This window comes from Streptomyces sp. NPDC088794, assembly GCF_044750545.1.
Lineage (GTDB): Bacteria > Actinomycetota > Actinomycetes > Streptomycetales > Streptomycetaceae > Streptomyces.
Window position 1 is genome coordinate 1 of record NZ_JBIVKB010000013.1, and the last position, 230,686, is coordinate 230,686.

General features: G+C 70.5%; 204 protein-coding genes, 7 tRNA genes and 1 pseudogene (1 of these 212 cut by a window edge). 143 read left to right on the forward strand and 69 right to left on the reverse strand.

What is annotated here, in order from left to right; genetic code table 11:
• Positions 1-140 precede the first annotated feature (140 nt).
• Together ACIP6U_RS31470 and ACIP6U_RS31475 are read right to left on the reverse strand one after the other, a co-directional pair.
• A complete protein-coding gene (locus tag ACIP6U_RS31470) occupies positions 141-2,573 on the reverse strand; it encodes a helix-hairpin-helix domain-containing protein (RefSeq protein ID WP_401724836.1) in 2,433 nt (810 codons plus the stop codon).
• Positions 2,570-3,556 (reverse strand): aldo/keto reductase, encoded by a 987-nt coding sequence (locus ACIP6U_RS31475; protein WP_401724839.1) that lies wholly within the window; start codon positions 3,554-3,556, stop codon positions 2,570-2,572. The genes ACIP6U_RS31470 and ACIP6U_RS31475 overlap by 4 nt, the downstream gene beginning before the upstream one ends.
• A gap of 175 nt (positions 3,557-3,731) precedes the next feature.
• Between ACIP6U_RS31475 and ACIP6U_RS31480 the strand changes: the two genes are divergently transcribed.
• Positions 3,732-4,787: an LLM class F420-dependent oxidoreductase gene (locus ACIP6U_RS31480; protein WP_401724841.1), complete on the forward strand. Its 1,056-nt coding sequence runs from the start codon at positions 3,732-3,734 to the stop codon at positions 4,785-4,787.
• Positions 4,788-5,074: 287 nt separating this feature from the next.
• Positions 5,075-5,863, forward strand: coding sequence for a ferritin-like domain-containing protein (locus ACIP6U_RS31485; RefSeq protein WP_401724843.1), 789 nt, complete (start codon positions 5,075-5,077; stop codon positions 5,861-5,863).
• Positions 5,864-5,885: 22 nt separating this feature from the next.
• Here the strand turns inward: ACIP6U_RS31485 and corA are convergent, their stop codons facing one another.
• Positions 5,886-6,881 carry a magnesium/cobalt transporter CorA gene (gene corA / locus ACIP6U_RS31490; protein WP_401724845.1) on the reverse strand — a complete coding sequence of 332 codons (996 nt, stop codon included), beginning with the start codon at positions 6,879-6,881 and terminating at the stop codon, positions 5,886-5,888.
• Between the two features lie 62 nt (positions 6,882-6,943).
• On the opposite strand from corA, the gene ACIP6U_RS31495 reads away from it, so the two are divergent.
• The 4 genes from ACIP6U_RS31495 to mshC all read left to right on the forward strand — a co-directional run bounded on the left by ACIP6U_RS31495 (position 6,944) and on the right by mshC (position 10,430).
• Positions 6,944-7,630, forward strand: a complete 687-nt coding sequence (locus tag ACIP6U_RS31495; RefSeq protein ID WP_124002673.1) for a histidine phosphatase family protein — start codon at positions 6,944-6,946, stop codon at positions 7,628-7,630.
• 76 nt (positions 7,631-7,706) lie between these two features.
• The gene (locus tag ACIP6U_RS31500) at positions 7,707-8,297 is read left to right on the forward strand and encodes a DUF3090 domain-containing protein (RefSeq protein ID WP_401724848.1); all 591 of its coding nucleotides are present in this window, start codon (positions 7,707-7,709) and stop codon (positions 8,295-8,297) included.
• Positions 8,261-9,079 carry an SCO1664 family protein gene (locus tag ACIP6U_RS31505; protein ID WP_401724851.1) on the forward strand — a complete coding sequence of 273 codons (819 nt, stop codon included), beginning with the start codon at positions 8,261-8,263 and terminating at the stop codon, positions 9,077-9,079. The genes ACIP6U_RS31500 and ACIP6U_RS31505 overlap by 37 nt, the downstream gene beginning before the upstream one ends.
• A gap of 121 nt (positions 9,080-9,200) precedes the next feature.
• Entirely contained in the window at positions 9,201-10,430 is a 1,230-nt protein-coding gene (gene mshC / locus ACIP6U_RS31510) for a cysteine--1-D-myo-inosityl 2-amino-2-deoxy-alpha-D-glucopyranoside ligase (RefSeq protein ID WP_401724854.1), read from the forward strand.
• A 70-nt stretch (positions 10,431-10,500) separates the two neighbouring features.
• Here mshC and ACIP6U_RS31515 read toward each other — a convergent pair whose 3' ends face one another.
• From ACIP6U_RS31515 to ACIP6U_RS31550, 8 genes are all read right to left on the reverse strand, one after another.
• On the reverse strand, positions 10,501-12,219 hold the full coding sequence (locus ACIP6U_RS31515) for a S8 family peptidase (protein ID WP_401724857.1): 1,719 nt from the start codon (positions 12,217-12,219) through the stop codon (positions 10,501-10,503).
• Between the two features lie 98 nt (positions 12,220-12,317).
• A complete protein-coding gene (locus ACIP6U_RS31520; RefSeq protein ID WP_401724859.1) occupies positions 12,318-13,307 on the reverse strand; it encodes a PAC2 family protein in 990 nt (329 codons plus the stop codon).
• Positions 13,308-13,479: 172 nt separating this feature from the next.
• Complete coding sequence (locus ACIP6U_RS31525) at positions 13,480-14,151, reverse strand: FadR/GntR family transcriptional regulator (protein WP_124002679.1); 672 nt, start codon at positions 14,149-14,151, stop codon at positions 13,480-13,482.
• A 120-nt stretch (positions 14,152-14,271) separates the two neighbouring features.
• The gene (locus ACIP6U_RS31530; RefSeq protein ID WP_401724862.1) at positions 14,272-15,024 is read right to left on the reverse strand and encodes a nucleoside phosphorylase; all 753 of its coding nucleotides are present in this window, start codon (positions 15,022-15,024) and stop codon (positions 14,272-14,274) included.
• 163 nt (positions 15,025-15,187) lie between these two features.
• Positions 15,188-16,804 (reverse strand): FAD-dependent oxidoreductase, encoded by a 1,617-nt coding sequence (locus tag ACIP6U_RS31535; protein WP_401724864.1) that lies wholly within the window; start codon positions 16,802-16,804, stop codon positions 15,188-15,190.
• 54 nt (positions 16,805-16,858) lie between these two features.
• A complete protein-coding gene (gene glpK, locus ACIP6U_RS31540) occupies positions 16,859-18,400 on the reverse strand; it encodes a glycerol kinase GlpK (protein ID WP_401724867.1) in 1,542 nt (513 codons plus the stop codon).
• Between the two features lie 96 nt (positions 18,401-18,496).
• Positions 18,497-19,291: an MIP/aquaporin family protein gene (locus tag ACIP6U_RS31545; RefSeq protein WP_401724870.1), complete on the reverse strand. Its 795-nt coding sequence runs from the start codon at positions 19,289-19,291 to the stop codon at positions 18,497-18,499.
• Between the two features lie 338 nt (positions 19,292-19,629).
• Complete coding sequence (locus ACIP6U_RS31550) at positions 19,630-20,403, reverse strand: IclR family transcriptional regulator (protein ID WP_401724873.1); 774 nt, start codon at positions 20,401-20,403, stop codon at positions 19,630-19,632.
• A 306-nt stretch (positions 20,404-20,709) separates the two neighbouring features.
• On the opposite strand from ACIP6U_RS31550, the gene metH reads away from it, so the two are divergent.
• The 3 genes from metH to ACIP6U_RS31565 all read left to right on the forward strand — a co-directional run bounded on the left by metH (position 20,710) and on the right by ACIP6U_RS31565 (position 27,142).
• Positions 20,710-24,246: a methionine synthase gene (metH, locus tag ACIP6U_RS31555; protein ID WP_401724876.1), complete on the forward strand. Its 3,537-nt coding sequence runs from the start codon at positions 20,710-20,712 to the stop codon at positions 24,244-24,246.
• A 157-nt stretch (positions 24,247-24,403) separates the two neighbouring features.
• The gene (locus ACIP6U_RS31560) at positions 24,404-25,102 is read left to right on the forward strand and encodes an HAD family hydrolase (RefSeq protein WP_401724878.1); all 699 of its coding nucleotides are present in this window, start codon (positions 24,404-24,406) and stop codon (positions 25,100-25,102) included.
• A 435-nt stretch (positions 25,103-25,537) separates the two neighbouring features.
• Positions 25,538-27,142, forward strand: a complete 1,605-nt coding sequence (locus ACIP6U_RS31565) for an ABC transporter substrate-binding protein (RefSeq protein ID WP_401724881.1) — start codon at positions 25,538-25,540, stop codon at positions 27,140-27,142.
• Positions 27,143-27,246: 104 nt separating this feature from the next.
• On the opposite strand, the gene ACIP6U_RS31570 is transcribed toward ACIP6U_RS31565, so the two are convergent.
• Positions 27,247-27,918 (reverse strand): response regulator transcription factor, encoded by a 672-nt coding sequence (locus ACIP6U_RS31570; protein ID WP_058926326.1) that lies wholly within the window; start codon positions 27,916-27,918, stop codon positions 27,247-27,249.
• Positions 27,919-27,932: 14 nt separating this feature from the next.
• Positions 27,933-28,988: a RecB family exonuclease gene (locus ACIP6U_RS31575; protein ID WP_401724885.1), complete on the reverse strand. Its 1,056-nt coding sequence runs from the start codon at positions 28,986-28,988 to the stop codon at positions 27,933-27,935.
• A 175-nt stretch (positions 28,989-29,163) separates the two neighbouring features.
• On the opposite strand from ACIP6U_RS31575, the gene ACIP6U_RS31580 reads away from it, so the two are divergent.
• The 3 genes from ACIP6U_RS31580 to ACIP6U_RS31590 all read left to right on the forward strand — a co-directional run bounded on the left by ACIP6U_RS31580 (position 29,164) and on the right by ACIP6U_RS31590 (position 32,928).
• Positions 29,164-31,077 (forward strand): site-2 protease family protein, encoded by a 1,914-nt coding sequence (locus ACIP6U_RS31580; RefSeq protein ID WP_401724888.1) that lies wholly within the window; start codon positions 29,164-29,166, stop codon positions 31,075-31,077.
• 89 nt (positions 31,078-31,166) lie between these two features.
• Positions 31,167-32,069 carry a tRNA (adenine-N1)-methyltransferase gene (locus ACIP6U_RS31585; protein ID WP_280877878.1) on the forward strand — a complete coding sequence of 301 codons (903 nt, stop codon included), beginning with the start codon at positions 31,167-31,169 and terminating at the stop codon, positions 32,067-32,069.
• A gap of 289 nt (positions 32,070-32,358) precedes the next feature.
• Positions 32,359-32,928, forward strand: a complete 570-nt coding sequence (locus ACIP6U_RS31590) for a hypothetical protein (RefSeq protein WP_401724892.1) — start codon at positions 32,359-32,361, stop codon at positions 32,926-32,928.
• A 58-nt stretch (positions 32,929-32,986) separates the two neighbouring features.
• On the opposite strand, the gene ACIP6U_RS31595 is transcribed toward ACIP6U_RS31590, so the two are convergent.
• Positions 32,987-33,292, reverse strand: coding sequence for a ferredoxin (locus tag ACIP6U_RS31595; protein WP_401724895.1), 306 nt, complete (start codon positions 33,290-33,292; stop codon positions 32,987-32,989).
• 243 nt (positions 33,293-33,535) lie between these two features.
• Here ACIP6U_RS31595 and arc point away from each other — a divergent pair, with 243 nt between their 5' ends.
• The 6 genes from arc (at position 33,536) to prcA (ending at position 39,684) form a co-directional block, all read left to right on the forward strand.
• Positions 33,536-35,302, forward strand: a complete 1,767-nt coding sequence (gene arc, locus ACIP6U_RS31600) for a proteasome ATPase (RefSeq protein ID WP_401724898.1) — start codon at positions 33,536-33,538, stop codon at positions 35,300-35,302.
• A gap of 244 nt (positions 35,303-35,546) precedes the next feature.
• Positions 35,547-37,058 (forward strand): depupylase/deamidase Dop, encoded by a 1,512-nt coding sequence (dop, locus tag ACIP6U_RS31605; protein WP_401724900.1) that lies wholly within the window; start codon positions 35,547-35,549, stop codon positions 37,056-37,058.
• Positions 37,059-37,213: 155 nt separating this feature from the next.
• Entirely contained in the window at positions 37,214-37,429 is a 216-nt protein-coding gene (locus ACIP6U_RS31610; RefSeq protein ID WP_030606474.1) for a ubiquitin-like protein Pup, read from the forward strand.
• Between the two features lie 115 nt (positions 37,430-37,544).
• Positions 37,545-38,057 (forward strand): endonuclease VII domain-containing protein, encoded by a 513-nt coding sequence (locus tag ACIP6U_RS31615; RefSeq protein ID WP_401724903.1) that lies wholly within the window; start codon positions 37,545-37,547, stop codon positions 38,055-38,057.
• On the forward strand, positions 38,009-38,854 hold the full coding sequence (gene prcB, locus ACIP6U_RS31620; protein WP_401724906.1) for a proteasome subunit beta: 846 nt from the start codon (positions 38,009-38,011) through the stop codon (positions 38,852-38,854). Before ACIP6U_RS31615 ends, prcB begins: the two co-directional genes overlap by 49 nt.
• A 71-nt stretch (positions 38,855-38,925) precedes the next feature.
• The gene (prcA, locus tag ACIP6U_RS31625; protein WP_401724909.1) at positions 38,926-39,684 is read left to right on the forward strand and encodes a proteasome subunit alpha; all 759 of its coding nucleotides are present in this window, start codon (positions 38,926-38,928) and stop codon (positions 39,682-39,684) included.
• Positions 39,685-39,765: 81 nt separating this feature from the next.
• Here the strand turns inward: prcA and ACIP6U_RS31630 are convergent, their stop codons facing one another.
• Positions 39,766-40,782, reverse strand: a complete 1,017-nt coding sequence (locus tag ACIP6U_RS31630; protein ID WP_401724912.1) for a LacI family DNA-binding transcriptional regulator — start codon at positions 40,780-40,782, stop codon at positions 39,766-39,768.
• Positions 40,783-40,898: 116 nt separating this feature from the next.
• Between ACIP6U_RS31630 and ACIP6U_RS31635 the strand changes: the two genes are divergently transcribed.
• The 11 genes from ACIP6U_RS31635 (at position 40,899) to ACIP6U_RS31685 (ending at position 52,357) form a co-directional block, all read left to right on the forward strand.
• Positions 40,899-42,158, forward strand: a complete 1,260-nt coding sequence (locus ACIP6U_RS31635) for an MFS transporter (protein ID WP_401724915.1) — start codon at positions 40,899-40,901, stop codon at positions 42,156-42,158.
• A 9-nt stretch (positions 42,159-42,167) separates the two neighbouring features.
• Positions 42,168-43,529 (forward strand): Pup--protein ligase, encoded by a 1,362-nt coding sequence (gene pafA, locus ACIP6U_RS31640; protein ID WP_124002698.1) that lies wholly within the window; start codon positions 42,168-42,170, stop codon positions 43,527-43,529.
• 135 nt (positions 43,530-43,664) lie between these two features.
• Positions 43,665-44,678: an FKBP-type peptidyl-prolyl cis-trans isomerase gene (locus ACIP6U_RS31645; RefSeq protein ID WP_401724919.1), complete on the forward strand. Its 1,014-nt coding sequence runs from the start codon at positions 43,665-43,667 to the stop codon at positions 44,676-44,678.
• 61 nt (positions 44,679-44,739) lie between these two features.
• A complete protein-coding gene (locus ACIP6U_RS31650) occupies positions 44,740-45,111 on the forward strand; it encodes an FKBP-type peptidyl-prolyl cis-trans isomerase (RefSeq protein WP_401724922.1) in 372 nt (123 codons plus the stop codon).
• A gap of 130 nt (positions 45,112-45,241) precedes the next feature.
• Positions 45,242-46,195, forward strand: coding sequence for a helix-turn-helix transcriptional regulator (locus tag ACIP6U_RS31655; protein WP_401724924.1), 954 nt, complete (start codon positions 45,242-45,244; stop codon positions 46,193-46,195).
• A gap of 18 nt (positions 46,196-46,213) precedes the next feature.
• Positions 46,214-47,278 (forward strand): helix-turn-helix transcriptional regulator, encoded by a 1,065-nt coding sequence (locus tag ACIP6U_RS31660; RefSeq protein ID WP_401724927.1) that lies wholly within the window; start codon positions 46,214-46,216, stop codon positions 47,276-47,278.
• Entirely contained in the window at positions 47,275-47,583 is a 309-nt protein-coding gene (locus ACIP6U_RS31665; protein ID WP_401724929.1) for a hypothetical protein, read from the forward strand. Before ACIP6U_RS31660 ends, ACIP6U_RS31665 begins: the two co-directional genes overlap by 4 nt.
• 19 nt (positions 47,584-47,602) lie before the next feature.
• Positions 47,603-47,797 carry a hypothetical protein gene (locus tag ACIP6U_RS31670; RefSeq protein ID WP_401724931.1) on the forward strand — a complete coding sequence of 65 codons (195 nt, stop codon included), beginning with the start codon at positions 47,603-47,605 and terminating at the stop codon, positions 47,795-47,797.
• Between the two features lie 261 nt (positions 47,798-48,058).
• On the forward strand, positions 48,059-48,346 hold the full coding sequence (tatA, locus tag ACIP6U_RS31675; RefSeq protein WP_401724933.1) for a Sec-independent protein translocase subunit TatA: 288 nt from the start codon (positions 48,059-48,061) through the stop codon (positions 48,344-48,346).
• A 47-nt stretch (positions 48,347-48,393) separates the two neighbouring features.
• The gene (gene tatC, locus ACIP6U_RS31680) at positions 48,394-49,344 is read left to right on the forward strand and encodes a twin-arginine translocase subunit TatC (protein WP_401724936.1); all 951 of its coding nucleotides are present in this window, start codon (positions 48,394-48,396) and stop codon (positions 49,342-49,344) included.
• 160 nt (positions 49,345-49,504) lie between these two features.
• Positions 49,505-52,357, forward strand: coding sequence for a DEAD/DEAH box helicase (locus tag ACIP6U_RS31685; protein ID WP_401724939.1), 2,853 nt, complete (start codon positions 49,505-49,507; stop codon positions 52,355-52,357).
• 72 nt (positions 52,358-52,429) lie between these two features.
• Here ACIP6U_RS31685 and atzF read toward each other — a convergent pair whose 3' ends face one another.
• The 4 genes from atzF to ACIP6U_RS31705 are packed head-to-tail and all read right to left on the reverse strand — an operon-like array spanning position 52,430 to position 59,106.
• On the reverse strand, positions 52,430-54,088 hold the full coding sequence (atzF, locus tag ACIP6U_RS31690) for an allophanate hydrolase (RefSeq protein ID WP_401724942.1): 1,659 nt from the start codon (positions 54,086-54,088) through the stop codon (positions 52,430-52,432).
• Positions 54,089-54,101: 13 nt separating this feature from the next.
• Positions 54,102-57,665: a 5-oxoprolinase/urea amidolyase family protein gene (locus ACIP6U_RS31695; RefSeq protein ID WP_401724944.1), complete on the reverse strand. Its 3,564-nt coding sequence runs from the start codon at positions 57,663-57,665 to the stop codon at positions 54,102-54,104.
• Positions 57,662-58,285 carry an urea amidolyase associated protein UAAP2 gene (locus tag ACIP6U_RS31700; RefSeq protein WP_401724947.1) on the reverse strand — a complete coding sequence of 208 codons (624 nt, stop codon included), beginning with the start codon at positions 58,283-58,285 and terminating at the stop codon, positions 57,662-57,664. The genes ACIP6U_RS31695 and ACIP6U_RS31700 overlap by 4 nt, the downstream gene beginning before the upstream one ends.
• Entirely contained in the window at positions 58,282-59,106 is an 825-nt protein-coding gene (locus ACIP6U_RS31705; RefSeq protein WP_401724950.1) for an urea amidolyase associated protein UAAP1, read from the reverse strand. Before ACIP6U_RS31705 ends, ACIP6U_RS31700 begins: the two co-directional genes overlap by 4 nt.
• A gap of 189 nt (positions 59,107-59,295) precedes the next feature.
• Between ACIP6U_RS31705 and ACIP6U_RS31710 the strand changes: the two genes are divergently transcribed.
• From ACIP6U_RS31710 to ACIP6U_RS31735, 6 genes are all read left to right on the forward strand, one after another.
• Positions 59,296-59,922, forward strand: a complete 627-nt coding sequence (locus ACIP6U_RS31710; protein WP_185146351.1) for a TetR/AcrR family transcriptional regulator — start codon at positions 59,296-59,298, stop codon at positions 59,920-59,922.
• Between the two features lie 252 nt (positions 59,923-60,174).
• On the forward strand, positions 60,175-61,764 hold the full coding sequence (locus tag ACIP6U_RS31715; RefSeq protein WP_401724953.1) for a sensor histidine kinase: 1,590 nt from the start codon (positions 60,175-60,177) through the stop codon (positions 61,762-61,764).
• Positions 61,761-62,168, forward strand: coding sequence for a roadblock/LC7 domain-containing protein (locus ACIP6U_RS31720; protein ID WP_124002712.1), 408 nt, complete (start codon positions 61,761-61,763; stop codon positions 62,166-62,168). Before ACIP6U_RS31715 ends, ACIP6U_RS31720 begins: the two co-directional genes overlap by 4 nt.
• Positions 62,165-62,614: a DUF742 domain-containing protein gene (locus ACIP6U_RS31725; protein WP_401724955.1), complete on the forward strand. Its 450-nt coding sequence runs from the start codon at positions 62,165-62,167 to the stop codon at positions 62,612-62,614. The genes ACIP6U_RS31720 and ACIP6U_RS31725 overlap by 4 nt, the downstream gene beginning before the upstream one ends.
• The gene (locus ACIP6U_RS31730) at positions 62,595-63,215 is read left to right on the forward strand and encodes a GTP-binding protein (RefSeq protein ID WP_401724957.1); all 621 of its coding nucleotides are present in this window, start codon (positions 62,595-62,597) and stop codon (positions 63,213-63,215) included. Before ACIP6U_RS31725 ends, ACIP6U_RS31730 begins: the two co-directional genes overlap by 20 nt.
• A gap of 54 nt (positions 63,216-63,269) precedes the next feature.
• Entirely contained in the window at positions 63,270-64,775 is a 1,506-nt protein-coding gene (locus ACIP6U_RS31735) for a cytochrome P450 (protein WP_401724959.1), read from the forward strand.
• Here the strand turns inward: ACIP6U_RS31735 and ACIP6U_RS31740 are convergent.
• From ACIP6U_RS31740 to ACIP6U_RS31750, 3 genes are all read right to left on the reverse strand, one after another.
• Positions 64,769-65,731 (reverse strand): RluA family pseudouridine synthase, encoded by a 963-nt coding sequence (locus ACIP6U_RS31740; protein ID WP_401724961.1) that lies wholly within the window; start codon positions 65,729-65,731, stop codon positions 64,769-64,771. The genes ACIP6U_RS31735 and ACIP6U_RS31740 overlap by 7 nt on opposite strands.
• Positions 65,732-65,770: 39 nt before the next feature.
• Positions 65,771-67,003 carry a Cmx/CmrA family chloramphenicol efflux MFS transporter gene (locus ACIP6U_RS31745; protein WP_401725588.1) on the reverse strand — a complete coding sequence of 411 codons (1,233 nt, stop codon included), beginning with the start codon at positions 67,001-67,003 and terminating at the stop codon, positions 65,771-65,773.
• 234 nt (positions 67,004-67,237) lie between these two features.
• Positions 67,238-68,821, reverse strand: a complete 1,584-nt coding sequence (locus tag ACIP6U_RS31750; RefSeq protein WP_401724963.1) for an amino acid permease — start codon at positions 68,819-68,821, stop codon at positions 67,238-67,240.
• A 278-nt stretch (positions 68,822-69,099) separates the two neighbouring features.
• Here ACIP6U_RS31750 and ACIP6U_RS31755 point away from each other — a divergent pair, with 278 nt between their 5' ends.
• The 3 genes from ACIP6U_RS31755 (at position 69,100) to ACIP6U_RS31765 (ending at position 71,681) form a co-directional block, all read left to right on the forward strand.
• Positions 69,100-69,720, forward strand: coding sequence for a PadR family transcriptional regulator (locus ACIP6U_RS31755; protein WP_401725590.1), 621 nt, complete (start codon positions 69,100-69,102; stop codon positions 69,718-69,720).
• 171 nt (positions 69,721-69,891) lie between these two features.
• Positions 69,892-70,908, forward strand: coding sequence for an ATP-binding cassette domain-containing protein (locus ACIP6U_RS31760; RefSeq protein WP_401724965.1), 1,017 nt, complete (start codon positions 69,892-69,894; stop codon positions 70,906-70,908).
• The gene (locus ACIP6U_RS31765; RefSeq protein ID WP_401724966.1) at positions 70,905-71,681 is read left to right on the forward strand and encodes an ABC transporter permease; all 777 of its coding nucleotides are present in this window, start codon (positions 70,905-70,907) and stop codon (positions 71,679-71,681) included. Before ACIP6U_RS31760 ends, ACIP6U_RS31765 begins: the two co-directional genes overlap by 4 nt.
• A 133-nt stretch (positions 71,682-71,814) precedes the next feature.
• On the opposite strand, the gene ACIP6U_RS31770 is transcribed toward ACIP6U_RS31765, so the two are convergent.
• Complete coding sequence (locus ACIP6U_RS31770) at positions 71,815-72,663, reverse strand: siderophore-interacting protein (protein WP_401724967.1); 849 nt, start codon at positions 72,661-72,663, stop codon at positions 71,815-71,817.
• A 193-nt stretch (positions 72,664-72,856) separates the two neighbouring features.
• A complete protein-coding gene (locus ACIP6U_RS31775) occupies positions 72,857-73,786 on the reverse strand; it encodes a 5'-3' exonuclease H3TH domain-containing protein (RefSeq protein WP_401725592.1) in 930 nt (309 codons plus the stop codon).
• A 196-nt stretch (positions 73,787-73,982) separates the two neighbouring features.
• On the opposite strand from ACIP6U_RS31775, the gene ACIP6U_RS31780 reads away from it, so the two are divergent.
• The 4 genes from ACIP6U_RS31780 (at position 73,983) to ACIP6U_RS31795 (ending at position 79,320) form a co-directional block, all read left to right on the forward strand.
• Positions 73,983-75,038, forward strand: a complete 1,056-nt coding sequence (locus tag ACIP6U_RS31780; protein WP_401724969.1) for a glycine betaine/L-proline ABC transporter ATP-binding protein — start codon at positions 73,983-73,985, stop codon at positions 75,036-75,038.
• Entirely contained in the window at positions 75,031-77,643 is a 2,613-nt protein-coding gene (locus ACIP6U_RS31785; RefSeq protein ID WP_401724972.1) for an ABC transporter permease/substrate binding protein, read from the forward strand. The genes ACIP6U_RS31780 and ACIP6U_RS31785 overlap by 8 nt, the downstream gene beginning before the upstream one ends.
• Before the next feature lie 373 nt (positions 77,644-78,016).
• Positions 78,017-78,598, forward strand: a complete 582-nt coding sequence (locus tag ACIP6U_RS31790; protein WP_401724974.1) for a helix-turn-helix domain-containing protein — start codon at positions 78,017-78,019, stop codon at positions 78,596-78,598.
• On the forward strand, positions 78,595-79,320 hold the full coding sequence (locus tag ACIP6U_RS31795) for a helical backbone metal receptor (RefSeq protein ID WP_401724977.1): 726 nt from the start codon (positions 78,595-78,597) through the stop codon (positions 79,318-79,320). The genes ACIP6U_RS31790 and ACIP6U_RS31795 overlap by 4 nt, the downstream gene beginning before the upstream one ends.
• Here ACIP6U_RS31795 and ACIP6U_RS31800 read toward each other — a convergent pair.
• Positions 79,247-80,404 (reverse strand): TDT family transporter, encoded by a 1,158-nt coding sequence (locus ACIP6U_RS31800; RefSeq protein ID WP_401724979.1) that lies wholly within the window; start codon positions 80,402-80,404, stop codon positions 79,247-79,249. The genes ACIP6U_RS31795 and ACIP6U_RS31800 overlap by 74 nt on opposite strands.
• Before the next feature lie 82 nt (positions 80,405-80,486).
• Between ACIP6U_RS31800 and ACIP6U_RS31805 the strand changes: the two genes are divergently transcribed.
• A complete protein-coding gene (locus ACIP6U_RS31805; protein WP_401725595.1) occupies positions 80,487-81,437 on the forward strand; it encodes a LysR family transcriptional regulator in 951 nt (316 codons plus the stop codon).
• A 219-nt stretch (positions 81,438-81,656) separates the two neighbouring features.
• Here the strand turns inward: ACIP6U_RS31805 and ACIP6U_RS31810 are convergent, their stop codons facing one another.
• Entirely contained in the window at positions 81,657-82,349 is a 693-nt protein-coding gene (locus ACIP6U_RS31810; protein WP_401724981.1) for a gamma-glutamyl-gamma-aminobutyrate hydrolase family protein, read from the reverse strand.
• A 40-nt stretch (positions 82,350-82,389) separates the two neighbouring features.
• Positions 82,390-83,124: a FadR/GntR family transcriptional regulator gene (locus tag ACIP6U_RS31815; protein WP_401724983.1), complete on the reverse strand. Its 735-nt coding sequence runs from the start codon at positions 83,122-83,124 to the stop codon at positions 82,390-82,392.
• A gap of 94 nt (positions 83,125-83,218) precedes the next feature.
• Between ACIP6U_RS31815 and ACIP6U_RS31820 the strand changes: the two genes are divergently transcribed.
• The 4 genes from ACIP6U_RS31820 to ACIP6U_RS31835 are packed head-to-tail and all read left to right on the forward strand — an operon-like array spanning position 83,219 to position 87,686.
• The gene (locus ACIP6U_RS31820; RefSeq protein ID WP_401724985.1) at positions 83,219-84,583 is read left to right on the forward strand and encodes a glutamine synthetase family protein; all 1,365 of its coding nucleotides are present in this window, start codon (positions 83,219-83,221) and stop codon (positions 84,581-84,583) included.
• Between the two features lie 11 nt (positions 84,584-84,594).
• A complete protein-coding gene (locus tag ACIP6U_RS31825; protein ID WP_401724988.1) occupies positions 84,595-85,968 on the forward strand; it encodes an aldehyde dehydrogenase family protein in 1,374 nt (457 codons plus the stop codon).
• The gene (locus ACIP6U_RS31830) at positions 85,965-86,747 is read left to right on the forward strand and encodes a 3-oxoacyl-ACP reductase (protein ID WP_401724991.1); all 783 of its coding nucleotides are present in this window, start codon (positions 85,965-85,967) and stop codon (positions 86,745-86,747) included. The genes ACIP6U_RS31825 and ACIP6U_RS31830 overlap by 4 nt, the downstream gene beginning before the upstream one ends.
• 57 nt (positions 86,748-86,804) lie before the next feature.
• Complete coding sequence (locus ACIP6U_RS31835) at positions 86,805-87,686, forward strand: DUF2510 domain-containing protein (RefSeq protein WP_401725598.1); 882 nt, start codon at positions 86,805-86,807, stop codon at positions 87,684-87,686.
• A gap of 22 nt (positions 87,687-87,708) precedes the next feature.
• Here ACIP6U_RS31835 and ACIP6U_RS31840 read toward each other — a convergent pair whose 3' ends face one another.
• On the reverse strand, positions 87,709-88,911 hold the full coding sequence (locus tag ACIP6U_RS31840; RefSeq protein ID WP_401724993.1) for an amino acid deaminase/aldolase: 1,203 nt from the start codon (positions 88,909-88,911) through the stop codon (positions 87,709-87,711).
• 2,180 nt (positions 88,912-91,091) lie between these two features.
• Between ACIP6U_RS31840 and ACIP6U_RS31845 the strand changes: the two genes are divergently transcribed.
• Positions 91,092-91,907 (forward strand): hypothetical protein, encoded by an 816-nt coding sequence (locus ACIP6U_RS31845; protein WP_401724995.1) that lies wholly within the window; start codon positions 91,092-91,094, stop codon positions 91,905-91,907.
• Positions 91,904-93,079, forward strand: a complete 1,176-nt coding sequence (mycP, locus tag ACIP6U_RS31850; protein WP_401724997.1) for a type VII secretion-associated serine protease mycosin — start codon at positions 91,904-91,906, stop codon at positions 93,077-93,079. Before ACIP6U_RS31845 ends, mycP begins: the two co-directional genes overlap by 4 nt.
• Positions 93,080-93,107: 28 nt before the next feature.
• Here the strand turns inward: mycP and ACIP6U_RS31855 are convergent, their stop codons facing one another.
• Positions 93,108-94,091 (reverse strand): serine hydrolase, encoded by a 984-nt coding sequence (locus tag ACIP6U_RS31855; RefSeq protein ID WP_401725000.1) that lies wholly within the window; start codon positions 94,089-94,091, stop codon positions 93,108-93,110.
• Positions 94,092-94,241: 150 nt separating this feature from the next.
• On the opposite strand from ACIP6U_RS31855, the gene ACIP6U_RS31860 reads away from it, so the two are divergent.
• Positions 94,242-94,973: an SseB family protein gene (locus tag ACIP6U_RS31860; protein WP_401725002.1), complete on the forward strand. Its 732-nt coding sequence runs from the start codon at positions 94,242-94,244 to the stop codon at positions 94,971-94,973.
• Between the two features lie 45 nt (positions 94,974-95,018).
• Here the strand turns inward: ACIP6U_RS31860 and ACIP6U_RS31865 are convergent, their stop codons facing one another.
• Positions 95,019-95,411, reverse strand: a complete 393-nt coding sequence (locus ACIP6U_RS31865; protein WP_401725005.1) for a DUF1844 domain-containing protein — start codon at positions 95,409-95,411, stop codon at positions 95,019-95,021.
• Positions 95,412-95,969: 558 nt separating this feature from the next.
• Between ACIP6U_RS31865 and infC the strand changes: the two are divergent.
• The 10 genes and pseudogenes from infC (at position 95,970) to ACIP6U_RS31915 (ending at position 107,005) form a co-directional block, all read left to right on the forward strand.
• A pseudogene (gene infC / locus ACIP6U_RS31870) lies at positions 95,970-96,669 on the forward strand (translation initiation factor IF-3).
• Positions 96,670-96,777: 108 nt separating this feature from the next.
• The gene (gene rpmI, locus ACIP6U_RS31875) at positions 96,778-96,972 is read left to right on the forward strand and encodes a 50S ribosomal protein L35 (protein ID WP_019065473.1); all 195 of its coding nucleotides are present in this window, start codon (positions 96,778-96,780) and stop codon (positions 96,970-96,972) included.
• 101 nt (positions 96,973-97,073) lie between these two features.
• A complete protein-coding gene (gene rplT, locus ACIP6U_RS31880) occupies positions 97,074-97,457 on the forward strand; it encodes a 50S ribosomal protein L20 (protein WP_019066261.1) in 384 nt (127 codons plus the stop codon).
• Positions 97,458-97,649: 192 nt separating this feature from the next.
• Complete coding sequence (locus tag ACIP6U_RS31885) at positions 97,650-98,498, forward strand: TrmH family RNA methyltransferase (RefSeq protein ID WP_401725008.1); 849 nt, start codon at positions 97,650-97,652, stop codon at positions 98,496-98,498.
• A 55-nt stretch (positions 98,499-98,553) separates the two neighbouring features.
• Positions 98,554-99,693 carry an ATP-binding protein gene (locus ACIP6U_RS31890; RefSeq protein ID WP_401725011.1) on the forward strand — a complete coding sequence of 380 codons (1,140 nt, stop codon included), beginning with the start codon at positions 98,554-98,556 and terminating at the stop codon, positions 99,691-99,693.
• Between the two features lie 165 nt (positions 99,694-99,858).
• Entirely contained in the window at positions 99,859-100,980 is a 1,122-nt protein-coding gene (gene pheS, locus ACIP6U_RS31895; RefSeq protein ID WP_401725014.1) for a phenylalanine--tRNA ligase subunit alpha, read from the forward strand.
• A complete protein-coding gene (gene pheT / locus ACIP6U_RS31900; protein WP_401725017.1) occupies positions 100,980-103,493 on the forward strand; it encodes a phenylalanine--tRNA ligase subunit beta in 2,514 nt (837 codons plus the stop codon). The genes pheS and pheT overlap by 1 nt, the downstream gene beginning before the upstream one ends.
• A gap of 233 nt (positions 103,494-103,726) precedes the next feature.
• Complete coding sequence (locus ACIP6U_RS31905; RefSeq protein ID WP_401725020.1) at positions 103,727-104,878, forward strand: PP2C family protein-serine/threonine phosphatase; 1,152 nt, start codon at positions 103,727-103,729, stop codon at positions 104,876-104,878.
• 164 nt (positions 104,879-105,042) lie between these two features.
• Positions 105,043-106,383 carry a transcriptional regulator gene (locus ACIP6U_RS31910; protein WP_401725023.1) on the forward strand — a complete coding sequence of 447 codons (1,341 nt, stop codon included), beginning with the start codon at positions 105,043-105,045 and terminating at the stop codon, positions 106,381-106,383.
• Positions 106,384-106,459: 76 nt separating this feature from the next.
• A complete protein-coding gene (locus tag ACIP6U_RS31915; protein WP_401725025.1) occupies positions 106,460-107,005 on the forward strand; it encodes an NUDIX hydrolase in 546 nt (181 codons plus the stop codon).
• A 23-nt stretch (positions 107,006-107,028) separates the two neighbouring features.
• On the opposite strand, the gene ACIP6U_RS31920 is transcribed toward ACIP6U_RS31915, so the two are convergent.
• Together ACIP6U_RS31920 and ACIP6U_RS31925 are read right to left on the reverse strand one after the other, a co-directional pair.
• Complete coding sequence (locus ACIP6U_RS31920) at positions 107,029-107,286, reverse strand: hypothetical protein (RefSeq protein ID WP_401725028.1); 258 nt, start codon at positions 107,284-107,286, stop codon at positions 107,029-107,031.
• A 213-nt stretch (positions 107,287-107,499) separates the two neighbouring features.
• Positions 107,500-108,375 (reverse strand): 3-hydroxybutyryl-CoA dehydrogenase, encoded by an 876-nt coding sequence (locus ACIP6U_RS31925; protein WP_401725030.1) that lies wholly within the window; start codon positions 108,373-108,375, stop codon positions 107,500-107,502.
• Positions 108,376-108,549: 174 nt separating this feature from the next.
• Between ACIP6U_RS31925 and ACIP6U_RS31930 the strand changes: the two genes are divergently transcribed.
• On the forward strand, positions 108,550-109,782 hold the full coding sequence (locus tag ACIP6U_RS31930; protein ID WP_401725031.1) for a glycoside hydrolase family 10 protein: 1,233 nt from the start codon (positions 108,550-108,552) through the stop codon (positions 109,780-109,782).
• Positions 109,783-109,816: 34 nt separating this feature from the next.
• Here ACIP6U_RS31930 and ACIP6U_RS31935 read toward each other — a convergent pair whose 3' ends face one another.
• Positions 109,817-110,011: a DUF1918 domain-containing protein gene (locus ACIP6U_RS31935; RefSeq protein WP_124002751.1), complete on the reverse strand. Its 195-nt coding sequence runs from the start codon at positions 110,009-110,011 to the stop codon at positions 109,817-109,819.
• Positions 110,012-110,104: 93 nt separating this feature from the next.
• Positions 110,105-111,040: a DMT family transporter gene (locus ACIP6U_RS31940; RefSeq protein ID WP_401725034.1), complete on the reverse strand. Its 936-nt coding sequence runs from the start codon at positions 111,038-111,040 to the stop codon at positions 110,105-110,107.
• Between ACIP6U_RS31940 and ACIP6U_RS31945 the strand changes: the two genes are divergently transcribed.
• The gene (locus ACIP6U_RS31945; protein WP_401725037.1) at positions 111,039-112,487 is read left to right on the forward strand and encodes a PLP-dependent aminotransferase family protein; all 1,449 of its coding nucleotides are present in this window, start codon (positions 111,039-111,041) and stop codon (positions 112,485-112,487) included. The two genes, ACIP6U_RS31940 and ACIP6U_RS31945, sit on opposite strands and share 2 nt — an antisense overlap.
• On the opposite strand, the gene ACIP6U_RS31950 is transcribed toward ACIP6U_RS31945, so the two are convergent.
• Entirely contained in the window at positions 112,484-113,095 is a 612-nt protein-coding gene (locus ACIP6U_RS31950) for a DUF6461 domain-containing protein (RefSeq protein ID WP_401725039.1), read from the reverse strand. The genes ACIP6U_RS31945 and ACIP6U_RS31950 overlap by 4 nt on opposite strands.
• An 89-nt stretch (positions 113,096-113,184) precedes the next feature.
• Between ACIP6U_RS31950 and ACIP6U_RS31955 the strand changes: the two genes are divergently transcribed.
• Both ACIP6U_RS31955 and ACIP6U_RS31960 read left to right on the forward strand, forming a co-directional pair.
• Positions 113,185-113,631 carry a GNAT family N-acetyltransferase gene (locus ACIP6U_RS31955; protein WP_401725041.1) on the forward strand — a complete coding sequence of 149 codons (447 nt, stop codon included), beginning with the start codon at positions 113,185-113,187 and terminating at the stop codon, positions 113,629-113,631.
• A gap of 107 nt (positions 113,632-113,738) precedes the next feature.
• Complete coding sequence (locus ACIP6U_RS31960; protein WP_401725043.1) at positions 113,739-114,332, forward strand: histidine phosphatase family protein; 594 nt, start codon at positions 113,739-113,741, stop codon at positions 114,330-114,332.
• A 35-nt stretch (positions 114,333-114,367) separates the two neighbouring features.
• Here ACIP6U_RS31960 and ACIP6U_RS31965 read toward each other — a convergent pair whose 3' ends face one another.
• Positions 114,368-114,886: a DUF6314 family protein gene (locus tag ACIP6U_RS31965; RefSeq protein WP_401725046.1), complete on the reverse strand. Its 519-nt coding sequence runs from the start codon at positions 114,884-114,886 to the stop codon at positions 114,368-114,370.
• A gap of 411 nt (positions 114,887-115,297) precedes the next feature.
• On the opposite strand from ACIP6U_RS31965, the gene ACIP6U_RS31970 reads away from it, so the two are divergent.
• Positions 115,298-117,790: an alpha-L-arabinofuranosidase C-terminal domain-containing protein gene (locus ACIP6U_RS31970; RefSeq protein ID WP_401725048.1), complete on the forward strand. Its 2,493-nt coding sequence runs from the start codon at positions 115,298-115,300 to the stop codon at positions 117,788-117,790.
• Here ACIP6U_RS31970 and ACIP6U_RS31975 read toward each other — a convergent pair.
• Entirely contained in the window at positions 117,777-118,229 is a 453-nt protein-coding gene (locus ACIP6U_RS31975) for a carboxymuconolactone decarboxylase family protein (RefSeq protein WP_401725050.1), read from the reverse strand. The genes ACIP6U_RS31970 and ACIP6U_RS31975 overlap by 14 nt on opposite strands.
• A 203-nt stretch (positions 118,230-118,432) precedes the next feature.
• On the opposite strand from ACIP6U_RS31975, the gene ACIP6U_RS31980 reads away from it, so the two are divergent.
• The 8 genes from ACIP6U_RS31980 to ACIP6U_RS32015 all read left to right on the forward strand — a co-directional run bounded on the left by ACIP6U_RS31980 (position 118,433) and on the right by ACIP6U_RS32015 (position 127,765).
• Entirely contained in the window at positions 118,433-121,387 is a 2,955-nt protein-coding gene (locus ACIP6U_RS31980; RefSeq protein WP_401725053.1) for a YfhO family protein, read from the forward strand.
• A 37-nt stretch (positions 121,388-121,424) separates the two neighbouring features.
• Positions 121,425-122,402 (forward strand): glycosyltransferase family 2 protein, encoded by a 978-nt coding sequence (locus ACIP6U_RS31985; RefSeq protein WP_401725055.1) that lies wholly within the window; start codon positions 121,425-121,427, stop codon positions 122,400-122,402.
• 71 nt (positions 122,403-122,473) lie between these two features.
• A complete protein-coding gene (locus ACIP6U_RS31990) occupies positions 122,474-122,887 on the forward strand; it encodes a GtrA family protein (RefSeq protein ID WP_401725058.1) in 414 nt (137 codons plus the stop codon).
• A 45-nt stretch (positions 122,888-122,932) separates the two neighbouring features.
• Entirely contained in the window at positions 122,933-123,961 is a 1,029-nt protein-coding gene (gene argC / locus ACIP6U_RS31995; protein ID WP_401725061.1) for an N-acetyl-gamma-glutamyl-phosphate reductase, read from the forward strand.
• Positions 123,958-125,109, forward strand: coding sequence for a bifunctional glutamate N-acetyltransferase/amino-acid acetyltransferase ArgJ (gene argJ / locus ACIP6U_RS32000; protein WP_401725064.1), 1,152 nt, complete (start codon positions 123,958-123,960; stop codon positions 125,107-125,109). The genes argC and argJ overlap by 4 nt, the downstream gene beginning before the upstream one ends.
• On the forward strand, positions 125,106-126,017 hold the full coding sequence (gene argB / locus ACIP6U_RS32005; RefSeq protein WP_401725066.1) for an acetylglutamate kinase: 912 nt from the start codon (positions 125,106-125,108) through the stop codon (positions 126,015-126,017). The genes argJ and argB overlap by 4 nt, the downstream gene beginning before the upstream one ends.
• On the forward strand, positions 126,014-127,201 hold the full coding sequence (locus ACIP6U_RS32010) for an acetylornithine transaminase (protein WP_401725069.1): 1,188 nt from the start codon (positions 126,014-126,016) through the stop codon (positions 127,199-127,201). Before argB ends, ACIP6U_RS32010 begins: the two co-directional genes overlap by 4 nt.
• 21 nt (positions 127,202-127,222) lie before the next feature.
• Entirely contained in the window at positions 127,223-127,765 is a 543-nt protein-coding gene (locus tag ACIP6U_RS32015; RefSeq protein ID WP_124002766.1) for an arginine repressor, read from the forward strand.
• A gap of 69 nt (positions 127,766-127,834) precedes the next feature.
• Here ACIP6U_RS32015 and ACIP6U_RS32020 read toward each other — a convergent pair whose 3' ends face one another.
• The 5 genes from ACIP6U_RS32020 to ACIP6U_RS32040 all read right to left on the reverse strand — a co-directional run bounded on the left by ACIP6U_RS32020 (position 127,835) and on the right by ACIP6U_RS32040 (position 132,736).
• Positions 127,835-128,572: an FAD:protein FMN transferase gene (locus ACIP6U_RS32020; RefSeq protein WP_401725072.1), complete on the reverse strand. Its 738-nt coding sequence runs from the start codon at positions 128,570-128,572 to the stop codon at positions 127,835-127,837.
• Between the two features lie 55 nt (positions 128,573-128,627).
• Positions 128,628-129,425: an FMN-binding protein gene (locus tag ACIP6U_RS32025; protein ID WP_401725075.1), complete on the reverse strand. Its 798-nt coding sequence runs from the start codon at positions 129,423-129,425 to the stop codon at positions 128,628-128,630.
• Positions 129,426-129,453: 28 nt separating this feature from the next.
• Entirely contained in the window at positions 129,454-130,836 is a 1,383-nt protein-coding gene (locus ACIP6U_RS32030) for a ferredoxin reductase family protein (protein ID WP_185146354.1), read from the reverse strand.
• A gap of 78 nt (positions 130,837-130,914) precedes the next feature.
• The gene (locus ACIP6U_RS32035; protein WP_401725079.1) at positions 130,915-131,373 is read right to left on the reverse strand and encodes an FMN-binding protein; all 459 of its coding nucleotides are present in this window, start codon (positions 131,371-131,373) and stop codon (positions 130,915-130,917) included.
• A 10-nt stretch (positions 131,374-131,383) separates the two neighbouring features.
• Entirely contained in the window at positions 131,384-132,736 is a 1,353-nt protein-coding gene (locus ACIP6U_RS32040) for a ferric reductase-like transmembrane domain-containing protein (protein WP_401725080.1), read from the reverse strand.
• A gap of 169 nt (positions 132,737-132,905) precedes the next feature.
• On the opposite strand from ACIP6U_RS32040, the gene ACIP6U_RS32045 reads away from it, so the two are divergent.
• Together ACIP6U_RS32045 and ACIP6U_RS32050 are read left to right on the forward strand one after the other, a co-directional pair.
• Positions 132,906-133,646 (forward strand): response regulator transcription factor, encoded by a 741-nt coding sequence (locus ACIP6U_RS32045; RefSeq protein ID WP_401725083.1) that lies wholly within the window; start codon positions 132,906-132,908, stop codon positions 133,644-133,646.
• Positions 133,643-135,097: a sensor histidine kinase gene (locus ACIP6U_RS32050; protein WP_401725086.1), complete on the forward strand. Its 1,455-nt coding sequence runs from the start codon at positions 133,643-133,645 to the stop codon at positions 135,095-135,097. Before ACIP6U_RS32045 ends, ACIP6U_RS32050 begins: the two co-directional genes overlap by 4 nt.
• On the opposite strand, the gene ACIP6U_RS32055 is transcribed toward ACIP6U_RS32050, so the two are convergent.
• The 3 genes from ACIP6U_RS32055 to ACIP6U_RS32065 form a co-directional block, all read right to left on the reverse strand.
• Complete coding sequence (locus tag ACIP6U_RS32055) at positions 135,084-135,788, reverse strand: L,D-transpeptidase family protein (protein ID WP_401725089.1); 705 nt, start codon at positions 135,786-135,788, stop codon at positions 135,084-135,086. The genes ACIP6U_RS32050 and ACIP6U_RS32055 overlap by 14 nt on opposite strands.
• 3 nt (positions 135,789-135,791) lie before the next feature.
• A complete protein-coding gene (locus ACIP6U_RS32060; protein WP_401725092.1) occupies positions 135,792-136,379 on the reverse strand; it encodes a pyridoxamine 5'-phosphate oxidase family protein in 588 nt (195 codons plus the stop codon).
• A gap of 135 nt (positions 136,380-136,514) precedes the next feature.
• Positions 136,515-137,408 carry a hypothetical protein gene (locus ACIP6U_RS32065; protein ID WP_401725095.1) on the reverse strand — a complete coding sequence of 298 codons (894 nt, stop codon included), beginning with the start codon at positions 137,406-137,408 and terminating at the stop codon, positions 136,515-136,517.
• Between the two features lie 249 nt (positions 137,409-137,657).
• On the opposite strand from ACIP6U_RS32065, the gene ACIP6U_RS32070 reads away from it, so the two are divergent.
• The 5 genes from ACIP6U_RS32070 to ACIP6U_RS32090 all read left to right on the forward strand — a co-directional run bounded on the left by ACIP6U_RS32070 (position 137,658) and on the right by ACIP6U_RS32090 (position 143,720).
• Positions 137,658-138,851 carry an argininosuccinate synthase gene (locus tag ACIP6U_RS32070; protein ID WP_401725098.1) on the forward strand — a complete coding sequence of 398 codons (1,194 nt, stop codon included), beginning with the start codon at positions 137,658-137,660 and terminating at the stop codon, positions 138,849-138,851.
• Between the two features lie 126 nt (positions 138,852-138,977).
• Entirely contained in the window at positions 138,978-140,411 is a 1,434-nt protein-coding gene (argH, locus tag ACIP6U_RS32075; RefSeq protein WP_401725101.1) for an argininosuccinate lyase, read from the forward strand.
• Positions 140,412-140,564: 153 nt separating this feature from the next.
• On the forward strand, positions 140,565-141,536 hold the full coding sequence (locus ACIP6U_RS32080) for an aldo/keto reductase (RefSeq protein ID WP_401725104.1): 972 nt from the start codon (positions 140,565-140,567) through the stop codon (positions 141,534-141,536).
• Positions 141,537-141,618: 82 nt separating this feature from the next.
• Positions 141,619-142,200: a TetR/AcrR family transcriptional regulator gene (locus tag ACIP6U_RS32085; RefSeq protein ID WP_401725107.1), complete on the forward strand. Its 582-nt coding sequence runs from the start codon at positions 141,619-141,621 to the stop codon at positions 142,198-142,200.
• Positions 142,197-143,720: an MFS transporter gene (locus tag ACIP6U_RS32090; RefSeq protein ID WP_401725110.1), complete on the forward strand. Its 1,524-nt coding sequence runs from the start codon at positions 142,197-142,199 to the stop codon at positions 143,718-143,720. Before ACIP6U_RS32085 ends, ACIP6U_RS32090 begins: the two co-directional genes overlap by 4 nt.
• Positions 143,721-143,776: 56 nt before the next feature.
• On the opposite strand, the gene ACIP6U_RS32095 is transcribed toward ACIP6U_RS32090, so the two are convergent.
• Positions 143,777-144,448, reverse strand: coding sequence for a lysophospholipid acyltransferase family protein (locus ACIP6U_RS32095; RefSeq protein ID WP_401725111.1), 672 nt, complete (start codon positions 144,446-144,448; stop codon positions 143,777-143,779).
• 467 nt (positions 144,449-144,915) lie between these two features.
• Between ACIP6U_RS32095 and ACIP6U_RS32100 the strand changes: the two genes are divergently transcribed.
• The 3 genes from ACIP6U_RS32100 to ACIP6U_RS32110 all read left to right on the forward strand — a co-directional run bounded on the left by ACIP6U_RS32100 (position 144,916) and on the right by ACIP6U_RS32110 (position 147,246).
• Complete coding sequence (locus ACIP6U_RS32100; RefSeq protein ID WP_401725114.1) at positions 144,916-146,082, forward strand: glycerophosphodiester phosphodiesterase; 1,167 nt, start codon at positions 144,916-144,918, stop codon at positions 146,080-146,082.
• Between the two features lie 115 nt (positions 146,083-146,197).
• A complete protein-coding gene (locus ACIP6U_RS32105) occupies positions 146,198-146,704 on the forward strand; it encodes an RNA polymerase sigma factor (protein ID WP_401725117.1) in 507 nt (168 codons plus the stop codon).
• Positions 146,705-146,748: 44 nt separating this feature from the next.
• On the forward strand, positions 146,749-147,246 hold the full coding sequence (locus tag ACIP6U_RS32110) for a GNAT family N-acetyltransferase (RefSeq protein WP_401725120.1): 498 nt from the start codon (positions 146,749-146,751) through the stop codon (positions 147,244-147,246).
• 21 nt (positions 147,247-147,267) lie between these two features.
• Here the strand turns inward: ACIP6U_RS32110 and ACIP6U_RS32115 are convergent, their stop codons facing one another.
• Together ACIP6U_RS32115 and ACIP6U_RS32120 are read right to left on the reverse strand one after the other, a co-directional pair.
• Complete coding sequence (locus ACIP6U_RS32115; RefSeq protein ID WP_401725601.1) at positions 147,268-147,636, reverse strand: hypothetical protein; 369 nt, start codon at positions 147,634-147,636, stop codon at positions 147,268-147,270.
• 70 nt (positions 147,637-147,706) lie between these two features.
• Positions 147,707-148,066, reverse strand: a complete 360-nt coding sequence (locus tag ACIP6U_RS32120) for a hypothetical protein (protein WP_280877974.1) — start codon at positions 148,064-148,066, stop codon at positions 147,707-147,709.
• Positions 148,067-148,135: 69 nt separating this feature from the next.
• Between ACIP6U_RS32120 and ACIP6U_RS32125 the strand changes: the two genes are divergently transcribed.
• From ACIP6U_RS32125 to ACIP6U_RS32170, 10 genes are all read left to right on the forward strand, one after another.
• Complete coding sequence (locus tag ACIP6U_RS32125; protein ID WP_401725123.1) at positions 148,136-148,786, forward strand: HAD family hydrolase; 651 nt, start codon at positions 148,136-148,138, stop codon at positions 148,784-148,786.
• 323 nt (positions 148,787-149,109) lie between these two features.
• A complete protein-coding gene (locus tag ACIP6U_RS32130; RefSeq protein ID WP_401725126.1) occupies positions 149,110-150,141 on the forward strand; it encodes a methionine ABC transporter ATP-binding protein in 1,032 nt (343 codons plus the stop codon).
• Positions 150,138-150,863 (forward strand): methionine ABC transporter permease, encoded by a 726-nt coding sequence (locus tag ACIP6U_RS32135; RefSeq protein ID WP_401725129.1) that lies wholly within the window; start codon positions 150,138-150,140, stop codon positions 150,861-150,863. Before ACIP6U_RS32130 ends, ACIP6U_RS32135 begins: the two co-directional genes overlap by 4 nt.
• Positions 150,864-150,932: 69 nt before the next feature.
• Entirely contained in the window at positions 150,933-151,769 is an 837-nt protein-coding gene (locus tag ACIP6U_RS32140) for a MetQ/NlpA family ABC transporter substrate-binding protein (protein ID WP_401725131.1), read from the forward strand.
• A 132-nt stretch (positions 151,770-151,901) separates the two neighbouring features.
• Entirely contained in the window at positions 151,902-152,540 is a 639-nt protein-coding gene (locus ACIP6U_RS32145; RefSeq protein ID WP_401725134.1) for a GNAT family N-acetyltransferase, read from the forward strand.
• 100 nt (positions 152,541-152,640) lie between these two features.
• The gene (gene cbiE / locus ACIP6U_RS32150; RefSeq protein WP_401725137.1) at positions 152,641-153,858 is read left to right on the forward strand and encodes a precorrin-6y C5,15-methyltransferase (decarboxylating) subunit CbiE; all 1,218 of its coding nucleotides are present in this window, start codon (positions 152,641-152,643) and stop codon (positions 153,856-153,858) included.
• Positions 153,859-154,250: 392 nt separating this feature from the next.
• Positions 154,251-158,183, forward strand: a complete 3,933-nt coding sequence (gene cobT, locus ACIP6U_RS32155) for a nicotinate-nucleotide--dimethylbenzimidazole phosphoribosyltransferase (RefSeq protein WP_401725140.1) — start codon at positions 154,251-154,253, stop codon at positions 158,181-158,183.
• Between the two features lie 283 nt (positions 158,184-158,466).
• Entirely contained in the window at positions 158,467-159,699 is a 1,233-nt protein-coding gene (gene cobA / locus ACIP6U_RS32160; RefSeq protein WP_401725142.1) for a uroporphyrinogen-III C-methyltransferase, read from the forward strand.
• 64 nt (positions 159,700-159,763) lie between these two features.
• A complete protein-coding gene (locus ACIP6U_RS32165) occupies positions 159,764-160,582 on the forward strand; it encodes a TrmH family RNA methyltransferase (RefSeq protein WP_401725145.1) in 819 nt (272 codons plus the stop codon).
• Positions 160,583-160,585: 3 nt separating this feature from the next.
• Positions 160,586-160,978 (forward strand): NUDIX domain-containing protein, encoded by a 393-nt coding sequence (locus ACIP6U_RS32170; RefSeq protein WP_401725148.1) that lies wholly within the window; start codon positions 160,586-160,588, stop codon positions 160,976-160,978.
• Between the two features lie 37 nt (positions 160,979-161,015).
• Here ACIP6U_RS32170 and ACIP6U_RS32175 read toward each other — a convergent pair whose 3' ends face one another.
• The gene (locus ACIP6U_RS32175; protein ID WP_401725150.1) at positions 161,016-162,419 is read right to left on the reverse strand and encodes a protein kinase; all 1,404 of its coding nucleotides are present in this window, start codon (positions 162,417-162,419) and stop codon (positions 161,016-161,018) included.
• Positions 162,420-162,615: 196 nt separating this feature from the next.
• On the opposite strand from ACIP6U_RS32175, the gene ACIP6U_RS32180 reads away from it, so the two are divergent.
• The 4 genes from ACIP6U_RS32180 to ACIP6U_RS32195 all read left to right on the forward strand — a co-directional run bounded on the left by ACIP6U_RS32180 (position 162,616) and on the right by ACIP6U_RS32195 (position 165,018).
• Positions 162,616-162,891: a hypothetical protein gene (locus tag ACIP6U_RS32180; protein ID WP_124002793.1), complete on the forward strand. Its 276-nt coding sequence runs from the start codon at positions 162,616-162,618 to the stop codon at positions 162,889-162,891.
• A 198-nt stretch (positions 162,892-163,089) separates the two neighbouring features.
• Positions 163,090-163,296 carry a hypothetical protein gene (locus ACIP6U_RS32185; RefSeq protein ID WP_401725152.1) on the forward strand — a complete coding sequence of 69 codons (207 nt, stop codon included), beginning with the start codon at positions 163,090-163,092 and terminating at the stop codon, positions 163,294-163,296.
• Between the two features lie 358 nt (positions 163,297-163,654).
• Positions 163,655-164,650, forward strand: a complete 996-nt coding sequence (locus ACIP6U_RS32190; protein WP_401725155.1) for a phosphotransferase family protein — start codon at positions 163,655-163,657, stop codon at positions 164,648-164,650.
• Positions 164,651-164,730: 80 nt separating this feature from the next.
• On the forward strand, positions 164,731-165,018 hold the full coding sequence (locus ACIP6U_RS32195; protein ID WP_401725157.1) for a zf-TFIIB domain-containing protein: 288 nt from the start codon (positions 164,731-164,733) through the stop codon (positions 165,016-165,018).
• Between the two features lie 79 nt (positions 165,019-165,097).
• Here the strand turns inward: ACIP6U_RS32195 and ACIP6U_RS32200 are convergent.
• From ACIP6U_RS32200 to ACIP6U_RS32220, 5 genes are all read right to left on the reverse strand, one after another.
• A tRNA-Val gene (locus ACIP6U_RS32200) sits at positions 165,098-165,169 on the reverse strand.
• Positions 165,170-165,181: 12 nt separating this feature from the next.
• Positions 165,182-165,253 (reverse strand) — tRNA-Val (locus tag ACIP6U_RS32205).
• Between the two features lie 41 nt (positions 165,254-165,294).
• A tRNA-Val gene (locus ACIP6U_RS32210) sits at positions 165,295-165,366 on the reverse strand.
• A 1-nt stretch (position 165,367) separates the two neighbouring features.
• Positions 165,368-165,441, reverse strand: a tRNA-Cys gene (locus ACIP6U_RS32215).
• Positions 165,442-165,479: 38 nt separating this feature from the next.
• Positions 165,480-165,552, reverse strand: a tRNA-Gly gene (locus ACIP6U_RS32220).
• Positions 165,553-165,731: 179 nt separating this feature from the next.
• Here ACIP6U_RS32220 and ACIP6U_RS32225 point away from each other — a divergent pair.
• Genes ACIP6U_RS32225 through ACIP6U_RS32235 form a run of 3 tightly spaced genes read left to right on the forward strand, consistent with a single transcriptional unit; the run spans position 165,732 to position 168,469 of the window.
• Positions 165,732-166,775 carry a chorismate-binding protein gene (locus tag ACIP6U_RS32225; RefSeq protein ID WP_401725159.1) on the forward strand — a complete coding sequence of 348 codons (1,044 nt, stop codon included), beginning with the start codon at positions 165,732-165,734 and terminating at the stop codon, positions 166,773-166,775.
• Complete coding sequence (locus tag ACIP6U_RS32230; protein WP_401725162.1) at positions 166,772-167,593, forward strand: aminotransferase class IV; 822 nt, start codon at positions 166,772-166,774, stop codon at positions 167,591-167,593. The genes ACIP6U_RS32225 and ACIP6U_RS32230 overlap by 4 nt, the downstream gene beginning before the upstream one ends.
• Before the next feature lie 51 nt (positions 167,594-167,644).
• Positions 167,645-168,469 (forward strand): GNAT family N-acetyltransferase, encoded by an 825-nt coding sequence (locus ACIP6U_RS32235; protein ID WP_401725165.1) that lies wholly within the window; start codon positions 167,645-167,647, stop codon positions 168,467-168,469.
• Positions 168,470-168,495: 26 nt separating this feature from the next.
• On the opposite strand, the gene ACIP6U_RS32240 is transcribed toward ACIP6U_RS32235, so the two are convergent.
• Entirely contained in the window at positions 168,496-169,020 is a 525-nt protein-coding gene (locus ACIP6U_RS32240) for a DsbA family protein (protein WP_401725167.1), read from the reverse strand.
• A 240-nt stretch (positions 169,021-169,260) separates the two neighbouring features.
• On the opposite strand from ACIP6U_RS32240, the gene ACIP6U_RS32245 reads away from it, so the two are divergent.
• Positions 169,261-169,713 carry a hypothetical protein gene (locus tag ACIP6U_RS32245; RefSeq protein ID WP_401725170.1) on the forward strand — a complete coding sequence of 151 codons (453 nt, stop codon included), beginning with the start codon at positions 169,261-169,263 and terminating at the stop codon, positions 169,711-169,713.
• Between the two features lie 178 nt (positions 169,714-169,891).
• The gene (locus ACIP6U_RS32250) at positions 169,892-170,044 is read left to right on the forward strand and encodes a hypothetical protein (RefSeq protein ID WP_280877994.1); all 153 of its coding nucleotides are present in this window, start codon (positions 169,892-169,894) and stop codon (positions 170,042-170,044) included.
• A 70-nt stretch (positions 170,045-170,114) separates the two neighbouring features.
• Here ACIP6U_RS32250 and ACIP6U_RS32255 read toward each other — a convergent pair whose 3' ends face one another.
• Positions 170,115-170,675, reverse strand: a complete 561-nt coding sequence (locus ACIP6U_RS32255) for a CGNR zinc finger domain-containing protein (protein ID WP_401725173.1) — start codon at positions 170,673-170,675, stop codon at positions 170,115-170,117.
• Positions 170,676-170,907: 232 nt separating this feature from the next.
• Positions 170,908-171,321, reverse strand: a complete 414-nt coding sequence (locus tag ACIP6U_RS32260; RefSeq protein ID WP_004002642.1) for an SsgA family sporulation/cell division regulator — start codon at positions 171,319-171,321, stop codon at positions 170,908-170,910.
• A gap of 191 nt (positions 171,322-171,512) precedes the next feature.
• Between ACIP6U_RS32260 and ACIP6U_RS32265 the strand changes: the two genes are divergently transcribed.
• The 7 genes from ACIP6U_RS32265 (at position 171,513) to ACIP6U_RS32295 (ending at position 179,072) form a co-directional block, all read left to right on the forward strand.
• On the forward strand, positions 171,513-171,980 hold the full coding sequence (locus ACIP6U_RS32265; protein WP_401725176.1) for a TIGR02611 family protein: 468 nt from the start codon (positions 171,513-171,515) through the stop codon (positions 171,978-171,980).
• A gap of 78 nt (positions 171,981-172,058) precedes the next feature.
• Positions 172,059-172,130: transfer RNA gene (locus ACIP6U_RS32270), tRNA-Val, on the forward strand.
• 337 nt (positions 172,131-172,467) lie between these two features.
• Complete coding sequence (locus ACIP6U_RS32275; protein ID WP_401725179.1) at positions 172,468-173,754, forward strand: ABC transporter substrate-binding protein; 1,287 nt, start codon at positions 172,468-172,470, stop codon at positions 173,752-173,754.
• A 14-nt stretch (positions 173,755-173,768) separates the two neighbouring features.
• Positions 173,769-174,725 carry a carbohydrate ABC transporter permease gene (locus tag ACIP6U_RS32280; RefSeq protein WP_401725181.1) on the forward strand — a complete coding sequence of 319 codons (957 nt, stop codon included), beginning with the start codon at positions 173,769-173,771 and terminating at the stop codon, positions 174,723-174,725.
• Complete coding sequence (locus ACIP6U_RS32285) at positions 174,722-175,597, forward strand: carbohydrate ABC transporter permease (protein ID WP_401725183.1); 876 nt, start codon at positions 174,722-174,724, stop codon at positions 175,595-175,597. The genes ACIP6U_RS32280 and ACIP6U_RS32285 overlap by 4 nt, the downstream gene beginning before the upstream one ends.
• Before the next feature lie 10 nt (positions 175,598-175,607).
• Positions 175,608-176,198 (forward strand): hypothetical protein, encoded by a 591-nt coding sequence (locus ACIP6U_RS32290; RefSeq protein WP_401725186.1) that lies wholly within the window; start codon positions 175,608-175,610, stop codon positions 176,196-176,198.
• A gap of 135 nt (positions 176,199-176,333) precedes the next feature.
• The gene (locus ACIP6U_RS32295; protein ID WP_401725189.1) at positions 176,334-179,072 is read left to right on the forward strand and encodes a Tat pathway signal sequence domain protein; all 2,739 of its coding nucleotides are present in this window, start codon (positions 176,334-176,336) and stop codon (positions 179,070-179,072) included.
• A gap of 112 nt (positions 179,073-179,184) precedes the next feature.
• On the opposite strand, the gene ACIP6U_RS32300 is transcribed toward ACIP6U_RS32295, so the two are convergent.
• On the reverse strand, positions 179,185-181,623 hold the full coding sequence (locus ACIP6U_RS32300) for an SCO7613 C-terminal domain-containing membrane protein (protein WP_401725192.1): 2,439 nt from the start codon (positions 181,621-181,623) through the stop codon (positions 179,185-179,187).
• Between the two features lie 103 nt (positions 181,624-181,726).
• On the opposite strand from ACIP6U_RS32300, the gene ACIP6U_RS32305 reads away from it, so the two are divergent.
• Both ACIP6U_RS32305 and ACIP6U_RS32310 read left to right on the forward strand, forming a co-directional pair.
• Positions 181,727-182,182: an SRPBCC family protein gene (locus ACIP6U_RS32305; protein ID WP_401725195.1), complete on the forward strand. Its 456-nt coding sequence runs from the start codon at positions 181,727-181,729 to the stop codon at positions 182,180-182,182.
• A 39-nt stretch (positions 182,183-182,221) separates the two neighbouring features.
• Positions 182,222-182,293: transfer RNA gene (locus ACIP6U_RS32310), tRNA-Val, on the forward strand.
• Between the two features lie 74 nt (positions 182,294-182,367).
• Here ACIP6U_RS32310 and ACIP6U_RS32315 read toward each other — a convergent pair.
• Positions 182,368-183,093, reverse strand: coding sequence for a 3'-5' exonuclease (locus ACIP6U_RS32315; RefSeq protein WP_401725198.1), 726 nt, complete (start codon positions 183,091-183,093; stop codon positions 182,368-182,370).
• A 168-nt stretch (positions 183,094-183,261) separates the two neighbouring features.
• Here ACIP6U_RS32315 and ACIP6U_RS32320 point away from each other — a divergent pair, with 168 nt between their 5' ends.
• From ACIP6U_RS32320 to thrS, 3 genes are all read left to right on the forward strand, one after another.
• Positions 183,262-183,828, forward strand: coding sequence for a DUF4365 domain-containing protein (locus ACIP6U_RS32320; RefSeq protein ID WP_401725201.1), 567 nt, complete (start codon positions 183,262-183,264; stop codon positions 183,826-183,828).
• Positions 183,825-185,051 carry a hypothetical protein gene (locus ACIP6U_RS32325; protein ID WP_401725204.1) on the forward strand — a complete coding sequence of 409 codons (1,227 nt, stop codon included), beginning with the start codon at positions 183,825-183,827 and terminating at the stop codon, positions 185,049-185,051. The genes ACIP6U_RS32320 and ACIP6U_RS32325 overlap by 4 nt, the downstream gene beginning before the upstream one ends.
• A 412-nt stretch (positions 185,052-185,463) precedes the next feature.
• Positions 185,464-187,440 carry a threonine--tRNA ligase gene (gene thrS / locus ACIP6U_RS32330; RefSeq protein WP_401725207.1) on the forward strand — a complete coding sequence of 659 codons (1,977 nt, stop codon included), beginning with the start codon at positions 185,464-185,466 and terminating at the stop codon, positions 187,438-187,440.
• 37 nt (positions 187,441-187,477) lie between these two features.
• Here the strand turns inward: thrS and ACIP6U_RS32335 are convergent, their stop codons facing one another.
• Entirely contained in the window at positions 187,478-188,134 is a 657-nt protein-coding gene (locus ACIP6U_RS32335) for a potassium channel family protein (RefSeq protein ID WP_401725603.1), read from the reverse strand.
• A 79-nt stretch (positions 188,135-188,213) separates the two neighbouring features.
• Between ACIP6U_RS32335 and ACIP6U_RS32340 the strand changes: the two genes are divergently transcribed.
• Positions 188,214-188,774 carry an HIT family protein gene (locus ACIP6U_RS32340; RefSeq protein WP_401725210.1) on the forward strand — a complete coding sequence of 187 codons (561 nt, stop codon included), beginning with the start codon at positions 188,214-188,216 and terminating at the stop codon, positions 188,772-188,774.
• A 28-nt stretch (positions 188,775-188,802) separates the two neighbouring features.
• Here ACIP6U_RS32340 and ACIP6U_RS32345 read toward each other — a convergent pair whose 3' ends face one another.
• Both ACIP6U_RS32345 and ACIP6U_RS32350 read right to left on the reverse strand, forming a co-directional pair.
• The gene (locus ACIP6U_RS32345; protein ID WP_401725213.1) at positions 188,803-190,470 is read right to left on the reverse strand and encodes a hypothetical protein; all 1,668 of its coding nucleotides are present in this window, start codon (positions 190,468-190,470) and stop codon (positions 188,803-188,805) included.
• A gap of 209 nt (positions 190,471-190,679) precedes the next feature.
• Positions 190,680-192,878 carry an elongation factor G-like protein EF-G2 gene (locus ACIP6U_RS32350; protein ID WP_401725216.1) on the reverse strand — a complete coding sequence of 733 codons (2,199 nt, stop codon included), beginning with the start codon at positions 192,876-192,878 and terminating at the stop codon, positions 190,680-190,682.
• 230 nt (positions 192,879-193,108) lie between these two features.
• On the opposite strand from ACIP6U_RS32350, the gene pgsA reads away from it, so the two are divergent.
• The 15 genes from pgsA (at position 193,109) to ACIP6U_RS32425 (ending at position 209,060) form a co-directional block, all read left to right on the forward strand.
• Entirely contained in the window at positions 193,109-193,843 is a 735-nt protein-coding gene (pgsA, locus tag ACIP6U_RS32355) for a phosphatidylinositol phosphate synthase (protein WP_401725606.1), read from the forward strand.
• Positions 193,840-194,769 carry a phosphatidylinositol mannoside acyltransferase gene (locus ACIP6U_RS32360; RefSeq protein ID WP_401725219.1) on the forward strand — a complete coding sequence of 310 codons (930 nt, stop codon included), beginning with the start codon at positions 193,840-193,842 and terminating at the stop codon, positions 194,767-194,769. Before pgsA ends, ACIP6U_RS32360 begins: the two co-directional genes overlap by 4 nt.
• Positions 194,766-195,938, forward strand: coding sequence for a glycosyltransferase family 4 protein (locus ACIP6U_RS32365; protein ID WP_401725221.1), 1,173 nt, complete (start codon positions 194,766-194,768; stop codon positions 195,936-195,938). Before ACIP6U_RS32360 ends, ACIP6U_RS32365 begins: the two co-directional genes overlap by 4 nt.
• Before the next feature lie 189 nt (positions 195,939-196,127).
• Positions 196,128-196,670: a hypothetical protein gene (locus ACIP6U_RS32370; RefSeq protein WP_124002821.1), complete on the forward strand. Its 543-nt coding sequence runs from the start codon at positions 196,128-196,130 to the stop codon at positions 196,668-196,670.
• 136 nt (positions 196,671-196,806) lie between these two features.
• Positions 196,807-197,718, forward strand: a complete 912-nt coding sequence (pdxS, locus tag ACIP6U_RS32375) for a pyridoxal 5'-phosphate synthase lyase subunit PdxS (protein WP_124002822.1) — start codon at positions 196,807-196,809, stop codon at positions 197,716-197,718.
• 8 nt (positions 197,719-197,726) lie between these two features.
• Positions 197,727-198,335, forward strand: a complete 609-nt coding sequence (gene pdxT, locus ACIP6U_RS32380) for a pyridoxal 5'-phosphate synthase glutaminase subunit PdxT (protein WP_401725225.1) — start codon at positions 197,727-197,729, stop codon at positions 198,333-198,335.
• A gap of 51 nt (positions 198,336-198,386) precedes the next feature.
• On the forward strand, positions 198,387-199,139 hold the full coding sequence (locus ACIP6U_RS32385) for a YebC/PmpR family DNA-binding transcriptional regulator (protein ID WP_352180401.1): 753 nt from the start codon (positions 198,387-198,389) through the stop codon (positions 199,137-199,139).
• A 138-nt stretch (positions 199,140-199,277) separates the two neighbouring features.
• The gene (gene ruvC / locus ACIP6U_RS32390; RefSeq protein ID WP_401725609.1) at positions 199,278-199,853 is read left to right on the forward strand and encodes a crossover junction endodeoxyribonuclease RuvC; all 576 of its coding nucleotides are present in this window, start codon (positions 199,278-199,280) and stop codon (positions 199,851-199,853) included.
• Positions 199,850-200,455, forward strand: a complete 606-nt coding sequence (ruvA, locus tag ACIP6U_RS32395) for a Holliday junction branch migration protein RuvA (RefSeq protein ID WP_401725227.1) — start codon at positions 199,850-199,852, stop codon at positions 200,453-200,455. Before ruvC ends, ruvA begins: the two co-directional genes overlap by 4 nt.
• Positions 200,456-200,465: 10 nt before the next feature.
• The gene (ruvB, locus tag ACIP6U_RS32400; RefSeq protein WP_401725230.1) at positions 200,466-201,536 is read left to right on the forward strand and encodes a Holliday junction branch migration DNA helicase RuvB; all 1,071 of its coding nucleotides are present in this window, start codon (positions 200,466-200,468) and stop codon (positions 201,534-201,536) included.
• Between the two features lie 173 nt (positions 201,537-201,709).
• The gene (gene yajC, locus ACIP6U_RS32405) at positions 201,710-202,213 is read left to right on the forward strand and encodes a preprotein translocase subunit YajC (protein ID WP_401725232.1); all 504 of its coding nucleotides are present in this window, start codon (positions 201,710-201,712) and stop codon (positions 202,211-202,213) included.
• A 132-nt stretch (positions 202,214-202,345) separates the two neighbouring features.
• Entirely contained in the window at positions 202,346-204,121 is a 1,776-nt protein-coding gene (gene secD / locus ACIP6U_RS32410) for a protein translocase subunit SecD (RefSeq protein WP_401725234.1), read from the forward strand.
• Position 204,122: 1 nt separating this feature from the next.
• Positions 204,123-205,244: a protein translocase subunit SecF gene (gene secF, locus ACIP6U_RS32415; RefSeq protein ID WP_401725237.1), complete on the forward strand. Its 1,122-nt coding sequence runs from the start codon at positions 204,123-204,125 to the stop codon at positions 205,242-205,244.
• Positions 205,241-205,780, forward strand: coding sequence for an adenine phosphoribosyltransferase (locus ACIP6U_RS32420; protein WP_401725240.1), 540 nt, complete (start codon positions 205,241-205,243; stop codon positions 205,778-205,780). Before secF ends, ACIP6U_RS32420 begins: the two co-directional genes overlap by 4 nt.
• Before the next feature lie 721 nt (positions 205,781-206,501).
• On the forward strand, positions 206,502-209,060 hold the full coding sequence (locus tag ACIP6U_RS32425) for a RelA/SpoT family protein (RefSeq protein WP_401725242.1): 2,559 nt from the start codon (positions 206,502-206,504) through the stop codon (positions 209,058-209,060).
• A 92-nt stretch (positions 209,061-209,152) separates the two neighbouring features.
• Here the strand turns inward: ACIP6U_RS32425 and ACIP6U_RS32430 are convergent, their stop codons facing one another.
• Both ACIP6U_RS32430 and ACIP6U_RS32435 read right to left on the reverse strand, forming a co-directional pair.
• Complete coding sequence (locus ACIP6U_RS32430) at positions 209,153-210,382, reverse strand: DUF349 domain-containing protein (RefSeq protein ID WP_401725245.1); 1,230 nt, start codon at positions 210,380-210,382, stop codon at positions 209,153-209,155.
• 166 nt (positions 210,383-210,548) lie between these two features.
• Positions 210,549-211,370: a peptidylprolyl isomerase gene (locus ACIP6U_RS32435; protein ID WP_401725248.1), complete on the reverse strand. Its 822-nt coding sequence runs from the start codon at positions 211,368-211,370 to the stop codon at positions 210,549-210,551.
• Between the two features lie 180 nt (positions 211,371-211,550).
• Here ACIP6U_RS32435 and ACIP6U_RS32440 point away from each other — a divergent pair, with 180 nt between their 5' ends.
• A complete protein-coding gene (locus tag ACIP6U_RS32440) occupies positions 211,551-212,258 on the forward strand; it encodes an MBL fold metallo-hydrolase (RefSeq protein ID WP_401725250.1) in 708 nt (235 codons plus the stop codon).
• 13 nt (positions 212,259-212,271) lie between these two features.
• Positions 212,272-213,534 (forward strand): histidine--tRNA ligase, encoded by a 1,263-nt coding sequence (gene hisS, locus ACIP6U_RS32445; RefSeq protein WP_401725253.1) that lies wholly within the window; start codon positions 212,272-212,274, stop codon positions 213,532-213,534.
• Between the two features lie 202 nt (positions 213,535-213,736).
• Here hisS and ACIP6U_RS32450 read toward each other — a convergent pair whose 3' ends face one another.
• From ACIP6U_RS32450 to ACIP6U_RS32465, 4 genes are read right to left on the reverse strand one after another with little or no spacing between them, the layout of a single operon-like run.
• Positions 213,737-214,363, reverse strand: a complete 627-nt coding sequence (locus ACIP6U_RS32450; protein WP_401725255.1) for a response regulator — start codon at positions 214,361-214,363, stop codon at positions 213,737-213,739.
• Complete coding sequence (locus ACIP6U_RS32455) at positions 214,360-215,559, reverse strand: sensor histidine kinase (RefSeq protein WP_401725612.1); 1,200 nt, start codon at positions 215,557-215,559, stop codon at positions 214,360-214,362. The genes ACIP6U_RS32450 and ACIP6U_RS32455 overlap by 4 nt, the downstream gene beginning before the upstream one ends.
• Positions 215,556-216,401, reverse strand: a complete 846-nt coding sequence (locus ACIP6U_RS32460; protein ID WP_401725258.1) for an ABC transporter permease — start codon at positions 216,399-216,401, stop codon at positions 215,556-215,558. Before ACIP6U_RS32460 ends, ACIP6U_RS32455 begins: the two co-directional genes overlap by 4 nt.
• Positions 216,398-217,264, reverse strand: coding sequence for an ABC transporter ATP-binding protein (locus ACIP6U_RS32465; RefSeq protein ID WP_401725261.1), 867 nt, complete (start codon positions 217,262-217,264; stop codon positions 216,398-216,400). Before ACIP6U_RS32465 ends, ACIP6U_RS32460 begins: the two co-directional genes overlap by 4 nt.
• 146 nt (positions 217,265-217,410) lie before the next feature.
• Here ACIP6U_RS32465 and ACIP6U_RS32470 point away from each other — a divergent pair, with 146 nt between their 5' ends.
• The 3 genes from ACIP6U_RS32470 to rpsD all read left to right on the forward strand — a co-directional run bounded on the left by ACIP6U_RS32470 (position 217,411) and on the right by rpsD (position 220,412).
• On the forward strand, positions 217,411-218,073 hold the full coding sequence (locus ACIP6U_RS32470; protein ID WP_401725264.1) for a vitamin K epoxide reductase family protein: 663 nt from the start codon (positions 217,411-217,413) through the stop codon (positions 218,071-218,073).
• 67 nt (positions 218,074-218,140) lie between these two features.
• On the forward strand, positions 218,141-219,496 hold the full coding sequence (locus ACIP6U_RS32475; RefSeq protein WP_401725267.1) for a replication-associated recombination protein A: 1,356 nt from the start codon (positions 218,141-218,143) through the stop codon (positions 219,494-219,496).
• A 301-nt stretch (positions 219,497-219,797) separates the two neighbouring features.
• A complete protein-coding gene (gene rpsD / locus ACIP6U_RS32480) occupies positions 219,798-220,412 on the forward strand; it encodes a 30S ribosomal protein S4 (RefSeq protein ID WP_124002842.1) in 615 nt (204 codons plus the stop codon).
• 24 nt (positions 220,413-220,436) lie between these two features.
• Here rpsD and ACIP6U_RS32485 read toward each other — a convergent pair whose 3' ends face one another.
• Positions 220,437-222,590 (reverse strand): ATP-binding protein, encoded by a 2,154-nt coding sequence (locus ACIP6U_RS32485; RefSeq protein WP_401725270.1) that lies wholly within the window; start codon positions 222,588-222,590, stop codon positions 220,437-220,439.
• Between the two features lie 152 nt (positions 222,591-222,742).
• On the opposite strand from ACIP6U_RS32485, the gene ACIP6U_RS32490 reads away from it, so the two are divergent.
• The 8 genes from ACIP6U_RS32490 to aroC all read left to right on the forward strand — a co-directional run.
• On the forward strand, positions 222,743-223,204 hold the full coding sequence (locus ACIP6U_RS32490; RefSeq protein ID WP_401725272.1) for a DUF948 domain-containing protein: 462 nt from the start codon (positions 222,743-222,745) through the stop codon (positions 223,202-223,204).
• Positions 223,205-223,212: 8 nt separating this feature from the next.
• Positions 223,213-223,587 (forward strand): hypothetical protein, encoded by a 375-nt coding sequence (locus tag ACIP6U_RS32495; RefSeq protein ID WP_401725275.1) that lies wholly within the window; start codon positions 223,213-223,215, stop codon positions 223,585-223,587.
• Positions 223,587-226,259, forward strand: a complete 2,673-nt coding sequence (gene alaS, locus ACIP6U_RS32500; RefSeq protein WP_401725277.1) for an alanine--tRNA ligase — start codon at positions 223,587-223,589, stop codon at positions 226,257-226,259. The genes ACIP6U_RS32495 and alaS overlap by 1 nt, the downstream gene beginning before the upstream one ends.
• Positions 226,260-226,272: 13 nt before the next feature.
• Positions 226,273-226,737 carry a Holliday junction resolvase RuvX gene (gene ruvX, locus ACIP6U_RS32505; protein ID WP_401725279.1) on the forward strand — a complete coding sequence of 155 codons (465 nt, stop codon included), beginning with the start codon at positions 226,273-226,275 and terminating at the stop codon, positions 226,735-226,737.
• A 122-nt stretch (positions 226,738-226,859) separates the two neighbouring features.
• Entirely contained in the window at positions 226,860-228,629 is a 1,770-nt protein-coding gene (mltG, locus tag ACIP6U_RS32510) for an endolytic transglycosylase MltG (RefSeq protein ID WP_401725282.1), read from the forward strand.
• Positions 228,610-229,449, forward strand: a complete 840-nt coding sequence (locus tag ACIP6U_RS32515) for a shikimate dehydrogenase (protein ID WP_401725285.1) — start codon at positions 228,610-228,612, stop codon at positions 229,447-229,449. The genes mltG and ACIP6U_RS32515 overlap by 20 nt, the downstream gene beginning before the upstream one ends.
• A 47-nt stretch (positions 229,450-229,496) precedes the next feature.
• Positions 229,497-229,844, forward strand: coding sequence for a hypothetical protein (locus tag ACIP6U_RS32520; protein ID WP_401725286.1), 348 nt, complete (start codon positions 229,497-229,499; stop codon positions 229,842-229,844).
• A 160-nt stretch (positions 229,845-230,004) separates the two neighbouring features.
• Positions 230,005-230,686: the 5' portion of a chorismate synthase gene (gene aroC / locus ACIP6U_RS32525; protein ID WP_401725289.1), read on the forward strand. The gene runs 503 nt beyond the window's last position; the window shows 682 of its 1,185 coding nt (coding positions 1-682); the start codon lies at positions 230,005-230,007; the stop codon falls past the right edge of the window.

Genomic DNA, 230,686 nt, shown 5'->3' on the forward strand with positions numbered 1-230,686 from the left:
TGTACCCCGTGGGGGACGGGCACCCTGGGGCGGGGGCCCCCGAGTTTCGCGGGGGCGGGCGGGGGGGGGGGTGCGCGGCCGGGGGGGGGGGGGGGGGGCAAAACCCCCCCCGGGCCCCGCCGCCGTTCCCGTCGCGTGCCTCAGCCGGCGGCGGCCACCGGCACCTGCGGGGCGAGCAGCACCGGCAGCCGGGTCGTGCGCGGCTTCGGCGGCACCTCGGACACGGCCCGGGCAAGGGCCTGCTCCACGCCGTGCACCACGGACAGATGACGGTCCGCCCGGCCGAACGCCGTGTAGACCCACGGACGGCTGAGAGCCTGCGCAGCGTCCCCCGGCAGCACCACGACCACCGCGGGCCAGTGCGCCCCCACCGCCTGGTGCGCGGTCAACGCCCAGCCGTGCCGCACGGACTGCTCCACTTGCTCCTTCGGTACGACGACGGGGGCGCCCGAGACGGACAGGTGCAGCCCGTCGGCGTCCGCCGTCACCACCCGGCCCGGCACCGAGCGCCCCGGCGCGGGGGAGTAGGCGATCCGGTCACCCGGGTCGAACCCGCCGAAGCGGCCGGGACCGGGGTTGAGCCGCTCCTTCAGCGCCGCGTTCAGCGCACGCGTGCCCGCCGCGCCGCCGTGCCCCGGCGTGATCACCTGCGTCTGCTCGGCCGGGACACCGATCGCCCGCGGCACCGAGTCGGCGACGAGCTGCACGGTCCGGTGCACGGCCTCGCCCGCGTCCCGCACCGGCACGATCACAACCTCCTTGCCGGGCGCCTCGACCTGGTTCAGCTCGCCGATGCCGACACCGGAGACCAGCTCACCGAGCGGACCGGGATCCGGCACCCGCGAGGCGACCGAGGGGCAGACCCGCGCGGCCAGCAGATCGGCGAACACCCGCCCGGGCCCCGCCGACCACAGCCCCGCCGGGTCGCCGGCCAGCACCAGCCGAGCGCCGTCCGGCAACGACTCGACGAGCAACGCGGCGCTCTCCACGTCCAGTTGGGGCGCGTCGAGCACGACCAGGAGATCGAGATCCAACGCACCCTCACCGTCCCGCCCCGGCCCCTCGGTCCCGGAGAGGAGCCCGGCGACGGTGGCGACCGGGCTGTCCGCTGCGCCGTCGTCCGCCGCTGAGCCGCCAGTCGGGGGTTCGGTCGACGAACTGCCGTCCGAGGCAGCGTCGTTGGGACTCCCGGCACCTGTCAGACGCTCCGCGAAACGGTCCCGTCCGATCACGGAGTGCGCGGCGGCCCAGGAGCGCAGGCCGAGGCCGGTCGCCGCGTCGAGCAGCGCCGCCGGTTCGACGAGGGACGCCTCGCCGCCGGTGTGGAGCACCAGGGCGTGGCCCGCGACCGCGCGGAGGAGTTCGGCGGTCGAACCCTTCGCCGCACCGGCGGCCCGCTCCCACTCCTCGGCCGAACCGTCCTCCTTCGGCACCGAGTTGATCACCCGGGCCAGACCGTCGGCGAGGCTCTCCTCCGCGAGCGCGTACCGCTCGAGACCGATCAGGACCCGGACCGGGCGCTCCGCACCCTCACCGTCCTCGCCGTCCCCCTCGCCCTCGTCGTGCCCGGCAGAAGCAGAAGCAGAAGCCGGTACCGGCGCGGTCGGGTCGAGGGCGTCCTCGAAGACCAGCGCTTCGCCCTCCGCGACGGTGCTCTGCACGGCCGCGTCCGGATCCGGCACGCCCCGCTGGGTCAGGGCCGCGGTGAGCGCAGGCATCTCCAGCGCCGTGTGCCCGGCCAGCGCGGCCTGCTCCAGGAGCCAGCCGGTGAGCGCCCGGCCGCGCCGCTCGTCGTCCGGACCGCACTCCGCGCCGAGCAACGCCCGTGCGAACCCGTCCGCCTGCTCGGGGCGTACCGCGCCGACGCGCAGCAGCAGCCAGGGGTCGGCCCGCAACTGGTCCTCCGCGCCCTCGCCGAGCGCGGCGGCGACCTGCGGGGCGAGCGCGTCCGGGGCGCCGCCCTCGGTCAGCACGCGGCGTACGGCATCGACGGACTCCGTCCCCGGGGACATGGGCGCGGCGGCGGCCGGCGCGGGCTGCGGACGACGTACCGGCTCGGAGTCGGGGCGGCGCGGGGCGGGCGGTTCGCGCCGGGCCACGGCGACGGGCTTCTCGCCGCTCTCCACGGCGCGCACCGCGGCCAGCAGATCGGCGGCCGTCCCGCTCAGCTTGGTGCCGGCCGCGATGGGCCCCTGCTTCTCGGCCTTGCGCCGCTCGATCCGCTCCCGCTCGATCCGCTGCGCCGCCAACTCGGCCTCGGCCTCGGACTTCTGCCGGGCGGCTTCCCCGTCGGCGTCGGCATCTCCCTTGCCCTCGGCCGCACTTCCCTCGCCGGTCTCCCCGGTCTCGCCTTCGCCACCGGCCTCGCTGTCACCGCCGGCTGACTCGGTCCCGTCGCCGGAAGACTCTGAGACCCCCTCGGCGGCAGCTCCCGATTCCCCTTCGCCGGAAGCCCCCGATTCCCCTTCGACAGAGGCCTCTTCCCCCGAGGCACCCTCCACCGCGCCCCCCGGCTCGACGCCCCCCGGTGTCCCCGGCTCCGTTTCCTCCGTGGTCTCCGGTTCCGTGCTCACAGCGTGCTCCAGTCGTGATCGGGATAGCGGTGCACGGGCGCCGACACATCGTCGAGCGCCCGGCAGATCTCGTCAGGAAGACTAAGGGCCTCCACTGACAATGCCGCCGTGAGCTGCTGCGCGTTGCGCGCGCCGACGACGGGCGCGGTCACGCCGGGCCGGTCGCGGATCCAGGCCAGGGCGACCTGAAGGGGCGTCACGGCGAGCCCGTCCGCCGCGGTCTGCACGGCGTCGACGATGCGGCTCGCCGTGTCGTCCAGGTACGGCTCGACGAACAGGCCCAGATGCTCGGAGGCGCCGCGCGAGTCCGGGGGGACGACGTCGCCCCGGTACTTGCCGGTGAGCACCCCGCGCCCCAGCGGCGAGGACGGCAGCAGGCCGATCCCCAGGTCCAGCGCGGCCGGCAGCACCTCGCGCTCGACCCCGCGCTGCAGCAGCGAGTACTCCATCTGCGTGCTCGACAGCCGGGTGCGGTTGCCGGGCGCGGCCAACTGCCAGGTCGCCGCCTTCGCCAGCTGCCAGCCGCAGAAGTTGGAGACGCCGGCGTAACGGGCCCGGCCGCTGCTCACCGCCAGGTCGAGCGCGTGGAGGGTCTCCTCCAGCGGGGTGTACGGGTCGAAGGCGTGGATGTGCCAGACGTCGACGTAGTCCGTGCCGAGGCGGGCCAGGGACGCGTCCAGCGCGGCCAGCAGATGTCCGCGCGAGCCGTCGAAGCGCCGGTCCGGGTCCGGCACGCTGCCCGCCTTGGTGGAGATGACCAGGTCCCGCCGGGGGACCAGCCCTTCTATGAGGCGTCCGAGCAGGTACTCGGCCTCGCCGTCGCCGTACACGTCGGCCGTGTCGACGAGTGTCCCGCCCGCTTCCCAGAAGGTCTTCAGGACGTCCGCGGCGTCGTGCTCGTCGGTGTCCCTGCCCCAGGTGAGTGTGCCGAGTCCGATACGGGACACGCGAAGACCGGTACGGCCGAGATGCCTCTGCTCCATGAACGCCGACATTACTGGCCATGGATCGAGCTGTGGGTGCCTGTGGACAACGGATTGTCGATACGGCACCGGACCGGTGTGGGCCGACCGACACGACCGCCACCTGCCCCGATCCGCGCCCGCGCGCTAAGGTCAGCCGGCAAGGGACGTTACTGATCGGTAAGGGGAATCGGCCATGCAGCTCGGGATCAACCTCGGCTACTGGGGTGCCGGAATGGACGGGGACAACCTCGCGGTCGCGCAGGAGGCCGACCGGCTCGGGTACGCCGTGTGCTGGGCCGCGGAGGCCTACGGGTCGGACGCGGCCACCGTGCTCTCCTGGGTCGCCGCCAAGACCGAGCGGATCGACATCGGCTCGGCCATCTTCCAGATCCCAGCCCGCCAGCCGACGATGACGGCGATGACCGCCGCAACCCTGGACTCGCTCTCCGGCGGCCGCTTCCGGCTCGGTCTCGGCGTCTCCGGCCCGCAGGTCTCCGAGGGCTGGTACGGCGTCAAGTTCGACAAGCCGCTGGCACGCACGCGTGAGTACGTCGAGATCGTCCGCAGGGCGATGACCCGCGAGCGGCTGTCGTACGACGGCGCGCACTGGACGCTGCCGCTGCCCGACGGCCCCGGCAAGCCGCTCAAGCTGATCGTGCACCCGGAGCGCGAGCACATCCCGCTCTACATCGCCGCGATCGGCCCCAAGAACCTGGAGCAGACCGGCGAGATCGCCGACGGCGCCCTGCTGATCTTCCCCTCCGCCGAGCACCTGGAGGAGACCGCGATCAGCCACCTGCGCGCGGGACGCGAGAAGGCCGGTCTGACCCTCGACGGGTTCGACGTGTGCCCGACGCTTCCGCTCGCCCTCGGCGAGGACAAGGACGTCGCCACGCTCGCCGACTTCTTCCGCCCCTACACCGCGCTGTACGTCGGCGGCATGGGCAGCCGCAAGCAGAACTTCTACAACCAGCTCGCGCGGCGCATGGGCTACGAGGAGGCCGCCGTCGAGGTCCAGGACAAGTACCTGTCCGGGGACAAGCAGGGCGCCGCGGCCGCGATCCCGCACGACCTGATCGACAAGACCACGCTGCTCGGATCCGTGGAGCGCATCGCGGACCGGATGAAGGAGTACGCGGCGGCCGGCGTGACCACCCTGACGCTGTCGCCCGCGGGCTTCACGCTCGACGAGCGGATCGCCGCGCTCCGGGCCGGCACGGAGGCCCTGGAACTCGCCGGGCTGGCCTGACGCACACGGCGGCCCCGCGAGGAAGTTCTGCGGCCGTGGTGGGGGCTCGGGGGTCTCCCCGCCACGGCCGTCACGGGGAACAACGCGCCGGGGCCCCACGCGGTTACGCCCCCCGGAGACCCGTGCTGTTACGCCCGGAGATGCCCCTGGGCGTCCTCCTTTTGGCGGAGTTGTCCGACACAGCTGTTGCAGCACCTCTGGCGCCGCATTTGACTCGTTCTTTGCTGATTCCCGCGATGTCCCGCGATGTCCGCGGCGGCCCGCGAACCCGCAGAGAGGTGTCCACGATGCTTTCGGCAAAGAGCCTGTTCCAGGAGATCCTCGACGACGACGAGTCCTTCGCCCTGTTCTGCTCCATCGCGGCCAGCGGCGAGTCGCAGGGCGGCTGGGAGAACGCGCGCATCGCCGCCCTCGTACCCCCGGACGAGCGCGCGCTCGCCCCCAAGATCGCCCGGCACGGCGCGGACGAGGACAAGCACGGGCGGATCTTCAACGCCCTCATGAGGAAGCGCGGCCTCAAGCCCGTCCCCGTCCCGCCCGACACCGACTACACGATGCTCCTGGAGAAGCACGGCATCGGTCTCGCCCACGAGAAGCTCAAGGGCGACGAACCGCTCACGGTCCGGGACATCGTCACCTACCTCGCCCACAGCCGGGTCACCGAACAGCGCGCCTCCGAGCAGATGGAGCTGCTGCGCAGGCGCTTCGCCGACCACCCCGACCTCGGCCGCGCGGTGAAGATGATCTCCAACGACGAGGACAACCACCTCGCCTACTGCCACGAGGAACTCCTGCGGTTCGCGCACGCCGGACACGGCCGCGCGATCCAGCGCACGCTGCGCGAGTGCGCGCTGGCCGAGATCCGCGTCTACCGGGACGTCAGCCTCGCCGTGATGGCCCACATGGGCCGCATCCTCGACTGGCCCCGACCCAAGTCCGCGGCGCTCGCGGCCGGCATCCACGCCGTGTACGCCTACGAGCGGACCGCGGGCTGGCGCCGGATGGTGAGCCTCAGGACGCCCGACCGGCGCGACGCGCTCGGCGGCCCCGCCACCGCGGCCCCCGAGTTCGCCTGACCCCGGTCCCGCACCCGCCGCCCTACAGCCAGTCCCGTTTCTTGAACTGCCGGTACAGCAGCACCTCCAGGCCGGCCATGAGCGCGATGACGCCCGGATACCCCCACATCCAGTGCAGCTCCGGCATGTGGTCGAAGTTCATGCCGTAGATCCCCGCGATCATCGTGGGGACCGCGGCCATGGCCGCCCACGCGGAGATCTTCCGCATGTCGTCGTTCTGCCGGACGCTCATCTGCGCGAGATGCGCCGACAGGACGTCCGAGACCAGCCGGTCCAGGCCCTCCACGGACTCGTTCACGCGCGTGAGGTGGTCGTTGACGTCCCGGAAGAAGGGCCGCGCCTTCTCGTTGACGAAGGGCACCGAGAGACCGGACTGCCCGAAGCCCGCCAGCCGGGTCACCGGCAGCGCCAGCGGCCCGGTCGCCCGCCGGAACTCCAGCACCTGCCGCTTGAACGTGTAGATCCGGGACGCGGTGTTGCGCGAGCCCCCGCGGTCCGGCGAGAACACCTCCGCCTCCAGCTCCTCCAGGTCGGTCTGCAACTCGGCCGCGACGTCCAGGTAGTGGTCGACGACGTCGTCGGCGATCGCGTACAGCACCGCGGTGGGCCCCTTGTGGAGCATCTGGGGCTCACGTTCGAGCCGCTCCCGTACGGCCTTGAGCGGGGAGCCCTCGCCGTGCCGGACGGTCACCACGAACGCGTCGCCGAGGAAGACCATGACCTCGCCGCTGGAGACCCGGTCGCTCTCCTGCTCGTAGACGACCGGCTTGAGCACGAGGAACAGCGAGTCGTCGTAGACCTCCAGCTTGGGCCGCTGATGGGCCTTCAGGGCGTCCTCGACCGCCAGCGGGTGCAGCCCGAACTCCTGGGTGACCAGGTCGAATTCCTGCTCCGAGGGCTCGTGCAGCCCGATCCAGACGAAGCCGCCCCTGTCCCGCGCCTCGGCCAGGGCGTCGGAGAAGTCCGCGGGGCCGTCCGTACGTTGTCCGTCGCGGTAGATGCCACAGTCGACGATCACGGAGCGTATTCTCCCGTCGCCCGCACTCCACCGCATCCGGCGGTGTGCCTACCCTGGGCCGCATGCCCACGTTGATCCTGGTCCGGCACGGACGTTCCACCGCCAACACCGAAGGGGTGCTCGCCGGCTGGACGCCCGGCGTCGCGCTCGACGAACGAGGTGCCGCGCAGGCGGCCGCGCTGCCCGGCCGCCTCGCCGAGCTGCCGCTCTCCGAGATCGTCACGAGCCCGCTGCAGCGCTGCCAGGAGACGCTCGCCCCGCTGCTGGCGGCCCGCCCGGACGTCACCGTCCACACCGAGGAGCGGATCGGCGAGTGCCACTACGGCGACTGGTCCGGCCGCAAGCTCGCCGAACTCATGGACGAGCCCCTGATGCAGGTCGTCCAGGCGCACCCGACGGCCGCCGCGTTCCCCGGCGGCGAGTCGATGCGGGCGATGCAGACCCGCGCGGCCGAGGCCGTACGCGAGTGGAACGCGCGCGTGGAGCGCGATCACGGCCCCGACGCGGTGTATCTGATGTGCTCGCACGGCGACATCATCAAGTCTCTTGTGGCGGACGCACTCGGACTTCATCTCGACCTCTTCCAGAGGATCTCCGTTGAACCGTGTTCCATCACCGCGATCCGTTACACACGTCTGAGGCCGTTTCTCGTCCGCCTCGGTGACACCGGTGACTTCACCTCTCTGGTGCCGCGCGAGGAGCCGCCGGCCGACGACGCCCCGGTCGGGGGCGGTGCGGGCGCACCGTGATCGTCGGGCGCAGTAGGGTGAAGCGGTCGCTTTAGCGCCGGTCCCTTTGTCGATCCCCGATTCCAGGAGACAGGACGTGTCCCGTCAGGTGTTCCTCTACGACCCCCCGGACCGCTTCGTGGCCGGTACGGTCGGACTGCCCGGACGCCGTACGTTCTTCCTCCAGGCCACCGCAGGCCCCCGGGTGACCAGCGTGGCCCTGGAGAAGACCCAGGTCGCCGCCCTCGCCGAGCGCATGGAAGAGCTGCTCGACGAGGTCGTACGGCGCAGCGGCGGCAATGCCCCGGTCCCGGCCGTGGTGCCCACCGAGATCTCCGACTCCGCCCCCCTGGACACCCCCGTCGAGGAGGAGTTCCGGGTCGGCACCATGGCGCTGGCCTGGGACGGCGAGGGCGAGCGCATGATCGTCGAGGCGCAGGCCCTGGTGGAGCTGGACGCCGACTCCGACGAGGACCTCGCCGAGGCCGAGGAGCGCCTCCTCCAGGACGAGGAGAACGGGCCCCCGATGCTGCGGGTCCGGCTGACCGGCGCGCAGGCCAGGGCCTTCACCAAGCGCGCCCTGGACGTCGTCAACGCCGGGCGGCCGCCGTGTCCGCTGTGCAGTCTCCCGCTCGACCCGGAAGGACACGTATGTCCGCGCCAGAACGGATACCGCCGCGGAGCGTGACCACGGCAGAGCTGCTGACCCGGGGCGAGCTGACGGTCCGCGGGCAGATCAGGGAAGCGTCCAATGCGGTGCTGTACTGCTCCGTCTCCCACGAGGGGGCGGAAGCCGCCTGCGTCTACAAGCCGGTCCGCGGCGAGCGCCCCCTGTGGGACTTCCCCGACGGCAACCTCGCCCGGCGCGAGGTCGCCGCGTACGAGGTCTCCGAGGCCACCGGCTGGGGCCTGGTGCCCCTCACCGTGCTGCGCGACGGACCCTTCGGCGAGGGCATGTGCCAGCTGTGGATCGAGGGCGAGGCGGGCTCCGAACTGCTCGCCCTGGTGGACACCGAGGAGCCGGCGCCGGGCTGGAAGGCGATCGGCCTCGCGGAGGTCGGCGAGGGCGAGACCGCGCTGCTCGTGCACGCCGACGACGAGCGGCTGCGCCGGCTCGCCGTCCTGGACGCGGTCATCAACAACGCCGACCGCAAGGGCGGGCACCTGCTGCCCACGGCCGGCGGCCGGCTCTACGGCATCGATCACGGCGTGACCTTCAACACCGAGAACAAGCTGCGCACCCTGCTGTGGGGCTGGGCGGGGGAGCCGCTGACCGCCGAGGCGGTCGACGTCCTCAAGGGCCTCCAGGAGGCGCTGGGGGCGTCGGGAGCGCTCACCGAACGGCTGTCCGGACTGATCACCGCGGCCGAACTCGACGCCACCCGCGCGCGCGTGGACGACCTGCTGACCTCGGGGAAGCACCCCGAGCCCAGCGGTGAGTGGCCGGCCATTCCCTGGCCGCCCGTCTAGCGGCCCACCCCGCACACCCCGGCCCGCTGCACACCGGGCCGTACCGTGCAAGAAGGCCTTACCGGCCATCCGGGCCCGGTCCGGTTCGTATACGGAACATCCGTCCGGTTAGGCTCATGACATGCATGCCTGGCCCGCTTCCGAGGTCCCCGCCCTGCCTGGTCAGGGCCGCGACCTGAGGATCCACGACACCGCGACCGGCGGTCTGGTCACCCTCGACCCCGGTCCCGTCGCCCGTATCTACGTCTGCGGCATCACGCCCTACGACGCCACCCACATGGGGCACGCGGCGACCTACAACGCGTTCGACCTCGTGCAGCGCGTGTGGCTCGACACCAAGCGCCAGGTTCACTACGTCCAGAACGTGACCGACGTCGACGACCCGCTCCTGGAGCGGGCGCAGCGGGACGACGTCGACTGGGTCGACCTCGCCGAGCAGGAGACGGCCCTCTTCCGCGAGGACATGACCGCCCTGCGGATGCTGCCCCCGAAGCACTACATCGGCGCGGTCGAGGCGATACCCGGCATCGTCCCGCTCGTCGAGCGGCTGCGGGACGCCGGCGCGGCCTACGAACTCGAAGGTGACGTCTACTTCTCCGTCGAGGCCGACCCCCACTTCGGCAAGGTCTCGAACCTCGACGCCGCCGCCATGCGGCTGCTGTCCGCCGAGCGCGGCGGCGACCCCGAGCGCCCCGGCAAGAAGAACCCCCTCGACCCGATGCTGTGGCTGGCCGCCCGCGAGGGAGAGCCCAGCTGGGACGGCGGTTCGCTCGGCCGCGGCCGGCCCGGCTGGCACATCGAGTGCGTCGCCATCGCCCTCGACCACCTCGGCATGGGCTTCGACGTCCAGGGCGGCGGCTCCGACCTCGCCTTCCCGCACCACGAGATGGGCGCCTCGCACGCCCAGGTGCTGACCGGCGAGTTCCCGATGGCCAAGGCGTACGTGCACGCCGGCATGGTCGGTCTCGACGGCGAGAAGATGTCCAAGTCCAGGGGCAACCTGGTCTTCGTCTCCGCGCTCCGCCGCGCCGGCGTCGACCCCGCCGCCATCCGGCTCACTCTGCTCGCCCACCACTACCGCGCCGACTGGGAGTGGACCGACCAGGTCCTCCCCGACGCCGAGGCCCGGCTCGCCCGCTGGCGCGCCGCCGTCTCCCGTCCCGACGGCCCGCCCGCCGAGACGCTCGTCGAGGAGCTCCGCGAGGCCCTCGCGAACGACCTCGACGCCCCGGCCGCGCTCGCCGCGGTCGACCGCTGGGCGGCCCTCCAGCGGGACCGCGGCGGCAGCGACGAGGGCGCCCCCGGCGTCGTATCGCGCGCGGTGGACGCCCTGTTGGGCGTGGCGCTCTAGCAACCGGTCGCAGGACAGGGGCGGTTCCTCCCACGGGTGGAGCCGCCTCTGTCCCGATCTCCCGTGAGCGTCAGCCCGTCACGACCAGGCCGACGATCTCGTCGTCCGAGAACCACACCCGGACATCCGGCCGTCCGCTCGCGAACGCGGAGTGCACCGCCTGGCGGATCTCCGCAGACGGGCGGTTCAGACTGCGCCACGCGCCGGCCACGAACAGCCGGAGCCTGGGCGGGAGTTCGGGCGGGTACGGCAGCAACTCGTCCCAGTACCTCTCGGCTTGGCCGGAGCCGACGGCGGGCGGCAGCAACTGGCCGACCGCCGCCTTGATGTCGGGCCGGTTGCCGATCCGCTGCGAGGCGGGCCGGCCCGGCGCGTCCTGCTGCGGGGAACCCGAGGCCCGCAGGACCGCGCGGGCCCGTTCCGGGGTCATCGGCGGCCGGGCGGCCGCCTTGAGCATGCCCTGCAACGCGGCCAGCGCGCCGACCACGACCGAGGAGGCGGCGGAGGTACCCGAGAACGTGTCCGTGTACCAGGCGATCTCCTCGGGCCCGCCCCGCAGATCCCCGGGCCGGTCCCAGTGGCCGCCGGTGGTGGTGACCTCGCGGCCCCAGCCCTGCGCGTCCACGCGGGCGCCGTGGTTGGAGAACGCGAGCCGCGACCGGTCAGGACCGTGGTCGCGGCCGTGCGTGCCGGGCGGCGGGGCGCCCGCGCCGACCAGGACGGCCCCGGAGGACGGGTGGGCGGGGTTGAACGGGTTGCGCCACCACTCGGGGAACCCGTCGGGGCGGCGCTCGTACAGCGCGTCGTCGAGCGACTCGCCGCCGTTGCCCGCGGCCGCCACCACCAGGACACCCCTGGCGGTCGCGTACCGGACGGCCGCGTAGTCGTCCGGCCACCACTCGATCGCCATGTACCCGCGCTGGTCCTCGCGTTCGGCGTACGCGAAGCGCGGTCCGGGGCGGTGGAGTTCGACCAGTACGACGTCCCCCGGGCCGAGCCGGTCGGCCGCCGCGTGGATCGCCGCCGCCGTGCCGATGCCCTGGACGGACGCGGCGGCGGTGACCGCCTCCGGGACGATCCCGGTGACGCCGGACCCGCTCCGGTCGCCGCCGATCACACCGATCACGGCCGTGCCGTGGTTGCGCCACGCGAGGTCGGTCAGCGGGGTGCCGATCACGACACCGGCCAGCCGCCCGGCCAGGTCCTCGTGCCCCAACTGCCAGGCGCCCTCCACGTCGATGACCGTCACCCCCTGCCCCGACCCGCCGGGCCGCTGCCAGGCCCAGTGCGCGTCCGTCCCCTCGGGGGCCGCGCGCAGATAGCCCTGCCGGCCGCTCAAGTCGGGCGTGACCGGAGGGCCTTCCGTCATCCGGCGGTCGTCGTCGGCCACCGTCGCGGGCACGGCACCGGGCTTCACGTAGGCCGTCGCTATCCCCGGCAGCGCGGCGATCCGTTCGCGCAGTTCCCGGGCGCGCCGCTCGCCGGCGCGCAGCCGGTAGAACAGCGCGAGATCGGGCCCGTCGTCCGCCGCGTCCGTCGTCCCGAGGCGTACCTCGCTGCCGAACAGCGGCTCCAGCACGAGCCGTTCCTCGGTGAGGAACAGATCGAGCGCCGACACGTCGACGTCGACGGCCGAGCGCACGCCCCCGGCCCCGGCCCGCAGACCGGCCTCCGGCCGCGCGACGACGATCAGTTCCGGCTCGGCACCCCGGTACGCGAACCCCGCTCCGCCGGGCCCCGGCCCCGGGCCACCGCCCAAATCCTCCGCCCGCTGCACCTGTTCGCTCATCGGATACGGCCCCCTTCCCCCGTCACATGAAGACCCCGCCACATGAAGACGCGCCGCGCAAGAAGAGGGGCGGTGCGCATCGCGCACCGCCCGCTCGTTCATTCCTCCGAGGAATCGTCGTCCTCGGTACCCGGTTTGGGTGGTTTCGGTGGGCGGGTGCGCCCGCTGGGGTTGTCCCGCCGGTACGTACCCGGCGCCGGGCCGTCCCCGCCCTCCGTGGCGTGCCCGCCGGCCCCGCCCGGACCCGAGCCGTCCCGGCGCCGCAGATACCGCTCGAACTCACGGGCGATCGCCTCGCCCGACGCCTCCGGCAGCTCCGCGGTGTCCCGGGCCTCCTCCAGCGTCTGGACGTACTCCGCGACCTCGCTGTCCTCGGCGGCCAGCTGGTCCACGCCGACCTGCCAGGCGCGCGCGTCCTCGGGCAGCTCGCCCAGCGGGATGCGCACGTCGATCAGATCCTCCAGGCGGTTGAGCAGCGCCAGCGTCGCCTTCGGGTTCGGCGGCTGCGACACGTAGTGCGGTACGGCGGCCCACAGGCTCACCGCCGGTACGCCCGCGTGCGTGCAGGCTTCCTGGAGGACGCCCACGATGCCCGTGGGGCCCTCGTACTTGGTCTCCTCCAGGTCCATCCGCTGCGCCAGGTCCGCGTCGGACGTGGTGCCGCTGATCGGGACCGGACGTGTGTGCGGGGTGTCACCGAGCAGGGCGCCGAGGATGACGACCAGCTCCACACCCAGCTCGTGCGCGAAGCCGAGCAGCTCGTTGCAGAACGAACGCCAGCGCATCGACGGTTCGATCCCGCGCACGAGCACCAGGTCACGGGGCTTCTCGCCGCCGATCCGGACCACCGACAACCTTGTCGTCGGCCATGTGATCTTGCGGACGCCTGCGTCCATCCACACCGTGGGGCGGTTCACCTGGAAGTCGTAGTAGTCCTCGGCGTCCAGCGCCGCGAACACCTCGCCCTTCCACTCCCTGTCCAGATGCGCGACCGCGGCGGAGGCGGCGTCACCGGCATCGTTCCAGCCCTCGAACGCGGCCACCATGACCGGGTCGATCAGCTCGGGTACCCCCTCGAGCTCGATCACCCAGGCCTCCTTCCGACGTGCCCTCGCTTGACCACCCAACCTTACGGCGTGCGGCGGGGGCGCCCGCAGCCCCCTTGCACGGGGGAGTGAACGGATCACTGCCCCGTCCGAGCCGCTCGAACACCCAAGATCGCCACCCGCGGCCACCCCGGCGCGATCGCCCGGCGGGCACTCAGAGCGAGGCGCGCAGCCACTGCTCCACGCTCGCGATGTGCACCGTCGCCCACGAGCGCGCCGCCTCCGCGTCCCGGTCGTGCAGGGCGGCCAGGATCGCCCGGTGCTCGCGCAGGGTGCGGCTGACCGCGTCCTCCTGGGTGAGACCGCGCCAGATCCGGGCCCGGGTGGTGGGCCCCGACAGCCCGTCGAGCAGCGAGCAGAGCACGGAGTTGCCGGAGCTCTGCACGATGCCCCGGTGGAAGTCGAGGTCGCAGGCGACCAGCTCCTCCACCGACGGCGCATCGCCCAGCTTGTCCAACTGGGCGGAGAGCGCCCCCAGTTGCTGCTCGCTGATCCGGGAGGCGGCCATCGCGGTGGCGGCCGGCTCCAGGATCCGCCGTACGGCCAGGAACTCCAGGACCGTGTCGTCGCGGTGGAAGTCGACGACGAAACTCAGCGCCTCCAGCAGGAGTTGCGGGTCCAGGCTGGTCACGTACGTGCCGTCGCCCTGGCGTACGTCCAGGATCCGGATCAGCGACAGGGCGCGCACCGCCTCCCGCAGGGAGTTGCGGGACAGGCCCAGTTCGGCGGCGAGTTCGCTCTCCTTGGGCAGTCGGTCGCCGGGGCGCAGCGCGCCGGAGACGATCATGCCCTTGATCTTTTCGATCGCCTCGTCGGTGACTGCCATGCCCGGCCTCCAAGTCGTCCCCGCATGCCTGTTAAGACATCCGATGTCTTACGCCATTATGGCGGTTCAGTGGGCTGAACGGGACGCCGAAGGCGCAGGTCGCCACGATCGGGTCGCCGTTCAGGCCCCGTTCGACTCCGCCAGCAGCCGCAGCGCCTCCAGGGACACCACCGCACCGCGCTCGACGCCCGCCGCGACGACGTCCCGGTGCGGGTCGTACCCACCCGTGGCCTCCTCGTCGACCAGCTCGTCGGCGTTGGCCCCGTCGATCACGACGATCCCGCCGGCCACCAGACCCCGCAGCGACGCCGTGACCAGCAGCGCGGACAGCTCCATCTCGATCGCGGCAAGACCGGCACCCTGGTACGAGAACAGCGGGAGCAGCCCCGGCTGGAAGGCCGCCCGCGTCCACACGATCCCCCGATGGTGCGGGGCACCCGCCTCGCGCGCGGCCCGCTGGAGCGCCAGCACCGCCTCGGGGGAGGCGTACGCCGGATACTCGGGCGGCAGCAACTGCTGCGTCACCCCGTCGTCCCGCACGGCCGCCTCCGCGATCACCAGATCGCCGTCACCGATCCCGGCCTTCATCGCCCCCGCCGTACCGAACCGCAAAAAGGTCCGCACCCCCGCGTCGGCCAACTCCTGGAACAGCAGAACCGCCCCGGGCGCCCCCACCCCGTGCGAGGCCACGGTCACCGGCACACCGTTCCAGGTCCCGCTGAACACGCGGTACTCACGGTGGTACGACACCTCGGTGACCCCGTCCAGCAATGCGGCGACGAGCGCGGCCCGCGCAGGATCACCGACGACCAGGGCCCTGGGGGGAAGCCCGGTGCGGGGGACACGGGTGATGGGCAGGAGGTCCTGAGGCATGAGGGAGGCTCCAGAGAAAGAAACGTTGACGCAGGCACCCTAGGGGCGCGGGGCTGTTATCGATATGCGGCTCCGCCGTGTGAGCGCGACCAGCCACAACGAACCCGCACCCGGCAGAAAAGGGCGGCCCCCACGACGAGGAGCCGCCCTTCCCACACCAACGTCACTTCTTGTCGAGCAGATCCTGAACCTTCGCGCGAACCTCGTCCGTGGCCAGCCCTCGAATCGTCAACGTCGTACGCCTGCGCAGCACATCGTCCTGCGTCTCGGCCCACTCGTTGTCCCGCGCGTACACGACCTGCGCCCAGATCTCGGGGGCGTCCGGGTGGACGCGCTGGGCGAGTTCGGGGTTCTCGTTCGCCAGCCGCGCGATGTCGAACGCCAACGACCCGTAGTGCGTGGCGAGATGCTTCGCCGTGTCCGCGGCCATACGAGGACCGGGCGCCGGACTGTCCACCAGCAACCGGTGCGCGACCGCGCGCGGGTTCGCCACACCAGGCAGCGGCAACTTCTTCGGCAACGACGAGATCGGCTCGAAGTCGTCGCCCAGCGGATGCCCCGGAAGCGACTCCAGCTGCTTCATCACCGTACGGCCGATGTGCCGGAAGGTCGTCCACTTGCCGCCCGCGACGGACAGCATCCCGCCCCGGCCTTCCGTGACCACGGTCTCCCGCTTGGCCTTGGCCGTGCTGCCCGGGCCGCCCGGCAGCACGCGCAGACCCGCGAAGGAGTACGTGATCAGGTCGCGGGAGAGCTGCTGGTCCCGGACCGAGAACGCGGCCTCGTCCAGGATCTGGGATATGTCCTGCTCGGTGACCGAGACGTCCGCGGGGTCGCCCTCGAACTCCTCGTCGGTGGTGCCCAGCAGGAGCATGTCCTCCCAGGGCAGCGCGAAGGTGATGCGGTACTTGTCGATCGGGGTCGCCAGCGCGGCCTTCCAGGGCGCCGTCCGCTTCAGGACGAGGTGCGCGCCCTTCGACAGACGGATCGACGGGGCCGCGTTCGGGTCCTCCAGCTTGCGCAGGTGGTCGACCCACGGGCCGGTGGCGTTCAGCACCAGCCGGGCGTTCACGCCGAACTCGTCGCCGGAGGTGGCGTCGCGCAGCTCCGCGCCGGTCACCCGGCCCTGGGTGAAGCGCAGGCCGGTGACCTGGGCGTGGTTGAGGACGACGGCACCCGCCTCGACGGCCGCGCGGACCGTCATCAGCGCCATGCGCGCGTCGTTCATCTGGTCGTCGCCGTACACGGCCACGGCCTTGAGGTTCTCGGTGCGCAGCTCGGGCACGTCCTGCGCCGCCTTGGCGGGGGAGAGGAGGTGGCCCACGCCGTCACCGAACGCGGAGAGCGCGGAGTAGGCGAAGACGCCCGCCCCGAGCTTCGCCGCGCCGTGCGGCCCGCCCTTGTACACGGGGAGGTAGAAGGTGAGCGGGTTCGCCAGGTGGGGGGCCACCTGGCGGGAGACCGCACGGCGCTCGAAGTGGTTCTCCGCCACCAGCTTCACCGCGCCGGTCTGCAGGTAGCGCAGACCGCCGTGGAGCAGCTTGGAGGAGGCGGAGGAGGTGGCGCCGGCGAAGTCGCCGGCGTCGACCAGGGCCACCCGCAGACCGGACTGCGCGGCGTGCCAGGCGGTGGAGATGCCCAGGATGCCGCCGCCGATGACGAGAAGGTCGTACGACGCCTTGGCGAGCTGCTCCCGGGTCTCGGCGCGGCTCGGGTTGGAGCCGGAGGCCGGGCGCGTGCCCAGGGCAGGCACGGACTGCAGGGTGGACTGACTGGTCATTTCGGGTTCTTACTCCTCGTCAGAGCTCTGGTCCGAGCTCGTTCCAGAGCCGGTTCAGCTCTCGTCGTCGTCGAGCCAGCCCATGGTCCGCTCGACGGCCTTGAGCCAGCTCTTGTACTCACGGTCGCGCTTCTCCGCGGCCATGTTGGGGGTCCACTCGGCGGCCCGGCGCCAGTTGGCGCGCAGGTCGTCGGTGCTGGTCCAGAAGCCGACGGCGAGACCGGCGGCGTAGGCGGCACCGAGGCAGGTGGTCTCGGCGACCATGGGGCGCACCACGGGGGCGTCCACGAAGTCGGCGAGGGTCTGCATCAGCAGGTTGTTGGAGGTCATGCCGCCGTCGACCTTGACGGCCGCGAGCTCGACGCCGGAGTCCTTGGTCATGGCGTCGGTGATCTCACGGGTCTGCCAGGCGGTGGCCTCCAGGACGGCGCGCGCGAGGTGCGCCTTGGTGACGTACCGGGTCAGGCCGGCGATCACACCGCGGGCGTCGGAGCGCCAGTACGGGGCGAACAGACCGGAGAAGGCCGGCACGAAGTACGCGCCGCCGTTGTCCTCGACCGAGAGCGCGAGGGTCTCGATCTCGGCGGCGGTGGAGATCAGGCCCATCTGGTCGCGCATCCACTGCACCAGCGAACCGGTGACGGCGATGGAGCCCTCCAGGGCGTAGACCGCCTTCTGGTCGCCGATGCGGTAGCCGACCGTGGTGAGCAGGCCGTTGTAGGAGTTGACCGGCTTCTCGCCGGTGTTCATCAGCAGGAAGGTGCCGGTGCCGTACGTCGACTTGGCCTCGCCCTCGGCGAAACAGGTCTGGCCGAACAGGGCCGCCTGCTGGTCGCCGAGCGCCGAGGCGACCGGGATGCCGCCGAGCAGGTCGCCCAGCTTGCCGCCGGTGACCTCGCCGTAGACCTCGGCGGAGGAGCGGATCTCCGGGAGCATGTTGAGCGGGACGCCGATGGACTCGGCGATCTTCTCGTCCCACTGCATGGTGTGCAGGTTCATCAGCATGGTGCGGGAGGCGTTGGTGACGTCGGTGACGTGCCGGCCGCCGTTCACCCCGCCGGTCAGGTTCCAGATGACCCAGCTGTCCATGGTGCCGAAGAGGATGTCGCCCGCCTCGGCGCGCTCGCGCAGGCCCTCGACGTTGTCGAGCAGCCAGCGGGCCTTGGGCCCCGCGAAGTAGGAGGCCAGCGGGAGGCCGGTCTCGCGGCGGAAGCGGTCCTGGCCGACGTTGCGGCCGAGCTCCTTGCAGAGCGCGTCGGTGCGGGTGTCCTGCCAGACGATGGCGTTGTGGACGGGCTCACCGGTGTTCCTGTCCCACAGCAGCGTGGTCTCACGCTGGTTGGTGATGCCGATGGCCTTGATGTCGTCGCGGGTGATGCCGGCCTTCTGGATGGCCCCGGCGACGACCTCCTCGACGTTGGTCCAGATCTCGGTGGCGTTGTGCTCGACCCAGCCCGGCTTCGGGAAGATCTGCTCGTGCTCCTTCTGGTCGACGGAGACGATACGGCCGTCCCGGTCGAAGACGATGCAGCGGCTGGAGGTCGTGCCCTGGTCGATGGCGGCGATGAACGGTCCGGCGGTGTGCGCGTCGGTCACTGTGTGCTCCTGGGGTTCCGTGGGTGGAGGGCGGCTGTCTTACGGCGCGGTGCTGATGAGCGAGTACGGCTCGGTGCGGCTGTGCACTCGGTGCTCTTAAGCAAAGGCGACGTTGTAGATGCCTGCAGCGATCGCGCCGCCGATCAGCGGACCGACCACCGGGATCCAGGCGTAGCTCCAGTCGGAGCCGCCCTTGTTGGGCAGCGGCAGGAGAGCGTGCACGATGCGCGGGCCCAGGTCACGGGCCGGGTTGATCGCGTACCCGGTCGGGCCGCCGAGCGACAGACCGATGGAGACGACCACGAACGCGGTGATCAGGGCGCCCAGGGTGCCCAGGCCGTCGCCGTTGGCGTTCAGGCCCTGCGTGAGGATGGCGAGGATCAGGACGACCGTGCCGATGATCTCGGTGGCGAGGTTCTGCACCACGTTACGGATCTCGGGGCCGGTGGAGAAGATGCCCAGGACCGGTCCCGCGCCCTTCTCCTGCGCCTCCACGGCCTTGGCGGACGTGGCCTGCGCACCTGGACCGCCGACGATCTCGCGGTCGGTGAGGTGCGCCTGGAACTGGCCGTAGTAGGCCACCCAGACCAGGGTCGCGCCGATCATGGCGCCGAGGATCTGTCCGCCCCAGTAGATCGGCACGTTGTCCCAGCCGCCGTCCTTGATGGCGAGGGCGAGCGTCACGGCCGGGTTGAGGTGGGCACCGGAGAGGGGTGCCGAGATGTATACGGCCGTCATGACGGCGAAACCCCACCCGAAGGCGATGGCGAGCCAGCCGGCGTTACGTGCCTTGGAGGCCTTCAGCGTGACGGCGGCGCACACGCCACCGCCCAGCAGGATGAGTACGGCGGTACCTATGGTCTCGCCGATGAAGATGTCGGAGCTGGACACCCGCGACTCCTTTGTCCTTCGTCCAGGGGACCGAACCCCGGGTCCCTCCGGGAGTTCGAGCCGCTCTCGGGGTGAGAGCGTTACCGGCCCTTGGCGTTGTCACACTCTAACGCGTATTGCCGGTAGGTGTTCGACAATGTCGACCGATGGACGGGAGTCTCGCTCCGGCGTTACGTGTGCGTCAAGGGTTGTGTTGTCCAAACCGCGATCGTTACTGATTGCTGTGAGTCGTCGATCCCGGCCTGGGGCGTCCGCCAAGTGTCGCCCCATATGTCCATTTGAGGGTATGGCTGAAGCCGGAACACCGACATGGTGTTCCGGCAGCTCACACCGACTTCTCAGAACCGGCCGCCACCGAGGTCGCGGGAGACCGAGCGGGCGCAGTCCCGCACCGCCGCGATCAGCTCGGGCCGCAGCGCACTCGGATCGTCGGACCGGCACACCCGCTCCACCGCGCCGGCGATGCCGACCGCGCCCACCGGCATGCGCCGCCGGTCGTGGATGGGGGCGGCGACCGAGGCCACGCCCTCCCAGGTCTCCTCGACGTCGGCCGCGTAGCCACGCGCGCGGGTGAGGTCCAGGATGTGCTCGAAGTCCGCCGCCTCCGAGACCGTGCGGTCCGTGAAGGGCTTGCGGTCGGCCTCCAGCGCCTCGCTGTGCGCCACCGGGTCGTACGCCGCCAGGACCTTGCCCAGGGCCGTGGAGTGCAGCGGCTGCATGGCGCCGATCTCCAGCACCTGGCGGCTGTCGTCGGGCCGGAAGACGTGGTGCACGATCAGTACGCCGTGCTGGTGAAGGACGCCGAGATAGACGCTCTCGCCGCTGGAACGGGCCAGGTCGTCGGTCCACACCAGCGCCCGCGCGCGCAGCTCGTGCACGTCCAGATAGGTCGTCCCCAGGCGCAGCAGCTCGGCGCCCAGCTGGTACCGCCCGGAGGCGTCGTCCTGCTCGACGAAGCCCTCCTGCTGGAGGGTGCGCAGGATCCCGTGCGCGGTCCCCTTGGCCAGGCCCAGCGACGAGGCGATGTCCGAGAGGCCGAGCCGCCGTTCGCCGCCCGCGAGCAGGCGCAGCATCGCGGCCGCCCGTTCGAGCGACTGGATGTTCCGTGCCATCGCCCTGCTGCCTCCGTCCCCTCGACCGTCGGGCGTGCTTCCTCGCCGCCGCCGTTCGGCAATGTCGAACACTACCGGTCCATGCCGACCTCCCGCCAACGGTCTGCCGGTTCCGGTCGCGTCACCCGTATGTCACTCGCGCGTCACTCGTATCCCAGGAGTGCTCCGCAGGTCATCCTCGTCCGTCCCGTGGACTCTCGGTCCACGGGACGGCGGACCCGGTTACCCTGGCGAGGTGCGCCCACCGCGGACAGTTCCACGGACCGCGCAAAGCCGACAGCCGTCGCACCTAAAGGGAGCCCTTTCATGGCCTCGTCGCCACTGACCCCTTCCGCCGACAGCCGGACCCGTGTGTCCGCGCTCCGTGAGGCGCTGGCCACCCGAGTGGTGGTCGCCGACGGAGCGATGGGCACCATGCTGCAGGCCCAGGACCCCACTCTTGAGGACTTCGAGAACCTCGAGGGCTGCAACGAGATTCTGAACATCACCCGCCCGGACATCGTCCGCTCGGTCCACCAGGAGTATTTCGCCGCGGGCGTGGACTGCGTCGAGACGAACACCTTCGGCGCCAACCACTCCGCGCTCGGCGAGTACGACATCCCCGAGCGCGTGTACGAGCTGTCCGAGGCCGGTGCCCGCATCGCCCGCGAGGTCGCCGACGAGTTCACCGCCGAGACCGGACAGCAGCGCTGGGTCCTCGGTTCCATGGGACCCGGCACCAAGCTGCCGACGCTGGGCCACGCCCCGTACACCCTGCTGCGCGACGCCTACCAGCGGAACGCGGAGGGCATGCTCGCCGGCGGCGCCGACGCGCTGCTCGTCGAGACCACCCAGGACCTGCTCCAGACCAAGGCCTCGGTCCTGGGCGCCCGGCGCGCCCTGGACGCGCTCGGCGTCAGTGTCCCGCTCGTCGTCTCGGTGACCGTCGAGACCACCGGCACCATGCTGCTGGGCTCCGAGATCGGCGCCGCGCTCACCGCGCTCGAGCCGCTCGGCATCGACATGATCGGCCTCAACTGCGCGACCGGCCCGGCCGAGATGAGCGAGCACCTGCGCTATCTCGCCCGCCACTCCCGCATCCCGCTGTCCTGCATGCCGAACGCGGGCCTCCCGGTCCTCGGCAAGGACGGCGCCCACTACCCGCTGACGCCCCCGGAACTCGCCGACGCCCAGGAGACCTTCGTACGCGAGTACGGCCTCTCCCTGATCGGCGGCTGCTGCGGTACGACCCCGGGGCACCTGCGCCAGGTCGTCGAGCGCGTCCGGGGACTCGCGCCGGCCGAGCGCAACCCCCGCCCCGAGCCCGGCGCCGCCTCCCTCTACCAGACGGTCCCGTTCCGGCAGGACACCGCCTACATGGCGATCGGCGAGCGCACCAACGCCAACGGCTCGAAGAAGTTCCGCGAGGCCATGCTGGACGGCCGCTGGGACGACTGCGTGGAGATGGCCCGCGACCAGATCCGCGAGGGCGCCCACATGCTGGACCTCTGCGTGGACTACGTCGGCCGCGACGGCGTCGCCGACATGGAGGAGCTGGCCGGCCGCTTCGCCACCGCCTCCACGCTGCCGATCGTGCTCGACTCCACCGAAGTCCCGGTCATCCGGGCCGGGTTGGAGAAGCTCGGCGGGCGCGCGGTCATCAACTCCGTCAACTACGAGGACGGCGACGGCCCCGAGTCCCGCTTCGCCAAGGTCACCAAGCTCGCCCAGGAGCACGGCGCCGCGCTGATCGCGCTGACCATCGACGAGGAGGGCCAGGCCCGTACCGTCGAGCACAAGGTCGCCATCGCCGAGCGCCTCATCGAGGACCTGACGACCAACTGGGGCATCCACGAGTCGGACATCCTCATCGACACCCTGACCTTCACCATCTGCACCGGTCAGGAGGAGTCCCGCAAGGACGGCATCGCCACCATCGGGGCGATCCGCGAACTCAAGCGCCGCCACCCGGACGTACAGACCACGCTGGGCCTGTCGAACATCTCCTTCGGCCTCAACCCGGCCGCCCGCATCCTGCTCAACTCGGTCTTCCTCGACGAGTGCGTCAAGGCGGGCCTGGACTCCGCGATCGTGCACGCCTCGAAGATCCTGCCCATCGCCCGGTTCACCGAGGAAGAGGTGCAGACCGCCCTCGACCTCATCCACGACCGCCGCTCCGCCCAGCAGGGCGACGAACCAGCCTACGACCCGCTGCAGAAGCTGATGGCCCTGTTCGAGGGCGCCACCACCAAGTCCCTGAAGGCGGGCCGCGCCGAGGAGTTGGCCGCCCTCCCGCTGGACGAGCGGCTCAAGCGGCGGATCATCGACGGCGAGAAGAACGGCCTGGAGGCCGACCTCGCCGAGGCGTTGGAGACCCGCCCCGCCCTCGACATCGTCAACGACACGCTCCTGGACGGCATGAAGGTCGTCGGCGAGCTGTTCGGCTCCGGCCAGATGCAGCTGCCGTTCGTGCTCCAGTCCGCCGAGGTCATGAAGACCGCGGTGGCCTATCTGGAGCCGCACATGGAGAAGTCGGACGCCGAGGGCAAGGGCACCATCGTGCTCGCCACGGTCCGCGGCGACGTGCACGACATCGGCAAGAACCTCGTCGACATCATCCTGTCCAACAACGGCTACAACGTGGTCAACCTCGGCATCAAGCAGCCGGTCTCCGCGATCCTGGAAGCCGCCGCGGAGCACCGCGCCGACGTCATCGGCATGTCGGGACTCCTGGTCAAGTCCACGGTGATCATGAAGGAGAACCTGGAGGAGCTCAACCAGCGCGGTCTGGCGGCCGACTTCCCCGTCATCCTCGGCGGAGCCGCCCTCACCCGCGCCTACGTCGAGCAGGACCTGCACGAGATCTACGAGGGCGAAGTCCGCTACGCCCGCGACGCGTTCGAGGGGCTGCGCCTGATGGACGCGCTGATCGGCGTCAAGCGCGGTGTGCCCGGGGTGACGCTGCCCGAGCTGAAGCAGCGCCGGGTGCGCCCGGCCGCCGCCGCCGCGGAGGTCGAGGAGCGGCCCCAGGAGGGCCACGTCCGCTCCGACGTCGCCGTCGACAACCCGATCCCCGAGCCGCCGTTCTGGGGCACCCGCGTCATCAAGGGCATCCAGCTCAAGGAGTACGCGAGCTGGCTGGACGAGGGCGCGCTGTTCAAGGGCCAGTGGGGCCTCAAGCAGGCCCGCACCGGCGACGGGCCGACGTACGAGGAACTCGTGGAGACCGAGGGCCGGCCCCGGCTGCGCGGTCTGCTGGACCGCCTCCAGACGGACAACCTCCTCGAAGCGGCCGTCGTCTACGGCTACTTCCCGTGCGTCTCCAAGGACGACGACCTGATCCTCCTGGACGAGCGGGGCAACGAGCGCACCCGCTTCACCTTCCCGCGCCAGCGCCGCGGCCGCCGGCTGTGCCTGGCCGACTTCTTCCGGCCCGAGGAGGCGGGGGAGCCCGACGTCGTCGGTCTCCAGGTCGTCACCGTCGGCTCCCGCATCGGCGAGGAGACGGCCCGGATGTTCGAGGCCAACGCCTACCGCGACTACCTCGAACTGCACGGACTGTCCGTCCAGTTGGCCGAGGCGCTCGCCGAGTACTGGCACGCGCGCGTGCGTTCGGAACTGGGCTTCGCCGGTGAGGACCCCACCGACGTCGAGGACATGTTCGCCCTGAAGTACCGGGGCGCCCGCTTCTCGCTCGGCTACGGCGCCTGTCCGAACCTGGAGGACCGGGCCAAGATCGCCGACCTGCTCCAGCCGGAGCGCATCGGCGTGCACCTCTCCGAGGAGTTCCAGCTCCACCCCGAGCAGTCCACGGACGCGATCGTCATCCACCACCCGGAGGCGAAGTACTTCAACGCGCGGTGAAGTACTTCGCCGCACGGTGAACAGTGCGCCTCGTGAGTCGGCTCCGCCGAGCACACTGATCGGATAAGTCGTACACTGGTCGGTCCACCGCAGGCCGGTCGCCTCTCTGTGAAAAAGAGGCGACCGGCCTGATCGTCCCTCAAGGAGGTGCGCCAGGATGACCAGTACGGTCCCCGCGCTCGGAACCCGTACGGCCGAAGGCTCAGCCCTGCAAGCCGTACTCCTCGACATGGACGGCACCCTGGTGGACACCGAGGGCTTCTGGTGGGACGTCGAGGTGGAGATCTTCGCCCGCCTCGGCCACCCGCTCGACGACTCCTGGCGCCATGTCGTGGTCGGCGGCCCGATGACCCGCAGCGCCGGCTTCCTGATCGAGGCCACCGGCGCCGACATCACCCTCGCCGAGCTGTCCGTGCTGCTCAACGACGGGTTCGAGGACCGCATCGGACGTACCCTGCCGCTGATGCCGGGAGCCGCCCGGCTCCTCGCCGAACTCTCCGAGTACGAGATCCCCACGGCCCTCGTCTCGGCCTCGCACCGGCGCATCATCGACCGCGTGATCGCCTCCCTCGGCGCCCACCACTTCGCGCTGACGGTGGCCGGGGACGAGGTGCCGCGCACCAAGCCCTATCCCGACCCGTATCTGGCCGCCGCGGCCGGACTCGGCGTGGATCCGGCCAGATGCGCCGTCGTCGAGGACACGGCGACCGGGGTCGCCGCGGCCGAGGCGGCGGGCTGTCACGTGGTCGTGGTGCCCTCGGTGGCGCCCATCGGCCCGGCCGCGGGGCGCACGGTGGTGTCCTCCCTGGAAGACGTCGACCTGACATTTCTGCGCGGACTGATCACCGCCCGATGACGGAAATGCCACGGCCGTTCACCCAGCGTGCAACATCGATACGGCGGTAATTCCCCGAGCCCGCGTGCGCAGGAATTGGAATCACGGCGGATGGCCGAATTCCGGTACTGACCAAGGTCATTTGGAATGTGAGGTTCCCCACTTTCCCGAGGGTCGACAGTCGGGGTGGCGTGTGCTGTTCACCCCGTTTCGGGCGTCGTCGACGTGCCCTTGTGTCCCGATTGATGGAACGCTGCACTAATCCTTCCCTCGTCGGGTTTTCGGTCTGTCCGCAACCGGTTTCGCTGCGTGATGGGGGCTCAACTCCCGTGACAGTGAACCCGCATACTGGTGCGGACTAATCTCATCGCGAGAACATCGCCCTTACCCCGTGATCCGCCCGCAACACCCCTGCATGCCGGGTACACGGACTCGACAGCCTGGAGAAACTCGAGCATGAACCGCAAGACTTTGGTGCTGCCGGCCGTGGTCGGTCTGCTCGCGCCCGTGCTCGCCGCCTGTGGTGGGTCCGACAGCGGGAGCGGCGGCGGCGACGCGATCGCCGTGGGCACTACGGACCGGTTCATCGCCACCAAGGACGCGCCGGCCCCGTTCGACCCCGCCTACGCCTACGACGTCGGCAGCTGGAACGTGCTGCGCCAGACCGTGCAGACGCTGATGATGCAGCCCAAGGGCGACGGCGACCCGGTCCCCGAGGCCGCCCAGAGCTGCGACTTCACCGACAGCGGCAACGAGCGCTACGCCTGCACCCTGCGCGACGGACTGAAGTTCGCCAATGGCGACAAGGTCACCGCGGCCGATGTGAAGTACTCCATCGACCGCGCCCGCGCCATCAAGGCCGACTCCGGCGTCTTCGCCCTGCTGTCCACCATCGACACCGTCGAGACGCAGGGTGACAACGAGGTCATCTTCCACCTCAAGACCGCCGACGCCACCTTCCCGTACAAGCTGTCGACCCCGGTCGCCGGCATCGTCAACCCCGACGACTACGAGAAGAACAAGCTGCGCGACGGCTTCGAAGTGGACGGCTCCGGCCCCTACACCCTGTCGACCGAGGTCAAGAACGACGAGGTCGTCAAGGCCACCTTCACCAAGAACCCCAACTACAAGGGGTCGTTGAAGGTCAACAACTCCAAGGTCGACATGGTGTCCTACAAGGACGCCGCCTCCATGGGCACCGCCCTCGACAAGGGCAACATCCAGGTCATGACCCGCACCATGACGCCGGAGCAGATCGACAAGCTGTCGGAGAAGACCGACGGCGACGTCGACCTGGTCGAGATGGCCGGCCTGGAGATCCGCTACCTGGCCTTCAACACCAACGCCCCGACGGTGAAGACCAAGGCCGTCCGCGAGGCGATGGCCCAGCTCATCAACCGCGCCGAGCTGGTCTCCAAGGTCTACGGCTCCCAGGCCGAGCCGCTGTACTCGCTGGTCCCGGCGAGCGTCACCGGCCACTCCAACTCGTTCCTCAACAAGTACGGCGACCCGAGCGTCCCCAAGGCCAAGGCTCTGCTGACCGGCGCCAACATCACCACCCCGGTCAAGCTGACCCTGCACTACACGACCGACCACTACGGCTCGGCCACCAAGAAGGAGTTCGAACAGCTCCAGACCCAGCTCAACAACAGCGGGCTGTTCGACGTCACGATCAAGGGCGCGGCCTGGGACACCTTCGTCCCGGCCGAGCGCAAGGGCTCGTACGACGTCTGGGGCATGGGCTGGTTCCCGGACTTCCCGGACGCGGACAGCTACATCGCGCCGTTCCTCGACAAGGACAACTTCCTCAACTCGCCGTACGCGAACGCCAAGATCATCGACAACCTGATCCCGGAGTCGCGCCGCGAGGCCGACCGGCTCGCCGCCGGCACCAGCCTGACGGAGATCCAGGACATAGTCGCCGACGACGTCCCGATCCTCCCGCTGTGGCAGGGCAAGCAGTACGTCGCCGCCCGCGACGACGTCACGGGCACGGCGTACGTGCTCAACTCCTCCGCGACCCTGCAGCTCTGGGAGCTCAGCCGCGGCGTGAGCGGCTGACACTCCGCACAACGATCGGCACAACGACAAGAGGGGCCGCTTCCTTTCGGAAGCGGCCCCTCTTCGATTCGTATCGTTTCGTTTCGTACGACGTGCGGGGCGCCCTACTGCGCGCCCGGACGCACCAGCCCGCTCTCGTACGCGTACACCGCGGCCTGCACCCGGTCGCGCAGCCCCAGCTTGGTCAGCACATGCCCCACGTGCGTCTTGACGGTGGTCTCGCTGACGAACAGGTCGGCCGCGATCTCCGCGTTCGACAGCCCGCGCGCCACCAGCTTCAGCACCTCCACCTCGCGCTCGGTGAGCGTGTGCAGGGTGTCCGGCACGGGCTCGTCACCGGAGGGCAGGTGGGTGGCGTACTTGTCGAGCAGCCGTCGGGTGATGCTCGGCGCGAGCATGGCCTCACCCGCGGCCACCACCCGGATCGCCTGCACCAGTTCGTTGGCCGGGGCGTCCTTGAGCAGGAAACCGCTGGCACCCGCCCGAAGGGCCTCCACCACGTACTCGTCGAGGTCGAAAGTGGTCAGGACCAGCACCTTCGCCGGGCCGTCCCGCCCCGGTCCGGTGATCTGCCGGGTCGCCTCCACGCCGTCCATCCGGGGCATCCGGATGTCCATCAGGACCACGTCGGGCTGCAGGGCCCGGACCTGGTCGAGGGCCTGGAGGCCGTCTCCGGCCTCGCCGACGACCGCGAGGTCCTGCTCGGCTTCCAGAATCATCCGGAAGCCGGTACGCAGGAGCGGCTGGTCGTCGACGAGTAGGACGCGGATGGCCACGTAAGTCTCCTTCGCTAGTCCGGTCCCATTCTGCCCTGTTGGACGGCACCGGACTCGGGCGCCCTCACCGGCAGCGGATAGGGCGGGGGAGTCCCGCCGAATTCCGGACAGTGCGCCTGATGATCGCACCAGCCGCACAGCTTCGTCGGACGCGGCCGCCACTCGCCCGTCTCCGTCGCCAGCCGGATCGCCTCCCACAGCGCGAGCAGCTTGCGCTCGACCCGCTCCAGGTCGGCGGGGACGGGATCGTAGGTCAGCACGTCACCGCTGCCGAGGTACACCAACTGGAGCCGGCGCGGGACGACCTGCTTCAGCCGCCACACCACCAGGGCATAGAACTTCATCTGGAACAGGGCGCCCTCCGCGTACTCGGGGCGGGGCGCCTTGCCCGTCTTGTAGTCGACGATCCGCACCTCGCCCGTGGGCGCCACGTCGACCCGGTCGATGATCCCGCGCAGCTTCAGCCCCGAGTCCAGCTGTGTCTCGACGAACAGCTCCCGCTCGGCGGGCTCCAGACGCGTCGGGTCCTCCAGCGTGAACCAGCGCTCGACCAGCTGCTCCGCCTCACCCAGCCAGCGCGCGAGCCGCTCCCCCTCGGGGTCGTCCGCGAACAGCTCCACCACCTCCGGCTTGCTCTCGCGCAACCGGTCCCACTGCCCGGGGACGAGGGACTTGGCCCGCGGCGCGGTCCGCTCCGTCGCCGGCGCGTCGAAGAGCCGCTCCAGCACCGCGTGCACCAAGGTGCCCCTCGTCGCCGCCTCGCTCGGCTTCTCGGGCAGCCGGTCGATGACACGGAACCGGTAGAGCAGGGGGCACTGCATGAAGTCGCCGGCCCGGGAGGGGGAGAGGCTGGCGGGCGCTATGGCGACGGGGGCCACGACGACGTCCGGGCCGACGGCGTCGATCGCGTCGACGCCCGCCCCGGTCCCACTCCCGTTGCCGGTCCCGACCACCACCGCGTCCGCCGCCTCAGCTGCCACCGTGCCCGCCGGCTCGGCCGCGACCGGTGAATCCCCCTGCGGGGCACCGCCACCGGGGGCCTGCGCGGTGTCCTCCGTGCTCGTCTCCATGACCCCAGACCTTACGGCCCGCCACTGACAGTGACCCGGCCATGGCCGCAACGGCTGCGACAGGTGGGGAAACTCGGGGGGTGCCGGGGCGGAACGCGTCGCGACGGCCGCATACCATCGACCCGAGACCCTTCCGGCCGGCAGGCACGGAGGACGCTTCGAACGAGGGGACATCGTGGACGAGAGCGGCGGGAGCGGGCAGCCGCGGTCCGGCACCGACGAGTCGGCCGACCACCACGCGAGCCCTGCGGCCCCGGCCGGCCCGGCCGACGACCGCCCCAACGGCGTGCGCCGCCCCGTTCCGTCCCACGACGAGGCCGAACCGGCCGCCCCGAGCGAACCGGCACCCACCGAGGACACCGCCACGCCGGGAGTCGGTCCCGACGCCAACACTCCCGCACCCACCGACCGCGCCCCCGCCTCGGACGGGTCCGCCGAGGGGATGCCGGCTGCGGGTGGCGATTCCGACGACGGCGCCTCTACGTCCGCGGACGGTGCCTCCGCCTCGGGCGGGTCCGCCGGGGAGGTCCCGGTCCCGGGCGGCAGTTCCGACGGCGGGGCTTCTGCGTCCCATGACCGTGTCTCCGTCGCGGGCGCGTCCGCCGATGGTGTCCTGGCCGAAGGCGGCAACTCCGACGACGGCGCTTCTGCGTCCGCGGACGCAGCCTCCGTCTCGGGTGGGTCCGACGAGGGGGTCCCGGTCTCGGGCGGCAGTTCCGACGGCGGGGCTTCCGCGTCCAGTGGTGGTGAGCGTGCGCCGGCACCTGGAGAAGCCTCTGCGTCCGGTGACCACCCCGAGGCGCCCGCCGGCGCCTCGAAGGCCACCCCCGCTTATCCCCAGGACGACGACCACCCCACCACCCCCACCCCCGTCGCCGAAGGCAACCGCAGGCTCACCCGTTCCGGTGCGGCCAAGCAGCCCCCGCCGCAGCGCCCCGAGCCCCGTGGCGGTCTGTTGATGGGACGGCCCTTCGGCGTGCCGGTCTACGTGGCGCCCAGCTGGTTCCTCGTCGCCGCCCTGATCACCTGGGTGTTCGGCGGCCAGCTCGACCGCGTGCTGCCCGAACTCGGCGCCGCCCGCTACCTGGTCTCCCTCTTCTTCGCGGTCGCCTTCTACGCCTCGGTCCTCATCCATGAACTGGCCCACACGGTCGCCGCACTGCGCTTCAAGCTCCCCGTCCGCCGCATCCAGCTCCAGTTCTTCGGCGGCGTCTCCGAGATCGAGAAAGAGGCCGAAACCCCCGGCAGGGAGTTCGTGCTGGCCTTCGTCGGCCCGCTGCTCTCGCTGATCCTCTCGGGCATCTTCTACCTGGCCATGCAGCCCGTGGAGCCCGGCACCGTCCCCGGCGTCCTGCTGGCCGGCCTGATGGTCTCCAACCTCATCGTGGCCGCCTTCAACCTCCTGCCCGGCCTGCCCCTCGACGGCGGCCGCATGCTGCGCGCCGTCGTCTGGAAGATCACCGGCCGCCCGATGAGCGGCACCATCGCCGCCGCCTGGGTCGGCCGCGCCCTCGCCGTCTCCGTCCTGATCGGCCTTCCGTTGCTCACCCAGTCCGGCGCGCTCGGCTCCACCGCCGAGGACAACGTCGGCATGGACACCGTCACCGACGCCCTGCTCGCCGCGATCCTCGCCGCGATCATCTGGACCGGCGCCGGCAACAGCCTCCGCATGGCCCGACTGCGCGAACACCTCCCCGAGCTGCGCGCCCGCAACCTCACCCGCCGCGCCGTCCCGGTCGAGACCAACACCCCGCTCTCCGAGGCCCTGCGCCGCGCCAACTCCGCCGGCGCCCGCGCCCTGGTCGTCGTCGACCCCGAGGGCACGCCCCTCTCCCTCGTCCGTGAGGCCGCCATCGTCGGCGTACCGGAACACCGCCGCCCCTGGGTCGCCGTCAGCGGCCTGGCCCAGGACCTAACCGACGGCATGCGGGTCTCGGCCGAACTGGCGGGCGAGGACCTCCTGGACGCCCTGCGCGCCACCCCGGCCACCGAGTACCTGGTGGTCGAGGAGACCGGCGAGATCTACGGCGTCCTGTCGGCGGCGGACGTGGAGCGCGCGTTCGTGAAGGCGATGGCCCGGCCCAACTGACCCACCCGCTTTCTGCGACACCCGCTTTAGGAGAGCGGTGCTCCATCCCAGTGGTCGGTTGACGTCCTAATCGCCGGTAGGCTGTTCACATGTCCGAACCGACCGGTGCCGCCCGCAGGCGCGGGCCCTTCAAGGTCGGGGACCAGGTTCAGCTGACCGACCCCAAGGGCCGCCACTACACGTTCACGCTCGAGGCCGGAAAGAACTTCCATACCCACAAGGGTTCTTTCCCGCATGACGAGCTGATCGGCGCACCCGAGGGCAGCGTTGTCCGCACCACCGGTAACGTCGCCTACCTCGCGCTGCGCCCCCTGCTCCCCGACTACGTCCTGTCCATGCCCCGCGGGGCAGCCGTCGTCTACCCGAAGGACGCGGGGCAGATCCTCGCCTTCGCCGACATCTTCCCCGGCGCCCGCGTCGTGGAGGCAGGCGTCGGCTCCGGCTCGCTCAGCAGCTTCCTGCTGCGCGCCATCGGCGACCAGGGCATGCTGCACAGCTACGAGCGCCGCGAGGACTTCGCCGAGATCGCCCAGCAGAACGTGGAGCGCTACTTCGGCGGCCCGCACCCCGCCTGGCAGCTCACCGTCGGCGACCTCCAGGACAACCTGTCCGACACCGAGGTCGACCGCGTCATCCTCGACATGCTCGCCCCCTGGGAGTGCCTGGAGGCCGTCTCCAAGGCGCTCGTCCCCGGCGGCATCCTCTGCTGCTACGTCGCCACCACCACCCAGCTCGCCCGGACCGTCGAGTCCATCCGCGAGATCGGCAGCTTCAACGAGCCGAGCGCCTGGGAGTCGATGATCCGCAACTGGCACGTCGAGGGCCTGGCCGTCCGCCCGGACCACCGGATGATCGGCCACACCGGATTCCTGCTCACCGCCCGCCGCCTCGCGGACGGCGTCGAGCCGCCCATGCGCCGCCGCCGCCCCGCCAAGGGCGCCTACGGCGAGGACTACTCCGGACCCAACGCCGACGGCGGCGCCGGCCGCTGAGGCGGCCCTGTGCAGCAGTCAACGAACGGGCGCCGCGCCCCAGTTCCCGGACCGACCCGGGAACTGGGGCGCGGCGCCTTCGTATTGACGTGTGACGTGTCCGTTGCGTGTGGGCGCCGCTGTTCCGATGCCTTCGCTCCGACGCCTTCGTATCGACGTGCTGCCGGCCTCCGCGCGCTCCCGGCGAGCCCCGGCGCACTACCTCTGACCCCGCCGTTCCCCCGCACTGTGACGTGTGGCACGATGCAGGCCACCCCCACCGGCACAGCCCTCACAGGAGACACTCCTAGTGCAGCAATCCGCCGTCCCGGAACTGGCACACACGCACACCCGTCCGATCCACTGGGTCGCCACCGCCACGGCAGTCGCCGGCGTGATAGCCCTGTCCTCGGTCCTCCAGCCCAACTCCGCGACGGCCCAGACGGCCGGTCCGGAGACGAAGTCCACCCACGCCACCGCGCCGAATCCCGCGGACGTGCACTTCCCCCTCAGCTGCGGCCCGGTGAAGGCCGTGGTGCGCGAGAAGGCGACCGGAGACCTCGACGGCGACGGCAAACCGGAGACGGTGGCCGTCGTCCACTGCGACTCCGCGATGGGCACCCCGCCCGACGGCGTCTACGTCCTCACCCACGCCGCGGACGGCGGCAAGCCCCGACTCGTGGCCACCCTGGTGGACCCGAAGGACGGCAACACGGTGAGTGACTTCTCGGTGCGTGACGGAGCCGTCCTCGCCACCCTGTTCGGCTACTCGTCGAAGGACACACCCCGCTGCTGCCCGGACGTGAAGGACAGCGTGAAGTGGCAGTGGAAGAACGGCACGTTCGTCCGCTCGACACCCGCCGGTGCCCAGAGCGTGTGACCCACGTCACCAAGGCCTGTGGGAAATCAGACAGACGTGACGTAACGCCCGCCGACCATCACTCCGCGTCCGGCCCGAAGACCTCGACCCTGTCTGAAATGCGCCGTACATGGATGCACTCGCCCGGACACTCCTTCGCGGAGTCCACCACATCCGTGAGAAGCGGCAACGGAACGGGCGTTGTCGCACCCGGAGCCTGCAGCAGTTCCTCGCCCGAGCCCCGCACATAGGCCAGGCCGTCGATGTCCAGCTCGAAGACCTCCGGCGCGTACTGCACGCAGATGCCGTCGCCGGTACACAGGTCCTGGTCGATCCAGACTTCCAGAGCCTCACCGCCGCTTCCGGCCTCCTGCTGCACGCTCATGTCTCCTGCCGTTTAGATGTCGAGCCGACGGGAATCAGGCCAGCTCTGACGGGTGTTGAACACTTCGACCCTACCTCCGGCGGCTTCCCAATCATGTTCGGTGGGTATTCCCCTGGCGTGAGGGAGAGCGCAAGGGTGAAGATCGGACACACCTCGACAGTCTTTGTGATCTAGGGGTTTCAATCGACACCCACCCAGGTAGGGTCTGGAAGCGTCCAGCTCCCCTTGGAGGAGGTGAGGACCGTGGCAGCCCACGACGACGACATGAACCGCGGCATCCGCCCGGGACGAGGGTCCGACGACCCGGCCGGGCAGATTGCCTACCTTGAGCAGGAGATCGCCGTCCTGCGACGCAAGCTCGCCGACTCTCCGCGACACACGAGGATTCTCGAAGAGCGGATCGTCGAGCTGCAGACCAACCTGGCCGGCGTGTCCGCCCAGAACGAGCGACTCGCGAACACGCTCCGTGAGGCCCGCGACCAGATCGTGGCCCTCAAGGAGGAGGTCGACCGGCTCGCACAGCCCCCGGCCGGCTTCGGTGTCTTCCTCGAAGGCAACGAGGACGGCACGGCCGACATCTTCACCGGCGGGCGCAAGCTCCGGGTGAACGTCAGCCCCAGTGTCGAGCTCGACGAGCTCAGGCGCGGCCAGGAAGTGATGCTCAACGAAGCCCTCAACGTGGTCGAGGCCATGGAGTACGAGAGCGTCGGAGACATCGTCACCCTCAAGGAGATCCTTGAGGACGGCGTACGCGCCCTGGTGCAGGGACACACCGACGAGGAGAGGGTGGTCCGGCTCGCCGAGCCACTCCTCGACGTCGTCATCCGTCCCGGCGACGCCCTCCTGCTCGAACCCCGCTCCGGCTACGTGTACGAGGTCGTCCCCAAGAGCGAGGTCGAAGAACTCGTCCTCGAAGAGGTCCCCGACATCGGCTACGAGCAGATCGGCGGTCTGGGCGGCCAGATCGAGATGATCCGCGACGCGGTCGAACTCCCGTACCTCTACCCGGACCTCTTCAAGGAACACGAACTGCGGCCGCCCAAGGGCGTCCTGCTCTACGGTCCGCCCGGATGCGGCAAGACGCTCATCGCCAAGGCCGTCGCCAACTCGCTGGCCAAAAAGGTCGCCGAGGTCACCGGCCAGGCCGCCGGCAAGAGCTTCTTCCTCAACATCAAGGGCCCCGAACTCCTCAACAAGTACGTCGGCGAGACCGAGCGGCAGATCCGCCTCGTCTTCCAGCGCGCACGTGAGAAGGCCAGCGAGGGCACGCCCGTCATCGTCTTCTTCGACGAGATGGAATCCCTCTTCCGCACCCGTGGATCCGGTGTCAGCTCGGACGTGGAGAACACCATCGTCCCGCAGCTGCTCGCCGAGATCGACGGCGTCGAAGGCCTGCAGAACGTGGTCGTGATCGGCGCCTCCAACCGCGAGGACATGATCGACCCCGCCATCCTGCGCCCCGGCCGCCTGGACGTGAAGATCAAGATCGAACGTCCCGACGCCGAGGCCGCCAAGGACATCTTCGCCAAGTACCTCACCGAACGCCTCCCGCTGCACCCCGAGGACCTCGGCGAGCACGGCGGCAGCAAGACGACCACCGTCGAAAGCATGATCCAGACGGCCGTCGAGCACATGTACACGGAATCCGAGGAGAACCGCTTCCTGGAGGTCACCTACGCCAACGGTGACAAGGAAGTCCTCTACTTCAAGGACTTCAACTCCGGTGCCATGATCGAGAACATCGTCGGCCGCGCCAAGAAGATGGCCATCAAGGACTTCCTCGACAACAAGCAGAAGGGCATCCGCGTCTCGCACCTCCTCCAGGCCTGCGTGGACGAGTTCAAGGAGAACGAGGACCTGCCCAACACCACCAACCCGGACGACTGGGCCCGCATCTCCGGAAAGAAGGGCGAACGGATCGTCTACATCCGTACCCTCATCACCGGAAAGCAGGGAGCGGACACCGGACGCTCCATCGACACGGTGGCCAACACCGGTCAGTACCTGTAGAAGACAGGGCGGCTGCGGGTGCCCCCAGTGGGTACCCGCAGCCGACTGCTTTTCAGGCCACGACCGGAACAAAGGCGAGCAAGGCAATGACGCAAATGATCTCCCCACCAGCGCAAAGCCGTTCTAGGCTCTTCGGTACCGCCGAGTCGCGCAGTGCGGGGACGGGCACCGCACACGCACCGGAGCGCCAGCGGTACTTGAGCGACGTCCCCGACCGAGGACGCCGCCGGGCAAGGAGGGCCGCATGACCGTACGGCGAGTAATGGGCATCGAGACGGAGTACGGCATCTCCGTTCCCGGTCACCCCAACGCCAATGCCATGCTCACCTCGTCCCAGATCGTCAACGCCTACGCGGCGGCGATGCACCGGGCCCGACGGGCCCGCTGGGACTTCGAGGAGGAGAACCCGCTGCGCGACGCGCGAGGCTTCGACCTCGCCCGGGAGGCCGCCGACTCGAGCCAGCTCACGGACGAGGACATCGGCCTGGCCAATGTCATCCTCACCAACGGTGCACGGCTCTACGTCGACCACGCACACCCGGAGTACAGCTCCCCCGAAGTCACCAACCCCATGGACGCCGTCCTGTGGGACAAGGCCGGCGAACGCATCATGGCGGAGGCCGCCGAACGCGCGGCCCAACTCCCGGGCGCCCAGCCGATCCACCTCTACAAGAACAACACCGACAACAAGGGCGCCTCCTACGGCACGCACGAGAACTACCTGATGAAGCGGGAGACCCCCTTCTCGGACATCGTGCGCCACCTCACGCCCTTCTTCGTCTCCCGACAGGTCGTCACCGGAGCGGGCCGCGTCGGCATCGGCCAGGACGGACACGAACACGGCTTCCAGCTCAGCCAGCGCGCCGACTACTTCGAGGTCGAGGTCGGCCTGGAGACCACCCTCAAGCGACCGATCATCAACACCCGCGACGAGCCGCACGCGGATGCCGAGAAGTACCGCCGCCTGCACGTGATCATCGGCGACGCGAACCTCTCCGAGATCTCGACCTACCTGAAACTCGGCACCACCGCCCTCGTGCTCTCCATGATCGAGGACGGCTTCATCGCCGTGGACCTGGCCGTGGACCAACCGGTCCGCACCCTCCACCAGGTCTCCCACGACCCGACACTCAAGCGCCTGGTCACCCTCCGCAGCGGCCGCACGCTCACCGCGGTCCAGCTCCAGATGGAGTACTACGAGCTCTCGCGCAAATACGTCGAGGAGCGCTACGGCTCGGACGCGGACGACCAGACCAAGGACGTCCTGGCCCGCTGGGAGGACACCCTCAACCGCCTGGAGAACGACCCGATGAGCCTCGCCGGCGAGCTCGACTGGGTCGCCAAGCGCGAGCTCATGGAGGGCTACCGGCGCCGCGACGGCCTCGACTGGGACGCCGCCCGCCTCCAGCTGGTCGATCTCCAGTACGCCGACGTACGGGCCGAGAAGGGCCTCTACAACCGTCTGGCCGCCCGCGGCCGGATCAAGCGGCTGCTGGGCGAGGAGGACGTCGAACGGGCCCGTACGAAGCCGCCGGAGGACACCCGCGCGTACTTCCGCGGGCGCTGTCTGGAGCAGTACGCGGACGACGTGGCGGCGGCCTCCTGGGACTCGGTGATCTTCGATCTGCCGGGCCGCGACTCCCTGCAGCGGGTCCCAACCCTGGAACCGCTACGCGGAACGCGAAATCACGTCAAGGAGCTCCTGGACCGCTGCCGTACCGCGGAAGACCTGGTCAAGGTGCTGTCGGGCGGCTGAGGGGCACCCGAGGCCGGTGCCGCCCGGCAGGGTGGAAAACCCGGCGGCCGGGAATCATCGAGGTGGTCCCCGTACGTTGTAGGAACTGCGGGGCCGATGTCTGACCCTGCTTGTAGGGTCTGATCAAGAACGTCGAACCGAGCGGGGTGAGGGTTATGGCGACCAAGGACACCGGCGGCGGCCAGCAGAAGGCGACACGCTCTACCGAAGAGGTCGAGGAGGCGCCCGAAGCACAGGCATCCGAAGACCTCAAGGAGCGCCAGGAGAAGCTGAGCGACGACGTCGACTCCGTGCTGGATGAAATCGATGATGTGCTCGAAGAGAATGCCGAGGATTTCGTGAGGTCCTTCGTGCAAAAGGGTGGGCAGTAGGCGCCGTTTTCCTTTGAATCGAAGGTGACGGGGGATGAGGGAAGCCGTAGAGGTTAGGCGTTGCTCGCGGTGCAAGGAGCAGCTGCCTCGATCGGCATTCGCCAGCAACAGGTCGATGCCCGACGGTCTCCAGGCGTACTGCCGGGAGTGCTCAGCCGAGTACTACCGGCAGCGCCAGGAGGCCAAGGGGAAGAAGGTCCGCGAGAAGGTGCCGGTGCCATCCGGCCACAAGCGGTGCCCGCAGTGCGAGGCGGTGAAGCCGCATGCCGATTGGGAACGCAACAGATCTTCGGCGGACGGTTGGTCGAGCTACTGCCGCGAGTGCCGTGCCGAGCGGAACCGGATCAGCTACTTCAAGCGCAAGTACGGTCTCGCGCCGGCGGAGTTGGACGCGTTGATCGCCGATCAGTTGGGCATCTGCTGCATATGCTTGGCGGCCCCTGCCGAACATGTGGATCACTGCCATCAGACGGGTAGGGTCCGAGGCGTACTGTGCTTCAGCTGCAATGCCGCACTGGGGCAGTTCAAGGATCGGCCCGATGCCATAAGGCGGGCTGCTGCTTACGTGGAAGGAATCGCGTGGAAGCCAACACTCGTAGCACCGGGCGTCTACCAGCTGCCTTCCTGACGCCGGGATCCTCGTCCTTCATGGACTTCCTGTCCGACCATCAGCCCGAGATGCTGCCGGGCAGGCGTCAACTGCCGCCCACCCAGGGCGTGATCGAGGCGCCGCACGGCACGACCATCGTGGCCGTGACCTTCCCGGGCGGTGTCGTGCTCGCCGGCGACCGGCGCGCCACGATGGGGAACGTCATTGCCCAGCGGGACATCGAGAAGGTGTTCCCGGCGGACGAGTACTCCGCCGTCGGTATCGCCGGTACGGCGGGCCTGGCCGTCGAGATGGTGAAGCTGTTCCAGTTGGAGCTGGAGCACTTCGAGAAGGTCGAGGGGGCGCAGCTCTCGCTGGAGGGCAAGGCGAACCGTCTGTCGACCATGATCCGTTCCAACCTCGGTATGGCCATGCAGGGCCTGGCCGTGGTTCCCCTCTTCGCGGGGTTCGACGTGGACCGCGACCGGGGTCGCATCTTCTCCTACGACGTGACGGGTGGCCGCTCCGAGGAGCACGGCTTCGCGGCCACGGGCTCGGGTTCGATCTTCGCGCGCGGCGCCATGAAGAAGCTCTACCGTGACGACCTGAACGAGTCGGAGGCCACGACTCTGGTGGTCCAGGCCCTCTATGACGCGGCTGACGACGACTCGGCGACCGGTGGTCCTGATGTCGCGCGCCGGATCTATCCGATCGTCACCGTGATCACTGACGACGGCTTCCGCCGGCTCAACGACGAGGAGTCCTCCGAGATCGCCCGCTCGATCCTGGCGCGACGTCTGGAGCAGCCGGACGGCCCGCGGGCCGCGCTGCTGTAGTCGGCGCGGGGTTTGGGCAAGGTGATCGTGTGAACTCGACGGAACCCTCCGAAGAAAGGGACGGATAGCCGGTGTCGACGCCGTTCTATGTCTCACCCCAGCAGGCGATGGCCGACCGGGCCGAGTACGCCCGTAAGGGCATCGCGCGCGGCCGCAGCCTGGTCGTGATCCAGTACGCCGACGGCATCGTCTTCGTCGGCGAGAACCCTTCCCGTGCGCTGCACAAGTTCAGCGAGATCTACGACCGGATCGGTTTCGCGGCCGCGGGCAAGTACAACGAGTACGAGAACCTCCGTATCGGTGGCGTCCGTTACGCCGATCTGCGGGGTTACACCTACGACCGGGACGACGTGACCGCTCGCGGTCTGGCGAACGTCTATGCCCAGACGCTGGGCACGATCTTCTCCAGTGCGGCGGAGAAGCCGTACGAGGTGGAGCTGGTGGTCGCCGAGGTCGGCGACACGCCTGAGGGTGACCAGATCTACCGGTTGCCGCACGACGGTTCGATCGTGGACGAGCACGGTTCGGTCGCGGTCGGTGGCAACGCCGAGTTGATCAGCAACTATCTGGATCAGCGTCACGAGGAGGGCATGACCCTCGCGGAGGCGTTGAAGCTGGCGGTGCAGGCTCTGTCGCGTGAGTCGAACGGCACGCAGCGAGACATTCCGGCCGAGCGGCTGGAGGTCGCGGTTCTGGACCGTACGCGGCCGCAGCAGCGCAAGTTCAAGCGGATCGTGGGTCGTCAGCTGTCGCGTCTGCTGGATGCGGACGGCTCGGCGACGGCCACGACGGACGACGCTTCCGACGAGGACCCTTCCGAGGAGGAGTGACCCCTCCGAGGGGGGAGTGACACCCGCGTAACCCCGTCCACTGTGTGCCCCGGCCGTCGACACGGCCGGGGCACAGGGCGTTCAGGGGGCGCTGGGGGGCGCTGTGGAGCCGCGTACGACCAGTTCGACCGGGATGTCGCCCGCGTCGGGTGTGCGGCCTTCCAGGACGGCCAGCAGGGCTCGCATGCCGTGTTCGCCGAAGAGTTCGGCGTCCAGTCGTACGGTGGTGAGTTCGGGGTCGAGGGCGGTGGCCAGGGCGAGGTCGTCGAGGCCGGTGACGGAGAGGTCGTCGGGGACGCGCAGGCCCAGGCGCCGGGCGGCTTTGTAGGCGCCGGCCGCGAGTTTGTCGTCGTCGCACACCAGTGCCGTGGGCCGGGGTCCGGGCGCTGCGAGGGCGGTGGAGGCGGCGGTCAGGGCGTCGTCGATGGAGATCGGTGCGCGGACGGTGCGTACGGAGGTGTCGGGCACGGCGCCGACCCGGGTGGCCAGTTCGCGCGCGCGTACCTCGAAGGTCCAGGACGGTACGTCGGCGGCGAGGTGCAGGAAGCGGCGGTGGCCGAGGTCCAGCAGGTGCTCGGCGACCTGTCGGACGCCGTCGGCGATGTCCAGGTTGACCGTGGCGGCGCCCAGGCTGCCTGTGGGGTCGCTGTCGAGCATCACGAGGGGCAGCTGGTCGCCTCGGATGGCCGTGAGGGCGTCCGCGGCCATGGAGGAGGCGATGACGCCGTCCAGGGCCGCCTGGGCGGACGCGAAGGGGTCTCTGGCGGGGCCGATGCCTTCGGGGGAGGGGTAGAGCACGACGCCGAAGCCGTGGTCGGCGGCGACGCGGGCCGCGCCGGTGTAGACGCCGGCGAAGAACTCGGTGGTGAGTGCGGGCACGACGAGGAGCACGGTGCGGGTGCGGCCCAGGCGCAGGTTGCGGGCGGCGAGGTTGGGCCGGTAGCCGAGGTCGCGGGCGGCTTCCCGGACGCGTTCGGCGGTGGTCTCGGAGACCCGGCCCCGCCATTTGTCGCCGAGTACCAGGGAGACCGCGGCCTGGGAGACGCCCGCGGCCTGGGCGACGTCACGGCTCGTGGGGCGGGTGCTGCCTGGTGCCACCGTCGGGCTGCTCCTTCGGCTGGTCCTTCGTCTGGACTGGTGAACAGCGCACATGGTACGTATGAGAGAAGAAGTTATACGTAAAACGTCGACGTTGCGGGTGAGGGGAAGCGGACATGGCTGCGGGATACGTGGAGATCCTCAGGGCTCGGCATGCCGCCCGCCTGCTCGCCGGCACGCTCGTGGGCCGGCTGCCGTGCGCGGTCGCCGCGATCGCCATCGTGCTGTTCGTCCGTTCGGAGGGCGGCACCTACAGCCTCGCGGGCGGGCTCGCCGCCGCGTACGGGGTCGCCAACGCCGTGGGGCAGCCGTTGCTGGGCCGGTTCGTGGACCTGTACGGGCAGCCGCGCGTCCAGCTGCCCGCGGCGCTCGTCTCCGCGCTCGCCATGTCGGCCTTCGCCTTCACGGGCACCGACCCGCTGGCGCTCGCCTACGCGTGCGTGGCGCTCTCCGGACTCTTCACGCCTCCCTTGGAGGGCGGTCTGCGGGCGCTGTGGTCCTCGGTCCTGCCCCGGGAGGGCCAGGTGCAGACGGCGTACGCGATGGACGCCGTCGCCCAGGAAGTCATGTTCACCGTCGGGCCGTTGCTGGTGACCGTGTGCGTGTCGCTGTGGTCGGCGCAGGCGGCGCTGGTGCTCATCAACGTGGTCGGTGTGCTGGGCGCGCTCTCGGTGGTCGTGTCGCCGCCTTCGCGCGCGTGGCGTTCGGCGCCGCGTGAGGCGCACTGGCTCGGCGCGCTGCGCTCGCCGGGACTGCTCGTGCTGCTCGGCGCGTTCCTCGCGGTGGGCATCGCGCTCGGGTCCATCACGGTGGCCGCCGTGTCCTACGCCGACGACCACGGCGGGGACGCGGTGTACGGGTGGCTGATGGCCGGCATCGGGCTGGGCGCGCTCGTCGGGGGTACGGCGTACGGCGCGCGGCAGTGGAGCGGCCCGCCGGAGCGCCGACTGCGGGTGCTGGTAGCCCTTCTGGCGGTGTGTTACCTGCCGCTCGTGCTGACGCCGGGTCCGGTCGCCATGACGGCGCTCACGGCCGTCGCCGGGCTCTTCCTCGCGCCGTGTCTCGCCTGCGCGTTCGTCCTCGTCGACCGGCACGCGCCGCGCGGCACGGTCACCGAGGCGTTCTCCTGGATCGTGACCACGTTCACCGTGGGTTCCTCGGTCGGAACGGGCCTCGCGGGCCCGGTGGTCGAGTGGGGCGGGGCGGTGTGGGGCTTCGTCGTGCCGGGTGCCGCGGGGGCCGTGTCGCTGCTGGTTCTGCTGGCCACCGGACGGGTCCTCGCAGCTCCCGCAGGGGGCGCGGTCGTTGCGGCTTCATCGGAAAATGATCCAAACCGTGCGGTCGAACCCCGTTTCAGCTCAGGGGATCGGGCGTAATGTTCAGTCATGGACCGCCGCATTTTCGGGCTGGAGAACGAGTACGGCGTCACATGTACGTTCAGGGGACAGCGCCGCCTGTCTCCCGACGAGGTGGCGCGGTACCTCTTCCGCCGTGTCGTGTCATGGGGCCGAAGCAGCAATGTCTTTCTGCGGAACGGCGCCCGCCTCTATCTCGACGTGGGATCACATCCGGAATACGCGACACCGGAATGTGACAACGTGACCGAACTGGTCACCCACGACAAGGCCGGCGAGCGCATTCTCGAAGGACTCCTGGTGGACGCGGAACGACGCCTGCACGAGGAAGGAATCGCGGGCGACGTCTACCTCTTCAAGAACAACACCGACTCGGCGGGCAACTCCTACGGGTGTCACGAGAACTATCTCGTCGCCCGGCACGGGGAGTTCTCCCGGCTCGCGGACATCCTCATTCCGTTCCTGGTCACCCGCCAGCTCCTGTGCGGAGCGGGCAAGGTGCTGCAGACCCCGCGCGGCGCGGTGTACTGCGTGAGCCAGCGGGCCGAGCACATCTGGGAGGGCGTCTCCTCGGCGACGACCCGCTCCCGGCCCATCATCAACACGCGTGACGAACCGCACGCGGACGCCGAGCGCTACCGCCGTCTGCACGTCATCGTCGGCGACTCGAACATGTCCGAGACGACCATGCTGCTCAAGGTCGGCGCCACCGACCTGGTGCTGCGCATGATCGAGGCGGGCACCGTGATGCGCGACCTGACCCTGGAGAACCCGATCCGGGCGATCCGCGAGGTCAGCCACGACATCACCGGCCGGCGCAAGGTGCGCCTGGCCAGCGGCCGGGAGGCCTCCGCCCTCGAGGTGCAGCGCGAGTACTACGAGAAGGCCGTGGACTTCGTCGAGCGGCGTGGCATCCGCACCGGCGTCGTGGACCAGGTCCTGGAGCTGTGGGGCCGCACGCTGGACTCGATCGAGGCCGAGGACCTCGACCGGATCGGTACCGAGATCGACTGGGTGATGAAGTACAAGCTCATCGAGCGGTACCGGGCCAAGCACAACATGACCATGTCCCACCCGCGCGTCGCGCAGATCGACCTCGCCTACCACGACATCCACCGTCGGCGGGGTCTGTACTACCTCCTGGAGCGCAAGGGCCAAGCCGCCAGGATCTGCAACGACTTGAAGATCTTCGAGGGCAAGTCCGTGCCCCCGCAGACCACTCGGGCCCGACTGCGCGGCGATTTCATCCGCCGGGCCCAGGAGCAGCGGCGGGACTTCACCGTCGACTGGGTCCACCTCAAGCTCAACGACCAGGCGCAGCGCACGGTGTTGTGCAAGGACCCGTTCCGTTCCGTCGACGACCGGGTGGAGAAGCTGATCGCGGGAATGTGAGTGATGTGAACATCGCGTTCCGGTGACGGACCGGAACGCAACACGGGCGCCGTACGTTTCCAGTGCGGCGCCCTTCGCACGCCGTAGAGTTGCGCGCACGCCATCATCAAGATCGACCGATACGAGGCCTTAACCGTGCGCCGACGCTCCCTACTGATTGCCGTACCCGCAGGACTGGTCACGCTCGCCGGATGCGGTGACGACGACAAGTCCGACTCGAGCAAGGCCAGCGACAGCGCCTCGCCCGCCCCTTCGGATTCGGCCTCCGCTTCCGCGCCGCCGCCACCGAAGATCGTCGACGGTCCGCTGCCGGCCATCACGGCGGGCACGAAGCTGGGCGAGAAGCCGACCGTCGCCAAGGGCACCGGCGATCCGTCGAAGCAGCTCGCGGTCAAGACGCTCATCGCGGGAGGCGGCAAGACCGTCGCGGAGAACGACTTCATCCAGGCCCACTACCTCGGCCAGATCTGGGACACGGCGAAGGTCTTCGACAACTCCTACGACCGCAAGACGCAGTTGATCATCCAGCTCGCCCAGGGCGGCATCATCGACGGCTGGCGCTACGCCCTGACGGGCAAGAAGACCGGCAGCCGCGTCGAGTTCTCCGTACCGCCCACCTGGGGCTACGGCACCGAGGGCAACTCGCAGGCGGGCATCAAGGGCACCGACACGCTGGTGTTCGTCGTCGACATCCAGGACACGTTCAACGGCAAGAGCTCCGCCAAGGGCACCGACGTCGCCCAGAGCGACGCGAAGCTGCCGAAGGTCGGCACCAACACCGACGGCAAGGCGCCCTCCATCGGCATCCCCAAGGGGGACGCGCCCACCAAGCTCGTGGCGGAGTACGTCATCGAGGGCGACGGCGACGAGGTCGCCGCCGACTCCACCGTGCTCGTCCAGTACAAGGGCGTGCTGTGGGACACGGGCAAGGAGTTCGACTCGACGTACAGCCGCAGCGCGCTCACGTCGTTCTCCCTGCAGCAGGTCGTCAAGGGCTGGGCGCAGGGGCTGACCGGCAAGAAGGTCGGCAGCCGCGTCCTCATCGTCATTCCGCCGAGCCTGGGTTACGGCGACAGCCCGCCGGCCGGCAGCGGCATCAAGAAGGACTCCGTGCTGGTCTTCTCGGTCGACATCCTGGCGAAGATGTAACACCGACGGGGTGTAAGACTGTGTGTGTTGCCTTTTCGCAGACAAAGCAGGAGCTAGAGACGTGAGCATCGACAAGCCCGAGATCGACTTCCCGGGCGGCGAGCCCCCGGCGGACCTGGAGATCAAGGACATCTGGGAGGGCGACGGCGAGGTGGCGCAGGCGGGCCAGACCGTCACCGTCCACTACGTCGGCGTGGCCTTCAGCACCGGCGAGGAGTTCGACGCCAGTTGGAACCGCGGCACCCCGTTCCGCTTCCCGCTCGGCGGCGGCCGTGTCATCAAGGGCTGGGACCAGGGCGTCCAGGGCATGAAGGTCGGCGGCCGTCGCCAGCTGACCATCCCGGCCCACCTCGCCTACGGCAACCAGAGCCCGACCCCGGCGATCAAGCCCGGCGAGACCCTGATCTTCGTGGTCGACCTGGTCGGCGTCTGATCGACGGATCCGACCGGACCCGATCAGCCGGGGCCCATGCCTGTCCGGGCATGGGCCTCGGCTTTTGCCGTGCCACCGCGGGGCGGTACGGTCAACGTCCGTAAGCACCATAGGGAGGCGAAGGGCGTCGATGGCCATTGCCAAGGCCGAGCGGCTGATGAACCTGGCGCTGTGTCTGCTCGGGACGCGGCGGCCGCTCAGCAAGCGTGAGCTGCGCGAGTCCATCGAGGCCTATCTCGAAGCCGGCAGCGACGACTCCTTCAACCGGATGTTCGAGCGGGACAAGGACGATCTGCGCGAACTCGGCCTGGTCATCGAGACCGTGGAGAACCTGGACGGCGAGATGGGCTACCTGGCCCGCCGCGACAGCAACAGGCTCCCGCCCATCACCCTCGACGCCGAGGAGGCCGCCGCCCTGGGCCTGGCCGCCAAGGTCTGGCAGCAGGCCCGGCTCGCCGGCGCGGCCAGCGGCGCCCTGCAGAAACTGCGCGCGGCCGGCCTGCCCGAGGACGTCGATCCCTACGAGGCGCACGGCGCCCTGGAGCCCCGTATCCCGGTGCACGAGGTGGCGTTCGAGCCGTTGATGCTCGCCTGCCGCGACCGCCGCCCGGTCGTCTTCGACTACCGCAAGGCGACCGCCGCCCACCCCGAGCCCCGGCATGTGGAGCCGTGGGCCCTCGAGTGCTGGCGCGGCCACTGGTACCTGGCCGGCTGGGACCGCGACCGCAGTGCCGAGCGGGTCTTCCGACTCTCCCGGATCACCGGCCGGGTGCGCAGCCGCAGCGGACAGTTCACCGCCGAGATCCCCGATGTGGTCACCGTCCGGGAGACCGTGGCCAGTTGGGCGGGGGAGAACGCCGACCGGTCCGCGCTGATCCGGCTGCGTACGGGCTCCGGTTACCCCCTTCGGGCGAAGGCCACCTCGGTGCGGGAACTCGGCGACGGCTGGGACGAGTTGGAGATTCCGTACGGGCACGGGCTGGACGCCTGGCTGGTGGAGTTCGGGCCGGACGTGGTGGTGCTGGAGCCGGCCGAGCTGCGCGCGGACGTGGTGGACCGGCTGCGCGCCGTGGCCAAGGGCTGAGGGGGAGCGGACAACACAGTGGCAGGAAAACCGGTCAGGCCGGCAAGCGCGATCGACCAGACCCGGCGGATGCTCTCGCTGGTGACGTATCTGCGGGAGCGGCCCGGCGCGCGCGTCGAGGACGTCGCCCGCGCGTTCGGGATCACCGAGGACGAGCTGGTCTCCGACCTCGACGTGCTGCCCATGTGCGGCACCAGCTTCCGGGGCGGCGACCTCCTCGACATCGACACCGACGGCGACCGCATCTGGTGGCACAACCCCGCCGCCCTCGGCGAGGAGGCGGCCGAGCCGCTGCGGCTGGCCGCCGACGAGGCGACCGCGCTGCTGGTGGCGGGCCGGGCCGTGTCCACCCTGCCGGGGCTGCGCGAGAGCGACCGGCAGGCGCTGCTGCGGGCCACCGCCAAGGTGGAGACCGCGGCCGGCGAGGCCGCGGGCGCCAGCTCCCGCCTCTCGGTGACCTTCGAGGCCGAGGGCGGCGTCTTCGCGGACGTCGACCGGGCCATCTCCGAGCGCCGCCGGCTGTGGATCCGCTACTACTCGCCGGCCCGCGACGAGCTCACCGAGCGCGAGATCGACCCCATCCGCCTGGTCAGCGTCGGGCACACGTACGTGGAGGCCTGGTGCCGCCGCTCCGAGGCGCGCCGCACCTTCCGGCTCGACCGGGTCGCCGAGATCCGCATCCTGGACGAGCCGTCCGCGCCGCCCGAGATGGAGCTCCGGGACCTGTCGGAGGCGCTGGTGCAGCCCGCCGCCGAGGACCCGGAGGTCGTCGTGGAGGTGGGCCCGGGCGGGCGCTGGGTCGCCGAGTACTACCCGCACGACAGTGCGGATGAGCTTCCGGACGGCGGGCTGCGTATTACTCTGCGCACCCCCGACCCGACCTCTCTGCGACGCCTGGCGCTGCGGCTCGGGCGCGACGGCCGCATCGTCTCGCCGCACGACCTCGCCGACAGCGCCCGCCAGGCGGCCCGGGAGGCGCTGGCGGCGTACGACGGCGTCGAGGCGCAGGGCCCGCGGGGCGCCGGCACGGTTCAGGACGGAACCTTCGACAGGCACCACGACAGGCAGGAGCAGGGGCTTTGAGCGAGTCGTCGATGTCTGGTGTGCAGGACAGGGACGTGCAGGAGATGTCGGTTGCGTCGGCCTTCGCGGGGATGAGGAGCGTCGCCCCGGTGACGTTCCGGGCCGGCTGCCCGGAGTGCCGGGGCAGTTTCGAGCTCGCCGCGAGCGCCCTGCGCCTGGCCATCGGCGCCACCAGCCGCACCACCTTCTACTCCTTCACCTGCCCCGACTGCGACAGTCTGGTGCGCAAGCCGGCGGGGGAGCGGATCGTCGAGCTGCTGACGGGCGGCGGGGTCAAGACCCTGCGTCTGCACTCCGCCCTCTAGACCCTCTAGGCTCGCCTCCATGTTCTGGCCGATGTTCGCGGTAGCTGTGGGTTTTCTGGGCCTCGCGGTCCTCGGAGTGCTGGCCGTGCGGGTCTTTGTGGAGGCGCGGCGACTGGGACTGCAGGTGACGGAGGCCGCGCGCCGGATCAACCGGGCCGCCGAGGACCTGGAGAAGGCCGCGGTGAGCACCGCGCGCACTGTCGACTCTCTGTGAGCCCCACTGTGCGGGGCGTGTGAGTCGTGCGCCGGAGGCGTTTTGGGTCACTTCGGCCTGTCACCCTTGGCACTGTGGCAGGTACGCTGCTGGTCGCGGCCCGGCGAACGAGGCGCGGACCGCGGACCGGGAGTACGCACGGGGATTGCCTCACGTTTACCCCTGAGCGTTACGATCGCTGTCAGCACGGTTGATCGGACAGATGTCCGACCGATCGGACAGCACCCCCACCCAGCCGCCTCGGTGAGAAGGTAAAGACTTATGTTCGGAAGGCTCGGAGCCCCCGAGATCATTCTCATCCTCGTCGTCATCATCCTGCTCTTCGGCGCGAAGAAGCTTCCGGACATGGCCCGTTCGCTCGGCAAGTCCGCGCGCATCCTCAAGAGCGAGGCCAAGGCGATGAAGGACGAGGGCAACAACAGCTCCGCCCCCGCCCAGGCGCCCACCACCGGCGAGCAGACGCAGGCGCCGCGCACCATCCAGGCCTCTCCCGGAGACGTGACCAGCTCGCGTCCGGTCACCGAGCCGACGGACACCACGAAGGCCTGATGCCGGGCCGGTGACCTCCGGCCCGCCGCACGAGATGGGAACGTGGGTTGCTGAAGCCTGCCCGCAAGAAGGAGAGGGACCCCGAGGGGCGGATGCCCCTCGCGGAACACCTTCGTGAGCTCCGCAACCGGCTCGCGAAGGCGATGCTGGCCATCGTCATCGTCACGGCCGTGGCTGCCTTCTTCTACAACGACATCGTCAACATCATCACCAAACCGGTGCTGGATTCGATCGGGTGCGGCAAGACCTTCGAACAGTTGGCGAACTCCGGCGACAAGACCAAGCAGTGCGCGCAGATCACGATCAACGGTCTGCTGACGCCGTTCACGCTGGCTCTGAAGGTGTCGCTGATGGCCGGTGTCGTGCTGGCCTCCCCGGTGTGGCTCTACCAGCTGTGGGCCTTCGTCGCCCCCGGCCTGCACCGGCACGAGCGCAAGTACGCCTACGCGTTCGTCGGCACCGGCGTCCCGCTGTTCCTCGGCGGCGCCTACTTCGCCTACCGGGTGCTGCCCACCACGGCGAAGGTGCTCATCGGCTTCACGCCGCAGGACGTCGACAACCTGCTGCCGCTGGACGACCTGCTCGACCTGGTCACCCGCATGGTGCTGGTCTTCGGCCTCTCCTTCGAACTGCCACTGCTGCTGATCATGCTCAACCTCACCGGGGTGCTGACCGGCAGGCGGATGCTCGGCTGGTGGCGCGCGATGATCATGGGCATCACCGTGTTCGCGGCCATCGCGACACCGAGCACGGACCCGCTCACCATGCTGGCGCTCGCCGGGCCGATCTGGGTCCTGTACTTCGCCGCGGTCGTCTTCTCGCTCGTCAACGACCGGCGCAAGCGCCGCCGCGAGGCCGAGGGCCCGGACGACGACGAGGCCTCCGACCTGGACCTCACCCCCGAGGACATCGGCGAGATCGAGACCGTCTCCGCCAGCCGCGCACTGCCCGAGCAGACGAGCACGGACCGGGTCAACGGCTACGACGACGTGACCTGACGCTCTCTCAGTCACCCTCACCGCGAAAGCGGCCGGGGCGCCCACCGGGCGCACCCGGCCGCTTTCGCGTCGGGGCCGGGCACACCGGTCGCCGTGAGCAGTTCCCGCTCCGGGCGCTGAGCTGCGGGGATCCGGGGTTTGCCAGGGGTGGATACGGATAATGATCGTCCTGTTGTCAGTGGGGCCCGGTACGCTCGAAAGCACGATGACAGAGGACCTCTCACCGGCCGAGCGGTACGCGGCTGCCCGCAGTCGCGCTGCCGAGCAGGCCACCGCGCTCGCCGACTTCCGCGAGATGTACGACTTCGGCCTCGACGCCTTCCAGATCGAGGCCTGCAAGGCGCTCGAAGCCGGCAAGGGCGTACTGGTCGCGGCTCCCACCGGCTCCGGCAAGACGATCGTGGGCGAGTTCGCCGTCCACCTCGCCCTCCAGCAGGGCAAGAAATGCTTCTACACGACACCCATCAAGGCGTTGTCGAACCAGAAGTACGCCGACCTGTGCCGCCGCTACGGCGCGGACAAGGTCGGCCTGCTCACCGGCGACAACAGCGTCAACTCCGAGGCACCGGTGGTCGTGATGACCACCGAGGTGCTGCGGAACATGCTGTACGCGGGCTCGCAGACCCTCCTCGGCCTCGGCTACGTGGTCATGGACGAGGTGCACTACCTCTCCGACCGCTTCCGCGGCGCCGTATGGGAAGAGGTGATCATCCACCTGCCGGAGTCCGTGACCCTGGTGTCCCTGTCGGCGACCGTGTCGAACGCCGAGGAGTTCGGCGACTGGCTCGACACCGTCCGCGGCCACACCGAGGTGATCGTCTCCGAACACCGGCCCGTGCCGCTGTTCCAGCACGTGCTCGCCGGACGCCGGATGTACGACCTCTTCGAGGAGGGCGAGGGCAGCAAGAAGGCCGTCAACCCCGACCTCACACGGCTGGCCCGCATGGAGGCGCAGCGCCCGTCCTACCAGGACCGCAGACGCGGCCGTTCCATGCGCGAGGCCGACCGCGAGCGGGAGCGCAGACAGCGCTCGCGGGTGTGGACCCCGAGCCGCCCCGAGGTCATCGAGCGCCTCGACTCCGAGGGCCTGCTGCCCGCCATCACGTTCATCTTCAGCCGCGCCGCCTGCGAGGCCGCCGTACAGCAGTGTCTGTTCGCCGGTCTGCGGCTCAACGACGACGAGGCGCGGGAGAAGGTCCGCGCCATCGTCGAGGAGCGCACGGCGTCCATCCCGAACGAGGACCTGCACGTCCTCGGGTACTACGAGTGGCTGGAAGGCCTCGAGCGCGGCATCGCGGCCCATCACGCGGGCATGCTGCCGACGTTCAAGGAGGTCGTCGAGGAACTGTTCCTGCACGGGCTCGTGAAGGCCGTCTTCGCGACCGAGACCCTGGCGCTCGGCATCAACATGCCCGCGCGCTCGGTGGTGCTGGAGAAGCTCGTCAAGTGGAACGGGCAGGAGCACGCCGACATCACCCCCGGCGAGTACACGCAGTTGACGGGGCGCGCGGGCCGGCGCGGCATCGACGTCGAGGGTCACGCGGTCGTGCTGTGGCAGCGCGGCATCAGTCCCGAGCACCTCGCGGGCCTGGCCGGCACGCGTACGTACCCGCTGCGCTCCAGCTTCAAGCCGTCGTACAACATGGCGGTCAACCTGGTCGAGCAGTTCGGGCGGCACCGCTCGCGTGAGCTCCTGGAGACGTCCTTCGCGCAGTTCCAGGCCGACAAGTCGGTCGTCGGGATCTCGCGGCAGGTGCAGCGCAACGAGGAGGGCCTGGAGGGCTACAAGGACTCCATGACCTGCCACCTCGGCGACTTCGACGAGTACATGAGCCTGCGCCGCGAGCTCAAGGACCGTGAGAACGAGCTGGCCAAGCAGGGCGCGGTCGAGCGGCGGGCCGAGGCGGCTGTGGCGCTGGAGAAGCTCAAGCCGGGAGACGTCATCCACGTCCCCACCGGCAAGTACGCGGGCCTGGCGCTGGTGTTGGACCCGGGGCTGCCGGCCGGCCGGTCCAACGGCCACCGCGGCTTCGAGCACCACGACGGGCCGCGCCCGCTGGTCCTGACCGCCGAGCGGCAGGTCAAGCGGCTCGCTTCGATGGACTTCCCGGTGCCGGTCGAGGCATTGGAGCGGATGCGGATCCCGAAGTCCTTCAACCCGCGCTCACCCCAGTCACGTCGGGACCTCGCCTCCGCGCTGCGCACCAAGGCCGGGCACATCCCGCCGGAGCGGGCCCGCAAGAAGCGGGCCCAGGCGGCGGACGACCGCGAGATCGCTCGGCTGCGTACGGCGATCCGGGCGCATCCGTGCCATGGGTGCAACGACCGTGAGGATCACGCGCGGTGGGCCGAGCGGTATCACCGGCTGATGCGGGACACCTCGCAGCTGGAGCGGCGGATCGAGGGCCGGACCAACACGATCGCGCGGACCTTCGACCGGATCGTGGCGTTGCTGACCGAGCTGGACTATCTGCGGGGTGACGAGGTCACCGAGCACGGCAAGCGGCTGGCGCGGCTGTACGGCGAGTTGGATCTGCTGGCGAGTGAATGTCTGCGGGCGGGTGTGTGGGAAGGGCTCGGGCCCGCCGAACTCGCCGCGTGCGTTTCGGCGTTGGTGTACGAGGCGCGGGTCGGGGACGACGCGATGGCTCCCAAGGTGCCGTCCGGCAAGGCCAAGGCCGCGCTGGGGGAGATGGTGCGGATCTGGGGGCGGCTCGATGCGCTTGAGGAGGACTTCCGGATCAGTCAGACCGAGGGGGTCGGGCAGCGGGAGCCTGATCTCGGGTTTGCCTGGCCTGCGTATATGTGGGCTTCCGGGAAGGGGCTGGATGAGGTTCTGCGGGAGGCTGAGATGCCGGCCGGGGACTTTGTGCGGTGGTGCAAGCAAGTGATCGACGTGCTGGGGCAGATTTCGGCGGCTTCTGCGGCGGAGGGGTCGACTGTGGCGAAGGCTGCGCGTAAGGCGGTTGATCAGTTGTTGCGGGGTGTGGTCGCCTACTCGTCTGTTGGGTGACCTGATTCGTTGGCGGGTGCGGGTGGATTGTGGCTGGTCGCGCAGTTCCCCGCGCCCCTGGCGGCGTTGCCCTTAACCCCGGTCCAGAAATGAGCGCCAACCTCCGTACCGGGTGATGTCCTCGGCGTTCGTCAGTGCCGTCGGTTCGCACAGGAAGCCCGGGACGCTTGTGCCGTCCGCCAACTCCACACTGCCCAACACCATCGGGCGAGGCAGAGCCGTCAGTAGGCGGCCCAAGCCCTCTGCCGGGAGGTGCCAGATCTCCGTTTCGATCGACGCACCGCTCTCCTCGCCGACGTGGACCAAGCCCGGCTTCGGCGGGGTCGTCGCGAGGGCGTGCAGGCGGTAGACCGGGGCCGTGGTCGTCGTGCGGTCCAAGTGGGCGCCCAAGGACAGGAGTTGGGGGTTCAATGGCTGGCCCGACAAGTGGGCGCCGACCACCGCGATGCGCGTCTCCGGCTCCAGCAGGCGCGCGATGGTGCTCAGGCGGTCCTCCGTGAAGGCCGGGCCGATCAGCATGACGCCGAAGGGGAGGCCGTTGACCTCGCCTGATGGGACGGATACCGCTGACAGGTCGAAGAGGTTGGTGGAGTTGGTGAAGCGGCCCAGGCGGGCGTTGGTGGCCAGGGGGTCGGCGGCTACCTCGGCCAGGGTCGGGTGGCCCGGGGTCGTCGGGAGCAACAGGGCGTCCGCGTCCGCCAGTTCGGCGAGGGCGCGAGAGCGGAGTGCGGCCAGGCGGTCCAGGTCCGTGTAGAGGCGGTGGGCCGGGATGTCGCGGGCTCGGGTGATGATGCCGGCGACCGTGGGGTCCAGGCCGTCGACGCCGTCTGCGATCGCCTTGTCGACAAAGCTCCCCACTGCCGTGTAGCGCTCGGCCACGAACGCGCCCTCGTACAGCATCGCGGCCGCCTCCGTGAAAGCGGTGAGGTCGAGGGTGCGGATGTCCGCTCCCGCTGCCATCAGTCGGGCCACGGCCGCCTCGTACGCCTCAGGCCAGCCCTCGTCCAGTTCGCCCAGTTGGCCGGGGGAGGGGATCGCCACGCGCCACGGGCCCGGGGTGCGCTGGGGGAGCGGAGGGAGGTCCCGGGTCGGTGGGGTCGTCATGAACGACAGGGCCTGTTCGGCCTCCGGGAGGGTGCGGGCGAAGACCGTCACGCAGTCCAGGGACGCGCAGGCCGGGACCACGCCCTCCGTCGGGACCAGGCCGCGGGTCGGCTTGATGCCGACGATGCCATTGAAGGCGGCCGGGACCCGGCCCGAGCCCGCCGTGTCGGTGCCGAGGGCGAAGTCGACGATGCCCAGGGCCACGGCGACCGCCGAGCCGGAGCTGGAGCCGCCGCTGATCCGGGTCGGGTCGACGGCGTTGCGGACGGCTCCGTGCGGTGAGCGGGTGCCGACCAGGCCGGTCGCGAACTGGTCGAGATTGGTCGTGCCGAGGACCAGTGCGCCGGCCGCCCGGAGGCGGGCCACGACCGGCGCGTCCGTCTCCGGGGTGTACGCGTACGCCGGGCAGCCCGCGGTGGTCGGGAGGCCGTGTACGTCGATGTTGCCCTTGGCGGCGAACAGGCGCCCGGCGAGAGGGAGTCGCTCGCCGGATGCCACTCGCTCGTCGATCGACCGGGCCTCGGCCTCGACCTCCGCGCGGGGGCGCAGGTCGATCCAGATCTCCGGGCGGTCCACGGCCGCGATGCGGTCGTACGCGGCGCCTGCCCGGGACACTGTGCTGGACATACGTGCTCCTCGACTATCGGTCGGTGGCCGGAGCGAGGACGACGAGTGCCGTCCCCGCCTCCACCTGGTCGCCCGGCCTGGCCAGGATCTCCGCCACCACGCCGTCGACCGGCGCGTGCACCCTGGACTCCATCTTCATCGCCTCCAGCGCGAGGAGCGGCTGGCCGGCCGTCACCTCGTCACCGGGTTCTACGTTCAACTGCCATACGGAGGCCGCGAATTCGGCCTCGATCAGCCGGCCGCCCGGTGGCACGGTCACCTCGGCCTGGGGCGCGGCCGGTGCGGCGGCCGCCTCCGCGCGGGTGAACTCGCCGGCCGCTTCCCAGGCGTCCCGCTCGGTGGCGAAGGCCGCCTGCTGCCGTGACCTGAACTCCGCTATGGAATGGGCGTGTTCGGCGAGGAAGTCCTCGTATGCGGCCAGTGAGAAGGTGCCCTCCTCGATGCGCGGGACGAACCGGCCGGAGATGATGTCGGCCCGCAGGTCGAGGAGTTCGTCCGCGTCGACCGGATACCACTTGATGCGGTCGAAGAACCGCAGCAGCCAGGGCGAGCCCGGTTCGAAGGCGCCGCGCTGCTGCCACCCCGACCACACCTGGGTCGTCCGGCCCACGAACTGGTAGCCGCCCGGGCCCTCCATGCCGTAGATGCAGAGGTAGGCGCCGCCGATGCCGACGGAGTTCTCGGCCGTCCAGGTGCGGGCCGGGTTGTACTTGGTCGTCACCAGGCGGTGGCGCGGGTCGAGCGGGGTGGCGACCGGGGCGCCCAAGTAGACGTCGCCCAGGCCCAGTACGAGGTACTCGGCGTCGAAGACCGTGCGGTAGACGTCGTCGACCGACTCCAGGCCGTTGACCCGGCGGATGAACTCGATGTTCCAGGGGCACCAGGGAGCGTCGTCGCGGACGCCCGCCATGTAGCGGGCGATGGCCTCGCGAGTGGCCGGGTCGTCCCAGGAGAGGGGGAGGTGGACCGTGCGGGAGGGGACGATCAGTTGGTCCGTGGGCGGGAGGACCGCCGCTATCTCCCTTACGGAGGTCAGGAGTTCGGCTTGGAGGAGGCGGGTCGGGTCCGTCTGGATCTGGAGGGAACGGATGCCCGGGGTGAGGTCGATGACGCCCTCGAAGTCGGCCTCCGTCACCGCCTCCATCAGGGCGTGGACGCGCATGCGCTGCGCCAGGTCCAACTGCATGGGGCCGAATTCGACGAGGAGGTTGTCGTCGCCGCTGCGGCGGAAGGTGACATCGCCGTCCCGGGCCAGGATTCCCCCGTCCACGATGTCGGCGCGGGGCGAGCCGTCGACGTTCACCGGGCGGAAGCGGACCGTGTCGCCGGGCCTGAACTGGCCCAGTTTCCAGCGCTCTTGGCTGATGACCGTCGCCGGACAGACGAAGCCGCCGAGGGACGGGCCGTCGGGACCGAGCAGGACCGGCATGTCGCCCGTGTAGTCGACGGCGCCGACCGAGTACGGGGTGTCGTGGATGTTGGACGGGTGCAGGCCCGCCTCACCGCCGTCCGTGCGCGCCCAGCGGGGCTTCGGGCCGACCAGTCGGACGCCCGTGCGCGCCGAGTTGAAGTGGACCTTCCAGTCGGCCGCGTAGAAGTCGTGGATGTCGTCCTCGGTGAAGAACTCCGGCGCCGCGTGCGGGCCTTCGACCGCCGCCACGTCCCATACGGTGCCGAAGGCCGGACGGTCGGCGGACGGTACCGGAGCGCCCTCGGCGAGTGCGCCGCCGTGCAGGACGTCACCCGTGCGCAGCGCCCGGCCGCCGTGGCCGCCGAACCTGCCCAGCGTGAAGGTGCTCGCGCTGCCGAGGAAGGCGGGGACGTCCAGGCCGCCGCCCCCGAACAGGACGTACGTCCGCAGGCCGTGCCGTGACGGGGTGCCGATCTCCAGGACGGCTCCGGACGGGACCGTCACCGGCTCCCACTGCGCGACCGGCGTGCCGTCGACCGTCACCGGGGCCGGGGCGCCCGTCACGCACACGGTCGTCGCGTGCGTGAACCTCAACGTCGGTCCCTGGAGCGTGCATTCGAGCCCGGGCGCGCCCTCGTGGTTGCCCAGGGCCCAGTTCCCGAGCCGGAAGGAGCGGTCGTCCATCGGGCCGCACGGGGGCACGCCGACCTGCCAGTAGCCGGTGCGGCCCGGCCAGTCCTGGACCGTGGTGAGCGTGCCGCCGGTCACCACCTCGACACGCGGGGTCGGGTCGGTCACCGCGGCCAGGGTGGCCGTGGAGTGCGTGGCCGCGCCGAAGTCCCGGTCGGCCAGCGCGGCCCGGACCAGGCCCAGGTTGGTCTCGATGCCGTCGACGCGCGTGCGGGCCAGCGCCTCGTCGAGGCGGCGCAGGGCGTGGGCGCGGTCGGGGCCGTACGCGATGACCTTCGCGAGCATCGGGTCGTACGACGTCGTCACCTCGGTGCCGGTCTCCACCCAGCCGTCCACGCGGACCCCCGTCGGGAACTCCACCCGCGTCAACAGGCCCGCGCTGGGCCGGTGTTCGCGGGAGGGGTCCTCGGCGTAGACGCGGGCCTCGACGGCGTGGCCGCGGGGCGGGCCCGGATCGCGGACGACGTCCGGGTCGCCGCCGGCCAGGCGGAGCATCCAGGCGACCAGGTCGACGCCGTAGATCTCCTCGGTGACCGGATGTTCCACCTGGAGACGGGTGTTGACCTCCAGGAAGTAGGCCGCCTCGCGGGCGGCGTCGTAGACGAACTCGACGGTGCCGGCCGAGCGGTAGCCGACGGAGGCGCACAAGTCGCGGGCCGAGGTGGCGAGTCGGGTGCGGACGTGGTCGGGCAGTCCCGGGGCCGGGGCCTCCTCGACGACCTTCTGGTTGCGGCGTTGCAGGGAGCAGTCGCGGTCGCCGAAGGTGACGACCTTGCCCTCGCCGTCGCCGAAGACCTGCACCTCGACATGGCGGGCGTGCTCCACCAGGCGCTCCAGGAAGACACCGGCGGAGGAGAAGGAGGCGGCGGCGACGCGCTGCACCCGCTCCCAGGCATCGGTCAGCTCGGCGGCCGACCGGCAGGCCGACATGCCGATACCGCCACCGCCGCCGGTGGCCTTCAGCATGACGGGGTAGCCGATCAGGGCGGCCTGGGCGAGTGCCTCGTCCAGGTCCGCCAACAGTCCGGTGCCCGGGGCCAGTTGCACCCCCGCGGCCTCGGCCGCCGCGCGTGCCGTGTGCTTGGCGCCGAACAGCTCCAGCTGTTCCGGCGTCGGGCCCACGAACACGATCCCGGCGTCCTCGCAGCGCCGCGCGAACGCCGCGTCCTCGGACAGGAACCCGTAGCCCGGGTGGATGGCGCCGGCGCCCGCGTCCTTGGCCGCCCTCAGCACCAGGTCGGCGTCGAGGTAGGACTCCTTCGCGGGCGCGGGGCCGAGCCGGACCGCCTCGTCGGCGAGCCGGACGTGCGGGGCCGAGCGGTCGGGGTCGGAGTACACGGCGACCGTGCGCAGGCCGAGTTCGCGGGCGGTGCGGATGACGCGGACCGCGATCTCGCCGCGGTTGGCGACCAGGAGGGTGTCGAAGGCGAGGGGCGCGGTGCCGGAGGCGGGCCTCGGGTGCGGGGCGGCGGTCATGCCGGGGCTCCGGTGATCGTCATCTCCACCGCCGTCGGGTCGAAGCCGTTGCAGGGGTTGTTGATCTGGGGGCAGTTGGAGACCAGGACCAGGACGTCGCGTTCGGCGCGCAGGGTCAGTTTGAGGCCCGGTGCGGAGATGCCGTCGACGATGCCGAGCGTGCCGTCCTGTTCGACCGGCACGTTCATGTACCAGTTGATGTTGGAGACCAAGTCCCGTTTGCCCAGGCCGTACTTGGCGCCCTCGGTCAGGAAGTTGTCCACGCACGCGTGCTGCGACCAGGTGTGGTGGCCGTAGCGCAGGGTGTTGGACTCCTTGGAGCAGGCGCCGCCGACCGTGTCGTGGCGGCCCACCTCGTCGTCGGTCACGGTCATCAAGGGGGTGTGCTCGTTGGACATGAGCACGCTGCCGGTGGTGAGGAAGAGGTTGCCCTGTGCCTGGATGGTGTCGGGCGCGCTGTAGCGGACCGACGTGTCGTGGGCGTCGTAGACGAGGAAGTCGACGGCCTGGTTGCCGTGCAGGTCGGTGACGGTGAGCGTCCCGCCCGCGCGGATGACGGCGGACCAGGCGGCCCGGGCCGGCACTTCCACGGTCTTCACGGGTGTCTCCACGGTCGTCATGCGAGCCCCCTCGCGGCGACGAAATCGGCGGTGTTCAGGAAGGCGCGGCGGCCCTCCGGGGAGGCGTCCCACAGCGGGTCGCCGGGCGTGGTCGGCGCGGCGCGCCAGGCGAGGGCCTCCAGCGCGGTGCTGACGTAGTCGGGGCGCGGGTCGGCCGGGTGCGGCACGTTGGCGATCAGCACGGTGACGTCCTGCTCGGCGCGCAGGGTGACGCTGCCGCCGGGGCCGATGGAGCCGGTGAAGTCGAGGGCGCCGTCCTCGGCGATCCGTACGCCCTGGAAGAAGGAGAGCGAGGGTGGCAGATCGCGGGGTTCGAGGCCGTTCTTCGCGGCCGCCAGCTTGAACAGCTCCCGGCCTGCCGGGGAGTTGGACTGCGGGGTGCCGTCGCCGTACCGCTCGCTGTTGCGGACCAGGGTGGAGGTGCCGCACAGCGCGTCGTGGCGGCCGGAGGTGTCGGTGACGACGCTCGCCAGGACACGGCCCTGGTCGGACAGGAGCAACTGCCCCTCGCCCAGGTAGGCGTTCCACTGGACCTTCACCGTGTCGGCGACGTTGAGCCGCTCCCAGGGCCGGTCGGCCGCGTACAGCAGCAGGTGCGCGCAGGCGTCGCCCCGGAGGTCGGTCAGGCGCAGTTCGGTGCCGCGGGCCAGCACGCGGTGCGTGTAGTTGCCGCCCGCGACCGTCTCGGCCCACACCAGGTGGCCGGCCGCGCAGGGCGGGTCCGGCCAGTCGGCGGCCGGCACGACGGGCATGGCCTCGGCGCGGGTGCCCTCCTGGGCACGGGCGTGGGCGCGGGCTCCGTACGTGGTACCTGTCGCCATCGCGTGACCTCCGACTCCGGGGTTGGGTCTGGGTGGGGTGTCTCTGTTCCGGGGCTATTTCTGTCGCTCGACAGAAATTAGGAGGCGGGCGGGTCGCCGGGATTGCCCGCGCGTTGCCGCTCGGTTACCGAGCCCTCACCAAGATCGCCTCGGAGCCGTCGCGGGATGCCGTGTGCGAGGATCGAAACCATGGGAGCGACAGGTGGACGCCGGGTCGGCCGGCCGCGCGCCGCGCAGCGGCCGGACAGCGGCCTCCAGCCGCGTGACGAACTGCTCACCGCCGCCGCCGAGTTGTTCACCACCCGGGGGTACGCCGCCACCACCACCCGTGCGGTCGCCGAGCGCGCGGGCATGCGGCAGGCGTCCATGTACCACTACGTCTCCGGCAAGGAGGAGCTGCTCGCCGAGCTCCTGGAGTCCACGGTCACGCCCTCGCTGACGTACGCCCGTGAGCTGCTCGCCGACGACGTGACCCCGGCCGGGGACCGGCTCTGGGAGCTGTGCCGGACCGACGTGGAGCTGCTGTGTGGCGGCCCGCACAACCTCGGCGGCCTCTATCTGCTGCCCGAGGTGCGCGCCGAGCGGTTCGCGGGATTCCACGCCGTGCGCGCCGAACTCAAGGACGCCTACCGGCAGTTGCTCGCCGCGACCGAGGCCGGGGGTGCGCTCGCCAAGAGCGAGCTGGATCTGCGGACGGACCTGTTGTTCGGGTTGATCGAGGGTGTGATCCTCGTGCACCGCTCGGACCCGGAGCGGCCGGTGTCGGCCTTTGCCGAAGCGACCGCCGACGCGGCTCTGCGCATCGCCGGAATCTGACCTTCACTCCTCACGGTGAGTGGTTTTCGTACGCCTGTACGCCGTAACCGAACGTGTGCGAATGGCGTCTCTGCGTGTAAATGCAGCCGAGGGTACTCCTGTTGCGTGGGCGATTTCAGGTGGTTGCTGAATATGACACGGCGATGATCCGGTCGGACTAAGCTCGCCCGCAGCGCACCGAGTTGAGATGTATTCGTGCGCTTGTTCCCCATATGTGCGACTCCCCCCGTCGATCTGTTTCAGAGGGCCTACATGGTGAGTGTTCAATCCCCGCCCGGGCGCCGCGAACTTCCTTACGCGCGCGTGCTGTTGCTGCCCGCCATAGCGATGGCCGCGGCGACCGGAGCCGCCGTCGCCGTGGTGACCGAGCCGGCCCGCGCGGCTGTCGGTTGGTGCGGCGCCGTCGCCACGCTCCTGGTGATCGCGACGGCGGCCGAAGCGGTACGACGCGGCCGAGCCCTGCGGAACCAGCGCGAGGAGAGCGGCCGTCACACTGCGTATCTGGAACGGCGGGTCTCCCTGCACGAACAGGAGATGCTCCGCTTCGCTCACGAGATCGCACCCGCCGCGCTCCAGCGGATGCGGGCCGGGAATTCCCCCGGAGAGGTGATTCGCCAGCTCCGCGACATCGACCCCTCCTACGGCGAACTCCCTCAAGGACAGGTCCGGCTGCTGAAGACGGTGCTCGACATCATCGACCGCGAGGAAGCCATTCGGGACTCCTCGCAGCGCTCCTTCGTCGACGTCGCCCGGCGCGTCCAGGCGATCGTGCACCAACAGGCCAAGGAACTCCGGGAGATGGAGGAGGACCACGGCCGCAACCCGGAGGTCTTCGACGACCTCCTGCGCATCGACCACGGCACCGCGCTGATCGGCCGTCTCGCCGACTCCGTCGCGGTGCTCGGCGGCGGCCGCCCCGGCCGTCAGTGGCCGGCCCCGGTGACCCTCTACAGCACCCTGCGCGGCGCCATGTCCCGCATCCTGGAGTACCGGCGCATCTCGCTGGACTCCATCGCCCACGTCAACATCCGCGGCATCTCCGTCGAGCCGGTCATCCACGCCTGCGCCGAACTCCTCGACAACGCCACGCGCTACTCGCCGCCGCAGACCAAGGTGCACGTCACCGCCACCGAGGTGCAGACCGGCATCGCCATCGAGATCGAGGACGCCGGTGTCAGCCTCAGCGAGGAGGCCCGCGCCAAGACCGAGGCCATGCTGGAGCGCGCCAAGGCCGGCGTCGACCTCCAGGACCTCGGCGAGAACCCGCGCCTGGGCCTCGCCGTCGTGGGCCGCCTGTGCAAGGCGTACGACATGCAGATCTCGCTGCGTTCCTCGGCGTACGGCGGTGTCCGCGCCGTCCTGGTCGTGCCGCGCGTGATGATGACCACCGACCCCGCGCCCGGCCTCGCCCACGGCGTCGGCGCCACCGGCTCGCCCAGGCCCGAACTCGGTGCGCTCGAAGGTCCCAAGCGCGCGCCGAAGAAGCGGCGCCCCACCAGTCCGCGCATCCCGGCCGGCGTGTCCATGGAGGACGAGGTCTCCGAGGTCACCGAGTGGACCGCCAACGGCCTGCCGCAGCGCCGCAGTCGGGTCAAGACCCCGCTCAGTCAGCGGCTCGCCGAACAGGCCGCCATCGAACGGGCCGAGCGGGAGGGCAACCCGACCGTCTGGTCCACGCCCAAGGCCGAGCCCGAGCCGGAGAAGAAGGACGAACCCGAACCCGGCCTGTGGGTCGAGGCGTTCTGGGACGGACTCAAGGGCATGCCGGACCCGTTCGACACCCCCCAGCCGACCAACGAGCCGGCCCGAGTTGAGGCCGACGACGAGAGGGACCCCAAGTGATCCAGCAGCGAGCCAACTTCGACTGGATGCTCAAGGACCTCGCCGACGGGGTACCGGGCATCGAGATGATCGTGGTGCTCTCCGCCGACGGCCTGCGCATCGCTCGCTACGGCGGTGATCCGGACGCGGCCGACCGCGTCGCCGCGGCCTGCGCGGGGCTGCAGAGCCTGGCGGGTGCCGTGGCCCAGGAGATCCCGGACAGCGACGGCCGGATGAAGCTGGTCATCATCGAGATCAACGGCGGCTACTTCTACCTGATGGCCGCGGGCGCCAACGCCTACCTCGCGGTCCTCTCCGACGTCGTCGCCGAACCCGGACTGATGAGCAACCGCATGCGCGACCTCGTCGTGCGCATCGGAGCCCACCTCACCAGTCCGCCCAGGCGCAACGGGCAGACCGTATGACTCCTCCGCAACGCCGACGGCGACATCCCAAGGAAGAACCGCCCCTCAAACCCAAAGAGGTCATCGAGAGCAAGCAGGGCGGCGGCGAGGGCGACCAGGGCGGCGAGGGCAAGCAGGGTGACGAGAAGGCGCCGGAACGGCTGTACGTGGTCGCCGGACGAGACGGCGAGCGCGCCGACCTCGACCTGGTCACCCTCATCGTGGCGCACTCCGACCCGTCGCCCTCCTCCACGCCCGAGCAGACGACGATGCTCCGGCTCTGTTCCGCCCCGCTCTCGGTGGCCGAGCTCTCGGCGTATCTCAGGCTGCCGTTCAGCGTGGTGACCGTGCTGCTCACCGAGATGCTGACGGCCGAGCTGGTGGTGGCGCGCGCCCCGATCGTCCGGCAGGCGCTCCCCGACCGTTCCCTCCTCGAAGCGGTGATGCATGGACTTCAAAGGCTCTGACACCGTCCCCGGCCCGCGCACCGAGGACCACCTGCCGCACACGGCCCAGGCCGCGGCGAAGATCGTGATCGTGGGCGGCTTCGGAGTCGGCAAGACGACCATGGTCGGCTCGGTCAGCGAGATCAGGCCGCTGACCACCGAGGAGACCATGACGCAGGCCGGCGTCGGGGTCGACGACAACTACGGCTCCGAGTCCAAGACGGCCACCACCGTCGCCATGGACTTCGGCCGCATCAGCATCACCGAGAAGCTGGTGCTGTACCTCTTCGGCACACCCGGCCAGGAGCGCTTCTGGTTCCTGTGGAACGGCCTGTTCGAGGGCGCGCTGGGCGCGGTCGTACTGATCGACACCCGCCGCCTGGAGGTCAGCTTCGACGTCATAGGGCGACTGGAGGAGCGTGGTGTGCCGTTCGTCGTCGCCGTCAACTCCTTCCCGGACGGGCCCCGTTACCCCGTGGCGGATCTGCGCGCCGCGCTCGACCTGGCGGAGGAGATCCCGATCATCGAGTGCGATGTGCGCCGCCGGGCCTCCAGCCGGGACGTCCTGATGACCCTCATGCGCTTCCTGCACTCGATGGCCATGACGGGCGCCCTCACCTGACCCCCCGATTCAGCCCGACCCCCCAGACAACGGATCCCCTTCGGAGCGACCACCGTGACGCCTGAACCCCACTCCCTCACCGGTACGGACGACCCCACGCTCGGCCCGCCGCCCGGCTGTCCCGCCCACAACCGCGGCCCCGGGGGACTGCACCGGCTCTACGGTCCCGAGGCGGAGGACCTGGCCTCCCTGTACGAGCGACTGCGCGAGGAACACGGCCCGGTGGCACCCGTGCTGCTCCACGACGACGTGCCGATGTGGGTGGTGCTCGGGCACACCGAGAACCTCCATGTGGTGCGTACGCCCTCGCAGTTCTGCCGGGACAGCCGCATCTGGTCCCCGCTCCAGGAGGGCATGGTCAAGCCCGACCACCCGCTGATGCCGCACATCGCCTGGGAGCCCATCTGCTCCTACGCGGAGGGCGACGAACACCTGCGGCTGCGCGGCGCGGTCACCGGCGCCATCTCGACCATCGACCACCGCGGCACCCGCCGGCACATCAACCGCGCCACCCAGCGCCTGGTCAACCAGTTCTGCGAGACCGGCCACGCCGACCTCGTCAGCGACTTCGCCGAGCACCTGCCGATGGCCGTGATGTGCGAGATCCTCGGCATGCCCGAGGAGTACAACGACCGGATGGTGCAGGCCACCCGCGACATGCTCAGGGGCACCGAGACCGCGATCGCCAGCCACGGCTACGTCCTCGGCGCACTGCAACGGCTGACCGTACGCCGGCGACAGCAGCCCGAGGAGGACTTCGCCAGCCAGCTCATCGGCCACCCGGCCAGGCTCACCGACGACGAGGTCACCAAGCACCTGTGGGTCGTCCTCATGGCCGCGTACGAGGCCACCGTCAACCTCATCGCCAACGTGCTGCGCATGGTGCTGACCGATCCGCGCTTCCGGGCCCAACTCAGCGGCGGCCAGATGACGGTGCAGGAAGCGGTCGAGCAGTCCCTGTGGGACGAGCCGCCGTTCAGCACCGTCTTCGCCTACTACGCCAAGCACGACACGGAGTTGGGCGGTCAGCGCATCCGCAAGGGCGACGGACTGCTCTTCGGCGTCGCGCCGGGCAACGTCGACCCGCGCGTCCGTCCCGACCTCCGCGCCAACATGCAGGGCAACCGGTCCCATCTCGCCTTCGGCGGCGGCCCGCACGAGTGCCCGGGGCAGGACATCGCGCGTGGCATCGCCGTCACCGGCGTGGACGCGCTGCTGATGCGCCTGCCGGACGTCCAACTCGACTGCGACGAGGAGGACTTGACCTGGACGCACTCGATCGCCTCGCGGCACCTGGTGGAACTGCCGGTCTACTTCGACCCGAAGCCGCCGCAGGACATCATGCAGAAGCCGGGCCACGCTCCCGTCCCGCCGCAGCGCGCCAACTGGCAGGTCGGCACCACGCACACCGAGCCGTCGACTCCCGTGGCGGCGGCGCCGGTCGTGGAACCGCGGCCGGTCGCCCCGCCGCCGCAGCAGGCGCCCGCGCCGACGCCGGAACGCGTCCAGGGGCTGAGCGCCTGGCAGCGCTTCCTGCGCTGGTGGCGCGGCGGCTACTGACCGTCCTGGTCGTCCCAATCGTCGTACGAGGACCAGGCTTCGAGCGTGCGCGTGCTCCGCAGCCGGTGCTCGACCCCCGTGACCGGATCGGTGAACTCCATCGCCCGCGCCAGCAGTTGGAGCGGGCGCCGGAAGTCACCGGCCGGCACGGGGTCGGCCACGTCGGGGTAGAGCGGGTCGCCGAGAATGGGTACGCCGAGCCGGTTCATGTGGACGCGCAGCTGATGCGTCTGTCCCGTGGCGGGCAGCAGCCGGTACCGCGCGATCCCGTACTCCTTCCGCCGCTCCACGAGTTCGACACGGCTCACGGCGTTGGGCTCGCCGTCGACCTCGTAGGCGGCCAGCACCCCTCGCTCCTTGACGATCCGACTGCGCACGGTTCGAGGGAGTTCGAGCCCGGGATCGTACGGAGCCACCGCCTCGTACTCCTTGCGCACCAGCTTGTCGCGGAACAGCGACTGATACGCCCCGCGGTCCTCCGGCCGCACCGTGAACAGCACCAGCCCGGCGGTGAGCCGGTCCAGCCGGTGCGCGGCACCCAGCGCCGGGATGCCCAACTCCCGGCGCAGTCGCGCCAACGCGGTCTCGGTGACGTGGCTGCCGCGCGGGGTGGTGGCCAGGAAGTGCGGCTTGTCGGCGACGACGAGGTGCTCGTCCCGGTACACGACGTCCAGCGTGAACGGCACGGGCACCTCGGCGGGCAACTCCCGGTGGAACCACACGAACATCCCCGGCACGTACGCGGCTTCCGGCGCCACGGCCCGCCCGTCGACCCCGACGACCTCCCCCGCGTCGAACATCCCGTCGACGACCCCCACCCCGGCACCGCTCAGCCGCTCGACGAGATACCCCCGCACGGTGGCCCAGGGTCCTTCCTGGGGCAGCTTCACGCGCACCGGGTCGACGCCCTGGCGTTGAGGGAGGGGGGAGGGGGGAATGCGGGGTTTGCGTTTCATCAGAGGGCCAGCGTACGAGGAGCGGGAGCGGATTCGGGATCAGGCGTACGGGGGCCGGCCGACGCGCAGGGGACCCAGCGCCCGGTAGGCGATCGGCAGGGCGAGCGCCACGAGGAGTCCGCTCGTCCACAGGGGGCCACGGTCTCCGGCCGGGGTGTCGAGGGTGGTCGCGGCGAGGAGGGGGCCGACGGCCGCGCCGACGTTGAGGGCGGCGGTGGCGTAGGAACCGGCCATGGTGGGGGCGCCGGTCGCTTCGTACAGGACGCGGGTGATGAGGGTGGCGCCCAGCGCGAACGACAGCGCGCCCTGTACGAGGACCAGGGGGAGCAGGGCGGCGGGCCGGTCGGCGAGCAGGGCCAGGGTCGGCCAGCCGATGAGGAGCAGGGGTCCGCCGACCGCGAGGACCACACCCGGGTGTCGGTCGGACAGCCGTCCGGCGAGGGTGACACCGGCGAGGGAGCCGATGCCGAAGAGGACCAGGACGACGGAGATCCACAGTCGGCCGAGGCCCGCGGTCTCGGTCACGACGGGGGCGAGGAAGGTGAAGCTGCCGAAGGTCGCCGCGTTGACCAGTGCGCCGAGCAGCATGACGAGGACCAGTCGCGGACGCGTGAGCTGCGCGAGCTCCGAACGCAGGGCGGGAGCGGGGGACTTGGCTCCCTGTTCGGCTTCCCGTTCGGCTTTCTGATCGGCTTCCCGATTGGCTTCCTGTGACGTGTGCGCCGGGATGCCTTTGAGGATGCCGACGGCCGCGGGTACGCAGAGCGCGGCGACGGCCCAGAACGTGGCCCGCCACCCGAGGAACGTACCGAGGAGCGATCCGCCCGGGACTCCGGCGATCGTGGCCACGGTCGTTCCGGAGAGCAGGACGGCCAGGGCGCGGCCCTTCTGGGCGGGCGGGACGAGGGCGGCCGCGGTGGTGAGGGCCACGGCGAGGAAGCCGGCGTTGGCGAGGGCGGCGATGACGCGGGTGACGAGGAGGAGGGGGAAGCCGGTGGTGGCGCCGCCAGTGGTGGCGCCTACGGCGTGGGCCGCCGCGAACACCAGGACGAACCCGAACAGGCAGGCGCGCGGCGGCCAGTTGCGGGAGACCGCGGCCATGAGCGGGGCGCCGACGGCCATGCCGACCGCGAAGGCCGAGGTGAGCGCGCCGGCCGCACCGACCGTCACACCGAGGTCCGAGGCGATGTCCGGCAACAGTCCGGCGAGCATGAACTCCGAGGTACCCATGGCGAAGACGGCCAGGGCGAGCAGATACAGAGGCAGATACAGGGACAGATGCGAGGGGCGAGGCATCGAGTTGCTCCGAGGTGAGGAGAGGCGCGAAAGGAGACGTCTCGTCACCGCGGTCAGCACCCGGCGAAGGGCATGCCGCGTCGTCGTCGACCGGTACCAGGGCGCATGCCGGTACCAGGACCAGGACTACGGATTCAGTGGCTGCGGGGGCTGACGGCGTGACCGAAAGCCCCCACCTTGGATGCCTCAGGGCTCGACATGTGCCGCAGGCTACCCGGCTTGCGTCCCTCCGAGCACCTCGGTTTCGGGGGCCGCGGATTCGGACGCCTCGGGCTGCGCGCCCACCCGCTGCCGTCCCGCGATCCGCCATGCCCAGCCCAGGCCGACGGTGACCGCGAGGAACAGCACCGTGAACCACTGGAAGTACCAATGCCCACCCGCCGGGTCGTACACCGCCGCCCGTGGCCACGCCAGGTTGATCGTCATCAGGAGGCCGTAGACGAGGGCGAGGGCGTTGATCGGGATGCCCCAGCGGCCCAGGGAGAAGAGTTTCGCGCCCTTCTCGTCGGTGCCGTCCGTCGTGAACTCGCCGCGTAGGCGGCGGAGCAGGAGGGGGCCCGTGACCATCGCGTAGGCCAGGTACAGCATCACGATGCAGGTGGTGCCGATGGCCAGGAAGGCTTCGGGGGAGGAGAAGTTGAGGAGGAGCAGGGCCGCTGCCAGGACGCCTACCACCAGGGCCGGGGCGCTGGGCATGCCGGTGCGGGGGTTGACTCGGGACAGGCGGGCGGCGAAGGGGAGTTGGCCGTCGCGGGCCATGGAGAAGAGCATGCGGCAGGCCGCCGTCTGGATGGCGAGGGTGGCCACCGCGATCGCGACGACCACGTCGGCGAGCAGGACCTTGCCGAAGCCGTCGCCGAGGCTGCTGGTGAGGACGTAGCTCAGGCCGTCGACCGAGAGCCGGCCGTCGGTGAGGCTGGGGGCGGCGAGCAGGCCGCCGAGGACGATCAGGCCGCCCAGCAGACCCGCGGCGCCGAGCGCGGTGAGGATGGTGCGGGGTGCCGTGCGGCGGGGGTCGTGTGTCTCCTCGCTCATCTCGCCCGCGCTGTCGAAGCCGATCATCACGTACGCCGCCGTGAACGAGCCCACCGCCAGCGCCCCGAACAGGCCCGACTGCGCCGCGCCCGTGGTGTGGAAGGTGATGCTCGGTGTGCGCTCGGAGTGGGTGAGCAGCAGGACGACGATGAGGACCGCGCCGATGATCTCCGCGGTCACGCCGACCCGGTTGATCAGGGACATCACACGGTTGTCGAGGATGTTCACCAGCGTGGTGAGCACCAGCAGGATCACGCCGAGCACGGCCGCGTTGGCCGCGCCGTCCGCCGAGGTCGGGGCGGGGTCGGTGCCGATCAGCTGGAAGCCCGACCAGATCGCCGGCAGCACCATCTGGAGCGCGAGGGCCGCGGCGGCCACCACCACGATCTGTCCGATCACCATGATCCAGCCGGCGAACCAGCCGAAGGTGAGGTTCGACAGGCGTGACGACCACTGGTAGATCGCGCCGGAGATCGGATAGCGCGCGGCCAGTTCGGCGAAGCAGGCGGCCACCAGCAGCTGGCCGACCAGGACCACCGGCCAGGCCCAGAAGAAGACGGGGCCGCCGAACGCGTACCCGAAGGCGAAGAACTGGAAGACGGTCGTCAGGACCGAGATGAAGGAGAAGCCCGCCGCGAAGGAGGCGTACCGGCCGAGGCTGCGGTGCAGTTCCTGGCGGTAGCCGAACTCGGCGAGGGAGTGGTCGTCGGGGGAGTGCGGCGGGTCGGGGCGTACGTCGGAGGGGACGGTTGTCGTCACGGCGGCACCTGCCTTCGGCGCGGGAGCGGAGTGTGGCGCGGGGGTCCTGTCGGCGACAGGGCGTGCGGAGTTCCTGTCAGGCGACAGAAATTAGGGAGGGGCTGTTTCGTACGCGTCACGCCGCCGTGTCCGCGGCGGGCCCAAGTCCTCACGCCCTTGCGTCATCACTCGGATCGCGATACATCGTGTATTGACGGTTGGCGCCACTCGCGATATGTTCGGCTACGAATATTCGATCTCGTGTGTACGAGGTCGGTGGCCGGATCGAGGAGACCGTCATGGCGGTGAAGCGCCGCAAGCTCAGCAACCCGCTCGCGCTCGCCGTGCTGGTGACCCTCTGGCAGAAGCCGATGCATCCGTACGAGATCGCCCAGACCCTGCGCCGTCAGGGCAAGGACACCAGCACGAAGATCAACTACGGCTCGCTCTACACGGTCGTGCAGAGTCTGGAGAAGCACGGCTTCGTCGAGGTCACCGACGTGGAGCGGCAGGGCAACCGGCCCGAGCGCACGGTCTACGGGCTCACCGAGGCCGGGCGCGTGGAGATGACCGAGTGGCTGTCGGACCTGGTGGCCGTCCCGGTCAAGGAGTACCCGATCTTCGAGACCGCGCTGTCGCTCATCGGCGCGCTGCCCCCCGACGACGCGGTCCGGTTGCTCGAAGAGCGGCTGCAGGGCCTCGACATGGAGGTCGTGAGCGGGCGGGCGGCGCTGGCGAAGCTCTGCGAGACGCTGCCGCGGATCTTTCTCGTCGAGGTCGAATACCAACTGCACATGGTCGAGGCGCAGGCGGAGTGGGTCCGCGGTCTCCTGGAGGAGATCGAGAAGGGCTCGTTGTCCGGCGTCGAGGGGTGGCGCACCTTCCACGAAACGGGGGAGCTGCCACCGGAGTTCACCTAACGAAACAGACCCCGGCAGGGCTGTTGGAGCAGCCCCGCCAGGGTCTCGAACCCCGAGCTGAATCCGCCGTGAGGCAGTTCCAGGCGATCGAGGTGCGGCACACCCAGGATAGCCCGGCGCTCCTTGCACGGACGGATCAGCTGTCATCCGCTCATCAGGAGAGCAGTCGTCATGAGTACTACCCGTGCGCCCGCCGTCGAGGCGCGTCAGCTGATCAAGACCTACCCAGGCGACGTCACCGCCCTCAACGGCATGGACGTCACCGTCGAACCCGGCACCGTCTTCGGGCTCCTCGGCCCCAACGGCGCCGGCAAGTCCACCACCGTCAAGATCCTCACCACCCTGGCCCGCCCCGACTCGGGCACCGCCACGGTCGCCGGACACGATGTGCTGCGCCACCCCGACCGGGTGCGCCGCGCGATCGGCGTGGTCGCCCAGAGCTCCGGCGCCGACCCGGTCGCCACGGGCCGCGAGAACCTCCAACTGCAGGGCAGGCTCTACGGGTTGAGGGGCGCCGGCCTCAACAGCCGCGTCGACGAGTTGCTCGACCGGTTCGGCCTCGCCGACGCCGCCCGGCGTCCCGTCAAGGGCTACTCCGGCGGCATGCGGCGCCGCCTCGACGTGGCGCTCGGCCTGGTGCACCGGCCCGAGGTGCTGTTCCTCGACGAGCCCACGACCGGCCTGGATCCCGAGGCCCGCACCGCGATGTGGGACGAGATCGGCCGGCTGGCAGGCGAGGAGGGGCTGACCATCCTGCTCACCACGCACTACCTGGAGGAGGCCGACCGGCTCGCCGAGCGCATCGCCATCGTCGACCGCGGCCGGGTCGTCGTCGAGGGCACCCCGGACTCCCTCAAGGGCGAACTCCGCGGCGACGCCGTCCACTTGGAGGTGCGCGAGGCGGTCGGCGAAGCCGGTCGTACGCTCCTCGGCGGCGCCCTGCGTCAAGTGCCGGGCGTGCACGAGGTGTTGGTCGACGGGCGCCGCATCAGCGTCCGTGCCGACGACGGAGCGGCCGCCGTACCCGCCCTGCTCGCGGCCCTGGAGCGGGCCGGCGTCGGCGTCGCCGCCGCGACCGTGGCCCGGCCCTCCCTCGACGACGTCTACCTGCGTTACGCGGGCCGCCGTTACTCCGAGGCGGACGCCGGAACCGACCAGCCCCTCGTCCTCGCCGGAGGTGCGCGATGAGCACGGCCGTCTCCCAGACCTGGTACATGACGCAGCGTCAACTCATGGTGTTCGCACGGCAGCCCGCGTACGCGATCATCACCCTGATCCAGCCGGTGATCTGGCTGTTCCTGTTCGGCGGCCTCTTCAAGAACGTCGTCGAGCTGGGCGGGTTCGGAACCACCTCCTACCTCGACTACCTCGTCCCGGGTGTGGTGGTGATGAGCGCGCTCAGCTCCAACATGTGGGCCGGCATGGGCACGTTGGAGGAGATCCAGCGGGGCACCCTCAACCGCTTCCTGACCACACCGGTCAGCCGGGCCGCCCTGATGAACGGCAACGTCGTCAACAACGGCCTGGTCACCGCGTTCCAGTCGGTGGTCATCGTGCTGCTGGGCCTGCTCGGCGGCGCCGATTACCCGGGCGGCGTCGGCGGTGTCGCGGTCCTGGTGATCGCCTCGGTGCTGCTCGGCACGGTGTTCGGGGCGCTGTCCAACGCGCTGGGCATGCTGGTGCGGGAGCGGGAGTCGATCATCGGGATCAACACCTTCCTGCTGCTGCCGCTGACGTTCCTGTCGAGCGCCTTCATGACGCCGTCCCAGATGCCCGGCTGGATGCGGCACGTCGCCGACTTCAACCCGCTCGACTGGGCGATGGTCGCGGGCCGTTCGGCGCTGTCCCGTCAACAGGACTGGAGTGTCGTGCTCAGTCGCGGGGGTGCGCTGCTGGCGCTCGCGGTGGTGGCGGTGTGGCTGTCGATCCGGACGTTCAGGTCCTACCAGCGGTCGGTGTGACCACGCGCTGATGTGATCACGCGCCGATGTGACCACGCGCTGGTTTGACCACACGCCGAAGCGGCGGCACCCCGAGAGGTGCCGCCGCTTCCTATGCCTCACGTAGCCGAAGAACTCACACGGCCGAAGACCCTCACGCGGCCGAGCTCGCCGCGCCCTCCTGCTCCGCCTCGATGCGCGCGTTCCACTCCCGCTTGGAGGCCTGCCAGCCGTCCTCGTTGTGGCCGAGCCGCCAGTAACCCGAGATCGACAGGTCCTCGCGGGGGATCTCCAGGTCGCAACGGAGCAGCTGGCGCAGCTCTTTGACGAAGTGCGCCTCGCCGTGGACGAAGGCGTGCACCCGGCCCTCCGGGAACGTCAGCGCCCGTACCGCGTCGAGAAGGGGTTCGCCGACCGGGCGGTCGCCGCGGTGCAGCCAGACGACCTCCACGTCGGAGTCGATCTTCTGCTCCTCCTCGGGGCCGGAGATCTCCACGAAGGCGTGGGCGACCGCACCCGCGGGCAGCGCCTCCAGGGAGCGGGCGATCGCGGGCAACGCGCTCTCGTCACCGACGAGCAGATGCCAGTCGGCCTCCGGGTTGGGCGCGTAGGCACCGCCGGGGCCCATGAAGCGCACCTTCTCGCCCGGCTGGACGTTCGCCGCCCACGGGCCGGCCAGGCCCTCGTCGCCGTGCACCACGAAGTCCAGCGTCAGCTCAAGGTGTTCGGGGTCCCAGGCGCGCACGGTGTAGGTCCGGGTCACCGGCCACTGCTCACGGGGGAACTCCGCCCGGATCCGCTCAAGGTCGAAAGGCTCGGGATAAGTGGCGCCACCGGTCGGGAACAGGAGCTTCACGTAATGGTCGGTGCAGGTGTCGGCCGCGAACACGGCCAGTTCCTCACCGCCGAGCACCACGCGCTGCATGTGCGGGCTGAGCCGTTCGGTGCGGACGACCTGCGCGGTGTGGGGCTTCCGCGGCTTCCGAGCCGGGCGTTCTGCCATGGCGGCCTCCCTGTTCCCTTGCTTAGGTAAACCTAAGTTAGCATCTCTCCCCTACTTAACACCCCTTGCCTGAGAGGTTACTGAGACCGACACGCAGAGCTTTACTCTCTCTAAATGAGAGGGTGAGTTGCTGATATGAGAACCAGGCTTACGAAGCTGCCCGTCCGGATCATGCTCCGAGGGCGGCGAGCGGTCAGGCCCCGAGGGTGACGAGCAGCCGGTGCAGCGAGCCGCCCAGCCCCCAGCGCGCCGCCAGCTCATCCAGTGCCGCCGGGTCGCGCGGGGTGTGCGGCAGGGCCGTGTCGACCGCGGGCAGCGGCACGTCGTCGGCGACCTTGACCACCGTCGGAGCCACCGCCACGTAGGGGCGGGACTCGTCCAGGCGCTTGCGCTGCGACGGCGTGAGCTTCGCCTTCGGGTCGTCCACCGCGGCCATGATCCCGGCCAGGTCACCGAACTCGGCGAGCAGCTTGGAGGCCGTCTTCTCGCCGATGCCCGGCACGCCCGGCAGACCGTCGCTCGGGTCGCCGCGCAGGGTCGCCAGATCCGCGTACCCACGGCCGTCGACGCCGTACTTCTCGCGCAGCCACGCCTCGTCGGTGAGCTGGAGCATGCCGACGCCCTTGAGGGGGTACAGCACGCGCACCCCCCGCTCGTCGTCGACCAGTTGGTAGAGGTCGCGGTCGCCGGTGACGATGTCGACCGGGCCCTTCGCGAGGGCGGTGAACGTGCCGATCACGTCGTCCGCCTCGTACCGCTCGACGCCCACGCGCGCGATGCCGAGCGCGTCCAGGACGTCCTCGATGATCGGGACCTGGGGCGAGAGCGTGTCCGGGATCTCCTCCGCGTCCGGCCCCGCCTCGTGCTCCTCGGCGACGCGGTGCGCCTTGTAGGAGGGGATCAGATCGACCCGCCACTGGGGGCGCCAGTCCGCGTCCATGCACGCCACGAGCTGATCGGGGCGGTGGTCCTTGACCAGGCGGTCGATGAATTCGAGGAGCCCGCGCACGGCGTTCACCGGCGTGCCGTCCGGGGCCTTCACGGACTCCGGGACGCCGAAGTAGGCGCGGAAGTAGAGCGAGGCGGTGTCGAGGAGCATCAGTCGTCCGGTCACGCCTCGCATCATGCCGCACCGCACTGACACTCACCCGTCACCGGGCCCCGCATGGCAGTTGTAAACGAGTTGTGAACTGGCCCACTGAGGCGTTTGACCCGCCCCGACCAGGGCAGGCGCCGCCTCGGAGCGATGCCAAGTGCACATACGACTGTTTGCGGCCCGTCGTCTCCTGTTCCCTTGCCCCGAGAGACGAGAGGTACGCGTGTCAGCCACGCTAGAGGCAGAGCATCTCTACAAGGTGTTCGGCAGACGACCCGACGAGGCGCTACGGCGACTCGAGGACGGCGTCGACCGGGAGGAGCTGCGTGCGGAGGGCACCACCGCCGCCGTCATCGACGCCTCCTTCACGGTGGCGCCGGGCCAGATCTTCGTCGTGATGGGTCTGTCCGGATCCGGCAAGTCCACCCTGCTCAGGATGCTCAACGGCCTCCTGGAGCCGACCGCGGGCACAGTCCGCTTCGACGGACAGGACCTGACCGGACTCTCCGACCGTGACCTGCGCGCCATCCGGGCCCGCAAGATCAGCATGGTCTTCCAGCACTTCGCGCTCTTCCCGCACCGCAGCGTCGTCGAGAACGCGGCCTACGGTCTGGCCGTGCAGGGCGTGCCCCGCGCCGAGCGCGAGCGCCGCGCCGGCGAGGCGCTCGCCCTGTGCGGACTGGCCGGCTGGGAGAAGTCCTGGCCCGACGAGCTGTCCGGCGGCATGCAGCAGCGCGTGGGCCTGGCCCGCGCGCTCGCCACGGACGCCGACCTGCTGCTGATGGACGAGTCGTTCAGCGCGCTCGACCCGCTGATCCGCCGGGACATGCAGGACCAACTGCTCCAGCTCCAGCAGTCGTTGAAGAAGACGATCGTCTTCATCACGCACGACCTCAACGAGGCCATGCGCCTGGGCGACCGCATCGCCGTCATGCGCGACGGACGCATCGTCCAGACCGGCACCGCGGAGGACATTCTCGTCCGGCCCGCCGACGACTACGTCGCCTCCTTCACCAAGGACGTCGACCGCTCCCGCGTGCTGACCGCCTCGGCGGTGATGGACACGGACGTGCGCGGCGACGAGGCCGACTGCGGCTGTGCGACCGAGAGCGACTGCCGGACCGTGACGCCCGACACGCCCTTCACCGAACTCTGCGCGCTGAGCGCCCTGTTGACGCATCCGGTGGCCGTCGTGGACGCGGAACGGCAACTCGTCGGAGTGGTCAGGCAGTCGCGCCTGGTCGGCTTCCTCGGCAGCGAGGAGGTGGCCCGTGCCTAGGATCCCCCTCGGTGACTGGGTCAACGACGCGGTCGACTGGCTGCTCAACCACGTCTCCTGGCTCTTCGACTTCCTCAAGACCGTCTTCACGGGCACCTACGACGGCATCAACGCCGTCCTGCAAGCGCCTCAACCCCTGCTGCTTGCAGGCATCTTCGCGGTTCTCGCGTTCTGGCTGCGCGGCACGACCGCCGGTCTGCTCACCTTCGTGGGATTCGCCTTCATCGACTCCCTCGAACTGTGGGACGACGCGATGGTGACCCTCTCCCTCGTTCTGGTCGCCACGATCATCGCGCTCGTGATCTCCGTGCCGGTGGGCATCTGGGCCGCGCGCTCCGACCGGGTCAGCGGGATCGTCCGGCCCGTCCTGGACTTCATGCAGACGCTGCCCGCGATGATCTACCTCATCCCGGCGATCCTGTTCTTCGGCACCGGCGCCTCCGCGGGCATCGTCGCGACCCTGATCTTCGCGCTCGCCCCCGGTGTGCGCATGACGGAGCTGGGCATCCGGCAGGTCGACAAGGAACTGGTCGAGGCGGCCGACGCGTTCGGCACCACACCCCGCGACACGCTCCTGCGCGTCCAGCTGCCGCTCGCGCTGCCGACCGTCATGGCCGGCGTCAACCAGGTCATCATGCTCGGCCTGTCCATGGCCGCGATCGCCGGCATGGTCGGCACCGGCGGCCTCGGCGGCGACGTCAACGAGGCCATCGGTCAGCTCAACGTCGGCCTCGGCTCCGAGGCGGGCGTTGCCATCGTCATCCTCGCGATCTACCTGGACCGGATGACCGGCGCCCTGGGCACCCAGGTCTCCCCGCTGGGCCGCCGCGCCGCCGCCAAGGCCCGTGCCGCCCAGAGCGGCCTGAAGATCTGGTCGTACCGGCCGAGCCCCCAGATCGCCGTGGTCGGCGTCGTCGTCCTCGCCCTGGTGGCGGGCGGCATGGGGATCTTCGGCGGCAAGTCGGACGGCACCGCGGTCGCCGACGGCAACGATGTCGGCCAGGGCAAGAAGCTCAGCATCGGCTACATCCCCTGGGACGAGGGCGTCGCCTCCACCTTCCTGTGGAAGGAGATCCTGGAGCAGCGCGGCTACCAGGTCGACGCCAAGCAGTTCGACGCGGGCCCGCTCTACACCTCGCTCGCGCAGGGCAGCGTCGACTTCGAGACCGACTCCTGGCTGCCGACCACCCACGCGCAGTACTGGAAGAAGTACGGCAGCAAGCTCGACGACCTGGGGGCCTGGTACGACCAGACCTCCCTGGAGCTGAGCGTCCCGGCGTACATGAAGGACGTCAACTCCCTGGCCGACCTCAAGGGCAAGGCGTCGACCTTCGGCGGGAAGATCACCGGCATCGAGTCCAGCGCCGGCGAGATGGCCCTGCTCAAGAGCAAGGTCCTGGGGGAGTACGGCCTCGACAAGGAGTACAAGGTCGTCGACAGCTCCACGCCCGCCATGCTGGCCGAGCTGAAGCGGGCGTACAGCAAGCAGGAGCCGATCGTCGTCACGCTCTGGTCGCCGCACTGGGCGTACAACGACTACAAGTTGAAGAAGCTCAAGGATCCCAAGGGCGCCTGGGGCGAGGGCGATGGAGTGCACACCCTCTCCCGCAAGGGGTTCGCGGACGAGAACCCGACCGTCGGCAAGTGGCTGAAGGACTTCAAGCTCACCGAGAAGCAACTCACCAGCCTCGAAGCCGAGATCAACAAGGCGGGCAAGGGCAAGCAGCAGGACGCCGTGCGCACCTGGCTGAAGGACCAGCCCGGCCTCGTCGACAAGTTGGCCCCGGTCCAGCAGACCAAGGCCGCGGCCGAGACCAAGCGCGCGATCGACGTGGCCTGGTTCCCGTGGGACGAGGACATCGCCGTCACCTACCTCTGGAAGAACGTTCTGGAGAAGCGCGGCTACAAGCTCAACCTCAAGCAGATGGACGTCGGCCCGGTCTACACGGGTCTCGCCTCCGGTGACCTCGACCTCAACTTCGACGCCTGGCTGCCGTACGCGCAGCAGAACTACTGGGACAAGAGCAAGGACAGACTCAAGGACCTGGGCACCTGGTACGAGCCGACCTCCCTGGAGGTCGCCGTGCCCTCGTACGTCAAGGGCATCAACTCCTACGAGGACCTCAAGGGCAAGGCCGATCTCTTCGACGGGAGGATCATCGGCATCGAACCGGGCACCGGCGAGATGAACCTGCTCAAGACGAAGGTGCTGCCGGGCTACGGCCTGGACAAGGAGTACGAGGTCGTCGACGGCTCCACACCGGCGATGCTGGCCGAGCTCAAGCGCGCCTACGCCAAGAAGCAGCCCGTCGCCGTCGTCCTGTGGTCGCCGCACTGGGCGTACAGCCAGTACGACCTCACCAAGCTGAAGGACGACAAGAAGCTCTTCGGTGAGGGCAACACCATCCGGACCATCTCGAACGAGAAGTTCCCGGGCGAATACCCCCAGCTCACCAGCTGGATCAAGAATTTCCACATGACCGAGCCCGAACTGGGCAGCCTGGAGAGCGAGATCAACGAGCACGGCCAGGGTCATGAGCAGGAGGCGGTCGCCGCCTGGCTCAAGGACCACCCGGACATGGTGGACCGGATGACCCCGCGGTAGCGGCCGTCCCGGCACCCCCGAGGGGTGGGCCTCCCCACGCGACCTGACAGCGTGTGGTGGGGTCCACCCCTCGGGTCGTCTTCGGCGCGCATATGCCAACGGCTACCAAAAGAATCCAGCCAATCACATAGCGCTACCACCCTGTCCAAGGGGGGAACATGGTGGACCTTTCGGGCATTGAACTATGAGGTGGCGGTTACTCATGGGATCTCATCGACTGGCGAGAGTTGGCGCATTGACCGCACGAAGTGTTTACGGGTATGTGACGGCCGCATGAAACAGTTTGCCGAACCTGCGTAAGGTGCAGAGAACTCTTCAGGAGCAGAGAGAACTCTTCAGGAGCTACCGACGGGTGAAGGAGGGAGCCGGAGCGATGGGCGACCACAAAGACGACCACAAGGGCCAGTCCCTGCGCGTGGGCGCGGCCGTACGGCGGCGCCGTCGCGCGCTGGAGCTCACTCTCGCCGTCGTGGCCGAACGCAGCGGCCTGTCCGTGCCCTTCCTGAGCCAGATCGAGAACGATCGCGCGCGGCCCAGCACCACCTCCCTGGAGAAGGTCGCCGACGCCCTGCGCACCACCGCGGTCGAACTCCTCGCCGCCGCCGACCCGGCGTGCAGCGTCGACGTCGTCCGCGCCGAAGGCGCCGGGCCGGCGGACGAACCGCACATGCGGTCCCTGGTCCGGGGTCACCACCAGATGCACGCCACGGAGTTCACCGGCGACCACGACGCGGGCCGTGAATTCCAGTACCGCAACGACCAGTTGATGTACGTGGCCGACGGCGCCGTGGAGATCGAGGCCGAGGGCCGCGCCTACCGGCTGGGCCGTGGCGACACGCTGTACCTGACCGGCGGGGTGCGGCACCGCTGGCGGGCGACCGTGTCGGACACGCGCGTGGTCGTCGTCGCGGTGGCCGAGCACATCGAGGCGGTCCAGGACCGGTCGCGTCAGTGACCCCCCGGGTCGTCTCCCTGGTCCCGTCGCTCACGGAGGCGGTGGCGCGTTCCGTACCGGGCGCGCTGGTCGGGGCGACGGACTGGTGCAGCCACCCCGCGGACCTCGCCGTCGCCCGCATCGGCGGCACCAAGAACCCGAAGACCGATGCCGTCCTCGCGCTCCGCCCCGACCTGGTGATCGCCAACGAGGAGGAGAACCGCGCACCCGACCTCGCCGCCCTGCGCGCCGCGGGCGTCGAGGTCCTGGTGACCGAGGTACGGAACGTGCCACAGGCCTTCGAGGAACTCGCCCGGGTACTGGTGGCCTGCGGGTCGGCGTCCCGCCCCCGCTGGCTGGACGAGGCGGAGTCCGCTTGGACGTCCCTCCCCGCACCGCGCAGCCGCACCACGGCCGTCGTACCGATCTGGCGCCGCCCCTGGATGGTGCTGGGCCGCGACACCTTCGCCGGCGACGTCCTGGCCCGTCTGGGCGTGGACCACCTCTACACCGCACACCCCGAGCGCTACCCGACCATCCCCGTAGGGGAGTTGCGGGCGGCCCTCCCGGACGTGGTCGTACTCCCCGACGAGCCCTACCGGTTCACCCCCGACGACGGCCCGGAGGCGTTCCCCGGGCTGCCCTGCGCACTCGTCAGCGGACGTCATCTCACCTGGTACGGGCCGTCGTTGGCCGAGGCGCCACGCGTGCTGGGCGCGGCCCTGCGAGCAGTTCGCCGCTGACCACACCGCGCGCGGTGTGCACGGCGGCGGTGCCCCAGGCGGTGACGAGAACGACGTACAGACCGACCGCCAGCCAGTCGTATACGACCAACCCCGTGTGCCTGGCCAGCGCTTCGGCCCCCGTGACACAGGTGCCCACCGGAAAGGTGAAGGCCCACCACGTCATCGCGAACCGCATCCCGTGCCGGCGCGCCCGCACCACATACGCGGTCGCGAGCCCGAACCAGAGCAGCGCGAACCCCATCACGGGCACGCCGTACAGCACGGCGAGCACCTCGAACCCCTCGCTGTACGGGGCCGGTACGACCCCGGGTGCCACGTCCGCGAACTTGCCGACGGCGGTGGTGGACTGCCCGAGCGGCCCCAGCACCAGGAAGAGCGTCGGCGTGAGCACGAGCGGCAGCGGCCCACCGGTGATCAGCCGACCGAAAACCACCGGCAGCATCATGAGCGTGGCCAGCAGACTGACCCCGAACAGCGCGACACACGCCAGCAGCAGCGTCTCCCGCGCCTGCCCGGCCGGCAGATGCGGCACGAGCAGCGGCCCGAGCGCGGCCGACACCATGGGCGCGACGAGCGGCAACAGCCACACGGGCGAGGCGTCGGCCGCGTCCACCTTCTGTCGTACGGCCATGAGGTACGGGACGGCGACGGCCGACGCGAGCCCGACGACCGTCCCGGCGCTGAACAGCACGGCATCGAGGGCGACCGCGTTGTGCAGCCCGATCAGGTCCCGCCCGACGGTGACGGCACCGCCGCCGACGGCCAGCAGAGCCATGGCGAGACAGCCGTAGAAGGGCGCCATGGCCGGGTCGAGGAGATGTGCGCGGGCCTGGTCGCCGTGATGGGTCCAGTGCAGGGAGCGGGCGACGAGCAGGGCCGACAGGAGCACGAGCGAGAGGGCCCAGATGCCCGCGCAGACACTGCGGAGGCCGGGGACGGCGACCGGCAGGGCCGATCCCGCGGTGGCGACGATGGCGGTGCCCATGACGGATGCGTACCAGTTGGGTCCGAGGTGACGGACGGACCTGGCGTGCGGGGGGCGTGCGGTGGCACGCGTGAGGGGGTGGGCTGCGGTGACCATGCCTCCACGGTCTCGCCGGGCGGGGGCCGGTACCAGGGAGGACATGTCTATGGGGGCATAAACTGAGGTTATGAGCAAGGGCATGGACGACAGGGGCGAGGGGGCCGAGCGGGCCGAGGCGGCTGAGACGGTGACGTCCGCCGGTCCGCTCGCGCATCGGGTGCCGGACCTCGGCGCGCTGGAGTTGTTGCTGGCGGTGGCCCGGCTCGGGAGTCTGGGTGGGGCGGCGCGCGAGATGGGGATCTCGCAGCCGGCGGCCAGTAGCCGGATCCGGTCCATGGAGCGGCAGTTGGGGGTGGCGCTGGTCGACCGTTCGCCGCGGGGGTCCCGACTGACGGACACGGGGGCGTTGGTCACGGACTGGGCCCGGCGGGTGGTGGAGGCGGCGGCGGCCTTCGACGCGGGGGCGCAGGCGTTGCGGGTGCGGCGGGACTCGCGGTTGCGGGTGGCGGCGAGCATGACGATCGCGGAGTACCTGCTGCCGGGGTGGCTGCTGGCGCTGCGTGCGCAGCGGCCGGACACGGCGGTGTCGTTGCTGGCGGGGAACTCGACGGTGGTGGCAGAGCGAGTGCTGTCCGGGGAAGCGGACCTTGGTTTCGTGGAGGGGGTCAGTGTCCCCGCGGGTCTGGACTCGGCGGTCATCGCGCACGATCACCTGATCGTGGTGACGGCGCCGGGGCATCCGTGGGCTAGGCGTCGACGGGCGTTGGAGGCAGGGGAGTTGGCGGCGACGCCGTTGATTCTCCGGGAGGAGGGGTCGGGGACGCGGCAGGTGCTGGACGCTGCGCTGGGGGGTCTGGCGCGGCCGTTGATCGAGCTGTCCTCGACGACGGCGGTGAAGGCGGCGGCGGTGAGTGGGGCGGGGCCGGCGGTGCTGAGTGAACTGGCGGTGGGGGAGGAGTTGGCTGTGCGGAGGCTTGTGCGGGTTCCTGTTGACGGCGTGGCGTTGGCGCGTTCCCTTCGGGCGGTGTGGCCGACGGGTCACCGTCCGGTGGGGCCGGCGAGGGAGCTCTTGTCCCTGACGCGGACCTAGCTTTTCTTCGCCCCCGCCGCCCCTACCCGTCCCATCCTGGGGGCTGCCGCCCCCAGACCCCCGCTTCGGCCCTGAACGGGCCTCGTCCTCAAACGCCGGACGGGCTAAAAGATTCAAGCCCGGGTCCGCACAATCCAGCCCCTCCGGCGTTTGAGGAGCGGGGTCTGGGGCGGAGCCCCAGAAGGATGGGACGGGTAGGGGCGGCGGGGGCGAGAAAGGCTATTGCGTTGCCGCTTCCACCAACGCCCGCATCACCCGCAAATCCTCCCCCATCTCCGGATGCCACTGAACCCCCAGAACCCACCCCGAGGCCCGCGGCAGCTCCACCGCCTCCACCGTCCCGTCCCCCGCGTACGCGCACGGCACCAGCCCCGCCCCCAACCGGTCCACCGCCTGGTGGTGGAAGGTCGGTACCGACGTCTCCTCCGGGACCGCAGCCGCGTACAGCGTCCCCGGCACCGGCTTCACCGGGTGTCTGCCGAAGACCCCAGGGGTCTCCGCGTGCCCGTCGATGTGCTGGATCAGCGTGCCGCCCAGGGCGACGTTCAGTACCTGCATTCCCCGGCAGATACCCAGCAACGGGACACGGGCAGCGAGAGCCGCGTCCACCAGAGCCAGCTCCCAGGCGTCCCGCACCCGCGCCGCAGGCCCCGTACGGGCGTCCCGGTCCGCGCCGTAGCGCGACGGTTCCACGTCCGGGCCTCCCGCGATCACCAGCCCGTCCAAGCGGGACACGGCTGCCGCCGCGTGCTCGGGCGCGTCCGGCGGGAGCATCGCCGCCAGACCGCCCGCATGCTGCACAAGGCGCGGATAGCCGGCCGGCAGCAGTGCCGCCTCCAGCTCCCACACGCCCCAGCGCGCGCCGGACTCCAGATACGTACTCACGCCGATCAGTGGCCGTCGTCCGGTCACGGACCCTCCCTAAAAGGTGCAGTTCACTACCTTTGAACAGCTACGCCAAGAAGCCCCTGAGCAGCGCCGCGGTTCCCCCGCAGTGCTCCCGCATCATCTCCCGCGCCCCGTCCGCGTCCCCGTCCAGCACCGCCTCGACCAGCGCGCTGTGCTGGCGCTGGGAGTGTTCGAGGTTGCGGACGAGGAGGGGGATGCAGTCGAGGAGGTCGTTCACCGTGGCCCGTACCGCCGCGTACTGCGCGGTCAGCGTCGGCGAGCCGCACAGCTCGGCGAGGGTGAGATGGAGCATGGTGTCGAGGCGGCGGTAGTCCGCCAGCGGAGCGTCGTGCGTGCGGGACAGTGCCTCGCGCAGGCGGTCCGAGTGGTCCGGCGTCAGGCCGTGCGTCGCGCACAGGCCCGCCGCCCCGACCTCCAACACCTCCCGGAAGCGCAGTACGTCCTCTATGTCGACCTCGGTGCTCCGCCGGCGCAGTTCGTCCTCGCCCCCCGCGTCCGACTTCGGCAGTACGAACGTCCCGCCGTACCGCCCCCGCCGCGACTCCACGAGCCCCTGGTCCTGGAGCACCTTGAGCACCTCGCGCAGGGTCACCCGGCTGATCCCCAGCCGCTCCGCCAGTTCCCGCTCGGCCGGCAGCCGCTCGCCCCCGGGCACCAGGCCCAGCCGTACGACCTGCAGGATCTGTTCCAGGGCCTCCTCGAAACCGTTCCCCGCCCGCACCGGCCGCAGCACCGGCGTCAGCCGGTCCTCCAGGTCGCCCTCCGGATCCACCGACATCCCACCGCACCCCCTTCCCAAGCAATGGTTCTCGGCAATACCTTATGGCTTCCGGCCCGGCCGAAGAAGCGCGAAGAAGCCGAAGGAGCTTTCCGTGGCAGACCGCACACCCCCGCTCGGCGTCGAGGAGCTGCACGCCCTCGTCGCAGGCGGTGAGATCGACACCGTCGTCCTGGCCTTCCCCGACATGCAGGGGCGCCTCCAGGGCAAGCGGTTCGCCGCCCGCTTCTTCCTCGACGAGGTCCTCCACCACGGCACCGAGGGCTGCAACTACCTCCTCGCCGTCGACACCGAGATGAACACCGTCGAGGGCTATGCGATGTCCTCCTGGGACCGGGGGTACGGCGACTTCGCCATGCATCCCGACCTGTCCACCCTGCGCCGGGTGCCCTGGAACGCCGGTACGGCCATGCTCATCGCCGACCTCGCCTGGAACGACGGCTCCCCGGTGGTCGCCGCCCCGCGCCAGATCCTCCGCCGCCAGCTGGAGCGCCTCGCCGAACACGGCTTCACCGCCCAGGTCGGCACGGAACTCGAGTTCATCGTCTTCAAGGACACCTATGAGGCGGCCTGGGACGCGAACTACCGGGGGCTCACGCCCGCCAACCAGTACAACATCGACTACTCGGTGCTCGGGACCGGGCGGATCGAGCCGCTGCTGCGCCGGATCCGCAATGAGATGGCCGCCGCCGGGCTGACCGTCGAGTCCGCCAAAGGCGAGTGCAATCCCGGGCAGCACGAGATCGCCTTCCGCTACGACGACGCCGTGGTCACCTGCGACCAGCACGCGATCTACAAGACCGGCACCAAGGAGATCGCCTCCCAGGAGGGCGTGTCGATCACCTTCATGGCCAAGTACAACGAGCGCGAGGGCAACTCCTGCCACATCCACCTCTCCCTCGCGGACGCGGCCGGCAACAACGCGATGGCCGGGTCCGGGTCCGACGGGATGTCCGAGGTCATGCGGTACTTCCTCGCCGGGCAACTCGCCGCGCTGCGGGACTTCTCGCTGCTCTACGCCCCCAACATCAACTCCTACAAGCGGTTCCAGCCGGGTTCGTTCGCCCCGACCGCCGTCGCCTGGGGATACGACAACCGCACCTGCGCGCTGCGGGTCGTCGGGCATGGTCGTTCCATGCGGTTCGAGAACCGGCTCCCCGGCGGGGATGTGAATCCCTATCTGGCGGTGGCGGGGCTCGTCGCGGCCGGGCTGCACGGCATCGAGCAGAAGCTGGAGCTGCCCGAGGCCTGCGCGGGCAACGCCTACAGCGCCGACTACGCGCACGTCCCCACCAACCTCCGCGAGGCGGCCGAGATCTGGGAGAACAGCCCGATCGCCCGCGCCGCCTTCGGCGACGAAGTCGTCGCCCACTACCGCAACATGGCCCGCGTCGAGCTGGACGCCTTCGACGCAGCGGTCACCGACTGGGAGCTGCGCCGCTCCTTCGAACGTCTGTGAGAGGTCCCGAGTTGTCGTACGAGCATGAGCTGACGGTCCTCAATCCGGCGACGGAAGAGGTCGTCGCGACCGTCCCCGCCGCCACCGAGGCCGACGTGGACGCGGCCGTCGTGCGCGCCGCCGCGGCCCAGGCGAAGTGGGCCGCGCTCCCGCCCGCCGACCGGGCCCGCCAACTGCGCCGGTTCGCCGACGTGGTGGACGAACACGTCGAGGAACTGGCCCGGTTGGAGGTGCGCGAGGCGGGCCACCTGCTCGGCAACGCCCGCTGGGAGGCCGGCAACGTCCGCGATCTGCTCGCCTACGCGGCCGGGGGAGTGGAGCGGCTGACCGGCCGTCAGATCCCGGTGCCCGGCGGCCTCGACGTCACCATCCGCGAACCGCTGGGTGTGGTCGGAGTCATCGCCCCGTGGAACTTCCCGCTGCCGATCGCCGCCTGGGGCACCGCCCCCGCGCTCGCCGCAGGCAACGCGGTCGTCCTCAAGCCCGCCGAGACGACCCCGCTCACCGCCCTGCGGCTGGCCGAACTCGCCCTGGAGGCAGGGCTGCCGGAGGGCCTGTTCCAGGTGCTGCCCGGGTACGGCCACACCGCCGGACGCGCCCTCGTCGACCACCCCGGCGTGGCGAAGATCGTGTTCACCGGCTCCACCCGCATCGGCCGCGAGGTCATGGAGCGCTGCGCCCGCCTGGTCAAGCCGGTCACCCTCGAACTCGGCGGCAAGAGCCCCAACATCGTCTTCGCCGACGCCGATCTCCCCACCGCCGTCGACCCGTTCTCGTTCCTCGACAACTCCGGCCAGGACTGCTGCGCCCGCACCCGGATCCTGGTCCAGGAGTCGGTGTACGACGAGGTCCACGCACTGCTCGCCGACGCGCTGGCGGGTGTGGTGGTGGGCGACCCGGCAGACGAGAAGACCCAGATGGGACCACTGATCTCCCGCCAACAGCTCGACCGCGTACGGTCGTTCGTGCCGGACGACGCCCAGGCACTGCGCGGCAGCGCGCCCGACGGGCCCGGCTTCTGGTTCGCGCCGACCGTCCTCACCGGGAAGCGGCCCGACTCCACGGCGGCCCGCGAGGAGATCTTCGGCCCGGTCGCCGTCCTGCTGCCCTTCACCGACGAGGCCGACGCCGTCCGCCTCGCCAACGACACCCCCTACGGCCTCGCCGGCTCCATCTGGACCCGCGACCTCGGCCGCGCCCTGCGCGTCTCGCAGTCCGTCCGGGCCGGCAACCTGTCCGTCAACTCCCATTCCAGCGTCCGCTACTGGACCCCCTTCGGCGGCTACAAGCAGTCCGGCATCGGCCGTGAGCTGGGCCCGGACGCCCTGACCGCCTTCACCGAGACCAAGAACGTCTTCATCAGCACGGAGGGCCCCGCACAGTGACCGAACAGACTGTCTGCCGTCGACTCGTCGGCCGTACCGCCGTCATCACCGGAGCCGGCAGCGGCATCGGCCTCGCCACCGCCCGCAGGCTCTCCTCCGAGGGCGCCAACGTCGTCTGCGGAGACGTCGACGAGACCAGCGGCAAGGCGGCCGCCGACGCGGTCGGCGGCCTCTTCGTGAAGGTCGACGTGACCGACCCGGAACAGGTCGAGGCCTTCTTCAAGGCGGCCTTCGACACCTACGGCAGCGTCGACATCGCCTTCAACAACGCCGGCATCTCGCCGCCCGACGACGACTCCATCCTGGAGACCGGCCTGGAGACCTGGAAGCGCGTCCAGGAGGTCAACCTCACCTCCGTCTACCTGTGTTGCAAGGCCGCGATCCCGTACATGCGGCAGCAGGGCAGGGGCTCCATCATCAACACGGCGTCCTTCGTGGCCCGGATGGGCGCGGCGACCTCGCAGATCTCCTACACCGCCTCCAAGGGCGGCGTACTGGCCATGTCCCGTGAACTGGGCGTGCAGTTCGCGCGGGAGGGCATCCGCGTGAACGCGCTGTGCCCGGGGCCGGTGAACACCCCGCTCCTCCAGGAGCTGTTCGCCAAGGACCCCGAGCGGGCCGCCCGCCGGCTCGTCCACATCCCGGTCGGCCGGTTCGCCGAGGCCGACGAGATCGCCGCCGCGGTCGCCTTTCTGGCCAGCGACGACTCGTCCTTCGTCAACGCCACCGACTTCCTGGTGGACGGCGGCATCTCGGGCGCGTACGTCACACCCCTGTAGGAAGGCCCGGCAGCCGTGTACGACCTCCGCCACCCGTCCTAGGGTGGCGGAATGAGCATGTCGCCCCCGCCCGGCTGGTACCCCGACCCGTCCGCCCCCCACCTGCAACGCTGGTGGGACGGCACGGCCTGGACCGAGCACTGGCAGGCGCCCGGGGCCCCCGTACCGGGGCCCGCCGCGGGTACCGGCCGGGGGAAGGTCGTCGCGATCACCACGGCCGGGGCCGTGCTCGTCGCGGCGATCGTCACGGGCGCGTTCTTCATGGGCCAGGACGACGACTCGGACGGCGCGCAGGCCCAGACCGCGCCGACCACCGTCCCCTCGACACCGCCGAGCGACAGCCCGTCACCGTCACCGTCCGCCGCCGACCCGTCCCTCGTGGTGGACCAACTCAACGGCATCACCCTGCCGTTGCCCGACGGCTGGGTCAGGCCGCAGTACGTCTCCGAGGACGACGTCGTCATGACCACACCCGGCACCTACGACTGCCCGGGCGACACGGGCCTGTGCCGGCACGGCCTGGTCATCTCGCGCACGGTGACCGCGAATGCCGAGACGTCCCCCAGGACGCTCGCCGAGCAGGACATATCGAAGGCGGCCGACGACGCCTACGACCGCGACGAGATCGGCCGCCGCCCCTACGGTGGCCTGAAATCACACCAGTTGGTGAAGTCGGGTCAGGTCGCGGTGGCCGGACGGGCCGGGTACTTCGTGCGCTGGCGCGTGCAGACCGCCAAGGGTCCCGGCGGATATGTCGAGTCCCTCGTCTTCCCCGCGAGCGTCGGCACCGAGTCACCGGTCCTGGTCCGCTTCGTCTTCGACGCGGGCGCGGACGGGCCGCCGCTCGCCGACATGGACCGGATCACCCAGGGCATCCGGTCCGTCGACGACGCGGGCACGGGCGGCGGGGTGGGCAGCAGCATCGGCCCGACGAACTGACCCGCACCGACCGGGAGTCGCCCTACAGGAACGTGTGGCCCTCACCGCGATACGTCGGCACGGTCGCCGTCACCGCGTCCCCCTCGACGAGATGCAGCACGTCGAACCGTTCGCACAGCTCGCCGGCCTTCGCGTGCCGGAACCACACCTTGTCGCCGAGCAGCAGATCGTCGGCGGGCGGGCCGAGCAGCGGTGTCTGGACCTCGCCGGGCCCCTCCTGGGGGTCGTAGCGCAGCCCCTCCGGCAGGTACGGCACCGGGAGCCGGTCGGCGCCGGCGGCACCCGAGGCCGGGTAGCCGCCGCCGAGCACCGTCACGACGCCGACGCCCGGCCTGCGGACGACGGGCATGGCGAACAGGGCGGCCGGACGGCCGGTGAAGGACGTGTAGTTGTCGAACAGCCGCGGGACGTACAGCCCCGAGCCGGCCGCGATCTCGGTCACGGCATCCTCGGCGGCGGTGGACTGCACACTGCCGGTGCCGCCGCCGTTGACGAACTCCAGGTCGGGCACGACGGCCCGGACCGCGCGCACCACCTCGGCACGCCGCTCGGCCAGCTCCCGGCGGGCGGTGGCCTGCATCAGCCGGATGGCACGCGAACGCATCGGCCGGCCCGCGACGGCGTCCCCGACGCCCGCGATATGACCCTCGTACGCCATGATCCCGACGACCTTGAACCCCGGTCGCCGTGTCACCGCCCTTGCCACGTCGGCGACTTGGGCGGGGGAGTGCAGCGGGGAGCGGCGGGCGCCGACCCGCACCCGGCCGCCGAGCAGCTTCAGCGAGGTGTCCAACTCCAGGCAGACGCGGATGACTTCGCGTCCGCCGCCGCGCGCCTCGTCGATCAGCCGGAGCTGGGCCGGGTCGTCGATCATGACGGTCACGGCGGCGGCGAGCTTGGGGTCGGCGGCCAGTTCGGCGAAGCCGGCGCGGTCGGCGGAGGGGTAGGCGAGCAGGACGTCGTCGAATCCGGAGCGCGCCAGCCACAGGGATTCGGCCAGAGTGAAGGACATGATGCCCGCGAAGCCGTCCTTCGCCAGGGCGCGTTCCAACAGGGTCCGGCAGCGTACGGACTTGCTGGCGACGCGGATCGGCTTGCCGCCGGCGCGGCGGACGAGGTCGTCCGCGTTGGCGTCGAAGGCGTCCAGGTCCACGATGGCGAGAGGGGCGTCGAGATGGGCCGTGGCCCGGTCGTAACGGGCCCTGTCGGCGGAGCGCGCAGTCATGAACGAAGCCTGCCAGACAGGATTACCGCAGGGTAGGGGGACGTTCCGGGCAGAAGCCCCGGGGTGGGCCACTGGTTCCCGTTCCGCGCGGGCCAACCCGTAGAGTGACGCGCACGCATGGCGGAACGCGCCGGGTCACCACCGCGCCGGGATGTCGGTCCTTCCGTGCGGGTATGCGTGTCCGGGACGGACTTGCCGACGCCTTGACCGGGCGTTGAGCACGACGGCGACGGGGTGCGTAAGAGTAGTCGGCCCGGGCGCGAGGAAACGGGGGGTGCATGAGCACGGAAGCGCGGCACGCCTCCAACCCTCAGCGCCGCACGCCCCCTGGCACGCCTGGAGAGACCTCGCCGGAACCGACCCATGAGAACGGCACGACGCCGTCTCCGGAGAACGCGAACGGTACGGCGCCCGCAGGGGCCGGCGCCGGGTCGTCGGACCGGGCTTCCACGCCGGGCGCGGGGAGCGCGTGGAGCGCTGCCGAGTCCGAGTCCGGTGGCGGGGCTTCGGGGAACGAGTGGGGAGCGATGGACGGGACCTCCTCGGCCACGGAGACCGGTGGATCGCGGGGATCACGAGGGCCCCGGGGGTCCGCGCCGGGTACGTCGGCCGCCGCGGGCGGTTCCGGTGGTGTCTGGTCACCCTGGCGGGGAAGCCGACCCTTCGACGCCTTCGCGGAACGTCCGAGCCCCAGGAACACGGGCGCGCGGACGGAGCCGGGGAACGGAGCCGAGGGAGAAGCGCCGACCGGCGAGTTCGACGCACCGACCCACCCGCGCTTCCCGAACCTGCGCTCCCCGCAGGACACGGACACGGCCCCCCTGCCCCCACCTCAGGCATCGGCCCGCTTCCCGGACGTCCCACCACCGCCTGCCGGCGATCCGGCGCGGGGCGCTGACGGCGGAGGAACGGCAGTCCGGGGTGCTGACGGCGAAGGAACGGCCGCGCCGGGCAGCACCGCACAGAGCAAGGGCGCCCAGGGCAGGACGGCGCCGCCGGCCCCCGTGGTACCGCCGCGCCCGAGCAACCGCCCCACGCCACCGTTCCGCCTGATGCACCCCACGCCGACCGAAACCGGCCAGGACCCCACGAGACGCGTGCGCTCGACCTCGGCGGAGCCGTCGCCCGAATCGGCCCCCCGCCGCCCCGGCTCGCCCCCGTCCGGCGCCGGACGACCGACCCCACCACCGGCTCCGCCCCTCACCAGCCCGCCAGGCTGGCCCGCCCCGGCACGTCCGGCAGCCCGCCCGGGCTCCCCGTCGCCTGATCCGACCCCTGCCCCCGGCTCCACCGCGCCTTCGTCGCGTACCACCCACCCGGACTCCACACCCGAGGGCAAGACCCGTACTCCGTACGCGCCCCCGCCGCCCCGTCAGGGCTCCGCGTCGGCTGATTCCGGCCGTGCTCCGGGTCCGGGTGGCCGTTCCGGCTCCGCCTCGGCCGACTCGGGTCGTGCCCCGGGTTCGGGCAGCCGCTCCGGCTCCGTGCCGGTGGATCCGGCTCGTGCCCCGTATTCGGCTCCGGGTGCCCGTCAGGGTTCCGCCCCCGCCGACACCGGCCGTGCGTCGGGCTCAGCCGTGCCTCCGCGGCCGGAGAGCCCTCCGGGCTCCGTGTCCGGTGACGGTGCCCGTGGCGCGTATTCGGCTCCGCCTTCCGGGCTGGGCTCGGCTCCTGTCGACGGTGGTCGTGGGCCGGGTTCGGGAGCGCCCTCGGGGGCGAGCGGTCGCTCGGGTTCAGCGCCCGTCGATTCCGTTCGTGCCCCGTACTCGCCCACTCGCCCGGGCTCCGCCCGTACTCCAGGACCGGTCGTGTCTCCGCGGCCGGGCTCCGCGGTCGGCGACGGCCCGTATCCGCCGGCGTCCTCCCGAGCGGACTCCGCCTCCGCCCGTACCCCCGGCTCAGCCGTCCCTCCGGCTCCGGCCGTCCGCCCCTCCCCGGCGTCGGATTTCGTCGAGGACTTTGCCGACACCCCGCGTTCGGGACCGGGCGCTCGCCCAGGGGCCGCCCCGGTCGTCGCTCCCGTCTCCGACGACTCGACCTACTCCCACAGTGCCCCGCCGCCCCCACCCGTGCCGCCCGCGCCGACGGATTCCCCGCGTTCGGAGGGGGCCGTCGGGGTCGCTCCCGATCCCGCTCTGAACTGGAGTGCGCCCGTCGCGCCCGGGGCCGGCAGGCCGGTCGTGTCGTTCGGGGAGCCCGAGGGGTACGACGAGCGGGTGCGGGCGCGGCCGTTGGGGGTGCGGATACCGCCGCGGGTCGCCGCCGTCGCCGTGTGCATCGTGCTGGGGCTCGGGCTCATCGGCGGTGCGGTGACCGGGAGTTGGCTGGTCGGGGACTCGGGGGACGGGGGTACGCGGGACACGTTCAGCGCCGCCGCCGGGTTGTGGCACAGCGTGCCCGTCGACCGGCTGTTCCCCACTACCGTGCAGGGGCAGGGCGCCGGGCCCGGCGGTGCCGACCGGACCTGGACCCGGATCGCCGTCGCGCCGGACAGCGGCTGTCGGAACGCCTTCGACCCGCTGCTCAAGAAGGTGCTCGCGCCCGTCGGGTGTCAGCGGCTGCTGCGCGCCACCTACACCGACGCCACCCAGAGCTTCGTCACCACCGTGGGACTGCTGTTCACCAACGCCGACGCCGTCGGCATGAAGTCCCTCGCCTCCCGTTTCCAGCGCGAGGGCCTGGGGCGCCGTACCGACCTGATGCCCCTCCCGTACGCCGCGAAGGGCACCGTCTCCGCAGGGTTCGGCGGCAAGCAACGTGCCTCCTGGACCGTGTCCGTCCTCACCGACGCCCCCGTCGTCGCCTACGCCGTCTCCGGCTGGTCCGACGGCCGCAGCGTCGACACCCCGCAGCCCGCCGAGGAAGCCATGAAGTCCGGCGCCACCACGCCCCCCGCCCAGGCCGGCCTCGGCCACGAGGCCCAGGGCCTCGCCGACCGGATCGAGCGTGCCCTGCGCAAGGACGTGAGCAGCCCCGCCTCGGAGCAGCCCTCATGACGCGCCGCGGCAGCAGGGTCGGGGCGTTGAGCGTGCTGCTCGCCGCCTCCCTCGCCCTCATACCCTCCACGGCCGCCCATGCCGACGGCATCCGCGCCCAGCAGTGGGCCCTCGACGCCCTGCACACCCAGCAGGCCTGGCAGACCACCAAGGGCAAGGGCATCACCGTCGCCGTCCTCGACACCGGCGTCGAGACCGACCACCCCGACCTCGTCGGCAACGTGCTCCCGACCCAGGACATGATCGGCTTCGGCGCCAAGGAGGGCGACCGCGCCTGGGCACGGCACGGCACGGCCATGGCCGGCATCATCGCCGGCCACGGACACGGCCCCGGCAACGGCGACGGAGTCCTGGGCATCGCCCCCGAGGCGAAGATCCTCCCCGTCCGCGTGATCCTGGAGGACGGCGACTCCGCCCGCGCCAAGGCCCGCAGCACCCGCGGCAACGCCCTCGCCGAAGGCATCCGCTGGGCCGCCGACCACGGCGCCGACGTCATCAACCTCTCCCTCGGCGACGACTCCGCCTCCGCGCACCCCGAACCCACCGAAGACGAAGCCGTCCAGTACGCCCTCAAGAAGGGCGTGACCGTCGTCGCCTCCGCCGGAAACGGCGGTGAGAAGGGCGACCACGTCTCCTACCCGGCCGCCTACCCGGGCGTCATCGCCGCGACCGCCGTCGACCGCTACGGCACCCGCGCCGCGTTCTCCACCCGCCGCTGGTACGCCACGGTCAGCGCCCCGGGCGTCAACATCGTCATCGCCGACCCCGACCACCGCTACTACGAGGGCTGGGGGACCAGCGCCGCATCCGCCTTCGTCTCCGGAGCCGTCGCCCTCATCAAGGCCGCCCACCCGGGACTGACCCCGGCCCAGGTCAAGAAGCTCCTGGAGGACACCGCCAGCGACGCCCCGGCCGGCGGCCGCGACGACTCCCGCGGCTTCGGCATGATCGACCCGGCCGCGGCCATCAAGGCGGCCGGTGCGCTCGAGCCGGAGGGCCTCAAGGCGGCCTCGTACGGGGAGAAGTACTTCGGCGAGGGGCCGGACGCCCCCAAGTCCGATGACGACACGAGCAGTTGGGCCGCTCCGCTGGCCGGTGCAGCCGGCGGTCTGCTGCTCGTCGCGGCGGTGGTCGTGTGGCGCGGACGCCGACCTCGCGAGGAAGACTTCTAGACCCGAGGGCTGCTAGACCTGGGGGCTGTTAGACCCGGGGTGACGCCGAGGCCGAGGCCTCCCCGGCGAACACCGACACCGTCGCCCTCGCCGCCGCCTCGACCAGCGAAATCCCCTTCGCCTGCGTCGAGTTGCCCATCGACAGCACGGCCACCAGATAGTCGTGGCCGTCCGTCGCCGTCACGCGCCCGATGCTGTTGATGTCCCACAGACCCGTGGTGCTCCGGGCCAGCCAGCCGTTCTTCAACGCCCACGCGGAACCGTCGGCCGCGGCCGACACACCCCAGTGCTGATCGGTGGCTATCTCACCCATCAGCCCCTGCACATACGTCCGCGAGGCCTCGCTCAGCTCCGAGTCGTCCCCGAACACCTGCTGCAACAACGTGAGTTGATCCGCGGCCGTGGTCTGGGTCAGCCCCCACAGCGCCCCGTCGCCGCCCTCGGTGTCGGTGAGCCCGAGCCTCTTGTTCGCCGCGTCGAGGCCGCCCGCCTTCCCGATGATGTCCCACAGCGCGGACGCGGAGGCGTTGTCGCTGTTCTCGATCATCGAGGTGGCGTACGCCTTCTCCTGCGCGGACAGCCGCGTCCCGGCCTCCTGGTGCTGGAGCAGCAGCGCCGCCAGGATGTCGACCTTGACGATGCTCGCCGTGTCGAAGGAGCCGTCCCCGTACGTGGCGCTGTCGCCGGAGTCCACGTCCAGCACCGCCACCGAGACCTTCGCGTCGCCCGTGACGGCCACGGACTTCATGGCCTTCGCCAGCAGGGCGTCGAGATCGACCGTCGGTTCCGCCACGGGTTCCACCGATTCCTCCCCGTCCGCCGAGGCCGAGGAGGTGGCCGACGGCAGCGCCGTCGACGATACGGGGCTCGTACCGGTGTGCGCCTGAGCCTTCACGTACACCGTCCCCGCCGCCGTACCGCCGACGATGGTGACGGCGGCGAGGGCGGTGTAGAGCAGGGGGCGCGTCCGGGAGGGGCGGGCACGGCGGCCGCGGGCTCTGGAGGACTCCATGCTCGCGATGCTCGTCGCGCTGACTGTGCGGGCCGTTAGACGCACGTTAGATGTGTGTCAGGGATATCTGAGAAACCCGTGAAAGCGGTGTCGGCCAGGTTTCCGGACCCGCACAAGCCCAGCAACATCCCCCCTATAGGGTCGATGACCGTGGCGAACAAGAACATTCCCGACCCCGGTTTCTCCGACGACGACGGCTCCGCCGACCCCCGGCTGAGCGCGGCGCTCGCGGCCTGGGCCGAGGACCGGGATGCCGTGGGGCCCGTCCTGGCGGCGCTGCAGAACGCCCGGCTGCTGGTGCCCGTCGTCGCCGTGCTCGGCGAGGTCGAGGAGGACGAGAAGGGGCTGCGCCGCGAGAAGACCAGCGACATGGCGGTGCCGACTCTGAAGGCCGGCTCCCGCACCGCCCTGCCCGCCTTCACCTCCACCGAGTCGCTGGCCCGATGGGACCCGGAAGCCCGCCCCGTCGCCGTACCCCTGCAGCAGGCCTTGCAGGCCGCCGCGCACGAGAAGGCCGACACCGTCGTCCTCGACCTGGCGGGACCGGTGCCGTACGAGCTGACGGGGGCCGCGCTGCGGGCGCTCGCCGAGGGGCGTACGACGGCCGACCCGCTCGCCGATCCGGCCGTACGGGAGGCGGTACGCACCGCCGTCGCCGCCGAGTCCGCCGTGCTGCGCGCGCATCTCGGGCCCGGACGGGCCGACGGCACCCTGGCCCTCGTACTCGACCCGGCCGCCGCTCCGGCCGAGACCGCCCGCGCGGTCGCCGAGCGGCTCGCCGCCTCGGAAACACTCAGGGCCCGCCTGGTCCGCGGCCTCGACCTGGCACTGCTGCCGGCCGGGGCGACGCCACCGGGCGAGCCCTTGTACGTACGAGGGTGAGGGGGTGAAAGGGGAGGACGGCGGTCCGGCCGTCGAGAGGACGGGTTAGCCGTAGATCGGGCCCGTGTACTTCTCGCCCGGGCCCTGGCCCGGCTCGTCCTTGACGAGGGACGCCTCGCGGAATGCCAGCTGGAGCGACTTCAGGCCGTCCCGCAGCGGGGCCGCGTGGAACGAGCTGATCTCGGTCGCGCTCGCGTCCAGCAGACCGGCCAGGGCGTGCACCAGCTTGCGGGCCTCGTCCAGGTCCTTGTACTTGTCGCCCTCCTCGGTGAGACCGAGCTTCACCGCGGCGGCGCTCATCAGATTGACGGCGACCGTCACGATCACCTCGACGGCGGGGACCTCGGCGATGTCACGGGTCATCTCGTCGAAGCCGGGGCCGGGGGTCTGCGGGGCCTCGGCGGAGTCGGCCGAGAAGTCGGCAGGGGTGTCACTCATAGGCCTCACCCTAGGGCCTGCCTTTCGGATCATGTCGACGTCGCGGGGTCTGGCACGCACATCTGCGGCGTTGTCGTCGGTTGTCGACTCCCCCACGCTCGGCTTCGCTCGCGCGGGGGGACCCCCATCGCGTCGCCGCCCTCCTCCGCCTTGCAGCTGCACGCACCAGACCCCGCTCGGGTCGGCCAAGGGGCATCGAGCCTCACAGCCGACCTGATCCGAAAGGCAGACCCTAGAGCGCGCCGCACGGCGATTCGCACCACCCCCTGGTAGCTGCTAACCTTGTGTGACGACCGGCCGGACGCTTATGTGCCCGGCCCTCAAGTGGAGGCTCCGATCTCCCACCCAGCTGTCCTTCGGGACGGCGGGTCACCCCGGTCAGGCGGCCGCCATCGTTCCGTACGGACGATGGAGTCGCCCGAAAGTGCGCCCCGCGATCCCTCGCGGCGGTGCTCCGGTAGTGCTTGGAGCCCCGCCTTGTGATCGTCCGGGGCATTTTTTGTGCTTCGGCGCGGTTAGGTCTGTCAAAAGACAAACGCGGCTGTCCGCCAGACCGCCGTGTGGTGCTAACCGAGGAGGATCCATCAGCGCCGAGCCCCGCATCAACGACCGGATTCGCGTTCCCGAGGTGCGACTTGTCGGTCCCAGTGGCGAGCAGGTGGGCATTGTCCCGCTGGCCAAGGCACTGGAGCTTGCGCAGGAGTACGACCTGGACCTGGTCGAGGTCGCGGCGAACGCCCGTCCGCCCGTGTGCAAGCTCATGGACTACGGGAAGTTCAAGTACGAGTCGGCCATGAAGGCCCGTGAAGCGCGCAAGAACCAGGCGCACACGGTCATCAAGGAGATGAAGCTCCGGCCGAAGATCGACCCGCACGACTATGACACCAAGAAGGGTCACGTCGTCCGGTTCCTCAAGCAGGGCGACAAGGTCAAGATCACGATCATGTTCCGTGGTCGCGAGCAGTCCCGGCCCGAGTTGGGCTACCGACTGCTGCAGCGTCTCGCGGAGGACGTCCAGGACCTCGGGTTCATCGAGTCGAACCCGAAGCAGGACGGCCGAAACATGATCATGGTTCTCGGTCCGCACAAGAAGAAGACCGAGGCGATGGCCGAGGCCCGCCAGGCGCAGGAAGCCCGCAAGGCAGAAGCGAAGGCCAACCCCGGCAAGTCGCAGAACGCCGCGGAGACCGACCTCGCAGACGGCGAGCTCGCCGAGGAAAGCGTCGAGGCTCCGGCCGAGGCGACTGCCGAGGCGTGATCCCGGGGGACGCGAGTCCCCAGGACATAACCGATACAAGCGACGCTCCACCGTGCCCGGTTGTCGCAACCGGGCACCGGAGCGCCACCGACGAGGAGATACGGCGCTATGCCGAAGAACAAGTCGCACAGCGGTGCCAGTAAGCGCTTCAAGATCACCGGCTCCGGCAAGGTGCTCCGCGAGCGTGCCGGCAAGCGCCACCTGCTCGAGCACAAGTCGTCCCGTGTGACGCGTCGCCTCACCGGCAACGCCGAGATGGCCCCGGGCGACGCCAAGAAGATCAAGAAGCTTCTCGGCAAGTGACGTACGCGGCGCTCCGATTGAGCGCCGTACGTCTGGACCGGGACCCCATCGATTCCGGGCCGTGTGAGTCCAACCACGGCCCCGCTACAAGGAGTTAACAAGTGGCACGCGTCAAGCGGGCAGTCAACGCCCACAAGAAGCGCCGGGCGATCCTCGAAGCCGCCTCCGGCTACCGCGGTCAGCGTTCGCGCCTGTACCGCAAGGCCAAGGAGCAGGTCACCCACTCGCTGGTCTACAACTACAACGACCGCAAGAAGCGCAAGGGCGACTTCCGTCGGCTGTGGATCCAGCGCATCAACGCCGCTGCCCGCGCCAACGGCATCACGTACAACCGCTTCATCCAGGGTCTGAACGCGGCGAACATCGAGGTCGACCGCAAGATCCTCGCCGAGCTGGCCGTCAACGACGCCGGTGCGTTCGCCGCGCTGGTCGAGGTTGCGCAGAAGGCTCTGCCGAGCGACGTCAACGCGCCCAAGGCTGCGTGATCGCTGCGCTGGCTTTGGCCGGCGTCACTGTGTGGACCCGTGGGTTTCTGCCTGCGGGTCCATTGCGTTGAGTGGTGCGAGTTTGTTCGGCACCGCCGTTGGCCGCCGTCGTGGTTGATCGCCGTCACGGCGGAGAGGACTTCGCGGCGGAGAAAAGATTGCGGCGGAGCATTGGTACGGAAAGTGAGTTGGATGTCTCCCGTCAGCCCTGACCTGATCTCTCCCCGTTCTCCCCGTGTCTCCGCCGCTCGGCGGCTGGCCAAGCGGAATTTTCGGGGGAAGGAGCGGCTGTTTCTCGCCGAGGGGCCGCAGGCCGTGCGGGAGGCCGCCGGGTTCGGGGACACGCTCGTCGAGTTGTTCGCCACCGTGGAAGCCGCGGAGCGGTACGCCGACATCGTCGGTGAGGCGCGGGAAGTCGGCGCTCGGGTGCATCTTGCCGATGAGCAGGTCATCGCCGACATCTCAACCACCGTCACCCCGCAGGGGCTTGTCGGGATCTGTCGGTTTCTCGACACTCCCTTCGATGAAATCCTCGCCGCCCGGCCCAAGTTGGTCGCCGTGCTCGCCAACGTGCGGGATCCCGGGAACGCCGGGACCGTCCTGCGGTGCGCCGATGCCGCCGGGGCCGAGGCCGTCGTACTGACCGATGCTTCTGTGGATCTCTACAACCCGAAGGCCGTGCGGGCCTCCGTGGGCTCTCTCTTTCATCTGCCCGTCGCCGTCGGCGTTCCCGTCGAGGAGGCCGTGGCCGGGCTGAAGGGGATCGGGGTGCGGATCCTCGCGGCCGACGGGGCCGGGACCGACGACCTCGACGACGAGCTGGACCAGGGGACCATGGGCGGGCCGACCGCGTGGGTGTTCGGGAACGAGGCGTGGGGGCTGCCGGAGGAGACCCGCGCGCTCGCGGACGCCGTGGTGCGCGTTCCGATCCACGGGAAGGCCGAGAGCCTGAACCTCGCCACCGCCGCCGCCGTATGTCTCTATGCGTCGGCCCGTGCACAGCGCGCCTCCGGAGGGTGCCGCTCCGTCACCGAGAGCTAGTAGGGTGACCAGCTCGGGAGCCACCTGCGCCGGTCGAAAGGCGGGATACGGGGATATGAGCGTCGGCACGAGCAGGGCGCGGGGAGCACGTGACGTGCGGCCCGGACCCGTGCCCCCGCACGGCGACCCCGCAGGACTCGGCATCGACCCCGACGATCTGCCCGACGGACTCGTCGTCGCCGACGAGCACGGCCAGGTCATCTGCTTCAACGCGGCGGCCGAGCGCATCACCGCGGTCCGCGCCGCGGACGCCCTGGGCCGGCGGCTGGAGAAGGCCCTGCCGTTAGAGGACCTGGAAGGCCGCCGCTGGTGGCAGCTGACCGACCCCTACGGCGGCCTCGCCACCCGGGTCCGCCAGCCCGAGCGCAACCTCCTGCTGCCCGGCGGCCGGGAGGTCCTGGTCTCCGCGCGCTATGTGCGCGACGAACCCACCGGACCCGTCCAGCGCTTCGTGGTCTCCCTGCGGGACACCGAGGCCCGCCGCCGCACCGAGCGCAGCCACGCCGAGCTGATCGCCACCGTCGCCCACGAACTGCGCTCCCCGCTCACCTCCGTCAAGGGCTTCACCGCCACCCTGCTGGCCAAGTGGGAGAGGTTCACCGACGACCAGAAGCGGCTGATGCTGGAGACCGTCGACGCCGACGCCGACCGCGTCACCCGGCTCATCGCCGAGCTGCTCGACATCTCCCGCATCGACAGCGGCCGCCTGGAGGTGCGCCGCCAGCCCGTCGACATGGGGGCCGCCGTCGGCCGGCACATCCAGGCCTACGTCGCCGCAGGTCAGCCCGCCGACAAGTTCCTGCTGCGGATCGAGCAGCCGCTGCCCGCCCTGTGGGCCGACCCGGACAAGGTCGACCAGGTGCTCAGCAACCTGCTGGAAAATGCCGTGCGCCACGGCGAGGGAACCGTCACCATCGACATCACGCCCTCGGCGTCCCCGCGCGAGCGGGAGGACGCCGCCGGCACGTCGGTCACCGTGGGCGACGAGGGCACCGGCATCCCGGAGGAGTCCATGAACCGCGTCTTCACCCGCTTCTGGCGGGGCAGCAAGCGCGGTGGCACGGGCCTCGGGCTCTACATCGTCAAGGGCATCGTCGAAGCCCACGGCGGCGCCATCACGGTCGGCCGCGCCCCTGGTGGCGGCGCCGAGTTCCGATTTACGTTGCCCGTGGGCACCCCGGCGTATCTCCAGTAGCCGCCGACGAGGCCCCACGGGCGAGGTCACCTGTCTCACCCCCGTTAGACTCGGCCTTTGGCACCTTTGCGTCCCCGTTTCAGGTCTCATCAGGTCTCAGGGACGACGCGTCCCCCCGAGTCGGGACGGGGACCATCCGCCAGCCAACCGGAAGCACGGGAAGAGATGTCGGCACCGAATAAGTCGTACGACCCTGTAGAGGTCGAGGCCTTGAAACCGGAAGAGATCGAGCGCATGCGGGACGAGGCGCTCGCCGCCTTCGCCGCCGCCGGTGACCTCGACGCGCTCCAGGAGGCCAAGGTCGCCCACACCGGCGGCACCTCCCCGCTCGCCCTCGCCAACCGCGAGATCGGCGCGCTGCCCCCGCACGCCAAGGCCGCCGCCGGCAAGCTGGTCGGCCAGGCCCGGGGCGCGGTGAACAAGGCGCTCGCCGCCCGCCAGACCGAGCTGGAGGCCGAGCGCGACGCGCGCGTGCTGGTCGAGGAGGCGGTGGACGTCACGCTGCCCTACGACCGCGTGCCGGCCGGCGCCCGCCACCCGCTGACCACCCTCTCGGAGCGCATCGAGGACGTCTTCGTGGCCATGGGCTACGAGGTCGCCGAGGGCCCCGAGGCCGAGGCCGAGTGGTTCAACTTCGACGCCCTCAACATCGGCCCGGACCACCCGGCCCGCGGCGAGGCCGACACCTTCTTCGTGCAGGGGCCGGACGGCGGCACCGAGTCCGGTGTCGTGCTGCGCACCCACACCTCGCCCGTGCAGATCCGCTCGCTGCTCGAGCGCGAGCTGCCGGTCTACGTGATCTGCCCCGGCCGCGTGTACCGCACCGACGAGCTGGACGCCACCCACACCCCGGTCTTCCACCAGGTCGAGCTGCTCGCCATCGACGAGGGCCTCACCATGGCCGACCTCAAGGGCACCCTCGACCACATGGTCCAGTCCCTGTTCGGCGCCGGCATGAAGACCCGGCTGCGGCCGAACTTCTTCCCGTTCACCGAGCCGTCGGCCGAGATGGACATGCTCTGCTACGTCTGCAAGGGCGAGTCCGTCGGCAACCCCGACCGCCCCTGCCGCACCTGCTCCTCCGAGGGCTGGATCGAGCTGGGCGGCTGCGGCATGGTCAACCCCAAGGTGCTGACCGCCTGCGGTGTGGACCCCGAGAAGTACAGCGGATTCGCCTTCGGGTTCGGCATCGAACGGATGCTGATGTTCCGCCACAACGTCGAAGACATGCGAGACATGGTCGAGGGTGACGTCCGGTTCACCCGGCCGTTCGGGATGGAGATCTGATGCGGGTCCCGCTTTCCTGGCTGCGGGAGTACGTCGACCTGCCGGCGACCGAAACCGGCCGTGACGTCCAGGCCAAGCTCATCTCGGCGGGCCTGGAGGTGGAGACCGTCGAGCACCTCGGCGCCGACCTCAAGGGTCCCCTCGTCGTCGGCCGGGTGCTGACGATCGAGGAGCTGGAGGGCTTCAAGAAGCCGATCCGGTTCTGCACCGTCGACGTCGGCACCGCCAACGGCACCGGTGAGCCGCAGGAGATCGTCTGCGGCGCCCGGAACTTCGCCGTCGGCGACAAGGTCGTCGTGGTCCTGCCGGGCGCCGTGCTGCCCGGCGGCTTCGCGATCGCCGCCCGCAAGACCTACGGCAAGACGTCCCACGGCATGATCTGCTCCAGCGACGAGCTGGGCATGGGCGACGACGGCACCCACGGCATCATCGTGCTGCCGCCGGAGACCGAGGTCGGCAAGGACGCCATCGAGCTGCTCGAACTGGTCGACGAGGTCCTGGACATCGCCGTCACCGCCAACCGCGGCGACTGCCTCTCCATCCGCGGCGTGGCCCGTGAGACCGCCGTCGCCTACGGCCTGCCGCTGCGCGACCCGGCGCTGCTCGACGTGCCCGGCCCGAACGCCTTCGGCTACCCGGTGAAGGTCGCCGACCCGGTCGGCTGCGACCGCTTCACCGCCCGCACGGTCACCGGGCTCAGCCCGGAGGCCCGCTCGCCGATCTGGCTCCAGCGCCGGGTGCAGAAGGTCGGCATGCGCCCGATCTCGCTCGCCGTCGACGTCACCAACTACGTGATGATGGAGCTCGGCCAGCCGCTGCACGCCTACGACCGCGGTCTGGTCCACGGCACCATCGGGGTCCGCCGGGCCGAGCAGGGCGAGAAGCTCGTCACCCTCGACGGCGTCGCGCGCACGCTGCACGCCGAGGACCTGGTCATCACCGACGACCGCGGGCCCATCGGCCTCGCGGGCGTCATGGGCGGCGCGAACACCGAGATCGCCGACCACGAGGACACCGAGAACGCGACGAGTGACGTCGTGATCGAGGCCGCGCACTTCGACGCGGTGTCGATCGCCCGCACCGCCCGCCGCCACAAGCTGTCCTCCGAGGCGTCCCGGCGCTTCGAGCGGGGCGTCGACCCGCAGGCCGCGGCCGCCGCCGCGCAGCGCACCGTCGACCTGCTCGTGCTGCTCGCCGGCGGCACCGCCGAGGCCGGCGTCACCGAGATCAGCGCGCCGTCCGCGCCGCACACCATCGCCGTCCCGGCCGACCACCCGGACAAGGTCGCGGGCGTCGACTACGGCCGCGAGACCGTCGTACGTCGGCTCCAGCAGATCGGCTGCGACGTGTACGGGCAGGACGAGCTGATCGTCACCGTGCCGTCCTGGCGGCCGGACCTGGCCGCGATCAACGACCTGGCCGAAGAGGTCATCCGCCTGGAGGGCTACGAGAACCTGCCCTCCACGCTGCCCCGGCCCCCGGCCGGGCGTGGCCTGACCCGTCGGCAGCGACTGCACCGCCGGGTCGGCCGGGTGCTCGCCGGTGCCGGATACGTCGAGGCGCCGAACTACCCGTTCGTCGGCGAGCAGGTCTTCGACCAGCTCCTGCTGGCGGCCGACGACCCGGCCCGCCGTGTCGTCAAGCTGACCAACCCGCTCAACGACGAGGAGCCCGCGCTGCGTACGTCGCTGCTGCCGGGCCTGCTCGGCGCGCTGCGGCGCAACGACGGCCGGGGCGCGCACGACCTGGCGCTGTTCGAGACCGGGCTGGTCTTCCACCCGGCCGAGGAGCAGCGCACCGCCGTGTCCCTGCCCGTCGACCGGCGTCCCACCGACGAGGAGATCGCCGAACTGGACGCGGCGCTGCCCGAGCAGCCGCGCCATGTCGCCGTCGTCCTCGCGGGCGCCCGCGAGCAGGCCGGCTGGTGGGGCAAGGGCCGGCCGGCCGACTGGGCCGACGCGGTCGAGGCGGCCCGCGCGGTCGCCCGTGAGACCGGCGCCGAACTCGTCGTCCGTCAGGGCCAGTACGGTCCCTGGCACCCCGGCCGTACCGCCGAACTCGTGGTCGTCACCGACGGCGTCGAGCAAGTCGTCGGCCACGCGGGCGAGTTGCACCCGCGCGTGATCAAGGCGCTGAGCCTGCCCGCGCGCACCAGCGCGATGGAGCTGAACCTGGACGCGCTCGCGGCGGTCGGCGACGACACCCCGCAGGCGCCCCGGATCTCCTCCTTCCCGGTCGCCACGCAGGACGTCGCGCTCGTCGTCGCCCGCGAGGTACCGACGGCCCAGGTCGAGGCCGCGCTGCGCGAGGGCGCGGGTGAACTCCTCGAATCCATCAGGCTGTTCGACGTCTACGAGAACGACGAGCAGCTCGGTGCGGGCAACAAGTCGCTGGCGTACGCGCTGCGGTTCCGCGCGTCCGACCGGACGCTGACCGTGGACGAGGCCTCGGCGGCCCGGGACGCGGCGGTCGCCCTCGCGGGCGAGCGGGCGGGAGCGGTACTGCGCGGCTGAGGACCGTACCGGCGACCGTGACTGTGCCGGTGGCTGCAACAGCGGTTGTGGCGATGGCTGTTCGGCTCATGGCCCTGGTCATGGCCTGAACGGCCACCGTCGGTCACGTCACTCATATGGGTGACAATTCCGGGCGATCTGGTCCTCCCGGGCCATGTGGTCGACAGAATCGGACCGGCCTTTCGGGGCCGGTCCGATCTGCGCTGTCAGGGCCTGAATGGGGGGCCATCGGCATGATCCGCATCAAGGCTGGGGTGTCCCGCCGGGCCGTCCGCGAGGAGGAGTCGAGGCCATTTCGCCGGGTTCTCGCGCTGGGGCTGCCCACGGTCTGGGGCGCCATGGCGATCACGTACAAACTGGCCTGTCCGCTCGCCCAGCAGAACGGGATCGGGGCGCGGATCGTCACCAGCGCGGTCTTCTTCGCCGTCGGCACCGGGCTGATGGTCCACGTCCGGCAGGCGCTGATGCGTGAGCTCAGAGCCGTCCGCCGGGTCGCCGGCGCCGCCCAGAGCGCCCTGCTGCGACCGCTGCCCCCGCGCGTCGACGGCCTGAACGTCGCGGCCGCCCAACTCGCCACGGACCGCGCCGCGGTGGTCGGCGGCGACCTGTACGAGGTCATCGCCACCGAGCACGGTGTACGTGTGGTCATGGGCGATGTGCGGGGTCACGGGATCGGCGCGATCAGCACCGTGGCCGCCGTCCTCGGCTCGTTCCGCGAGGTCGTCCACGACGAGCCCGAACTCGGCTGCGTCCTGCGGAAGTTGGACCGGGCCCTCGCCCGTCACCTGCGGGAACGGGCCCGCGCCGAGCACCCCTCCGCCGGCCCCGAACCGGACAACCCGGTCGCCGAGGAGTTCGTCACCGTCCTCCTCCTGGAGATCCGCCCCGACGGCGAGATCCGCGCCCTCAACTGCGGCCACCCCTGGCCGTACCTCCTCAGCGGCCCCCGAGTCGAACACCTGGCCTGTGTGGACCCCCTCCCACCCCTCGGCCCCTTCCCCCTCCCACCGGAACTCCCCACACTGCACTGCGGCCACCTGCTCTCCGGAGAAACCCTGTTCCTCTGCACAGACGGAGCCGAGGACGCGAGAAACGCCCGAGGCCACTTCTTCCCGTTGCAGGGAGTACTGACCGAGACCCTGCGCGACATTCCGTTGGCAGCACCTCAGCTGCTCCTGGGCGCGGTCTTCACGGCCTTGCTGCGTCATACCGCGGATGCGCCTACGGACGATGTCGCGCTACTGGCGCTTCAGAACGACCGCCCACGTCATCGCCCTCAAGGGGCGCGGGGAACTGCGCGACCAGCCACGACGCACCCGCACTCGACAACACACCTCCAAGCTCCCGGCGTCTGGTCGCCCCGGCAGGGCCGCCGCACTATGTGAGGGGGAGCCGGCGACCCCGCAGGCCTCTGGCGAGGCACTCCAGTCAATCGACCGGCAACTCTCCGCAACAGAGCGCGCACACCAAGGAACCGAGTACTCCGTTCACACCCCGTGCGAACGGACCCGCACTACTCTGTCCGCACCGAGGCACCCGGGGGGCATCCATGCAGCCCAACACTCTGCTAGACGCGATCCTCGACGAGGCAGGCATCTCGCACGCCGGCCTCGCCGCCCACGTGAACCAGGCGGGCCGCCCCCGCGGACTCGCGTTGCGGTACGAACACACCGCCGTGGCACGGTGGTTGAAGGGCCAACGCCCCCGCGGCCAGGTCCCCGACCTGATCTGCGAAGTGCTCGCGCAGCGCCTGCACCGGCCGGTGACCCTCGACGACATCGGCCTCGGCGTACCCGGCGAACCGTCGACCCCGCACGGCACCTCCCTCTCCGGCTTCGTCGAGCGGGCCACCGCCCTGTGGCGCTCCGACGAGCAGCAGCGCCCACACATACTGGGCGCCCCCGCCGTCACCGGCACGCCCGCCGTGATGCCCGTGTGGGAGTGGGAGAACCCGCCCGAGGACACGGACGTCTCCCGCGGCGGCCGGCACCGCGTCACCGCCGGCGACCTCGACATGCTGCGCGCCGCCCGCACCCACTACGAGCAGATGTACCGCAAGGCCGGCGGCATCGCGACCCGCACCCGGATCGTCGGCTTCCTCAACGCCGAGGCCGCTCCGCTGCTGCGCGGCAGCTACACCGACGCGATGGGCCGCCAACTGCACCGCGCCACCGGCGGGTTGGTGGCGATCGCCGGCATCTGCGCGTACGACTCCGACGCGCACGGCCTGGCCCAGCGCTACTTCCACCAGGCGCTGCGGCTCGCGAAGGCCAGTGGCGATCAGGGACTTGGCGCCTATGTCATCGCGCTGCTGGTCAACCAGGCGCTGTTCATGCGGGAGTACCGCCAGGCCGTCGCCTTCGCGGAGGCCGCGCTGCGGGCCGCCGGCAAGCACATCACCCCGGCGCTCGCCTCCGACCTGTACGCGATGCAGGCCAAGGCGTACGCGCACCTGGGCGACGGCACGAGCGCCCTGTCCTGCATCCGGCGTGCCGAGAAGGCCGCCGAACGCATCCGGCGCGGGTACGAGCCCGACGAGACGGGCTATGTCCAGCCGGGCCTGGTCAACGTCCAGGTGGCGGAGGCCCTGCTCAGCCTCGGCGAACTCGTGGCCGCGAGCGAGCACGCGGAGGCCGCCGTCGGTGAGCCGGCGCACGACCGCGGCCGGGTGCACCGGCTCGCCATGCTGAGCACGATCGAACTGCGCCAGGGAAACGCCGAGAAGGCCGTGGCCGCGGCCGTGCAGATGGCCGAACAGGCCCGGGGAATGGAGTCCCAGCGCCTGCGCGACAGACTCCGCGCGGTGCGCGAACACCTGGTGCGCAGCGGCGGTTCGGGCACCGCCGAGGCCGCCGAACTCATCGACGGGGCACTGCGCGTACCGCTCTAGACCCGGCCCATGATCACTAACACGTCTTCGTTCCTGCTGCGATATTGCCACTTACTCGACGGAAGGTGGCAGAACCGTGCAGTGGACGAAACAGAACGAACAAACTGTGTACTCAAATCGCTGGTTCAGCGTCAACCTCGCAGATGTCGAACTGCCCGACGGCCGGCATCTCGATCACTTCCTGATCAAGCTGCGGCCGGTGGCCGTGGCCACGGTCGTCAACGAGGCCAATGAGGTCCTCCTGCTCTGGCGGCACCGCTTCATCACCGACAGCTGGGGGTGGGAACTCGCGGCGGGCGTCGTCGAGGACGGCGAGGACCTCACGTACGCGGCCGCCAGGGAACTGGAGGAGGAGACCGGCTGGCGACCGGGACCCCTGCACCACCTCATGACCGTGGAGCCCTCCAACGGGCTCACCGACGCCCGGCACCACATCTACTGGTCCGACGAGGGCGAGTACATCGGGCACCCCGTGGACGACTTCGAGTCCGACCGCCGGGAGTGGGTCCCGCTCAAGCTCGTTCCCGACATGGTCGCCCGTGGGGAGGTCCCGGCCGCCAACATGGCGGCCGCGTTACTGCTGTTGCACCATCTCAGGCTCGGCCAGGACACTCTGCGCTGAACCCCCCACCCGGTCCTGGCCGTTCAACGTCCCAGGGCCTGCCAGACCGTCACGACGAGCGCGCCCACCGCCGTCAGCGCCGCCACCGCGGGCAGCGGCCAGCGGGAGTGTTCGAGGGCGACGATCCTGGCACTCAGGTCGTCCATCTCCTTGTCGGTCTCCTCCGTACGATGAGTGAGCAGCGCCAACCCGCCCTCGACGCGCGCGTAGGCGACGTCGAGGCGGCGGCGTAACTCTGCGAGTTCTCCATGGACCACGGGATGCTCGGGGTCGGCGGTCACGAGTCCGCTCCTTTCCGTAGTCGGCACATCCCTTGCATGCGCATGAAGAGTCAACTCGCCTGGTGGGCGCGAGGGGAGCGTGTGCGCGCGGCATATGCGAGCCCGGCGCGCACACGGTGTGTGAATGACATGGGCCCGGCACCACCACGGTGCCGGGCCCATCGAAATCGCTCTTCGTAGTCGATCGCCGGTGCGGTCGACCGCTCTTCCTCGTCAGGCGTAGGCGTAGAACCCCGAGCCCGACTTCCGGCCGAGCCGGCCCGCGTCCACCATGCGCTGGAGCAGCGGGGGAGCGGCGTACAGCGGCTCCTTGTACTCCTCGTACATCGACGAGGCGACCGAGGCCACGGTGTCCAGGCCGATCAGGTCGGACAGCTTCAGCGGGCCCATCGGGTGGGCGCAGCCCAGCTCCATGCCGTTGTCGATGTCCTCGCGGCTGGCGATACCCGACTCGAACATCCGGATCGCGGACAGGAGATAGGGGATCAGCAGCGCGTTGACGACGAAGCCGGAGCGGTCCTGGGCGCGGATCGCGTGCTTGCCGAGCACCTTCTCGGCGAAGGCCTGGGCGCGGGCGAGCGTGCCCTCGGAGGTGGTCAACGCCGGGATCAGCTCGACGAGCTGCTGCACCGGGGCCGGGTTGAAGAAGTGGATGCCGATGACCTGGTCCGGGCGCGAGGTGGCGACCGCGAGCTTCACCAGCGGGATGGAGGAGGTGTTGGAGGCCAGGATCGCGTCCGGGCGGGTCACCACCTGGTCGAGCACCTGGAAGATCTCCGTCTTCACCTGCTCGCTCTCCACGACGGCCTCGATCACCAGATCGCGGTCGGCGAACTCGCCGAGGTCCGTGGTGAAGCTGAGTCGCGCCTGGGTCTCCGCCAGCTCGTCCGCGCTGATCTTGCCGCGTTCGGCCGCCTTGGTCAGGGAATTGAACAGCCGGGTCCGGCCGATCTCCAGAGCCTCGCCGGTGGTCTCGGCGACCTTCACGTCGAGTCCGGCCCGGGCGCACACCTCGGCGATGCCCGCGCCCATCTGACCGCAGCCCACGACTCCGACGCTCGCGATGTCTCCCGCCGGGATGTCCGTCACATCGTCCCCTTCGCTGATCTCCGCGTGCGGCAGGACGCCTTTGGTTCGGTGCCCTGCTCCGATCGTGCACGTTACCCGTAAGTATCGATGATCGATCGCGCGGGGACGTGCATCCTGGGCGGCGGAGACGATCCGTGACCGCGCGGATCCGCTGGGTATGGGGGTGTTGTGAAGATGGGCCGACTGTCTCGCCGGACGTTCGCACTGGCCGCGCTGGCGACCCTGGCGTCGGCGCCGGACGCGAGCGCCGTACCGGACGCCCGCCACCGGCGGTGGGTGGACCCCGAACTGCGGGGCGTGTGGGTGGCGACCGTGGCCAACCGGGACTGGCCCTCCCGCCCCGGCATGACCGCGGTCGAGCAGCGCACGGAACTGATCGCCCAGCTCGACCTCGCGGTGCGCAACCGCCTCAACGCCGTGATCTTCCAGGTGCGTCCGACCGCCGACGCGATGTGGCCCTCGCCGTACGAGCCCTGGTCGCAGTACCTCACCGGGACCCAGGGCAAGGACCCCGGCTGGGATCCGCTGGGGACCGCGGTCGAGGAGGCGCACGCCCGCGGTCTGCAACTGCACGCCTGGTTCAACCCGTACCGCATCGCCAACCACACCGACCCCACCAAGCTGGTCGCCTCGCACCCCGCGCGCCGGCACCCGGACTGGGTGGTCGTCTACGGCGGCAAGCTCTACTACAACCCGGGGCTGCCACAGGTGCGCGCCTTCGTGCAGGACGCGATGCTCGACGCGGTCGCCAAGTACCCGGTCGACGCGGTGCACTTCGACGACTACTTCTACCCGTACCCGGTGGCGGGCCAGACCTTCGACGACGACGCGGCCTACGACCGGTACGGCGCCGCCTTCCCGAACCGGGCCGCCTGGCGGCGCGACAACATCGACAAGCTGGTGCGCGAGACGGCGGCCCGCATCAAGAGGACACGGCCGGGCACCCAGTTCGGCATCAGCCCGTTCGGCGTGTGGCGCAACCTCGCCACCGACCCGCTCGGCTCGGACACGCGGGCGGGCGTGCAGACGTACGACGATCTCCACGCGGACACCCGCAAGTGGGTGCGGAAGAACTGGATCGACTACATCTGCCCGCAGCTGTACTGGAACATCGGCTTCGCCGCCGCCGACTACGCCAAGCTCGTGCCCTGGTGGGCGGACGTGGCGAAGGGCAGCGGGACGCGCCTCTACCTCGGCGAGGCGCTGTACAAGGCCGGCGACCCCGCGCAGCCCGCGGCCTGGCAGGACCCGGCCGAACTGTCCCGCCACCTCACCCTGGCCGACCGCCGCGAGGAGGTCGACGGGCATGTGTACTTCGCCGCCAAGGACGTGGCGGCGGACCGGATCGGGGCGATGGCACGCGTGGTCGCCGACCACTACCAGCAGCGGGCGAGGGCCCCGCGCTGAGTCACTGAGCAACAGGGGAAGGGCGCACCCTGAGCTACTGCAACATCTCCTTGTGCCGGATCTCCGTGTCGGGGCCGGGCGAGCACACGCCCTCATGGCCGTCCTCGAAGCGGACGCGGTAGGGCGGGTTGCCCTCCGCACCGAGCACCTCGACGATCTCGCCGATCCTGTCGTGTTGGCCGACCACCCTGCCGTGCTGGACAAGCCGGTCACCGATGGTTGCACGCATCTGTCGGGTCTCCTCACCACGTGTGGGAGCAGCGGTCCGGGGCTTCGAGTCTACGGCGCGGGGCCCCCGTCGGTACCTGCCCGTACGTGTCCGTCAGCCCCGGGACCGCTGGGTGACGGCGATGCAGACGAGCACCGCCGCGGCCGTCACGGGGGCGGCCACCGGGAGGTGTTCGCCCAGCAGCAGCACCGACCACACCAACGTCAACAGCGGCTGGGCCAGCTGGAGTTGGCTGGCCTTGGGGATGCCGATCGCGGCCATGCCCCGGTACCAGACGACCAGGCCCAGGAACTGCGAACCCGCCGCCACCCACAGCAGTCCGGCCACGCCGTGCGCGGTGAGGTGCACCGGCTCGAACGACAGCGCGACGATCGCGCCCGGCACGGTGAGCGGCAGACACAGCACCAGCGCCCAGCCGATGACCTGCCAACCGGGCATGACCCGGGCCAGCCGCCCGCCCTCGGTGTAGCCGGCCGCGCAGACCAGGAGCGCGCCGAAGAGGTACAGGTCGGCGGTGCTCAGCGCGCCGCCGCTCTGCTGCACGGTGAAGGCGAGCACCGCGGCGGCGCCCGCGAGGGCCGCCGTCCAGAAGGTGCGGGAGGGGCGGGTGCCCATGCGCAGGGCGGAGAACAGCGCGGTGGTGAGCGGGAGCAGGCCCACCACGACGGCCGCGTGCGCGGTGGTCGAGGTCTGCAGCGCGAGCGTGGTCAGCAGCGGGAACCCGATGACGACACCGGCGGCCACGACGGCCAGGCCCGCCCAGTGCCGGCGCTCCGGCACCCGCACGCGGAGCACCAGGAGACAACCGCCCGCTATGAGGGCCGCGAGCACGCTGCGCACGGCGACCAGCGCCCAGGGGCCGAAGCTCTCCAGGCCCCAGGCGGTGGCGGGGAAGGTCAGGGAGAAGGAGACGACGCCGAGGGCGGCCAGGAGGGTGCCGGTGGTGGTCGACTCGGCGGCCGTCTCGGTGCTCTGGGGGCTGCTGACCGTTATCCGTTTGGGTGCGGTAGCGCTACTCTGTGCTCTCATGCAAGAGCGTAGCAGTGTCGGTGAACTGGCGAATCAGCTGCGGCAGGAGCTCGACCGCTACTCGCCGGGTGGAAAGCTCCCGTCGAGCCGCAGTCTCGTCGAGCGGTTCCGGGTCAGCCCGGTGACGGTCTCGCGGGCCCTGGCCCAGCTGGCCGCCGAGGGCCTGGTGGTCACCCGGCCGGGGGCCGGTGCCTTCCGGGCCCGGGCGCGGGCCGCGACCGCTCCCGCCGGGGACACGTCCTGGCAGGAGGTGGTGCTGAGCGCGGACAGCGCGGCCGACCTCGTACCGCGCACGGTGGACGCGTCCGGTGTCCTGGCCACGCTCGCCGCGCCACCGCCCGGGGTCGTCGAGTTCACCGGCGGCTATCTGCATCCCTCCCTCCAGCCGGAGCGCGCGATGGCCGCCGCACTGTCCCGGGCGGGCCGGCGCCCCGGCGCGTGGGGGCGGCCCCCGGTGGAGGGGCTGCCGGAGCTGCGGGAGTGGTTCGCGCGCGATATCGGCGGCGCGGTCACCGCGGCCGAGGTGCTCGTCACGTCCGGCGGCCAGTCCGCGCTGACCACGGCTCTGCGCGCGCTCGCTCCGCCGGGCGCGCCCGTCCTGGTCGAATCACCCACCTACCCGGGCATGTTGGCGATCGCCCGGGCGGCGGGTCTGCGCCCGGTCCCCGTCCCGGTCGACGCGGACGGCGTCCGCCCGGAGCTGCTCGCCGACGCCTTCCGGGCCACCGGCGCGCGGGTGTTCGTCTGCCAGCCGCTGTTCCAGAACCCGACGGGCGTGGTCCTCGCTCCCGAACGCCGGCCCGAAGTGCTGCGGATCGCCCGGGAGTCCGGCGCGTTCGTCGTCGAGGACGACTTCGTACGACGGCTGGTGCACGAGGACGCGGGGCCGCTACCGAGCCCGCTCGCCGCGGCCGATCCCGACGGTGTCGTCGTCCACGTCGGCTCCCTCACCAAGGCGACCTCGCCGAGTTTCCGGGTGAGCGCGCTGGCCGCGCGGGGCCCGGTCCTTGAACGGCTGCGAGCCATCCAGATCGTCGACACCTTCTTCGTTCCCCGCCCGCTCCAGGAGGCGGCCCTGGAACTCGTCGGGTCGCCCGCCTGGCCACGTCATCTGCGGGCGATCTCGGGGGAGTTGAAGACCCGCCGCGACACGATGACCGCAGCCCTCCATCTCGACCTCCCCGAACCGGCCCTCCCGCACATCCCGTCGGGCGGCTACCACCTGTGGCTGCGCCTGCCCGACGGCACGGACGAGTTGGCCTTCACCTCGGCGGCCCTGCGCGCGGGCGTCGCCATCACGCCGGGCCGGCCGTATTTCAGTGCCGAACCTTCGGCGGCGTACGTCCGGTTGAGCTTTGCCGCGGTGGCTGGGGTGGGGGAGATCGTGGAGGGGGTACGGCGGTTGCGGACGGCGTGGGGGGAGGTCGGGCAGGGCAACAGGTCCTAGGTGCGGGGGAGTTGTACCAAGCCGCAGAGGAAGCGGGCCGAGTCGAAGAGGTCCGGTGTGAGGCGGATGCCCGTGAGGCGGTGGGCGAGAGCGAAGGACGCCTCCGTGTGTCCGCTGTAGTCGCGGTCGTCGTCATCGCTCAGGTCGAAGCCCGACTCGCGCATTTCCACGAGGAGTTCGTCCGGACGGCTCCCATGGCGGGTCTGTGCGAACAGCGGCTGGAAGTGCAGACGGATGTCCTCGTCGTCGAACCAGTAGAAGTGGTCCACCGCGTTGACGTTGCAGTAGTGGGAGACCACCGTGCGCCCGCGCGAAATGGGCCGCATCACCTCGGGCCTGACCCCGAGATATCCGTTGTGCTCGATCATCAGGGACCAGTCTCCGACGGCCGCGACCGCGACGAACTGCCCGTCCTGGCCGATTGCCGCGTACGACGGATCGCCCAGCTCGGCGACTCCCGTGATCCGCATCTCGGGCTCGGCCCCGAGCCGCGCCAGCAACTCCTCCGGAGTGAGGTCTCGGACCAGCGTGGCGCAGTAGGCCACCATCAGGTACGGGTACCGCTCGGTGAGCCACGCGTAGTCCGCGGTCGTCGTCCAGGAGGTCATGCGGGGAGCATGCCAGCCGCCACTGACAACGCCCGTCCGCCCATCGAAACCCGCTCGACAACCCACCCCCGGCCTGCGAATCTCCCGCCATGACCGACACCCCTGGCCTCCCCGACGGCTACGAGATCTCCACCGACCCCGCCCGCCTCGACGCCGACCGCGTGTACCGCTGGCTGTCCACCGACGCGTACTGGGCCCTCGGCCGGCCGCGTGAGAAGCAGGACCGGGCGATCGAGGGGTCGCTGAACTTCGGTGTGTACGAGGCGGCTTCGGGGGAGCAGGTGGCGTACGCCCGGGTCCTCACCGACCGCGCGACGTTCGCCTGGCTGTGCGACGTGTACGTCGACCCCTCGGTGCGCGGCAAGAGCATCGGCACCGCCCTGGTCGCCGCCGTCCGCGACCGCCTCCAGCCGTACGGCCTGCGCCGCATCCTGCTCGCCACGGCGGACGCCCACGGGGTCTACGAGAAGGTCGGCTTCCAGGCCCTGCCCCACCCCGAGCGCTGGATGGCGCTGCTGCTCCAGCCGGAGGTTTGAGGCGATTGTCCGCCAGGTCCACACCATGAAGTGAGGCCTCGCGTACTTTGGGTAACTCCCGGCCGACACCCCTTGACCTGCGTACTTTCCAGACTGACGATCACGGCATGCAACTTCGGGTCACGTTCGTCGCCGCGGCGCGCAGCTCCCCGCTGCTCGCCGAACGCTTCGAGGACGACCGACCGCTCGACCAGGCAGGATGGGGCGAGGTACAGCGCGCCGCCCACGACCTGGTGCCGCTTTCGGTCGCCGAACTGCGCTACTGCTCACCCACCCCCCGCAGCCGTTCCACCGGCGAGGGCCTCGGCTACGCCCCCCTCGTCCAACTCGCTCTGCGGGACTGCGACATGGGCCGCTGGCGGGGGCTGACGCTGGGCGAGGCGATGGCCCGGGAGCCGGCCCTGGTGGACGCCTGGCTCGCCGACCCGCGGTCGACACCGCACGGCGGCGAGTCCCTGCTGGACTTCATCTCCCGCGTCGGCAACTGGCTCGACACCCGGCCCGTCGAGGACCGCGGCCGTATCGTCGCCGTCGCCGAACCGTCCGTCATCCGCGCCGCGTTGGTGTACGTCCTGAAGGCGCCGCCGGCGACGTACTGGAACATCGACGTACGCCCCTTGTCGACGATCACGTTCACGGGCCACGCGGGGCGCTGGAACCTTAGGTTCGACGGCGTGCCGACGCAGCCGTCACAGGCGTAGCCGGCGCGTAGCCCTCACGTGGGCGCGGTCGGCGCTCAGCCCTCGCGCGCGTAGTCCGTGATCAGCACCAGGTCCTTGGCCGGACCGCCCACCCGCCACACCGTCCGCCAGTGGTCCGCGTCCAGGACGGTGAACTCGCCCCGGTAGAGGTCGGCCGCGCACGGATGGTCGGCGATGTACCGCCCGCTGCTCAGGTCCAGTTGGTGAAAGGGCCGCCCGTCGGCGAAGCGCACGTCCGCCGTCCCGGGGGCCGTCGCCGGCAGAAACCTCAACGTCCGCTCGGCGGGCCGCGCGACGCCCTGCCAGGTGAACGTGCCGGACTCCTCGTGCAACAACCCGCGATCCAGCAATCCGCGATCCAGCAACCCGTCGTCCCGCAGTCCGCCATCCAGTAGGCCGCCTTCCGGCAGTCCGCCCTCCGGCAACGGCCCGAACACGGTGGCCCCCTCGAAGCGCCCCTCGTCCCCGCTCACGAGATCCCGCACCGACCGCTCCACCCGCCACCGCCCGGCCAGATGCGCCAGCACATCCGGCACGGGCCAGAACTCGCCCATCCTCAACGCCTCTTCCGCAGTCGGCGCAGCCAATCCGGGGACTCCAAGGGGTCCTTGCGCCCGGCCTCGGCCCGGATCTCCTGGTACGCCGTGTGACTCGTCGCGCGAAAGGCCTCCTCGTACGCGGCCAGCGCCCCGCCGACACCTCCGCCACCGGAGCCGCGCCGCCGGATCTAGCGTGCCGCCCAGGTGAGGAACCCGAGAACCAGGGCCAGGCAGCCGACGGCGATCAGGTAGGGCCACAGCGCATGCATGCCTTCGACCCTACGTCCCGGCCTTCACGTCTCGAAAGTTCTCGATCCCGGGCCCCATTGACGCGCTCATGCCCCTTCCCTATCTTCCCGTTCGAAGTGTTGACCAACGTCTGATATGTCGAACGCCTCGAACACCTTCAAGAGCCGCGGAGTATCCATGTCACGCACCGCCCGCACCCGCCTGAGACTCGGTCTGGGTGCCAGTGCCTTCCTGCTGGCCGTCGGTCTGATCCCGGCCGCTCCCACGCCCGCCCACGCCGACGACGTCACCGACTACGCGATCACCGTCGACCCCACCGCCAAGGGCGCGAAGATCGACGACACGATGTACGGCGTCTTCTTCGAGGACATCAACCGCGCCGCCGACGGCGGGCTGTACGCCGAGCTCGTGCAGAACCGGTCCTTCGAGTACTCCACCGACGACAACAGGACGTACACCCCGCTGACCTCCTGGACGGTCGCCGGTGCCGCGCAGGTGGTGAACGACGACGGGCGGCTCAACGCCCGCAACCGCAACTACCTTTCCCTGGGCGCCGGTTCGTCGGTCACGAACGCGGGCTACAACACCGGCGTCCGCGTCGAGGCGGGCAAGAAGTACGACTTCTCGGTGTGGGCGCGGGCGGCGGCAGGTGCCGGCCTGAGTGTTGCCCTCGGCGATGCGGACGGGTCCCTCGCCGACGCCCGGCAGGTGGCCGTCAAGGGCGGCTGGGCCCAGTACAGGGCGACCCTCACCGCCACCCGCACCAGCTCCACGGGCCGTCTCACCGTCGCCGCCTCCGACGCGGTGGCCCTCGACATGGTGTCCCTCTTCCCGCGCGACACCTACAAGCACGAGCCCAACGGCCTGCGGAAGGACCTCGCCGAGAAGATCGCCGCCCTGCACCCGGGCTTCGTGCGCTTCCCCGGCGGCTGCCTGGTCAACACCGGTTCCATGCAGGACTACAGCGAGGCCTCCGGCTATCAGCGCAAGCGCTCGTACCAGTGGAAGGACACCGTCGGCCCGGTCGAGACGCGGGCCACCAACTCCAACGTCTGGGGCTACAACCAGAGTTACGGCCTCGGCTACTACGAGTACTTCCGCCTCGCCGAGGACATCGGCGCGATGCCGCTGCCCGTCGTGCCGGCACTGGTGACCGGCTGCGGCCAGAACAAGGCCGTCGACGACGACGCGTTGCTCCAGCGGCACATCCAGGACACCCTCGACCTGATCGAGTTCGCCAACGGCCCGGTGACGTCGAAGTGGGGGAAGATCCGCGCTCGGATGGGGCACCCGAAGCCCTTCCACCTCACCCACATCGAGGTCGGCAACGAGGAGAACCTGCCCGTCGAGTTCTTCGCCCGCTTCCAGCGGTTCCGGGAAGCGATCGACGCCAAGTACCCGTACATGACGGTGATCTCCAACTCCGGTCCGGACGACGCCGGTTCGACCTTCGACACCGCCTGGCGGCTCAACCGGGACGCGAACGTCGACATGGTCGACGAGCACTACTACAACAGCCCGCAGTGGTTCCTCCAGAACAACGACCGCTACGACTCCTACAGCCGCACCGGCCCCAAGGTCTTCCTCGGCGAGTACGCCTCCCAAGGCAACACCTTCAAGAACGGTCTTGCCGAAGCGGCCTACATGACCGGCCTGGAGCGCAACGCCGACGTCGTCAAGCTCGCCTCCTACGCACCGCTGTTCGCCAACGAGGACTATGTGCAGTGGCGCCCCGACATGGTGTGGTTCAACAACCACGCCTCCTGGGGCTCGGCCGACTACGAGGTCCAGAAGCTGTTCATGACCAACGTCGGCGACCGGGTCGTCCCCTCCACGGCGACCGGCACGCCCTCGCTCACCGGCCCGATCAGCGGCGCCGTCGGCCTGTCGACCTGGAACACGACCGCCGCGTACGACGACGTGCGGGTCACCGACGCCGACGGCAACACCCTGCTGAGCGACGACTTCTCCGGTGACGCGTCACAGTGGACCCACACCGGCAGCGGGAGCTGGGCGGTGCAGGACGGTCAGTACGTGCAGACCACCGAGGCCGCCGAGAACACCATGGTGTCTGCCGGTGACCCGAGTTGGCACGACTACGACCTGCGGGTGAAGGCCACCAAGAAGGCCGGCCGGGAGGGATTCCTGGTCGCCTTCGGCGTCAAGGACACCGGGAACTACTACTGGTGGAACCTGGGCGGCTGGAACAACACCCAGAGCGCGGTCGAACAGGCCGTGGACAGCGGCAAGTCGACGCTGATCTCCAAGGCGGGCAGCATCGAGACCGGCCGCGCCTACGACATCGACATCAAGGTGCGGGGCCGCCAGGTCACGCTCTACCTCGACGGCCAGGAGTGGGGCAGCTTCACCGACGACAAGCCGGCCGAGCCCTTCCGGCAGGTCGTCACCAAGGACCACAGGACCGGCGATCTGATCGTGAAGGTGGTCAACGCCCAGGCCTCGGCGGCCCGTACGGCGATCGACCTGGGCGGCGCGAAGGTCGCCAAGAAGGCCCGGGTGACCACCCTCGCCGCCGCGCCGGACGCGGTGAACACCGAGACGGCCACTCCGGTCGCCCCGGTGACGTCCACCTTCAGCTCGGTCGCCGACAACTTCTCGTATACGTTCCCGGCGAACTCCGTCACCTTCCTGAGGATCAGGCAGAAGTAGCGCTCTCACCGTCCGTGGGCTGCTTGTCGAGCGGCAGCAGCCCACGTTCGGCGAAGACCTTCTTCGCCACGAAGGTCGCGTTCAGGGCCTTGGGGAAACCGCAGTAGCCGGCCGAGTGCAGCAGCGCCTCGACGATCTCCTCCGGTGTCAGGCCCACGTTGAGGGACGCGTTGATGTGCACTTCCAGCTGGGGCTCGCAGCCGCCCAGCGCGGTGAGCATGCCCAACGTCACCAACTGGCGGTCGCGCGGGGGGAGTCCGGGCCGGGAGTAGATCTCCCCGAAGCCCCAGGCGACGATGTGATGGGCCATGTCCGGGTTGATGTCCTGCAACGAGTCGATGACCCGCTGCCCCGCCTCCCCGTCGATCGCCCGCAGGATCTCCAGGCCGTGGGCGAAGCGTTCGTCAGGCGTACGGTGCTGCTCTGCGTCGGTCGTCATGCTCTCGACAGTAGGAGAAACAACGGCGGGTTCATCACCGAATAATGCAGAGGGAGTTTTTAATTTGCCGAATGTTCACTTCCTCTTCGGTAAGACCGTGACCGCTCCCAGAATTCCCTTCAGCACTTTTCATCGACGGAACAACCGAACGGAAACTCCGACCGTCTAAGTCGGCGAATCAATGACGTGCGGGGGCAACGAAGATGGATCGCTCGACCCTGTCCACAGGCTTTTCCTGTGGCGTGAAACGGACCATCTTTCCGGCCCGGCCCAGACAGCGCGCGGCCCTGCTCGCCGCGCTGGTCACCGTCGCCGTGTTCTGCGCCGCGGACGCCGTCGCCCGCAGTTACCCCTTCGGCCCGAGAACACGGAGCGTCAACGACCTCGGCAACCAGTACGTCCCCTTCCACGCGCACCTGTGGGACCTGCTGCACGGCCGCGCCGACGGCGGCCTCCTCGTCAACTGGCAGTCCGGCTACGGCGCGAGCTTCCTGCCCGACCTCGGCACCTACCTCAGCAGCCCGTTCGCCCTGCTCGTGGCCGTGTTCCCGCGCGACCGGATCGACCTCGCGGTGTACGTCGTCACGGTGTCGAAGACGGCCGCCGCAGGGGCGGCCATGGCCTGGCTGCTGCTCACCCTGCGCCCCGGCCGCTGGTGGGCGGCTGCGCTGCTCGGTGCCTCGTACGCGCTGTGCGGCTGGAGCGTGGCCGTCGCCTCGTACAACCCCATGTGGCTGGACGGCCTGGTCGCGCTGCCGCTGTTCTGCCTGGTCGGCGAGTGGACGCGGTACCGGAGGCGCCCGCTGCTGGGTGTGGTGATCGTGGCGGTGGGCTGGATCGCCAACTTCTACACCGCGTACATGGCCACCATCGGCGCCGGCCTGGTCCTGCTGCTCCAACTCTGGCTCTCTGGACTGCCGTTGCGGCACAAGCTCGCCACGGCGGGCCGCGCCGCCGCCACCGTCGCCCTCGGCGTAGGCCTGGCTGCCCCGCTGGTCACGGTCGTGTACTTCGGCACCAAGCACGCCTACCCGGGCCGGGTCGTGCACTTCACGCCCGTGGCCACGAAGGACCTGCTGGCCCGCCTGCTCCCGACGACGTACAGCTTCGGCACGCCCGCCCTCTACGTCGGCACGACCGCGCTGTTGCTCGTCCTCGCCCTGCCCTTCCACCGCAAGGTCCCGCGCCGGGTGCGCGGCGGCTGGACGGCACTGGTCGGCGCGGTGGCGCTGTCGCTCCAGTGGGAACCCACCCACCTGGTCTGGCACGCCTTGGCCACCCCACAGGGCAGCGCCTACCGGCAAGCCTTCGTGCTCTGCGCCCTGATGGTGATCGCCGCCTGGCACGCCCTCTCGTACGGCCCACCGGACCGGCGTGCGCTCGCTGCCGCGGTCGGACTGCTGGCCCTGATCACGGCGATCGCGAGCCGCAGCGATTTCGTCCGCCCGGTGACATGGCTGGTGCTGGGGCTCGCGGTCGTGGGAGCGGTGGGGGGACTCGCGTTGCTGGGGCGGTTGGACGGGAGGACAGGTGTCGGGGATCGAGGCCTTGGCCGGACGGGTGAAGTCGCCGGTGCGGAGACCCGAATCCCGGCGGGCGTGCGCCCGGGAGCCGGAGGCAGGGGCCCTGCGGACGGGCCGGATCGACCCGACGGGCCCGGCTCCGCCGAGGGCCCGGTGCCGGTCGCCGACCGGTCGCCGACCGGCTTCCAGGCCGGCGCCGATGACACCGCTCCCTCGGACGGCCGGATGCGATCGACTGCCGGTCGCATCCGAGCCGCCGCCCGACGCCGCGACCTGCTCGCCGACAGATCCCTCCCCTCGCTGCCCGCCCGCCGCCGCACCCTCCTCGCAGGCCTCGCCCTTGTCCTGCTCTTCGGTGGTCAGTTCGGTGAGGCCGCCGCGACCTCCGCCGTGGCGAGCAGGCTGCGGCTCGGGTCCATGGACGACTACGCGCCCTGGGGGGACCGCCAGGAGACGCAGGCCTCGCTGATCGCGCGGGCGGACGGCTGGCCCGACTACCGCACCGACCCGGGCCGGGAGCAGACCGTCGGCAACGACGCGCTCCTGGTCGGCGGTCAGGGCGCCCAGTACTACAGCAGCCTCACCGCCGACGTCCTCAGCCGCACCCTCACCGCGCTCGGCGACGGCTGGACCTCCCGGGGCCGCAGCCTCCAGAGCCTCGACAACGCCGTCACCGACGCGATCTTCTCCGTCGGCGCCCGGGTGCACTCCCCGCCCGACCCGCACCAGAACTGGTTCCCGCAGGACGGCTCCGGGCCCACCGTGACCCGCGAGGACGTACCGCCGCTGGTGACGGTACGACCGTCCGACGCGTCCTCGCGGGCGGACTTCGGGGCGTCCCCGTACCGCAATCAGGAGCTGGTGCTCGGCGCCCGCGTCTACACCGTCCCCGATGTCACCGTCCGCACGAGCAGCGGACAGCCGCCGCGTGCCGGAAACGCCGCCCATCCCGGGCTGCTCGTCGACCTTCCCGCCAAGGACAGCGCCAACAGGCCGACGATCACGGCCAGTTGCCCGGCCGGCAGCCAGGTCTATCTGTGGGCTCCGCACTACGCGGGCACCGCGCAGTTGGGCGACGGGCCGACCGGGCGGTTCCGGTCCGACGCGCTCGGCGCCAAGATCGCGGCGATGCAGCCGCTCGGCACGGCCCCGGCTTCCGGGCGGCTGAAGATCGAACTGACCCCCAGCCGGCCGAGCCGTGTCCCCGAAGGCGCCGTCGGCTGCCTGGACACCGCCCGGCTGCACACCGCCGTGGAGCACCTCACGGCCACCGGCGCCACGAAGGTGAGCGTGGACGACGGCACGATCAAGGCCGAACTCCCGGCGGGCAGCACCGGAATCGCCGTCGTGGCGGCTCCCCGCATCGCCGGCTGGCGCTGTGCCGTCGGCGCCGACTCCGCCGTACCGGCCAAGGCCTATCACGGTCTGATCGCCGTACCGCTGGACGGCTCTTCGACGGATCTGACCTGCACCTTCCACCCGCCCGGGCTGCGTCTTGGCACCGCGGTCGGAGGCGCCTCGCTGCTCACCGTGATCCTGCTCGGCGTCCTCGGCGCCGTCCGCCGACGGCGGGCCGCTCGGCCGCAGGACCCGTCGCCCACGACCACCGGACACCTAGACCGGGCGAGCGCATGACCCGCGCTCGGCGACCGTTTCCCAGGGGGGAAAGTCCATGCTGATCTCGATCGTCGCACCGTGTTACGACGAGGAAGACGTCATCGAGCGCTTCCACGACCAGGTCCAGAAGGTCGCGGAGGAACTGCTGCCGCTGGGCCACGACATGGAGTTCGTGTACATAGACGACGGCAGCCGCGACCGCACGCTCATGGTCCTGGAGCGACTGGCCGGGCTCGACAAACGCGTGCGGTACGTCTCCTTCAGCCGCAACTTCGGCAAGGAAGCGGCGCTGTTGGCCGGGTTGCGCCACGCCTCCGGCGACTGTGTCGTCGTCATGGACGCGGATCTCCAGCACCCGCCCGAACTCATCAAGCGCATGGTGGAGTTGCGCGCCGAGGGCTACGACCAGGTCATCGCCCGCCGTACCCGCACCGGCGACGGCATGGTCCGCACCCTCACCGCCCGCCTCTACTACCGGTTCGTGAACCGGCTCATGGACGTGGAACTCGTCGACGGCGTAGGCGACTTCAGGCTGATGTCGCGCCGAGTGGTGGACGCGGTCCTGGACCTCACCGAGTACAACCGCTTCTCCAAGGGCCTGTTCGCATGGGTCGGCTTCCCGGCCACGACCTTCGAGTACGAGAACGCGGCCCGCGAGGCAGGACGCACCTCCTGGTCCTTCAAGGGCCTGCTCAACTACGGCCTCGACGGCCTCCTCTCCTTCAACAACCGCCCGCTGCGCGCCGCCCTCTACCTCGGCATGGGCCTGCTGCTCTGCGCCGGTCTCTACACCGGATGGATCGTGGTCGCCGCGCTCGTCCATGGCGTCCAGACCCCCGGCTATGTCACGATCATCACCGCCGTCACCGGCGTCGCGGGGGTGCAGATGATCATGCTGGGTGTCATAGGCGAGTACACCGGCCGGATCTACTACGAGGTGAAGGGGCGCCCGCACTTCCTGGTGAAGGCGAGCAACGTGGAGCGGACGACGGACTGCCCCACGGACGGCAGGACGAAGGACCTCATTCCCTGATGGAGAGTTCCCTGAAGCCGAGTTCCCCGCCGTCGAGTTCTTCCGGATCGCGGGGTCTGCTGTCACGGCAGATGATCGTCTTCGCCGTGATCGGGGTGCTGAACACCGGCACGTATTACGGCCCCTACCTGGTGTTCCTCACCCGTTTCCCCTATCTGGTGGCCCATATTCTCGCGACGGCCCTCAGCATGACCGGATCCTTTTTCCTGAACGCGCACTTCACTTACCGGACCCGTCCGACCTGGCGGAAATTCCTGCTCTTCCCGCTGACGAATGCGGCCAATTTCGTGGTCACGACGGCAGGCGTCTACGTCCTCGTCGACCTGCTGCACCTCGACAGCCGCTACGCCCCGCTGCTCGCCTCGCTGGCGGCGATTCCGGTGACGTTCGTGGTCTCGCGGCGGATCATGCTGCCGAAGGCGGAGACCTCCGGGTCGAAGACGGAGGCCCCCGCGCGTCAGGCGGAAGCGGACGGGATTGCATAAACGTGCAGCGAAACGTATAGTCATGCCATCCAGGAGGAGGATGACATGGCGGTACGTGCGGCGGTGGCCGGGGCGAGTGGATACGCGGGCGGCGAGCTTCTGCGACTGCTTCTCGCGCACCCCGAGGTCGAGATCGGCGCCCTGACCGGCAACTCCAACGCCGGACAGAGACTCGGCGCACTCCAACCGCATCTGCTGCCGCTGGCCGACCGGGTCCTGGAGGGAACTACCCCGGAAGTGCTCGCCGGACACGACGTCGTCTTCCTCGCCCTGCCCCACGGCCAGTCCGCCGCCGTCGCCGAACAGCTCGGCCCCGATGTGCTCGTGGTCGACATGGGCGCCGACTTCCGGCTCGAGGACGCGGCCGACTGGGAGAAGTTCTACGGCTCCCCGCACGCCGGTACCTGGCCCTACGGCCTGCCCGAACTGCCGGGCGCCCGCGCCGCGTTGGAGGGGTCCAAGCGCATCGCGGTGCCCGGTTGCTACCCGACCGCCGTCTCCCTCGCCCTCTTCCCGGCCTACGCCGCCGGGCTCGCCGAGAGCGAGGCCGTGATCGTCGCCGCCTCCGGCACGTCCGGCGCCGGCAAAGCGGCCAAGCCGCACCTGCTGGGCAGCGAGGTCATGGGGTCCATGTCGCCGTACGGCGTCGGGGGCGGCCACCGGCACACCCCCGAGATCATCCAGAACCTCGGCGCCGTGGCGGGTGAGCCGGTCGCCGTCTCCTTCACGCCGACGCTCGCGCCGATGCCCCGCGGCATCCTCGCCACCTGCACCGCGAAGGCGAAGCCCGGCGTCACCGCCGAGTCCGTCCGCGCCGCCTACGAGAAGGCCTTCGCCGACGAACCCTTCGTCCACCTGCTGCCCGAGGGGCAGTGGCCCGCCACGGCGTCCGTCTACGGTTCCAACGCCGTTCAGGTGCAGGTCGCGTACGACGAGGCCGTGGGACGGATCATCGCGATCAGCGCCATCGACAACCTGACCAAGGGCACCGCGGGCGGTGCCCTGCAGAGCATGAACCTCGCCCTCGGGCTCGACGAGTCCACCGGGCTGACGACGATCGGAGTCGCGCCGTGAGTGTGACGGCAGCACAGGGATTCACGGCCGCGGGCATCGCCGCCGGGATCAAGGAGAACGGCAACCCCGACCTGGCCCTCGTGGTCAACAACGGGCCCCGCCTCGCCGCCGCGGGCGTCTTCACCTCCAACCGCGTCAAAGCCGCGCCGGTGCTCTGGTCCGAGCAGGTGCTGAAGGGCGGCCAGGTCTCCGCCGTCGTCCTCAACTCCGGTGGCGCCAACGCCTGTACGGGTCCCAAGGGCTTCCAGGACACGCACGCCACCGCCGAGAAGGTCGCCGACACGCTGGGGCTGAGCGCTGCCGAGGTCGCCGTCGCCTCCACCGGGCTCATCGGGCTGCTGCTGCCGATGGACAAGCTCCTCCCGGGAGTCGAGACCGCCGCCGCCCAACTCTCCCCGCACGGCGGCGAGAAGGCCGCCATCGCCATCAAGACCACCGACTCCGTCCACAAGACCGCCGTGGTCACGAAGGACGGCTGGACCGTCGGCGGCATGGCCAAGGGTGCCGGCATGCTCGCCCCCGGCCTCGCCACCATGCTGGTCGTCCTCACCACGGACGCGGTCGTCGAGAGCGACGTACTGGACAAGGCACTTCGGGACGCCACGCGCACGACCTTCGACCGGGTCGACTCCGACGGCTGCATGTCCACCAACGACACCGTGCTGCTGCTCGCCTCGGGCGCCTCCGAAGTCTCCCCTGAGTACGCGGAGTTCGCGGAGGCGGTCCGGGCCGTCTGTGACGACCTCGGTCAGCAGCTGATCCGGGACGCCGAGGGTGCCAGCAAGGACATCAAGGTCGAGGTCGTCAACGCCGCGAGCGAGGACGACGCCGTCGAGGTGGGCCGCTCCATCGCCCGCAACAACCTCCTCAAGTGCGCCATCCACGGCGAAGACCCCAACTGGGGACGGGTGTTGTCCGCGATCGGCACGACCAAGGCCGCCTTCGAGCCCGATCAGCTGAACGTGGCGATCAACGGCGTCTGGGTCTGCAAGAACGGTGGGGTCGGCGAGGACCGCGACAAGGTCGACATGCGCTACCGCGAGGTGCACATCGTCGCCGATCTGGCCGCCGGGTCCGAGACCGCGACCATCTGGACCAACGACCTCACCGCCGACTACGTCCACGAGAACAGCGCGTACTCCTCATGAGCAATGTGACCCGGAAGCACACCGCGCTGCCCAAGGCACAGATCCTCATCGAGGCGCTGCCCTGGCTGGTCCGGCACAACGGCAAGACGGTCGTCATCAAGTTCGGCGGCAACGCCATGATCGACGAGGACCTCAAGGCCGCGTTCGCCCAGGACGTCGTGTTCCTGCACCACGCGGGCCTCAAGCCCGTCGTCGTGCACGGCGGCGGCCCGCAGATCAGCGCCGCCCTCGACAAGCACGGCATCGTCAGCGAGTTCAAGGCCGGCCTGCGCGTCACCACCGAGGACGCCATGGACGTCGTCCGCATGGTGCTCGCCGGACAGGTCCAGCGCGAACTCGTCGGGCTGCTCAACCAACACGGGCCGCTGGCCGTGGGGTTGACCGGCGAGGACGCGCACACCATCACCGCCACCAAGCACCGGCCCGAGATCGACGGCGAGTTGGTCGACATCGGGCGGGTGGGCGAGATCACCGCGATCGACACGGGCGCGATCGAGGCACTGCTCGCCGACGGCCGGATCCCGGTCATCTCCTCGATCGCCCGTTCCGAGGACGACGGACATGTCTACAACGTCAATGCTGATACGGCTGCTGCGGCACTCGCTGCGGCACTGGGCGCCGAAACCCTCATGGTCCTCACGGACGTCGAGGGCCTCTACGAGGACTGGCCGCACAGCGACGAGGTGATCAGCCGCCTCACCGCTTCCCAACTGGAGAAGCTGCTGCCGGAGTTGAGCTCCGGCATGGTGCCGAAGATGGAGGGCTGTCTGCACGCCGTGCGCGGCGGAGTCACCACCGCCCGCGTCATCGACGGCCGGGTCCAGCACTCGATCCTGCTGGAGATCTTCACCGACGAGGGCATCGGCACGATGGTCGTGGCCGACGAGCAGGAGGGGGACGCCGAATGACCGCCAACGAAGAGTTGACGGAGCGGTGGCAGGGCTCGCTCATGAACAACTACGGCACCCCGCGACTGCCCCTCGTGCGCGGCGCGGGCGCCAAACTGTGGGACGCCGACGGCAAGGAGTACCTCGACTTCGTCGGCGGCATCGCGGTCAACGCGCTCGGCCACGCCCACCCGGCGATCGTCGAGGCCGTCAGCAGGCAGATCGCCTCCCTCGGCCACGTCTCCAACCTCTTCATCGCCGAACCGCCCGTCCTCCTCGCCGAACGGCTCCTCCAGCACTTCGGCCGGGACGGCAAGGTCTACTTCTGCAACTCGGGCGCCGAGGCCAACGAGGGCGCCTTCAAGATCGGCCGGCTGACCGGCCGGCCGCACATGGTCGCCACCGAGGGCGGCTTCCACGGCCGCACCATGGGCGCCCTCGCACTCACCGGCCAGCCCGGCAAGCAGGAACCCTTCCGGCCGCTGCCCGGCGACGTCACCCACGTTCCCTACGGCGACGCGCAGGCGCTGGCCGCCGCGGTCACCGAGGAGACCGCGATCGTCGTCATCGAACCGATCCAGGGCGAGAACGGCGTCGTGGTGCCCCCGCCGGGCTACCTCAAGGCCGCCCGCGCCATCACTGCCGCCACCGGATCGCTGCTGGTCCTCGACGAGGTGCAGACCGGCGTCGGGCGTACCGGCCACTGGTTCGAGTACCAGGCCCACGACGGCGTCCTGCCCGACGTGGTCACGCTGGCCAAGGGGCTCGGCGGCGGGCTGCCGCTCGGCGCCACGGTCGCCTTCGGACGCGCCGCGGAGCTGCTCCAGCCGGGGCACCACGGCACGACCTTCGGCGGCAACCCCGTCGCCTGCGCCGCCGGACTCGCCGTCCTCGACACGATCGAGAACGAGGGGTTGCTGGAGAACGTCAAGCGGCAGAGCGAGAGGTTGCGGGACGGAATCGAGTCGCTCGGCCATCCCGTGATCGGCCATGTCCGGGGTGCGGGCCTCCTCCTGGGTATCGTGCTCACCGAGCCGCTCGCGCCCAAGGTGCAGCAGGCGGCTCAGGAGGCCGGCTTCCTGGTGAACGCGCCCGCCCCCGACGTCGTACGGCTGATGCCACCGCTGAATCTGCGCGACGACGAGGTGGACGCGCTGATCGCTGCGCTGCCCGGCGTCCTTGACGAGGCACACGGGGACGGATGATCCGGGAATGAGACGACGACGATGAGTCAGGCGCAGGACGACGACGTACAGCATGCCGGGCCCGCCGTGCCGCAGACGCGGACCGCACGGCACCGGCGGATCGTGGACATCCTCAACCGGCAGGCGGTGCGGTCGCAGAGTCAGCTGGCGAAGTTGCTGGCGGACGACGGGTTGACGGTTACTCAGGCGACGTTGTCCCGGGATCTCGACGAGTTGAACGCGGTGAAGATCCGTAACACCGAGGGCGATCTCATCTACGCGGTGCCCAGCGAGGGCGGTTTTCGCACGCCCCGGGCGCCGTTGGGGGAGTCGGCGAAGGAGGAGCGGATGCGGCGGCTCTCTTCCGAGCTGCTGATCTCTGCGGAGGCTTCGGCGAACCTTGTTGTGTTGCGGACGCCGCCTGGTGCCGCGCAGTTCTTGGCGTCGGCGATTGATCAGGCTGAGCTGCATGACATCTTGGGGACCATCGCCGGTGATGACACGTTGCTGTTGATCAGCCGGGAGGCTACGGGCGGGCAGGCGCTGGCCGAGCATTTGTTGCGGTTGGCTCAGAACGGGCATTGAGGTGGTTTTGTCGGGTGCGCGCCCGTTGTGGCTGGTCGCGCAGTTCCCCGCGCCCCTGGGTAACTCCACCTAGCCCAGTCGGGATGCCAGGCCTCCGGTGCATCTGACCTCGTCGCCTGCTGTGATGAGCAGGGCCTCTACGTCAGGCAGTGACTCCAGCCACCGTAGGCCCTGTCTCGAACCCATCGCGAAAGCCGCCGTCGCCCAGCAGTCCGCCCATGTCAGTTGGGGGGCGACCACCGTGACCGCCACCAAGTCCGAGATCGCGGAGCGGCCCGTGCTGGGGTCGACTATGTGCGTGCCGCGTTCCGCCGTGCCCGAGGTCGCGACCGCCAGTTCGTCCATGCCCGCGGCCGAGATGACCGCCGCGAGGCCGCCGGGCCGGATCGGGTCCGACACGCCTACGCGCCAGGGGCGTTGGGGGCCGGGGACGCCGAGGAGCTGGACGTCGCCGCCGCCGTTGACGCTGACGCCCGTCGCGCCGGCCGCCAGGATGAGACGGGCCGCGCGTTCGGCGGACCAGCCCTTGACGATGCCGGTCGGGTCGAGCCGGCCCTGGTACGTCGTGCTGAACCAGCCGTCGCTCAACCGCTCGGCCTCGGCGCCGAGTTCGAGGACCTCGGCGACCTCGGGGTCGCACTCACCGAGGGTCAGTTCGCCCCGCGCCAGCCGGGAGATCTGACTGTCGTCGCGGTAGGTGCTGAACACCTCGTCGACCCGGTGCAGTCCGGCGACGGCCTCCTCCAGCGCCGCGCGCACCGCACCGGGCTCCCCACCGCGGACGTCGAAGGAGAAGACGGTCCCCATGACCTCCTCCGCATGACGTACCGCGGCGGGAGCCTCTGCCGATTCGGCCACCGCCTCAGCCACCGGCCTGGTCCAGCGCCGACTGCAGGGACTGCTTGTAGCCCGCGCTCGTGTACGTGGCGGTCGAGACCGAGTCGATGTCCGCGCTGCCCTTGGCGACGGCTTCCTGGTTCAGCTTCGGGATGGCCAGCGCCGTCTTCTGGTCGCTGGTGCCGCCCTTGGGCGCCTGCACCGCCTCGGCCTTGGTGAGCTTGCCGTTGCTGACGGTGATGCGGACCTGGACCGCGCCGTACATCGTCTGCGCTACGGCGCCCGTCACCGTCTTCGCCTGCGTGGATCCGGAGTCGGAGCCCGAGCCGGCGCCGGAGGAGGACCCCGTACCGCCGCCCTGCGCGTTGCCGGCCGCCTTCATCTTGTCGATGGCCGACTGGAGGGACTGCTTGTAACCGCCGCTCGTGTACGTGGCACTGGACACCGAGTCGATGTCCGCGCTCTGGGCGGCGACGGCCTCCTGGTTGAGCTTCGGGATGGCCAGCGCCGTCTTCTGGTCGCTGGTGCCGCCCTTGGGGGCCTGGATCGCCTCGGCCTTGGTGATCTTGCCGCCTGCGACGGTGAGCCGTACCTGGACGACGCCGTACTCGGTCTGGGCCGGGTTCCCGTCGACGGTGCCCGTGCCGGTGGCCGCGGCGCCGCCCTGGGGCGACTCCTGGGCTCCCACCGTCTGCTGCGGCACCACACCGGCCGCCGCGGCGCCCGGGTCGGACGCCGGCTTCAGCGACAGCAGCAGCACCACGCCCGAGACGGTGGCGGCGGTGGCCAGCACGACACGCCGGATGGGATGACTCTTCCTCATCGGTTCAAAGCTCCTGAAGTCCCGTCGCTCACATCTCGAACGACTCGTGATGGATGCGGCGGGCGGGCACTCCCGCGCCGCGCAGTGCTTCGTACACGGACTGCGCGAACCCGGGCGGGCCGCACATGAACACGTCGTGGTCGTCGATGTCCGGCAGCTTCTGCCTGAGCCGCTCCGCCGAGATGTCGGGGCGCTCGCCGTCCGGGCTGTTGACCGCGTACATCAGGCGGGCGCCGCGGTCGTTGGCGATGGCGGCCAGTTCGTCCCACAGCGCCAGGTCCTGGGTGGTGTTGGCCCGGTACAGCAGCGTGATGTCGCCGGAGGCGCCGGGCAGTGTCTCGAACAGCGCCCGCATCGGCGTGATGCCGACCCCGCCCGCGACCAGCAGCACCTTGCCGCGGCTGCGGCGCTGGGCGGTCAGCGCGCCGTAGGGGCCCTCGGCCCACACCTTGGTGCCGGGCGTCAGCTCGCGCAGCCGCGCGCTGTGGTCGCCGATCGCCTTCACCGTGATCCGCAGCATGTCGGGGCGGGGCGCCGCCGACAGCGAGTACGGGTGGGAGGAGAACCGCATGCCGGGGGCCAGGAACCGCCAGCGGAAGAACTGCCCCGCCTGCGCGCCCATCCGGTGCAGCTTGCGCCCGCTGATGAGCACCGACACGATGCCCGGCGTCTCCTCGATGACCGCCTCGACGCGCATGCGGTGGCGGAAGTTCAGCCGGATCGGGGCGAGGATGCGGTACCAGAGGACCAGCGCGGTGACCGACCCGTAGAGCACGTACCAGAAGGTCTTGGCGGTCGGCTCGACGGCGAAGTCGTTGCCGGTGGAGATCTGGTGCCAGAAGGTCAGGAAGACCGCCGCGTACGTCAGCAGGTGGACGTGGTACCAGGTGTCGTACGGGATCAGCTTGCGGATGCCGCCGACCGAGATCAGGCCGATGAAGAACAGCAGGCCGGTGCCGATGGCGGCCTTGCCCATGTCCGGCAGCTGGTTCACCGAGTCGATCGTCTGCTGGACGATGTCGCCGAGCGACTTGCCGGCCTGCAACGCGTATCCCCACATCGTGAGGAACACGTGCGCGAGCACCAGGCAGACCGTGTAGCGGCCGGACATCGCGTGCCAGCGGGCCACCCGGTCCGAGCCCACCCGGCGTTCCAGGGCGGGCACCCGGGCCATCTGGAGCACGACCAGCGCCATCAGGTAGCCGGCCAGCAGGCCGGTGATCCGGCCCGCGTTGAGGATCTTGCTGTTGTTGTCGGCGATCGACGGTGTGTTGTGCCACCACAGCCACAGCACGCCGACCGCGCCCGCGAACACCGCGAGCAGCAGGACGGTCGCCGGGGAGCGGCGCGGACGGATGCGGCGCATCGTCTGGCGGCGGGCAGCACGGCCGCCTGCGAGCGTGGTGGTCACGTTTCCTCCGGGAACGGGGGCAAGGGGGTTGGCGTGGGGTCCCTTGGCCCTGGAATACGTGCCGTGACGCTCGTGTGTTCAGCTGCGTGCGGAGTCCAGTGCGGACTGAAGAGACTGGCGGTAACCGTCACTTGTGTAGGTGGCGCCGGAGACGGTGTCGATGCTCGCGCTCTGGGCCTGGAGGGCCTCGCTGCGCAGCCGGGGGAGCGCGTAGCTGTTGATCTCCTGGTCCCGCGGATTGTCCGTCGGGTAACTGACGGCGGTGACGTCGGTGAGCCTGCCGTTCTTGAGGGTGATCCGGATCCGTACGGGCCCCCAGCGGGTTTGGATCGTGTCGCCGGTCACGGTCCTCGTACCGGTGGCCGATCCGCTCGAACCGCCGGACGCGCTCGAACCGTTCGACGGCGCGGGCACCGCCACGGCCACGGTCGGCGTCGAGTGCGGCTTCAGCGACAGCAGCAGCACCATCCCGGAGACGGTGGCGGCGCACGCCAGCACGATCCGGCGCAGCGGGCGGTCCTTCTTCAACGCGTGCACGTGTGCCGCCTCACAGTTCGAACGACTCGTGGTGGATACGGCGGTTCGGCACACCGGCGCTGCGCAGCGCCTCGTACAGGTCGCGGGCGAAGCCGTGCGGACCGCAGAGGTAGATGTCGTGGCCGGCCAGGTCCGGGACGGACGCGCGCAGGGCGCGTGCGGTCAGGTCGGGGCGCTGCCCGTCCGGTCCGTTGAGCGCGTAGAGCACCGTCGCCCCGCGCCGGCGCGCGATGGCCTCCAGCTCTCGGCCCAGGGCGAGGTCCTCGGCCCTGCGGGCGCGGTAGAGGAGGGTGACCTCCCCGGGCAGCGTCTCGAACAGGGCCCGCAGCGGGGTGATGCCGACGCCGCCCGCGATCAGCAGGGACCTGGGCGATGTCTGCCGGTCCGCGGTCAGGGAGCCGTACGGGCCCTCCGCCCACACCCGCGTGCCGGGCCGCAGCCGTGAGACGGCCGCGCTGTGGTCGCCGAGCGCCTTGACCGTGATCCGCATCAGGTCCCGGCGCGGCGGAGCCGACAGCGAGTACGGAGTCGACGTCCAGCCCAAGCCCTCACCGAGGAACCGCCAGCGGAAGAACTGCCCCGGCCGCGCGTCGAGTTCGTCCAGCCGCTGTCCCTGTACGACGACCGAGAACACGCCCGGCGCCTCCTGGTGCACGGACCTCACCCGCAGCCGGTGGCGCAGGTTGAGCCGTACCGGGGCGAGGATCCGGAACCACAGCACCAGGGCCGCGACGCCGAGGTACAGCGCGTACCAGGCGGCCGTGGCACCGGCGTGCCCGCTGAGTTCGTTGCCGAGGGTCAGCTGGTGGAAGAAGGAGAGGAAGACGGCCAGGTAGGTGAGCAGGTGGAGGTAGTACCAGACCTCGTGGCCGAGGCGACGGCGAGCGGCCCGGGCCGAGGTGATACCGACCGCGAACAGGATCAGCGTGCCGAAGGTCGCCTTGAGCATGTCCGGGTAGTCCAGGACCACGGTGACCGTCTCGTGCCACAGGGAGAAGCCGTCCTGGGCGGCGTACCCGAGGAGGATCAGCACGATGTGCGCGAGAAGCAGGCAGACGGTGTACCGGCCGGCCATCGCGTGCCAGCGGGCCACCCGGTCGGAGCCGATCCGCCGCTCCAGCAGCGGTACGCGCGCCATCAGCCCGACGAGCACCGCGCAGGCGTACCCGCACAGCAGCCCGGCGATCCGCCCCGCCCCGGTCAGCCAGCCGGCTGCGCCGACGACGGATCCGGTGTCGGCCCACCACAGGGCGACCACGGCCGCGGCCCCCGCCCACAGCAGCGCGAGCACGGCTCCCGCGGGGGAGCGTCGCGCCGGTGGCGCCAGGGCGGGTGCTGCCCGCCGGTCGTACAGGGTGGTCATCCGGTACGTCCTTTCGTCTTCGGAGGACGAATCGCCTCTGGAGGACGAAACACTGCCCGCGCAACTTCTCAGGACCCTCTGAACCGGCACCCCGCCCAGCCGACTCAGAGCAAACTCAGAGCTTCGGGTGGAGCGTGCCGTCCCCGCGAGGGGTGATCCTGGTAAGGACATGAACACCACCCGCTCCGGCCGCCCCGCTCTCGTCCGCCCCGACGGCACACCGCCGCGCGTCCTGGTCGTCGACGACGATCCGGATCTCGCCGAGGTGCTCTCCGGGGCCCTGCGCTACGAGGGCTGGCAGGTCCGCTCGGCCGGTGACGGTGCCTCGGCGCTGGCCGCCGCCCGGTCCCTGATGCCCGACGCGGTGGTGCTCGACGTGATGCTCCCGGACACCGACGGCCTGGCCGTGCTGCGCTCCCTGCACACCGTCAAGCCCGACGTCTGCGTGCTCTTCCTGACCGCGCGGGACGCGGTGGAGGACCGCATCGCGGGCATCACCGCGGGCGGCGACGACTACGTCACCAAGCCGTTCAGCCTGGAGGAGGTCGTCGCCCGGGTGCGCGGTCTGCTGCGTCGCGCCGGCATGGCGCGGCAGCAGGACGAGGGTCCGCGGCTGACCGTCGGCGACCTGGCCATGGACGAGGAGGCCCGCGAGGTCACCCGGGCCGGCGAGCTGATCGAGCTGTCCCCGACCGAGTTCGAACTGCTCCGGTTCCTGATGCGCAATCCGCGCCGGGTGCTCAGCAAGGCACAGATCCTCGACCGGGTCTGGTCCTACGACTTCGGGGGCCGTGCCCACGTCGTCGAGCTGTACATCTCGTATCTGCGCAAGAAGGTGGACGCGGGCCGTGAGCCGATGATCCACACGGTGCGCGGTGCCGGATACGTGCTCAAGCCGACGGCCCGATGAGGTTCCGGCCGCGGCTGCCCCGGCCGCGCACCCTGCGGGCCCGGCTCATCGTGGGCCTGGTCGTGCTGCTGGCCGTCAGTTGTGCCGCGGTCGGCGTAGCGGCGGTCGTCGAGCTGAACGGGTTCCTCACCAGCCGGCTGGACGAGCAGCTGACCCAGGCCGGCAGTCGGTTCCCGGCGAGTCTGGAACACGGCGGCACCCTGCCGGACGACCATGACGGCGACGAGGGCGGCGACACCCGCCGCCAGGCCACCGGGACGTTCGGCGCCCGGCTGGTCGACGGCTCGGTCACCAACGCGGCCGTCGTCCGCCCGACCGGCACCAGGAACGTCCCCCTGAGCGACGACGACGTGAAGCACCTCGCCGCGCTCCCGGCCGACGGCAGAGGGCACAGCGTCGACCTGTCCGCCCTGGACGGCTACCGGGTCGTCGCCTCACGGGGCAAGGACGGCGACGTGCTGATCACCGGGCTGCCGCTGGAGCCGGTGGAGGCCCCCGTCCACCGGCTCGAACTGGTTGCCGCGGTCGTCTTCGGCCTGGCCCTCACCCTCACCGGCGTCGCGGGCGCCCTCTGGGTGCGCTGGTCGCTGCGGCCGCTGAGCCGGGTCGCCGACACCGCCACCCGGGTCAGCGAACTCCCGCTCGCCAGCGGTGAGGTGGCCCTGCCGCCGCGAGCCCCGGAGTCCGACCCGCGCAGCGAGGTGGGACGGGTCGCGGGGGCCTTCAACCGCATGCTGGGCCATGTGGAGGACGCGCTCACCAAACGGCACGCGAGCGAGGAGCGGCTGCGCAGCTTCGCGGCCGACGCCAGCCACGAGCTGCGTACCCCGGTCGCCACGGTGCGCGGCCACGCCGAACTCGCCCTGCTGCACCCCGACCCGGTGCCGCCGGAGATCACCCGCGCCCTCGAACGCATCGCCGCCGAGTCGGCCCGTATGGGCGCGATGGTCGACGACCTGCTCCTGCTCGCCCGTCTGGACGCGGGCCGCCCCCTCGAACGTCTCCCCGTCGACCTGACCCGTCTGGTGCTCGACGCCGTCACCGACGCCCGGGCCGCGGGCTCCGACCACCGCTGGACCCTGGAACTCCCGGCGGAGCCGGTCACCGTCATCGGTGACGACCACCGTCTCCACCAGGTGTTGGCCAACCTGTTGACCAACGCACGGGTGCACACGCCCGTCGGCACCGAAGTGACCGTCTCCCTGGAGACCGACGACGGCACCGCCGTCCTCAGGGTCATCGACGACGGCCCCGGCGTCCCCGACGACATCCGGCCCGGTGTCTTCGAACGCTTCACCCGGGCCGACCGCCGCCGCACGGAGGCCCCCGGCGGCGGCGCGGGCCTCGGCCTGTCCATCGTGGCGGCGGTCGTGGAGGCGCACGGCGGGAGTGTGAGCCTGGAGAGCGTGCCGGGGGCGACCGCTTTCACCGTACGACTCAGTAGCGGGTGATCGCCGTGCTCCCGCCCGTCGTGCCGATCGCGATGTGCGGCTCGCTCCAGGGCCGCACCCAGGTGAGGATCGCGCGCATCGCGTCGCTGGACACCGACACACAACCGGCCGTCGATCCGCGCCCGTTGACGTGCAGGAAGATCCCGGCACCGCGACCCCGCACCCGCTGGTGGTAGTTGAAGCCGACGACGAGCGCGTAGGCGTACTGCGTGGTGTAGGAGGCGAGTTGCTCGGACTCCGAGGCGCGGCAGTCCTTCGGGCGGGGCTCGGTCCAACGGTTGTAGAACACCGAGGAGTTGTCCTCGCACCACCAGGAACTCGCGTGCACGGCACGGTACTTGTAGCGCGTGCCGCCCGGCGCGGCCTTGATGCCGAAGGCGAAGGGGAGGTCGTACAGCCCGGTGGGTGTCGTGTTCGTGCCCTGCTTGCGGGCGGTGCCCTCGACGAGTCCCCTCGCGCCGAACCGGGCCGCGGCCGAACCGGCCTTCACCCACTGCCCGTTGCGCAGGTCCCACCATGTCACCGTCCCGGTGGTGGACCCGGTCGAGGAGGCGACGGCGGTGATCAGCTGGCTGCCGCCCCCGGTGTCGGCCATCCGGGCCGGCAGCGGCGGGGCGGCGTCGGGCGCGGCGGCGCCGAGCACCAGGAGGGAGGCGGAGACCAGGGAACCGGCGGCGAGAGCTGAGCGCATGGCTCAGACCGTAGAGGGCGGCAGCGGCAACGGCAGCCCGGGTAGGCCATCCAGGCTCGTGGCGATGTGGTCCTTCTTGGTGAAGTACGCGCTGAGCGAGTCGTCGTCCTCGCGCGCGAACCGCTTGCGGTGCAGATCACGGTCCTCGTCGTACGACATGTAGGGCACCGCGTATCCGCAGCTGTCCCGGACGAGTTCGGCCGTCACGACGATGACCGCGCGCAGCCCGTGCTGGGTCGGGTCGATGTCCGGGAAATGCGCGAGGAGTTCCTTGAAGCGGGGGTCGTCCCGGAAGACCGGTTCGCCGCGGCCGTGCACCCGCACGATGTTCGGCGGGCCCTGGAAGGCGCACCACATCAAGGTGATCCGGCCGTTCTCGCGCAGGTGCGCGATCGTCTCCGCATTGGACCCGGCGAAGTCCAGATAGGCCACCGTGAGCTCGTCGAGCACCACGAAGGAACCCTTGAGGCCCTTGGGGGAGAGGTTGACCGTCCCGTCGCCGGACAGAGGAGCGGTCGCGGTGAAGAAGAGGGGCTGCGCCTCGATGAACGTGCGCAGTCTGCCGTCTATGCGTTCGTATGTCTTTCCCACGTCAGCCGATTATGAACGAAATTCTTTCGACTGTCTAAGGAATTGTCGGGTCCGTATGCGCCGTGCGACGCGTACGGACCCCGCCGTGGCCACCCCGGCCGGCGCTCACTCGGGGCGGCCACAGCGCCTGTCACGTCACTGGGTGAGCGTGCAGGCGGCCAGGGAGTCCAGTCCGGCCGGCTTCTCGGCCGTGCGGCCGATGGAGATGGCGATGCGGTCGATGGTCGAGGTCCGCTTGTCCGCCAACGGGCCCAGGATGGCGTTCTGGACGAAGTTGGCGCCGCCCTGTCCGACGGTGTCGACGAGGCGCTTGTTGGCCTCGTCGATCTGGGTCTGGAGGAGGGCGAGGTTGCGGTCGACCTCGGCCTGCGCGGACGCCGGGATCTCCGGCAGCTGCGAGGCGACGTCGGGGCAGCTGATCGTGCCGACGCCGGTGTTCTCGCCGCCGGCCGCGTCGCCCGCACCGGTTGCGCCCTCGGCGCCCTCCGCCGCCGCGGCCGTCTCGCTGGGCGCGGCGGAGACGTCGTCACCGGCACCCGTGTCCTCACCCGTGCCCGTGTCGCCACCGGTGTCGGCGACGCCCCCGGCCTTCAGGGTGCAGGGCGCCAGCGCGTCCAGTCCGGTCGGCTTCTCGGCGGTGCGGCCGATGGCGGTGGCGATGCGGTTGACGGTGGCGATCCGCTTGTCCTCCAGCGGGCCGAGGATGGCGTTCTGGACGAAGTTGGCGCCGCCCTGTCCGACGGTGTCGACGAGGCGCTTGTTGGCCTCGTCGATCTGGGTCTGGAGGAGGGCGAGGTTGCGGTCGACCTCGGCCTGGGCGGACGCCGGGATCTCCGGCAGCTGGGACGCGACGTCCGGGCAGGCGATCGTGCCCGGGTCGGCCAGCGTCCGGGCGGTGTTCCCGTTGCTCTTGGACGACTCCCCGGCCAGTGCGGAACCGGCGATCACCGCGCCGGACAGCACCAGCGCGGCAGCACCGCCGATGAACGCGACGCGGCGCTTGTTGTACTTCGGAAGAGCCCTGGACATGGGGATGCCTCACTCAAGTCGGGGGTGTGTCGGGGGTGTTCGGTGTTTACAAACGCGGCGCCTGCGTTCGGCGAGAGGTACGGGCAAGCGGTTTCTGATGTTCAAGGAAGTTGCAAAAATCCCGGCCCGGTATCCCGTCGGCGTGCCGACCCGGCCCTTGGCCGACCGTCTCCCGCACCCCGGATTGACGAACCATGCAGAGTGCTGCATACTCATGCATGTCAGCGAATGCACTGTGAGGAGAAACCCGTGACCGAGCGCGTCGTACTCGCCTACTCAGGCGGATTGGACACCTCCGTCGCCATCGGCTGGATCGCCGAGGAGACGGGCGCCGAGGTCATCGCCGTTGCGGTCGACGTCGGCCAGGGTGGCGAGGACCTGGACGTCATCCGCAAGCGCGCCCTCGCGTGCGGTGCGGTCGAGGCCGAAGTGGCCGACGCCAAGGACGAGTTCGCCGAGGAGTACTGCCTCCCGGCGATCAAGGCCAACGCCCTCTACATGGACCGCTACCCGCTGGTCTCCGCGCTCTCCCGGCCGACGATCGTCAAGCACCTGGTCGCCGCCGCCCACAAGCACGGCGCCACCACGGTCGCCCACGGCTGCACCGGCAAGGGCAACGACCAGGTCCGTTTCGAGGCCGGCATCGTCGCCCTCGCCCCCGACCTCAAGTGCATCGCCCCGGTCCGCGACTACGCGATGACCCGTGACAAGGCGATCGCGTTCTGCGAGGCCAAGAACCTCCCGATCGCGACCACCAAGAAGTCCCCGTACTCCATCGACCAGAACGTCTTCGGACGCGCCGTCGAGACGGGCTTCCTGGAGGACATCTGGAACGCCCCGATCGAGGACATCTACGAGTACACCCAGAACCCGGCGGTCCAGCGCGACGCCGACGAGGTGGTCATCACCTTCAAGGCGGGTGTCCCGGTCGCCCTCGACGGCAAGCCCGTCACCGTCCTCCAGGCCATTCAGCAGCTCAACGAGCGCGCCGGCGCCCAGGGCATCGGCCGGATCGACATGGTCGAGGACCGCCTGGTCGGCATCAAGTCCCGTGAGGTGTATGAGGCTCCGGGCGCGATCGCCCTGATCACCGCCCATCAGGAGCTGGAGAACGTCACCGTCGAGCGCGAACTCGCCCGCTACAAGCGGCAGGTCGAGCAGCGCTGGGGCGAACTGGTCTACGACGGCCAGTGGTTCTCCCCGCTCAAGCGCGCCCTCGACGGCTTCATCGACGAGGCCAGCCAGCACGTCAACGGCGACATCCGCCTCACCCTGCACGGCGGCCGCGCGGTCGTGACCGGCCGGCGCTCCGAGTCGTCCCTGTACGACTTCAACCTCGCCACCTACGACACCGGCGACACCTTCGACCAGGCCGCGGCCAAGGGCTTCATCGACATCTACAGCCTGTCGTCGAAGATCGCCGCCAAGCGGGACCTGGCGTAACCCCCGCGGGTGCCTCGCGCACGCTGACCTGACAGCCGCCTCCTCACCTGAAAAGGTGGGGAGGCGGTGGCACATCCACCCCCTCTTTCCTTCTTTCCTTCCACCCCCTCCGAGGAGTACGAGCAAGTGAGCAGCAACAGCGGTGACGTACGGCTCTGGGGCGGCCGTTTCGCCGACGGTCCCGCCGAGGCCCTGGCGAAGCTGTCCGCGTCCGTCCACTTCGACTGGCGGCTCGCGCCCTACGACATCGCCGGTTCCCGAGCCCACGCGCGCGTGCTGCACAAGGCGCACCTCCTCACGGACGACGAGCTGACCCGGATGCTCGCGGGCCTCGACCAGCTCGAAGCGAACGTCGCCGACGGCACCCTGGTCGGCACGATCGCCGACGAGGACGTCCACACGGCCCTGGAACGCGGCCTGTTGGAGATCCTCGGCCCCGACCTCGGCGGCAAGCTCCGCGCCGGCCGCTCGCGCAACGACCAGGTCGCCACCCTCTTCCGCATGTACCTGCGGGACCACGCCCGCGTGATCGGCGGCCTGATCGCCGACCTCCAGGACGCGCTGATCGGCCTCGCGGAGGCCCACCCCGACGTGGCGATGCCCGGCCGCACCCACCTCCAGCACGCCCAGCCGGTCCTGTTCGCCCACCACGTCCTGGCCCACGTCCAGCCCCTGTCCCGGGACGCGGAACGCCTGCGCCAGTGGGACGAGCGCACCGCCGTCTCCCCGTACGGCTCCGGCGCCCTCGCGGGCTCGTCCCTCGGCCTGGACCCGGAGTCGGTGGCGAAGGACCTCGGCTTCGAGCACGGCTCGGTCGCCAACTCGATCGACGGCACGGCGTCCCGCGACTTCGTCGCCGAGTTCGCGTTCATCACGGCGATGATCGGTGTGAACCTCTCCCGGATCGCCGAGGAGGTCATCATCTGGAACACGAAGGAGTTCTCCTTCGTCACCCTGCACGACGCCTTCTCCACGGGCTCGTCGATCATGCCGCAGAAGAAGAACCCGGACATCGCGGAGCTGGCGCGCGGCAAGTCGGGCCGCCTGATCGGCAACCTGACGGGCCTCATGGCCACGCTCAAGGCCCTCCCTCTCGCCTACAACCGCGACCTCCAGGAGGACAAGGAACCGGTCTTCGACTCCATCGACCAACTCGAGGTCCTGCTCCCGGCGTTCACCGGCATGATGGCCACCCTCACGGTCCACCGGGACCGCATGGAGGAACTGGCCCCGGCCGGCTTCTCCCTGGCCACCGACATCGCCGAGTGGCTGGTCAAGCAGGGCGTCCCGTTCCGGGTGGCGCACGAGGTCGCGGGCGAGTGCGTGAAGGTCGCGGAGGCCGAGGGCATCGAACTGGACGGCCTGACGGACGAACAGTTCGCGAAAATCTCCGCCCACCTGACCCCGGAGGTCCGGACGGTCCTCAATGTGCCGGGCGCCCTGGCATCCCGAAACGGCCGCGGCGGCACGGCCCCGAGCGCGGTGGCGATCCAACTGGCAGAGGTGAAGCAGGACTTGGCGGCCCAGCAAGAATGGGCCACAGCCAAAGACAAGCGGTAGGGCAGGTCTTTCAGGGGCGCGGGGAACTGCGCGAGCAACCACGACGCACCCGCACCCGCCAAACCACCACAACCCCCCGAGCTCTGAAGCGAAGGTCATCGCGGGCTACGTTGGGAAGGAACCGTACCGGAGCCGACCCCCACGGAGCCCGCGATGCCCTTCGCCCGACTGGCCACAGCAACAACCCCCACCTGCCACATCGGCTTGGGCCTCGCCGCGGTAGGCCGCCCCGGCTACATCAACCTGGGTCGAGAAGAAGACCTCGGAGAGAACCGCAGCGTCGAAACGCTCCGCACCCGCACCCACGAACTCCTCGACGCCGCGTACGCGCAAGGCGTCCGCTACTTCGACGCCGCCCGCTCCTACGGCCGCAGCGAGGAGTTCCTCGCCGACTGGCTGCACGCGAGGCCCGACATCGACGACGTGGTCGTCGGCAGCAAGTGGGGCTACACCTACACCGCCGACTGGACCACGGACGCCGAGAAGCACGAGGTCAAGGACCACACCATCCAGACCTACGACCGCCAGCGCGGCGAAACCGCCGAGCTGCTCGGCGACCACCTGGATCTCTACCAGATCCACTCCGTGACCCCGGACAGCCCGGCCCTCACGGACAAGGAACTGCACGCCAAGCTGGCGGAGGCCGCCGCCCACGGCACCACCATCGGCTTCTCCACCAGCGGCCCCGCCCAGGCGGACGCCATCCGGGCCGCCCTCGCGGTGACGGTCGACGGCGAGCCCCTCTTCCGTACCGTCCAGTCGACGTACAACGCCCTGGAGACCTCGGCGGGCCCCGCCCTCGCCGAGGCGCACGACGCCGGCCTCACGGTGATCGTCAAGGAGGGCATGGCCAACGGAAGGCTGGCGGAGCCGTACGCGCCGGACGCCCTGAAGGCCGTGGCTCAGGAGACGGCCCTCGGCACGGACGCGGTCGCCCTGGCCCTGGTCCTGCGCGAGCCCTGGGCCGGCGTGATCCTCTCCGGCGCCGCGACCGTGGGCCAGCTCGCCTCCAACCTGCACGCGGCCGTCGTGGACCTGGACGAGAACCAGGTGGCCCGCCTCGCCACGCTGGTCGAGGACCCGCAGACGTACTGGGAGAAGCGCGCGCAGCTGCCCTGGCACTGAGAAACCCCTGATGACCACCCGCCTATGAGACGTCCATGCTTGTGATGAGACATCAATGTCTCACATGGGTTACTGTTGTCTCATGGCTCTCGATCGCGACCACGTACTCCGCGCCGCCGCGGCTCTGCTGACCCGTAAATCCACCGCGACCATGGACGAGGTCGCCAAGGCGGCCGGGATCAGCCGGGCCACGCTGCACCGCCAGTTCGCGGGCCGCGACGCGCTCGTACGGGCGCTGGAGGCGCTCGGCATCGCCGAGTGCGAGACCGCGCTGGAGGCGGCGCGGCTGGACGAGGGCCCCGCCGAGGACGCCGTACGACGGCTCGTCCGCGAGGTCGAACCGGCCGCCGGTCTGCTCGCCTTCCTCTACACCGAGAACCAGTTGTTCGAGGGCGAGGAACAGCACGTGGGCTGGGCCCGGATCGACGACCGCATCACCGCCCTGTTCCGGCGCGGCCAGCACAACGGCGAGTTCCGCATCGACCTCACGCCCGCCTGGCTCACCGAGGCGCTGTTCGGCCTGCTGGCCTCCGGTGCCTGGATGGTGCAGAGCGGCAAGGGCGCTCCCAAGGACTTCACCCGCATGATCGCCGAGCTGCTGCTCGGCGGCGCACTGCGCAGAGACGAAACACGCAGAGACGAAACACGGAGAGAGGAATCATGACCAGCACCCTGCAGTCGGCGTCCACGACCGAGGCGGTGAAGCGCCCGGGCCGCTGGCTCGCGCTGTCCGTTCTCGTGCTCGCCGTGCTGCTGGTGGCCGTCGACGCGACCGTCCTCGGTCTCGCGACCCCCTACATCAGCGAGGACCTGAAGCCGTCCTGCACCCAACTCCTCTGGATCGGCGACGTCTACTCCTTCGTGATCGCCGGCCTCCTGGTCTCCATGGGCAGCCTCGGCGACCGCATCGGCCGCAAGCGCATCCTTCTCCTCGGCGCCACCGCCTTCGGCGCGATATCGGTCCTCAACGCCTACGCGTCCACACCGGAGTTGATGATCCTCGCCCGCGCCCTGCTCGGCGTCGCGGGCGCGACCCTCATGCCGGCCACCCTCGCCCTGATCCGCAACCTCTTCCACGACCCGCGCGAGCGCAGCCTGGCGGTCGGTATCTGGGGCGCAACGGCCTCCGCCGGTACGGCCGTCGGCCCCGTCGCGGGCGGCTTCCTGCTGGAACACTTCTGGTGGGGCTCGGTCTTCCTCATCAACCTGCCGGTGATGGCGGTCCTCGTCCTGGTCGGCATCAAGATGCTCCCCGAGTCGAAGAACCCGAACCCCGGGCCGTGGGACATGATCAGCGTCGTGCTGTCCCTGGTCGGCGTGATCGGTGTCGTCTACGCGGTCAAGGAGGCGGCGACACACGGCTTCGAGGTGCACTCGCTCGCGGCGGGTGCGGTGGGCGCGGCGGCCCTGTACTGGTTCGTGCGCCGCCAACTCACGCTCCCGTCGCCCCTGTTGGACATGCGCCTGTTCCGCAACCGCGGCTTCAGCGCGGCGGTCCTGGCCGACCTGCTGACCATCCTCGGCCTGTCCGGGCTGGTGTTCTTCCTCTCCCAGTACCTGCAACTCGTCCAGGGCAGGGGCCCGTTCGAGGCGGGGCTCGCCGAAATCCCCGCGGCGGTAGGGGCGGTGGCGGCCGGTCTGATCGCGGGTCGCGCGGCCCGGCGCTTCTCGGTCCGCTCGGTCGTCGCGGGCGGCCTGGCGGCGGTGGGCCTGGCACTCGCCGTACTGACGACACTGGGCCAGTCGACCGGCTACCCGATCCTCGGTGCCGCGCTGCTCGTGGTGGGTGTCGGCGCCGGCTTCTCCTTCACGGTGACCGCCGACGTCATCCTCTCCTCCGTACCGAAGGAGCAGGCGGGCGCCGCATCGGCGGTCTCGGAGACGGCGTACGAACTGGGAGCGGCCCTCGGAATCGCCGTACTCGGCTCGATCGTGACGGGCGTCTACAGGGGCTTCGCGTCTCCGGCGGGCACGCCGGAAGGGGCGCACGAGTCGCTGGGCGGAGCGGTGGACGCGGCGAACAGCATGCCGACCCGGACGGCTCAGGAAATGCTGACGTCAGCCAGAGAGGCCTTCGTCGACGGCCTCAGCCTGGCATCCGGGGTGGGCGCAATCGTCCTACTGGCAACGGCAGTCGCAGCATGGTTCATGCTGCGAGACCAACGGCTGGACAGCGCCCCGTAAGGGGCGCGGGGAACTGCGCGAGCAACCACAGCGCAGCCGCACCCGAAAACGAACCGCTACGCCGCCTTGGCCTTCGTGGCGTACATGTCCACGTACTCCTGCCCGGACAACCGCATGACCTCGGTCATCACGGAGTCGGTGACAGCCCGCAGCACATACCGATCCCGGTCCATCCCCTCGTACCGCGAGAACTCCAGCGCCTCACCGAACCGAACAGTGACCCGCCCAGGGCGGGGAATCCCCGCACCCCCCGGCTGCAACTTGTCCGTGCCGATCATCGCGAACGGGACGACGGGCGCGCCCGTCATCATCGTGAGCCGGGCGATGCCCGTGCGGCCCCGGTACAGCCGGCCGTCGGGCGACCGCGTGCCCTCGGGATAGATCCCGAAGACCTTGCCCTCCTCCAGCACCCGGCGCCCGGTCATCAACGCCGCCACACCACCGTTGGCACCGTCCCGGTCCACCGGGATCATGCCGACGCCGGTGAAGAACCAGGCCATCAGCCGGCCCTTGAAGCCCTTCCCGGTGACGTACTCGTCCTTGCCGATGAAGAGCACCTGCCGGTCGCAGACCAGCGGAAGGATCATCGAGTCGATGAACGTGAGGTGGTTTCCGGCCAGGATGACGGGACCGTCGCCCGGGATGTGCTCCACGCCCTCCACCTGTGGGCGGAACATCAGGCGCATGATCGGTCCGAGCAGTGCCTTGATGAGCGCGAAGCGGGACAACGGGCCCTCCGGTGTCAAGGGATTCGATATGAGTCTGTGCAGGTCGGGACGATACTCGCGGTTCGACCGGTCGTGCACATCGGGGACCGCGGGTTCACCGAGGTCTTACGCACTGTTGACCCGCGTTTACCTGCGGTGGCGCCCCGTTGGCAGTCGGTAACCGCCCCGGAACGATGTGACGGAGGTCGCGTACCTCGAACGGAGATTCCTATGCGGGCGATCCCCGACGATCCCGGCGAGGTCTCCTGATACGACATCCCGAGTCACCCGCGTGTTCCGGCCGAGGTCTCCCTCGCGTCATGTCCACGACCCTACGATCGGCGCCGAGACAACTAGGGGCTGTCGTTTGGATCAGGCCGGCTGTGAGGTGCGGTGCCTCTTGGCCGAGCCGTGCGTGCCAGGGCCCGCGACGCCGGGCTGATCCAAACGACAGCCCCTAGATCAAGCCGAGGTCAGGGGAGTCGCTCATGGGAGCGCAGGAGAACGAGCAGTCAGGCGGTACCGGGCGACGGGCGCTCCTCGGTGCGGCGGTACTCGGCGCGGGCGGGGCCGTACTCGGTCTGTCCGGCACGGCGAGCGCGGCGGGTGCCGGGCACGGCCACGGCGGCGGACTCAGCAGCCTGCCCAAGCCGACGATCATCGGTCACCGGGGCACCAGCGGCTACCGTCCGGAGCACACCTTCGGCTCGTACGACCTGGCCCTGGACATGGGCGCCGACATCGTCGAGGCCGGTGACCTGGTCCCCACCAAGGACGGTCACCTGGTCTGCCGGCACGAGCCGGAGATCGGCGGCACCACGAACGTCGCCGACCACCCCGAGTTCGCCTCCCGCAAGACCACCAAGTCGCTGGACGGCGTCTCCACCACCGGCTGGTTCACCGAGGACTTCACGCTCGCCGAGCTGAAGACCCTGCGCGCGATCGAGCGCATTCCGGCCAACCGCTCGCACAACACGCTCTACAACGGCCGCTGGGAGATCCCCACCTTCGAAGAGGTGCTCAAGTGGCAGGACGAGCAGACCCGTAAGCGCGGCAAGCAGGTCTTCATCTACCCCGAGATGAAGCACCCCACCTACTTCCGCAAGCGCGGCTTCGAGATGGAGAAGCTGCTCGCGAAGGCCCTGCGCAAGCACGGCAAGGACCGCAGGAACTCGCCGGTCCTCATCCAGTCCTTCGAGCCGACCAGCATCCAGAAGATCAGCAAGCTGGTCGACAACAACCTGGCGGTGCTGCTGTCCGGCACGGGCACCCGCCCCTTCGACTTCATCGACCTGGGCGACCCGCGCACCACCGACGACCTGGTCACGCCGAAGGGCCTGCGCGAGATCGCGACGTACGCGCAGGGCCTGGGTCCGACGCTCGACCTGATCATCACGAAGAACGCCGACGGCAGCCTGAACAAGGAGACCACCCTGGTCGCCGACGCGCACAAGGCGGGCCTGATCCTGCACCCCTACACCATGCGCAACGAGAACCCCTTCCTGCCGCTGGAGTACCGCAAGGGCACGGCCGTGGACGCCTACGGCGACGCGTTCGGCGCCTTCAAGCGGTACTTCGCCACCGGCATCGACGGCGTCTTCACCGACAACGCCGACACCGGTCTGCTGGCCCGCGCGGACTTCCTCAAGCGCTGAACGGCGGCTGAGCCATGGCTCCGTCACTCGTCAACAGCTGAGCACAAAGCCCCGATTGGGGTGACAGTCGGCCGCCCGGGCAACCCATCGCCCGGGCGGCCGCGTCGTGCCGCATATGACGCACAACCTCGTAGCCACCCTGCGCCCACTGCTCGCCGCCGAAGCCTCCGCCGAGGCATATGCCTCCGGAACCGAGCCGGGCGACCTGGAACAGGCCGTCTGGCTCCGCCTCCTGGAGCGCCTCGACTCCGACGGCCCGCCCCGCGACCCGCAGGGCTGGCTGCGCCGGGCTGTCCGCTCCGAGGTCCGCCGCACCCGTCGTACGCACCGCATCGAACGGCCGTACGAGATCGAACCGGCCGACGAAGCCGCCCGCGACCCCGAGCACCTCGCCCTCACCTCGGCCCGCCACCGTGCCCTGCGCGACGCCGTGCGCCGGCTGCCCGGCCGCTGCCCCCGGTTGCTGGAGGCCCTGCTCTCCCCGAAAGACCTGACATACCGGGAAATTGCCGGGGAGTTGGGTATCTCACAGGGAAGTCTCGGCCCGGAACGCTCCAGATGTCTTGGATGTCTCCGTCGTTTGCTCGCGCCGGAGGTTGCGGCACCCGAAGCACGGGGATAGGAGTGAGAACTACAGGCGATCAGGTGAGCGGGAGGCGTGCGCACATGGGCATGAGCGTGACCATCTCGGTGGCGACCGAGCAGGATGCAGAGCAGATCTTCAAGCTCCAGTACCTGAGCTTCCAGAGCGAGGCGGCGCTGTACGGCAACTACCGCATCGACCCGCTCGTCCAGACCCTGGACTCGGTCCGCCAGGAGGTGGCCGCGGACTGCGTCTACGTGGCCCGGCTCGGCGAGGAAGTGGTCGGCTCGGTGCGCGGCCGGATCACCGAGGACGGCTCGGCCGCCATCGGCAAGCTCTGTGTCCACCCCCGCCTCCAGGGCCACGGCATCGGCGCGCGGCTGCTGCGCGCGGCCGAGGGCGCCCTGGTCGAGGAGCGCGGCGCCACGAGGTTCCGCCTCCACACGGGCCACCGCAGCGAGGGCAACCTGCGGCTGTACCGCCGGGTGGGCTACGAGACGGTCGGCACGTCCCAGGGCGCCGACGGCGTACCGATGATCGTCCTGGAGAAGAAGGCGGAGGCGTACGCCACCACCGCGTGACGCCACTGCCGCGGGACGCGACTACGGCTTGGCGGCGCGGTTCTTCCGCAGCCAGTACAGCGCGGAGATCGGCAGCAGTACGGGGATGAAGACGTACCCCATGCCGTAGTCCGACCAGACTGTGGCGTCCGGGAAGGCCGAGGGCTCGACCAGCGTCCAGGTACCGACGATCAGCACACCCGCGAGTTCGGCGGCGCAGCACACCTGTGCCGCCTTGCGGGCCGTCTCGCCACCGCGGACCAGCGAGTACGTGATGAAGCCGTACACCAGGCCGGCGAGCGCCGACAGCGAGTAGGCGAGCGGCGCCCGGTCGAACTCGGTGGCGATCTGGTAGACGGAACGCGAGACCGCGCCGACGACCATCACGCCGTAGAACCAGACGAGCAGCATGCCCGGCCCGCTGACGAGCCGTCCGGGCTGTCCGGCCTTCTCGTCCAGGTTCTCTTCCACGGTGGTCAACTCACCCTCCCCAGATGTCGTAGAGCCGCACTTCGAGGACGGCCAGCACCACACCGCCGGCGGCGACCGTCACCGAACCCCAACGAGTGCGCTCCGCCAGCGACATGAACCCGGCCGCCGGGACGCACGCGAACGCGCCGATCAGATAGGCGACGAAGATCGCCGTGCCCTGGTCCGCCTTCTCGCCCCGCGCCAGTTGCACGATCCCGACCACCAGCTGGACCACGGCCAGGAACGACACCACGGCCATGCCGATGAAGTGCCAGTCCTTCGTCGGCTGATCGCGGTAGGCGGCCCACCCGCACCAGGCGGCGAGCAGCAGCGCGGCGACACCGGTCACCAGCGTCAGGGCATCAAGCATGCCGCGACCCTATTACGGGCCAAAAGGCCCGATGCCGTCGCCCCCGCCGTGCGACGTAGGGTCGGGGCCATGAAGATCCACGCCGAAGCCCTCCTGTTCGACAACGACGGCACGCTCGTCTCCTCCCTCGAATCCGTACGTCGTTGCTGGGCTCGCTGGGCGCGGGAGTACGGCATCACCGCCGAGGCGTTCGAGAGCGTCGAACTGCACGGGCGCACGGCCGCGGAGATAGCCGCCGACCTGCTGCCCGCCGACGTCGTACCGGCGGCCGTCGCGCGGATCGAGCAGCTGGAGGTGGAGGACGTGCCCAACGGAGGCGTCCAGCTGCTGCCCGGCACACAGGCGTTCCTCGCCGCCCTGCCCGCCGAGCGCTGGGCCGTCGTCACCTCCGCCACCCGCCCGCTCGCCGAGGCCCGGCTCGACGCCGTCGGCATCCTGCCCAAGACGCTGATCACCGCCGACGACGTCACCCGCGGCAAGCCCGACCCCGAGCCCTACCTCCGCGCCGCCCGCGAACTCGGCGTCGACCCGGCCCGCTGTGTCGTCTTCGAGGACGCCCCGGCCGGCCTGCGAGCGGGCCGCGCGGCCGGCATGACCACCGTGGCGTTGACCACAACGCACCAGGCCCACGAGCTCACCGCCGACCTCGTGGTGAACGACCTCTCGGCCTTGTCCGCGCTGGTCGGCGCCGGGGGAGTGGAGATCTCGGTACGCGGCTGAAAGGTGTCCGCGGCCGTCCAGCATGCGGACGGCGGCATTTGGTAAGGACCATACGTCTGCTTTACTGATCACATGACCACGACGAGCTACCGCACCCTTGCGACCGAGGCGACCCTGACGCCCGGTGCTCGTTGTATGTGTCGAATGTGCGCCTTCTAGAGGGCCCTCGCACCAACCCCTGAGTCTCGCGCCCCGAAGCGAGCAGCTGCGGCATGTCCGTACGTCGTCGAACGCCGTACGTGACCACTCTGCCCCGCGCACCCCTTGTCTTCCCGTACCAGGGCACACCCACGCCCGCGTACTCGACAGTGACGGAAACCCCAGTGATCACGACATCAGGCCTGACCAAGGTCTACCGCTCGCGCGGCCGTGAGGTCACCGCCCTCGACGGCGTCGATCTCCACGTCCGCGAAGGCGAGGTGTACGGCGTCATCGGCCAGTCCGGCGCCGGCAAGTCCTCGCTCATCCGCTGCGTCAACCTGCTGGAGCGCCCCACCGCCGGGACGGTGACCGTCGCCGGACAGGACCTGACCGCACTGGCCGGCCGCGGCCCCCGCGCCGGCCGGGAACTCCGGCAGGCGCGCAGCCGGATCGGCATGGTCTTCCAGCACTTCAACCTGCTGTCCTCGCGGACGGTCCAGGACAACATCGAGCTGCCGCTGGAGATCCTCGGCAGGTCGGGGAAGGAACGGTCCGCCAAGGCGCTCGAGCTCCTCGACCTGGTCGGGCTCGCCGACAAGGCGAAGGCCTACCCCGCCCAGCTCTCCGGCGGCCAGAAGCAGCGCGTCGGCATCGCCCGCGCCCTGGCCGGCGACCCCAAGGTGCTGCTGTCCGACGAGGCGACCAGCGCCCTCGACCCGGAGACCACCCGCTCGATCCTCCAGTTGCTGCGCGACCTGAACCGGCAGCTGGGCCTGACCGTCCTGCTCATCACCCATGAGATGAACGTCGTGAAGTCCATCTGCGACTCCGCCGCCCTCATGGAGCGGGGCCGCATCGTCGAGTCCGGCACGGTGAGCGAGCTGCTCGCGACCCCGGGCTCCGAACTGGCCGCCGCACTGTTCCCGGTCGACGGCGAGGCCACCGGCGCCGACCGCACGGTCGTCGACGTCACCTTCCAGGGCGAGGCCGCGACCCAGCCGGTCATCTCTCAGCTCTCGCGCACCTACAACATCGACATATCGATCCTCGGTGCCGCCATCGACACCGTCGGCGGACTCCAGGTCGGCCGCATGCGGATCGAGCTGCCCGGGCGTTACGAGGACAACGTCGTGCCCATCGGCTTCCTGCGCGAACAGGGCCTGCAGATCGACATCGTGGGCGACTCCCAGCTCGTGAAGGAAGGTGCCAAGTGACCTGGTCCGAGATGCAGCCGCTGCTGTCCCAGGCGTGTTGGGACACCCTCTACATGGTCGGCTGGTCCACCCTCATCGCCGTGGTCGGCGGGCTGCCGCTCGGCGTGCTCCTCGTCCTCACCGACCGGGGTGGGCTGCTGCAGAACGTCGTCGCCAACAAGGTCGTCGGGCAGGTCGTGAACGTCGCCCGGTCGATGCCGTTCATCATCCTGATGGTCGCGCTGATGAGCTTCACGCGCGCCATCACGGGGACGACCATCGGCCGCGAGGCCGCCATCGTGCCGCTCGCCATCGGCGCCATCCCCTTCTTCGCGCGCCTGGTCGAGACGGCTGTCCGCGAAGTGGACGGCGGGCTCGTGGAGGCCGTGCAGTCGATGGGCGGCAACACCTGGACGATCGTGCGCAAGGTCCTCGTACCGGAATCGCTGCCCTCGCTGATCTCCAGCACCACCACGACGATCGTCGCCCTCATCGGCTACTCCGCGATGGCCGGCACGGTCGGCGCGGGCGGCCTCGGCGACATCGCCATCCGCTACGGCTACCAGCGCTTCGAGACCCAGCTGATCTGGATCACCGTCGCGATCCTCGCCGTCGTCATCTCGCTCATCCAGTTCGCCGGCGACTACGCGGCCCGCACGCTGCACCGGCGCGCCGGTCAGTCCGGGGCCGCCCCCAGGCTCCGGCTGCTCAAGGCGTCCACCGCGACGAGCAAGACCGTCTGAGCCACCCCCACCCAGAACGCCCCGCACACCCACCGCGGGTCGCTGCACCCTGAAGGAAAGGCACTTTTCGTGCGTAACACCACAAAGTTCACCACCGCTGTCCTCGCCGCCGGAGCCCTCACCCTCGGGCTCACCGCGTGCGGTTCGGACAAGGACTCCGCGGGTTCCTCCGCCGACTACAGCGGTCCGCTGGTCGTCGCCGCGAGCCCGACCCCGCACGCCGAGATCCTCAACTACGTCAAGGACAACCTGGCGAAGAAGGCGGGACTCGACCTGGAGGTCAAGGAGTTCCAGGACTACATCGTCCCGAACACGGCGACCGAGGACGGCTCGGTGGACGCCAACTACTTCCAGAACCAGCCCTACCTCGACGACTTCAACAAGAAGCGCGGCACCCACATCGTGCCCGTCGTCACGGTGCACCTGGAGCCGCTCGGCCTCTACTCCCACAAGGTCAAGAACGTCGACGCCCTCAAGAGCGGCGCGACCGTCGCCGTCCCCAACGACGCGGTGAACGAGGCGCGTTCGCTGAAGCTGCTCGCCGCGAACGGGCTCATCACCCTCAAGGACGGCGCGGGCAGCGAGGCGACCCCGCAGGACATCGCGAAGAACCCGAAGAACCTCAAGTTCAAGGAGGTCGAGGCGGCCCAGACCGCGCGCTCCCTGGACGACGTGGACGCGGCGGTGATCAACGGCAACTACGCGATCTCCGCGGACATCAAGCCCGCCAAGGACGCCCTCGTCCTGGAGTCCGCGACGAACAGCCCCTACGGCAACTTCCTCGCGGTCAAGGAAGGCAACGAGAAGGACCCGCGAGTGAAGAAGCTCGCCAAGCTCCTCACCTCTCCGGAGGTCAAGAAGTTCATCGAGGACAAGTACGACGGCTCCGTCATCGCGTCCTTCTAGTCCCGTATCGCCACGCACCGGGTCCACTCCCTCACTTGGGGTGGACCCCATGGTGCGTTTCGGTGGCTGCATGCTGCATGCTGGGCAGTTCAGCGGGCCCTGCATGTTCTTCCGAAGGTTACGGAGCGTCGCATGACTAGCACCTTCCCCAACATCTCCATCAGCACGGAGCGGTTGGTGCTGCGTCCCCTCGACGAGGACGATGTGCCCGCACTGGCCGAGATGATGAACGACGAACAGGTCGGCGCCTGGACCGACGTGCCACAGCCGTACACCGAGGACCGCGCCCGCAGCTGGATCACCGAATACGCGCCGGGCGAACGCGCGTCGGGCCGCGGACTCGACTTCGCCGTCACCGAGTTCCTCACCCAGCGTCTGGTGGGCGTCATCCAACTCGCCAAGACCGACTGGCATGTTCGCTCCACCGAACTGTCGTACATCGTCGGCCCCTGGGCCCGCGGCGAGGGCTACGCCTCGGAGGCCGCGCTCGCCACCGCCCAATGGCTGTTCACCGACCAGAAGTTCGAGCGGATCGAGCTGCGCACGGCGGCCGACAACACCGCCTCGCAGCAGGTCGCGCAGAAGATCGGCTGCATCAGCGAGGGCGTCCTGCGCGGCGCGTGCATAGCGCACGTCCGTGCCGAGGACGGCACTTGGAGCGACGTACGCACCGACTTCATCGTGTGGAGTCTGCTGCCCGAGGACCTCGACGGCACCGAGGAGCAGCTCGCCGACACCAGCGGTTTCACCTCGTACACCGACTGGAACTGAACCCTGGGGGAACGAGCGGAACAGCACCGCCCCGGCGGTACCCGACACCAGGTACCCTCACGGAGCCCGACCTGCGTAAACCTCCTGGAGACTGACGACAATGGCCGACCGCGTCACGGTGATCGGCTGGGACGGCTCGCCGCCGACCGCCGCGGCCCGCTCCGCCCTGGGTGCCGCCACCCTGGTCGCCGGCTCCGCCCACCACCTCGCGCTTCCCGAGGTACCGCCCCGCGCCGAACGCATCCGCCTCGGCAGCGTCGCCCTCGCCGCCCGCCGCATCGCCGCCCACCGGGGCTCCGCGGTCGTCCTCGCCGACGGCGATCCCGGGTTCTTCGGAGTCGTACGCACCCTGCGCGCACCGGAGTTCGGCCTGGAGGTCGAGGTCGTCCCCGCCGTCTCCTCGGTCGCCGCCGCCTTCGCCCGGGCCGGCATGCCCTGGGACGACGCGCAGGTGGTCGTCGCTCACCGCCGCACCCTGCGCCGCGCCGTGAACGTGTGCCGCGCCCACGCCAAGGTCGCCGTCCTCACCTCACCGGGCGCGGGCCCCGCCGAACTCGGCCTGCTCCTGGAGGGCGTGCACCGCACCTTCGTCATCTGCGAGGAACTCGGCACCGACCGCGAACAGGTCACCGTCGTCACCTCCGACAAGGCCGCCGACCACACCTGGCGCGACCCGAACGTCGTCATCGTCATCGGCGGCTCCGCCGCACCCGGCGTCGCCGGCGAGGGCGGCTGGCTGGCCGGACGCGACCCGGGCACCGAACCCCGTGGCTGGGTACTGCCCGACGAGTCGTACGGCGGTCACCTCGGCGAGGGCGAGACGGATCTGCTGCGCGCCGCCCAACTCGCCCGGCTGGGACCGCGCGTCGGCGACCTGGTGTGGGACATCGGCTGCGGCAGCGGCGCCTTCACCGTCGAGGCCGCGCGGGCCGGCGCCGCCGTCATCGCCGTCGACCGCGACGTGGCGGCCTGCGCCCGCACCGAGGCCGTCGCGCGCGGCTTCGGCGTCCAGCCGCAGATCATCCACGGCACCGCCCCGCACGTCCTGGAGAACCTCCCCGAACCCGACGTGGTCCGCGTCGGCGGCGGGGGAGCGGCCGTGGTCTCCGCGGTCGTCGACCGCCGCCCGCAGCGCATCGTCGCGCACGCCGCCACCCGCGACGCGGCCGAACTCCTCGGCCGGGACCTGACGGAGCACGGATACCGCGTCGAGTGCGCGCTCCTGCAGTCCGTCGAACTCGACACGCGCGCGTGGACGGAGAAGGAGCGGAGCGTCGCGTTCCTGCTCAGCGGCGTGCTCCCGGAGCGCACCACGTGAGCCCCGTACCGTCCCAGTGATCCTGATTTATTCCGTCCCGGTGATCCTGTAGTCGTACCGCGCGCGGTAGGCTGGCCGACCGTTGTACCGCATCGGGTGGCCCGGCACTTCGTTCCTCAATGTCCGGAAAACGCGCCCGTTTTGGGATGGGGTGTGGTACGGCACAACCGGGGGATGCGCAACGTGGCGCAGTCCACAGCGGCCCGTCGCGGATCAAGCTGCCAAGGCGGGGCAACGGCCGCGACAATGCCACTGAATGGCTTTGTCGCCTTTTACGGACGGGTCGTTCGTGCCGCTGGACAGGCACGCTCGTTCTTCACTGCGGGGGCGGTCGGTGCGCCGTCCCCGGTGGGCTGGACGTAGAAGCACTAACCGATGGGCGAGGGGTACGCATGACGGACACCGGCCAGGTCCCGGGCGAGGGACTGCCGGAGAGCGCAGGCATGGTGGAACAGCCGGGCGTCCCCCCGCACGGCGCGTACACCTACCTCTCCGAGACCACCGCCGAGGACGAAGACCTGTTGCTGCTCCCGGGCGCCCAGAGCCCCTGGGGCAACGAGGTCGCCCCGCCGGCGCCCGAGCCGGTCGTCGAGACCGTGCACGAGCCGGGCCCGCACGAGACGGCGGGCCGGGACAGCGGCTCGGTCGACCTCAACGGCGTACGCCTGCCCGACCCGACACCCGCGCCCGCCCCGGTCCCGCCGCGCCGCCCCCTGCACCTCGGCCCGCCGACCCCCAACGCCTCCGCGAGCCCGGTCCGCTCCCTCGCCGACCGCGGCCCCACGGGAGCGCCGGTCTGGCAGTCGGGCCCGCCGACCCCCGCCGACCCCGAATACCTCGACGCCTCCCAGCCGCTGAGCGACCTGCCCCCGCAGGGCGGGAGCCCCTGGGGCACCGCCGGGTCGCAGGCGGCGGTCCAGACACCGGTCGCCACCGAGGCCGCGGTCGCCGAAACGGTTGTTCCGGCCGAGCAGCCGAGCCCCGAACTGGTGGAGGCGCCTGCGCCGGCGGCCGTCGCTGAGCAGGAGCCGTCCCACGAGGCCCAGGCGATGCCGACCCCCGAGCCGAACGGCGTTGCCGCGTACGGCGATTCGGTCCCGGAGGCAGAAGGAGCGGAGTACGACCACGGCTTGCACAACGGCCAGATTCCGGTGGGCGTGTCCGCCGCGGAGAGCGGACAGAGCTCCGGCGCCGGGTTCGGCGTGGGCGACGGCCGGGGTGTTGAGCCCCCGTTCGTCGTAGAGGGTGGGCAGAGCTCCGGGGCCGGTGTCCCGGTGGACGGCGTTCCTGGTGGCGGGGCCGGCTTCAACGGGGACGGTGTGCCGGGTCTCCCGGTCGCGCCTGTGGCCGACGGCTCGTACGGCGTTCCCGCCGGGGCCCTGCCGCCGCAGGACGGACCGGCCGACGTTCCGGTGGAGCCCACCGGTCCGGACGCCGCGGCGGTCGAGGCGGCCTGGGCCGGTGCCGATGCCGGAGAGATCGTCGGTACGTTCCCGGAGGCGGGGCAGGTGGCCGACGCGACGACCGACGCGATGACCGGCTCTGAGCCGGTTGCCGAGGCCGAGCCCGTCGACCTGGACCCTGCCGGGCAGGTTCCGGAGAACGTCCAGGCATCCGACAGCGGGCAGTTCGTCGAGGCCGTCGCACCCGAGCCGGCGCACGCTTTCGAGGCGCCGCCCGCCGAAGCCCTGCCGCTGCCGGCACCGGAGCCCGAGGCCGCGGTGGCTTTCGAGACGCCCGCGCCCGAAGCTGGCGTGGCTTACGAGACGGCCGCGCCCGAAGCCGGCGTGGCTTTCGAGACTCCCGTGCCCGAGCCCGCTGTGCCTTTCGAGACGCCGGTGGCCGAAGCCGCCCACGACGACTCCGCCGCCCAAGCGGTCCCCGTCGAGCCCGCCCCCCTGGCTGCCGTCGAGCCGACCGGACTCGCCCCCGCCGTGGAGCCGGTCCTCGAACCGACCGAGCCCGAGCCCTATCTCCTCGAAGCCGTCGAGGTCCTCCCGTTCCCCGAGCCCGCGGACTCGGCGCCGGCCCCCGACGACACGGCGGCGGCCCCGCAACTGGCGGAAGCCGTCGCTCCGGCCGCCGACATCGCCGTATCCCATGAGCCGCCCGTCCAGCCTGTGGACCCCGAGTCCAGTGCCTGGGACGGGCCCGCGCAGCCCGCGTTCCCGGAAGCCGAAGTGCATGTCGTGTCCGACCCGGTGACGCCCCTCGCGGTCGTCGCGTCGGCAGATACGGACACCCCCTCCGACGTTCCTGGTGAAGCGCCGGACGGTCGGTCGCCCCTCGCCCCCCAGGGGCCCGTCACCGGCAACGCGCCCGAGTCCGCGGCCCTCCCCCTGGACCTGGCGGCGCCGGAACAGCCCGTCGGCCAGTTCGTCCCCGTCGAGGGCTCGGTGCCGACCACTCCGCACCTCGCGCCGACCCCGCCGCACCCCCTCGTCCTCCCCGCGGAGGAGGAGTCCGTCGGTACGGTTCCCGCACCCCGGGAGGCCGACCCCGACCTCGTACAGCATGCGGAGGACCTGGAGACCAGGGCCGCCGAGCAGGAAGAGAGCACGGCCGTAGTGGCAGAAGCAGCACAGTCCACCGGTCCGGCCGCGCCCGCCTACGACGACGCCGAGCGCGAGGCCGTGCTCAAGGTCATGCGCGAGCGGCGCGACATCCGCAACGGCTTCCGCAGCGACCCCATCCCGCACGACGTCCTGCTGCGCGTCCTGGAGGCGGCCCACACCGCGCCGTCCGTCGGGCACTCGCAGCCCTGGGACTTCGTCGTGATCCGCTCCGCCGAGACGCGCGGCGCGATGCACGAACTGGCCCAGCGCCAGCGCGAGGCCTACGCCAAGTCGCTGCCGAAGGGCCGGGCGAAGCAGTTCAAGGAACTGAAGATCGAGGCCATCCTCGACACCCCGGTGAACATCGTGGTCACCGCCGACCCGACCCGCGGCGGCCGGCACACCCTCGGCCGCCACACCCAGCCCCAGATGGCGCCGTACTCCGCGGCCCTCGCGGTCGAGAACCTCTGGCTCGCCGCCCGCGCCGAGGGCCTCGGCGTCGGCTGGGTCAGCTTCTTCGACGAGCGCGAGATGGTCCGCGCGCTCGGCCTGCCGGAGCACCTCGAGGTCATCGCGTACCTCTGCGTCGGTTACGTCGACGAGTTCCCGGACGAGCCCGAGCTGATGCAGGCCGGCTGGTCCAAGCGGCGCCCCCTGTCATGGGTCGTGCACGAGGAGACGTACGGCCGTCGGGCACTGCCCGGCGAGGACCCGCACGACCTGCTCGGCGAGACCGTCGCCCAGATCCGCCCGCTGGACGCCAAGGCGCTCGGCGAGGCATGGGAACGCCAGAAGCGGATGACCAAGCCGCCGGGCTCGCTCGGCATGCTGGAGATCATCTCCGCTCAACTGTCCGGGCTGTCCCGGCAGTGCCCGCCGCCGATCCCGGAGCCCGCGGCCGTCGCGATCTTCGCCGGTGACCACGGCGTGCACGCGCAGGGGGTCACCCCGTGGCCGCAGGAGGTGACGGCCCAGATGGTGGCCAACTTCCTCGGCGGCGGCGCGGTCTGCAACGCCTTCGCGACCCAGGTGGGCGCCGAGGTCTGCGTGGTGGACGTCGGCGTCGCGTCCGAACTCCCGGCCACGCCCGGCCTGTTGCCCCGCAAGGTGCGCGCCGGCACGTCCGACATGACGACCGGCCCCGCGATGACCCGCGAGGAGGCCAAGCAGGCCATCGAGGTCGGCATCGAGACCGCCCGCGACCTGGTGGCGGCCGGCAACAAGGCGCTGCTCACCGGCGAGATGGGCATCGCGAACACCACCGCGTCCGCCGCGCTGATCTCGGTCTACACGGACACCGACCCCGCCGAGGTGACGGGCCGCGGCACCGGCATCAACGACGAGACGCTGGCCCGCAAGACCGAGGTCGTCCGCCGCGCCATCGAACTCCACCAGCCTGACCCGGCCGACCCCATCGGCGTACTCGCCGCGATCGGCGGCTTCGAGCACGCGGCCATCGTCGGCCTCCTCCTCGGCGGCGCGTCCCTGCGTACGCCGGTGATCCTGGACGGCGTCAGCGCGGGCGCCGCGGCCCTGGTGGCCCGAGCCATCGCCCCGGAGGTCCTCGCGGCCTGCATCGCCGGCCACCGCAGCGCCGAACCGGGCCACGTGGCCGCCCTGAACAAACTCGGCCTCCGCCCCCTGGTCGACCTGGACCTCCGCCTCGGCGAGGGCACGGGCGCGCTGCTGGCTCTGCCGCTGGTACAGAGCACGGCCAGGGCGATGCACGAGGTGGCGACGTTCGATTCGGCGGGGGTCACGGAGAAGTAGGGCCAGAGGAGCGCTGGGGACGGGGGTTTCGGGGGACCGGTGCCCCGGTTCCTTCATAATTCAGTTGCGCTTGTGGGCAGGCGTTCCGCACGGCGATGGGGGTCCCCCCGCTCGAGCGAAGCCGAGAGTGGGGGAGGGTGGGCACAAGCGCCCACCGGCGTGCACTCGGCAACGAAACCGAGCCACCGCACACCCGAGCCGCCCCAGAATCCCCGCTCCCCTTAAAATCTGCACGTCAGGGCATCCGCATCGCACCACCGCCACACCAGGGAGCCGCACCCCCATGGCCGAACACCCCGCCTACCCCGTAGGCCTCCGCCTCACCGGCCGCAGGGTCGTCGTCCTAGGTGCGGGCCAGGTAGCCCAGCGCCGCCTCCCCGCACTCATCGCGGCAGGCGCCGACATCCTCCTCGTATCCCCCGAAGCAACCCCCTCGGTAGAAGCGATGGTGGACGCGGGCGAACTCACCTGGGAGAAGCGCCCGTACGCGGACGGCGACCTCGCCGACGCCTGGTACGCCCTCATCGCCACCAGCGACCCCGACGCCAACACCGCCGCCTCCGCCGAGGCCGAACGCAACCGAGTCTTCTGCGTCCGCTCCGACGACGCCGACCAGGCCACCGCCTGGACCCCGGCCACCGGCCACAGCGAGGGCGTCACGGTTGCCGTCCTCACCACTGACGCCCGCGGCCGCGACCCCCGCCACACCGCCGCCATCAGGGACGCGGTCGTCGCGGGCCTGCGCGACGGCACCCTCGTCGCCCCGCACCACCGCACCCGCACCCCCGGCGTCGCCCTCGTCGGCGGCGGCCCCGGCGACCCGGACCTGATCACCGTCCGAGGCCGCCGCCTGCTCGCCGAGGCGGACGTCGTCATCACCGACCACCTCGGCCCCCGCGACCTCCTCGCCGAACTCTCCCCGAACGTCGAGGTGATCGACGCGGCGAAGCTGCCCTACGGCCGCTTCATGGCCCAGGAGGCCATCAACAACGCCCTGATCGAACACGCGAAGCAGGGCAAGTCGGTCGTACGGCTGAAGGGCGGCGACCCGTTCGTCTACGGCCGCGGGATGGAGGAGGTCCAGGCGCTCGCCGAGGCCGGCATCCCGTGCACGGTCGTGCCCGGCATCTCCAGCTCGATCTCGGTCCCGGGCGCGGCCGGCATCCCGGTCACCCACCGGGGCGTCGCGCACGAGTTCACGGTGGTCAGCGGCCACATCGCCCCCGACGACGAGCGTTCCCTGGTCGACTGGCCGGCCCTCGCCCGGCTGACCGGCACGCTGGTGATCCTGATGGGCGTCGGCACGATCGGGAAGGTGGCCGAAACCCTCGTGGCGCACGGCAAGTCCCCCGACACCCCGGTCGCCGTGATCCAGGAGGGCACCACCGCAGGTCAGCGCCGCGTCGACGCGACCCTCGCGACGGTCGCCGAGACGGTCCGCACGGAGGAAGTGAAGGCCCCGTCGGTCATCGTCATCGGCGAGGTCGTGGACGTAGGCCCCAAGAAGCTTGCGTAACCACGGGTAACCCAACCCGGTTCCAGCCGTTGGCACCACACCCAGGACAAGGCAGTATCACCCTGTGGCCGATCTCATCACCGTTGAGGATCCCGACGACCCGCGCCTGCGTGATTACACGGGCCTGACCGACGTAGAGCTGCGCCGTAAGCGCGAACCGGCCGAGGGCCTGTTCATCGCCGAGGGCGAGAAGGTCATCAGACGGGCCAAGGACACTGGTTACGAGATGCGCTCGATGCTGCTGTCCGCGAAGTGGGTCGACGTCATGCGTGACGTCATCGACGAACTCCCCGCCCCCGTCTACGCGGTGAGCCCGGAGCTGGCTGAACAGGTCACCGGCTACCACGTGCACCGCGGCGCGCTCGCCTCCATGCAGCGCAAGCCGCTGCCGACGGCGGCCGACCTGCTCCAGACCACCCGCCGCGTGGTCGTCATGGAGTCCGTCAACGACCACACCAACATCGGCGCGATCTTCCGCTCGGCGGCGGCCCTGGGCATGGACGCGGTCCTGCTCTCCCCGGACTGCGCCGACCCCCTGTACCGCCGCAGCGTCAAGGTCTCGATGGGCGCCGTCTTCTCCGTCCCCTACGCCCGCCTCGACACCTGGCCCAAGGGCCTGGAGTCGGTCCGCGAGGCCGGCTTCACCCTCCTCGCCCTCACCCCGGACGAGAAGGCCAGATCCCTCGACGAGGCCGCCCCGCACCGCATGAACCGCGTCGCCCTGATGCTCGGCGCCGAGGGCGACGGCCTCTCCACGCAGGCCCTGGTGGCCGCCGACGAATGGGTCCGCATCCCCATGTCCCACGGCGTCGACTCCCTGAACGTCGGCGCGGCGGCCGCGGTCGCCTTCTACGCGGTGGCCACCGGCCGCCCCGAGGCGTAAGCGATGGCACGGCGCGAGGCGATCGTGGCGGTACTGCGCCGCGACGGCCGGGTCCTGGTCGTCCGGCGCGGCCCCACCGTCGCCCGCCCCGGCTACTGGCAACCCCTGAGTGGCAAACTCGAACCGGGGGAGACCCAGCAACAGGCCCTGGTCCGCGAGGTCCACGAGGAGATCGGCCTGACCGTCTCCCCGGGCGCCAAGGTCTGGGAGTCACTCACCGACGACGGCCACTTCCGCCTCCACTGGTGGACCGCCGAGAACTCCACCGACGAACCCGTCCCCGACGGCGACGAGGTCACCGAGGCCCGCTGGGTCACACCGGAGGAGTACCTCGCGCTCACCCCGGTCTTCGAGGCCGACCGAGAGTTCTTCGAACGAATCCTGCCGACCCTCTGACGCCCCGTTCGGTCTGACGCTCATTCGGGCTGACGCCCTATTGAGAAGCGGCCCGATCCGCGTGCGGCTGCTCCTGCCGTACGACATCACGGTCCCCGCCGAGCCCCCGCGACGGCCCCTGACATCCCTGCGCGGCGGCGATGCCGAGCGCAACGAGCAGCGTCACCACGACGAACACGAACAGCCGTTGCCGCAACAGCCGCGGATTGGCGGGCCGCCGACCGGTCCCCGTGGGCCGGGGCCCCGGCCGCCCGGTACCGCTGCGCGGCGCGGGCCGACTCCCACTGCCGTTGCCGGAACGCGTCGTGTTCCGCGCGGGGGGCGTGCTGCGGCCACCCGCGCGGGACGAGGACGGACCACCCCCGCGGGACGCACTGCTACCCCGGGAAGGAGCATTGCCCCGAGGCCCGGCCGAACCCTGCGAACCCGCCGGATTCCCCTGCCCGCCGTGCCCCGCCTGCGAGCCCTGCTGTCCCCCCTGTGAACCCTTGGTCCCCTGCGGAGGCCGCCGCTGGACGGCGCGCTGCTGGTCCGGATAGGTGTCCGAGAGCCGCCCGGTGGGCCGGTCCGCCTCACCGGCGCGGGGCGCGGGCGGACGTACGTCGCCGAGCCCCTGGGTCTCGCGGGCGGCGATCTCCTTGAGGCGGAGCGACAGTTGGAGGGTGCTGGGCCGGTCCTGGGGGTCCTTCGCCAGACAGGCCCGCACGAGCGGTGCGAGCGCGTCCGGGACCCCGTGCAGCTGGGGCTCCTCGTGCACGACGCGGTACAGCATCACCTCGGAGCTGCCGTGCCCGAAGGGCGAGTCACCCATCGAGGCGTACGCGAGGGTCGCGCCGAGGGAGAAGACGTCGGTGGCCGGAGTGACGGCGGCCCCGCGCACCTGCTCGGGCGCGAGGAAGCCGGGCGAGCCGACGGCCGTACCGACGTGGGTGAGCGTGGAGGCCCCGGTCGCCCAGGCGATACCGAAGTCGATGATCCGCGGCCCCTTGGGGGACAGCAGAATGTTGGAGGGCTTGAGATCCCGGTGCACCACGCCGGCCTCGTGCACGGCGACGAGCCCTTCCGACAGGGCAGCCCCCACCGCAGCCACCTCGGCCGCACCCAGCGACCCCTCGTCGGCGACCTTGTCGTGCAGGGAGGGGCCGGGCACGTACTGCGTGGCGAACCACGGCCGGTCGGCGTCGAGATCCGCGGCGACCAGCCGGGCGGTGCACCCGCCCCTGATCCGCCGCGCGGCGGAGACCTCACGGGCGAACCGCGACCGGAACTCCTGATCCTCCGCCAGGTCGGGCCGGATCACCTTGAGCGCGACCCGCTGCCCCTTCTTGTCGGAGCCCAGATAGACAACGCCCATCCCACCCGCGCCGAGCCGTCTGTGAAGCCTGAACGAGCCGACGACACGCGGGTCCTCGCGCCTCAGGCGCATCATCGCCATGTTCATCCCCGCTGCCCGGTCCGTGTGACGAGCGACAGCTTACGTTTCCACGGCCGCCCGCGCGCAGAGGCCGCGCCCTCTCGCCCCAACGGATTGTCAGTGCCGGGTGGGAGACTTGAAGAGTGGTCAGGGACCGCGTGAACAGCGGGACTTCGACCGCCCTGTGATCCCAACCACCCGCCACAGAAGGGGGATTGAGCGCGTGAAGGGTGATCGCGTGGAGATAGTCGTGGACGCCGGGGACACGACAAGGACGTACGAGGTGGTGGCGAGCAGAGCGGGCCGTCGGGTGGAGACGGCGGTCCGCCGAGGTGTCGTGGAAGTGAGCGAAGTCACCCGGAGCGGTTCCGTGGTCCGCACGGCCCGTTTCATGGCGACCCGGGTGCTGGCCCTGGTCGAACAGCCGGTGCCCAGGGAGGACAGCTCGGAGAAGGCAGGGCACACCGGACAGCCCCTCCGGGAAGACCCTGAGACCTAGGACCATTTCTCCACCCAGGGGAGTAGTTCCCAGGTCATGGCTCATCCTCCGGGAGGCCCGGGAATCGATACGAGGGCATGACGTGCGACAGAGGCCGGACGCCTAGATTTGAAGTCAAGCGGCGGGTGCAGCACTCGTCCCCCGAGGTCAGACACCCGCCGCTGCCAACGACAACTGAGTTCGGTCAGGAGAGGGACCATGGCCTACACGGCACCGCGGGCACAGATCCGCACGCAGGAGCGCAAGGCGCACACCGCTTTCCGCCCCCGCCGTCAGGGCCGCCGCCACCCCTTGGTGGCGACACTCATGGCCCTCCCCTTGGCTGCGCTACTGCTCCTCGTCTTCGACGGCTGGGAGACAGTAGCGACACAGGCGTCGTCCGTGGGAGTGATGCTGGGGCGCTGAGCGGCGACCCCAGGCCCGGAAGAGCGGTCCGGGCGGGGACATCCACCCATGAAACCCCGTGGGGACGGGGGTGCGGCGGACGGCAAAACGCCGGCGCAGCTGGGGAGCTGCGCCGGCGTTGCTTTGCCCGAAAACGCCGGCACGCATCTTGGTTTCTGTCCTGTGCGTTCTGTCTTTGGTTTTTCAGCCCGTCCGGCGTTTGAGGACAAGGCCCGTTCAGGGCCGATGGGGGTCCAGGGGGCGGAGCCCCCTGGCGGGGTCGAAGGGGGCAGCGCCCCTGGAGGATGGGACGGGTAGGGGCGGCGGGGGCGAGAATCGTACGCTCGTGCACCAGACTCACCCGCGCCCAGGGAGCCCCGTGACCGCCACCCCCCTGCTCACCGAACTCACCACCCGAGCCAGGGCCACGGCACACACACGCACCCCCACCTGCCCCTGTCTCCGCGGCACAGCGCCCCGCACGGAAACCCTCGCCGACCGCCCCGACGCCACAGTCGTCCGCCACGCGGACACCGTCGCGAAGGCCCACGCTCCCACCACCCCCCTCCCCGACCTCACCACCCGCCTCACCACAGCCGCCCACCTCCCCGGCATCTTCCTCCCCCCACTCGTCCCGACCCCCGTCGACCTGCACGGCCGCCTGGTGACCTTCTGGCCGTACGGCACCCCCGTGGACCCGGAGGACCCCGACGCGGCCCCCTGGGAAGCCGCCGCCACCCTCCTCGCCCACCTCCACCGCACCCCCCTCGCAACCGTCGCCCCCACGACCACACGCACCCCCCTGCCCCTGCCCCCCATGCAGGGCCCCACCAAAGCGGCCCACGCCGTCGCCCGCCTCCAAGCCGCCCCAACCACCGCCGCCCAACACCCCGCCGTACCCCCCGTCCTCGCCGCCTGGTCCACCCTCCCCCCGTGGGCCCGAGCCGAGACCCCCATGCCCGACCGCACCACCCTCTGCCACGGCGACCTCCACCTCGGCCAACTCGTCCGTCACCCCACCCCCGACGGCCCGTGGCACCTCATCGACGTCGACGACCTCGGCACCGGCGTCCCCACCTGGGACCTCGCCCGCCCCGCCGCCTGGTACGCCTGCGGTCTCCTCCCGCCCGACGAGTGGACCCGCTTCCTCTCCGCGTACCGCGCGGCCGGCGGCCCGGCCGTCCCGCCCGACGGCGACCCCTGGCCCGCCCTGGACGTCCCGGCCCGCGCCCTCACCGTGCAGACGGCGGCCCGCGCGATCGTCAAGGCGACCGCCGAGCAACGCCCCCTGGACGAGATCGAGATGTCCGTGATCGACGCATGCGCCCGAATGAGTTCTGCCGCACCGGACTTGCCTCCCGGTTTCCCGAAGTAGGGTGCAACCGACCGCCGCCGGACGGAGTCTGTCCTGGCGAAACGGGAAACAGGTCCGACGGGCGAGGAGTTGAGCCGGCCATGCAGTGTCCGAAGTGTCATGGGTCGATGCAGACGTACAACCGCAACGGTGTCCAGATCGAGCAGTGCAGCAACTGCCGCGGGATCTTTCTCGACTACGGCGAGCTCGAGGCGCTGACCCGTGTGGAGTCCCAGTGGCAGCAGCCCGCCCCGCCGCCCCCGGGCCCGCAGGGCTACCCGGCCCCGGCCGCACCCGCCTGGGGCGCCCCGCACGGCGGAGCCCACTACGGCGGACACGGTGGTCACCACCGGCAGAAGAGCTTCGGCCGCATGCTGTTCTCCAGCTGACCGGAACCACGGTCCGGACGCCCGGTCCGGACCACGAAGAAGCCCCCAACCGTCCGAGACGGCTGGGGGCTTCGGTGTGTGGACGATACTGGGATTGAACCAGTGACCTCTTCCGTGTCAGGGAAGCGCTCTCCCGCTGAGCTAATCGTCCTCATGTGCTGCGTGCGCGATACTGGGATTGAACCAGTGACCTCTTCCGTGTCAGGGAAGCGCTCTCCCGCTGAGCTAATCGCGCGGGGTCGAAGCCTCACGGCTTCAGAAGCCGGAAGGCTCCAGTGGACGATACTGGGATTGAACCAGTGACCTCTTCCGTGTCAGGGAAGCGCTCTCCCGCTGAGCTAATCGTCCTTGGAGGTGGAGACGGGATTTGAACCCGTGTAGACGGCTTTGCAGGCCGTTGCCTCGCCTCTCGGCCACTCCACCCGGAGTGCGGGGGTCGGGAAGATCCCCCGTTTCCTACGAGCGGACGACCAGGTTCGAACTGGCGACCTCAACCTTGGCAAGGTTGCGCTCTACCAACTGAGCTACGTCCGCTTGTCGTTTCCGGTCCGCTCGCGCGACCCGGCGACGTGTTGAACTCTAGCGGATTCCGGGGCCAGTACAAAAACGCGTTTGTGCAGCGTGCTGCGCTGCGCCCGCTCACGCGCGTGGCCTGGGCATCCTCGGGGACACGGCCGGGCCACCTCCAGGACACCCGCCATAGACTCGACCGCGTGCACGACCTCCCGCCCCTCGCCCGCTTCGGTGACCGCGTCGCCACCGGGCTCCTCGACGTCACCGACGATCCCGCCGCGCTGGACTCCACCGGTTTCTGGGCCGTGGCCGCGGACTTCGAGGGCCGTCTGACCTGCGCGCGCTTCAGCGACGTACGAGAGGAACCGGTGCCCGCGCCGATGCCGGGGCGGTGGCGTGGGCCGGCGGCCGGTGGCTGGACGTCGTCGCTCGGCCGCGTCGCGTACACGGCGGGTGTGCGCCGGATCCGGGAGCACATCGCGGCCGGTGAGGTCTACCAGGCGAACCTGTGCCGGGTGCTCGCCGCGCCCGTCGCCGCCGACGCCGACGTGGACGCCCTGACCGCGCTGCTGGCCCGCGGCAACCCGGCGCCGTACGCAGGAACGATCCGGCTGCCGGAGCACGGTGTGGAGATCGCCACCGCGTCCCCGGAGTTGTTCCTGCGCCGCGCCGGACGGGTCGTCGAGTCCGGGCCGATCAAGGGCACCGGGCGCACCGAGGCGGACCTTCTGGAGAAGGACTACGCCGAGAACGTGATGATCGTGGACCTGGTCCGCAACGACCTCGGGCGGGTGTGCGCCACCGGCAGTGTGACCGTGCCCGACCTGTGCGCGGTGGAGAAGCACCCGGGGCTCGTGCACCTGGTGTCGACGGTCCACGGCGAACTGCGCGCCGGCGCCGGCTGGCCGGAGTTGCTCGCCGCCGCCTTCCCGCCCGGCTCGGTCACCGGCGCGCCCAAGTCCAGCGCCCTGCGGATCATCGACGCCCTGGAGACGGCACCGCGCGGCCCGTACTGCGGTGGCATCGGCTGGGTCGACGCCGATCGCGGGACGGGCGAACTGGCCGTCGGGATCCGGACGTTCTGGATCGACCGGGCGGCGGGAGAGCTGCGCTTCGGCACCGGCGCCGGCATCACCTGGGGTTCCGATCCCGAGGGGGAGTGGCGGGAGACCGAGCTGAAGGCGGGCCGGCTGCTCGCGATAGCGTCGGGGGCGTACGAGGTGAGTGGAGAGGGACTGACGTGAAGATCTGGCTCGACGGCGGGCTCCAGGACATCGAGTCCGCCCGCGTCTCCGTCTTCGACCACGGACTGACCGTGGGCGACGGCATCTTCGAGACGCTGAAGGCGGTGGACGGCAGGCCGTTCGCGCTCACCCGGCACCTGGACCGGCTGACCCGCTCCGCACAGGGTCTCGGCCTGCCGGACCCGGACCACGACGAGGTCCGCCGCGCCTGCGCGGCCGTGCTGGACGCGAACCCGATGCCGCTAGGCCGCCTGCGCATCACGTACACGGGCGGCCACGGCCCGCTCGGTTCGGACCGCGGCGACACCGGCCCCACCCTCGTCGTCGCGCTCGGCGAGACCACCCGCCGCGCGGACTCCACGGCGGTCATCACGGTCCCGTGGACCCGCAACGAACGCGGCGCTCTCACCGGCTTGAAGACCACCTCGTACGCCGAGAACGTCGTGGCCCTGGCCCGCGCGCACCGTGCCGGCGCTTCCGAGGCGCTGTTTCCCAACACGGTCGGGCAGCTCTGCGAGGGCACCGGGTCGAACGTCTTCGTCGTCCTGGACGGCGAGATCCACACCCCGCCGCTCGCCTCAGGGTGCCTCGCGGGCGTCACGCGCGCGTTGGCGGTCGAATGGACCGGCGCCAAGGAGACCGACCTGCCGCTCGACGTCCTGGAGCGGGCGGACGAGGTCTTCCTCACCTCCACCCTGCGGGACGTCCAGGCCGTGCACCGCGTCGACGACCGTGAACTCCCGGGCGCGCCTGGCCCGGTGACGGCGAAGGCCATGCGGATCTTCGACGAGCGGTCCGGCGACGACCAGGATCCGTGAGCCGAATTAATTAGGCAGACGTCGGCGCCGACTGCGGGTAGAACTCCCTTGATGACCACCACCCTGCGGCCGACCGAGCCGCTCCAGCGCGCCGCCGACGGGACGCGTTCACGCCACTACCAGGTGTGCGTGAACAGCCGTCCCGTCGGCACCCTCCACCTCGGCACCTCGCCCGCCTTCGGCGACGCGGTGGCCCGCATCGTCGACCTGCGCATCGAGGAGCCGGACCGCCGTCGGGGCCGCGGCACGGTGGCGGCGCTGGCCGCCGAGGAGGTGGCGCGCGGCTGGGGCTGCCGACAGATCGAGATCGGCGTGGCCGCCGACGCGGAAGCGGCCCTGCGGCTCGTCAAGGCGGTCGGCTACGTCCCGCGCAACCGCGGCATGCGCAAGCCGCTCGGCGACACCCCGCCCGCCCTGCCGGCCGGCAGCCACGGCCGCCCCATGACCGAGGCCGACTTCGCGGCGTGGCACGCGCACGAGTCGGAGGCGTACGCGCGCACGTGGATCGAGCGCGGCGTCCCCGAGGCCGAGGCGTACGCGAAGGCCCGGCGCGACCACGAGGCCCTGCTGCCGCACGGGCTCGCCACCGAGAACATGCTGTTCAGCGTCCTAGAACACGAGGGCACTCCGGTGGGCACCCTGTGGGTGGCACTGACGGCGGACGGGGCCTTCGTCTACGACGTGGAGGCCGACGCCGCCCACCGCGGCCGCGGACACGGCCGTACGCTCATGCTGCTCGCGGAGACCCAGGCGATCGCCGCAGGCAGCCGCACCCTCGGCCTCAACGTGTTCGCCGACAACACCCCGGCCGAGCGGCTGTACGAGTCCCTCGGCTACGAGACGACGCGGTACGCCCTGTACAAGTCGCTGCTGTAGGGACGAGCCGCGGTCGAAGTCGCGGTTCAGGCGTCCTGCTGTCCGGCCAGCAGTCGGTCCGCGATCTCCTCGATCCGCTCGCGCAGCCCTTCCTGGCTCTTGCTGCCGTCCAGGCGCTCCCCGCCGATGACGTACGTCGGTGTGCCGCTCACGCCGATCGCCTTGCCCTCGGCCTGGTCGGCGTCGACGATCAGTATGTGCCGGCCGTCGATCAGCGCGGTGTCGAACTCCTCGGCGTCGAGCCCGAGTTCGCCGGCCACCTCGACCAGGAAGGGCTCTCCCCTACGGTCCAGCTCCGCGACCCGCTCCAGCACGGCCTCGATGTACGGCCACCCCTGCCCCTGCTCCAGTGCCTCCTCGGCGGCCTGCGCGGCGGCGAAGGCGTGCTGGTGCTTCTCCGCCGGGAAGTGCCGCAGCCGCAGCTCCAGCCGGTCGCCGTAGCGGGCCCGCAGGGCGCGCAGATCCGCCAGGGCGGCACGGCAGTCGGGGCACTGGAGTTCGCACCAGACCTCGAGGACGGCGGCGGGCAGTTCGGGGGAGGAGTCGCTCATGGCCACAGTCTTCCAGTCCGGGCCCGCACGCCCCAATCGGACGTCGGCCGGCGGCCCGCGAAATACCTGATGAGGCACCTGTTGACGCGGCCAGGGCTCGTCCGCGACCGGCACCTGCGGATGATCCGACCCGGAGATGTCCCTGATGTCCCGCCGGAGCATGGCCCCACGGGGGTCGGGCGGTGCAGGATGGAAGGGACGAAGCGACCACGCCCGACCGAGGCCTGCCAGGAGGACCGGATGATTGCCGAGACAGTCTGTTCCGCCGTGTCCGCGGCCGGCCTGGGCATCGCGGCGGTCACCGCGTACCGCAAGCGCTTCCTCTCCGCCGCCCGTATCGCCGCCTACTCGCTCGTGCCCGCCGGCCTGGTGATGACCGGTGTCGTGGGGTGGGTGGCGGACACCGCGTTCAGTCCGACCGCCTGGGCCGGCTTCGTGGTGCTCGGTGCCTCGTGGGTGCTGTTCATGGGCACGCGCGCCGTGGAGCGCCGCCGCGGCGGCACCCGCAAGGAGCGCAGGGAGGCCCGGGCCGCGCAGCGGTCCGAGGCGGCGGTCGCGCCGAAGGCCTCGGCGCCCTCGCTGGGCCCGAGCACCCGAGCGGCGTCCCGTCCGGCGACCGCGCCCCGTGCGGGCGCGTCCGCGGGCGACGATTTCAGCGACATCGAGGCCATCCTCAAGAAGCACGGCATCTGAACCGCGCGGCAGCAGCGCATATGTCCGGTGCATGACGACTGAAACGACACAGTGGATCACCACGCTGTCCGGAAGTGATCACGACCCGAAACGGACAACACGGAATTCGGCGAACTCCCAGTCATTCCGGGCGTGTTGATCGCGCGGGGGGTGCGGTCTAGGACATCATCGCCGCGAGATGCTGGACACGACCCAGAGGGAAGCCGCGCCGCCGGAGGACGAGCCGCGTGGATGCCTCTTCGCCCTTTCCCAGCCACCGCTGATGATCTTCCTAGCGGTGATCGGGTGTCTGCTGCTCATGGCTGCGCTGCACGACCTGCTGTTGCTGTGAGCCGTACCCGTGGTCCCTGACGTCACCCGTCGGGGACCACGTCGACATCACCCTCCGTGCCCGCGCGGGATCAGCCCGCCGCTTCCTTGCGACGCGCCCGGTACGCGGCCACGTGCAACCGGTTTCCGCAGGTGCGGCTGTCGCAGTAGCGGCGCGAGCGGTTGCGGGAGAGGTCGACGAAGGCGCGCCGGCAGTCCGGGGCCTCGCAGCGCCGCAGCCGTTCCTGCTCACCGGCGACCACGAAGAAGGCCAGCGCCATCCCGCAGTCCGCCGCGAGGTGGTCGGCGACGGAGGCGCCGGGGGCGAAGTAGTGCACATGCCAGTCGTAGCCGTCGTGGTCCGTCAGGCGCGGGGTGGTGCCCGCGGCGGCGACCAGCTCGTTGATCTGCCGGGCCGCGGCGCGGGGGTCCGCCTCGGCGAAGACCGCGGCGAACCGGCCGCGGATCTTGCGCACCGCCGAGAGGTCGAACTCCGACAGGACGCCGACATCACTGATCTCGTGGTTTCGCACGAAATCCTCGAGAGTCGCGGTGTCCGGCAGCCCCTCCGGGGTCGCCTCGTCCTCCGGTGCGGTGTTCACCAGGTCCACCACAGTGTCGAGGGCGCACCGGGTGTCGTGGGTGATGAGCACGTTTCGCTCCCTGGCCTGGGGGTCGGGCACACACCCGCCGTTGCTGGCCGATGGTAATCGGTCGGCCGGGCGTGGCACGGGTTCCGGCTCATCACCGCCCCCTCGCACACGCACCGGCGCCGTCACCGCGAGGGATCGCGGTGACGGCGCCGGTGCGCACGTTATGCGGATGTCGAAGCCCGAGCCGTCTCCCCGAGTCGACGGCGCCGGGCGGCTTCGCGGGGCCGCGGGCCTAGCTCTCCGCCAGGATGTGGGAGAGCTCTTGATCGAGATCGAAGTGCCGGTGTTCCGTGCCGGGGGGCACGGCGGCGTCCGTTCGCTTCAGGAAGGACTCCAGCGCCCGCGCCGGGGCCTCCAGGAGGGCTTCGCCCTCCGGGGAGCTCAGGGCGATGCACACGACGCCCTGACCGTGGCTGCGCGACGGCCAGACACGGACGTCGCCGGTGCCGGTGGGCCGGTGGAGGCCTTCCGCGAGGAGGTCGCGGGCGAACACCCACTCGACGGTCTCCTCGGCTCCGGTGTGGAAGGTGGCGTGCACGGCGTAGGGGTCGGCCGTGTCGTACCGCAGGCCTGCGGGGACAGGCAGGGAGGACTCGCTCGACACAACGAGGCGCAGGTGCAGCTCGCAGCTGACCGTGGTGTTCATAAGCGCCAGGGCCTTTCGCTCAGTGTGCGCTCGGGGATTCGCACGTCGGCGAAATCGACATGCCACCTACGGTGCCGTTGTAAACCCCTCTGAGTGTTTTGCGTGCCTTTACGTAACTCTTCCGGCCGAGAGCCTGTTCGCACGGTACGACCATTCCGGTGACCGGTTTCCGTCCGGTAGGGTTTGGCCGTATGGATACGGGGAGTGACGAGCCGGGCGAGGTCGCCGTGGCATCGGACGGGAACGGCGCGGACGTGACGAAGACGGACGCCACAGACGGTGAGCGGGGCCTGGGGTCCAAGGCGCCGGAGTTCGTCAAGGCGCGTCGCGTCCTGCATCTGAGCTGGCAGGTCGGCATCTTCGTGATCGGCCTCGCGGTCGTCGCCGCCGGCATCGTGATGCTGCCGCTGCCGGGACCCGGCTGGGTCGTGATCTTCGGCGGCATGGCGATCTGGGCGACCGAGTTCGTCTGGGCCCAGCTGGTGCTGCGCTGGACCAAGCGCAAGGTCACCGAGGCGGCCCAGAAGGCCCTCGACCCCAGGGTGCGGCGACGCAACATCATCCTGACCTCGATCGGCCTCGTGATCATCGCGGCCCTGGTCGGCGTCTACCTGTGGAAGTTCGGCCTCGAGATGCCCTGGAACATCAAGGACCAGTGACCCGCGCGGGGGGTGCCGCCGCGGCTCGCCGACGGTCATGGGTACCCCCTGACATGGGGTAATCTTCTTCCTGCGTCCGGGCGATTAGCTCAGTGGGAGAGCGCTTCGTTCACACCGAAGAGGTCACTGGTTCGAACCCAGTATCGCCCACCCGAAGACGGCGGCCCATCTGCTTCAGTGCAGGTGGGCCGCCGTCGTGTACGCGTCCGGACGAGCCCCTGATGCCCCCTCAAACGCCTGCTCCCGGACGTTTTTTCCCCGGGGAGCCGCCTCCCGTCCGGCCCGTCGGCCATGGGCCTCCCACCTGCGACGGCGTCACATCGGCCGCCTCGTCCCGTCGCCGAGCGCCCCGCTGCGGCTTACCAGCCCTTGAGAAATTCCTGTCCGAATCATTGACGCACCCCCGGACCCTCCGTACCTTGTGCCAGCAAGCGCTTACTTGAAACGATTCACGCAGGCGGCAACGATGCCGGGGAGGGGCCCGACTGTGGGAACCAGCAGGAATGTCGAGAGACGTACGATCCTCAAGGCCGCCGGAGCTTCGGCGGCAGCGCTCGGGCTCGCGGCGACGACGGGCTGCGGTGGGGAAAGCGGTTCCGGAGACGGGAATGTGACGCTCCGTTATGCGTGGTGGGGCGGCGAACCGCGCACCATCGCCATCAAGAAGACGATCGCGCTCTTCGAGAAGAAGTATCCGAAGATCAAAATCAAGCCCGAATTCACCGACTACGAGGCGTTCTGGGAGAAGTTCCAGACGCAGGCTTCCGGCGGTAATCCGCCGGACGTTTTCCAGAATGCGGTCGGCTTTCTGCGCAAGTACGACAAGCGCGGAGTTCTGATGGACCTCAAGACACAGGCGGACTCCGGGAATCTGAGTCTGGAGAACTTCCGGAACGGAGTTCTGACAGCCGGTCAGGCCGATGGAAAGCAACTCGGCATACCCGTCGGCGCCAACACCATGGCGCTCGTCATCGACCTGAAGGCCTTCAAGAAGGCGGGCGTGGAGGCGAAGTTCGGCTGGACCTGGGACGACTACTTCGACACCCTCCAGACGATCCAGGACAAGCTGAAGATCGCCGGTGACACCGGCTACTTCAGCATCATGTACCTCTACGACCTCTACCTGCGCCAGCATGGCAAGGCCTTCTTCACCGACTCCGACCTCGGCTTCACCGAGGACGACCTGACCCAGTGGTGGGCGGACGGCTACAAGCGCGTCAAGTCCGGCCTGGTCGCCGACCCGAAGAAGATCGAGCAGGTCAAGCCCAAGTCCGGTCTCTCGGCCGGCCTGGCCGCGTCCGAGTTCACCTGGGACAACTTCTCCATCCGCTACGAGGGTGAGGGCGAGTCGGACTACGGGCTCGCGCCGATCCCCACCACGGACGGCAAGGACACCGGCCAGTACCTCGGCTCGCTGATGCTCAGCGCCTTCGCCGGTACCAAGCACCCCAAGGAAGCCGCCCAGTTCATCGACTTCATGGTCCACGACCCCGAGGTCGGAAAGATCATGGGCTACGACCGCGGCATCCTCGCCACCACCGAGCAGTACGCCGCGTTCAAGCCCACCGACGCCAACAACAAGGGCGTCGCGGCCTACGAGGCCGAGGTCGCCGACGCCGGAGTGCTCGGGAAGATCACCCCGCATCCGTCCGGCGCCGACGTCATCGAGGCCGCGTTCCTGCGCCTGGGCGGCGAGGTGGCCCAGGGCAAGTCCAAGCCGGCCGACGCAGCCAAGGCGCTGTTCGGCGAGGCCAAGGCCGCGTTCGCGGGCTGAGGGGACGTACCGCCATGACGCTCGTCAAGGAAGCGCCCGTGCGCCCGGCCGGGAAGCGGGTCGCGCCGCCCGCCGCCGGGCGGCGCGGGCGGCGGCGCGAGAACCTCGCCGGCTTTCTCTTCATGTCACCGTGGATCGCGGGGTTCCTGCTGCTCACCGCGGGGCCGATGATCGCGTCGCTGTACTACGCGTTCACCAGCTACAACCTGTTCACGCCGCCCAAGTGGGTGGGCCTCGACAACTTCACGACCATGTTCCAGGACCCGCGCTGGCAGAAGTCGGTCGAGGTCACGCTGAAGTACGTCGTCGTGGCCACCCCGCTCAAGCTGCTGCTCGCCCTCGGAGTCGCGTTGCTGCTCGCCCAGAAGCGGCGCGGCGAAGGGCTGTACCGCGCCGCGTTCTATCTGCCCTCGCTGATCGGCGCCAGCGTCTCCGTGGGCTTCGTCTGGCGGGCCCTGTTCTCCGACGACGCCGTCGTGGACCGTACGCAGAAGATCTTCGGGGTCGACGTCGGCGGCTGGATCGGGAACCCGGACTACGTCCTGTACTCCTTGGTGGCGCTGAGCATCTGGCAGTTCGGGGCGCCGATGGTGATCTTCCTGGCCGGGCTCAAGCAGGTTCCGCGGGAGCTGTACGAGGCCGCCGAGGTGGACGGGGCCGGTCCGCTGCGGCGGTTCTGGAACATCACGCTGCCGATGATCTCCCCGGTGCTGTTCTTCAACGTGCTGCTGGAGTCCATCCACGCGTTCCAGGTGTTCGGCTCCGCGTACGTCGTCTCCGACACCCGGTGCGGGCCCGCCGACGCCACGCTCGTCTACACCTGTTACCTCTACCAGAAGGGCTTCAAGGAGGCCCAGATGGGCTTCGCCTCCGCGATGGCCTGGACGCTGGTGGTCGCGGTCGCGCTCGTCACGGCGGTCCTGTTCTGGTCGCAGAAGAAGTGGGTGCACTACGAGGAGGCCGCCAAGTGACCAGTGCGACCAGCCCTGTTGTACGCACCGGCAGCGAGCGTCGGCGCACCGGATCGCTCGTCTGGCACGTGGGCGCGCTCGTCCTGCTCGCGGTGGTCCTGTATCCCGTGATCTGGGTGCTCGGCGCCTCGTTCAAGCCGAGCAAGGACATCATCGCCGGCCTCGACCTGCTGCCCGCCAAGCCGATCTGGTCGAACTTCTCCGGCCTCGCCGACGGCATCTCCGGCATCTCCATCAGCAGCTTCTTCGTCAACTCGCTGATGTACGCGGTCCTCGCCGTGGTCGGTGTCGTGGTGTCCAGCTCGCTGACCGCCTACGCCTTCGCCAAGATCCGCTTCGCCGGACGGAATCTGCTGTTCACCCTGATGATCGGCACGCTGCTGCTGCCGTACCACGTGCTGCTCATCCCGCAGTACGTGATGTTCCGCAAGCTCGAACTCGTCGACACCCTGGTGCCGCTCGTGGCGGGCAAGTTCCTTGCCACGGAGGCGTTCTTCGTCTTCCTGATGGTGCAGTTCATGCGGGGGCTGCCGCGCGAGCTGGACGAGGCGGCCAGGCTCGACGGCTGCGGCCATCTGCGGACCTACTGGTCGATCGTGCTGCCGCTGTGCCGGCCCGCCGTCATCACCGCCGCCATCTTCACCTTCATCAACGCCTGGAACGACTTCATGGGGCCGCTGATCTATCTCAACACCCCCTCCAAATACACCGTTTCGCTCGGCCTGATGATGTTCCGCGACCAGGAGGGCGTCTCCAACTACGGCGGCATGATCGCGATGTCGCTCGTGGCGCTGGTACCGGTCATCGCCTTCTTCATGGCCTTCCAGCGCTACCTCATCGACGGCATGGCGACCTCCGGACTGAAGGGCTGAGGCGGTCACCATGGCCCAGGCGCGAGTGAAAGCACGCAAGGAGTCGGTGCTCGCCGAACGGTTCGCGGTCTTTGCCGAATGTCTGCTCACCGGAGTGTGGATCGCCGTGGCCTCGCTGGGAGTTGTCACGTACCCGGCGGCAATCGCCGCCGGGGCACGGCACCTTCGGCGGCGAACCTCCCATCAGATCGGCGGCTGGCGGGAGTTCGTCGGTGACTTCCGTACGGCGGTGCGCGGCGGGTGGGTCGTCGGGCTCGGCGGCTGGGCCGCGGTCGGCGCGGTCTGGGTGGACGTCCTGGCCGCGCGGGCCGGGATTCCCGGCGGGCGGCTCGTCGGGGCGGTCGGCGTCTTCGCGCTGATCGGACTCGTCGTCGCCCTGCTGCGGGCGGCGGCCGTATGGACACCGGGTGCCGCCTGGCGAGGGCTGCTCGCGGACGCCGGCCGGCGGACGGTGCTGGATCCCGCCGGGTCCTTCCTGCTCGTCTGCGGCCTGGCCGTCGTCACCCTGACCGCCCTGTTCGTCGCGCCGCTCGCGGTCCCCGTCCTGGGGGCGCTGGTCGCGGCGGCCGTCGCCGTGGAGGAGCGCCACCGGCACCGCTGACGGGCGGTGCCCATCGTGTCGGGTCGGCGCCCTGGGCGCCGCACCTCTGCCTGTCATGCCCCTGACCACTACCTGCACGTGTACGGAACGACCTTCCCCCACGGATCCCGCACGGAAAGGAAAGGCTGACCTCTCATGTCTCCCATCCCTCGCAGGTCCCTTCTCAAGGCGGCCGCCGTCGCCGGAGCCGCCGCGCAGTTCAGCTGGGCGCTGGGCGCCAGGGACGCGCAGGCCGCGCCCGGCGCCGAGGCCGCCGATGCCGATCCGGTGACCCTGGACTGGCTGGAGGACGGCGGCCTCGGCGCCGCCCCCGGCTCCACCGTCGGCGTCCCGTGGCCGAAGGGCGCCTACCCGGCCGACCAGACCTTCGCGCTGACGGACACGGACGGAAAGGCCGTGCCCGTGCAGTCCTGGCCGATCGCCTACTGGCCCGACGGCTCCCTCAAGTGGTCGGCCCACGCGGTGAGTTCGGGATCCGGCAAACTCACGCTCGCCGCCGGTGCGGCGAGTGCCCCCGAGAAGAAGGTGACCGTCGACCGGAGCGGCGGCACCATCGACGTCTCGACCGGGGTCATCGACGTGAGGATCGGCAAGTCCGGTTCCACGCTGGTGAAATCGGTGAAGCGCGGCTCGACGGAGATCGCCAGGAACGGGCGGCTCGTGCTGCTGCGCCAGCCCGAGATCGAGGACGGCGACCAGTGCACGGTCAAGTACGAGCGCTTCGAGAGCGCCATCGGCGCGGTGACCGTCGAACAGGACGGCCCGGTCCGGGCGGTGGTCCGTATCGACGGCAAGCACCGCAAGGGCGACCGGAGTTGGCTGCCGTTCTCGATCCGGCTCTACTTCTACGCGGGCGCCGACTCCTTCCGCATGGTGCACACCGTCACCTTCGACGGGAAGCAGGAACCGGGCAAGGCGAGCGGCGACTTCATCCGCGGGCTCGGCGTCCGCTTCGGTGTGCCGATGCGCGACGAGGCCTACGACCGGCACATCCGGATCGGCGGCGAAGGCACCGGCCTGCTGCGGGAGGCGGTCAAGGGAATCACCGGACTGCGCCGCGACCCCGGCGCGGCCGTGCAGGCGGCGCAGTACGCGGGGCAGCGGCTGCCCGACCCGGCCACCTGGGACCAACGGGTCACCACCCGCCTCCAGTACATCCCCGAGTGGGGCGACTACACCCTCTCCCAGCTCTCCGCCGACGGCTTCACCCTGCGCAAGCGCACCAAGAAGGGGTACGGCTGGATCGGCGCCGGCGGTGGTGGGCGGGCGTCCGGATTCGGGTATGTCGGCGGCGCGAGCGGCGGATTCTCCTTCGGGCTGCGGGACTTCTGGGAGAAGCACCCCGCCCAGCTCGACATCCGCGACGCCCAGACCGACGAGGCCGAGGTCACCCTCTGGCTCTGGTCACCCGAGGCGCAGCCCATGGACCTGCGCTTCTACCACGACGGCATGGGCCAGGACACGTACGCCGAACAGCTCCAGGGCCTGGAGATCACCTACGAGGACTACGAACCCGGGTTCGGCACCCCGTACGGCATCGCCCGCACCTCCGAACTCCTCTTCTGGGCGAACGAGTCGACGCCCTCGGCGGAGGCGCTGGCCCAACAGGTCGAAGCCGTAAGGGTGTTGCCCCAGCTGGCCGCCCCGCCCAAGCAGCTCATCAAGGCGAAGGTCTTCGGGCCGGGTCTCTACTCCGAGCCGGACCGTTCCACGCCCGCCAAGGCGAAGATCGAGGACCACCTCGACTTCCTCTTCACCTACTACAAGGACCAGGTGGAGCAACGCCGTTGGTACGGCTTCTGGGACTACGGCGACGTCATGCACAGCTACGACACCGTCAGACACCAGTGGCGGTACGACATCGGCGGCTACGCCTGGGACAACTCCGAGCTCTCGCCCGACCTTTGGCTCTGGTTCGCGTACCTGCGCTCGGGCCGTGCCGACATCTTCCGGTTCGCGGAGTCGATGACCCGGCACACCGGCGAGGTGGACGTGTTCCACCTGGGGGAGTGGGCGGGCCTCGGCACCCGGCACGGGGTGCAGCACTACGCCGACAGCGCCAAGCAGCAGCGCATCGCCAACACCACGTACCGCCGCTACTACTACTTCCTCACCGCCGACGAGCGGGTCGGTGACCTCATGCACGCCAATGTCGACTCCGACGAGACGTTTCTCGTCCTCGACCCGATCCGCAAGATCCGTACGGAGCCGTACACGCCTGACCGGCACGCCCTGTCGATCGGGTTCGGCACGGACTGGAGCGGGCTGGTGTCGGCGTGGCTGACCGAGTGGGAGCGCAAGGGGCCGAAGTGGGAGAAGGCGAGGGCGCGGGTGCTGTCCACGATGTCGACGATTGCCGCGCAGCCCAATGGGTTTGTGCAGGGGAGTGGGTTGTACGACCTCGACACGGGTCGCTTCGCGATCGCCGCGGCCCCTGTTGTTTCTGTCTCTCACCTCTCGGCCGTCTTCGGACTCAACGAGCTGTGTGCCGAGTTGATCGACCTGGTGGACATGCCGGAGTTCAACGAGGCGTACTTCGACTACTGCCGGTACTTCAACGCCAGCAAGACCGAGCAGGCGGCACGGTACGGCTCCAACTTCGGGACCCTGCTGCTGTTCCAGGGCCACTCGCGGCTCGATGCGTACGCGGCCGTCCAGACGGGGGATGCTGCACTGGCCAAACGGGCTTGGAGCAAGTTCTACAACTCCGACGGTTATATGGAGTCGTCGCCTTGGAAGACCGCGGAGTTGAGCGGGCCGGTTGCTCTGGTCGCGGGTAGTGAGGCGAGTTGGGTGTCTACGAATGACACCGCGTTGTATGGGCTGGCCGCGATCGAGAATTTGGCGTTGCTCGGGGACGAGATGCCTTCGTAGTCAGTCGGGTGCGAGTGCGTTGTGGCTGGTCGCGCCCGCGCGGCGGAGCCGCATATCGACACAGCCCCGCGCCCCTAACCGGGGTGCGGGTGAACCGTGCGGGAAAGCGGGCCTAGTTCATCTTGCCCAAGGCCTCTCGGGCCTGGCGGACGTTTCTGATGCGCTGTTCGTATGTCGCGCCTAGGGCCAGTAGGAGGAGGCCGGCGAGGGCGGGTGGGGCCCAGCGGGGGAGGGCGCCGGTCAACTGGACCAGGTACGGGGCCAGTTCGTGGAGTGTGACCAGGGTGAGGACCGAACCGCCGAGTACCAGCGGGGCTTGGAGGCGGTGGCGGGCGCCAAGGAGGGTGACGAGGAGCGCTGTTGTGCCCAGCAGCAAGGGGCGCAGGTACTCCGGGTCCGCCCAGGCCGCGGTCAGGCTCGGCAGGAGCGTGGCCGCGAGGCCGGGGCCGTACGCCGTCCAGGAACTGGTCCGTGGATTGCGGCTCCGGCGCAGGTGGCCGATCAGCAGCGCCGGGACGGTGACCGGGAGCGTGTACGCCTCGGGGACTCCGATGCGCCAGGCCAGCAGGCGCACCCAGGCGGCCAGGACGAACAGGGCGACGGACGCGTAGCCGACCGAGCGGCGGTCCGGGCGGAGCGCCACGCCCGCGGTGATCACCGCGCACAGACCGAGCACCAGGGCCAGCATCGGCGGATCGACGACGGCCAGCCCCACCGCGAGCAGCCCGGCCACCGCACCCGTCACCTCGGTCGGCACGGTCGCGGGGGAGTCGCCCAGACGTGCGGCGAGCAGCGCGGCGGCCACGGGGACCGCCAGCACCAACAGGGCGACGTGCTGCGACTGCCAGCCGGCGGCGACACCCGACGCGACGGCCAGCGCGGCGGCGTAGGCGAATGCGGTCGGCGCCATCACCGGGGTCAGGTGCCTGAGTCGCTTGAGCCAGGACGCTCCCGCGAACAGTGCCGTGAGGGCGGACAGGACGGTCAGGGTCGCGGTCTGCGACGCCAGCGCGGTGAAGGAGAGGGTGAGGGAGGTGAGCAGTGCGAGGAGGGTGAGGAGCAACGTGGTCGGCTGCGTGAGCAGTTGGGCGGTGGATTGTGCGGTCGGCTGCTCGGGTGTCTCGGCTGTGGGCCGGTGCTCTGCCCGTTCGTGTATCCACGCGATCGCCGCGAGCGTTCCCACCGTCGTGCCGCCCTGGATCAACAGAGTGGCCGAATAAGGCAGTTCGAGTACCGCGGGGAGGACGAGAACCGTCGTCCACGCCAGGGTCACGGCGGCGATGACGGCTCGGGGGCGCCATGTCGTGTCGCGCACCGCCAGCAGCAGTACGGCGGTGACGACCGCGAGGACCACGGGCACCGCCACCGCATGCGGCGGCCACGGGGTGTCGAGGGTCACTGCGGCACGCGCGTCGGACGGAGCGCCGGACCAGGCGCGGGCCGTCCAGGAGGCGGGGCCGAGGAGGGTGAGGGTGACCACCGGGACGGCCCAGAGCAGGGCCAGGGCCTGGACGCCGGCGGACGCCAGGGCGAAACCGCGCCGCACCTGCTCGGGCAGAGAGGTCCGCCAGGTCGCCAACAGGGCGACACCGCACAGGAGATGGGCCGGTACCGTCCAGTCGGCCGGCAGGGACACGCGCAGGATGCCGCCGACCGCGGTGACCAGCAGCAGACCCGACGCCACGGCGCCGCTCGCGGCGGTGACCGGCTGGTGCAGGCGCCATGCGGCGCCGAGCGCGATCACCGCCGCGAGGACGAGGAGCGCCGCCGCACGGGCGGCGGCGCTCGGGCCGGCTGCGTTCCAGGAGAGCCAGCCGGCCGCCCATGCGCCGAAGCCGCCCATCGCGCACGCGCTGACGGCGGCGACGAGACGGACGGACTTGGCGGTGTTCCACAGCGCCACGATCGTGTCGAGACCGGCCGTCACCAGAAGCGCGGCCGTGATGCCGTACGCGCCCGCGTCCGCCGCGATCGCCCAGAGGAGCAGGGGGAGTTGGGCCGAGAGCACGGCCGAGGGGAGCGGCAGGCGCAGGGAGACCGTCACGGCGAGAAGGCCGTACGCCGTCCACAGTGCCGCCAGTCCCGTCGCCGCGAGAGCCGCGTACGCCGTGCCGTCGGTGCCGGTGAACACCACCTCGTGCAGCGCGTACGCGTCGAGGATCGTGAGCGCCAGGCCAAGGCCCGCCACCGACTCGGCCGTCGACCGCAGGCCCCGCTTGAGCAGCGCCACCGGCGCCCCGAGCGCGGCCAGCGTGACCGCGCCGAGCACCAGGGACCGCCCGGCGATGCCCATGTGCCCCCAGCTGACCAGCGTGAACGCGATCGCCGCGATGGTGAGGAGCACGCCGCCGAGGACGAGCAGCATGTTCTGGACGCGCGGTGCGGAGGCCTCGGGGCGGGGCGGCGCGAGGGGCGCTCGCGGTACCGGCTGCTGGAGGGCGGTGACGAGCCAGGCGCGGCGCATCAGCAACTGGGCCCGGCGGGCGTCGAGTTGCCGCAGCTCCATGTCGAGGAACCGCAGTTCCTCGGCCGGTGGCGGGAAGGATGTCATGCCTTGGAGTGTGGTGCGGGTCACGTCACCCGGCATGAGCGTACGTACTCAGAACGTACTCAGATTCCGTGGCGAGGGCCCTGTGCACGGGCAGACTCTCCCCATGGACTGGTCCCACTACCGCTTCCGCAGCCTGTGGCCGCTGCCCGCGCCCCCGGCCAGGGTGTACGAGGTTCTCGAACAGGCCGAGGACTACCCGCGCTGGTGGCCCCAGGTGCGCGAGGTGACCAGGGTCGACGACACCACCGGCACCATCCGGATCCGCGCCCTCCTCCCGTACGACCTGACCTTCACCGCGCGCGAGGCGCGGCGCGATCCGGTGGCCGGGGTGCTGGAGATCGCCATGTCCGGTGACCTGGAGGGCTGGGCGCGCTGGACGCTCGGCGCCGACACCACCGACTCCGGTGCCACGCTGGCCCGCTACGACCAGGTCGTCGACGTGCGCAAGCCGCTGCTCAAGCACCTCGCCGTGCCCGGACGACCGTTGTTCCGCGCCAACCACCGGCTGATGATGCGGGCCGGACGGCGGGGACTCGCGGCCTACTTGGAAGCGGTTTGAAGGAAACCCGCGAAGGCCTGTATTGTTCAGTGCGTTCCCGGGCGATTAGCTCAGTGGGAGAGCGCTTCGTTCACACCGAAGAGGTCACTGGTTCGAACCCAGTATCGCCCACCGCCGGGAAAAGGCCGGTCCGCATGACGCGGACCGGCTTTCTTCATGTCGACCGCCACTCGGTCAAGTCGCCTTTACGCAGCGGCCGGCAGATCCGGACGCAGCGGCCAGGACGTGTTCACCAACTCCGGGGTGCCGCTGCGCGCGAACCACGCCTGGAGGCCCCGCGCCTGTGCCGCGTGCCACGTCATCTGCAACGTGTGCAGCTCGGCGGGGGTCAGGCGTTCCAGTCTGGCCGCGAAACGGCGCCCGAGGGCGCGTACGAGATCCAGTGAGGCCAGCGCGTCCGCGCCCGCGTCGTGCGCGCCCTCCAGCGTGACGCCGTAGTGCGCGCACAGGTCCGTCAGGGTGCGGCGGCCCTTGCGGTAGCGGTCGAGGTGCTTGTCCAGGACCCGGGGGTCGAGCACCCGCAGCGGGGTCGCCTCGAACCAGTGGTCGAGCGAGGACGCCCGATGGCGGCGCAACTCGCGGTCCAGCAGGGTCAGATCGAAGGGGGCGTTCATCACCACCAGCGGACGGCCCGCCGAAGCCTGCTCGGCCAGCACCTCCGCTATCTCGTACATCACCGGCGCCGGCCAGCGGCCGTTGCGCTGCAGATGCTCGTCGGTCAGCCCGTGCACCGCGGTCGCCGCCTCCGGCACCGGCATGCCCGGGTTGATCAGCCAGCGGGACACCCGGGGGCGGGTGCCCGGGGCGTCCTGGACGACCACGGCGGCCGACACGATCCGGTCGGTCTCGACGTCGACGCCCGTGGTCTCCGTGTCAAAGGCGGCCAGTGGCCCCTCGTACCAGCACGTCATGCCTACACAACTCCTCGTTCACCCACGGCAGCTGACGTCCCGTCTTCTGCCTGTTTGGTGATACCCGGGCTGTTTGCGCCGTACGCCGGAAGGACACAACAGGAGTACGGGTCTTTGCAGTTCAGCGGCCCGACACGGGGATTCACTTGGCTTGGAAGGCTATTGGTCATGGCGATAGCGCAGCCCGAGCGGAGCGGGCTGCTGCCCGAACGCACGGGCCCCCATCGCGGCACACTCGCCACCACCGCCTGCATGGAGACACTGCAGGTGGGGTATCTGCACGCCGTCGCGGCGGCGGCCGGCTGCTCGCTGTCGCAGCCGTTTCCGGACAACGGCATCGACTGGCACGTCAGTCACGGCTCGCCCGGACACACGGTCGACGACGAGGTCACCATCAAGGTGCAGCTGAAGTGCACGTACCAGATCGCGCCCAACCCACCAGGCCGCTTCTTCTCGTTCACGCTGGACAACGAGCACCTGCGCAAGCTCGCGCGCACGCCGGTCTCGGTGCACAAGATCATGGTCGTGATGCTCGTACCGAGATCCCAGGACGACTGGCTGCGCGCCAGCCACGACCGGCTCGATCTGCGGCACTGCTGCTACTGGGTCAACCTGGCCGGGCACGCGATCACCGGCCGGACCCGGACCACCGTGCGCGTACCGACCTCACGCATCTTCGACGACCGCGCGCTGTGCGAGATCATGACGCGGGTCGGGACGGGAGGCAGACCGTGACGCACCGCCCCCTGGAGGAGCCACTCCGACCGGTGAGGCCGCATCCCGTGGACGGTGTCTGGCACCGTCCCCCCGAGCCCGACCAGGTCGACCCCGCCGTGCTCAGCGCCCTGTTGCGCCGGCACGGCTGGCAGCGGCGCGGCGGAGCCGCCGGGCGCTACGGCCGCTGGACCCCGCCCGGACCGGGTGGCGGCGGCACCAGCCTGCTCGTGCCCGAGAGCCGCGCCTTCCCCGACAGCGACGACCTGCTCGGCGAGGCGCTGCTCGCGCTGACCCGCAGCGGCACGCCCTCCGCGCGCGAGGTGCTCGTCGGGCTCGCGGTGCCCAGCGACGAGATCCGCTGGTGGCGCGACGTGCCCACCGGCCCCGCCGACTCCACGCCGTGGACCGTCGAGGAGCAACTGCGCGCCGCCGCCCGGCAGATGCTGCTCGCCGGCGCGCTCGCCACGCGCGCGCGTGCCGGCTATTACGGCGCGAGGCACCGCCGTGCCGCCGCCGCGCTCCTGGAGAGCGTCCTGGTCGGGTCCGCGGCCGGCGGCGGCCGACTGACCGCCTTCGTGCCCGTCGGCACCGCACGCCCGCTCGCCGTCAGCCTCCACCAGGCCCTGTACGCAGCCCGCGAGGCCATCGACTACCAGCGGGCCACCGGCGGCATGGACGCCTTCGACGGGGCCGTCGAGGCGGGCGTCAGCCGGGAGCTCACCGAGGCGCTGATCGCCCTCGTGCGCGGCACCGAGGGTGCCCGGATCGCCGTCGAGTGGGCGCCCGCGGCCGGGGTGCCCGCGGACTGCGCGGCCGGGGTGGAGCCCGTCGAGTTCTCGCCGGGCGACCTGCCCGTGCTGCGCGAGGCCGGCGCCCGCTTCCTGCGCGACGAACCGTCCGTGCCCGTCCGCATCACCGGCACGGTGGTCCGGATGCACAGGTCGGGGCCGCGCGGCGAGGGCAGCGTGCGGCTGCGCGTGATCGCCGGCGCCGAGGTCCCGCACCTGCGCGTCGCCCTGGACGAGGAGGACTACCGCATCGCCGGCCACGCCCACCTCGTAGGACTGCCGGTGCGCGTGCACGGACGGCTGGAGAGCCGGGGCGGCTTCCGGCGGCTGAGCGGCGCCGGCGGGGTCGTACCCGTGCAGGTGGACGAAGCGGAGCGCGACCGGCTGATGAAGTCCCTCCAGGACAACCTCGACTTCTTCGAGGAGGCGTGCGCGGGGGACGACTGCGACTGAGCGCGGATGCCTCCGGCGGACCGGGCCGGATTGCGGGAAGCGGCGCCGATCGGTGCGGGCGGCTGAGACGTGGGACGGCGGGTCGCGGGAGGGCGTGTCGGTCCGCGGGAGGGGCCGCCGGGCCCGGCGGCGCCGGATGATCGGCGGGATCGACCCTGGGAGGGCCGGTTGCGGGGCGGGGCCGGAGGCAGGCGGCGAGGTGACGGGATTCCTGCGCCGGGGGTGAGTGTGCCGGTCCGCGCGGGGGTGTGTCGATCCGCGGGAGGGTGTGCCGGGCTCGGTGGCGTCCGCATGAGCCGCCGGGCGGGCCCTGGGGCGGCCGTTTCGCGGTGGGTGGGTCGGGGTCGGTACGATCCCCTATTGCGCGCGCTCCTGGTATGGCGCCGCACCCACCTTCAGTCAGGAGAGACCGGTGTCAGACGTCCGTGTGATCATCCAACGCGATTCCGAGCGGGACGAACGCGTGGTGACGACGGGCACTACGGCCGCCGACCTCTTCGCGGGCGAGCGCTCCATCGTCGCCGCGCGCGTGGGCGGCGAGCTGAAGGACCTCGCGTACGAACTGGCCGACGGTGACGAGGTCGAGGGCGTCGAGATCTCCTCCGAGGACGGCCTCGACATCCTGCGCCACTCCACCGCGCACGTCATGGCGCAGGCCGTGCAGGAGCTCTTCCCCGACGCCAAGCTGGGCATCGGCCCGCCGGTCAAGGACGGCTTCTACTACGACTTCGACGTCGAGCGGCCGTTCACGCCCGAGGACCTCAAGGCCGTCGAGAAGAAGATGCAGGAGATCCAGAAGCGCGGGCAGCGCTTCTCGCGGCGCGTGGTGACCGACGAGGAGGCCCGCGCGGAGCTGGCTTCGGAGCCGTACAAGCTCGAACTGATCGGCATCAAGGGTTCCGCCTCGACCGACGACGGCGCGGACGTCGAGGTCGGCGCCGGCGAGCTGACGATCTACGACAACCTGGACGCCAAGACCGGCGAGCTGTGCTGGAAGGACCTGTGCCGCGGTCCCCACCTGCCCTCCACCCGGAACATCCCGGCGTTCAAGCTGATGCGCAACGCGGCCGCCTACTGGCGCGGCAGCGAGAAGAACCCGATGCTCCAGCGCATCTACGGCACCGCCTGGCCCACCAAGGAAGAGCTGAAGGGCCACCTCGACTTCCTCGCCGAGGCCGAGAAGCGCGACCACCGCAAGCTCGGCTCCGAGCTGGACCTCTTCTCGATCCCCGAGCAGATCGGCTCCGGCCTCGCCGTCTTCCACCCCAAGGGCGGCATCATCCGCCGGGTGATGGAGGACTACTCGCGCCGCCGGCACGAGGAGGAGGGCTACGAGTTCGTCTACACCCCGCACGCCACGAAGGGGAAGCTCTTCGAGACGTCCGGGCACCTGGACTGGTACGCCGACGGCATGTACCCGCCCATGCAGCTCGACGAGGGCGTGGACTACTACCTCAAGCCCATGAACTGCCCGATGCACAACCTGATCTTCGACGCGCGCGGCCGTTCCTACCGTGAACTCCCGCTGCGCCTCTTCGAGTTCGGGACCGTGTACCGGTACGAGAAGTCGGGCGTCGTGCACGGCCTCACCCGCGCGCGCGGCTTCACGCAGGACGACGCGCACATCTACTGCACGCGCGAGCAGATGTCGGAGGAGCTCGACAAGACGCTCACCTTCGTCCTCGGCCTGCTGCGGGACTACGGTCTGACCGACTTCTACCTGGAACTGTCCACCAAGGACCCGGAGAAGTTCGTCGGCTCCGACGAGGCCTGGGAAGAGGCCACGGAGACCCTCCGTCAGGTGGCCGAGAAGCAGGGGCTGCCCCTCGTGCCCGACCCGGGCGGCGCCGCGTTCTACGGTCCCAAGATCTCCGTCCAGACCAAGGACGCGATCGGCCGAACCTGGCAGATGTCGACGATCCAGCTCGACTTCAACCTGCCCGAGCGCTTCGACCTGGAGTACACCGGACCCGACGGCGCCAAGCAGCGCCCGGTGATGATCCACCGCGCCCTCTTCGGCTCGATCGAGCGGTTCTTCGCGGTCCTCCTGGAGCACTACGCGGGCGCCTTCCCGGCCTGGCTCGCGCCCGTGCAGGCGGTCGGCATCCCGATCGGCGACGGTCACGTCGAGTACCTGGAGAAGTTCGCCGCCGCGGCCAAGAAGAAGGGGCTGCGCGTCGAGGTCGACTCCTCGTCCGACCGGATGCAGAAGAAGATCCGCAACGCCCAGAAGCAGAAGGTGCCCTTCATGGTCATCGCCGGCGACGAGGACATGGCGGGCGGCTCGGTGTCCTTCCGCTACCGCGACGGTTCGCAGGAGAACGGCATCCCGTTCGACGAGGCCATCGCGAAGATCCAGCAGGTCGTCGAGGACCGCGTTCAGGTCTGATCCCGCCTGATCTAAGACGCCATGGCCCCCGGGGAGTTCACCTCCCCGGGGGCCACTCGTCGTCCTCCCGCGAGAACACCTGGAGCAGCCAGGAGGCGAACGTGCCGGTCACCGCGCCGAGCAGGGCCAGGCCGATGGCCATCATGCCGACCGCGATCAGCCGGCCCAGCGGCGTCACCGGCGCGATGTCGCCGTAGCCGACGGTGGCCAGGGTCGAGCAGGTCCACCAGACCGCGTCCCCGAAGGTGCGCATCGTCGCGTCCGGCGCCCCGCGCTCCTGCTGGTAGACGGCGAGCGCCCCGGCGAAGCCGAGCAGCACCGTGGACAGCCCTGCGTAGACGATCACGCGCGCGTGCAGCACGAGCCGGGGCCTGCCGTGCCGGCGCTGCACGGCCTCGTAGACCCGCACGACCCGCAGCGGGCGCAGCAGCGGCAGGATCAGCACCAGGGTGTCCAGCCAGTGCGTCCGTACGAAGCGCAGGCGCTGTCCGCTCAGCCGCCACCGGACCGCGTAGTCGACGGCGAACAGCGCCCAGGCGAGCAGCAGTACGGCCAGGCAGAGGTCCCGCAGATCGTCGGGCAGACCCCGGGCGAGGACCTGGATCGCGTACGAGGCGAGATAGACCAGCGACGCCACGGCGAGGGGGACCTCCGTGCGCCGTTCCCAGCGGGCCTTGGGGCTGTCGTCGTCCATCGCATCGTCCATCGGGCCAGCTTGGCCCGGCGGGCTTTTCGCGCAACCCCGGCGACACGCCGCGAACGGGCGACGCAATATGCTGCACTGCATGACGAGTGAGCCGGAGCAGCAGTTGGGAGTGGGGACGCAGGACGCCTTCCAGCGCCTGTGGACGCCGCATCGGATGGCCTACATCCAGGGCGAGAACAAGCCGACGGGCCCCGGCGCCGACGACGGCTGCCCCTTCTGCTCGATCCCGGCGAAATCCGACGAGGACGGTCTGATCGTCAGGCGCGGTGAGCATGTGTACGGGGTGCTCAACCTGTACCCGTACAACGGCGGTCACCTCATGGTCGTGCCCTACCGGCACGTCGCCGACTACACGGACCTCACCGACCCGGAGACGGCCGAACTGGCCGCGCTCACCAAGCAGGCGATGACGGCTCTGCGTACCGCCTCCGGCGCGCACGGCTTCAACATCGGTATGAACCAGGGCTCGGTCGCCGGCGCCGGTATCGCCGCGCACCTGCACCAGCACATCGTCCCGCGCTGGGGCGGCGACACGAACTTCATGCCGGTGGTGGGGCACACACGGGTGCTGCCGCAGCTGCTGGCGGACACCCGGAAGATGCTGGCGGACGCCTGGCCCACGGGCTGACGTGCCGCCCGCGGGCCTCGGCTGACCTCTACGCGTCGTACAGGTCGGCCTTTCGCGGGCTCGGGTCCTGGACCGCGCCGCTCAGGAACGCCGACCTCGCGCCGAACTTCTCCGTGTCCACGCCGTTCTCCGCGAGGACCTTGATCGCCGCCGCGTGCACGACCCGCAGGACCGGCGTGGCGGCGCGCAGCGCGTCGTCGGCCATGAAGCGGTGGCGCCAGGGCTGGTCGGCCCAGGCGTGCCGCATGCCGAACGGCTCGGGCAGGGCCATCGTGCCGCCGAGGTAGTTCAGCAGCGGCGGGTACCAGGTGATCGGGGCGCGGACGGCGAGCCGTACGACCTCGTTCGTGGGGACCAGCGGCAGCTTCACCGTCCGGCTCTCCCAGCGTTTGACCGACTTCTGGACGCTCCTGGTCGGGGCCGAGGGCTTGTCCATGAAGAGGGGGTTCACCGGCCCGAGCGCATGCCCGGTCACCTCGATGCGCAGCGTCTCGTGCAGCACCGTCACGGTGATCATCATCGTGATGATCAACTGGCCGTCCCACAGCGTCCACTGCACGCCGAGGTAGTGCCGCTCCCCGCTGCCGAACTGCTGCTTGTTGCAGATGTCCTGTATCGAGTGGGTCCGGTGCTGGAAGGCCTCCACGTCCGCCGACTGCTCGGTCCGGGACACCGCCTTCGCGCCCTCGCCGATCGGCGTGACGATCCAGTGCCGTATCGAGGGCGGCGGGAAACCGCCCGTGTTGAGCGGGCCGCGCTCCAGCATGCGCAGCTGGTCGTGGATCGCGCGTATGACGTCCCAGCTGCGGAACGGGTGGATCTCGCGGGTCGGGTCGGCCGCTTTGAGGTCCTCGGCGAGCTGCCAGCTGCCCCAGCGCGTGCCCATGCCGAGGATGCCCTTGGGGCCCGCGTAGAAGACGGCGTTGGACTGCTGCTCGGCGCTGAGCCTGGCGAGCGACTGGCGCAGCTGCTCGGCCTGCGTCTGGGCGGGGCTGGTCGGCACCGCTTCGGGGACCTGGGCGCCGATGCTGCTGCCCGCGAGCAGGCTGTCCCAGCGCCCCCGCAGGTCCTTCGCCGCACTCTCGCAGATCTGCTTGGCCCAGAACCAGCCGAGGACGGGAACGATCACGCACGCACGCGCGTACCAGGCCCAGAAGCCCGTGAACGGCATGCGGACCAGGAAGATGACCGCGAGCGCGCCGACACCGACGAGCAGGGTCGTGGCGAGGGCCGAGGCCCGCTTGTTGGTGTTCTTGTCGATCATCGTGCGGATCTGGAAGACCGCCAGCCAGACCAGCAGCCCGGGCAGGAACAGCAGCCCGCACAGCACCATGACCGTGGACAGGCGCTTGTCGCGCTCACGGCGGAGCCGGTACGCGGCGAGGCAGTGCTCGACGACGACCTGGGGCTCCATGCCGAAGGACTGGATGAGCGGCTTGCGGCCGGGTCCGATCATGCGGTCGATCACGGCCCTGGAGAACGCCTCGCCGAGGTTGGGCTTGAACAGCCCCGTGGACCATTTCTGGCCCTCCTTGAGGGTCGTCTGGTGCCACTCGTTGTCGGCCTTCTTGATCTCCTCGATCGGATTGTCCCGGTAGGCAGCGGACGCGAGGGCGAACGTCGCCGTCTGGCTGCCACCGCCCGACAGAGGCACCTGTGGCCCGAAGGCGTCCTCGTAACCGGTCCCGACTGTCATCTACCGCCCCCGATCGCCGCCGGTGTCGCTCCTGCGGCCTTCCCGACTTCCGTGCTCCGCACACCTGTTGATCAGGTCATCAGCGTATCCGCAGGCACCGACATTCGTCGGCGGACGGCCGAAGCCGCCCGCCGAGACGGAGGGAAACGTTCCGCAACAGCCGCCGGAACAGGGCCCGGTGGCCGTTCGGCGGGCGCTTCCGGTGTCAACTACGAGGCGTGGTCGGTCTCTTCACGGATCCTCTCGGCGATCTGCGGGGGCATCGGCTCGTGCCGGGCGTACGCCCGGTTGAAGCGCGCGGTGCCGTGCGAGAGGGACCGCAGATCGACGGCGTACCGCCCGATCTCGATCTCGGGCACCTCGGCCCGTACGAGGGTGCGGGCGCCGCTGGTCTGTTCCGTGCCCAGCACCCGGCCGCGCCGCCCGGACAGGTCGCTCATCACGGCGCCCACGTAGTCGTCGCCGACCAGGATCGTCACCTCGGCCACCGGCTCCAGCAGATGGATGCCCACGTCGGAGGCGGCCTCCCGCAGCGCCAGTGCGCCGGCCGTCTGGAAGGCCGCGTCCGAGGAGTCCACGGAGTGCGCCTTGCCGTCGAGCAGCGTCACCCGGACGTCGATGAGCGGATAGCCGGCCGCGACGCCCCTGGCCGCCTGGGTGCGTACCCCCTTCTCCACCGAGGGGATGAACTGGCGTGGTACCGCGCCGCCGATCACCTTGTCCACGAACTCGATGCCCGAACCGCCGGGCAGCGGCTCCACCTCGATCTCGCAGATCGCGAACTGCCCGTGCCCACCGGACTGTTTGACGTGCCGGCCGCGTCCCGCCGACCGGCCGGCGAACGTCTCCCGCAGGGAGACCCGGTGCGCCACGACGTCCACCTGGACGCCGTACCGGCTGCGCAGCCGTTCCAGTGCCACGTCCGCGTGGGCCTCGCCCAGGCACCACAGCACCACCTGGTGCGTGTCCGGGTTCTGTTCGAGCCGCATCGTCGGATCCTCGGCGACCAGCCGGGACAGGCCCTGCGAGAGCTTGTCCTCGTCCGCCTTGCTGCGCGCCTCGATGGCCAGCGGCAGCAGCGGGTCGGGCATCTCCCACGGCTCCATCAGCAGCGGGTCGTCCTTGGCGGAGAGGGTGTCGCCGGTCTCCGCGCGGTTCAGCTTCGCCACGCACGCGAGGTCGCCGGCGATGCAGTGGGTGAGGCTCCGCTGCTGCTTGCCGAAGGGCGCGGACAGGGCGCCGACGCGCTCGTCCACGTCGTGGTCCTCGTGCCCGCGGTCGGCGAGCCCGTGCCCGGAGACGTGCACCGTCTCGTCGGGGCGCAGGGTGCCGGAGAAGACCCGTACCAGCGAGACCCGGCCGACGTACGGGTCGGACGCCGTCTTCACGACCTCCGCGACCAGTGGCCCGTCCGGGTCGCACGGTTTCAGCTCGCGCGGTGTGCCCGCGACCGTGGTGACCCCGGGCGCCGCGCGCTCCAGCGGGGTCGGGAAGCCGCCGGTGACCAGCTCCAGGAGCTCGACCGTGCCCAGGCCCTGCCGGGCGCCCTCGGCCGCGGGGGCGGCGGCCAGGACCGGGAAGAAGACACCGCGCGCGACGGCTCGCTCCAGGTCCTCCACGAGTGTCTTGAAGTCGATCTCCTCGCCGCCGAGATAGCGGTCCATGAGGGTCTCGTCCTCGCTCTCCGCGATGATCCCCTCGATCAGCCGGTTGCGGGCCTCCTCGATCTCGGGCAGCTGGTCGGGGCCCGGCTCGGACTCCTTGCGCTCCCCGGAGGAGTAGTCGAACAGCTTCTGCGACAGCAGCCCGATCAGTCCGGTCACGGGCGCGTGCCCGTCGGGACCCTCCGGGCCGTGCAGTGGCAGATAGAGCGGCAGCACGGCGTCGGGGTCGTCCCGGCCGAAGGCCTGCGCGCAGGTCCTGGTCATCTCGTCGAAGTCCGCCCGAGCGGCCTCCAGATGGGTGACCACGATGGCCCGCGGCATGCCGACCGCCGCGCACTCCTCCCACACCATGCGCGTCGAGCCGTCCACGCCGTCGGAGGCCGAGACGACGAAAAGGGCCGCGTCCGCCGCTCGCAGACCGGCCCTGAGTTCCCCGACGAAGTCGGCGTATCCGGGGGTGTCGAGAACATTGACCTTGATGCCGTCCCATTCGACCGGCACCAGGGAGAGCTGCACCGAGCGTTGTTGTCGGTGTTCTATCTCGTCGTAGTCGGAAACGGTGCCGCCGTCCTCGACGCGGCCCGCCCGGTTCACGGCCCCCGCGGTGAGCGCGAGAGCCTCCACCAAAGTCGTCTTGCCCGATCCGGAGTGGCCGACCAGCACCACATTCCGTACGGACGCGGGGTGGTCGGCCGCTGTTGCCCTGCCGGCGGCTCCGGGGTGTGCGTTCGCCTTGTCGCCCATGGCCTTGCCTCCCGTGCACGGTGAGGTCACTGTGGGCGCGGACATGCGGGGGCCGCGTGCGGTGGCGGCTCCGATGACGCCCGCGGTGCTTCGAGCTTTCCACTCCCGTCACGGTGCGTCCATACAGCGGACGCGATCCCGCCGCATGCTGTCCCTCATGAGCCGTCCGCCGGATCTCGGGCCCGGGCGTCCGGGTGCCCGGACGTCGTACACGCGCACGCGTGGCTACGATGGGCCAGCCGGTGGCCAGCAGGGGCCGCGCGGCCACACCGACCCTCGGGAAGGCCATGCTGAACAAGTACGCGCGTGCTTTCTTCACGCGTGTTCTCACGCCGTTCGCCTCGTTCCTGATCCGCCGGGGCGTCAGCCCCGACACGGTCACGCTCCTGGGCACCGCCGGAGTGGTCGCGGGCGCGCTGGTCTTCTACCCCATGGGCGAGTTCTTCTGGGGCACGGTCGTGATCACGCTCTTCGTCTTCTCCGACCTCGTCGACGGCAACATGGCCCGCCAGCTGGGCCGCTCCAGCCGCTGGGGCGCGTTCCTGGACTCCACGCTGGACCGGGTGGCCGACAGCGCGGTCTTCGGCGGCCTGGCGCTCTGGTACGCGGGCGGTGGCGACGACATCGCCCTGTGCGCCGTCTCGATCTTCTGCCTGGCCAGCGGCCAGGTGGTGTCGTACACCAAGGCGCGCGGCGAGTCGATCGGCCTGCCGGTCGCCGTCAACGGGCTGATCGAGCGGGCCGAGCGGCTGGTGATCTCGCTGGTCGCGTGCGGCCTCGCCGGTCTGCACAAGTTCGGCGTCCCGGGCATCCAGTACCTGCTGCCCGTCGCCCTGTGGATCGTCGCCGTCGGCAGCCTGGTCACGCTGGTCCAGCGGGTGGTCACCGTGCGCCGCGAGTCGGCGGAGGCGGAGGCGCAGGCCGAGGCCGAGGCGGCCGAGCAGGAGAGCGGTGCGGCCACGTGAGTGCGCGGGACCGGCTGACGGACGGGCTGTACGGCCTGGGCTGGGGCACGGTCAAGAAGCTCCCGGAACCCGTCGCCGTCCGGCTCGGCCGCACCATCGCCGACCTGGCCTGGAAGCGGCGCGGCAAGGGCGTCCAGCGGCTTGAGAGCAACTACGCGCGCGTGGTGCCCGACGCGAGCCCCGAGCGGCTCGCCGAGCTCTCGCGCGCGGGGATGCGCTCGTACCTGCGCTACTGGATGGAGTCCTTCCGGCTGCCCGCCTGGAGCGCCGACCGGGTCAGGAACGGCTTCGACCCCAAGGACGTGCACCACCTGACCGACGGGATCGCCTCCGACAAGGGCGTCATCCTCGCGCTGCCGCACATGGCCAACTGGGATCTCGCCGGCGCCTGGGTCACCACCAAGCTGGAGACACCGTTCACCACGGTCGCCGAGCGCCTCAAGCCGGAGACTTTGTACGACCGTTTCGTCGCCTACCGCGAGGGCCTCGGCATGGAGGTCCTCCCGCACAGTGGCGGTACCGCCTTCGGCACGCTGGCCCGACGGCTGCGCGACGGCGGCCTGGTCTGTCTGGTCGCCGAGCGCGACCTGTCCTCCTCCGGCGTCGAGGTGCAGTTCTTCGGCGAGGCCACCCGGATGCCCGCGGGCCCGGCCCTGCTGGCCCAGCAGACCGGCGCGCTGCTGCTCCCGGTGACGCTCTGGTACGACGACTCGCCCGTGATGCGGGGACGCGTCCATCCACCGATCGCGGTCCCGGAGACAGGTGGCCGGGCCGAAAAGACGTCTGTCATGACACAGGCGCTGGCGGATGCCTTCGCCACGGGGATCGCCGACCACCCGGAGGACTGGCACATGCTGCAGCGCTTGTGGCTCAAGGATCTCGACCCCGCGAAGAACCCCGGCGACCCCGAGAAGGGGACCACGTGAGGATCGGCATCGTCTGCCCCTACTCCTGGGACGTGCCCGGTGGCGTCCAGTTCCACATCCGCGACCTCGCCGCCTACTTCATCCGCCTGGGGCACGAGGTCTCGGTCCTCGCCCCGGCCGACGACGACACCCCGCTGCCGCCGTACGTCGTCTCGGCAGGGCGCGCGGTCCCGGTGCCGTACAACGGCTCGGTGGCCCGCCTCAACTTCGGCTTCCTGAGCGCCGCGCGGGTGCGCCGCTGGCTGCACGACGGCGAGTTCGACGTCATCCACATCCACGAGCCGACCTCGCCCTCGCTCGGCCTGCTGGCCTGCTGGGCGGCCTCGGGCCCGATCGTGGCGACCTTCCACACCTCCAACCCGCGCTCGCGGGCCATGATCGCCGCGTACGCCATCCTCCAGGCGGCCCTGGAGAAGATCAGCGCGCGCATCGCGGTGAGCGAGTACGCCCGCCGCACGCTGGTCGAGCACCTCGGCGGCGACGCGGTCGTCATCCCGAACGGTGTCGACGTCGACTTCTTCGCCCGCGCCGAGCCCAAGCCCGAGTGGCAGGGCAACACGATCGGCTTCATCGGCCGCATCGACGAGCCCCGCAAGGGTCTGCCCGTCCTGATGCGCGCCCTCCCCAGGATCCTCGCCGAGCGCCCGCAGACCAGGCTCCTGGTGGCGGGCCGGGGCGACGAGAAGGAGGCGGTCGAGTCCCTCCCCGCCGAACTCCGCCCGCGCGTCGAGTTCCTCGGCATGATCAGCGACGAGGACAAGGCCCGCTTCCTGCGCAGCGTCGACCTCTACATCGCCCCCAACACCGGCGGCGAGAGCTTCGGCATCATCCTCGTGGAGGCCATGTCCGCGGGCGCCCCCGTCCTCGCCTCGGACCTGGACGCCTTCGCCCAGGTCCTGGACCAGGGCGCGGCGGGCGAGCTCTTCACCAACGAGAGCCCCGACTCCCTGGCCGAGGCGGCCGTACGCCTGCTCGCCGACCCGACCCGCCTGGCCGAACTCCGCACCCGGGGCAGCGCCCACGTACGCCGCTTCGACTGGTCGACGGTCGGCGCGGACATCCTCTCGGTGTACGAGACGGTGACGCAGGGCGCGGCAGCGGTGGCGGCGGCGGACGACGAGGGGCGGGGTCCGGGCTTGCGGGCGCGGTTCGGGCTGGCGCGGGACTGAGGCGGGCGTCTCTCCCGGGCGCAGGTCGGCAATTTCAGCCCGTCCGGCGTTTGAGGACGAGGCCGTCCAGGCCGAAGCAGGGGCCTGGGGGCGGCAGCCCCCAGAACGACGGCCACGCCAACACCCCGCACGCCGCCACGACACCCCGCACGTCACAACGCCGAACCCGCAGAGCGTAGGGTGCGGCGCGTGAGCGCTACCTTGATCTGGATCCTCGTCGTTCTCGTGGCGATCGGCCTCTACCTGAGCTGGACGGCCGGCCGTCTTGACCGGCTGCACGCCCGGATCGACGCCGCGCGCGCGGCACTTGACGCCCAGCTGCTCCGCAGGGCCTCCGTGGCGCAGGAGTTGGCGACCTCCGGTGTCCTCGACCCGGCCGCCTCGATCGTCCTGTACGAGGCGGCGCACGCGGCCCGGCAGGCCGAGGAGGAGCAGCGGGAGGTCGCCGAGAGCGACCTGAGCCAGGCGCTGCGGGCCGTCTTCGCTGAGGCCCAGCAGGTGGAGGTGGTGCGCGAGGCCCCCGGGGGAGACTCGGCGGCCCACGAACTCACCGAGGCCGTACGCCGCGTGCCGATGGCCCGGCGCTTCCACAACGACGCGGTCGGCGCGGCCCGCCGGCTGCGCGACCACCGCAAGGTCCGCTGGTTCCACCTGGCAGGACACGCCCCGTTCCCGATGGCCTTCGAGATGGACGACGAGCCGCCGGCGGCACTGGTGGACCGGGCGGCGTAAGGCCTGTTCGGGGCGGTCGCGCGGTCCCTCGCACGCGAAAAGGATCCACCGCCTACCCATTGGCCCTTGCAGTGGACTGGTCCACTCGCGTTTCCTCGGTGGTGCAGAAACCCTCTTTCACCGAGCGAGGTCACCCGTGTCCAGCACGTTCTCCGAAAACCAGACCCCCGAGACCGGCACCGCGCGCGTGAAGCGCGGCATGGCCGAGCAGCTCAAGGGCGGCGTGATCATGGACGTCGTCACGCCGGAGCAGGCGAAGATCGCCGAGGACGCGGGCGCCGTCGCCGTCATGGCCCTGGAGCGGGTCCCGGCCGACATCCGCAAGGACGGCGGCGTGGCCCGGATGTCCGACCCGGACATGATCGAGGGGATCATCGAGGCCGTCTCCATCCCGGTCATGGCCAAGTCCCGCATCGGCCACTTCGTCGAGGCCCAGGTGCTCCAGTCCCTCGGCGTCGACTACATCGACGAGTCCGAGGTCCTCACCCCGGCCGACGAGGTCAACCACTCCGACAAGTGGGCCTTCACGACCCCCTTCGTCTGTGGTGCCACCAACCTGGGCGAGGCCCTGCGCCGCATCGCCGAGGGCGCCGCGATGATCCGCTCCAAGGGCGAGGCCGGCACCGGCAACGTCGTCGAGGCGGTCCGTCACCTGCGCCAGATCAAGAACGAGATAGCCAGGCTGCGCGGCTACGACAACAACGAGCTGTACGCCGCCGCCAAGGAGCTGCGCGCCCCGTACGAGATCGTCAAGGAGGTCGCCGAGCTCGGCAAGCTCCCGGTCGTCCTGTTCTCCGCCGGTGGCGTGGCCACCCCCGCCGACGCCGCGCTCATGCGCCAGCTCGGCGCCGAGGGCGTCTTCGTCGGCTCCGGCATCTTCAAGTCCGGCGACCCGGCCAAGCGTGCCGCCGCCATCGTGAAGGCGACGACCTTCTACGACGACCCGAAGATCATCGCGGACGCGTCCCGCAACCTCGGCGAGGCCATGGTCGGCATCAACTGCGACACCCTCCCCGAGGCCGAGCGCTACGCCAACCGCGGCTGGTAGTCACGTAGATGAGCGAGACAGCCCCTGTCATAGGCGTCCTGGCCCTCCAGGGCGACGTACGGGAGCACCTGATCGCCCTGGCCGCGGCCGACGCCGTGGCCAGGCAGGTCAGGCGCCCCGAGGAACTCGCCGAGGTGGACGGACTCGTCGTCCCCGGCGGTGAGTCCACCACCATCTCCAAGCTGGCCGTCCTCTTCGGACTGATGGACCCCCTGCGCGCACGCGTGCGTGCAGGTCTGCCCGTCTACGGCACCTGCGCCGGCATGATCATGCTCGCCGACAAGATCCTCGACCCGCGCTCGGGCCAGGAGACGATCGGCGGCATCGACATGATCGTGCGCCGCAACGCCTTCGGACGTCAGAACGAGTCCTTCGAAGCGACGGTCGACGTGAAGGGCGTCGGGGGCGATCCTGTGGAGGGCGTCTTCATCCGCGCCCCCTGGGTCGAGTCCGTCGGCGCCGAGACCGAGGTGCTCGCCGAGCACGACGGCCACATCGTCGCGGTCCGCCAGGGCAACGCGCTCGCCACGTCGTTCCACCCGGAACTGACCGGCGACCACCGCGTGCACTCCCTGTTCGTCGACATGGTGCGCGCGAACCTGGCTCCGGGGTCCTAGTAGGATTCCTGGGGTTCGTAAAGAGTTGGGTTACGCGAAGGAGACAGGCAGATGTCCGGCCACTCTAAATGGGCTACGACGAAGCACAAGAAGGCCGTGATCGACGCCAAGCGCGGCAAGCTCTTCGCGAAGATGATCAAGAACATCGAGGTCGCGGCCCGTACCGGTGGTGCCGATGTGTCCGGCAACCCGACGCTGTTCGACGCCATCCAGAAGGCCAAGAAGAGCTCGGTCCCGAACAAGAACATCGACTCCGCCGTCAAGCGCGGCGCCGGTCTCGAAGCCGGTGGCGCCGACTACGAGACGATCATGTACGAGGGTTACGGCCCCAACGGTGTCGCGGTGCTGATCGAGTGCCTCACCGACAACCGCAACCGCGCCGCCTCGGACGTCCGCGTCGCCATGACCCGCAACGGCGGGAACATGGCCGACCCCGGCTCCGTCTCGTACCTCTTCAACCGCAAGGGCGTCGTCGTCGTCCCCAAGGGCGAGCTGTCCGAGGACGACGTCCTGGGTGCCGTGCTCGACGCGGGCGCCGAGGAGGTCAACGACCTCGGTGAGTCCTTCGAGGTCATCTCCGAGGCCACCGACCTGGTCGCGGTCCGCACCGCGCTCCAGGACGCCGGCATCGACTACGACTCCGCCGACGCCAACTTCGTCCCGACCATGCAGGTCGAGCTCGACGAGGACGGCGCGCGGAAGATCTTCAAGCTGATCGACGCCCTCGAGGACAGCGACGACGTGCAGAACGTCTTCGCCAACTTCGACGTCAGCGACGAGGTCATGGAGAAGGTCGACGCGTAGCGCTGCCGCGAGTTCAGCGGTATCGGCGGGCCGGATGGGACACACGTCCCCCGGCCCGCCGCTGTTGTCGGTGGCAGCGGATAGCCTGGCGTGAAGTCAAAGATCACGTTCGGCTGCGAAGAGGCGAAGGGGGGCACGGTGCGGGTACTCGGGGTGGACCCCGGTCTCACGCGGTGTGGTGTCGGCGTCGTCGAAGGCGTCGCGGGCCGGCCGCTCACGATGGTGGGCGTCGGTGTCGTACGGACCCCGGCGGACGCCGAGTTGGGGCTGCGCCTGGTCGCCATCGAGCAGGGCATCGAAGCGTGGCTGGACGAACACCGGCCCGAATTCGTCGCCGTGGAGCGGGTGTTCAGCCAGCACAACGTGAGCACGGTGATGGGCACCGCCCAGGCCAGCGCCGTCGCCATGCTCTGCGCCGCCCGCCGCGGCATCCCCGTCGCCCTGCACACCCCGAGCGAGGTCAAGGCCGCCGTCACCGGCAGCGGTCGCGCCGACAAGGCCCAGGTCGGCGCCATGGTGACCCGGCTGCTCCGGCTCGACGCGCCCCCGAAGCCGGCCGACGCCGCCGACGCCCTCGCGCTCGCCATCTGCCACATCTGGCGCGCACCCGCCCAGAACCGACTCCAGCAGGCCGTCGCCCTGCACGCGGCCAAAGCAACGATCCCGGCCAAAGCCCCGAACGCATCGAACGCCCCGAAAGGCCGCCTCGCATGATCGCCTTCGTCAGCGGCACGGTCGCCGCACTCGCTCCCGATGCCGCGGTGGTCGAGGTGGGCGGAGTCGGCATGGCCGTCCAGTGCACACCGAACACGCTGTCCACCCTCCGCCTGGGCAAGCAGGCCAAGCTCGCCACCTCCCTCGTCGTACGCGAGGACTCGCTGACCCTGTACGGCTTCGTGGACGACGACGAACGCCAGATCTTCGAGCTGCTCCAGACCGCGACCGGCGTCGGCCCCCGGCTCGCCCAGGCCATGCTGGCCGTGCACACGCCGGACGCCCTGCGCCGGGCGGTGGCCACGGGCGACGAGAAGGCGCTCATGGCCGTCCCGGGCATCGGCAAGAAGGGCGCGCAGAAGCTGTTGCTGGAGTTCAAGGACCGGCTGGGCGAGCCGATCGGCGCCGCGGTGGTCGGCGCCCCGATCAGCAGCGGCTGGCGCGATCAGCTGCACGCCGCCCTGATCGGCCTCGGCTACGCCACGCGCGAGGCCGACGAGGCCGTCGCCGCCGTGACCCCGCAGGCCGAGGCCGCCGAGGGCGCGCCCCAGGTGGGCCAGTTGCTCAAGGCCGCCCTCCAGACCCTGAACCGCGCCCGCTAGGAGACCGTCAGTGAACTGGGACGACACCACCGACGAGACTGCCCCCGAGCGGCTGGTGGGCTCGGTCGCCGACGGTGAGGACCAGGCGGTCGAGGCCGCCCTGCGCCCCAAGGACCTGGGCGAGTTCATCGGCCAGGAGAAGGTCCGCGAGCAGCTGGACCTGGTCCTGCGTGCCGCACGCGCGCGGGGCGCCACCGCCGACCACGTGCTGCTCTCCGGCGCCCCCGGCCTCGGCAAGACCACCCTCTCGATGATCATCGCGGCGGAGATGGGCGCCCCCATCCGCATCACCAGCGGCCCCGCGATCCAGCACGCCGGCGACCTCGCGGCGATCCTGTCCTCCCTCCAGGAGGGCGAGGTCCTCTTCCTGGACGAGATCCACCGCATGTCCCGGCCTGCCGAGGAGATGCTCTACATGGCGATGGAGGACTTCCGCGTCGACGTCATCGTCGGCAAGGGCCCCGGCGCCACGGCCATCCCCCTGGAGCTGCCGCCCTTCACGCTCGTCGGCGCCACCACGCGCGCGGGACTCCTGCCGCCCCCGCTGCGCGACCGCTTCGGCTTCACCGGGCACATGGAGTTCTACGAACCCCTCGAACTGGAGCGCGTCATCCACCGCTCGGCGAACCTGCTCGACGTCGAGATCGACACCGAGGGCGCCGCCGAGATCGCCGGCCGCTCCCGCGGCACGCCCCGTATCGCCAACCGCCTGCTGCGCCGGGTCCGCGACTACGCCCAGGTCAAGGCGGACGGCGTGATCAACCGGGACATCGCCGCCGCGGCCCTCGCCGTCTACGAGGTCGACGTGCGCGGTCTCGACCGCCTCGACCGAGCCGTCCTGCAGGCCCTGCTCAAGCTGTTCGGCGGCGGACCGGTCGGCCTGTCCACGCTCGCCGTCGCGGTGGGGGAGGAGCGCGAGACGGTGGAAGAGGTCGCCGAACCCTTTCTCGTACGCGAAGGACTGCTGGCCCGGACCCCGCGCGGGCGGGTCGCCACGCCCGCCGCCTGGTCACATCTCGGCCTCACCCCACCGCAGGCCGCGCAGCCGGGAAACGGACAACAGGACCTGTTCGGGACGTGACGGCATCGTGACGACCCGGCATTGGCCCAGTCAGGAACCCAGGTGCCATGCTGAGCGTTGTTCCATGCGCGCGGACTCGCTTAGACTCCGCCGATGCCGCCTTTGTCGGCGGTATGCATACCCCATCCATGAGGCCGCTCTCCGTCGCGGTCGTGCGAAGGAAATTCCGTCCCGTGAATATCGTGACCCTTCTCCCGTTCATCGTGCTCATCGGGGCCATGTTCCTGATGACCCGCTCGGCCAAGCGCAAGCAGCAGGCGGCCGCGTCCATGCGGAACGAGATGCAGCCAGGCTCCGGCGTCCGCACGATCGGGGGTATCTACGCGACGGTCAAGGAGGTAAACGAGGAGACGGTCCTCCTCGACGCCGGTCCCGGCGTCGATCTCCTCTTCGCGAAGAACGCCATCGGCGCCGTTCTGTCGGACGACGAGTACAACCGCATCGTCCACGGCGTCGAGCACGACCTGAAGTCCGACTCCGACGTCGTCCCGGACGACGCCTCCTCCCTCACCGAGACCGACGACTCCGCCGACGAAGCTGCCGCCGCCTCCGACGACAAGTCCGTCGACCTCGGCAAGAAGGACGCGCCCGAGGAACCGGCCGACGAGATCGTGACCGCTGAGGCGAAGTCGGACGAAGAGCCGAAGAAGAAGGACGGCGAGTCCGAGGCGAAGTAGCCGCGCCAAGGGGCGTGCGGACCGTTCCCGCACGCCCTGGAGCACGCGCAGCTCGCACGGGGTCCCGACACCATGTCATGGCCGCCCGCCCGCAGATCCGGCGCGCGGCGGCCCGAGAGGGAGTACGAGAAGGTGGCAGCACCTAAGAAGGGCCGGAGCGCGAGTGCCCAGAGCAAGCCAGGGCGTTCGCTGGCCCTCATCCTGATCGCCATCGTGGCGCTCACCGGAGGGATGTTCGCCTCCGGGCACACCACTCCGCGCCTCGGTATCGATCTGGCCGGGGGCACGAGCATCACTCTCCGGGCGGTCCCGGAGAAGGGCCAGGAGTCCGCGATCAACAAGACCAACATGGACACCGCGGTCGACATCATGAACCGCCGTGTCAATGGTCTCGGTGTCTCGGAAGCGGAGGTTCAGACCCAGGGCGACCGCAACATCATCGTCAACATCCCCAAGGGCACGAACTCCGAGGAAGCCCGCCAGCAGGTCGGCACCACGGCCAAGCTGTACTTCCGCCCGGTGATCGCCACCGAGGCCTCCGCCGGCGCCACGCCGAGCACCTCGCCCAGCGCGTCCAGCAGCGCCTCCGGCAGCCCGTCGAGCTCGACCTCTCCCAAGGCGACCGGCTCCTCGTCCGCGTCGAGCTCCGCGAGCCCCTCGGACACCGCCACCTCGCAGGGCCGTGCCGTCACCGACGCCCTGAAGGCCGACGAGACCCCGTCCGCGAGCTCCAGCGCCAGCTCCTCGGCCTCCTCCAGCGCCTCCCCGTCGCCGAGCGACAGCAGCGCCGCCAGCGACGCGAACGCCAAGCTGGAGGCCCAGTACACCGCGCTGGACTGCTCCAAGAAGTCGGTCCAGAACACGGCAGGCAAGAGCGCCAAGGCCACCGAGTCGACCGTCGCGTGCGGCGAGAACGACGGCGTCTGGTTCAAGTACCTGCTCGGCCCCGCCGCCGTGGACGGCACCGAGGTCAAGAAGGCCCAGGCCATCTACAACACGACCACGGCCGCCGGCTGGCAGGTCACGATGGACTTCACGGGCAGTGGCTCCAAGAAGTTCGCCGACATCACCGGCCAGCTCGCGCAGAACCAGCAGCCGCAGAACCAGTTCGGCATCGTCCTCGACGGTCAGGTCGTCTCCGCCCCGAGTGTCAGCTCGTCCATCGCGGGCGGCAGCGCGGAGATCTCCGGCAGCTTCACCCAGGAAGAGGCCCAGAGCCTCGCCAACATGCTGTCGTACGGCGCCCTGCCGCTGACCTTCAAGGAGGACAGCGTCACCACGGTGACCGCGGCCCTCGGCGGTGAGCAGCTGCACGCCGGTCTGATCGCCGGCGCGATCGGCCTCGCGCTGGTCGTCATCTACCTGCTGATCTTCTACCGCGGCCTCTCGGTCATCGCCATCCCGTCGCTGCTGGTCTCCGCGATCCTCACCTACGTGATCATGGCGCTGCTCGGCCCGGCCATCGGCTTCGCGCTGAACCTGCCGGCGGTCTGCGGCGCGATCGTCGCGATCGGTATCACGGCCGACTCGTTCATCGTGTTCTTCGAACGCATCAGGGACGAGATCCGCGAGGGCCGCACGCTGCGTCCCGCGGTGGAGCGGGCCTGGCCGCGCGCCCGGCGCACCATCCTGGTCTCCGACTTCGTGTCGTTCCTCGCCGCCGCGGTGCTCTTCATCGTCACGGTCGGCAAGGTCCAGGGCTTCGCGTTCACGCTCGGTCTGACCACCGTGCTCGACGTGGTCGTCGTCTTCCTCTTCACCAAGCCGCTGATGACGCTCCTGGCCCGCCGGAAGTTCTTCGCGAACGGTCACAAGTGGTCCGGCCTCGACCCGAAGGCCCTGGGAGCCAAGGCGCCGCTGCGCCGCACCCGCCGTCCCCACGCCCCCGTCGACCCGAAGGAGGCGTGAGATGTCGAAACTCGGCAGCCTCGGCGCCCGACTGCACCGCGGCGAGGTCGGTTACGACTTCGTCGGCAACCGCAAGATCTGGTACGGCATCTCGATCCTCATCACCATCACGGCCATCCTCGGCCTGGCGGTGCGCGGCCTGAACATGGGCATCGAGTTCCAGGGCGGCGCGGTCTTCACCACGCCCAAGCACATGACCGTCTCGGTGAACCAGGCGGAGACCTACGCCGAGGAGGCCTCCGGGCACGACGCGATCGTGCAGAAGCTCGGCGACGGCAGCCTGCGCATCCAGATCGCCGGCATCGACACCGACAAGTCCGACGGCATCAAGACGCAGCTGTCCAAGGACCTCAAGGTCAGCTCCGAGAACATCGCCGCGGACCTGGTCGGCCCCAGCTGGGGCGACCAGGTCGCCAACAAGGCCTGGGAAGGCCTGGCGATCTTCATGGTCCTGGTCGTGATCTATCTGGCCATCGCCTTCGAGTGGCGAATGGCCTTGGCGGCCCTGGTCGCCCTGATCCACGACATCACGATCACCACCGGCATCTACGCCCTCGTGGGCTTCGAGGTCACGCCGGGTACGGTGATCGGTCTGCTGACCATCCTCGGTTACTCGCTCTACGACACGGTCGTCGTCTTCGACAGCCTCAAGGAGCAGACCAAGGACATCACCAAGCAGACCCGGTGGACCTACAGCGATGTGGCCAACCGCTCGATCAACAGCACCCTGATGCGGTCCATCAACACCACGGTGGTGGCGCTGCTGCCGGTCGGGGCCCTGCTGTTCATCGGTGGCGCCTTCCTCGGTGCGGGCATGCTGAACGACATCTCGCTGTCGCTCTTCGTCGGCCTCGCGGCCGGTGCGTACTCCTCGATCTTCATCGCCACGCCGCTCGTCGCCGACCTCAAGGAGGCGGAGCCGCAGATGAAGGCGCTCAAGAAGCGCGTCCTCGCCAAGCGGGCGCAGGCCGCCGCCGAGGGGGAGCCGGCCCAGTCGCACGACGACGCCGGCACGGCGTACGACGACGAGCCGGAGGACGCCGCGCACGCGGTCGTCGGGCCGCGCAACCAGCCCGCCTCCCGCAACCGTGGCCGCGGTCGGCCGTCCGGGAAGCGCCGATGACCGACATCCAGGAGCTGCTGCTCAGCCGGATCCGCGATGTGCGGGACTACCCGGAGCCGGGCGTGGTGTTCAAGGACATCACCCCGCTCCTGGCGGACCCGGCGGCCTTCACGGCGCTCACCGACGCGCTGGCCGAGATCGCGGAGCGCGTCGGCGCGACCAAGGTCGTCGGCCTGGAGGCCCGTGGCTTCATCCTGGGTGCTCCGGTCGCCGTCCGGGCGGGCCTCGGCTTCATCCCCGTACGCAAGGCGGGCAAGCTCCCCGGAGCGACCCTCGCGCAGTCGTACGAGCTGGAGTACGGCTCGGCGGAGATCGAGGTGCACGCGGAGGATCTGAGCGCCGGCGACCGCATCCTGGTCGTCGACGACGTCCTCGCCACGGGCGGTACCGCCGAGGCCTCGATCCAGCTCATCCGTCGCGCGGGCGCCGAGATCGCGGGCCTGGCGGTCCTGATGGAACTCGGCTTCCTGAACGGTCGGGCCCGCCTGGAACCGGCCCTCGCGGACGCCCCGCTGGACGCACTCCTGGTCGTCTGACCCCAGCACCACACAGCACACCCCGAACGGCCGTCCCGGTCCCACCGGAACGGCCGTTCGCATGTCTGCCTTGGGCGGCTCGACGATCTGTCCACCTCGGCCCCTCCTCCGCGGTACGGCCTCCGAGAGGCGGTGCACGCTCGCGCCCGGCGTGCGACCTCTCGTACACGCCTCACGAGCGCGCGACGGGGCCGCTTGCTCGCAAGGGCACAGGTCGCCGAAGCCTTCGCGGGCCCGCGGTCACGCCCGCCCGGTGGACGCGGCCCTCAGCGTGCCGACGGCCGGGCGACGCCATGACTCTGGCCCCCGCCCACGCGTCGGCCCGCAGCAGGCGTGCCCCGCACACTCACGGTCCGCACCAGGCGTAGCCCACCGCGCCCCCGCTGGACGCGTGCCCTCCCGCTCACCCCACGCGCTCCGGTCGTGCCCCGATGCGCAGGCGTACAGTCGCTCCCCCCTGCCCCTTCCTCAGCCCCCGCCGCACACCCCCCGCCCCGAGCCACCTCCACGCCCCCCGGTAAACCCGCAGGCCCCCGCAGTCACCCCCAAGACACCCCTCGATCACCCTGAAGCCACCCCTCCGGAATCCGGCGGGAGCCCCTCGTGTTTCAGGGGTAGACGGCCCTCACATCGGGCTGAAGGCGATCCTGGGGCGCAGGATCGCTACCATGGGGTCTCCGGAGCCTGACCGGGGGACCCGGATCGCGCACGAGGAGTCCTCTTGCCAGACGAGGCCCAACACCTGACCGCCGCCAAGCCCGAGTCCGCCTCGGCAGCCGCGGCCAAGCCTGCGCCGACGGAGCCGCACGCGAAGAACGACTCCCGCGGGACGGTCGAGCACGCCCAGTCCGGCCCCGTGGACAAGTCGGCCGAGCAGTCGCGCCCCAAGCCGCCCCCCGCACCCGAGCCCACCCCGGCCGACGCGACGCAGTCGGCCACACCCGCGGTCCGCCCGAACACCGGCCAGCCCGCCCGTTCCGGCGGCTCCTCCAACCGCGTCCGCGCCCGCCTCGCCCGCCTCGGAGTGCAGCGCTCCAACCCGTACAACCCGGTCCTGGAGCCGCTGCTGCGGATAGTGCGCAGCAACGACCCGAAGATCGAGACCGCGACGCTCCGCCAGATCGAGAAGGCCTACCAGGTCGCCGAGCGCTGGCACCGCGGCCAGAAGCGCAAGAGCGGCGACCCGTACATCACGCACCCGCTCGCCGTGACGACGATCCTCGCCGAGCTGGGCATGGATCCGGCCACGCTCATGGCCGGGCTGCTGCACGACACCGTCGAGGACACCGAGTACGGCCTCGACCAGCTCCGCCGCGACTTCGGCGACTCGGTCGCGCTGCTCGTCGACGGCGTCACCAAGCTGGACAAGGTCAAGTTCGGCGAGGCCGCGCAGGCCGAGACCGTGCGCAAGATGGTCGTGGCCATGGCCAAGGACCCGCGCGTCCTGGTCATCAAGCTCGCCGACCGGCTGCACAACATGCGCACCATGCGCTACCTCAAGCGCGAGAAGCAGGAGAAGAAGGCGCGCGAGACGCTGGAGATCTACGCGCCGCTCGCCCACCGCCTGGGCATGAACACCATCAAGTGGGAGCTGGAGGACCTCGCCTTCGCGATCCTCTACCCCAAGATGTACGACGAGATCGTGCGGCTGGTGGCCGAGCGGGCGCCGAAGCGTGACGAGTACCTGGCCATAGTGACCGACGAGGTGCAGCAGGATCTGCGCGCCGCACGGATCAAGGCGACCGTCACGGGCCGACCGAAGCACTACTACAGCGTCTACCAGAAGATGATCGTCCGCGGTCGCGACTTCGCGGAGATCTACGACCTGGTGGGTATTCGTGTCCTTGTCGACACGGTGAGGGACTGTTACGCCGCCCTCGGCACCGTGCACGCGCGATGGAACCCGGTCCCCGGCCGGTTCAAGGACTACATCGCGATGCCCAAGTTCAACATGTACCAGTCGCTGCACACGACGGTGATCGGCCCCAACGGCAAGCCTGTCGAGCTCCAGATCCGTACCTTCGACATGCACCGCCGGGCCGAGTACGGCATCGCCGCGCACTGGAAGTACAAGCAGGAGGCCGTCGCCGGCGCCTCCAAGGTGCGTTCGGACGCGCCCAAGAGCACCGGCAAGGAGGACCACCTCAACGACATGGCGTGGCTGCGCCAGTTGCTCGACTGGCAGAAGGAGACCGAGGACCCCGGGGAGTTCCTGGAGTCCCTGCGCTTCGACCTGTCCCGCAACGAGGTCTTCGTCTTCACGCCGAAGGGTGACGTGATATCGCTGCCGGCCGGCTCCACCCCGGTGGACTTCTCGTACGCGGTCCACACCGAGGTCGGCCACCGGACCATAGGAGCACGGGTCAACGGAAGACTCGTACCCCTCGAATCCACCCTGGACAACGGCGACTTGGTGGAGGTCTTCACCTCCAAGGCGGCCGGCGCGGGTCCCTCCCGGGACTGGCTCGGCTTCGTCAAGTCGCCGCGGGCGCGCAACAAGATCCGCGCCTGGTTCTCCAAGGAGCGCCGTGACGAGGCGATCGAGCAGGGCAAGGACGCCATCGTCCGCGCGATGCGCAAGCAGAACCTGCCGATCCAGCGCATCCTGACCGGCGACTCCCTGGTCACGCTGGCGCACGAGATGCGCTACCCGGACATCTCCGCGCTGTACGCCGCGATCGGCGAGGGCCATGTCTCGGCGCAGAACGTCGTGCAGAAGCTCGTCTCCGCCCTCGGCGGCGAGGAGGCCGCGACCGAGGAGATCGACGAGTCGGTCCCGCCGACCAGGAGCCGCAGCCGCAAACGCCGTTCCAACGCCGACCCGGGCGTCGTCGTCAAGGGCGTCGACGACGTATGGGTCAAGCTGGCCCGCTGCTGCACACCGGTACCCGGCGACCCGATCATCGGTTTCGTCACGCGGGGTAGTGGCGTATCGGTTCACCGCAGCGACTGCGTCAACGTGGAGTCACTGTCCCGCGAGCCCGAACGCATCCTCGAAGTCGAGTGGGCGCCCACCCAGTCCTCGGTCTTCCTGGTCGCCATCCAGGTCGAGGCCCTGGACCGCTCCCGGCTCCTCTCCGACGTCACCCGCGTCCTGTCCGACCAGCACGTCAACATCCTCTCCGCGGCCGTCCAGACCTCCCGCGACCGCGTCGCCACCTCCCGCTTCACCTTCGAGATGGGCGACCCCAAGCACCTGGGCCACGTCCTGAAGGCGGTCCGGGGCGTGGAGGGCGTCTACGACGTGTACCGGGTGACGTCGGCGCGCAGCAGGTCGTAGGGCAGAGATTCCAGCGGATACGAGAAGGGCTCCCGTACGTCACGTACGGGAGCCCTTCTCGTGGTGCGCGAGGCCGATGCGCGGGAGGCGCGTCAGCCGCCGAACTCCTGCAAGCCCTTGAGCGCCTGGTCCAGCAGGGCCTGGCGGCCCTCCAGCTCGCGCTCCAGCTTCTCGGCCCTGGAGCTGTTGCCCTGGGCGCGCGCCTGCTCGATCTGGCCCCGGAGCTTGTCCACGGCCGCCTGGAGCTGACCGGTCAGACCCGCGGCACGCGCGCGTGCCTCCGGGTTCGTCCGGCGCCACTCGGCCTCCTCGGACTCCTGGATCGCCCGCTCGACGGCGTGCATCCGGCCCTCGACCTTCGGCCGCGCGTCACGCGGTACGTGGCCGATGGCCTCCCAGCGCTCGTTGAGCGAACGGAAGGCGGCGCGTGCCGTACGGAGGTCCGTGATCGGGAGGATCTTCTCGGCCTCCTCGGCCAGTTCCTCCTTGAGCTTCAGGTTCTCCGTCTGCTCGGCGTCCCGCTCGGCGAAGACCGAGCTGCGGGCGGCGAAGAAGACGTCCTGGGCGCCGCGGAAGCGGTTCCACAGGTCGTCCTCGTGCTCGCGCTGGGCGCGGCCCGCGGCCTTCCACTCGGCCATCAGCTCGCGGTAGCGCGCGGCCGTGGGACCCCAGTCCGTCGAAGCGGACAGCCCCTCGGCCTCGGCGACCAGCCGCTCCTTGGTCTTGCGGGCCTCCTCGCGCTGCGCGTCCAGGGACGCGAAGTGCGCCTTGCGGCGCTTGGAGAAGGCCGACCGGGCGTGCGAGAAGCGGTGCCACAGCTCGTCGTCCGACTTGCGGTCGAGGCGGGGAAGCCCCTTCCAGGTGTCCACCAGCGCGCGCAGCCGTTCACCGGCCGCCCGCCACTGGTCGGACTGCGCGAGCTGCTCCGCCTCGGCGACCAGCGCCTCCTTGGAGTTGCGCGCCTCGTCCGACTGCTTCGCCCGCTGCTGCTTGCGCTCCTCGCGACGCGACTCGACGGTCTCCACGAGCTTGTCGAGCCGCACCCGCAGCGCGGCCAGGTCGCCCACCGCGTGATGGGCGTCCACCTGCTCGCGGATGTGGTCGATGGCTGCCTGAGCATCCTTGGCGGACAGGTCGGTGGTCTTCACTCGCTTCTCGAGGAGGCCGATCTCGACAACCAAGCCCTCGTACTTGCGCTCGAAATAGGCCAGCGCCTCCTCAGGGGAGCCCGCCTGCCAGGAACCGACGACCTGCTCGCCGTCGGCCGTACGCACGTACACGGTCCCCGTCTCGTCGACGCGGCCCCACGGGTCGCTGCTCACAGCGCCTCCTCCACATGATGCCTGCGTGGGGCGTCAGCGCCCCCGGGCATCGTCCACAGTTTCGTCACGGCCAACATAGGCGACCGGCGGGTTGCCTGTCCGCATCCCGCGCGACCGAAGTTTCGCACCTCGGGGCGGGATGCGGTCGGGATGGATCAGGACGGGATCAGGATTTCGTGACCGTCGCCTTGTTGATCACAACGGTCGCGTTCGGGGCTCCGTCACCGGCTCCGGTGTTCTCTCCGGCGGCGGCGATTTTCTGCAGGACCTTCATCCCGGAGTCGGAGATCGTGCCGAACGGCGTGTAGCTCGCCGGCAGCTGACTGTCCTGGTAGACCAGGAAGAACTGGCTGCCGCCGGTGTGCTTCTGACCGGTGTTGGCCATCGCCACGGTGCCCGCGGGGTAGATGCCGCCCTTGAGGGAGGCGTCCTTCAGGTTCTCGTCCGGAATGGTGTATCCGGGACCGCCGCTGCCGGCGGCCGTCGGGTCGCCGCACTGCAGCACGTAGATGCCGTTGGTGGTGAGCCGGTGGCACTTCGTGTGGTCGAAGAATCCCTTGCCCGCGAGGAAGTCGAAGGAATTCACCGTGTGCGGGGCCGCCGACGTCTTCAGCGCGATGCCGATGTCACCGCACGTCGTCGCGAGCGTCATCGTGTACTTCGCCGACTTGTCGATGGTGACCGCCGGCTCCTTCTTCCAGCTCAGCTTCTTCACCGAGCCGGCGGCCGGCTTCTCGCACGGATCCGTCGGTGCCTTGCTGGACGGCGCGGCGCTGGGAGTCGTGTCCGAACTCGCGTTGGCCTTGTCGTCGTCCTTCAGGACCCCGGTCGTGTAAAGGGCGACACTGCCTATCAGGATCACGCCGAGCACCGACGCGATCACCGAGTTGCGCATGCGCGCCTTGCGCCGCGAGGCCGTGCGCCGCTGCTGCTGCCGCAAGAACTTCTCCCGGGCTAGCTGCCGCTTCCGCTGTTCCTGGGTGACCACGGGGTTTTCTCCTCATGCGTCTCGTACGTCTACTGGGACGCGTGCGTCTTGTTGTGCCGACCGCCTGCGTGTGTCCCGTACCGTATATGGGTTCGCTGAGGATTCGGCAGCGCCGGTAGGCTCTGACGGCAGGTGCCACCTCTTCCAGGCGCACCCGTATCGACACAACGAAGGACGATCGTGCTCATTGCCGGGTTCCCCGCCGGGGCCTGGGGGACGAACTGTTTTCTCGTCGCCCCCGCCGCCGGTGAGGAGTGCGTGATCATCGACCCGGGCCACCAGGCCGCCGCCGGAGTCGAGGAAACGCTGAGGAAGCATCGGCTCAAGCCCGTCGCCGTCGTCCTGACCCACGGCCACATCGACCACGTGGCCTCGGTCGTCCCGGTGTGCGGCGCGCACGGCGTACCCGCCTGGATCCACCCCGAGGACCGCTACATGATGGCCGAGCCCGAGAAGGCGATCGGCCGCAGCATCGGCATGCCGCTCATGGGCGAGCTGACCGTGGGGGAGCCGGACGACGTCAAGGAGCTGACCGACGGCGCGAAACTGGAGCTCGCGGGTCTTGAGCTGTCCGTCACGCACGCGCCCGGCCATACGAAGGGGTCGGTGACCTTCGGCCTGCCCGAGTCGGCGGACATCCCGCCGGTCTTCTTCTCGGGCGACCTGCTGTTCGCCGGCTCCATCGGACGCACCGACATGCCCGGTGGCTCCATGGACGACATGCTCGAATCGCTGGCCCGCGTGGTCCTGCCGCTCGACGACGCCACCGTGGTGCTGCCCGGTCACAACGAATACACGACCATCGGCCAGGAGCGCGCCACCAACCCGTATCTGCGGCAGGTGGCCGCCGGCCTCGGGAGCGCGGACGCTCCCCGACGAGGAATGTGACGAGAGACCTCCCGTGAGCACCTTTCAGGCCCCCAAGGGCACGTACGACCTGATCCCGCCGGACAGCGCCAAGTACCTGGCCGTCCGTGAGGCGATCGCCGCGCCGCTGCGCAACTCCGGCTACGGCTACATCGAGACCCCCGGCTTCGAGAACGTGGAGCTCTTCGCGCGCGGTGTCGGCGAGTCCACCGACATCGTGACCAAGGAGATGTACGCCTTCGAGACCAAGGGCGGCGACCGGCTCGCCCTGCGCCCCGAGGGCACGGCCTCCGTGCTGCGTGCGGCACTCGAGGCCAACCTGCACAAGCTCGGCAACCTCCCCGTCAAGCTCTGGTACTCGGGCTCGTACTACCGCTACGAGCGTCCCCAGAAGGGCCGTTACCGCCACTTCTCGCAGGTCGGTGCCGAGGCGATCGGCGCCGAGGACCCGGCGCTCGACGCCGAGTTGATCATCCTGGCCGACCAGGCGTACCGCTCGCTGGGCCTGCGCGAGTTCCGCATCCTCCTCAACAGCCTGGGCGACAAGGAGTGCCGTCCGGTCTACCGGGAGGCGTTGCAGACCTTCCTGCGCGGTCTCGACCTCGACGAGGAGACCCTCCGCCGGGCGGACATCAACCCCCTGCGCGTCCTGGACGACAAACGCCCCGACGTCCAGAAGCAGTTGACGGACGCGCCGCTGCTGCGCGACTACCTGTGCGACGCCTGCAAGGCGTACCACGAGGAGGTCCGCGAACTGATCACGGCGGCGGGCGTTGCCTTCGAGGACGACCCCCGCCTTGTGCGCGGCCTCGACTACTACACGCGTACGACCTTCGAGTTCGTCCACGACGGGCTGGGCTCCCAGTCGGCGGTGGGCGGCGGCGGTCGTTACGACGGCCTGTCCGAGATGATCGGTGGCCCGGCGTTGCCGTCGGTGGGCTGGGCGTTGGGCGTCGACCGCACGGTCCTGGCCCTTGAGGCGGAGGGCGTGGAGCTCGAACTCCCCTCCACGACCAGTGTGTTCGCGGTGCCGCTGGGCGAGGAGGCTCGTCGGCTGCTGTTCGCGAAGGTCACGGAGTTGCGGAAGGTCGGGATCGCGGCGGACTTCTCGTACGGCCACAAGGGCCTCAAGGGTGCGATGAAGAGCGCGAATCGCAGTGGCGCCCGCTTCACTGTCGTCGCCGGCGAACGCGACCTTGCCGAGGGCGTGGTCCAGCTGAAGGACATGGAGTCCGGGGAGCAGGCGGCGGTCGGCGTGAACGAGATCGTGGCGGAACTGGAGTCGAGGCTCGGCTGAGACCTGCCTCTTTCGCCCCCGCCGCCCCTACCCGTCCCATCCTGGGGCTCCGCCCCAGACCCCGCTCCTCAAACGCCGGAGGGGCTGAGTTACCCAGCCCGTCCGGCGTTTGAGGACGAGGCCGTTCAGGCCGAAGCGGGGGTCTGGGGGCGGCAGCCCCCAGAAGGATGGGACGGGTAGGGGCGGCGGGGGCGAAGGAAAATCAGTCCAGCAAGCCGTGTCGCATCGCGCTCGTCACCGCCGCCGTCCGGTCATCCACCCCCAACTTCCCGAAGACCCGCAGCAGATGGGTCTTCACCGTCGACTCCCCGATGAACAACCGCCGTCCGATCTCCGCGTTGGTACACCCCTCCGCCACCAACCGCAGCACCGCAACCTCCCGCTCCGACAACCGAGGCCGCTCCGGCCGCACCCGCAACCGGTCCACCAACCGCGCGGCCACCGACGGCGCCAACACCGTCTCCCCCCGCGCCGCAGCACGAACCGCCTCCGCAAGCTGAGCCCGCGGCATGTCCTTGAGCAGATAACCCGCCGCCCCGGCCTCCACCGCCCGCAGAATGTCGCGGTCCGTCTCGTACGTCGTCAGCACGATCACCCGGCACGCCAACCCCGTCTCGCTCATCCGCACGATCGAGTCCACGCCCCCACCACCCGGCATCCGCAGATCCATCAGCACGATGTCGGGCCGGAGTTCGGCCGCCAATGCCTCCGCCTGCGGACCGCTCGCCGCGTCGGCGACGACCTCGAGGTCCGGCTCGGCGCTGAGCATCGCGCGCAGACCCTCCCGTACGACGGGATGGTCGTCGGCCAGGATGATCCGGATCGTCACGGAGTACTCCTCGGAATGGCGACCGGCAGAACCACCGTCACCGTCGTGCCGTCGCCGGGTGAGCTGTGGATCCGGGCCTTCCCTCCGACCTCGGTCGCCCGTGCTCGCAACCCGGCCAGGCCGTAGCCCGGGCACGGGACGCCCGGGTCGAAGCCGCAGCCGTCGTCCCGGACGGACACGGTCACCGTGTCGTCGGCGTAAGCGAGAGCCACGTCCACCGTCGCCGAACTCCCCGCGTGTTTGCGGGCGTTGGCCAGTGCCTCCTGGCAGGAGCGCAGGGCCACCACCTCCGGCGCGGCCGGTAGCGGGCGGACGGGGCCTGTCACGTCGAGGGTCGCCTCGTGCCGGGCGGCGAGCCGGTGCAGCGCGTCCGGGAGGGAGGCGCCGTCGAGGTCGGCCGGTGCGCCGCCGGCGACCAGGGCGCGGGCCTCGGCGAGGTTCTGACGGGCTGTCGCGTCCATGAGCGCCAAGTGGCGGCGGGCCTGCGGAGCATCGTGGTCCAGTTCCGCCTCCACGGCCTGGATCAGCATCAGCAGGCTGGTGAAGCCCTGCGCGAGCGTGTCGTGGATCTCGCGGGCCATGCGCTCGCGCTCGGCCAGCGCGCCGTGTGCGGCGGACAGGCGGGAGACCTCGTGGCGGCTCGCGTCCAACTCGGCTATCAACTCGGCCCGCTCCCAGCTCTGTTCGATGATCCGGACGATCCAGCTGCCTACCACCACGGAGAAGACGAAGGTGACCACGGCGAAGAGGGAGTTGGCGAACAGGTCCTCGCCGCTGGGGCGCCACAGCAGCGCCCAACCCGCCACCGGCGCCAGGTTGATCAGGCTCACCGTCACCAGCGTCCAGCGCATCCGCAGGGTCATGAAGCACTGCGGGACGAGCGCGAACGCCATCAGCCGGGTCTCCCCGACCAGTACCGCCGACGGCAGGAACAGCGCGATCGCCCCGGCGAGATAGCGCAGTGCCTGCCGCTGGTCCGGCGGGTCCTCCTGGAGCAACCGGCGCCCCACCAGGGCGTACCAGGGCACCAGCGGCACGAGCAGCGCCGCCGCGACCGCGCGGACGGGCGGGGACGGATGCGCCGCGGCGAGCACGAAGGCGAGGGTGGCCGCCCAGGCGACCGCGAAGTACCCGTCCCAGAGCCGGATCGTCCGGTCCCAGGCGTGCTCGTCGCGGGCCACGCCCGGGCCGGTCATCCGTCGCGCCGGGTCTTCCAGCGGAAGGTCAGCAGACACAGGACCAATCCTCCGACGCACCAGGCCGCGAGCACCAGCGCGATCCGTCCGAACTCCCAGCTCTCGGCCTGCTCCAGCACCTGCGCGGAGTCGGGCAGGAAGACACCCCGCAGTCCCTGGCACAGCCACTTCAGCGGGAACAGGGCGCCGACGTTCAGCATCCAGTCCGGGATGGTGTCGATGGAGATGTACACCCCGGAGATGAACTGCAGGACCAGGAAGGGGAGGACGACCACGGAGCTGGCGCTCTTGGCCGACTTGGGCACCGAGCTGATCGCGATGCCGAGCAGCGCGCACCCCGTCAGACCGAGCACGAAGATCCAGCCGAAGTCGAGCCACCTGGTCGCGTCCGACGGCAGGTCGACGTCGTACAGGGTGGTGCCGACGAGCAGCAGGATGGCCGTCTCCAGGATTCCGGTGAACAGAACCAGCCAGATCTTGCCGAGGAAGTACGAGGTCGGTGGCATCGGCGTCCCGCGCAGCCGGCGCAGGACCTTCTCGTCCCGTTCGACGGCGATCGAGATGCCCAGCGACTGGAAACTCGTCGACATGATGCCCGAGGCCATCATCGCGGGGACGTACAACTGCGAGGCGGTGACGCCCGAGCCGTGCACGTCGTCGTGGAAGATCGACGCGAACAGGAACAGGAACACCACCGGGAACGCGAACGTGAACACGACCTGGTCGCGCTGCCGGAAGAACTGCTTGATCTCCAAGCCGCCTCGCCTGATGCCCAGTCCCCAGGTGCCGGGGAGTCGGCCGGCGGGTGCGTCGGTGCGGCTCTGTACGGCGGTCGTGGTCACCGTCCGACCTCCTGTCCGGTCAGCCGGAGGTAGACGTCCTCCAGCGTGGGGCGGGCCACCGTGAGGCCCGGGATCTCGCCGTCGAAGAGGTGCATGAGGGCGGCGACCGTCCTGGTGGGAGTGTCCGTGTGCTCGCTGCGCGCGGTGCCGTCCGGCTCGGTCCAGCCGACGGTCGCGCCGGTGCCGTAGTGCTCCCGCAGGGTGGCGGGCTCGCCCTCGGCGACGACCCGGCCCTCGGCGATCACCGCGAGCCGGTCGGCGAGTGCCTCGGCCTCCTCCAGGTAGTGCGTCGTGAGAAGGATGGTCGTGCCCTCGCCGGACAGCTTGCGGATCAGGTCCCAGAACTGACGCCGGGCCGCCGGGTCGAATCCGGTGGTCGGCTCGTCCAGGAGCAGCAGTTCGGGGTCGCCGATCACCCCCAGGGCCACGTCGAGGCGGCGGCGCTGTCCGCCGGAGAGGGCCTTGATCCGGGCGCCCGCCTTGGCCTCCAGACCGACCAGACCGATGACCTCCTCGGGGTCGCGCGGCCTCGGGTAGTAGTGGGCGAAGTGCCGCACGGTCTCGCGGACCGTCAACTCCGCGGGCGCGGATTCGTCCTGCCAGACGATTCCGACACGAGATCGCCACGCACGCGTGCCGCTCGCCGGGTCCGCGCCCAGCACGGACACCTCCCCGGCGTCCCGCGCGCGGTTGCCCTGGAGGATCTCCACGGTGGTGCTCTTGCCGGCGCCGTTGGGCCCCAGCAGGCCGAACACCTCGCCGCGCCGGATGCCGAGATCGATCCCGTCGACCGCGGTCACGTCCCCGTACCGCTTGCGCAGGCCTCGAACGTCCACGGCGAGTTCGTTCGCGTGTGCTGTCATGCCGTACAGCGTCGTCCGGAATCGAACGCTCAGGGACGACCGTGCGTACCTCCTTATGTCCACCGAACGGTGGACAGAGGCCTCCGTGCGGCACAATGGCACCTGCCTGAAGAAGGTCCAACTCTCAAGCAGATGGAATCGGCGTGATGAGCAAGACGACAGTCAAAGACGTCTCCACCGAGCCCGACCCTTCCGAGGAAAGCGCCTCGGCGGGACCGCGCACGGAGGGCGGCAGCCGTGCCCTCGCCCTGCTGCTGATCATCACCGGCGCGGCCGGTCTGCTCGCCGCGTGGGTCATCACGGTCGACAAGTTCAAGCTGCTGGAAGCCAAGGTGGCGGGCACGTCCTTCACCCCCGGCTGCAGCCTGAACCCGGTCGTCTCCTGCGGCAGTGTCATGGAGAGCAAGCAGGCGGAGGCCTTCGGCTTCCCGAACCCGATGCTCGGCCTGGTCTGCTACGGCATCGTCATCTGCGTCGGCATCAGCCTGCTCGCGCGGGCCACCTACCCGCGCTGGTACTGGCTGACCTTCAACTTCGGCACGCTCTTCGGTGTGGGCTTCTGCACCTGGCTGCAGTTCCAGTCCCTGTACCGGATCAACGCGCTGTGCCTGTGGTGCTCGCTGGCCTGGGTCGCCACGATCATCATGTTCTGGTACGTGACCTCGTTCAACATCCGCAAGGGCTTCCTGCCGAGCCCGGGCTGGCTGAAGTCGTTCTTCGGCGAGTTCACCTGGGTGCTGCCGGTCCTGCACATCGGCATCATCGGCATGCTGATCCTGACCCGCTGGTGGGACTTCTGGACCAGCTGACGGGGGCGGGTACGGACCGTCCGACGGCCCGGACCCGACTGTCAGTGCGGTGAACTAGGGTTTCAGCGTGGAGCCCGACCTGTTCACCGCAGCAGCAGAAGAACGCCAGGAGAAGGACCCGACCGGCAGCCCCCTGGCGGTCCGGATGCGCCCGCGCACCCTCGACGAGGTGGTGGGCCAGCAGCACCTCCTGAAGCCGGGCTCGCCCCTGCGCCGACTGGTCGGCGAGGGCGCCGGCGGCCCGGCCGGGGCGTCGTCCGTGATCCTGTGGGGACCGCCGGGCACGGGCAAGACGACCCTGGCGTACGTCGTCTCGAAGGCCACCAACAAGCGCTTCGTCGAGCTGTCGGCGATCACCGCGGGCGTCAAGGAGGTCCGCGCGGTCATCGAGGGCGCCCGCCGCGCCACCGGCGGCTACGGCAAGGAGACCGTCCTCTTCCTGGACGAGATCCACCGCTTCAGCAAGGCCCAGCAGGACTCCCTGCTCCCCGCCGTCGAGAACCGCTGGGTGACCCTGATCGCGGCGACCACGGAGAACCCGTACTTCTCGATCATCTCCCCGCTGCTCTCCCGCTCCCTGCTGCTGACCCTCGAACCCCTCACGGACGACGACCTGCGCGCCCTGCTCCGCCGCGCCCTCACCGACGAGCGCGGCCTCAAGGGCGCCGTCACCCTCCCCGAGGACACCGAGGAGCACCTCCTGCGCATCGCCGGCGGCGACGCCCGCCGCGCCCTCACCGCCCTGGAGGCCGCCGCCGGGGCCGCCCTCGACAAGGGCGAGGCGGAGGTCGCCCTCCAGACGCTGGAGGAGGTCGTCGACCGGGCCGCGGTGAAGTACGACCGCGACGGCGACCAGCACTACGACGTCGCCAGCGCCCTGATCAAGTCCATCCGCGGCTCCGACGTCGACGCGGCCCTGCACTACCTGGCCCGCATGATCGAGGCCGGCGAGGACCCCCGCTTCATCGCCCGCCGCCTGATGATCTCCGCGAGCGAGGACATCGGCCTGGCCGACGCCAACGCCCTGCCGACGGCGGTGGCCGCCGCCCAGGCCGTCGCGATGATCGGCTTCCCGGAGGCCGCGCTGACCCTCAGCCACGCCACCATCGCGCTCGCCCTGGCCCCCAAGTCCAACGCGGCGACCACCGCGATCGGCGCCGCCCTGGAGGACGTACGCAAGGGGCATGCGGGACCGGTGCCGATGCATCTGCGGGACGGGCACTACAAGGGCGCGGCCAAGCTCGGGCACGCGCAGGGGTACGTCTACCCGCACGACCTGCCGGAAGGCATCGCCGAGCAGCAGTACGCGCCGGAGGAGCTGAAGGACCGCGAGTACTACACCCCGACCCGGCACGGCGCGGAGGCGCGGTACGCGGACGCGGTGGAGTGGACCCGCAAGCACCTCGGTCGAAAGCGGTCCTGAGCACCCTGTAGAATCCCTCGAAGTGCCGAGTCCCGCGCAGTCAGAGCGGGACAACCGGCCGGAGACCCGGTCCCTCGTGGATTGGCTCCAGGAGCGTCGCGCACCGTTGAACGGTGTCGCGGGCAGCCCATCACCACCCGTCGCAGGACGGGACCGGTCGATGGGCCACTCGCGTGCTGCACAGAGTGCCCAGATCAGGGGAGCGGCTGCCCACTCCGTCCGTCAGGACGAGGCGGGTTTCCCCGGCTGCGGATGCGACCTCCCACGACTCTGACAAGCCGAACACAAGAAATGAGAGACAGTGGCGAATCAGTCCCGCCCCAAGGTCAAGAAGTCGCGTGCCCTCGGCATCGCGCTGACCCCGAAGGCCGTCAAGTACTTCGAGGCCCGCCCCTACCCGCCGGGTGAGCACGGCCGTGGCCGCAAGCAGAACTCGGACTACAAGGTCCGTCTGCTGGAGAAGCAGCGTCTGCGCGCGCAGTACGACCTCTCCGAGCGTCAGCTGGTCCGTGCCTACGAGCGTGCCTCCAAGGTGCAGGGCAAGACCGGTGAGGCCCTGATCGTCGAGCTCGAGCGCCGTCTCGACGCCCTGGTCCTGCGTTCGGGCATCGCCCGCACCATCTACCAGGCCCGTCAGATGGTCGTGCACGGCCACATCGAGGTCAACGGTGGCAAGGTCGACAAGCCGTCGTTCCGTGTCCGTCCCGACGACGTCGTGATGGTCCGCGAGCGCAGCCGCGAGAAGACCCTGTTCCAGGTCGCGCGTGAGGGTGGCTTCGCCCCCGACGGCGAGACCCCCCGCTACCTCCAGGTGAACCTCCGCGCCCTGGCCTTCCGCCTGGACCGCGAGCCGAACCGCAAGGAAGTTCCGGTCATCTGCGACGAGCAGCTCGTCGTCGAGTACTACGCCCGCTGATCACCGGCAGGCGTTAGCAGCACCTCAGCCCGCCGTCTCCCCGCCCTTGTGGGCGCGGGAGGCGGCGGGTTCGTGCGTCTGCACCCCGGCCGTGGCCCGCAGCACCGGCCCCCGGGGTGCGGGCAGCCCGTCCAGCGGCCGCTCCAGCGCCCGGGACACCGCCACATCCCGCACCAACCGCGCCCCTTCCCGTACGCACTCCTCGTACCGCGCGTCGCCGAGGCCCTCCCGGGCCTTCGCCTCGCACAGTTCGTGCGGGGCGTTGTAGTACGCCGAGCCGAACAGCGGCAGGCCCACCGAGCGCCACATCCGCCCGGCCGCCCCCTGCAGCACCGCTGCCTCGGCCGCGTCGCCCTCCACCGCCGTGACCAGGGCGAGCAGCTCGACCGAGAGCACCGAGCCGAGCAGATCGTGGAAGGCATGGGCGCTGCCGAGGCAGTCGGTGAGCAGGGCGCGGGCCCGGGACGTGTCGCCGTCCGCCCAGGCCGCGTACGCCAGGACGTACAGCGCGTAGGCGCGGGTCCAGCGCTCGCCGTGGTCCTCGCAGACCCGGCGGACGTCCTCGCACAGGCCCACCGCGCCCGCCAGATCGCCCTGGAACGCGAGCGACATGGCCAGCTCGACCTGGCCCATCAGCACATTGCTGTTCAGCTCGCCGATCTCCTGGTAGCGGTCGAGCGCCGAGCGCAGCAGCTTCTCCGCACGGGGCATGTCGTCCGTGACCAGGGCCAGACAGCCCGTGCGATGTTCCGCGTACGCCACCGCCGTAGGACTGGCGGAGAGTTCCGCCTCCTCCCGGCACTCCTGGAGGGCGGCGAGCGCGGGCACCTTGTCGCCCTGGAGGATCGCCACGTAGCCGAGCACCCACAGCGCCTTCAGGCGGGAGTCCTCGTGGCCGGAGTCCAGCCGTACAACCTGCTCCAGCCAGTGCCGGCCCTCGGAGAGACGGCCGCAGCCGGCCCAGTAGAACCAGAGCGAGGCCGCGAGGTACTGGCCCAGGTGCGCCTCCTCCGGCTCGGTGAGGCAGTGTTCGAGGGCGCTGCGCAGATTCGGCAGCTCGGCCTCCACGCGTACGGCGACCTCCGCCTGGCGCGGTGAGAACCAGTCCAGCTCGCACCAGGTGGCCAGGCCCAGGTACCAGTCGCGGTGCCGGCGCCGCAGCCGGGCCGCGTCCCCGGTCGCCTCCAGCCAGTCGGCGCCGTAGGCCCGGACCGTGTCCAGCATGCGGTAGCGCAGACCGGAGGACGTCTCCTCGCGCACGATCACCGACTGCGCGAGCAGTTCCGAGAGCACGTCGAGGACGCCGTCGGCGACCAGGCCGTGCCCGCTGCACACGTACTCGACGGCCTCCAGGTCGAACTGGCCGGCGAACACCGCGAGCCGCGCCCACAGCAACCGCTGTTCGGGCGTGCACAGTTCATGGCTCCAGCCGATCGCCGTCCGCAGCGTCTGATGGCGCGGGAGCGCGTCCCGGCCACCGCCGGTCAGCAGCCGGAACCGGTCGTCCAGGCGCGCCAGCAGCTCCTCGGGAGGCAGGGCCCGCAGCCGTCCCGCGGCCAGCTCGATCGCCAGCGGGATGCCGTCCAGGCGCCGGCACAGCTCCCGTACCTCCGGTCCGTCCGCCGTCTCCAGCCCCTGCTGCGCGGCCCGGCGCAGGAACAGCTCCACCGCCTCGCGCTCGTCGAGAGGCGCCAGCGGGAACACGCGCTCGCCTGCCACCGCCAGTGGTCTGCGGCCCACGGCGAGCACGCGGAGCCCGGGCACCTCGCGCAGCAGCACGCCCACCAGTTCGGCGCAGACGTCCACCAGATGTTCGAACCCGTCCAGGACCAGCAGGAGTTGACGCTCGGCGAGATGCGCGAGCAGCGTCTCGCGCGGGGGCCTGGTGGTGTGGTCGGTGAGGCCGAGGGCGTCCACGACGGCGTAGTCGACGAAGTCCGGATCGCTCACCTGCGCCAGCTCGACCCGCCACACCCCGTCCCGTGGCGCGCGCCGCGAGGCCGCCCGGACCGCGAGCCGTGACTTGCCGACCCCGCCGGCTCCGGTCACGGTGACCAGCCGCGTGGCGTCCAGAGACCGGGCCAGTGCGGCGAGTTCGGCCGTGCGGCCGACGAAGGCGTCTAGTTCCAGGGGCAGATTGCCGTTCACAGGGGTGCCGCCTGGCTGAGAACCTCGCATGGGACACGGAGCGTACTGAACCGTAATCACTCCGTACAATCGCTTCCCTCAACTCTTGCCCTCGCGGCCCGGAATCCGGTACAGAGCGGCATCCCCGGCGCGATAGGCTCGGTCACGACTTTCTCGATGTTCAGGCACGTTTCAGGGAGCGGGTGCACGCGGTGTCCGGTGGAGAGGTGGCCGGGATCCTGGTGGCCGTCTTCTGGGCGATCCTGGTCTCCTTCCTCGCCGTAGCGCTGGTGAGGCTGGCCCAGACGCTCAGGGCGACGACCAAGCTCGTCGCGGACGTGACCGACCAGGCCGTCCCGCTCCTGGCGGACGCCTCCTCGGCGGTGCGTTCCGCGCAGACGCAGATCGACCGGGTCGACGCGATCGCCACCGACGTCCAGGAGGTCACGTCGAACGCGTCCGCGCTGTCGACCACCGTCGCCTCCACCTTCGGCGGCCCCCTGGTCAAGGTCGCGGCCTTCGGCTACGGCGTCCGCCGCGCCCTCGGCGCCCGCCGGGACGACGTGCCCGCGCCCGCCAAGGAGTCCCGGCGTACCGTGATCGTGGGCCGCACGGTCCCGGGCACGCGGCGGGGCAAGCGAGACCTCCGCGGAAAGAGGGACTGAGACCAGCGATGTTCCGCCGTACCTTCTGGTTCACGACCGGCGTCGCCGCCGGTGTCTGGGCCACCACCAAGGTCAACCGCAAGCTGAAGCAGCTGACCCCCGAGAACCTGGCCGCCGCGGCGGCCAACAAGGCGCTCGACGCGGGTCACCGGCTCAAGGACCGGGCGGTCGGCTTCGCGCTCGACGTCCGCGACAACATGGCCCGGCGGGAGGAAGAGCTGGGCGAGGCGCTGGGCATCAACGCGTCCCCCGAACTCCCCGCACCCCGGCGCTACGCGGCCATCGAGAACCGCAGCGCCACCAAGTACATCGAAGCCCCGACGTCCTCGCCGACGAACAACTCGTCGACGAAGAACCCGTACAACCGGAATGAGGACCACTGATGGAGTCGGCAGAGATCCGCCGCCGCTGGCTGAGCTTCTACGAGGAGCGCGGCCACACCGTCGTCCCTTCGGCGTCGCTCATCGCGGACGACCCGACTCTGCTCCTGGTCCCCGCCGGCATGGTCCCCTTCAAGCCGTATTTCCTCGGTGAGGTCAAGCCGCCGTGGGCGCGCGCGACCAGCGTGCAGAAGTGCGTGCGCACGCCCGACATCGAAGAGGTCGGCAAGACCACCCGCCACGGCACCTTCTTCCAGATGTGCGGCAACTTCTCCTTCGGCGACTACTTCAAGGAAGGCGCCATCAAGTACGCCTGGGAGCTGCTCACCAGCCCCCAGGACAAGGGTGGTTACGGCCTGGAGCCGGAGAAGCTCTGGATCACCGTCTACAAGGACGACGACGAGGCCGAGCGCATCTGGCACGACGTCATCGGCGTGCCCAAGGAGCGCATCCAGCGCCTGGGCATGAAGGACAACTACTGGTCCATGGGCGTCCCCGGACCCTGCGGCCCGTGCTCCGAGATCAACTACGACCGCGGCCCCGAGTTCGGCGCCGAGGGCGGTCCTGCCGTCAACGACGAGCGGTACGTGGAGATCTGGAACCTCGTCTTCATGCAGTACGAGCGCGGCGAGGGCATCGGCAAGGACAACTTCGAGATCCTCGGCGAACTCCCCAGCAAGAACATCGACACGGGCCTCGGCCTGGAGCGCCTCGCCATGATTCTGCAGGGCGTGCAGAACATGTACGAGATCGACACCTCCATGGCGGTCATCAAGAAGGCCACCGAGCTGACCGGCATCGAGTACGGCGCCGCGCACGACTCCGACGTCTCCCTGCGCGTGGTCACCGACCACATGCGGACGTCCGTCATGCTCATCGGCGACGGCGTGACCCCCGGCAACGAGGGCCGCGGCTATGTGCTGCGCCGCATCATGCGCCGCGCCATCCGCAACATGCGCCTGCTGGGCGCCACCGGTCCGGTCGTCCTCGACCTGATCGACACCGTGATCTCGATGATGGGCCAGCAGTACCCGGAGCTGGTCACCGACCGCGAGCGCATCGAGAAGGTCGCCGTCGCCGAGGAGAACGCGTTCCTCAAGACGCTGAAGGCCGGCACCAACATCCTCGACACCGCGGTCGGCGAGACCAAGGCCGGCGGCGGCACGGTCCTCGCCGGCGACAAGGCGTTCCTGCTCCACGACACCTGGGGCTTCCCGATCGACCTCACCCTCGAAATGGCTGCCGAACAGGGCCTGTCGGTGGACGAGGACGGCTTCCGCCGCCTGATGAAGGAGCAGCGGGAGCGCGCCAAGGCCGACGCCCAGGGCAAGAAGACCGGCCACGCCGGCACCGGCGCGTACCGGGCGATCGCCGACGCCGCCGGGGCCACCGACTTCATCGGGTACACCGAGACCGAGAGCGAGACCACCGTCGTCGGCATCCTCGTCGACGGCGTCTCCTCGCCGGCCGCCACCGAGGGCGACGAGGTCGAGATCGTCCTCGACCGCACCCCCTTCTACGCCGAGGGCGGCGGCCAGATCGGCGACACCGGCCGGATCAAGGTCGACACCGGCGCCGTCATCGAGATCCGCGACACCCAGAAGCCGGTCCCCGGCGTCTACGTCCACAAGGGCGTCGTCCAGGTCGGCGAGGTCACCGTCGGCGCGAAGGCGCTCGCCTCGATCGACGGCCGTCGGCGCACGGCCATCGCCCGCGCCCACTCGGCCACCCACCTCACCCACCAGGCGCTGCGGGACGCCCTCGGCCCGACGGCCGCGCAGGCCGGTTCCGAGAACCAGCCCGGCCGGTTCCGCTTCGACTTCGGTTCGCCGTCCGCCGTTCCGACGGCCGTGATGACCGACGTCGAGCAGAAGATCAACGAGGTGCTCGCCCGCGACCTGGACGTGCGCGCCGAGGTCATGGGCATCGACCAGGCCAAGAAGGAAGGCGCCATCGCCGAGTTCGGCGAGAAGTACGGCGAGCGGGTCCGCGTCGTGACCATCGGCGACTTCTCCAAGGAGCTGTGCGGCGGCACGCACGTGCACAACACCGCCCAGCTGGGCCTGGTGAAGCTGCTCGGCGAGTCGTCGATCGGCTCGGGTGTCCGCCGTATCGAAGCGCTCGTCGGTGTCGACGCCTACAACTTCCTCGCTCGCGAGCACACGGTCGTCGCCCAGCTCCAGGAGCTGATCAAGGGACGTCCGGAGGAGCTGCCGGAGAAGGTCTCCACGATGCTCGGCAAGCTGAAGGACGCCGAGAAGGAGATCGAGAAGTTCCGCGCCGAGAAGGTGTTGCAGGCCGCCGCCGGGCTCGTCGAGTCGGCCAAGGACGTGCAGGGTGTCGCGGTCGTGACCGGGCAGGTCCCGGACGGCACCACCCCGGACGACCTGCGTCGCCTGGTCCTGGACGTGCGCGGTCGCATCCAGGGCGGCCGGGCCGCCGTGGTCGCGCTCTTCACGGTCAACAACGGCAAGCCGCTCACGGTCATCGCGACCAACGACGGCGCCCGGGACCGCGGTCTCAAGGCCGGTGAACTGGTCCGCGCGGCCGCCAAGACCCTCGGTGGCGGTGGCGGCGGCAAGCCGGACGTGGCCCAGGGCGGCGGCCAGAACCCGGCCGCGGTCGGCGAGGCGATCGACGCCGTCGAGCGGCTCGTCGCCGAGACGGCCAAGTAGAAGCGGTCCGACGATGAGAAGAGGGCGTCGGCTCGCCATCGACGTCGGGGACGCCCGCATCGGGGTCGCCTCGTGCGACCCCGACGGGATCCTCGCCACTCCGGTGGAGACGGTTCCCGGACGGGACATCCCCGCGGCCCATCGCCGGCTGCGGGAACTCGTCGAGGAGTACGAGCCGATCGAGGTCGTCGTCGGTCTGCCCCGCTCCCTCAAGGGGGGCGAGGGACCGGCCGCGGTCAAGGTCCGCACCTTCACCCAGGAGCTGGCCCAGGGGATCGCGCCGATCCCGGTCCGGCTGGTCGACGAGCGGATGACCACGGTGACGGCCAGTCAGGGGCTGCGTGCCTCCGGCGTGAAGGCGAAAAAGGGACGCTCCGTCATCGATCAGGCCGCCGCTGTGATTATTTTGCAGCAAGCACTTGAATCCGAACGGGTGTCAGGTAAAGCGCCCGGCGAAGGCGTCGAAGTGGTCATCTGATCGCGATACGGTAACGTTCCGCGCGATGCGATGGTTTTCGAACAGCCACCGCACAGCAAGAGGCGAAACGGAATCCGGCCCACCAGCCGCGTGCCGCGCCGTCCGTCGGCTCTAGGGGATCGATGACTGAGTATGGCCGGGGTCACGGCTCCGAACCGTGGCATCCCGAGGACCCGTTGTTCGGAGACGGTGGATGGGAGGGACAGCAGGCTCAGACGGGCCAGCAGTCCTACGGCGGCCAGCCGCAGCATTATTCGGACCAGCAGCAGTCCCAACAGCAGCAGTACGGCGAGTGGGGCGACGGCGGCCAGAACGCCTACGGTCAGGCGCAGCAGCAGTACCCCCAGTACGACCAGCAGCAATACGACCAGCAGCAGTATGCCCAGCAGCAGTACGAACAGCAGTACGGCGTCCAGGGACAGCAGCAGAACTACGCGGGTCACACCCAGCAGCCCTACGACAACAACGGCCAGCCCCAGCAGCAGCCCTACGACAACGGAGCCTGGGGTTCCGGCACGCACGTCCAGTACACGGATCCCTCGGACCCGTACGGCCAGCAGGCCGCCGCATACGGGGGCGAGCAGCCCGACTACTACGGCACGCCGGACGCGTATCCGCCGCCGGAGCCGCCCAGCCGCAGGCAGCCCGAGCCGGAGCCGAAACCCGACTGGGATCCCGGACCCGACCAGGGCGAGCACGCCTTCTTCGCGGGCGGCGGTGGCGACGATGACGACGAGGAGCCCGACGACGAGGCCGACAGTCGCCGTGGCCGGGGCGACCGGAAGGGCAAGGACGGCAAGGGCAAAGGGAAGAAGCGTCGCAGCGGCTGCGCCTGCCTGGTCGTGGTCCTGGTGTTCGGCGGCGGACTCGGCGGGGTCTCCTACTTCGGATACCAGTTCTACCAAAATCGTTTCGGCTCGGCGCCGGACTACGCGGGTGACGGCACCAGCAAGACGGTGAGCGTCGAGATCCCGAAAGGCGCGGGCGGTTACGAGATCGGCCGGCGGCTGAAGGAAGCGGGCGTCGTCAAGAGCGTCGACGCGTTCGTCGCCGCCCAGTCGCAGAACCCCAAGGGAAAAACGATTCAGGCCGGCGCTTATCTGCTGAAGACGGAGATGTCCGGCGACAGCGCCGTCGCGATGATGCTCGACCCCAAGAGCCAGAACAACGTGATGGTCACTCCGGGCCAGCGCAATGTCAGCGTGTACAAGGCGATCGACGCGAAACTCGACCTGTCGTCCGGTGCCACCAGGGAGATCGCGAAAGAGAAGTACAAGACCCTCGGACTGCCGAGCTGGGCGAACGACAACAAGGAGATCAAGGACCCGCTGGAGGGATTCCTCTACCCGGGCACCTATCCCGCCGCGAAGGGCATGAAGCCCGAGGCGGTCCTCAAGTCGATGGTCAGTGACGCCGCCAAGGCCTACGAGAAGTACGACCTCGAGGCGAAGGCCAAAGAGCTCAAGCTGGACAGTCCGTTGCAGGTCATCACGGTCGCGAGCCTCGTCCAGGCCGAGGGGAAGACCGAGGACGACTACCGCAAGATGGCGGAGGTGGTCTACAACCGCCTCAATCTGGCGAACCCCGAGACCTACGGTCTGTTGCAGTTCGACTCGACCTTCAATTACCTGAAGGGCCAGAGCAACATCAACATCAGCGAGTCGGAGATCAACAAGAACCAGGACCCGTACAACACGTACACGCAGAAGGGCCTGCCGCCCGGCCCGATCGACAATCCGGGCGACGTCGCGCTGAAGGCGGCGCTGAATCCGACGGACGACGGCTGGTTCTACTTCGTCGCGACCGACGGTGTGAACAAGACCGAATTCGCCAAGACGCACGCCGAATTCCTGAAGCTCAAGGAAAAGTTCAATGAGGCCACGGGCAGCTGACACCCGTCGGGCAGCAGTACTGGGCAAGCCCATCGCCCATTCCCTCTCGCCGGTGCTGCACCGCACCGCCTATCAGGAATTGGGGCTGGCGGACTGGTCCTACGACCGGTTCGAGGTCGACGAGACCACGCTGTCCCGTTTCTTCGAGAAACTCGGGCCGGAATGGGCCGGGCTGTCGCTGACGATGCCGCTGAAGCGGGCCGTCATACCCCTGCTCGACGAGATCAGCGAGACGGCCGCCTCGGTCGACGCGGTCAACACCGTCGTCTTCACCCCGGACGGCCGCGCCCTCGGCGACAACACCGACATCCCCGGCATCGTCGCCGCCCTGCGCGAGCACGGCATCGAACAGGTCGACTCGGCGGCGATCCTCGGCGCCGGCGCCACCGCCTCCTCCGCACTCGCCGCACTGGCCCGCGTCTGCACCGGCTACGTCGTGGTCTACGTCCGCAGCGCGGCGCGCGCCGCCGAGATGCGGGAGTGGGGCGAGCGGCTCGACGTCGAGGTGCGCATCGCGGACTGGGCGGACGCGGCCGAGGCCCTTCGGGCGCCCCTGGTCATCGCCACCACCCCGGCCGGCACCACGGACACCCTCTCCGCCGCCGTCCCCGAGCGGCCCGCCACCCTTTTCGACGTGCTCTACGACCCCTGGCCGACCGCACTCGCGGCCCGCTGGTCGGCGTACGGCGGCGCTGTCGTCAGCGGTCTCGACCTGCTGGTGCACCAGGCCGTGCTCCAGGTCGAGCAGATGACGGGACACGTGCCGGCCCCCCTGGGCGCCATGCGAAAAGCGGGCGAACACGCACTCGAATCCCGCTAGGATTCGCCTGTTCCGCAGGGGCGGAACGGTATTCGGGGGAGTGGGTCATGGCCACAGGTGTGCCGCTGGCGTCCGGCAAGAGCGAGATCTTCGAGGCCGTCCTGAAGTTCATGCCGGACTGGGTGCAGATCACCGTCCTCGGCCTCATCGTGCTCGCCGTCGTCGCGTCCTGGGTGCTGAAGCTGGTGGCGAAGATCAAGTACCGGCGTGCCGTGCGCAACGGAGTGCCGGTGCACGCGGCGGCGCAGTACGGACAGGGACGCGGCGCGGACTACCTGGGGGAGTACGCGCCGCAGCAGGCGCAGAGCGCCCAGAGCGGCCAGAGCCAGGGGAGCGGCGCCGACTACCTGGGCGCCTACGCCCCGCAGCCGCGTCAGCAGGACGCCTCCTCCTGACTCGCCGCCGTCCGTCTGCTGGACCGGCGGCCGGGCCCGACGCCCGGACGTGGGAGGATCGGGGGTGGCGGGCCAGGGCCGCGCACCTGGTCGGGCCGTCGTCGTACGCGAGGACGCGCGTACACAGGCAGTACCAGGGCGCGAGCACTGAGGAGCATCGTTGAGCAGGCTGCGCTGGCTGACCGCGGGAGAGTCCCACGGTCCCGCACTTGTCGCGACGCTGGAGGGCCTTCCCGCCGGCGTGCCGATCACCACCGACATGGTCGCCGACCACCTGGCCCGGCGTCGGCTCGGCTACGGCCGCGGTGCCCGTATGAAGTTCGAGCGCGACGAGGTCACCTTCCTCGGCGGCGTCCGGCACGGTCTCACGCTCGGCTCCCCGGTCGCGATCATGGTGGGCAACACCGAGTGGCCCAAGTGGGATCAGGTCATGGCGGCCGACCCCGTCGACCCGGAGATCCTCGCCGGGCTCGCCCGCAACGCCCCGCTGACCCGCCCGCGCCCCGGCCACGCCGACCTCGCGGGCATGCAGAAGTACGGCTTCGACGAGGCCCGCCCGATCCTGGAGCGCGCGTCGGCGCGGGAGACGGCGGCCCGGGTGGCGCTGGGCGCGGTGGCCCGGTCCTACCTCAAGGAGACGGCCGGCATCGAGATCGTCTCGCACGTGGTCGAACTCGCCTCCGCGAAGGCCCCGCAGGGCGTCCTGCCCACGCCGGCCGACGTCGAGAAGCTGGACGCCGACCCCGTGCGCTGCCTGGACGCGGACGCGTCGAAGGCGATGGTCGCCGAGATCGACCAGGCCCACAAGGACGGCGACACCCTCGGCGGTGTGGTCGAGATCC

Coding starts and splice junctions, on each gene's coding strand:
- ACIP6U_RS32260 (WP_004002642.1), bottom strand. CDS start 171,321: ATGAACACCACGGTCAGCTGCGAGCTGCACCTGCGCCTCGTTGTGTCG.
- ACIP6U_RS32345 (WP_401725213.1), bottom strand. CDS start 190,470: ATGACAGTCGGGACCGGTTACGAGGACGCCTTCGGGCCACAGGTGCCT.
- ACIP6U_RS31685 (WP_401724939.1), top strand. CDS start 49,505: ATGATCGTCCTGTTGTCAGTGGGGCCCGGTACGCTCGAAAGCACGATG.
- ACIP6U_RS31910 (WP_401725023.1), top strand. CDS start 105,043: ATGCAGCCCAACACTCTGCTAGACGCGATCCTCGACGAGGCAGGCATC.
- tatA (WP_401724933.1), top strand. CDS start 48,059: ATGTTCGGAAGGCTCGGAGCCCCCGAGATCATTCTCATCCTCGTCGTC.
- pheT (WP_401725017.1), top strand. CDS start 100,980: ATGCGGGTCCCGCTTTCCTGGCTGCGGGAGTACGTCGACCTGCCGGCG.
- secF (WP_401725237.1), top strand. CDS start 204,123: ATGTCGAAACTCGGCAGCCTCGGCGCCCGACTGCACCGCGGCGAGGTC.
- ACIP6U_RS31565 (WP_401724881.1), top strand. CDS start 25,538: ATGAACCGCAAGACTTTGGTGCTGCCGGCCGTGGTCGGTCTGCTCGCG.
- ACIP6U_RS32455 (WP_401725612.1), bottom strand. CDS start 215,559: ATGACCGGCCCGGGCGTGGCCCGCGACGAGCACGCCTGGGACCGGACG.
- ACIP6U_RS32265 (WP_401725176.1), top strand. CDS start 171,513: ATGGATACGGGGAGTGACGAGCCGGGCGAGGTCGCCGTGGCATCGGAC.
- ACIP6U_RS31525 (WP_124002679.1), bottom strand. CDS start 14,151: ATGGCAGTCACCGACGAGGCGATCGAAAAGATCAAGGGCATGATCGTC.
- ACIP6U_RS32020 (WP_401725072.1), bottom strand. CDS start 128,572: ATGGGGACCGTCTTCTCCTTCGACGTCCGCGGTGGGGAGCCCGGTGCG.
- mycP (WP_401724997.1), top strand. CDS start 91,904: ATGACGCGCCGCGGCAGCAGGGTCGGGGCGTTGAGCGTGCTGCTCGCC.
- ACIP6U_RS32025 (WP_401725075.1), bottom strand. CDS start 129,425: ATGAGGAAGAGTCATCCCATCCGGCGTGTCGTGCTGGCCACCGCCGCC.
- ACIP6U_RS31960 (WP_401725043.1), top strand. CDS start 113,739: ATGCAACTTCGGGTCACGTTCGTCGCCGCGGCGCGCAGCTCCCCGCTG.
- ACIP6U_RS31585 (WP_280877878.1), top strand. CDS start 31,167: ATGTCCGAACCGACCGGTGCCGCCCGCAGGCGCGGGCCCTTCAAGGTC.
- ACIP6U_RS31560 (WP_401724878.1), top strand. CDS start 24,404: ATGACCAGTACGGTCCCCGCGCTCGGAACCCGTACGGCCGAAGGCTCA.
- ACIP6U_RS31615 (WP_401724903.1), top strand. CDS start 37,545: ATGCCCGACGGTCTCCAGGCGTACTGCCGGGAGTGCTCAGCCGAGTAC.
- ACIP6U_RS31950 (WP_401725039.1), bottom strand. CDS start 113,095: ATGACCTCCTGGACGACGACCGCGGACTACGCGTGGCTCACCGAGCGG.
- ACIP6U_RS32040 (WP_401725080.1), bottom strand. CDS start 132,736: ATGACCACCCTGTACGACCGGCGGGCAGCACCCGCCCTGGCGCCACCG.
- ACIP6U_RS31835 (WP_401725598.1), top strand. CDS start 86,805: ATGTCGCCCCCGCCCGGCTGGTACCCCGACCCGTCCGCCCCCCACCTG.
- ACIP6U_RS31475 (WP_401724839.1), bottom strand. CDS start 3,556: ATGGAGCAGAGGCATCTCGGCCGTACCGGTCTTCGCGTGTCCCGTATC.
- ACIP6U_RS31700 (WP_401724947.1), bottom strand. CDS start 58,285: ATGACGACCGTGGAGACACCCGTGAAGACCGTGGAAGTGCCGGCCCGG.
- ACIP6U_RS32055 (WP_401725089.1), bottom strand. CDS start 135,788: ATGCGCTCAGCTCTCGCCGCCGGTTCCCTGGTCTCCGCCTCCCTCCTG.
- ACIP6U_RS32315 (WP_401725198.1), bottom strand. CDS start 183,093: ATGACGTGCTGGTACGAGGGGCCACTGGCCGCCTTTGACACGGAGACC.
- alaS (WP_401725277.1), top strand. CDS start 223,587: ATGGAGTCGGCAGAGATCCGCCGCCGCTGGCTGAGCTTCTACGAGGAG.
- ACIP6U_RS32250 (WP_280877994.1), top strand. CDS start 169,892: ATGCTGGACACGACCCAGAGGGAAGCCGCGCCGCCGGAGGACGAGCCG.
- ACIP6U_RS31635 (WP_401724915.1), top strand. CDS start 40,899: ATGGCTGCGGGATACGTGGAGATCCTCAGGGCTCGGCATGCCGCCCGC.
- ACIP6U_RS32080 (WP_401725104.1), top strand. CDS start 140,565: ATGCCCTTCGCCCGACTGGCCACAGCAACAACCCCCACCTGCCACATC.
- ACIP6U_RS31885 (WP_401725008.1), top strand. CDS start 97,650: ATGTCTCCCGTCAGCCCTGACCTGATCTCTCCCCGTTCTCCCCGTGTC.
- ACIP6U_RS31610 (WP_030606474.1), top strand. CDS start 37,214: ATGGCGACCAAGGACACCGGCGGCGGCCAGCAGAAGGCGACACGCTCT.
- ACIP6U_RS31965 (WP_401725046.1), bottom strand. CDS start 114,886: ATGGGCGAGTTCTGGCCCGTGCCGGATGTGCTGGCGCATCTGGCCGGG.
- ACIP6U_RS32485 (WP_401725270.1), bottom strand. CDS start 222,590: ATGCGAGGTTCTCAGCCAGGCGGCACCCCTGTGAACGGCAATCTGCCC.
- ACIP6U_RS31975 (WP_401725050.1), bottom strand. CDS start 118,229: ATGACGACCGACGCAGAGCAGCACCGTACGCCTGACGAACGCTTCGCC.
- ACIP6U_RS31485 (WP_401724843.1), top strand. CDS start 5,075: ATGCTTTCGGCAAAGAGCCTGTTCCAGGAGATCCTCGACGACGACGAG.
- ACIP6U_RS31740 (WP_401724961.1), bottom strand. CDS start 65,731: ATGAAACGCAAACCCCGCATTCCCCCCTCCCCCCTCCCTCAACGCCAG.
- ACIP6U_RS31935 (WP_124002751.1), bottom strand. CDS start 110,011: ATGCGTGCAACCATCGGTGACCGGCTTGTCCAGCACGGCAGGGTGGTC.
- ACIP6U_RS31535 (WP_401724864.1), bottom strand. CDS start 16,804: ATGACCAGTCAGTCCACCCTGCAGTCCGTGCCTGCCCTGGGCACGCGC.
- ACIP6U_RS31815 (WP_401724983.1), bottom strand. CDS start 83,124: ATGTCGGTGGATCCGGAGGGCGACCTGGAGGACCGGCTGACGCCGGTG.
- ACIP6U_RS32300 (WP_401725192.1), bottom strand. CDS start 181,623: ATGACATCCTTCCCGCCACCGGCCGAGGAACTGCGGTTCCTCGACATG.
- ACIP6U_RS32125 (WP_401725123.1), top strand. CDS start 148,136: ATGAAGATCCACGCCGAAGCCCTCCTGTTCGACAACGACGGCACGCTC.
- ACIP6U_RS31725 (WP_401724955.1), top strand. CDS start 62,165: ATGACTCCTCCGCAACGCCGACGGCGACATCCCAAGGAAGAACCGCCC.
- ACIP6U_RS31955 (WP_401725041.1), top strand. CDS start 113,185: ATGACCGACACCCCTGGCCTCCCCGACGGCTACGAGATCTCCACCGAC.
- ACIP6U_RS31770 (WP_401724967.1), bottom strand. CDS start 72,663: ATGGCAGAACGCCCGGCTCGGAAGCCGCGGAAGCCCCACACCGCGCAG.
- ACIP6U_RS32105 (WP_401725117.1), top strand. CDS start 146,198: ATGACGCACAACCTCGTAGCCACCCTGCGCCCACTGCTCGCCGCCGAA.
- mshC (WP_401724854.1), top strand. CDS start 9,201: ATGCATGCCTGGCCCGCTTCCGAGGTCCCCGCCCTGCCTGGTCAGGGC.
- ACIP6U_RS31930 (WP_401725031.1), top strand. CDS start 108,550: ATGGGCCGACTGTCTCGCCGGACGTTCGCACTGGCCGCGCTGGCGACC.
- ACIP6U_RS32235 (WP_401725165.1), top strand. CDS start 167,645: ATGACCACCACCCTGCGGCCGACCGAGCCGCTCCAGCGCGCCGCCGAC.
- metH (WP_401724876.1), top strand. CDS start 20,710: ATGGCCTCGTCGCCACTGACCCCTTCCGCCGACAGCCGGACCCGTGTG.
- ACIP6U_RS32185 (WP_401725152.1), top strand. CDS start 163,090: ATGGCCTACACGGCACCGCGGGCACAGATCCGCACGCAGGAGCGCAAG.
- ACIP6U_RS32170 (WP_401725148.1), top strand. CDS start 160,586: ATGGCACGGCGCGAGGCGATCGTGGCGGTACTGCGCCGCGACGGCCGG.
- ACIP6U_RS32495 (WP_401725275.1), top strand. CDS start 223,213: ATGTTCCGCCGTACCTTCTGGTTCACGACCGGCGTCGCCGCCGGTGTC.
- ACIP6U_RS31990 (WP_401725058.1), top strand. CDS start 122,474: ATGATCGTCTTCGCCGTGATCGGGGTGCTGAACACCGGCACGTATTAC.
- ACIP6U_RS32195 (WP_401725157.1), top strand. CDS start 164,731: ATGCAGTGTCCGAAGTGTCATGGGTCGATGCAGACGTACAACCGCAAC.
- ACIP6U_RS31775 (WP_401725592.1), bottom strand. CDS start 73,786: ATGCGAGGCGTGACCGGACGACTGATGCTCCTCGACACCGCCTCGCTC.
- ACIP6U_RS31790 (WP_401724974.1), top strand. CDS start 78,017: ATGGGCGACCACAAAGACGACCACAAGGGCCAGTCCCTGCGCGTGGGC.
- ACIP6U_RS32090 (WP_401725110.1), top strand. CDS start 142,197: ATGACCAGCACCCTGCAGTCGGCGTCCACGACCGAGGCGGTGAAGCGC.
- ACIP6U_RS32240 (WP_401725167.1), bottom strand. CDS start 169,020: ATGAGCGACTCCTCCCCCGAACTGCCCGCCGCCGTCCTCGAGGTCTGG.
- ruvA (WP_401725227.1), top strand. CDS start 199,850: ATGATCGCCTTCGTCAGCGGCACGGTCGCCGCACTCGCTCCCGATGCC.
- ACIP6U_RS31530 (WP_401724862.1), bottom strand. CDS start 15,024: ATGCCTCAGGACCTCCTGCCCATCACCCGTGTCCCCCGCACCGGGCTT.
- ACIP6U_RS32065 (WP_401725095.1), bottom strand. CDS start 137,408: ATGTCCAGGGCTCTTCCGAAGTACAACAAGCGCCGCGTCGCGTTCATC.
- ACIP6U_RS31515 (WP_401724857.1), bottom strand. CDS start 12,219: ATGAGCGAACAGGTGCAGCGGGCGGAGGATTTGGGCGGTGGCCCGGGG.
- ACIP6U_RS32245 (WP_401725170.1), top strand. CDS start 169,261: ATGATTGCCGAGACAGTCTGTTCCGCCGTGTCCGCGGCCGGCCTGGGC.
- ACIP6U_RS32010 (WP_401725069.1), top strand. CDS start 126,014: ATGACCGCCAACGAAGAGTTGACGGAGCGGTGGCAGGGCTCGCTCATG.
- ACIP6U_RS31495 (WP_124002673.1), top strand. CDS start 6,944: ATGCCCACGTTGATCCTGGTCCGGCACGGACGTTCCACCGCCAACACC.
- ACIP6U_RS31705 (WP_401724950.1), bottom strand. CDS start 59,106: ATGGCGACAGGTACCACGTACGGAGCCCGCGCCCACGCCCGTGCCCAG.
- pafA (WP_124002698.1), top strand. CDS start 42,168: ATGGACCGCCGCATTTTCGGGCTGGAGAACGAGTACGGCGTCACATGT.
- ACIP6U_RS32465 (WP_401725261.1), bottom strand. CDS start 217,264: ATGACAGCACACGCGAACGAACTCGCCGTGGACGTTCGAGGCCTGCGC.
- ACIP6U_RS32420 (WP_401725240.1), top strand. CDS start 205,241: ATGACCGACATCCAGGAGCTGCTGCTCAGCCGGATCCGCGATGTGCGG.
- ACIP6U_RS31710 (WP_185146351.1), top strand. CDS start 59,296: ATGGGAGCGACAGGTGGACGCCGGGTCGGCCGGCCGCGCGCCGCGCAG.
- ACIP6U_RS32470 (WP_401725264.1), top strand. CDS start 217,411: ATGAGCAAGACGACAGTCAAAGACGTCTCCACCGAGCCCGACCCTTCC.
- ACIP6U_RS32295 (WP_401725189.1), top strand. CDS start 176,334: ATGTCTCCCATCCCTCGCAGGTCCCTTCTCAAGGCGGCCGCCGTCGCC.
- ACIP6U_RS32085 (WP_401725107.1), top strand. CDS start 141,619: ATGGCTCTCGATCGCGACCACGTACTCCGCGCCGCCGCGGCTCTGCTG.
- ACIP6U_RS31890 (WP_401725011.1), top strand. CDS start 98,554: ATGAGCGTCGGCACGAGCAGGGCGCGGGGAGCACGTGACGTGCGGCCC.
- ACIP6U_RS31670 (WP_401724931.1), top strand. CDS start 47,603: ATGTTCTGGCCGATGTTCGCGGTAGCTGTGGGTTTTCTGGGCCTCGCG.
- ACIP6U_RS32045 (WP_401725083.1), top strand. CDS start 132,906: ATGAACACCACCCGCTCCGGCCGCCCCGCTCTCGTCCGCCCCGACGGC.
- ACIP6U_RS32120 (WP_280877974.1), bottom strand. CDS start 148,066: ATGCTTGATGCCCTGACGCTGGTGACCGGTGTCGCCGCGCTGCTGCTC.
- ACIP6U_RS31655 (WP_401724924.1), top strand. CDS start 45,242: ATGGCCATTGCCAAGGCCGAGCGGCTGATGAACCTGGCGCTGTGTCTG.
- cobA (WP_401725142.1), top strand. CDS start 158,467: ATGGCCGAACACCCCGCCTACCCCGTAGGCCTCCGCCTCACCGGCCGC.
- ACIP6U_RS32350 (WP_401725216.1), bottom strand. CDS start 192,878: ATGGGCGACAAGGCGAACGCACACCCCGGAGCCGCCGGCAGGGCAACA.
- ACIP6U_RS31905 (WP_401725020.1), top strand. CDS start 103,727: ATGATCCGCATCAAGGCTGGGGTGTCCCGCCGGGCCGTCCGCGAGGAG.
- ACIP6U_RS32385 (WP_352180401.1), top strand. CDS start 198,387: ATGTCCGGCCACTCTAAATGGGCTACGACGAAGCACAAGAAGGCCGTG.
- ACIP6U_RS31855 (WP_401725000.1), bottom strand. CDS start 94,091: ATGGAGTCCTCCAGAGCCCGCGGCCGCCGTGCCCGCCCCTCCCGGACG.
- cobT (WP_401725140.1), top strand. CDS start 154,251: ATGACGGACACCGGCCAGGTCCCGGGCGAGGGACTGCCGGAGAGCGCA.
- ACIP6U_RS32145 (WP_401725134.1), top strand. CDS start 151,902: ATGACTAGCACCTTCCCCAACATCTCCATCAGCACGGAGCGGTTGGTG.
- ACIP6U_RS31765 (WP_401724966.1), top strand. CDS start 70,905: ATGAGCACGGCCGTCTCCCAGACCTGGTACATGACGCAGCGTCAACTC.
- ACIP6U_RS32015 (WP_124002766.1), top strand. CDS start 127,223: ATGAGTCAGGCGCAGGACGACGACGTACAGCATGCCGGGCCCGCCGTG.
- ACIP6U_RS31760 (WP_401724965.1), top strand. CDS start 69,892: ATGAGTACTACCCGTGCGCCCGCCGTCGAGGCGCGTCAGCTGATCAAG.
- ACIP6U_RS32050 (WP_401725086.1), top strand. CDS start 133,643: ATGAGGTTCCGGCCGCGGCTGCCCCGGCCGCGCACCCTGCGGGCCCGG.
- ACIP6U_RS31945 (WP_401725037.1), top strand. CDS start 111,039: ATGCAAGAGCGTAGCAGTGTCGGTGAACTGGCGAATCAGCTGCGGCAG.
- pgsA (WP_401725606.1), top strand. CDS start 193,109: ATGGGCCAGCCGGTGGCCAGCAGGGGCCGCGCGGCCACACCGACCCTC.
- ACIP6U_RS32520 (WP_401725286.1), top strand. CDS start 229,497: ATGGCCACAGGTGTGCCGCTGGCGTCCGGCAAGAGCGAGATCTTCGAG.
- ACIP6U_RS32335 (WP_401725603.1), bottom strand. CDS start 188,134: ATGGACGACGACAGCCCCAAGGCCCGCTGGGAACGGCGCACGGAGGTC.
- ACIP6U_RS32320 (WP_401725201.1), top strand. CDS start 183,262: ATGGCGATAGCGCAGCCCGAGCGGAGCGGGCTGCTGCCCGAACGCACG.
- pdxT (WP_401725225.1), top strand. CDS start 197,727: ATGAGCGAGACAGCCCCTGTCATAGGCGTCCTGGCCCTCCAGGGCGAC.
- ACIP6U_RS32305 (WP_401725195.1), top strand. CDS start 181,727: ATGGACTGGTCCCACTACCGCTTCCGCAGCCTGTGGCCGCTGCCCGCG.
- ACIP6U_RS31940 (WP_401725034.1), bottom strand. CDS start 111,040: ATGAGAGCACAGAGTAGCGCTACCGCACCCAAACGGATAACGGTCAGC.
- ACIP6U_RS31730 (WP_401724957.1), top strand. CDS start 62,595: ATGGACTTCAAAGGCTCTGACACCGTCCCCGGCCCGCGCACCGAGGAC.
- ACIP6U_RS32515 (WP_401725285.1), top strand. CDS start 228,610: ATGAGGCCACGGGCAGCTGACACCCGTCGGGCAGCAGTACTGGGCAAG.
- ruvX (WP_401725279.1), top strand. CDS start 226,273: ATGAGAAGAGGGCGTCGGCTCGCCATCGACGTCGGGGACGCCCGCATC.
- ACIP6U_RS31505 (WP_401724851.1), top strand. CDS start 8,261: ATGTCCGCGCCAGAACGGATACCGCCGCGGAGCGTGACCACGGCAGAG.
- ACIP6U_RS31840 (WP_401724993.1), bottom strand. CDS start 88,911: ATGACTGCGCGCTCCGCCGACAGGGCCCGTTACGACCGGGCCACGGCC.
- argB (WP_401725066.1), top strand. CDS start 125,106: ATGAGCAATGTGACCCGGAAGCACACCGCGCTGCCCAAGGCACAGATC.
- cbiE (WP_401725137.1), top strand. CDS start 152,641: ATGGCCGACCGCGTCACGGTGATCGGCTGGGACGGCTCGCCGCCGACC.
- ACIP6U_RS31715 (WP_401724953.1), top strand. CDS start 60,175: ATGGTGAGTGTTCAATCCCCGCCCGGGCGCCGCGAACTTCCTTACGCG.
- ACIP6U_RS31480 (WP_401724841.1), top strand. CDS start 3,732: ATGCAGCTCGGGATCAACCTCGGCTACTGGGGTGCCGGAATGGACGGG.
- ACIP6U_RS32280 (WP_401725181.1), top strand. CDS start 173,769: ATGACGCTCGTCAAGGAAGCGCCCGTGCGCCCGGCCGGGAAGCGGGTC.
- atzF (WP_401724942.1), bottom strand. CDS start 54,088: ATGTCCAGCACAGTGTCCCGGGCAGGCGCCGCGTACGACCGCATCGCG.
- ACIP6U_RS31695 (WP_401724944.1), bottom strand. CDS start 57,665: ATGACCGCCGCCCCGCACCCGAGGCCCGCCTCCGGCACCGCGCCCCTC.
- dop (WP_401724900.1), top strand. CDS start 35,547: ATGACCGTACGGCGAGTAATGGGCATCGAGACGGAGTACGGCATCTCC.
- ACIP6U_RS31970 (WP_401725048.1), top strand. CDS start 115,298: ATGTCACGCACCGCCCGCACCCGCCTGAGACTCGGTCTGGGTGCCAGT.
- ACIP6U_RS32115 (WP_401725601.1), bottom strand. CDS start 147,636: ATGCTGCTCGTCTGGTTCTACGGCGTGATGGTCGTCGGCGCGGTCTCG.
- ACIP6U_RS32175 (WP_401725150.1), bottom strand. CDS start 162,419: ATGAACATGGCGATGATGCGCCTGAGGCGCGAGGACCCGCGTGTCGTC.
- ACIP6U_RS31980 (WP_401725053.1), top strand. CDS start 118,433: ATGGATCGCTCGACCCTGTCCACAGGCTTTTCCTGTGGCGTGAAACGG.
- rpmI (WP_019065473.1), top strand. CDS start 96,778: ATGCCGAAGAACAAGTCGCACAGCGGTGCCAGTAAGCGCTTCAAGATC.
- ACIP6U_RS31755 (WP_401725590.1), top strand. CDS start 69,100: ATGGCGGTGAAGCGCCGCAAGCTCAGCAACCCGCTCGCGCTCGCCGTG.
- ACIP6U_RS31800 (WP_401724979.1), bottom strand. CDS start 80,404: ATGGTCACCGCAGCCCACCCCCTCACGCGTGCCACCGCACGCCCCCCG.
- ACIP6U_RS32340 (WP_401725210.1), top strand. CDS start 188,214: ATGCTGCACTGCATGACGAGTGAGCCGGAGCAGCAGTTGGGAGTGGGG.
- ACIP6U_RS31865 (WP_401725005.1), bottom strand. CDS start 95,411: ATGAGTGACACCCCTGCCGACTTCTCGGCCGACTCCGCCGAGGCCCCG.
- ACIP6U_RS31805 (WP_401725595.1), top strand. CDS start 80,487: ATGGACGACAGGGGCGAGGGGGCCGAGCGGGCCGAGGCGGCTGAGACG.
- ACIP6U_RS31595 (WP_401724895.1), bottom strand. CDS start 33,292: ATGAGCGTGCAGCAGGAGGCCGGAAGCGGCGGTGAGGCTCTGGAAGTC.
- pheS (WP_401725014.1), top strand. CDS start 99,859: ATGTCGGCACCGAATAAGTCGTACGACCCTGTAGAGGTCGAGGCCTTG.
- ACIP6U_RS32110 (WP_401725120.1), top strand. CDS start 146,749: ATGGGCATGAGCGTGACCATCTCGGTGGCGACCGAGCAGGATGCAGAG.
- ACIP6U_RS31985 (WP_401725055.1), top strand. CDS start 121,425: ATGCTGATCTCGATCGTCGCACCGTGTTACGACGAGGAAGACGTCATC.
- ACIP6U_RS31575 (WP_401724885.1), bottom strand. CDS start 28,988: ATGGAGACGAGCACGGAGGACACCGCGCAGGCCCCCGGTGGCGGTGCC.
- argC (WP_401725061.1), top strand. CDS start 122,933: ATGGCGGTACGTGCGGCGGTGGCCGGGGCGAGTGGATACGCGGGCGGC.
- mltG (WP_401725282.1), top strand. CDS start 226,860: ATGACTGAGTATGGCCGGGGTCACGGCTCCGAACCGTGGCATCCCGAG.
- ACIP6U_RS32100 (WP_401725114.1), top strand. CDS start 144,916: ATGGGAGCGCAGGAGAACGAGCAGTCAGGCGGTACCGGGCGACGGGCG.
- ACIP6U_RS31550 (WP_401724873.1), bottom strand. CDS start 20,403: ATGGCACGGAACATCCAGTCGCTCGAACGGGCGGCCGCGATGCTGCGC.
- ACIP6U_RS32290 (WP_401725186.1), top strand. CDS start 175,608: ATGGCCCAGGCGCGAGTGAAAGCACGCAAGGAGTCGGTGCTCGCCGAA.